Consider the following 230,686-nt stretch of genomic DNA (forward strand, 5'->3'; position numbering starts at 1 on the left):
CTGAGCATGCGGGGGTTGTGCGCCAGGCCGAGCAGGTCGCCGATGCCCGTGAGCAGGGCCATCCGGTCGTCGGCCGTCTGCCGCGAGCCGTACCGGTTGACCAGGTAGGCGCGGATCTGCTCCTCGGTGAACTCCTCGATGTCGAGCACCCGCCGGTTCGGCAGCAGGCCGACCTTCTCCCCGAGGGCCGTCATCACCTGGCTGCGCGACTTGAAGTGCTGGGTGCGCCCGGCCACCACGATCTTGGCCTTGTCCTCGGCGGCGCGCAGCAGCGTGTCGAGGTGGTCGGCCGCCCGCTCGTACGTCACGCGGGTGACCAGCTCGTCGAAGCCGTCGAACAGCAGCACGATCCGGCCCTGGCGCAGCATGTAGTGGAACGCCTTGAGGTCGATCAGCTCCTCGCCGTGGTTGGCGAGGTGCGCCGCGACCAGCCCGGCGACCGAGTGCGCCTTGTCGAGGGCGCGCAGCTCGATCAGGATCGGCGTGAGGTGCGGCAGTTCGGCGGGCATGCGCCTGGCCACCTCGCGCAGCGAGAACGTCTTGCCGCGGCCGAAGTCGCCGAGCACGAGCGCGAACCGACCGTGGTCGGCCGCGAGCAGCCGCAGCAGCTCGCCGGTCAGGTCGTCGCGTATCTCGCCGCCGGTCCTGTCGAGCTCACGGAACCGCTGCGGCACGTACAGCTCGGGCGGGTAGCGGCGGTCGCCGCGCAGCCTGGCCGTCTGCCCCGCCACGTAGGACGACAGGTCGAGCAGGCCCTGGAACTCGGTGAAGCTGCGCAGCCGCAGCCCGCGCCGCAGGGCGTCGTCGCGTAACGCCCGGGGCGGCTGCGGCCCCTGGCAGACCAGCTCGGCGGCGTGCTCGAGCCCCGCCGCGTGGACGTGGCCGAGGAACGCCTCGACGTGCTCCTGCCTCAGCTCCCCGGTGTGCGCGCCGATCAGGACCTGGCGTACGAACCCGTCGTCGGGGTGGGTGACGAGCAGGCGCGGCGGGTCGCCCGCGACCCGGCGGATCTTGGCCCGTTCGAAGCGGGTCTCGCAGACCTCGGCGATCCGGTCCAGCAGCAGGTCGGCGGGGCTCGCGGGCTCCTCGGGCTCGGGCGCGGGCTCGGGCGCCGCCGCCGCGTGGGCCCGCGGCCGCCACCCGCGCCAGCCGTATGGCAGGACCTCGGGGTCGCGCAGGTCCGGGTGGTCCCTGGTCCACCGGCGCAGTCCCTCCGGGGTGACCTGGAGGATCTGGTGACGGCCCGGCGCGAGCGCGGGCACGCACGGCAGCCCGTCCAGCTCCCAGACCTCCTCCGGTCCGCCGCGCTGCGGGCCGCGCCCGTGGACCAGCAGGTCGAGCCGGGAGCCGAGCAGCCGTTCCAGGGTGGCGGCGTCGCGCAGGCCGGGACGCGGGGGATGGGCGACGGCGCCGATCCGCAGCCACCCGTCGAACGGCCGCAGCCGCTCGGCGAACCACGCGGCCTGGGCCTCGCCCACGAAACCGTGGTCGTCCTCCTCGCGGTGGCTCATCGCGATCGTGGAGTTGATCCCGGCGACGACGGCGCGCAGTTCGGGCAGCTCGAACAGCGTCCAGGGCTGGGCGCTGTCGAAGGCGGGGCCGTCGAGGCCCTGGTACAGCTCGCCGAAGAGCGTGGAGAAGTGCCGCCACTTCGGCCAGTACGGCGGCTGCGGGCGCACGTCGTCGGCCTCGCAGGTCGCGAAGTAGGCGCGGCAGGCGGCCTTGGTGACGTCGCGCGGCCCGGGGACGACGACCAGCCGTCCGGGCTCCAGCCCCAGCAGCACCCGCAGCCCGGTGAGGAACGCGAGGGCCTGCTCGCACTCGCGGATGCTGCCCGACTCGGTGAGGTCGCCGGTCACCATCAGGACGTCGGGCTTGGGAACCCCGGCGTCGGCCAGGCGGGTCAGGTCGGCCCACACGCTCGCCTGCAGTTCGCCCGCGTCGAGCGGCTCGTCCGCCTCCGCCAGCCCGCGGCCGAACCGCGGCCCTGCGACGTGCAGCACGGTCACGGAGGAGCCGCCGCCGGCGCGTTCGGCCGTCGGGAAGGACGGTTCCGCGGCGGGGGCGCGCCGGGCCCGCGGCACCCGTACGGCGGGCGGCGCGGGGTCGGCGGCGGGGTGGAGGGGCCGCCTGCCAGGCTCGGCGGGGAACCGGGGCGGCTCCGACGGCTTGGCCCGGCCTGCCAGCGCCTGCCTGATCCGGGTCAGCAGCAGCCGCCGCGCCTCGGCCGCGTCGGTCACGCCGAGGAGGTCCACCCAGGTGATCGTGGACAGCAGGCCGTCGAGCGGGCAGTCCTCCAGCCGGACCGTCACCAGCTTGTTGGACGGGTTGTCCGGATCGGCGCGCAGCGCCGCCTGCCATTCGAGCCTGCCGTACCGGGAACCCAGGTAGTTCCGGGTGAGGACCGCGACGACCAGGTCGGCCTCGCTGACCCCGCGGTCCATGAAGTCGATGAAGTTGGTGCCTGGCACGAAGTCCCACGCCTGCAGCATCGTGCGGTAGCCGGCGGCTTCGAGTTGCCAGGCGATCCACGTCGCCCACCGCTCGTCGGCGGGGGAGTAGCTGACGAAGATCTCGGTCCGCGCGTCCCCCCGCCCGCTGTGCGTCATGGGGCCCAGTATTCCCGCTGTCACCGACGGTTTGGAGGGGTTCGATCAGTCCGCGGCGGCCGATATAGGGTGTGCGCGTGGCGACCGGGCTGCGGCGACTGAGCGTTCTCGACTGGATCAGGTTCGGGCTGCTCGCGGTGGGCCTGGTCTTCGTGGCCACCGGCCTGCTGCCGGCCGCGTCGGCCAGGGAGAGCATCGAGCGCATCGCCCCCCTGCTGCTGTTCCTCGGCGCGGTGATCGTGCTGGCGGAGCTGACCAAGGAGGCACAGGTCTTCGACGTCATCGCGACCCGCATCGCGATCGTCGGCAGGGGCAGCTACGCCGCTCTCTTCCTGCTCTGCACGGCCTTCGCCTCGCTGGTCACGATCTTCCTCAACCTGGACACGACGGCCGTCCTGCTGACGCCGGTCATGCTGGCCCTGGCGCCGCGCGCCAAGATCGCGCCGCTGCCGCTCGTGATGACCACGGTCTGGCTGGCCAACACCGCGAGCCTGCTGCTGCCGGTCTCCAACCTCACCAACCTGCTCGCCATGAACAGGGTGGCGCTCACCACGCAGGAGTTCGCCGCGCGGATGTGGGCCCCGCAGGCCGCGTCGATCGCGGTGACGATGGCGTTCCTGTGGGCGTTCTTCTGGCGGCGCGGGGAGCGGGGCGAGGACCGCTACCAGCCGCCGCCCCCGGTGCCGGTGGCCGACCGGGTGCTGTTCTCCGTGGCGGGGGTGGCCTGCCTGCTGTTCATCGCCGCCATCCTGGCGGGCGTGGAGATCGGCGTCGCGGCCCTCGTCGCGGCGGTCGCGGTGGTCGCCGCCTTCGCCTGGCGCGACCGGGCCAAGCTCGTGTGGGCCCTGATCCCCTGGCGCCTGCTGGTCTTCGTCACCGGGCTGTTCCTCGTGGTCCCGACGCTCAGCCGGCTCGGCCTGGCGGACGTGATGCGCGCGCTCGTCGGCGCGGGCGGCGACGGGGACGGCGCCTACCGCGCCGCCGCCGCGGGAGCCGCGCTGTCCAACGTGGTCAACAACCTCCCCGCGTACGTCGCGGGCGAGCAGGTCATCCCCGCGGCCAACCACACGCAACTGCTGTCGCTGCTCGCAGGCACCAACCTGGGCCCGGTGATCACGCCATGGGGCTCGCTCGCGACGCTGCTGTGGTTCGAGTGGTGCCGGCGGGGGGACGTGCGGGTGCCGCTGGCCAAGTTCGTCGCCACCGGCGCGGGACTCGCCGTGGCCGGCCTCGCCGCGACCGTGACCGTCCTGGTCCTCACCGCCTGAGGCCCGGCCAGGGCCGGGTGACATAGTGGGCGTGGCACGCCCCCGGGCCGCGCGCCCAGCGGGCGGCTATGGTCTCCGCCGAGAACGACGCGGCCAAAAGTTGTGGGTTTCCTCATTCGCCGGATGCGGCGCCTTGGGATGGGATCGGTTCGTGACAGATGAACAGAGCACGCCGAAACGGAGCTTCCCCGCGGCGGACATCGCCAGAGTCAGCGTCTTCGCCGCACTGATCGCGGTGCTCGGTCTGCCGGGCGCGCTGAACGTCTTCGGCGACGCGGTCCCGATCACACTGCAGACGCTCGGCGTCATGCTCGCCGGGACCATCCTGGGCACCTGGCGGTCCGCCCTCGCCGTGATGGTCCTGCTCCTGCTCGTGGCCGCCGGGCTGCCCCTGCTGGCGGGCGGACGCGGCGGGCTCGGCGTCTTCACCGGTCCCACGGCCGGTTTCCTGCTCGGCTGGGTGCCCGGCGCGGCCGTCACCGGGTGGATCGTCGAACGCGGCGGACGCACGCCGTCCACGGCGCGGCTGGTGACCGCCTGCCTGGTCGGCGGCGTCGGCGTCGTCTACCTGTGCGGCATCCCCGTGCAGGCGCTGGTCACCGGGCTGTCCCTGGGCAAGACCGCGGTGCTCAGCGCCGTCTTCCTGCCCGGCGACCTGGCCAAGGCGGCGCTGGCGTCGCTGGTGGCGCGGGGCACCCAGCGGGCCTATCCCGACGCGGTCCCCGCGGTGCGCCGCGAGCGGCTGCGGGCCGGGGAGTGACCCGCGCATGCCGGTAGCCGAGCAGGTCATGCGGCACGCCGCCGTCCAGCCCCGGCGGATCGCGGTGTCCGGCCCCGGAGGCGACCTGACCTACGCCGAACTCGCGGCAAGGGCCGGCCGTGCCGCACGCCGCCTCGCCGGCGACGGGATCGCGCGCGGCGCGCTCGTCGCGACCGGCCAGGCGGACCCGGTGGCCCTGCTCGTCGCCGTGCTCGCCGCCGACCTGGCGGGGGTCACGCCGCTGCTGTGCGACCACGCGTGGAGCGAGGAACGGCGGGCGCAGGTCATGGCCGCGGTGCCGGTCGCCGCCCGCTTCGACGCCCCGCTGCCCGAGGCGGAAGGCCCGCCCGTACGGCACCGCCCCGCGCCCGGCGACCTCACGTGGGCCTGCTTCAGCTCCGGCAGCACCGGCAGGCCGCGAGCCGTGGTGCGAAGCCGGGCCTCCTGGACCGCGTCGTTCGCCCACGTGGACGCGCTGACCGGGATCGGCCCCGACGACGTCGTGCTGATCCCCGGCCCGCTGGTCTCCTCCCTGTACGGCTTCGCCGCCGTGCACACGCTGGCGGCGGGCGCGACGGCCGTGGTGCCCGGACGGTGGTCCCCGGCCGGGCCCGCGGAGTGGTCGCGGCGGGTCACCGCGGTCCACGTGGTGCCCCACCGCCTGCAGGCCGTGCTGGACGCCCTGGAGAAGGCCGACGGCGCGCTGCGCGCCGCCGTGGTCGGCGGGGCCGCCATGGACACCGCCGCCAGGACCCGGGCGATTGCTGCCGGAGTGCGTGTGGTGTCCTATTACGGTGCCACCGAGCTGTCGTTCGTCGCCGCGGACGCCGACGGCGCGGGGCTGCGGCCGTTCCCCGGCGTCGAGATCGACGTCCGCGTGCCGCGCGGGCACGACCTGGGCGAGGTGTGGGTGCGTTCCCCGTGGCTGTGCGAGGGCTACCTGGCCGGCGCGACCGGCCCCCTGCGGCGCGACGACGGCGGCTGGATGACGGTCGGCGACCTGGCGGAGCCGTACCGGCCCGGCGAGGTCCTGCGGCTGCGCGGCCGGGGCGACGGCGCCATCCAGACCGGTGGGGCGACGGTCGTGCCCGAGGACGTCGAGGAAGTGCTGAGGAAGGTGCCGGGAGTGGACGACGTGGTCGTGGTCGGCACGCCGCACGCCTACCTCGGCTTCGTGGTCACCGCGGTCGTCGAGGGCCGGGACGTGTCACGGGCGGCGCTGGAGGCGACGGCGCGCGCCGAACTCGACCCCGCGCAGCGGCCCCGCCGCTGGTACGCCGCCGACCCCCTGCCCAGGACCACGGCGGGGAAGCCGGCCCGCGGCCTCGTCGCGGCCCGTCTCGCCGCCTGTGTCGCCGACGGCGGCGCGCCCGGCCTGCGAAGGCTCGGCTGAGATGGACGAGCGAGCGGTCGTCGTCGCGGCCCGCCGCACCCCCATCGGCACCGCGGGCCACGCGTTCCGGGGCCTGCCGTCCGACCGGCTCGCCGCGCCCGTCGTCGGGGCGGTCGCCCGCGACGTGGCGCATCTCGGCGTCCCGGTGGACGACGTGGTGCTGGGCAACTGCACGGGCCCGGGGGGCAACCTGGCCCGGGTCTGCGCGCTGGCCGCGGGGCTGGGCCACGAGGTGCCCGGCGTCACCGTCGACCGGCAGTGCGGCAGCGGCCTCGCGGCGATCCTGCTGGCCGCCCAGGCCGTCCGCTCCGGCGACGCGGACCTGGTCGTCGCCGGGGGCGTCGAGAGCGCCTCGACCGCGCCGCTGCGGATCCGCCGGGGTGAGGGCGAGCCGGGCGTGCCGTACGAGCGGGCGCCGTTCGCCCCCGAGGGGCACCCGGACCCCGACATGGGCCCGGCGGCCGAGGCGCTCGCCGCGGCGCGCGGCGTGACCAGGGAACGCCAGGACGCGTACGCCCGCCGGAGCCACGCGCGGGCGCTGGCCGCGCGGGAGGCCGGACGCTTCGCGCGCGAGATCGTCCCCGTCTGCGGCCGCGCCGACGACCAGCGACCGCGTGTGCTGCGGCCGGAGTCGCTGGCCAGGCTGCCCGCCGCGTTCGTGCCGGGGGGCACGGTGACGGCCGGCAACTCATCCCCGGTGAGCGACGGCGCCGCGGCCGTCGCGGTCGTGCCGGAGCGGCTGCGCGCGGCGGCCGGCCTGCCCGGCCTGCGCCTGCTGGCGGGCGCGGTCGCCGGATGCGATCCGGCGCTGCCCGGGTGGGGGCCGGTGCCCGCCGTACGGCGGGTGCTGCGGCGGACCGGGACCGACCTGGAGAGCGTCGCGGCGGTGGAGATCGTGGAGGCGTTCGCGGCGCAGGTGCTCGCGGTCACCGACGCGCTCGGCCTCGATCCCCTCGGAGCGGACTCCGAGCGCGTGTGCGCCGACGGCGGCGCACTCGCCCTCGGCCACCCCTGGGGCGCGAGCGGGGCCGTGGTGGTGACCCGGCTGTTCAGCCGGTTGGCAGGGGCGCCGCGAGGGTCGCTTGGCCTGGCGGCGGTCGCGGTCGGCGGCGGTCTCGGGATCGCCGCCCTGTTCGAGGTGGTGTGAGTGATCCGGCTGGAGGACGTCCATGTGCGGCTCGGGCAGCGGGAGGTGCTGCGCGGCGTCACGGCCTCGCTGACCGAGCGCCGCGTGGGCGTGGTCGGGGCCAACGGCTCGGGCAAGAGCACGCTCGCCCGCCTGATCAACGGGTTGGTCCTGCCGTCCTCGGGCACTGTGACGGTGTCCGGGCTCGACACCCGTCGCCAGGCGGCCCGCATCAGGCGGTCCGTGGGGTTCCTGTTCACCGACCCCGACGCGCAGATCGTGATGCCGACGGTGGCCGAGGACGTGGCCTTCTCGCTGCGCCGCAAGGGGCTGGCGCGGGAGGAGGTCGAGCGCCGGGTGCGGGAGGTCCTGGAGAGGTACGGCCTGGCGGAGCACGCCGACCACCCCGCCCACCACCTGTCGGGCGGCCAGAAGCAGTTACTCGCCCTCTGCTCGGTCCTGGTGCTCGAACCGGAGATCCTGGTCATGGACGAGCCGACCACGCTGCTCGACCTGCGCCACTCGCGGCAGGTCGCGGCGCTGCTGCGGGACCTGCCGCAGCAGGTGGTCGTGGTCACCCACGACCTTCCGCTGCTCGAGGACTTCGACCGCGTGCTCGTGGTCGACGAGGGACGGATCGTCGCCGACGCCGATCCCGCCGCCGCGATCGGCCACTACAGGAAGACGATGGCGTGACCGGGCTCACCGGCGCCTACGTGCCGGGCGGATCGTTCCTGCACCGGCTGCCCGCCGGCGCTAAGCTCGCCGGGCTCGCCCTGTCCTGCACCGCGCTCCTGCTGCTGCGCTCGCCCGCCGCGCTGGCGGGCGCCGCGGCCGTCGTGGTGCTGCTGTACGCCGTCTCAGGGGTCGGCGTGGCGGCGGCCTGGGCGCAGGTGCGGCCCGTCCGCTGGTTCGCCGTGGCCCTGTTCTGCGTGCAACTGGTGTTCGCCGACCTGCCCGCGGCGGCGTCGTCCACGCTGCGCGTCGTGCTCGCCGTCGCCCTGGCCGGGCTGGTCACGCTCACGACGCGCACCAGCGCGCTCATGGCCTGCCTTGAGCGCTGCCTCGCCCCCGTCAGGTTCGCCGGGCTTGACCCGTTCCGCCTTTCGCTGCTGCTGTCGCTCACCCTGCGCAGCGTGCCGGTGATGGCGGACCTGGTCACCCGGGTGCGGGAGGCGCAGCGGGCCAGAGGGATCGAGCGCAGCGCCCGCGCCTTCGCCGTACCGCTGGTGGTGGGAGCGCTGCGGCACGCCGACGCGCTGGGCGAGGCGCTCGCCGCGCGCGGCCTCGACGACTGACTCGGATCGGCCACCGACTCGGGCCGGCGGCGGGTCACACCGGCGGCAGGGCGGGGGCCAGGCGGCGGGCCTCGGCGACCAGGCCGAGCAGCTCCCCGACCAGCGCGGGCGGCGCGGCGACGAAGCTGCGCTCCTCCGCAGGGCCTTCGGCGGACGCCTCGAAAGGCCCGCCGTCGAACCGCCGGATCTCCACCCCGGCCTCCAGCGCGATCAGGGCCCCGGCGGGCAGGTCGAGCCCCTCCGCTCGGTAGCCGATCATGCCGTCGATGTCGCCGCGGGCGAGCATCGCCCAGCACAGCAGCGGCGCCCAGAGCTGGAGCACCCGCCGGGCGCGGGCGTCCATCGTCATCTTCAGCGACCGCGCCGCGGGATCCCGCCGGGAGACCCCGTGGCCCTGCGTCCAGGCCAGCACCGGCCCGTGCGGGAGGTCCCGGCGCGGCGGCCCGGTGAGCGGCCCGCCCGGGCCACGGGCCCCGGACCCGGCGACGGCCGACCAGGTGCGGCCCGACAGCGGCTCGTGGACCACCCCGAGCACCGGGCGGCCGCCCGCGCACAGCGCCAGCCCCACGACGTACGCCGGGAGTCCGATCGCCACGTTGTTCGTGCCGTCGAGCGGGTCGACGAGCCAGGTCCATCCGCCGTCCGCCAGGTCGCCGTCGTGGACGCCCGACTCCTCGGCCACGATCCGGTGCGTGGGGAACTCGGCCCGGACGCGGTCGAGGATCAGCTTCTCCGCGGCGAGGTCGAGGTCGGTGACGACGTCGCCCGCCCCGCCCTTGGCGTGGACGGCGACCGATCCGGGCGCGCGCTCGCGCAGCACGGCCCCCGCGGCCAGGGCCGCCTCGACGGCTACCCGCCTGGCGTGTTCGAGGTCCACAGGCTCCTCCTGGCCAGCTCGGCGGCACGTGCGGTCTCGGCGGCGTCCAGGCGTTCCCGCCCGACGCGGTGGAGCGGGGTGCCGACCGGCCCGAGCGACAGATCGGCCAGGCCCGGCCTGCCGCGGCCGAGCGCCACGGTGGCGGCCTCGCCGTCCTCGGGGATGACGCTGCTGTGGAAGGCGCCGGCGGCGAGCGTGTAGGTGTCTCCCGCGCCGAACTGCTCGGCGCGCCCCGGGGCGTACGCGACGGTCCTCGCGGTGGGGCGGATGACGTCGCCCGACGGCGTGCTGACCACCTCGAAGACGCGGTGGGTGGGAGACCGGCCGGTGTCGGTCACGACCGCGTGGACGTTGCGGACCTGGCCGTACAGGACGTGGCTGACCAGGTCCCAGCTGTGGCAGTGGACCTGCGAGGTGGTGCTGCGGGCGCGCCGCGCGGCGGCGGTCCACAGGTGCACGCACACCCCGAGGCCGTCCTCGCGGACCAGCGGCAGGCAGAGGAACCCCAGCGGGTGCCGAACGCCCCGCACGTCCGGGCCGGGCGAGCCACCCTGCGCGATCTCGCCGAGCACGCCGAGCGCCCACTCGCGGGCGTTCCCGCCGGCGAGCGTGTCGAGCACGTCCCGGTATCTCATGACGCGTAGGGGTCCTTGGCGCGCAGCGCCTTGCGGGTGACCTCGACGACGTCGCGGTCGGTGAACGACTTGGGCAGCGGGAGGCCGACGCGGTCGAACAGCCTGCGGACCTCCTCGATGGTCGGCTCCTCGCTCAGCGGGACCGACCGGTAGCGGTCCATCGCCACGCGGCGGGCCTGCTCGAAGCTCGTGCGCAACTCGGTGCCGCAGCTCTCGTAGAAGAACGAGCCGCCGAAGGCGATGATGGCCCGGTTGGGGTCCTCGGACGTCATGATCAGGGCGCGGCCCGACATGTCCCAGCGGAAGGTCGTCATCACCGGCGACAACCCCACCGCGATGTCGAGCAGGCCGTACCGCTGGCGGTACCAGAACGCGGCCAGGACGGTCGCGTACGACTCCTTCCTCGCGCGGTCGGTCGTCCACACCTCACCGGTGCCGTCGGGCCGGTCCGACAGCGACCTGCGGTAGTGCGCGTAACTCTCGCACACCGCCTCGTCCGTCGGGTCGATGATCTCCAGCCGGACCGTGAGGTGCCGCTTCTCGCGCCGTGCGGCGGCCACGCACTCGGGCAGCGTCACGGCGCGCATGTAGGTGCCGGTGCCGCCCTTGAACGCCCAGCGGTCCGTGCCCCGCCGCGCGTCCGCGTGTGCCTGCGCGATCTCGTGCTGGCTGCCCAGGATGCGGATGACCGACATGTCCTCGATGGCCCGCCGGGTGCCCGCGACGAGGTCCTCCAGCTCGTCGAGGCGGTCGAGTCGTTCGGGAAGCCGCGCGAGGACGCCTGACGTGGCGTGCATGGCCTCCTCGACCGGCTCCTGCCTGACCCGGTCGCGCAGCAGCGCGGTCGCGACCAGGGCGAGGACGACCAGGGTGGTGCCGCTGACGAGCTGCGACTTGACCTTGTCGGAGATCACGTCGTCGGGCAGCACGCCCAGCACGCCGACTGCCACCGCCAGCACGAGGGCGATGGCGCCGTCGACGTTCTTGGCCGACCACGCGAGTGACCGGCCGACGGCATTCCGCAACCCCGCCATGGTCAGCCCCGCCATCCCGTCAGTGTCGGCCCCCGACTGGAATCGTAACGACAGCGTCATGGTCCGGCAAAGGGCCGGCCGCCGCCCGGCCGTACGCCTCGCGGGGGCGCGGCGGAGCCGGTATCGGCCCCGGAATTGTCGGTCGCCGCGCGTAGGTTATGGAGGAGAGCCGGAGCGGACGTCGCACGCCTGCGTGTGCCCCGCGCCGGTGGACGGGGCGAGTGAGGAGCTGAGCGGCCGATGACATCCATGATGGACCTGAAGCGGAGGGTCGCGCCCTTCCAGGTCGTCACCGACATGACGCCGTCCGGCGACCAGCCCACGGCGATCGCGGAGCTGGAGCGCCGGGTCACGGCGGGGGAGAAGGACAGCGTCCTGCTCGGCGCCACCGGCACCGGCAAGACGGCGACGGTCGCGTGGCTGATCGAGCGGGTGCAGCGCCCCACGCTGGTCATGCAGCCCAACAAGACGCTCGCCGCCCAGTTCGCCAACGAGCTGCGCGAGATGCTGCCGAACAACGCCGTCGAATACTTCGTGTCTTACTACGACTACTACCAGCCCGAGGCGTACGTCCCGCAGAGCGACACCTACATCGAGAAGGACTCCTCGATCAACGAGGAGGTGGAGCGGCTGCGCCACTCCGCGACCTGGTCGCTGGTGTCGCGCCGCGACGTGGTGGTGGTCGCCTCCGTCTCCTGCATCTACGGCTTGGGCACCCCGCAGGAGTACGTCGACCGGATGGTCGGGCTCAAGGTCGGCCAGCAGATCGAGCGCGACCAGCTGCTGCGGCGGCTGGTCGACATGCAGTACACCCGCAACGACCTGGCCTTCACCCGGGGCACGTTCCGGGTGCGTGGCGACACGGTCGAGGTCATCCCGGTCTACCAGGAGCTGGCCGTCCGCATCGAGATGTTCGGCGACGAGATCGAGAAGCTGGCGACGCTGCACCCGCTGACCGGCGAGGTCGTCGCCGAGGACGACGAGCTGCACATCTTCCCCGCCTCGCACTACGTGGCCGGCCCGGAGCGCATGGAGCGGGCCATCGCCGGCATCGAGGCGGAGCTCGCCGAGCGGCTCGCCGAGCTGGAGCGGCAGGGCAAGCTGCTGGAGGCCCAGCGGCTGCGCATGCGCACCACTTACGACATCGAGATGATGCGCCAGGTCGGCACCTGCGCCGGGATCGAGAACTACTCGCGGCACATCGACGGCCGCGAGGCGGGCACCGCGCCGCACACGCTCCTCGACTTCTTCCCCGACGACTTCCTGCTCGTGCTGGACGAGTCGCACCAGACCGTCCCCCAGATCGGCGCGATGTACGAGGGGGACGCCTCGCGCAAGCGGACGCTGGTCGACCACGGGTTCCGGCTGCCGTCGGCGATGGACAACCGCCCGCTCAAGTGGGAGGAGTTCCTGGAGCGCATCGGCCAGACCGTCTACCTGTCCGCGACGCCGGGGCCGTACGAGCTGGGCCGAAGCAAGGGCGAGGTGGTGGAGCAGGTCATCCGCCCCACCGGCCTGGTGGACCCCGAGGTGATCATCAAGCCCACCAAGGGCCAGATCGACGACCTCATGGAGGAGATCCGCGCCCGGGCCGAGCGGGACGAGCGGGTCCTGGTCACCACCCTGACCAAGAAGATGGCCGAGGACCTCACCGACTACCTGCTCGACAACGGCATCCGGGTCCGCTACCTGCACAGCGAGGTCGACACGCTGCGCCGCATCGAGTTGCTGCGCGAGCTGCGCATGGGTGAGTTCGACGTGCTCGTCGGCATCAACCTGCTACGTGAGGGCCTCGACCTGCCCGAGGTGTCGCTGGTGTCGATCCTCGACGCCGACAAGGAGGGCTTCCTGCGCTCGGAGACCTCGCTGATCCAGACGATCGGCCGCGCGGCCCGCAACGTGTCCGGCCAGGTCCACATGTACGCCGACAAGATCACGCCGAGCATGGAGCGGGCGATCGACGAGACCAACCGGCGCCGGGCCAAGCAGATCGCCTACAACGAGGCGCACGGCATCGACCCGCAGCCGCTGCGCAAGAAGATCGCCGACATCCTGGACAGCCTGGTCCGTGAGGACGCCGACACCGCGCAGCTCCTCGGCGGAGGCGGGCGTCAGCAGTCGCGCGGCAAGGCGCCGGTGCCCGGGCTCGCGTCCCGGGGCGCGGGCCAGCACGCGAAGGCGATCGCGGGGGAGATGCCCCGCGCCCAGCTCGAGTCGTTGATCGAGTCGCTGACCGAGCAGATGCACAGCGCCGCCGCCGATCTGCAGTTCGAGGTGGCGGCCCGGCTGCGCGACGAGATCAAGGAGCTCAAGCGGGAGGTCCGCGACATGCGCGAGGCCGGCGTGAAGTGACGGCGCCCGACCACGGGAACACGCGCCGACTTCGCCGGGCATTCGATTCTTTTACCTCGCCCGAATGAGCGAACGCCGCCGAATTGGCGGCAATCGCGGCTTATTCGCTCTTTGGCGAATGCGCGCCTGCGATTGAGCCCGCCGACCATGGGGAAGGCATTCGTCCGCGTGCGGATTCGCATCCGCGCGCTCGGGAAACGGTCGGCTTCGCGCCGTTCCCGACCGGTGAATCCAACCTGTGGTCTACGGGGAAATCATGCGTTCTACAAACACCGTGTCCATTTCCGCCGGCCGTATCGCGCTCGCCGCCGCCTCGATCGCCGTGCTCGTCTCCGCCTGCGGCGTGAGCCTGGCACGGCCGCTCGCCGCGGTGCCGGGCAGACCGCAGCCCTCGCCGGCGGCGTCTCCCAGCCCTTCGCCGACTCCTGGCGAGTCCGGTCTCGGCGCCTGCCGGGACGGCGACTGCGAGGCGCGGGTGCGCCAGGGCGATTCCATCGCGGTCGACGCGAGTTTCGGCGTGACCGAGATCGGCGTCGTGGGCATCAGGGGAAACGAGGCGCGGCTGTCCTTCACGGGCACCTCGACGGCCGTCGACGGCCGCAACGTCAGCATCAACCGGACGTGCTACAACGACGGCTGCCAGGTCAGGGGAGCGGTGACGATCGGCACCGGCACGCCGGGCCGCATCGGCGGGGTCGCCATACGGCTCGCGCGGGTCGAGGGCGACCAGATCGTGCTGGTGCTCGAGCCCGTCTCCCAGGACGGCTGATCCCGCGTACCCGGCCGTGGGCGGGATGGAGGTCGCGGGCGTTTCCGAGCCGGGCTCGTGGAAGTCATTTCGCGGGATTTCGTCGCGTTTGAAATGTGCGACGTGAAATGGGCGTGCTGCTTTCGTCTCCGGCAGGCCGCGGTCCGGATCATCCCGGAAAGTGGAATCACGCGAAACGGAAGTGGCGGTTCCTGGGCCATCGGCTCGTCAGTGGGGCGTTTTTGTCAGACCCGGCAGGCACGATGGTCACATGACCGAAGCGCCCCCCATCGACGCGATCCCCGACGAGACGGCCTACGCCGAGGCGGTCCAATTGGCGGCCGACGCGGCCGCGGCCTACTACGGTGACGGCACCTCCCCGCTGGACGACGACGCCTACGACCGGCTCGTCCGCGGCATCGCCGCCTACGAGAAGGCCAACCCCGAGCAGGTGCTTGAGGACTCGCCGACGGGCAGGGTCGCCGGAGTCGTGGGCGATGTCCCGCACACCGTGCCCATGCTCAGCCTGGACAACGTGTTCGGCCCCGAGGAGCTGGCCGCCTGGGCCGCCTCGCTGGAGCGCCGCCTCGGCCACCCGGTGACCGCGTGGTCCGTGGAGCCGAAGCTGGACGGGCTGGCGATCGCCGCCCGCTACCGTGACGGCCGCCTCGTCCAGCTGGTCACCCGCGGCGACGGGAGCGCGGGCGAGGACGTCTCCCACGCGATCGGCACGATCGCCGGTCTCCCCGGGCGGCTGGCCTCCCCGGTCACCGTCGAGCTGCGTGGCGAGGTGATGATGACCACCAGCCAGTTCGAGGAGGCGTGCGCGAAACGGCAGGCGCATGACGGGACCACGTTCGCCAACCCGCGCAGCGCCGCCGCGGGCACGCTGCGGGCGCAGGACCGGCCGTACGTGTGCGAGCTGACGTTCTTCGGGTACGGCGCGCTGCCGCTGCCCGACGACACCTCCGACTTCGCGACGTGGCTGCGGGAGTCGCCGCACAGCCAGGTGATGGAGTGGGTCGCCGGGCAGGGGGTGTGGACCACGGCCGGCACCCCGGTCGCCGGGGTCGTCGCGACGACCGTGGAGCAGGTGCGGCAACGGATCGAGGAGATCGCGGCCGCGCGGCCGGATCTGCCGTTCGGGATCGACGGCATCGTGGTCAAGGCGGACGACGCGGCGGATCAGGCGCTGGCCGGGTTCAGCTCGCGGGCGCCGCGGTGGGCGATCGCCTACAAGCTGCCCGCCACGCAGAAGATCACGAAGCTTCTCGCGGTGGAGTGGAACACCGGCAGGACCGGGGTGATCGCCCCGCGGGCGGTGCTGGAACCGGTGGAGCTGGACGGCTCCGTCGTGACGTACGCGACGCTGCACAACCCCGCCGACATCGGGCGTCGCGGGCTGATGGTGGGGGACAGCGTCGTCGTCTACAAGGCCGGCGACGTGATCCCTCGGGTGGAGTCGCCGGTGGTGCACCTGCGCACCGGAGACGAGCAGCCCATCGTGTTCCCCGAGGTGTGCCCGGTCTGCGGCGACGAGATCGACACCTCGCAGGAGCGGTGGAGATGCGTGCGCGGCCGGAACTGCCGCGCGATCGCCTCGATCCGCTACGCGGTCGGCCGCGACCAGCTGGACGTGGAGGGGCTGGCCGACAACCGCGTTCGGCAACTGCTGGACGCCGCCTTGATCGCCGACTTCGGCGACCTGTTCTTCCTCACCCGCGAGCAGCTACTCGGCCTGGAACGGATGGGGGAGGTGTCCACCGACAACCTCCTGTCCGCCATTGGCAGGGCCAGGACCCGGCCGCTGAGCCGGGTGTTCTGCGCGCTCGGGGTCAGGGGGACGGGGAGGTCGATGAGCCGCCGCATCGCCCGGCACTTCGGCACCATGGAGGCCATCCGCGCGGCCGACGCCGAGGCGTTCCAGCGGGTGGACGGCATCGGCCCGGAGAAGGCCCCCGTGATCGTCGCCGAGCTGGCGGAGCTGAGCGGCCTGATCGACAAGCTGGTCCGCGCCGGGGTGAACATGGCCGAGCCCGGTGTGGTGCCGGTGGCCGTTGACGAGGGCGGCACGATCGCCCCGGCGCCGGGCGCAGCTGAGCTGGGTGCAGATGGGCAGGGTGCAGATGGGCAGGGTGCCGATGGTCCGGGTGCTCTGCCGCTGACGGGGATGACGGTCGTGGTCACCGGCGCGATGAGCGGGCGGCTGGCGGCGTTGTCCCGCAACGAGATGAACGAGCTCGTCGAGCGGGCCGGAGGAAGGGCGTCGTCCAGCGTCTCGGCGAAGACCTCGCTGGTCGTCGCGGGAGACAACGCGGGGTCCAAGCGGGCCAAGGCCGAATCCCTCGGTGTGCGGGTCGTCTCCCCGGAGGAGTTCGCCGAGATGGTCGCGCGGCTGCTCTAGGAGACCACCGGGCCGAACATGGCACTCGGTCATGTTCGACGGCGTGCGGGGTGTCGTGAGCCCGCTGCGCGGTAGTGGACGGGGACACGCGGCCTGGGTTGTCCGTTGTGGGGAAGGCGGGACTCTCCCGCCGGCCGGAGGAGGTTGTGCATGTTCGCGGCGCTCACCGGGCTCGGCCTGTCGACCGCGGCCGGGCTCAACGCCTACATCCCGTTGCTGCTCGTCGGCGTGCTCGCGCGGCTCACCGACGCGGTGCGGCTGCCGCACGAGTACGCGTGGCTGTCCGACACCTGGGTCCTGGCGATCATCGCCGTGCTGCTGGTCGCCGAGTTCGTCCTCGACAAGGTGCCGGTGGTCGACCACGTCAACGACATGATCCAGACCGCGGTGCGCCCCGCGGCGGGCGGCGTGGTGTTCAGCGCCACGGCCGCGGCCGAGCGGCTGGACGAGTCGGCGTGGCTGGCGGAGCATCCGGCCGTCGGCTGGCTGCTGGGCATCGCGGTCGCCCTCGCCGTACACGTGATCAAGGCCTCGGCCCGGCCGGTGGTGAACGCCACGACCGCGGGTGTGGGGGCACCGGTCGTCAGCACGGCCGAGGACGTGGGCTCGCTCGGTATGAGCCTGATCGCGATCTTCCTGCCCGTCCTGGTGGTGGTGGCGCTGGCCGTGCTGGCGTTCACGGCCTGGCGGCTCGTCCGCAGGGTGCGCCGCTACCGGGCGGCCCGGCGCGGCGGGGCCGCCGCGCCGCCAGGCTGACCGCGGGACCGAACCGATCGGGAGAGCCCCGGTTCTCCCTGGGCGATCGCCGATCCCGCCGGTGGCCGAGGGCCGGAGCGCGGTCAGGCTGTCCGTGACTCGCGCTCGGCGCGGGCGCGGGGGTCGGCGGGGAGGGGAGAGGGACGGAGGGGGCCCGAGGGAGTGTGCCAGCCGAGGTCGGGGGAGTGCCGCCGGACGATCTTGGCAGGGACGCCGGCGATGACCGCGTGGTCGGGGAACTCGCCGCGGACCACGGCGCCGCCCGCGACCACCGACTGGCGGCCGATCCGGGTCCCCGGCAGGATGATCGCCCCCGTCCCGATCCAGGAGCCCGAGCCGATGGAGACCGGCTTGTTGCGCGGCCACTGCCGCCCGATGGGCGTCTCGGGGTCGTCGTACACGTGGTTCTGGTCGGTGATGTAGACGTAGGGACCGGTGAAGACGTCGTCGCCGATGTCGATGGACTGGTGGCCGACGATGTGGCTGCCTCTGCCGATCGAGCAGCCCCGGCCGATCCGCACGATCGAGGAGGGCCCGAGATCCACGCCAGGACCCATCCCCGCCGAGATCGACACCCGTTCGCCGACGAGCGTGTGGGGGCCGATCTCGATCCACTGCTCTCCGAAGATGGCCCCCTGGGGGAAGGACAGGCACGCCCCCTCACCCATGCTGCGGAACCGGTAACCGCCCGGCGCTCCCGGGCTGATCGCCGCGGCCTCCCGCACGTAGGCCCACCCCAGGTGGACCAGACGGCCGACGGCGCGCTTCACGAACGACATAACGCGAAAAGTTACCGCTAGGTCGGCTTGTCCGCCATGGCGGGTTAGTGCACGTGGCAAGGCCAATGTTGCCCCGAGGTTTGATATTCTGAGAGCCCGTGGGCATCGCGGCGTCCAAATCCGGACGGCCGGATCGACATCGACCACGGGAGCTCTCTTGCGCAGCGCCGCACAAACCAAGCATCTGTTCGTCACCGGCGGCGTAGCCTCCAGTCTCGGCAAGGGACTCACGGCCTCCAGCCTCGGTCGTCTCCTCAAGCTTCGCGGTCTCCGCGTCACGATGCAGAAGCTCGATCCCTACCTGAACGTCGACCCCGGCACGATGAACCCCTTCCAGCACGGCGAGGTGTTCGTCACCGACGACGGCGCTGAGACGGACCTCGACATCGGCCACTACGAGCGCTTCCTCGACACCGAACTGCACGGCTCGGCCAACGTGACGACCGGCCAGGTCTACTCGAACGTGATCGCGAAGGAACGCCGCGGCGAGTACCTGGGCGACACCGTCCAGGTGATCCCGCACATCACCAACGAGATCAAGGACCGCATCCGGGGCATGGCGGGCCCGGACGTCGACGTGGTCATCACCGAGGTCGGCGGCACCGTCGGCGACATCGAGTCGCTGCCGTTCCTGGAGGCCGTGCGGCAGGTCCGCCACGAGGTCGGCCGCGACAACGTCTTCTTCCTGCACGTCTCCCTCCTGCCGTACATCGGCCCGAGCGGGGAGCTGAAGACCAAGCCCACGCAGCACTCGGTGGCGGCCCTGCGCAGCATCGGCATCCAGCCCGACGCGATCGTCTGCCGCTCGGACCGGCCGATCACCACCTCGCTCAAGCGCAAGATCAGCCTGATGTGCGACGTGGACGAGGACGCCGTGGTCTCCGCCGTCGACGCCGCCTCGATCTACGACATCCCCAAGGTCCTGCACACCGAGGGGCTCGACGCGTACGTCGTGCGCAGGCTCGGCCTGCCGTTCCGCGACGTGGAGTGGACCGAGTGGGACCAGCTCCTTCGCCGGGTGCACCGCCCGGCCAAGGAGGTCACGATCGCGCTGGTGGGCAAGTACATCGACCTGCCCGACGCGTACCTGTCGGTCACCGAGGCGCTGCGCGCGGGCGGCTTCGCCAACGACGCGCGCGTCAACATCCGCTGGGTCAAGAGCGACGACTGCGAGACCCCCGAGGGCGCGGCCCGCGAGCTCGACGGCGTCGACGGCGTGCTGGTCCCCGGCGGCTTCGGCGTGCGCGGCATCGAGGGCAAGGTCGGCGCCGTACGGCACGCGCGCGAGCAGCGCATCCCCCTGCTCGGCATCTGCCTCGGCATGCAGTGCATGGTCATCGACGCGGCCCGCAACCTGGCCGGGATCGAGGACGCCGACAGCACCGAGTTCGACGCCGAGACGGTCAACCCGGTCATCTCGACCATGAGCGACCAGAAGGACGTCGTCGCGGGTGAGCGCGACATGGGCGGCACCATGCGGCTCGGCCTCTACCCGGCCAAGCTCGTGGAGGGCTCGCTGGCCCGCCGCCTGTACGGCAAGGCCAAGGTGGAGGAGCGCCACCGTCACCGCTACGAGGTGAACAACGCCTACCGGGAGCGGCTGGAGAAGGTCGGCCTGGTGTTCTCCGGCCTGTCGCCCGACGGCCGCCTCGTCGAGTACGCCGAGCTCGCCACCGACCAGCACCCCTTCTTCATCGGCACGCAGGCCCACCCGGAGTTCCGCTCCCGCCCGACCCGGTCGCACCCCCTGTTCAAGGGGCTGGTCCAGGCCGCCCTGGAGTACGCGGGCCGGCGTGAGAACGTGGCGAAGGCGGGACGGGCGAAGTGAGGGTGGAGGACAGCGAGGACTCCTGGAACGTCGTCGCCTCCGCCGAGCGCTTCGCCGGGCGGGTCATCACCGTGCGCACCGACACGGTGGAGATGCCCGGCGGGGTGACCGCCGACCGCGACTACGTCGTCCATCCCGGCTCGGTCGCGGTGCTCGCCCTCGACGACGAGGACCGGGTGCTGCTGATCCGCCAGTACCGGCATCCCGCCCGGCGGCTGATGTGGGAGCTGCCGGCCGGCATCCGCGACGTGCCGGACGAGCCGCTGGTGGACTGCGCGGCCCGCGAGCTCGCCGAGGAGGCCGCCTACCGGGCGCGCACGTGGCACACCCTGGTGGACCTGCGCACCTCCCCGGGCATGTCGGACGAGCGGATCCGGATCTTCCTTGCCCGCGACCTGGAGCCGATCCCCGACGAGGAGAACACGTACGTCCGCCACCACGAGGAGACCGACATGCCGGCGGTCTGGGTTCCGCTGGGCGCGGCGGTCGGCAAGGCCCTGAGCGGAATGATCCACAATTCTCCTGCGGTCGCCGGTATCCTCGCCGCGTACGCTGCTTCCGCCGACGGATTCAAGGGCCTCCGTCCCGCCGACGCGCCGGAGGCATGAGTCCGTAGGGGGACGTCCTGAGCGAGCCCGAGGCGGTGCTGTCCAGCTACCTCGCCCATCTGGCGGTGGAGCGGGGGCTGTCTGCCAACACGCTCGCGTCCTACCGCCGCGACCTGCGCCGATACGTCGAGCACCTGCGGGCGCGCGGGCTCGACACCTTCGGGCAGGTCGCCGAGGCGGACGTCGTCGCCTTCCTCGCCGCGCTGCGGGAGGGCGACGAGGAGCACCCGGCGCTGGTGGCGAGCTCCGCCGCCCGCGCCGTGTCCGCCGTACGCGGTCTGCACCGCTTCGCCCTGCGCGAGGGCGTGGCGGGCCACGACCCCGCGCACGAGGTGCGCCCGCCGCGCCAGTTGCGGCGGCTGCCCAAGGCGATCACCGTCGCGGAGGTCGAGCGGCTCATCGCCGCCTGCGGCCCGGAGGACTCGCCGCTCGCCCTGCGCAACCGCGCGCTGCTGGAGGTCCTGTACGGCACGGGCGCCCGGATCTCCGAGGCGGTCGGGCTCGCGGTGGACGACGTGCCCACGGACCCGGCGTACGACGCCGGTGGCCGCCACGACGGGGACCAGGACCAGGACCAGGTGCGGCTGCGCGGCAAGGGCGGCCGCACCAGGATCGTGCCCCTCGGCCGCTTCGCCCGCCAGGCCCTCGACGCGTACCTGGTCAGGGCCAGGCCGAGGCTGGCGGCGCACGGGCGGGGGACGCCCGCGCTGTTCCTCAACGCGCGGGGCGGGCGGCTGACGCGGCAGGGCGCCTGGGAGGTGCTGCAGGCGGCGGCGGAACGAGCCGGACTGTGCGGTGTATCGCCCCATATGTTGCGGCATTCGTTCGCAACCCACCTCCTGGACGGAGGCGCCGACGTTAGGGTTGTCCAGGAACTGCTCGGCCACGCCTCGGTGACCACCACCCAGGTGTACACGCTGGTGACGGTCGACAAGCTCCGGGAGGTCTACGCGGCGGCGCATCCCCGCGCCCTGCACTGAACGGGTGTGTCTCGGCGGCCATTGGCGCGCCGCCTTGCCGACCACGTGCCGACCCTTTAGATTCGATCAGGTTCGAGGGCCGTCAGGGAGGACCAACAGGTGACTGCGACCACAGAGGGGACGTGGGTGGGGGCTCCCAGCGCGATCGGGCCCACCGGCCGTCCCCGGCCGGTGTTCCCCGACCCCGTACCGCCGGAGTCCCATGGCCCCGCGCGCATCGTCGCGATGGTGAACCAGAAGGGCGGCGTCGGCAAGACCACGACCACGATCAACCTGGGCGCCGCGCTCGCCGAGGTCGGTCAGCGGGTGCTGCTCGTCGACTTCGACCCGCAGGGCGCGCTGTCGGTCGGTCTCGGCATCGATCCACGGCCGCTGGAGGCGACGGTCTACGAGCTCCTCATGGAGGAGCCCGACGTCACCGTCGAGGACGTCCTGCTCGACACCACCGTCGACGGGATGGCGCTGCTACCGAGCAACATCTTCCTGTCCGGCGCGGAGATCCGGCTCGTCAACGAGGTGGCCAGGGAGTACGCGCTCCAGCGGGTGCTGGAGCCCCTGCTGCCGCACTACGACATCTGCCTGATCGACTGCCAGCCGTCCCTCGGCCTGCTCACGGTCAACGCGCTGACCTGCGCGCACAGTGTGATCATCCCGCTGGAGTGCGAGTTCTTCGCGCTGCGCGGCGTCGCGCTGCTGATGGAGTCCATCGGCAAGGTCCAGGAGCGGCTCAACAAGAGCCTGGAGATCGACGGCCTGCTCGCCACCATGTACGACCCCCGCACGCTGCACGCCCGCGAGGTGCTGCAGACGATCATGCAGGGCTTCGGCGACAAGGTGTTCCACACCGTCATCAACCGAACGGTCCGCTTCCCCGACGCCACCCTCGCGGGGGAGCCCATCACCCAGTTCGACCCCGGCTCGATGGGCGCGACCGCCTACCGCGAGCTGGCGCGGGAGCTGCTGGCCAGGTGGCCCGCCCGCGTCTGACCCCGCGGGGCCGCGGCGGTAAGGGACAATGGCAGGCGTGACGACCGGCGAGGAGAACGACCAGGGGAGCGAGGACGGCGAGCCGGCCGGCTTCCAGGTGCACCTGGACGTCTTCGAAGGGCCGTTCGACCTGCTGCTCGGGCTGATCTCCAAGCACAAGCTGGACATCACCGAGGTGTCCCTGCACAAGGTCACCGACGAGTTCATCGCCTACATCCGGTCGCGCGGCCCGGAGTGGGACCTCGACCAGACCAGCCACTTCCTGCTCGTCGCGGCGACCCTGCTCGACCTCAAGGCGGCCAGGCTGCTGCCCACCGGAGAGGTGGAGGACGAGGAGGACCTCGCCCTGCTGGAGGCCCGCGACCTGCTGTTCGCGCGGCTGCTGCAGTATCGGGCGTACAAGGAGGTCGCGAAGATCTTCTCCGGCCGGATGGCCGAGGAGGCGCTGCGCTTCCCGCGCGAGGTGCCGATGGAGAAGCGCTTCGCCGACCTGCTGCCGGAACTCGTGCTCGGCATCGGCCCCGAGCAGCTCGCCAAGATCGCCGCACGGGCCTTCACGCCGAAGGCCCCGCCGTCGGTTTCGGTCACCCACATCTATCAACCGCTGGCCAGCGTCAGGGAGCAAGCCGCTATCCTTGTCGAGCGGCTGAGGCGGCTGCACACGGCGACCTTCCGCGCGCTGACCGCCGACTGCGCGGGGACGTTCGAGGTCGTCGCCCGCTTCCTGGCCGTCCTGGAACTGTTCCGGGAGTCCGCGGTCTCCTTCGAGCAGGTCGAACCGCTCGGCGATCTGTACGTCACCTGGACGGGCGCGGACGACGGCGACGTCACGGTCGGCGACGACTACGACGAGGGCCGGCCCGAGGAGCGGCCCGCCGAGGCGGCCGCGGCGCGGGACGAGTGAGGCGGGGCCGCCCCGCCCCACCCGCGAGCGGCGCCGGGCCGACGGCGTCGGCAGAGACGGAACCGTCGGCAGAGACGGAACCACCGCACGACGAGCGAGGAGCGATGGAAGCGAGCGACATCTCCCGTTCCGGCGACGACCCCGCCGCCGGTACGCCCGCCGGGCGGCGGGACCGGGAGCCCTCGTCCGTAGACCCCGGTGAGGGCGGGCCTGCGGAGGGGCCCTCGCTCACCGCGTCGCTCGAAGCGATCCTGATGGTGGTGGACGAGCCGGTCGCCGAGGTGACACTCGCCCAGGTGCTCGAACGCCCGACGGCGGAGATCACCGCGGCCCTTCGCGCGCTGTCCGGGGAATACACGGCCTCCGGCCGGGGTTTCGACCTGCGGGAGGTGGCCGGAGGCTGGCGCTTCTACACCCGCGCGGACTACGCCGCGGTGGTGGAGAGGTTCGTCAGGGACGGCCAGCAGGCGCGGCTGACACAGGCCGCGCTGGAGACCCTCGCCGTGGTCGCCTACCGGCAGCCGGTCAGCCGGGCCCGGGTGGCGGCGGTGCGCGGCGTGAGCAGCGACGGCGTCATGCGGACGCTGGTCGCACGCGGCCTCGTGGAAGAGGCCGGAACCGACCCGGAGAGCCAGGCCGTGCTCTACCGGACGACGAGTTACTTCCTGGAGAGACTGGGGCTGCGGAGCCTCGACGAGCTACCCGAACTCGCCCCGTTCCTCCCGGACGACGTGGAAATTCTTGAGGAGCAGAAGTAGTGGACAACAGGCGTGGCACCCCGTCCGGTGAGGGACGCGGTCGGAGCCGGAGCACCGGTCAGCAGGGCGCGAGCGCGCGTGGATCCCGCGGTGGATCCGGCGGCTTCCGTCCCCAGGGCGACCGGCGCGGCGGCTCCCGCGTCCCTGGTTCCCGGCCCGGGTACGGTTCCGACTCCAGGTCCGACAGGTCCGACAGGTTCAGCGCATCCGACAGGGCCGACAGACCCGGCGGGTTCGGCAGGTCCGACAGGCCCGACTCCAGGCGGTTCCGCGACGAGGACGCCCCGCGCGGCGGCCGGTTCGGCGAGCGCCGCGCCGGCGACAGCCGCGACGACCGTCCCCGCGGCCGTCAGGGCGACCCCGGCAGCCGGGGCGACACAGGTAGCAGGGGCTACACAGGCCGGCGCGACGACAGGCCCGGCGGCGAGCGCTATCGCGACGACCGCGCGCCCTTCAGGGCCGAGGGCGGTTCACGCGGCCGTTACGGCAGGCCGGAGGGCGGCCAGTCCGGTGGTCGCGGCTTCGGCCGCGAGGGTGATCGCGGGTTCGAGCGTGGTTTCGGGCGCGGCTCCGACGGCGAGCGTGGTTTCGGCCGCGAGGGCGGCCGTGGGTTCGAGCGTGGTTCCGAGCGCGGTTCCGAGCGCGGTTCCGAGCGTGGTTCCGAGCGCGGCTTCGACCGTGAGCGCGGCTCCGGCCGCGAGCGTGACACGCGGGACGGCTACTCCGCCGACCGGTCGTCGTACCGCACCGACGGGGCCGGTTCCCGCGGCCGTTACGGCAGGCCCGAGGGCGGCCGGGACCGGTCGCGCGACGGCGGCTACGGGGCGTCCCGCGAGGGGCGTCCGGCCGACCGGCCGGCGTTCCGCGACGAGGAGCGCGGCGGCAGGACCGGCGACCGCGACAGGTACGGCAGCGGCCGGAGCTTCGGCGGCGAGCGTGGTGACCGTGGTGACCGGGGCCCCCGCCGTGACGACCGCGCGGCGGGCGGCGACCGCGAGGCGCGCGGTGCGCGGACCGGGCGCGGCGACTTCCGCGCCGGGCGCGCCGCCGGCCGGGGCCGTTCGGGCCGCGACGAGGTGCAGACGATCGGCCGCCTGGGCGGCGACACGCGCGGCAGGTCCGGCGGCGCGGGCCCGCGGAGCGCGGCCCGGCCCACGGCAGGCGCCAAGCGGGCAGGCGCGGGCGCCCCGTCGGCCAACCCGTTCAAGACGGCACGACAGCCGCTGCGCGACCCGGACTTCTACGACGAGAACTACACCGACGAGCGTGACACGACCGAGGTGCCGGGCGGCGATCGGCTGCAGAAGGTGCTCGCCCAGGCCGGGGTGGCCAGCCGCCGCGCCTGCGAGGAGATGATCGGCGACGGCCGGGTCAGCGTGGACGGCCAGACGGTGCGCCGCTTCGGCGCCCGCGTCGACCCCGCCAAGCAGATCATCCGGGTCGACGGCAAGCGCATCCCGACGTCCGCCGAGACCGTCTACTACGCGATCAACAAGCCGATCGGCGTGGTCAGCACGATGGACGACCCCGAGGGCCGGCCCTGCCTGAACGACTACGTGCAGGATCTCGCGCCCCGGCTGTTCCACGTGGGGCGGCTCGACACCGAGACCGAGGGCCTGCTGCTGCTGACCAACGACGGCGAACTCGCCCACCGGCTGACCCACCCGAGCTACGGCGTGAAGAAGAAGTACTGGGCCAAGGTGCCCGGTCCCGTCGCGCGCGACCTGCACCGGGTGCTGCGCAAGGGCGTGGAGCTGGAGGACGGGCTCGCCAAGGTGGACGAGTTCCGCGTGGTGCAGGAGCACGGTCAGCAGGCGCTGGTCGAGATCGTCCTGCACGAGGGCCGCAAGCACATCGTCCGGCGGCTCATGGAGACGGTCGGGCACCGGGTGATCGACCTGGCCCGCATCGAGTTCGGCCCGGTCAAGCTCGGCCGGCTCAAGCCGGGGACCGTGCGCACGCTCACCGTGCAGGAGATCGGCGAGCTGTACGCCGCTGTCGGCCTGTAGCCTCCCCGCGCGGCGGCGAAAGCTGCAAGTCGGGCAGAATTGGCTAGAAGGCATGTAGACGGGCCGGGCTCGCCCCCCGAGGGAGAGGCCGGCCCGTCCCAGCGAGAGGGAACGACATGGTGCGGGCGGTTCGCGGAGCCATCCAGGTCGACGGCAACGATCGTGACGCGATCCTCGCCGGGACGACCGAGCTGGTGACCGAGGTGATGGGGCGCAACGCCCTCACGACCGACGACGTCATCAGCGTGATCTTCACGTGCACGCCCGACCTGACCGCCGAGTTCCCGGCGCTGGCCGCGCGCAAGCTCGGGTTCCACGACGTGCCACTGCTGTGCGCGACCGAGATCGACGTGCCGGGCGCGCTCCCGCGCGTGGTGCGGCTGATGGCCCACGTGCAGACCGACCGCCCCCGGCAGGAGATCCAGCACGTGTACCTGCGCGGCGCGATCGCGCTGCGCGTGGACATCGCCCAGTAGGCGTCCCCCTCAGGAGGACGCGGGAAGACGCAGGGAAGGCGCCGGGACGACGGGCCTCGGCGCCATCACCATCCACCCACGACACATCCGTCGCAGGGCATCGTGTGCGAGCACGGCGACGGCAGGAAGAGACGATGACTCCCATCGAGGACGCCGGGATCGGCAGTGTGGTCGTTGTCGGGACGGGCCTCATCGGCACGTCGATCGCACTGGCCCTGCGGCAGCGGGACGTGCGGGTCTTCCTGGCCGACCGGGACGCGGGAGCCGTACGGCTGGCGCGTGAGCTGGGCGCGGGGGAGGACTGGACCGGCGAGGAGCGGGCGGACCTCGCGGTCGTCGCGGTGCCGCCCCAGTTCGTCGCGCAGCAACTGCTGGACCTGCAGAAGCGCGACAGCGCCCGCTTCTACACCGACGTGGCCAGCGTGAAGGCGCTGCCGCTCGCCCAGGCCGCCCAGCTCGGCTGCGACCTGTCGTCGTACGTCGCCGGGCATCCGCTCGCGGGCCGTGAGAGGTCCGGCCCCGCGGCGGCCCGCGCGGACCTGTTCCTCGGCCGTCCCTGGGCGTACTGCCCGACGGGCGAGGCGTCTCCCCGGGCGGTGGCCACGGTGGAGCGACTGATCGCGTTGTGCGGCGGCAACGCCGTCCGGGTGGACGCCGCCGAGCACGACCGCGCCGTCGCGGTCGTCTCGCACGCCCCGCACGTGACGGCCGCCGCGGTGGCCGCCCGGCTGGCGGAGGCGTCGGAGACGGCGCTCGGGCTGTCCGGGCAGGGCGTGCGCGACGTGACCCGCATCGCCGCGAGCGACCCGTCGCTGTGGACCGGCATCCTCGCGGGCAACGCGCTGCCCGTCGCCGAGGTGCTGGAGGCGGTCGTGTCCGACCTGAGCGCCGCCGCCCGGTCGCTGCGCGCGCTGGCGGGCGACGGCGCGGCCATGGGGGAGGTCACCGACCTCCTGTCGCGGGGCGTGCTAGGGACCGGCAGGATCCCCGGCAAGCACGGCGGTCCCGCGCGGACGTACGCGGTGGTCCAGGTGCTCATCGGCGACCGTCCCGGCGAGCTGGCCCGGCTGGTCCAGGCGGCCGGCGAGACGGGCGTCAACATCGAGGACATCCGCCTTGAGCACGCCACCGGGCTTGAGCTCGGCGCGGCCGAGCTGTACGTCCAGCCGGAGGCGGCCGAGACGCTCACTGAAGGCCTGCGCGAGCGCGGCTGGCAGGTCCCGAGCTGACCCGGGCCCCCGCCGCTCCGGTCACCCTCCGGGTCTGCGGCGGCGGCGGGGCGGGAGCGAGGTGGCGCCGCAGCACGGGGACAGCCCAGACGATCGCCCCGACGGTGAGCACGGTGAGCAGCCCGCCTGCGAAGATCACGACGCACGGGCCGTACAGCGAGCCGGCCACACCGTGAAGCAGGTTCGCGATCTGCGGCCCTCCGACCAGCACGACGGTGAGCGCGCCCTGGACGCGCCCACGTACGGCGTCGGCGGTGTGCGTCTGGGTGATCGTGGTGCGGAAGGTGCTCAGCACGAAGTTCACCGCGCCGCCGAGCGCGAGCGCGGCCAGCGCGATCCACAACTCGGCTGCCAGGCCGACGACCATGACCGCGAGCCCCCACGCGATGGCGGCGCCCGCCACGAGGGCACCGTGGCGGCGGGCGCGGGTGAAGGAGCCCGACAGCAGTCCGGCCGCGAAGACCCCGGCGGGGTAGGCCGCGTAGAGCAGCCCGGTCTCCGGGCCGCCTCCGGCCGTGCCGCCGAACAGATGGCGGGCCAGTTCGGGGAACAGCGCCGACGGCATGCCGAAGACCATGGCCGCGAGGTCCACGGCCAGCACGGAGGCCAGCAGCCGGCTGCCCGCCAGACGGCGGAATCCGGCCAGCGCCCGGACGGAGCCCGAGGACGCAGAGCCACTGGGCTCGTCGTGGGTCCGGTCCGCGGCGGCGGGCGGGGGCAGCGGCGGCAGCGGGGGCAGCATAGCGACGGCCCACACCACCGCGAGCAGCGCGACGGCGTCGAACAGGTACAGCGTGCCGAGCCCGAGAACCGGGATCAGGACCCCGGCGAGCATCGGCCCCAGGATCGACCCTCCGTACCTGACCAGTGAGTTGAGGCTGTTCGCCGCGGGCAGGAGTTCTGGCGGGACGAGGCGCGGAACCGCCGCCCCGGCCGTCGTCAGGACCGTCCCGTACGCCAGCCCTTGAAAGGCCACCGCCGCCAGCAGGGCGGGGAGGGAGCGGCCGCCCAGGACCGCCTGCACCCACAGAGCCGCGTACGTCAGCGCCAGGCCGAGATCGGCGGCGAGCAGTATCGTCCGCCGGTCCATCACGTCGGCGAGCGCGCCGCCGCACACCGCCGCGGTGACGAGGGCGGCGAGCGACACCCCCGCCGCGGCTCCCACGGCCGCCGACGAGCCGGTCGTCGCGAACAGTTGCGTCGGCACCGCGACCACGCTGAACGACCCGCCCAGGGCGCAGATCACCGAGGCGGTCCACATCCGCCGGAACGCCGGGATCGCCAGCGGGCGCGGGTCGATCGTGAACGCGAGCGCGGAGGTCCTCGCGGAAGGACGGGACGGGCGATCCGCCGCGGCGCTCATCGCGCGCTCCCGGCGTCGCCGCCGGCCTCGGGGCCGTCCGCCGTGGTCACGTCGGCGACCGCGCAGGCGACGTTGTCGGGGGCGCTCGCCGCGTACGCCAGATCGATCAGCTCGTCGACCACCTGCCGCGGGCCGCCGGGACCGGCGAGCGTCTCGCGCAGCACGCGGTCCGGCACGACGGCAGGAAGCCCGTCCGAGCAGAGCAGGTACCGATCACCGGGAACGGCCTCGTGCAGCGACAGGTCGGGCGGGCAGGCCCCGGCGCCGGTCAGCGCGCGGACCAGAAGCGGGCGCCGCGGGTGCGTGGCGGCCTCCTCGGGGGTGAGCCGGCCCTCGTCGACCAGAGACTGCACATAGGTGTGGTCGTGGGTGAGCCGGAACAGCCCTCCGTCGCGGAAGAGGTAGGCCCGGCAGTCGCCGATGTGCGCCAGGGCGAACCGCGACCCCGACCACACGAGAGCGGTCAGCGTGGTGACCGTCTGTCCTGATGGGGTCGAGGCGGCGATGTCCCGGATCGCCCGCTCGGCGTCGCCGACGGCGTCGGCGATCGCGCCGAGCAGGTCCTCGGCGGGCGCTGGCAGGGTCTGCAGGCGCTTGAGCGCGTCGACGGCCGCCGCGCTCGCGCGGTCGCCGCCAGGGCCGCGCATCCCGTCGGCCACCGCGAGCAACCGCTCGCCGGCGTACGCGACGTCCTCGTTGCTCGTGCGCACCGCCCCCGGCTCCGACCGGGCGGCGTAACGGATCTCCGGCATGGTCGTGCTGGTCTCCACGGCGCCGTCCCTTCCCGTCAGGTGGCCGACGAGGAGGGCGGCGAGCCGGCCGCGGGCCGCGGTCTCGGCCGTGACCTGCCGCCAGTAGGCGGCCACCTCCTCGGCGGCATCCGGCGCGGGCAGGTCGCACACCTGCCGTACGCGCGCCAGCGGCATGCCGAGCCGCCGCAGTGAGGCGATCAGGCGGGCCCGCTCCAGCTGGTCGGGGCCGTAGTAGCGGTATCCCGACTCGCCGTCCACCGCGGCCGGCCGCAGCAGCCCGAGCTCGTCGTACAGACGCAGCGCCTTGGGCGACAACCGGGCGGCCCGCGCGAAGGCGCCGATGGTCAGCAGCTCACGCACCACTCCTCCTCGTCCCGGCCGTCCCGGCCGGTGCCGTCGATGCTGGGGCTTCACCCAGGGGCAAGGTCAACCCGCGAGGCCTGCGGCGCCTTCGCCCCGGCCGCCGATGCACGCTTTCCCGCGGTATCCCGGTAGCCTCGGGGACGACGATTCCGAAGGAGAAGGAGAGACCGGTGTCGGGTCTGGTCGTCGCGATGGACGGTCCCTCGGGGTCGGGCAAGTCGAGCGCGTCGCGGGGCGTCGCGCGGGCGCTCGGCCTGCGCTACCTCGACACGGGCGCCATGTACCGGGCGGTCACCTGGTGGATGCTCCAGCGGGGCGTCGACCTGGACGATCCGGCGGCGATCGCCGCGAGGTCGGCGGAGCCCGCGCTGACGATGACCACCGACCCGGACGCGCCGGGTGTCGCCGTCGACGGCGTCGACGTCAACGGGCCGATCCGCGGCGCGGAGGTCACCGGCGCGGTGTCGGCCGTGAGCGCGGTGCCCGAGGTGCGCCGCCGGCTCGTGGCCCTGCAGCGGGAGATCATCGCCGACTCCCTGCCCGGCGGGGGGATCGTGGTCGAGGGACGCGACATCGGCACCGTGGTCGCGCCGGACGCGCCGGTCAAGATCTACCTCACCGCCAGCGCGGAGGCCCGCGCGCTGCGCCGTACGGCGGAGCTGGAGGGGACGAGCGTGGAGGCGCAGCGGGCCGCGATGGCCCGCCGCGACACTCTCGACTCGACGCGCAAGGCCGACCCGCTGGCGATGGCCGCGGACGCGGTCGAACTGGACACGACGCCGCTGGACCTCGACGAAGTGATCGCCGAGGTGCTGCGGCTGGTCAAGGAGCGGGTCTGACGCCCGCCCGCATCGCCTGACCGCCTCCCGCGCCGCGTCTGCCGGGCCGGGTGGTCACGCGGTGCGACGTACGAACGAGCCCGGCTCCGCGAGCGGTACGCCGGGAGGCCTCATGGGAGGCCGGGGAGAACGGGAAGAGCAGCCGATGAGGCAGGGTATGGACGTGACGGGGGAGTACGACGAGGACGAGGGCGGCTGGATCGAGGCCGAGCTCGCCGAGCTTTCCGACGAGGAGGCGGAGGGCGAGCAGGACTCGGGCCCGCTGCCGGTCGTCGCCGTGGTGGGGCGCCCCAACGTCGGCAAGTCGACGCTGGTCAACCGCATCATCGGCCGTCGTGAGGCGGTCGTGGAGGATGTGCCGGGAGTGACCCGCGACCGGGTCACGTACGAGGCCACCTGGCGGGGCCGCCGGTTCACGCTGGTCGACACCGGCGGCTGGGACCCGGACGCGACCGGCATGGCCCTGCGCATCGCGGAGCAGGCGCAGATCGCGGCCGAACTGGCCGACGTGATCCTCTTCGTGGTGGACGCGAGCGTCGGGGTCACCGACTCCGACGAGGCCGTCGGCGCGGTCCTGCGCCGGGCGGGCAAGCCGGTTGTGCTGGCCGCCAACAAGGTCGACAACCAGCAGATGGAGCTGGAGGCGAGCGGGCTGTGGTCGCTCGGCCTGGGCGAGCCGCACCCCGTCTCTGCCCTGCACGGCCGGTCCAGCGGCGACCTGCTCGACGTGGTGCTCGACGCGCTGCCCGAGACGCCGCCGCAGACGTTCGGCACCCGGCGGGGCCCGCGCAGGATCGCGCTGCTGGGCAAGCCCAACGTGGGCAAGTCGTCGCTGCTGAACAAGCTCGCCGGCGAGGAGCGGGTGCTGGTCGACCCGATGGCCGGGACCACCCGCGACCCGGTGGACGAGCTGGTCGAGCTGGCCGGCACGACGTACCGGTTCATCGACACCGCGGGCATCCGGCGGCGTGACCGCGAGCTGAAGGGCGCCGACTTCTACGCGGCGATGCGCACCCGCGCCGCGCTGGAGCGGGCGGAGGTCGCGGTCGTGCTGATCGACGCCTCCGATGTGCTCACCGAGCAGGACCTGCGGATCATCGGCCTGGTCATCGAGTCGGGCCGGGCGATGGTGGTGGCGTTCAACAAGTGGGACCTGGTCGACGAGGACCGGCGTTACTACCTGGAGAAGGAGATCGACCGGCAGCTCGTCCGCACGCCCTGGGCGCTGCGGGTGAACATCTCGGCGAAGACCGGTCGCCACGTGGAGAAGCTCGCGCCGGCCATCGAGCGGGCGCTGGAGTCGTGGGGCACCCGGGTGCCGACGGCCCGGCTCAACCAGTTCTTCACCGAGCTGGTGCAGGCCACCCCGCCGCCGGTGCGCGGGGGGCGGCAGCCCAAGATCCTGTTCGCCACCCAGGCGTCCACGGAGCCGCCGAAGTTCGTGCTGTTCACCTCGGCGTTCCTGGAGGAGACCTACCGCCGCTTCCTGGAGCGGCGCATCCGGGAGGAGTTCGGCTTCGCGGGCTCCCCGATCGACGTGACGATGAAGATCCGCGAGAAGCGGAAGAAGAAGTAAACCCGGTCCCGGGGCTCATGGTAGGGAATGCCCTACCCCCGGGACTGCCGTCCGCCGGATCGATCCCCGGCGGGCGGCTCAATAGCGTTGAGGACATGCGCCGACTTCTCTCCCGCCTCGGCGGCGACACGGTATACATCCTCGTCGGGTTCCCTCTCGCGACGGTCACGTTCTGCCTCACGGTGGTCGGCCTCTCGGCCGGCGCCGGGCTGCTGGTCGTCTGGCTCGGTGTCCCCATCCTCGCCCTCACCCTCCTCCTGGCCAGGGGGATGGGGGACGTCGAACGGCTGCGCATGCGGCCGGTGCTGGGCCGGGAGCTGCCCCGGCCGCGTTATCCGCGCACGCCGGAGGGCGCCGGCGTCCTGCGCCGCACGGTCACCCCGCTCGCCGGGGGCCAGCCCTGGCTCGACGTGCTGCACGCCCTGCTGGCCTTCCCGGTCGCGATCGCCGCGTTCTGCGTGACCGTCACCTGGTGGGCCACGGCGGTCTTCGGGCTGACCTATCCGCTGTACGGATGGATCTTCTCGAACATCCCGGGCAACCACGGCCTTCCGGAACTGCTCGGGCTCGGCCGCGGCTACGTGGTGGACAGCGTCTTCTACCTGGCCCTCGGCGTGCTGTTCGCGCTCACGCTCTATCCGGTCGTCCGGTCCTGCGCGCTGATCAAGGCGTCGCTCGGCCGGTCGCTGCTGACCGGCGTCGCCGAGTTGCAGGAGCGCATCGACGACCTGACCGAGGGCCGCCAGGCCGCCGCCCACGCGGAGGCGAACGCGCTGCGCCGCCTGGAGCGCGACATCCACGACGGACCCCAGCAGCGCCTGGTCCACCTCGCGATGGAGCTGTCGCGGGCGCAGCGGGAGCTGAAGCGGGACGCGACCGCCGCCCACGACACGATCGGCAAGGCCATCAGCGCCACCCGCGAGACCCTGGACGAGCTGCGGGCGCTGTCGCGCGGCATCGCCCCGCCGATCCTCGCCGACCGGGGTCTCGCCCCGGCGCTGGCCGCCCTGGCCGGCCGCTGCACCGTCCCAGTGGAGTTGGACGTCCAGACGGCCGAGCGGTATCCCGCGCTCGTCGAGAACACGGTCTACTTCGTGACGGCCGAGGCGCTCACCAACGTGGCCAAGCACAGCAGGGCGACGTCCTGCTCGGTCGGGCTGACCAGGATCGGCGACACGCTCATCCTCACGATCGGGGATGATGGGGTCGGCGGCGCCCATGTCGCCAAGGGACACGGTCTGTCCGGCCTGGCGGACCGGCTGCGGGCGGTCGACGGAGAGCTGTCGGTGCGGTCGCCGGCCGGCGGGCCGACACTGATCACGGCGGAGGTTCCGTGCGCGTAGTGGTGGCCGACGATGCCGTCCTCATCCGGGAGGGGCTGGTCCGCCTGCTGGAGGAGTTCGGCTGCGAGGTCGTCCGGGCCGTGGGCACGGGAGAGGCCCTGGTCGAGGCCGTGGCCGACCTCCGGCCCGACGTGTCGGTGGTCGACGTGCGGATGCCGCCGACGTTCACCGACGAGGGCCTGCGCGCCGCCGTCGAGGCGCGGGAGAAGGTGCCGGGCGCGCCCATCCTGATCCTGTCGCAGTACGTCGAGGTGTCGTACGCCGACGATCTGCTGGCCGACGCTCGCGGCGCGGTCGGCTACCTGCTGAAGGACCGCGTGGTCGACGTCGAGGAGTTCATGGACGGTCTGCGGCGCGTCGCCGCGGGGGGCACCGTCTTCGACCCCCAGGTCGTCGCCCAGTTGATGGTGCGGCGGCGGCGGGACGACCCGCTGGCCTCGCTGACGCCGCGGGAGCGCGAGGTCCTCGGACTGATGGCCGAGGGCAGGTCGAACCCGGCGATCGCCCGCCGCCTCGTCGTCACAGAGGGCGCGGTGGAAAAGCACATCCGCGGCATCTTCGCCAAGCTCGGGCTGTACGCCGAGGACGGCGACCAGCACCGCCGCGTCCTCGCGGTGCTGGCCTACCTGCGCTCCTGATCGCACGCGCCGTGGGCGGGCGGACGGAGGGTCAGGCGATCCACGGCGGCACGCCGTGCACGGTGCCGTCGGGCAGGACGGCCTTGGCCCCGGCGGGCGCCGTGACGACGGCGGTGAAGCCCGCGCCGTCGCCCGCCGTGACGCGGCGCGGGGTCGAGGGCGGCATGACCACGGTGTCGCCGGTGGCGACCGCGAACGTCTCGCCGCCGAGTTCGACCGTGGCGCTCCCGGCGAGGAACGTCCAGATCTGTTCCGCGTCGAAGTCGTGCAGGGGCCCGCTCATTCCGGGGGTCGCGTCGACGCGCCACACGGCGCGTGAGGCGCCGCCGAGGGTGGGCGACGCGAAGGTGGTCATGACCCCGGCGGGGGTCTCGGATCTGCGGCACTGGGCATGACGGATGACAGGCATCGTCGGCGTCTCCTAAGATAGACAACGTCGTTGTCGTTAATAGTGAACCTGGTTGTCTATCTGTGTCAAACGACCCGCCCGGCTTCGAGCTGCCCCTGCGGCTCTTCCTGGGATTCCGCGTCCTGATCGACGAACTGCACGCCGAGCTCGCCCGCCAGGGGCACCCGCACGCCCGGCCCATGCACGGGTTCGTCCTGCAGGCGATCGGCGCCGAGGGCACGACCGCGGTTGACCTGGGCCGCACGCTCGGCGTCAGCAAGCAGGCGGCGGGCAAGACCATCGAGGCGCTCGAACGCCTCGGCTACGTGGAGCGGGCCCGCGACCCCCGGGACACCCGCCGCAAGATCGTACGGCTCACGCCGTCGGGGACGGACGTCCTGGCGCGCTCCGCCCGGATCTTCGACGAGCTGCGCGGGCGCTGGGCCGCCGTCATCGGGGACGAGCGGCTGGCGGAGCTGGAGGCCGACCTGCGGAAGGTCACGCCGCCCGACGTCTTCCGCCTCGACGTGCCCGGCTGGTTCGGCGCCTGACCCAGGCCCCCGGCGGGCGGATCAGGCGCGGCGGCCGGGCAGGGCGAGGGAGGCGGCGGCGCCGAGCGCGCAGAGCACGCAGGTGATCAGGAAGATCTCGGTGTACTCCGTGTGCAGCGCCGCCTGGACCTTCGCCGTGTAGTCCGCGATCCTGCGGGCGTACTCGGCCGCGTCCACCCCGAACGGCAGCGGCGTGTCCAGGTGCGCGGTGAGCGACTGGAACCGGTGGAAACCCCAGGCCGACAGCGCGGCCACGCCAAGCAGCATGCCCATCATCCTGGCCACCACGACCGCCGCCGACGCCACGCCGTGCTGCGCCGCCGGCACCAGGCGCAGCACCGCCGACGAGACGGGGGCGATCACCAGCCCGAGGCCGAGGCCGGCCACGACGAGGTCGACGTCCATCCGCACCCCGGCCGATGCCAAATCCACCGGCCACCGGGAGATCATCCAGTAGCCGGCGGCGGCCACCGCCATCCCCGCCACCGCCACCGCGCGCTCGCCGAACCGGCGCACCAGGATCCCGCCGAGGAAGGCCGCGACCGCCAGCGCGGCGAGGAACCGCGTGAGCACCAGGGCGCCGCCCACCGCGTCCCTGCCGAGCAGCGTCTGCGCGGCGAGTTGCACATCGACCAGCGTGACCAGCAGCGCCGCCCCCGCCAGCAGGCTCACCGCCAGCGTGGCGAGCAGCGGCCGCCTGCGCACGCCCGTCAGGTCGAGCAGCCGGACCGGCGAGCGGATCTCCCACAGTACGAACAGCACCCCAACGACCGCCCCCGCGACCACGCACGGCAGTCCCCACGGCGGCAGCACGGAGGCGCCGGGGGAGGGGTTGTAGAGTCCGGCGACCAGCAGGCCGAGCGCCAGCGCGAGCAGGGCGCCGCCGCCCATGTCCACCTTCGCCGCGCTCGCCTTCCCGGGGCCCACCCCGCCGGAGTCACGGCCGTACGGCTCCCGCCCGCCGGGCACGGCCATCTGCACGGCCACGGCGGCCAGCAGGGCGAGCGGCAGGTTGACCCAGAAGATGCCGCGCCAGCCCACGAGCGCGGCCAGCCCGGCGCCGTACAGCGGGCCGAGCACGCTGCCGAGCTCCTGCGCCGCGCCCACCGCGCCGAGCGCCAGCGGGCGGGCGCGCTCGTCCCACAGGTCGCTGATGAGGGCCATGGTGATCGGCAGCAGCGCGCCGCCCGCGACGCCCTGGAGCGCACGCCCCGCGACCAGCGCGGGGACGCCTCCCGCCAGGGCGGTGAGGAGCGAACCGGCGGCGAAGCCGGCCAGGCACGCGTGGATCAGCGCCCGCCTGCCGTACCGGTCGGACAGGCGGCCGAGCAGCGGCATCGCCGCGACGTAGCCGAGCAGGAACCCGGTCACGACGGGGGTCACCCGCTCCAGGCGGTTCAGCGGCACGCCGACGTCGGCGGCCACGTCCACGAGCACGGTGACGACGACGTACGCGTCGAGCGCGGCGAGCAGCACGGCGGCCCCGCCGACGCCGAGCGCGAGACGGCGGCGCCCCGTGGCTGGCCCGGCCGGCCGGGCCGTGCCGGTGGCGTCGGCGGCGTCGGCGGCGCCGGTCACGACGCGGGCGGGGCGACGGTCACGGGCGCGTCGTAGTCGCCCAGGGTCACGGCCACGGAGCCGCCGGTGAGCGGCAGGTCGAGCTTGAGCAGGCGGCCGGAGGCCTTGTCGATCCAGAGTGTGCCGGTGACGTTCTGCTGGACACCGGGGACCAGCTTGGCCAGCGCCTGCTGCGTCAGCGTGGCCGTCAGCCGGTAGGCGGTGGCGTCGCCGAGCTTCTCCTCAGCCTGCGGCTGGGCGTCCTGGGCGGTGGACAGCAGGCCGGGCACGCCGGTCAGCACGGCGGAGGGGTCGTAGAGCGCCACGAGCTGCTGCCGGGTCATCGTCTGGAAGCCGCCGGTGGGTCCCTTGAAGTAGACCTTGTCGCCGACGAGCACGAACTCGATCTCCTGCAGCCCCACGATCTCGATCTGCAGCGTGCCCTTGGCGTCGCCCGCCCTGGTGAGGCTGCCCTCGGCATGCCGGACCGGCACGGCGGGCTTGTCCTTGGTCTCGATCGTGAAGGCGACCGTTTTGACCGTCCCCATGGCCTCGGCCGAGCGCTTCAGCAACGCGGGACCGTCCGGCAGGGCCGTCTCGCTCTTCGCGCTGCAGGCGGTCACCAGCAGCAGGCAGGCCACGACGAGTCCGAGGATTGTTCGCACAGCCGGATCGTAGCGAGCGGGAGGAGACGGCACGCGCCCGCCGCGGAATCGGTTTGCCCCTGCCCGCCGGGGGAAGGCGGGACCGGTGCTCAGCCCCCGCCGTCCCGCCACCGCCGGCGTCCTCTCACCGGGCCCCGCGGACCGCCTGGAGATGGTCGATGATCGGGCTGTAGGTCCGCTCGAGGGCCGACACCTGCTCCGGGGTCATCAGGCCGATGAAGTGCCGCCGTACGCTCGCGACGTGGTCCGGCGCCACCCGCTGGATCGTCTCCCAGCCGTGGTCGGTCAGCACCGCGAACGTGCCGCGCCTGTCGTCCTCGCAGTCCTCGCGGGTCACGAGGCCGGCGGCCTCCATCCGGGAGATCTGGTGGGACAGCCGGCTGCGCGACTGGATGGTGGCGTCGGCCAGCTCACTCATGCGCATTCGGCGGCCGGGGCTCTCGGAGAGGTTCACGAGGATTTCGTAGTCGTTCAGAGACAGCCCGGTGTCCTGCAACTCCCGGTCGAGCTGGAGGAAGAGCAGGCGGTGGGCCGCCAGATGAGCCCGCCAGGCGCGTTGCTCCTGCGGGGTGAGCCATTGGGGGACGTCCATGACGACCAGCATAAGATCAATTGAACGGGCGGAGCGGTATGCCTGACAGCGAGAACGCGGAGAGCCTCGGCACCGTTGTGGTCGCGGGCGCGGCCAACCTGGCGATCGCGCTGGCCAAGCTGGTGGCCGGCCTGATCAGCTCCTCCTCGGCGATGCTGTCGGAGGCCGCCCACTCGGCGGCGGACACGGCCACCGAGGTCGTCCTTTTCGCCGCGATCAGGCACGGCGAACGGCCTCCGCACCCACGCCATCCCCTCGGTCACGGGCGGGCCGCCTACCTGTGGGCGATCGTCGCGGCCTGCTTCACGCTCGTCGTGGGAGCCGGGTTCTCCCTGACGCACGGCTGGCACACGATCGCGGAGGGGGAGAGCCTGGGCGACGTCCGCGTGTCGTACGCGGTGCTCGCGGTGTCCTTCGCGATCGAGTCGGTCTCCCTGTGGCGGGCCCTGCACCAGTTGCGCGGCGAGGCCCGCCGCTGGCGGGTGAGCCCCGGGCGGCTCTTCCGGCGCACCTCCGACACCGTGCTCAAGGCCGTCGTGCTGGAGGACGCCGCCGCGCTGATCGGCATCGCGACAGCCGCCCTCGGCCTGCTGCTTTCGCAGCTCACCGGCTCGGTCACCTGGGACGGCGTCGCGTCGATCGCCATCGGGCTGCTGCTGCTCGGCGTGGCGCTGACCCTGATCAGGACCAACGCCTCACTGCTGATCGGCGAGGCGGCGCCGCCCGGGCTGCAGGAGAAGATCCGCGGTGAATTGGCCGCGCAGCCCGAGGTCGAGGCCGTCGTCGAACTGGTCACCGTCATGATGGGCCCCGGTCAGGTCATGGTCGCCGCCAAGGTCGACTTCCGGGACGAGATGTCCGCGGAGCGGCTCGAACTCGCCTCCGACCAGGTGGAGCGCCGGCTCACCGAGCGGTTCCCGGAGATCCGCCAGGTCTTCCTCGACCCCACCCCGGGCCGGTCAGCCGCCGATGAGGCGTAGCTTCGCGGGCTCGTCGGTGACCGCGGAGGCGATGACCGTGCCTGCCGTCCACTCCAGGAAGTGGCGGCCCTGCCACTCCAGCGTGACCGACAGCCCGTCGTCGAGCGGCAGCGCCGACAGGTCGGCCTCGCGCAGCCGGTCGAGGGTGAGCTCTCCCCGCTTGACCAGCGCCTCCTTGCGCACCCACTGCCGGATCAGCCCGCGGTTGTCGTCGCCGACCAGCGTGGCCTCCGCGGGGGTCAGCGCGAGCGCCGCCAGCCTCTCGTCGGCGGGGCCTTCCGTGGCGTGCTCGGCGTCCACGCCCACCCGCCCGAGCCCGGCGACCGCGCAGACGTAGCCCGAGGTGTGCGCCAGGCTGATCGACACCTCGGGGGCCTCGGCGAGCCAGGGCCGTCCGTGTGCCTGGCCGCAGCCGTCGCAGCGCTGCACCACGGTCAGCATGCACGCGCGGGTGCCCAGCAGCTCCGCGGCGCAGTGCCGTACGAGCAGGTGGGCGGCGACGAAGTCGAGGCGGTCCTGCTTGCGCGTGAAGCGCTCGGCGCGCTCGCGCTCGGCCGCGCTCAGGCTGCCGCCGACCATCTCCAGCACGTCGTCGGTGTGGCCGGCCACGGCCAGTGGAGGGCGCACGAGACCACTGTAGGGAAGCGATGTGACGATCAAGTGAACTGTCCGTGCCGGTCCGGGCCGCGCGGCCCGGACCGGCACGGGGCGTGGTCAACCGGCCAGCGCGGCCATCCACGACTCGATCTCGTCAGGCCTGCGGGGCAGCGCGGCCGACATCAGCCGGGCGCCGTCGGCCGTGATCACGAGGTCGTCCTCGATGCGGACGCCGATCCCGCGCAGCTCCGGCGGCAGTGTCAGGTCGTCGGGCTGGAGGTAGAGCCCCGGCTCCACCGTCAGCACCTGACCCTCTTCGAGCACGCCGTCCAGGTAGGCATCCGCCCTGGCCCGGGCGCAGTCGTGCACGTCCAGGCCCAGCATGTGACCGCTGCTGCACAGTGTGTAGCGCCGGTGGAGGCCGGCGTCCGCCTGCGCCCGGGACAGCAGGCCCCACTCGCGCAGCCCATCGGAGATCACCCGCATCGCGGTCTCGTGGAACTCCCGGAAGCGCGCCCCCGGCCGCAGCACCGCGATCGCGGCCGTCTGCGCCTCGCAGACCAGCTCGTACACCTGCCGCTGGACCGGGCTGAACCGTCCCGACAGCGGGAGCGTGCGGGTCACGTCGGCCGTGTAGAGGTTGTCGCCCTCGACCCCGGCGTCCAGCAGCAGCATCTCGGCGGGGTCGAGCCGCCCGTCGTTGCGGATCCAGTGCAGCACGCACGCGTGCGCACCGGAGGCCACGATGGACTGGTAGCCCACCGCGTTGCCCTCCAGCCGGGAGCGCAGGCCGAAGACGCCCTCGACGTACCGCTCACCGCGCGGATGCGCGAGGGCCGCGGGCAGCGCGCGCGCGACGTCCTCGAACCCGCGCACGGTCGCGTCCACCGCCTGCTGCAGCTCCGCGATCTCCCACTCGTCCTTGACCAGCCGCAGCTCCGACAGAACCGTGGCCAACTCGGCGTCGCGGTCGTCGCCGGAGGGGGAGACGAGCGCGTCCACCGAGGCGTCCACCCCCCGCAGCACGCGCGCCGGTCCGCTCAGCGCCGCCGGCAGCGTCTCGATGTGCGCGCACTCGATCTGGTACGCCGACTCGGCCTCCGCGAGGTCGAGACGGCGGCCCACCCAGAACTCGCCGTACCGCCGGTCACGGTAGAACTCCTGCGACTCGGCACGGGACGGGCGGGGACGCAGGAACAGCCGCGCCTCACCCGACGGCTCGATCACCAGGACGTCGTCCGGCTGCTGGCCACCCGTCAGGTACGCGAACGCGCTGTGCGTGCGGAACCGGTGGTCGTCGTCGTTGCTGCGGGCCCGCAGCGTGCCCGAGGGGATGACGAGCCGCTCGCTCGGCAGGCGCTCCGCGAGCCGCGCCCGCCGCTTGGCCGCGTACGCCGCGACCGGCAGCGGCGCCACGTTCTCGCGGTCGCCGGCCCAGCCGCCGCGCATGAACTCCGCGAGCGCGTCGGAGATCGGGAGGTCGTGACTCCCGGTGTTGAGCTTCTCGGCCATCCAGTGCCCCCAGGGTGCGGTGATATTTCGACATCGTAGAGGTGAGGCACTTGACGGGGCAGGACGGCCGCTGTTGCCTGGGGAAACAGGATTGGCCGCTCCGGCCGCCGGCGGGAGCGGAAGCGGGGACGTGTCCCCCGGATGCCCCTGAGAGGCGGTGCCCATGCTCATCGGGACGATCTTGCAGAGTAAGGGAACAGGCGTGGCGACCGTTCCTCCGCACGCCACGGTGTCCGAGCTCCTCGCCCGGCTGGCCGAGCTCAACATCGGCGCGGTCGTGGTCTCGGAGGACGGTCTGTCCATCGCGGGCATCGTGTCGGAACGCGACGTCGTGCGGCGGCTGCACGAGGAAGGCGCCGCGCTGCTCGCCATGCCCGTCTCGTCGATCATGACGGCGGATGTGCGCACCTGCGGCCCCGACGCCAACGTCGACGACCTGCGCCGCACCATGACCAACCACCGCATCAGGCACGTGCCGGTGGTCCGTGACGGCCGCCTGGCCGGCATCGTCAGCATCGGCGACGTCGTCAAGACCTCCATCCAGGAACTGGAGAGCGAGAAGGAGGCCCTGGTCGGCTACATCAACGGCTGACGGGAGCGCCGACGCGGGCGCGGCCACCGCCGTGCCCCGCTCTGTGCGGCCTGTGTTCACGGCGGGCGGCGATTTAGACTCGCTGACGTGAAGCTGAAGCTGGACCTCCACGACATCTACAACAAGGGCAGCGAGATCGACAAGGCGCTGCACGGCATCATCCAGGAGGCCGTACGCAAGAAGGCGACGCAGGTGGAGATCATCCCTGGCAAGGGGTCCGGCCAGCTCAAGAAGAAGGTGCTGCGCTTCCTCGAACAGAAGGAGATCAAGGCGCTCTACCACCGGATCGACAAGGACTCCAAGAACCACGGCCGTCTGTTCGTCTACTTCCAGTGGAAGTAAGGGCACCGCGCGTCTACCAGGGTAAACGTCATATTGATCTTCCCGAGGGCACAACCAGGGCACTCGGCTCGGTTTGCTCTTGAGTGAAGAACGCGTCCATGGCCTTACGCGCCCGGTCGGCTGCGTTCGGCATGAGGTGGGTGTACGTCCGGAGCGTGAAACCAGGGTCGGAGTGACCTAGATACTCGGCGCGGTTCAAGTAAGACAGGACCGACGTCCGACACTCCGCCGGGCAGGATCAGTTCGCGCCGGGGAGTGCCGCTCTGCCGCAGTCTTGGCTCAAGCTATCGATCGGTGTTCGGTCTCGGTGCCCGCGTGACAGATCCGGCTCGGGAGGTGGGCGACACTCCGACTAGATGACCTATCGTCCTTCTTTCCCAGATGGAGATGATCGTGACGGAAGATGAGGTGGAGTCGCTCACCACTGCGTGGCGCGCGCGGTGGGGGAGAAACCCGATCGCCTATCAACTCCGCGGCTGGAATGCCGACCGCTGGGTCCGCTTCCACAGTCTTCCGGAGTCCAAGCGGTATGCCGAGACGGAAGACGAGTACCAGATCATCCTTGATCGTCATCACCGGGTGCTCACCGAGCTCGGGGCAGCAGAGGAGGGCCTCTATGTGATCGCCGTCTACTTCGAGGACGAGCAGGGGAGAATCTCATCCGATCCGCGTCATCCGGACGCCGTCCCATGGCTGACGATCGAGCCTGGCGACGACTCGCCATTCGAGGTCGCAGCGAGCCTCTATGTCAGCATGACCTCCTTCGACCGGCAGACCTTGGATCCGCTGCTGCGGGGCGCGGCCGACGAGGAACTGATCGACGTGATCATCGCTTCTTTGCATCTCCGGTGGCTCTACCACCCCTACGACGGCGGAGCCGACGTCATCGCGCCCACCGCCCACGACCGTGACGTCTTGAAGAACCGCCACGCAGACTGGCTGTCTACGCACCCAGCCGGACTGTAGAGGCAGGCAAGCTGCGCTCGCATTCACGATCCCGCAGCACCTCAGCACGCCTGGTGTGATCATCGCAGCCAAGCTGTCGTTCGGCCCTGTGAGAAGTTTCTGTACGTCTTCAAGGCGGCCCGAAGCCGGGCCGCACGCGCCGCCGTCACGGCAACGCCGCCGCCTCCCGCTGGCGCTCCCGGCGGCCGGCTAAGAGCACCGCCGGACGGCTGGCGCGGACGAGTCGAGGCGGGCCGCCGCGCGACAGTACAGGTCTGATCATGAGCGGCGGGCTGAGCTGGAACAGCCGCCAAGTGCCGCGCAGCGCGTGGTGGCGCCTCCGGCGGGGGGCGCTCCGGCTCCGGGATGGCCTCGAACGCACGTGCGGGTTGTGGGGTGGCTGAGGTGGGAGCCATCCCGCCCGCCATCGACCCCAGGCAAGCCCAGCAGCCCGCCTCCTCCGCCGCAAGCCCGGCTGTGACCGTTGGCATCCGACGACCGTGGAAGGTGCCCAGGCGAAGGGACACGTCAAGCCGGGCTTGCACCTCCGTCGCCGGCCCGCTGCCGCTCCGCGGTGGGGTCGACGGCAGACGGGATGGGCAAATGAGTGGTGCCGGACATCCGACGCGGGCCGATCCCCCCTGCCTAGTAGTACGGGTCGAGCTGCCCCCCAGTCACTCAGGCGTCGAGGGCTGCGCGGCCCGAACCTGGACCCTTAGCTAGTGCAAGCCGCTCGGCCAGCACTTTAGCTGGCGCGCCAGCCCCCAATATTTGCATAATCTGCACCAGATCGCTTACGCCCTGCTCGTGGCGAACAGGCACGGCTCTTGAGGCACGTTCAGCTAGTGCCGCCACCTGCTCATCGGCTCCTGCCCAATTCAAATCACGCAACAATTCGGCGACACTACGGGGGCTAATTACGTCGACGTCAGCGGCGATACTTTCAGCCATGGCCATGATCTGCGCCTTAGCTCCTATTTGTCGCAGGATATACACTAGCTTGACCATGACGTGCAGAAAGCTGACAGGGAGGTCGGGAACCTTCTTAATCACCATATCGATCTGTTCCTTCGCTCCCACCTTCTGAAGCGCCTCCAGCACCTCGACCGCTTCAGAGACGTCACGCAAAGGGAGATCAGGGATGCGCTTAACTACCGTCGCGATTTGCTCCTTAGCTCCTACCCGGCGAAGAGCATTCAGCATCCTAACTATCCCGTACCAGTGGTCAAGGGGGAACTCGGGTAGCTGTTTAGTCAGTATCGCGATTTGTTCCTGCGCTCCTACCCTACGAAGAGCGTCGAGCAGCTCAACTGCGCCGCTATGATCTTTCAGGTTGGGATAGAGGTCGGGGATACGCTCAACTAATACAGCAATCTGTTCCTTGGCCTCGGCACGCCTAAGGACATCTAGCAGCTTGGCCATGGTGTATGGGCTGCGAAGAGAGAGATCAGGAACACGCTCGGCCAATACCGTGATTTGCTCCTTAGCTCCTACCCTGCGAAGAGCGTCCAACAGTCCGGCAACGTCGTACGGGTCTCTTAGATCGAGAGGAAGGTCGGGGATGCGTTCAACCAACATCGCGATCTGCCCCTCGGCTCCGGCCCGCCGCAAAGAGTCCAACAGGCCGGCCACAGCTCTTGTGTCCTCGGGATTGATATCAGCGCCGAACTGTTCCTGAGCCGGTTGCTGCGTCTCCAACTGATCAAGGAGTTCTTCGAGTACCTGCACACGCTGTTCTGCTTGGCGAACCCGATCTCGAGCTAGTTCAAGTTGCTGGGTCAGATAGATGATTTCTTGCTCGTGTCGAACGCGGTCCTCATCCCAAGCGGCGCGGAGACGTTCGGCCTCACTTAGCAAATCCTGTAACACGCGAGTGCGTTCTGTCAGCTCTTGTTCGAGGGTCTGAGCGTAGCGCTCGGCCTCCTTCCAGCTAGTGACAGCTATCTCCAGTTGGTCACTGACTTTTCGTACTCGGTACTCATGCGGATGAGCAACCTTGAGAGCAGCCATCTGCAAGTTAACCAGGTGTGCGCGAACCTCATCAGTAACGGGAGTGCCAGCACTTACGCGTAGGGCCATAATTTGATCAAGAAACCACCGGTCGGCGGGCACACGTTTGCCGTTCAAGTACCGCGACACAGTGCCCTTATCGATGGGATGAAGCCGACAGAACAGGCTGATCGACATGCCTAGGGCGACGAACTGAGCCCGTAGCTCTGCCGCCCAGGCCATTACCTCTGGGCTGAGCTCCGGGCTCAATGGTGCCAACTCGACTGGACGACGGACGATCTCACTCACCTGCCCATCATCACCGTCCATGGCAGCTTTCCGCGAGGAACCGCAGCCCTTACGAGCGTTGCCAAATGTCTGCAACCCCCCACCTGTGGTCGTTGCAGTGCGGCGCAACCCCCTCGGGTTCTGGCTTTGTAGTACCGAGCAATCGCGCCTCGCCTCGCGACCGCGTGGCGATACCGGCATGAGAGAGGAATCCTGTGTCCCGCCCGGTTCACTCAACCTCCCCCCTTCTGACCGTTCGAGCTGCCTTGATCCTGGGGTTGTCCCTGATCTTCGGTGCCGTCGCCGGCGCCCTCACTTACTGGGCCACCCGCTCGGCCCCCGGGGCGATCCTGGGCGCTGGCGCTGCTACCGCTGGCGCAATCGGGCTGCTGAACCAGATCATCAGCAGCACGGTTGAGGACAACGCCGACTAATATCTCTAGATCATGCCGGTCCTCCGTGAAGCTCAATCAAGGTCGTCCGAAGCGAACTGGGCGATGGCCGAGGGCACAACGAGGGCACATGACATCAAGATCAGCCGTGAAACGTCGAGAACCACCGAGACAACCCTTGCAGGTCATCGAGGTGGTTCTCAGACTTACTGCAGGCCAGGACGGCGGCCGATCACTTCCAGTGGAAGTAAGGGCACTGCACGTCTACCAGGCCAAACGTCCTGTGAGGTGACGTGCGTTCCGCGTCGGCCGATCGACATCCGCTTCTCTGCGGTGGCGCTCTCCGGCATGGTCAACGCAACGTTGATCTTGACGCCCTGCTTCTCGGTCACGCCATGGGCGGTGTATTCGTACTCCACGACCTCGGTGGCCACGCGCAAGCTCCGCTCCATGCCGAGCGGCGATTCTGGCGGACCATCCACCGCGTTCATAGGATCGACTTTCATGGAACCGATACGGACCGTGGTCGTGTTCGACGCTGCTGACCTGCACGCCGAAAGTGCGTTCTGGGCAGGGATGCTAGGTGGGCATGCCTTTGAGGACGAGACGTTCCACAGCGTCATCGACGCGGCCGGTGAGTGGCGCATCGGCGTCCAGCTCGCGCCGAAGCATGTTCCTCCCGACTGGCCGGACGGCGCGCCTCAGCAGGTACACATGGACCTCCACGTTGAGGACCCCAGGCCGGCGCACGAACAGGCGATGAAGCTCGGTGCCCGATTGCTTCGAGCCGGTGATCTGGAAAGCGACGAGGGGCACCAGGTGTACGCCGACCCAGCCGGCCACCCGTTCTGCATCGGCTGGGGTCAACCGTCCCGAGAGGCGCTGGCAACGTTTGTCCGCGAGAGGTTGGGATAGGCGAACCTCGCCTCAGCGGCGCTCAATCGCTTCCAGTGGAAGTAAGGGCACCGCGCGTCTCCAGGCGCCTCATTCAGGCGGCTCGCAAAGCGTGAGGTCCGGCAGGCCCAGGACCCGAAGGGGTACCGGGGGCACTTCATTCACCAGCAGTGGGTCGGCAGACGGGCTCCTCGCCAGGCTCGGCGCCGTCGCAATAGTCAGCCGGATCGCCGGAGCGAGCATGGGCCCGCAGCGATGAGATAAGCCCGTGCCCGTAGATCATCAGCGAGTCCACCCTGCGCCACCCTTCGCATTGGGGATCACAACTACCCCAGCCGATCGTAATCACACAAACACAATCTGTCACCAGTGCATGTGTTCGCATCGTTCGGTCAGTAGGAGCAGCGGTGATGGTGGGATTGTGCGCGGGAATCCCGGCGCTGGTCGGCCCGGCCGTTCGACCGGCGTGCTGGGGAGGGTCACCGGGCGGGGGTCAGCCGGGACGACCACGCGCGGGCCTCCTCCTCGGAGAGCACGCGGTCGAGGGTGATCGACGGTCGCATCATCGGAAAGGTACGGCCGATGTTCCACGTCCGGCGGCACGACGGCCTGTCGAGGACCACCACACGATGCCCGTCGAGGAGCGGGATCTCGGCGGGGCGCCCGGCGCTGCGGATCAGCTCGCCCGTCGCGTCGCGTACGTCGAACCGATCCACGATCGGCCCCGCCTCGGGCTGGACAGGCCCGTCCGTGGCGGCCTCGGCCCACGAGGGATGGGGGATGGTCACCGGCACGTGCTCGCTGAGGATGTGCGACAGCAGCGTGGAGAGCTGGAAGTTGTCCCCGATGCCACCGATGGTCAGTGCGTACGCGCGCCCGGTCGGCCGGTGCAGGACGATCAGCGGCTCGTCGTCGAGTACCGCCAGGAGCCTCCGCAGGCACCACAGGTCGGGGCGGTCATTCTCCACCGCGGCGACCGCCGCGGTGAGACGCGGACGCCGGGAGAGGTCCGCGCGGATGGCCGCCGACCGCTGGAGCAGGGTGGTCGCGGCGGTGCTCCAGTCGTCGGCGGTCGACCAGCCGGCGGACAGATCGACGGCGCGGGGAAAAGGCAGGCGGCGGCCGAGCCGGAGCCGTCCGAGGAGGCCGAGGGGGCCTAGAGCACGCGGCAGGCCGGCCTGACCACGGGCGCGGTAATCGGTGTGGTGAACCGGCTCCGACGGGCGGGGTGCGCGCGCCGCCGACCCGACCCCGCCGACCCGACCCCGCAGACCGCCGCAGCGTCCGTCTACGAGCAGCCGGGCCTCGCGCCGATCCGCCGGGCCCGCGTGCGGAAACAGGCCTAGCCGGGCGTCCCGTCGCGCTCGCTCATCCCGGCGAGGCGCTGGGCCTGCCCGTTGTGCACATCGCTCACCCACTCCCAGCCGGGCTTGGCCGGCGGGCCGATCCGCGGGTCATCGGGAACACGGCCCTCACGCAAGGCGAGCGTGTACGCCCGATCCCGCTCGATTCGTGCGTGTGTCTGATCGGCTCCGCCGACTGAGCCGTGGCCGGGGACGAGGACGTCGGCGTCGCCCGCCACGCTCTCCAGCAGCCGCAGCGCCGCGAGGTAGTCCTCGACCGGGTCGGCGGCGTCAAGGTCGAGCATGGGAACCAAGACGTCGGAGAGCATGTCGCCGGCGACGAGAACCCCGCGTTCTTCGATCAACAGCGCCGCATGGCCCGGGGCGTGCGCCTGATGTTCGATGATCCGCACCTCGGGGCCGTCCCAGGGGATCCGCGCGGTTCCGGCGGGCAGGCTGGTGATGAGGCCGAGCAGGTCCAACGGCACCTGCCCGGCGATCTCCGTCCCCTCCAGGTGGGCGGCGACGCGGGCCTTGGCGTCCGCGTCCGGCAACTGATCCCGGACGGTGGCCGCGCAGCGCGCCGTGCCGTAGCGGGGCGCCTCGCCCAGCCGGTTGTGCCAGAGCAGGTGATCCCAGTCGGGATGCGTGGAGAAGCCCGCCACGACGGGCCGGCCCAATTCGCGAAGGTCGTCGGCGAGGCAGTCGATCTCGGAGCCGGTCACCCCGGGGTCGATGAGCAACACCCCGGCCCGGCCCCGCACCGCGACGGCGTTGCTCCGCACGAACTCGCTCTCGTGGACCCACACACCTTCTGCGACCTGTTTCAGCATGGCCCACCCCTACCGATCGTGGTTCGCAACCGCCTGCGGGGGACCGTAGTCCTTAGTGGTGGTAGTTTGCAACCACTTGGGCGGAGGCGCCGTCCGCGATCGGGCGGCGCGGGAGAAAGCGGGAGAAAGCGGCTTCCGGAGTCAGAGCTTGCGGACGTGCCACGCCTCCTCGGCCGCCGCCAGGACACCGTCGAGCGAGGCCCCGCCGCCCGCCGCGACGACCGCCGAGATGGCGCCCTCCACGAACGGCACGTCGGCGAGCACGACGGCGCCCGGGGACTCCAGCAGCCGGGCGGTGAGCACGGAACTGCCGAGGTCGGGGATCAGCACGACGCCGTCCCCCCGGTCCACCTCCTCGATGGCGGCGGCCACCCGGTCGGGGCTGGTGCCTACGCCGCCGTCCTCGGTGCCGCCCGCCGCCGCCAGCGGCACGTGCGCGCCGCCGATCTGCCTGGCCAGCGCGGCCACCTCGGCGGCCAGGCCGCTGCTGTGTGAGACAAGTACGATGCCGACCATTCGCCGTCCCTGTGACGTGTTCGCCACCCCCGTCATCGGGAGGCGGCGGCCTTCAACGCGCCGAGGACGAGCGCCGTCGAGGCGGCCCCCGGGTCCTCGTGCCCGATGCTGCGCGGCCCCAGGTAGCTGGCCCGCCCCTTGCGCGCCTGCAACGGGATCGTCGCCTCGGCCCCCTGCCCGGCCGCGGCGGCCGCCGCATCCAGCGCCTCCTCCGCCTTCAGCCCGTCCCGAACGGCCTGGGCCAGCGCCCGCGCGGCCGGGGCGAGGGCGTCGACCATGGTCTTGTCGCCTTCCGCGGCGCCGCCGAGGCGCCGTACGCCGGACAGGGCGGCGTCGAGGGCGGCGCTCAGCTCGGCCGGCGAGACCTCGGCGGCCTCGCCGAACGCCTTGCCCATCTCGCGGAAGGCGGTGCCGTACAGGGGGCCGGAGGCCCCGCCGACCTTGCGGATGAGCGTGGAGCCGACCAGGACGAGGAGCGCGCCGGGGGTCGGCGGGGAGGCGCCGGCCAGCGCCTCGCGCGCGGCGGTGAACCCGCGGTCGAGGTTGGCGCCGTGGTCGGCGTCGCCGATCGCGGCGTCCAGTTCTGTGAGGTGGTCGCGCCGCGCCCGCACGGTGGCGGCAATCTCGTCGATCCACGCGGCGAAGAACTCGGTGTTCACGGGTGGGCTCCAGATGTCAGGACGACGGTCAGCGGCCCCAGCGCAGCGCGGGCGTCTCCACGGGCGCGTCCCACAGGCGGGTGAGCTCCCCGGTCAGCGAGCACGTCGTCACCGAGAAGCCCTGCATGTCGAGGCTGGTCACATAGTTGCCGACGAGGCTGCGTACGGCCGTCGCGCCCTTCTCCCGCAGGTACGCCTCCACCTCGGCGAAGACGATGTAGAGCTCGATGAGCGGGGTCCCGCCCATGCCGTTGACCATGACGAGCGTCTCGCCGGACAGCGGCAGGTCGGCGTGGATCGCGTCCATGGCCGTACGGACGATCTCGCGGGCCTCGCGCATCGGGGCGCGGGTGCGGCCAGGCTCGCCGTGGATGCCGACGCCGAGCTCTATCTCGGCGTCGCTCAGCTCGAAGGTGGGTTTGCCCGCGGCGGGGACCGTGCAGGGGGTCAGCGCCACCCCGAAGGAGCGGCTGCGCTCGTTGACCTCCCGGGCGGCCCGCGCCACCTCGGCGAGGGGCGCGCCGGTCTCGGCCAGCGCTCCGGCGATCTTCTCCACGAACAGCGTGGCCCCGGTGCCGCGGCGGCCGGCCGTGAACAGCGAGTCGCGCACCGCCACGTCGTCGTCGACGAGCACGGTCGCCACCTCGACTCCCTCGTCGCCGGCGAGCTCCGCGGCCATCTCGAAGTTCAGCACGTCGCCGGTGTAGTTCTTCACGATCTGCAGCACGCCGGCGCCGCCGTCGACGCCCTTGGCGGCCTCGATGATCTGGTCGGGGACGGGAGAGGTGAAGACCTCGCCGGGGCAGGCAGCGTCGAGCATGCCGTACCCGACGAACCCGGCGTGCAGCGGTTCGTGGCCCGATCCGCCGCCGGAGACCAGGCCGACCTTGCCCGGGGTGGGGGCGTCCGCGCGGAAGACGACCCTGCCGGCGAGGTCCACACGGAGCGAGGGGTGCGCCGCGGCGATGCCGCGCAGCGCGTCGGTGACGATGGAGTCGGCGTCGTTGATGAGCTTCTTCACGATGCGTCCCTACTGCCGTTGTCGTGCTCTCCAGCTTGCCCGTTCCTCGCGAAGCCGCAAGGGTGCGGCTCACGGCCTCCCGGGGCGGCGTCGTCACGGCGATCCGTACGCGAGCGCATCGGGGCTCCCCGTATGGCGTTCCGGGGGGAGGGTGTAGGAGTATCGCAGGGATGTCCTGACTGTTGGAGGCGCTGTGTCGGTGTTGCGGGATTTGGTGGACGGCATCCGGAGCGGGGGGATCGAGGTGCTGGACCTCACCGCGCCGCTGAGCGACAAGACGCCGATCCTGTCGCTGCCGGAGCAGTTCGGGCAGACGGTGCCGTTCTCGCTGCAGGAGATCAGCCGGTACGACGACCGGGGCCCGGGCTGGTACTGGAACAACTTCACCACGGGCGAGCACACCGGCACGCACTTCGACGCCCCCAACCACTGGGTGACCGGGCGCGACGGCGAGGACGTGTCGCAGGTGCCCCCCGCCAAGCTCATCGCCCCCGCCGTGGTGCTCGACTTCAGCGCGCAGTCGGCCGAGAACCCCGACTTCCTGCTGGAGATCGACCACGTGAAGGCGTGGGAGGCCGAGCACGGGCCGCTGCCCGACGGAGGCTGGCTGCTCTACCGCACCGGCTGGGACGCGCGCGCCCACGACCAGGCGGAGTTCCTCAACGCCGACGAGACCGGTCCGCACACGCCCGGCATGTCGCCCGCCTGCGCCCGCTACCTGGCCGAGGAGACGCCGATCGCGGGCATCGGCGTGGAGACCGTGGGCACCGACGCGGGTGCCGCCCACTCCTTCGACCCCGCGTTCCCGTGCCACTCGTACCTGCTCGGCGCGGGAAAGTACGGCCTGACCCAGTTGCGCAACCTCGACCGGCTGCCGGTGACGGGAGCCGTGGTCGTCGCGGGGCCGCTGCCGATCGTCGGCGGCTCGGGCAGCCCGGTCCGCGTGCTGGCGCTGGTGGAGCGGTGAACGTCGCCGAGGCCGTGGGCGCGGCCCTCGCCGCCCTCGGCGTGCGGGCGGCCTTCGGCGTCGTCGGCAGCGGCAACTTCCACGTGACCAACGCGCTCGCCGAGCACGGCGTGCGGTACGTCGCGGCGCGGCACGAGGGCGGGGCCGCGACGATGGCGGACGCCTACGCCCGGATGAGCGGCACGGTCGCCGTGCTCACCGTCCACCAGGGGCCCGGCCTCACCAACGCGCTGACCGGGGTGACCGAGGCGGCCAAGAGCCGCACCCCGCTGCTCGTGCTCGCGCCGGAGGTGACCTCGCCCACCTCCAACTTCCGGGTCGACCAGGCCGCGCTCGCCGAGGCCGTGGGCGCGCACTGCGCCAGGGTCGGGTCGGCGGAGACGGCCGTGGACGACACGGTGATGGCCTTCCTCGCCGCGCTGCTCGGACGCCGGACCGTGGTGCTCAACCTGCCCCTGGACGTGCAGGCGGAGACGCTGCCCGAGGAGGCCGCCGAGGCCGTGCGCGAACTGCTGGCCGGACGCGGGCACCGTGACGTCGCGAGCCGCGTGCCGCCCGCGTGGGGGCTGACGTTCCCCGCCGATCGCGGCGAGGAGGAGGAGGGGCTCCCGGCGGAGCCGTCCGACGCGCTGACGCGGTTCGCGCGGATGCTGGCGGAGGCGGAGCGCCCGGTCTTCGTGGCGGGCAGGGGAGCCAGGGGCGCGCGGCGGGAGCTGGAGGCGCTCGGCGAGCGGGCGGGGGCGTTGTTCGCCACCTCGGCCGTGGCGAAGGGCCACTTCCACGGCAGCCCATGGGACCTCGACATAAGCGGCGGGTTCGCCACCCCGCTCGCCGCCGAGCTGATCCGCGGCGCCGACCTCGTCGTCGGCTGGGGCTGCTCGTTCACGATGTGGACCACCCGGCACGGCGCGCTGATCGGGCCGGAGACCAAGGTGGTCCAGGTGGACCTCGACTCCGACGCGCTCGGTGTGCACCGCGAGATCGACCTCGGCGTGGTCGGCGACGTACGCGAGACCGCGCGGGCGGTCGCCGCCCTGATAGGGGAGCCGGCGGGCGGCGGCGAGGCGGGCCCGCGCGGGTACCGCACCCCGCGGATCGCCGGGCGCATCGCCCGCGAGGGGCGCTGGCGCGACGTGCCGTACGAGGACCTGAGCGGCGGTGGCCGCATCGACCCCCGCACGCTGACCATCGGGCTCGACGACCTGCTGCCGCGGGAGCGGCAGGTGGCCGTGGACTCGGGGAACTTCATGGGATATCCGTCGATGTTCCTCACGGTCCCCGACGGCGGCGCGTTCTGCTTCACCCAGGCGTTCCAGTCGATCGGGCTCGGCCTGGCCACCGCGATCGGCGCGGCCGTCGCCCGGCCCGACCGGCTGACGGTCGCCGCGCTCGGCGACGGCGGGGCCCTGATGGGCGCCGCCGAACTGGAGACGGTCGTGCGGCTCGGCCTGCCGATGGTGGTCGTGGTCTACGACGACGACGGGTACGGCGCGGAGGTCCACCATTTCGGCCCCGGCGGGTTCCCGCTCGGCACGGTCACCTTCCCGCCCGCCGACATCGCGGCGATCGCCCGTGGCTTCGGCTTCGAGGCGGTGACCGTGCAGGGGGAGGAGGACCTGTCCGGGGTCGCCGCGTGGCTGAAGGGGCCGCGCGACAGGCCGCTGCTCGTCCACGCGAAGGTCACCGCCGACCGCCCGTCGTGGTGGCTCGAGGAGGCTTTCCGCGGCCACTGACGTCTCGGCGCGGGGAGGGAAGAGGACCTTCGGCCCCTGTATGTTACGGATGAGTAGGTTACGGTTTTCAGCATGGCTGAGATCGTGTATCCGCCGGTCCTGAGGACCGCGCTGACCGCCTTCAAACTGCTCGACCTGCGGTTCCACCTGGAGGGCACGGAGCGGATCCCCCGCGAGGGCGGCGCGGTGTTGGTGAGCAACCACGTCAGCTACCTCGACTTCATCTTCGCCGGCTTCGCCGCCCACCCCGCCGGGCGTCTGGTCCGATTCATGGCGAAGAAAGAGGTCTTCGACCACCCGGTGTCGGGCCCGCTGATGCGCGGCATGCACCACATCCCGGTGGACCGGTCGGCGGGCGCGGGGGCCTACGACGCCGCCGTACGCGCACTCAAGGACGGCGAGATCGTCGGCAACTTCGCCGAGGCGACGATCAGCAGGTCGTTCACGATCAAGGAGATCAAGAACGGCCCGATCCGGATGGCGGTCGAGGCGGGGGTGCCCGTGATCCCGGTCGCCCTGTGGGGCGGCCAGCGGCTGTGGACCAAGGGCCGTCCGCGCAGGCTGCTCCAGCGGCACGTCCCGATCACGATCCTGGTCGGCGAGCCCATGCGGCCGACGCCGGGCGACGACATCGCCGCGGTCACCGACGACCTGCGGCGGCGGATGACGGACCTGCTCGACGAGGCCCAGCGGACCTATCCCGACCAGCCGCGGGGCGTGTGGTGGCAGCCCCGCCACCTCGGCGGCACGGCGCCCACTCCTGAGGAGGCCGCCGCCCTCGACGCCGCCGACCGGTCCCGCCGCGCGGAGGAGCGGCCGGCCCGCTGACCGTCCGGGTGCGCACGAGACCACCGCGAGACCCGCCGCGAGACCCGCTGTGCTGCCGCCGCGAGCGGCGCCCGTGACGTCTGTCCGCTTCCGCAACACGGCCGTTACGCCGGAGGGTTGACCGCGGGTCAGGGGGCGGGGATAACTGACCCGGGGGCCCAGCAATTCCTCAGGTTGGAGCCGTGGATGAGCATCGTGCCCTCGCCCCCGCTGGTCGGCCGCGTCACCGAGCTGCGGACCCTCATCGACGCGGTGACCCGGCCGCCCGCGGTCGTGCTGGTGGAAGGCGAGGCGGGCATCGGCAAGACCCGGCTCGTCCGTGCCGCGCTCGACCGGCTGCCGTCCGGCCACCGGGCCGTCCTGCTCGGCTACTGCCACCAGATCCGCGAGCCGTTCCCGTACGGGCCGGTCATCGAGGCGCTGCGGGACATCAGGGGACGGCTCCCCGCGGTGCACCGGCTCAACCCGGTCACCGGTGCGTTGCGCGGCCACCTGCCCGAACTCGCCGACGCGCTGCCGCCGTCGCCCCCGCCGCTGGACGATCCCCGGGCCGAGCGCCACCGGGAGTTCCGCGCCATACGCGCGCTGCTGGCCGCCGTGGGACCGGCCGTGCTGGTCGTGGAGGACCTGCACTGGGCCGACGACGGCACGCTCGACCTGCTGCGTTTCCTCGCCGGTCAGCCGCCCCAGGGGCTGGCGGTGGTCGCGACCTGCCGGCGGGACGGCACGGCGGCTCCGCCGCTCGGCCGGGCCTACCGGCACCAGCCGGACACGGCCAACGTGCTGGTGCGGCTCGCGCCGCTGGACGTGCCGGACGTGGCCAGCCTCGCCGGGGCGCTGCTTGAGCGGGCCGACCTCGCTCCCGGGTTCGTCACGCGGCTGCACGAGCGCACGGCGGGCATCCCCTTCGTCGTGGAGGAGCTGGTACGGTCGCTGCCCCCCGGCCTGCCGGGCACCGACGACCCGGACTCGCTCGACCGTGCCGTCGACCGCGCCGGCGTCCCGCTGCTGCTGCGTGAGGCCACGGCCGAGCGGATGGCGGGGCTGTCCCAGGAGGCGGCGGGCGCGGTCCGGGCCGCGGCGGTGCTGCGGCTCCCCGCGGGCGAGCAGACGATCACCGCGGTCGCCGGGAGCTCCGCAGGGCTGGCCGAGGCGCTGCGCGCCGGGGTCCTGCACGAGCATCCAGGAGGAAGGTACGGCTTCCGCCACGCACTGGCCCAGCAGGCCGTCTACGACGCGGTCCCCGGCCCGGAACGCCGGTCGGCGCACGTCAGGGCGATGGCCGCGCTCGCGGAGACGGACGCGCCGCCGCTGGTGCAGCTGGCCTTCCACGCCCGGCGCGCGGGCGACATCGGCGCCTGGGTGCGCCACGGGACCGCCGCCGCCCGGCAGGCCGTCGCGCTCGGCGACACCGCCCTGGCCGTCGAGGTGATCGAGGGCATGCTCGACGATCCCGATCTCCCCGCGGCCGGCCGCGGCCCGCTCGTGCTGATGCTGAGCCGCCTCGCGGCGACGGGCCTGTCGCACCAGCGGGTGGTGCGGCTGCTGCGCCAGGTGCTGCGGGGCGACTTCCTGTCCAGGGACGTGCGCGGCGAGGTGCGGCTCAACCTGGGCGTCGTGCTGTCCAACCAGGCGGGCGACGCCGCCGCGGGCCGTCCGGAGATCCTGGCCGCCCTGGCCGAGCTGAGCGACCGGCCGACGCTGGCCGCCCGGGGCTGGGCCAGCATGGCGATGCCCGAATGGGGCACGGAGCCGCTGGCCGAGCACGCGGAGTGGATGGCCCGCGCCGAGGCGCTCGTCGCCACCGCGGACAACCCGGAGCTGTCGGCCGCCGTCCTGGCCAACCGGGCCTCCTTCGAGATGACGACGGGTTCTCCCGGCGCGTTCGAGGTCGCCGCCCGGCTTCCGGTCGCCGACCCGCGTCCGGGGGTGCGGCGTGAGGTCGCCAGGGCGTACTGCAACCTGCATGACTCGGCGACCACCGTGGGGCTCTACGCGGAGGCCGAGCGGTTCGCCAGGGAGGGCCGGCGGCTCGCCCTGGAGACCGGCGCGCAGTATCCCGCCTTCCTCCTCGACGCCTCCGTGATCCGCAGGGAGTGGCTGACGGGACGCTGGGACGGGCTCCGCGACCGGGCGGCGTTCCTGGGGGAGTCCGCCACGGAGACGCCGCTGATCGCGGTGGACCTCTGGCTGGTGCTCGGATCGCTCGCCCTGGCGAGGGGCGAGTGGGAGGAGGCGGTGAGGCAGCTCAACCGCGCGGGGCTGGACGCCCCGGACGCCCGCAACGTCCCGGTCGTGACGGCCGCCGCCGGAGGGCTCGTCGACCTGCACCTGGCCCGCGGCGCCGTGGACGAGGCGGCGGCGGAGGCCGCGCGGGCGGTCGCCCGGCTGCGCCGCAAGGGGGTGTGGGTGTGGGGGGCGAGCCTGGTCCCGTCCGCCGTCGCCGCGTTCACCCGGGCCGGCCGCGGCGCCGCGGCGGCCGAGCTCGCGGACGAGTACGCCGCGGGGATCGAGGGCCGGGTGGCCCCGGCGGCGCACGCCGCGCTCGACGCGGCCCGGGGCGTGCTCGCCACCGCCGACCTGCGGCACGCCGACGCCGTCGCCTGCTTCGCCCGGGCCCGCGAGGCGTACGCCGCGCTGCCCCAGCCGTACGCGGCGGCGCGGGCGGCCGAGGGTGAGGCGCGGGCCGGGCTCGCGCTCGGGGACGCGGCCGCGGCGGCGGGCCTGCGGGAGGCCGCCCAGTGGTACGGCAGGCTCGGCGCCACCCATGACGCCGCCCGGTGCCGGCGGGCGCTGCGCGACATCGGGGTGGACGTCCCGCTGACGCACGGCGGGCGGCGGGGCGCCGGCGCGCTGTCGCAGCGGGAGCGGGAGGTGGCCAGGCTCGTGGCGCTCGGCCGGACCAACCGGGAGATCGCCGCAGTGCTCTTCCTTTCCACGCGCACCGTCGAGACCCATGTCGCCACCGTGCTGCGCAAGCTCGGCGTGCGGTCGCGGACGCAGATCGCGCCGCCCTCCTGACCGGCTCCGGGCACGGGAGATCCCCGGGACCGCGTGGCCCCGGGGATCAGCGCCGCCGTCGCTCAGACCGTGATGGTCCACGAGTCGAGGTAGCCGGTGTCGAGGGTGTACTGGTCACGGACCTCCAGGGTCCAGGTGCCCGCCGCCGTCTGGGTGACGGGGACGGAGTAGGTCCTGGTGCCGAAGGCGCCGCAGCTTCCGCCGGCGGACTTGACCGTGTAGTAGGTGCCGTTCGGGCCCCTGAGCCTGATCCGCAGGTCACCGGCGCAGGTGTGCGAGATCGTGATGCTCAGCTGCACAGGGGAGACCGCGGTGCCCGTGGCGGTCGAGGTGATCGGGCTGTTGATCGTGCTCAGGTCGTTGATCGTGTAGTCGGTGCCGTTGGTGAACGTGCGCGTGCCCGAGGTGCCCGACACGGTCAGCGTGTACGCCGCGGTGTGGCCGCCCGACGATCCGCTGCCGGTGACGGTGACGGTGTAGGTGCCCGCGGGTGTCGACCCGCTGGTGGAGATGGTCAGGGTGGAGGAGCCGCCCGAGGTCACCGACGACGGGCTGAAGCTCGCGGTGGCGCCGGAGGGAAGCCCGGAGGCGCTGAGGCTCACCGTCTGCGCGCTACCCGAGGTCGTGGCCGTCGCGACGGTGGTGGTGGCCGAACCGCCCGGTGTCACCGTGCCCGAGGTGGGGCTGAGCGACAGCGAGAAGTCGCTGCTCGAGGAGCCGCAGCTCGCCTCGCCCGACTGCGCGGGCACGCCGACCCCGTTCCACGCCGCCTTGGTGGCCGCGCACTCGGCGCTGCTCGCGCCGTACAGCTCGACGGCCGCCGCCAGCGACGCGGTCCTGATGTTGACGTACTTCCACGACGAGGTCTTGCGCATCAGCGCGCCCATGTAGATCTTGCCGGCCTTCTGGATGCCGATGCCGCTCACGGAGGAGGGACCACCCGAGCAGATCGGGCTGCTCGGCTTGCCGCCGCCCGGCGCCGAGCCCTCGGCGAGCAGGTAGAACCAGTGGTTCAGCGGGCCGGCCGCGGCGTGCACCTCGGTGCTCGGGATCGAGCTGGAGTAGCAATTGGGGTCCCCGGCCAGGGACGGGTTGTACATGTAGCGGATGGGCCCGCCGCCGACCAGGTTGACCTCCTCGCCCACCTGGTAGTCCGGCGGGTCGTTGGGGTTGTTGGCGTACGCCTCGGTGAGCGCGCCGAAGATGTCGCCCGTGGCCTCGTTGATGCCGCCGTTCTCGTTGCCCGAGCCGGCGCCGCCCGGAGTGGTCTGGAAGATGGCGTGGCCGAACTCGTGCGCCACCACGTCCATCGGCGTGGCCTGGCGGGCGTTGTCCTGCGAGTGGCCGAAGTTGGTGTAGCTGCCGTTCCAGTACGCGTTGACGTCGTTGAGGCCCACCCGGGTGGGGAAGCCGCCGCCGCTGCCGTTGATGCCGTTGCGGCCGAGCCAGTCGCGCAGCATGTCCCACTCGCGCTGCACGCCGTACAGGGCGTCGACGCAGGCGGTCTCCAGGTTGGTGCCGCCGCCGTTGCCCCACGAGTCGTCGGTGCCGGTGTAGGCCGAGCCGTTCTGCCCGCCGCACCTGATGCCGCTGCGGGTGGAGTCGGTCATCGAGTAGGAGGTGCCGGAGCCGCTCGTGTTGATGGTGACCGTGCCGTAGTAGTAGCCGTTGCCGGTGCCGGCCTTCACCTGGTCGTAGGAGTCGGCTATCTCACCGGTCGTCGCGTCGACGAACACGTGCTGGATGCTGGGCTTGCCGCCGGCGATGCCGGAGACGACGGCCTCCCACGTCAGGCGCGGCTTCTGCCCCCAGGCCAGGATGACCAGGCGGGGGGCCGCGGTCTCGTCGACCCGGGACAGCACGGTCGACGCCGTCGCGGTGGCGGCCTCGGCGGTGACCGTCGGCGAGGTCGGCAGGCCCAGGGGGAGCGCGCCCGACGCGGCCTCGGTGTCGCGCACGCGCCCGTTCGTGTCGGTGACCACGACCGCGTCGCCGCCCATCATGGGCAGACCCTTGTACGCCCGCTCGTAGGTGACGTAGTACATGCCGCCGGTGCCCGTCACGCCGGTGCGCCGGTAGCTCTCGTTGGGGGACACGCGCAGGTCGTCCAGGCCGCTCGCGACGGCCTGGTCGGCGGAGGCCGCCGCCCGCTGCGCCGGGTCGTCGGCGAGGGACCTCACCGCGGCCTCGCTGCCCGGCGGGGGTTTCGCCGCGGCGGCGGTGGGGGAGACCACCACGCCGGTCACGGCCAGCGCGGCGGACGCCGCGAGCAGTGCTGTGCGCCTCATGGGCGTCTTCCTTTCTCTGCCTCCCACGGGGCGTCCCGCCTTGTGGGCGGGCGCGGCGGCCGGCCACCGGAGCCTGGGACCCCGGGCGGCGGACACGGTGGGAGTTGGGGGGTGATGAGAGAAATGGAGGTGCTTTCCGCTGTGGCGGGCACGAGCGGACGCGTCTCTCCCATGGCGGAGGACGGCTGGGGGAAAGAGGACAGTTCTACGTCACGGGTTCCTCGCTTCGCCGGTCCGGCCGGGGGGAAACCGGCCCGTGGGCGACGTTAGAACCACGATCAGGACGCGAACATCCGTAGCGGTATCCGTACATCTACGGAAAAGCGACTGCCGGGATGCGTAGGGCGTAAGACGGCCGTCCCTTGGGGGAGGGGCGGCTAGGTTCGAGTGCATGGAGAGGATGACCGAGGCGGAGTGGCGGGAGTTCGCGACGAGCGGCACCAAGACCGGCAAACTCGCCATAACCAGGGCGGACGGACGGCCGCACGTGACCCCGATCTGGTTCACCGTGGACGGGGACGACGTGGTCTTCACCACGGACGAGAACAGTGTGAAGGGCCGCGAACTGCGGCGTGACCCGCGCGCGACCCTGTGCGTCGACGACCAGCGGCCGCCGTACTCGTACGTGATGGTCGAGGGGGAGGCGGCCCTGTCGGACGACCCGGCGGAGCTGCGCCGCTGGGCGACGGTGCTCGGTGGCCGCTACATGGGGGAGCACAGGGCCGAGGAGTACGGCAGGCGCAACGGCGTCCCGGGAGAGCTCCTTGTGCGGCTGCGCGTCGGCAGGGTCGTCGCCTTCAAGGACGTCGCAGGCTGAGGATGCCGGAAATCGCCGCCGCGCAGGTCGGCGCGCAGGCCGGCCAGAGCACTAGCGGAGGTCAGCACAGCGCGGGCGCGCAGGTCAGCACAGCGCGGCCGCGCAGGTCAGCACAGCGCGGCCGCCTTGCGCAGCAGCACAGAGCGTTCCCGCTGGTTTGCGCACAGCCGGGCCGCCAGCTCAAGCTCGGCGCGCGCCTCAGGCCGTCGTCCGAGCCGGGCCAGCAGCTCACCGCGTACGGCCGGAACCAGGTGCGAACCGGGGAGCCGGTCCGTGGCGATCAGCTCGTCCACGATGGCCAGGGCCTGCGCAGGGCCCGAGGCCATGGCGACGGCGACGGCCCGGTTGAGCTCGACCACCGGCGAGGGCGCGATCCGGCCGAGCGCCTCGTAGAGCACCACGATCCGGTCCCAGTCGGTCTCCTCGACCGAGGGCGCGCAGGCGTGGGTGGCGGCGATCGCGGCCTGCAGGCCGTAGGGGCCGAGGCCGTGAGCCGATGCCCTGGTCAGCGCGGCCAGCCCGCGGCGGATCGCCGAGAAGTCCCACCGCCGCCGGTCCTGGTCCTCCAGCAGGATCGGCGAACCGTCCGGGCCGGTCCTCGCGGGGAAACGCGCGGCGGTCAGCTCGCACAACGCCAGCAGGCCGTGCGCCTCCGGCTCGTCCGGCTGCAGCGCGGCCAGCGTGCGGGCCAGCCGGATCGCCTCGTACGCGACCTCGGGGCGCAGCAGCCGGTCGCCCGACGTGGCCGTAGACCCCTCGGTGAAGATCACGTAGATGACGCTGAGCACGCCGCCCAGCCGCTCCCGGCGCTCGGCGGCCGAAGGGAGTTCGAACGGCACCCCGGCCGCCGCGATCGTCTTCTTGCCCCGGGTGATGCGGGCCCGCACGGTCGCCACGGGTATGAGGAACGCGCGGGCGATCTCCTCGCTGGACAGGCCGCCGACCACGCGCAGGGTCAGCGCCACCCGGGCCTCGGGGGAGAGCACCGGGTGGCAGCTGATGAACATCAACGCCAGGACATCGTCATCGATCCTGTCGGGATCGACTTCTGCCGAGTCGGTCGCCGAGTCGGTCGCCAGGTCGGCGGCCAGCAGGGCGTGCCGATCCCGGAGGGCGGCCCGGCGGCGGATCGCGTCGATCGCCCGCCGCCGGGCCGTGGCCATCAGCCAGCCGGCCGGATTGGCCGGAGGGGCGAGCGGCCACGACACCAGCGCCTCGGCCACCGCCTCCTGGGCCGCGTCCTCGGCCAGCCCGAAGTCTCCGGTGAACCGGGTCAGCGCGGCGACGATCCGCGCCGACTCGATCCGCCAGACGGCCTCGACGTCGGCCGTGCCCATCAGACCTGGCCGACGCTCTCGCGCCCGGCCCGCTCATCGAGGGACTCCGTCCCGCCCTGCGGCGTCTCGTCGTCTCCGGCCACCCGCCGGACCTCGATCTTGGATCCGGGGGCCGCCGGGACCCGCCTGGCCCACTCGACCGCCTCCTGCTTCGAGGCGACGTCGAGCAGGAAGTAGCCCCCGAACAGTTCCCTGGTCTCGCCGTACGGACCGTCCGTGACCACCGGGGCCTCACCGCTGAAGTCCACCACGACGCCCTGGTCCGGATGGTCCAGACCCTCCGCCGCGAGGAGGACGCCGGCCTTGACCGTCTCCTCGATGAACCGGTGGGTGGCGGCCATCATCTCGTCGATGTCGGCCATCAGGGCAGCATTCGACTCGTCGGTGCCCCGCATGATCAGCATGTACTTCGGCATCGTGTTCTCCTCCGGCCGGGCCGCCTCTCGGCCCTCGCACCCACACGTCGAACGAGCGGGCCGCGGATCGACACGGCCCCGGAAGAATTCTCCGCCGCGCCGTTCTCCGCCGCGGCGGATCCCGCCGACCGGGAGGAGGTGAAACGCCGCTACCCGTCCTTCCCGGACGCCTTGCCGGGTTCGGCCATACGCGTCGAGCGGCATCGGATAGGAGCTCGCCAGGCAGCTCGCGCAGCACGGCTTCGACGTGGTCGTCACGGCGGAGGACGACGAACTCGTCAGCCCGTCACGAGCGCCAGCGGCCGTTCCTTCGTCGTCATCCGTTCTCCTTCACGTCGTGTCGTGTGTGCTTTCCGCGCATGGCGCGGACCGCGAGCGCCAGCGTCGCGCCGTACACCACGTGCGCCGCGGCCATGACGACCGGGCGGCCGCGTGCGGGGTCACGCGAGGCGGGCGGCAGGATGTTCAGGGCGGGGACCCAGCCCTGGTAGGAGCCGAGCCAGATCAGCAGGGCGTAGCCGACGCCGGAGGGGACGCCGGCTCCGCGCCCGCGGGTGAGCAGCGAGAACGCCGCGCCGCTGGCGGCGCCGAAGCCCAGGTGCGCGGCGGCGCCGAGGACCTTCTCCCCGGGCTTCGGCCGGTGCTTGCGGCCCGGCAGGGTCGCTCTGACGATGTGCTTGGGAGGCTGGCCCGGCATCAGCCCGGTCTTCTGCCCGGCGAGCATCACCGCGCTCATCGCGACGGTGGACAGGGCGCCGGCGGCGGCGCCGCGTACGAGTTTTCTGATCAAGGTTCTCCCTTCACAAGGTTCCCTACAGACGCCGGGAGAGCTTCTCGGCGAGCGCCGCGGGGTCGGCGACCGTCACGGTCAGCCCGGAGTGACGCAGCAGCCCGAACGGCTCGCCGCCCCGGATCGGCTCGCGGAAGCGCACGCACAGGCCTCTGCGGGTGTTGGTGGCGAACGTCAGTCCCCGGTCGGCGAGCGACACGTGGACCCCGATCGCCCGCCACGGGGAGTAGGGGCCGGTCGTCTCCACGCCGGAGACGTTCGCCAGCGGGGTCTCCGTCACCCATGGCCCGAACCGGACCCGCAGGGTGCCGGGGCCGACCAGCACACCGGCGGTGTCCGGCCGGATGCCCAGGACCGACAGCAGCGGGGCGAATCGGGGATCGAAGTCGAACGCGTAGCGCTGCGGCTTTCCCGTGATGGTGTCGTCGGTCATCGCCACCCCTCCCGCGCCTCGGTTCGGGCCCGCGGGTCGAGGACGTGCGCCGCGGGCCTCGTCGTCGCGGCGCTGCCCCCGGTTCCCCGGTGGGCGGCGCGCCACAAGCCCGCCATACCCTCACGGCTGTGCTCAAACGGGACGTCCCTGCCGTCCGCGCGGCTCACTGGCTCCGCTCCTCGCCGGGACGGGCACTTCTCCACCGCACGAGCGACTCGCTGACTAGACGGGGCCGACTATTTCACTTTGGCCAGCAACTTTTGTTTGTAGCTAGCGAAAGTAGCTCGTGTCATTGACAAAGTTGCGTGGCGCACTTCACACTTCCGGAAGTCAACGCGTTATCCCCTGGATCATCACCTCACCTGCCGGCGCTCGTGGGGTCGGCGTCCGAGGCGCGATGCGCTTTCCGTCCCGACAAGAGGAGTGACATGCGATCCTCACGCACACGTACCGGGCTGCGGTCGCGATCGGCCCTTGCTTCCGCCGTGCTCGCGGTGCCGGCCTTGGTGCTCGGCTCCACCGGCCCGGCCGCCGCCGAGACGGGGGCCGCGCCCGTCCTCGACGTGGCCACGCTCTCGCCGGTAGCCGAGCCGAGCTACAACGGCGCGACGAACACCGCCTACACCCCGTCGACCACGACCGGGGCGGGGGGCTGGTTCACCAACGGAGACGTGACGTTGAACCTGTCCGCCACGGACGACGAAGCCGTCGCCTCGTTCCAGGTCACGGTGGGATCCGAGCCGGTCGTCGAGGTGCCGGCCGTGCGGAACGGCACCCGGGGCACGGCCACCTACGTCATCACGGGCGACCGCAACAGCACCGTCCGCTACAGCGCGGTCGACGCCGCGGGCAACGTCTCGGCCGCCAGGACGATCAGCGTGCGGATCGACACCAAGCCGCCGGTCGCGGCATGGCCGGGCATCGCGAACGGCAAGGTGCCGCACAGCGCGGCGGCCTCCTCCATCACGCCGACCCGGACCGACCCGTCCCCCGGCTCGGGCGGCGTCGCCGTGCGCGACATGTGGATCGACGGCAAGTGGACCTATCCGGTGCCGCTCGACCCCGCCACCCTGTCCGTCGGCGCGCACACGTGGGCGGTCACGCTCGGCGACGCCGCGGGCAACGGAGCCACCTACACCCTGACCTTCGAGATCACCACCTCGGTCGCGGACGTCCGCGCCCTGGTCCAGCGCTACGTCACCGCGGGCAAGGTCTCGGCCTCCAACGGCGACCGGCTTCTGGCGCTGCTCACCGAGGCCGACGCCGGTGGCGACGCCGCCGTGTCCGCGCTGACGCGCTTCGGCGCGCTGGCCGCCCAGGTCGTGCCCGAGGGCCACATGCGCGACTCCCTCGTGAAGGACGCCGCCCACCTGGTCGAGAAGCTCCAGGGGGTGCAGCACCCCGAGGTGGTCACCGGCGTCACCGTCAGCGCGGCGCGTGGCACCGAGCGCGCCCCGTTCCGGGTCCCCGGCGAGTCCGTGCGCAACAAGAAGCCGAAGTTCAAGGTGCTCGCCTTCGGCAACAAGCCCGGCGCCTTCCGGCACGAGCACATCCCGCTCACGATGGCCGTGATCCAGGACATGGGCCGGGCCAACAACTTCGACGTCGACGTGTACGACTACCTCAGCCCCGACGTCTCGGTCCCGAACCCCTTCGAGAGCATCGAGCGCCTGTCGCAGTACGACGTGATCATCGGCGTCTCCAGCGTCGGTAACGACACGTTCTCCACGGCCCGGCCCACCGAGGCCGACCCCAGCGTCACGGTGGACGAGCAGGCCGTTCTCAAGCAGTACATCAACAACGGCGGCGGCTTCGTCGCCCTGCACGGCGCCACCGACTCCATGCACCGGTGGGACTGGTACAAGGGCCTCGCCGGCGGCGAGTTCGACAACCACGGCTCCAACGGCAGCGGCATCCAGAGCACCTGTGGAGCCTGCAACATCGCCGAACTGGTGACCGAGGACCGCACCAACCCGGCCACGCGCCAGTTCCCCGAGAAGCTGAAGATCGTCGACGAGCTCTACAACTGGACCTTCCTGCCGCGTGACAAGGTCCACGTCCTGCAGACGCTGAACGAGGCCACGTACGTCGGCAGCATCGGCGCCGGCGCGGGCCGCGTCGAGGGCGCCGACCACCCGATCTCGTGGTGCCAGAACTACGACGGCGGGCGCTCGTTCACCCAGGCGCTGCTGCACAACTGGGCGAACTCGCTCGACCCGTTGTTCCAGAAGAACATCCTCGAGGGTGTCAAGTGGGCCGCCGGTCAGACCAAGGCGAACTGCGTCAGCCACGAGGAGCTGCGGACCCTCGTCGCCGCCGGTGTCGCGGACGGGTCGGTCGGCGCCGACCTGGCCGACCGCCTGAACCAGGCGCTCACCGCGTCGTACGACGCCTACCGGGTGAAGAACTACGCCGAGGCGCACGCGCAGGCGAAGGCGTTCCGCCAGGCGGCCGACTCCGGTCATCTGGGCGGACGCGCCCAGAGCACGATCCGGGACCGGGCCCACGAGCTCGTCGACTGGATGAAGGTGCTCGACGACAAGAGCCTCCACCTGCGGTTCACGTCCCAGCCCAAGGCGAAGCCCGCGCGGGCCGGTGAGGACGTGGTCATCTCCGCCACCGCCGAGGGCCGCAACGTCGCCTACCAGTGGCAGGTGAAGTCGCCGGGCTCGCCCGAGTGGACCGACGTGGCCGGCGAGACGTCGTTCGCGATCGTCGTCACGGCGACCCCGGAGCTGTCCGGCTCCGAGTACCGGGTCCGTGTGACCGACCCGAGCGGCGAGATCGTCTCCCGTCCGGCTCCGCTGAAGGTCAACGGGCGCTGACCCCGCCCCGGCCGCCCCGGCGCGCACCGCGCCGGGGCGGCCGGACCCCTCTCGCCGACACCAGGAGTGCACCGATGCGCCAGACCCTCACCCGGGTCGCACTCGCCGTGGCGTCGCTCGCGTTCTGCGCCGGCTGCGGCGGGGACACGTCCGCCGCCTCTGCCGCCCCGTCGTCCGACGCGGCGGCTTCCCCCGCGGCCCCGGGGTCCCCGGTGACCTGCGACCTGCGGCCGCGCACGCCGCCCGGCGAGGCCGCCTCCTGGACGCACCCCGCGCAGTCCTTCTACAGCCCGTCCGACCCGGACATCCCCACCGGGGCGAGCCTCGACCACCTGCTCGTCAAGGACGACGCGGTGGTCGTCGAGTACTCGACGCGGCTGCCCGCCGCGTCGGTGGACGCGCTGCGTGAGTGGACGTACCTGCAGACCGCGGCCGTGGCCGTGCCGGGGAAGGACGCACCCGCGCTGCGTGCCATGATCGCCTCCACCGAGCTGGTCTGCGACGGAGTGGACACGATGCAGCTCTCCGAACTGGCCCGCAGCAGGACGCTCGGCCAGTCGGCCGGGCACGGCGACGCGGGATGAGAGGCGCTCACGACGGGACCGGCCACGGCACGGCCGCGAGATGAGCCCCGAACGCGCGAACCCCGGCCGCGAGGGCCGGGGCTCGGAAACGACACGCCGGTAGGCGTCGGCGGTCAGTCGGTGCTGATCGCGTCCACGAGGTCGCCCACCGGGCGGTCGGGCAGGGCCCGCGCCACGTCGGCCAGCGCGACGATCCCCACCAGCTTCTGGCCGTCGATCACGGGCAGGCGGCGCCTGGCTCACACCCTGTCGGCGGCCGTCCTGCGGGACAGCAGGAAACCGAGGGTGATCATCCCGAGGCCCAGGAACAGGTGCGGCCAGTTGTCGGCGTTGTTGACCGGGACGAAGTTGGCGGCGCTGTTGCGGCCGTCTGGACGGGCGTACGCGCGGTGGTCCTCGTGGGACTGGTGACCATGACGCCTCCAGGGGGAGTAGGGGACTCCCGCCGCCTACCCCCGCGCGCGGCGCCTACACGACCAACCGGACTTCCCACTCCGAATCCCCGGCTGACCGCCCGCGTGGAGTAACACCCCTGCCACAATCGCCGGGAAACGCGGCGTTCACGCCATTTGGCGGGCACCCTGAGGTCAGGCGGTAACGGGAGCCGGAGAACGGGGGCGCGATGGCGTGGGCAGCCCGGGCGGCCGCTGTCGTCGCCGTGGTGTCCGCGATGCTCGTCGCCGCGGCACTGCTGATCCTCGCGGGGCTCCCGGCCCAGTGGCGGGTGCCGGGGATGGTCACGCCGCTGATGTCGGCGGGGGTGACCTTCCCCGTGGTCGGCGCGTTCCTCGTCGCCCACCGGCCCAGGCTCACGCTGGCGTGGCTGATGTGCGCGGGCGGGTTCGCCGCCGCCGTCCACGATGTCTGCCAGATGGCGATGCTGGCGTCGATGGCGCGCGGGAACGTCGCGCTCGCGGAGGTCCTCCGGTTTCCGGCCCAGGTCGGCTGGGCGGTGAGCGGCATCACGCTGGAGACGCTGCTGCCGCTGTACTCCCCGGACGGCAAACTGCCCTCCCGGCGCTGGCGGGTGGTGGTGCTGCTCGGTGTGGCGTCCGTCGGGACCGAGACGGCACGCCAGTTCGTGCGGCCCGACCCGCCCCTCGACGGTTACCCGCTCCCCGCGGTCGTCCCAAATCCGCTGCAGATCCCGGCCCTGGCGCCGTACATGCCGGTGATCGGGACGCTGGCCTGGACGGCGATCGGCGTGTCGCTGGCGTTGGCGGCGCTGTCACTGCTGGTGCGCTTCCGCCGGGCAGACCCGGCGGGCAGGCGGCAGATCGGCTGGCCGCTGTTCGCGTTCGCCGGATACGTGGTGTTCTCGCTCGTGGGCTTGGCCTCGCCCGAGCTGGTCTGGCTGTCGATCGTCTGGGCGGCGCTGGTCCCCGTGGCGATCGTGTTCTCGGTGACGCGCTACCGGCTGTACGGCATCGACACCGTCGTCAGCCGGACCTTCGTCGCCGCCGGGCTGCTCGTCGTGGTCGGCGGGGTCTACTTCGGTGTGGCCGCGCTGTCGAGCCTGGTCGTGTCGGGGTACGACCAGGTGGCCGGGCTCGCCGCCGCCCTGCTCACGGGCGCGTTCTTCCAGCCGTTGCGCCGGACGCTGCAACATGCCGTCGACCGCCTGCTGTACGGCCCGGTGGGCGATCCGCGGGTGCTGGCCGAGCGGCTGGTGCGGGAGGTGCGCCGGGCCGATCCGGCGCAGGCGCTGGAGCCGGTGATCGCCGTGCTGCGGGAGGGCCTGGCGGTGCGTGGCGTCGCGGTGGAGGTGACCGGCGGAGAATCGGGGCAGCGGGCCGAGTTGGCCACCGCGGTCGACGGTCAAGTCGGCGAGTCCCCGCGCGAGGTGCCGCTCGTCTGGCACGGCGAGCGGGTGGGACGGCTGCTGGTCGGCCCGCCCGCCCCTCGCCGTTTCCCCGCCGCGCACGACGAACGGGTGCTGGCCACGCTGGTCCCGTACGCGGCCGACGTGGCGCACGCGGTGCGCCTGGCGGCCGACCTGCAGCGCTCCCGGGAGCGCATCCTGGCCGCCCGGGAGGAGGAGCGGCGGAGGCTGCGCCGCGACCTGCACGACGGCCTAGGCCGGACGCTCGGCGAGATGGCCGCGGCAGTCAGCGTGGCCCGCGCCAGCCTGACCAGCTCCCCGGAGACGGCGGACAGGCTGCTGCGCGAGCTGCGCTCCGGCATGGACACGGTCACCCACGACGTCCGGCAGCTCGTGTACGGCCTGCGCCCGCCCGCCCTCGACGACCTGGGCCTGGCCGGCGCCGTGCGGGCGCTCGCCGGGCCCGGCGAGGCCGGCGGCCCGGCGATCGTGGTGAAAGCCGAGGGAGACCTGGCCGGTCTGCCCGCCGCCGTCGAGGTGGCCGCCTACCGGATCGCGCAGGAGGCGCTGACCAACGCCCGGCGCCACGCGCGCGCCACCCGGGTCCTGGCCGAGCTGCGCCGCGAACCCGCGGCGCTGCGCCTGCTGGTCACCGACGACGGCGTGGGCTTTCCGCCGGAGCGCCGCACCGGCCTCGGCCTGACCTCCATGCGCGAGCGCACGGCCGAGCTGGGCGGGATCTGCCTCATCAGGAGCGAGCAGGGGACGGGCACGACGATCGAGGTCACGATCCCCCTGGCGGCGAACGGAGCGCCGCAGGCCCGGAGCCACCCTGCCGATCCGCCCGCGGAGGCCGCCAGGCTGCCCGGCGGGGCGGCCGGCTTCCAGGTCTCCTGAAGCGGTCCGCCGCCCGGCTCGGACGGTCTAGTCGCGGCCACGACATCACGGGAAGGAGGGCCGGAGATGACGGCACAGGTGGTGCGGGTCAGGGACGCGAGGGCCGCGGCGGCCCGATGGGTCGCCGAGGAGGCGGCCGCCGCCCCGAACTTCGCCGGGGCCTTCCTGACCGGCTCCACCGCCTGGGCGGACCCCGGCGCGGTGCTGCCGCCCACCTCGGACGTGGACGTGGCCGTCGTGGTCTCCGACCCCGTCGCGCCGCCCAAGCTCGGCAAGATCCCATGGGACGGCGTGCTCGTCGAGGTCACGTACGTGTCCTGGGACCGGCTCGCCTCGGCGCGGGACGTGCTGGCCTCCTGTCACCTGGCCGGGGCCTTCCGCACCGACACCGTGATCGCCGACCCCACCGGGCGCCTGTCCCTGCTGCGGGCCGCCGTCGCGGCGGGCTTCGCGGAACGGCACTGGGTCCGCCTGCGCTGCGCGGACGCCGAGAGCCGCATCACCGGCGGTCTCGCGGCGCTCGACGCGCGGGCGCCCTTCCACGACCAGGTCACGGCCTGGCTGTTCCCCGCCGGGATCACGACCCATGTGCTCCTCACGGCGGGCCTGCGCAATCCCACCGTACGGCTGCGCTACCCGGCGGTCCGCGACCTCCTGCGCGCCTACGGCAGGATGGACGTCTACGAGGAGTTGCTCGGCCTGCTGGGCTGCGCGCACCTGTCCCGCGAACGGGTCGACGCCCACCTCGCCACGATGACGAGAGCGTTCGACGCGGCGGCCGCCGCGGCCCGCACCCCGTTCCCGTTCTCCTCCGACATCACCCGGGTGGCCCGGCCGGTGGCCGTCGACGGCGGCCACGACCTCGTCGCGGCGGGACTGCACCGCGAGGCCGTCTTCTGGATCGCCGCGACGTACGCCCGGTGCCTGAAGATCCTCGCCGCGGACGCGCCGGAGGAGACGGGCCACCGCGCCGGGTTCGCGGAACTCGCGGCCGATCTCGGCACCGGGTCGCCGGACGACCCGCCTCGGCGGGCGCGCGAGGTGAGCGCGTACCTGCCCCGCCTGCGCGCGGTCGCCGAGGAGATCATCGCCGCGAACCCCGAGATCCGGGGCGGGTCAGCCGCCGGTGGGTGACGGACTCGGCGAGACCGGCTGCGGCGGGCCGGGCGTCGTCGACGGAGAAGGGCTTGGCGAGACGGCCGGCGGCGGGCTGGGTGACGCGGCCGGCCAGGGGGAGTAGGTGCTCCGCCACTCCCCGGGCGGCAGGACCGGAACCTCGGCCCGGACCTGCCCCGCGTTCTGGAACCGGAACGTCACCGGGATCGTGCCGCCGCTGCCCAGCGGCCGGGTGAGACCGGCGAGCAGCACCTGGGGGAGGGCCGTTCCGCCGACGTACTTGCCGCCGGGGATCTCCAGGCCGCCCGCGGGCAGCCGGGCCTCCCGGAACAGGCCTCCCGTGTCCACCGAGACCAGACGGTCGGTGCGGCCGCTCTCGTTGAGCAGCATCATGTACATCGGCATGTCGCTTCCCGCCGGGGCGGGCTGCTGGGAGCCGATGACGAAGGCGTTGCGCAGCAGCAGGCCCGGCAGGTTCAGGTTCGCCCCCTCGTTCTGGGGCATCGTCTGCGTGTAGTAGTCCTGCTTGATGTCGCCGCAGGCGGCGGTGACGGCCGCGCCCGCGATGCAGAGAACCGCCAGGATCCTGCGCATGTCGACCTCGGTCCGCTCAGAAGGCGTCTTTGGGGCTCGGTACCCCCTCTCGCAGGCATCTACCGCCGGAGCGCCGGTCCCGGGCCTCCCCCTGGCCGTCGCCTTACGGATACAAACGGGGGTAGGGCCGCAGGGCGGTCCCCCACGACATCTCGCCGCGATCACATGAGGAGACGCCCGATGATTTTCATCACCGCGAAGTTCCGGGTGCTGCCGCAGTACGCCGACCAGTGGCCGGAGATCACGCGTGATTTCACCGAGGCGACCCGCGCCGAACCGGGCTGCCTGTGGTTCGACTGGTCGCGGAGCCTGGACGATCCGGCCGAGTACGTCCTCGTCGAGGCGTTCCGCGACGACGAGGCCGGAGCGGCCCACGTCGGCTCCGAGCACTTCCGCACGGCCCGGCGGACCCTGCCGCCCCACCTCGCGGAGACCCCGCGGATCGTCAACGTCACGGTCCCCCAGGACGACTGGTCCCTCCTCGGCGAGATGGCCGTACCCGCCGCCGAGGACTGAGACGCGCTCAGCGGGCGTCCAGAGGCCCCGCCCGTGACGCCGGAGGGACGCGCCGGGGCCGGCCGCGGCCGTCGTGGCGGGGGGTGGTGCCGAGCGTGCCGGCCCAGCCGGCGAGCAGGCGGAGTCTTTCCTCGGAGTCGCTGCCGGGTTCCGTGCCGTACGCGACCAGGGTCAGGTCGTCGGCGGTCAGTTCGAGGGACCCGCAGGTGAGGTGGAGGTCGCCGACGACGGGATGACGGAAGGGCCTGGCGCCGATGTGGTGCTGCCGGACGTCGTGGCGGGCCCACCGGGCGCGGAAGTCGTCGCTTCGGGTGGACAGCTCGCCGATGAGGTCGGCGAGGTCCTTGTCATAGGGGTCGCGGCCGGCCTGGGCGTGCAGGAGGGCGACGATGTCGTTGGCGGCGCGTTCCCAGTCGCCCCAGAACCGGTGGGAGCGGGGGTCGAGGAAGGTGAACCGGGAGTGGTTGGGGATGCCGCCGCGAGCCGCGTCGATCATGGGGGCGTACAGGGCGCGGCCGAGGGCGTTGGTGGCCAGCATGTCGCCGCGGCCGTTCATCACGAACGCGGGGGCCTCGGTAATGGCGTCCAGCAGCCGCTGCACAGTGGGCCGCACCTGCTGCGGGGTGGGGCGGCGACGGCGACGCCGGACGGGTCCCGCGGCCCGCGCGAGATCCTCCAGGTGCGTGCGTTCCGCGTCGTCGAGCCGCAGGGCGCGGGCCAGCGCGTCCAGGACTCTGTCGGACACGCCGGACAGGTCGCCGCGTTCCAGGCGGGAGTAGTACTCCACGCTGATCCCGGCCAGCTGCGCGACCTCGGCGCGGCGCAGGCCGGGCACCCGGCGGGCGCCGTAGGAGGGCAGTCCGGCCTGCTGCGGGCTGATCCTGGCCCGGCGGGAGGTCAGGAACTCACGGACCTCGGTGCGGCTGTCCACGTCTTCAGGCTAGGTAACCGTCCGCATCGCAGAGGTGCCCTGCCGGTACACCTTTCACCAGTACCTTCCTCCTCCTCTGACCAGCGCTTTCGATGGGTTCGCGACATCGCCCCGCCCAGCGGGCAGTTGGCGGGCGGGCCCTCACCGAAGGAGCGATCAGATCATGCGGGTTCATGCCTACGCCGCGCCGGCCGCCGCCGAGCCGCTCACGCCCACGATGATCGAACGGCGTGACGTCGGCCCCGGCGACGTGCTCATCGAGATCGAGTACGCGGGCATCTGTCACTCCGACATCCATACCGTCAAAGGCGAATGGGGACCCCAGCCCTATCCGCTGGTCCCCGGCCACGAGATCGTCGGCAGCGTCACCGAGTCCGGCGCCGCCGTCACCAGGCACCGGGTGGGCGACCGCGTAGGAGTGGGCTGCATGGTCGACTCCTGCGGTGAGTGCGTCAACTGCCGGAACGGCGACGAGCAGTACTGCCTGGACGGGATGGTGTCCACCTACGGCGGCCTGGACCGGGACGGCACCGTCACCCAGGGCGGCTACAGCACGCACGTCGTCGTCGACGCCGGTTTCGTCGTGTCGGTGCCCGAGGGCATCGACCCGGCGGCCGCGGCGCCGCTGCTGTGCGCCGGCATCACCACCTACTCGCCGCTGCGCCACTGGGCGGCCGGTCCCGGCAGGAAGGTCGCCGTCGTCGGACTCGGCGGCCTCGGGCACATGGCCGTGAAGATCGCCCATGCCATGGAGGCCGAGGTCACCGTGCTCTCGCAGTCCCTGAAGAAGCAGGAGGACGGCCTGCGGCTCGGAGCCGACCACTACCACGCCACCAGCGACCCCGACACCTTCGAGCGGCTCGCCGGCCGGTTCGACCTGATCGTGAACACGGTCAGCGCGGCCATCGACGTCGACGCCTACCTCGGCCTGCTGGCCGTCGACGGCACGCTGGTCAACGTCGGCGCTCCCCCCGAGCCGTTGAGCCTCAACGTGTTCTCCCTCATCAACGCCCGGCGCTCCTACGCCGGGTCGGTGATCGGCGGCATCGCAGAGACGCAGGAGATGCTGGACTTCTGCGCCGAGCACCGCATCGGCGCAGACATCGAGCTGATCTCGGCGGAGCAGATCAACGAGGCGTACGAGCGTGTCCTGGCCTCCGACGTCCGCTACCGGTTCGTCATCGACGCCGCCACCTTCCGCTGACGCGCACGCCCTCCGCCTCGCGCTCGGACGGTGTCCCCGGAACGCGCGCGCGTTCCGGGGGGCGCGGGGTTCCGGGGGATCCGTCAGGGTCGCCTGAGGTCGGGGCGGACGGCGTGCGGGAAGCTGCTGAGGACTGAAGCCGCTCAGAACCGGTAGGCATCCCGGCGGTGCTTGACCACCTGGATCGTGACGGCGTGCTTGTCCTCGTCGATGCGATAGGCCACGCGGTAGGTTCCGCGCCGGGCGACGTGCAGCCCTTGGTACGGCTCCTGGAGGGGCTTTCCCACCCGCCACGGCTCTCGGGCTATCGCGCCGGTGATGAGCTCCCAGGCGGCGGCGGCCACTTCCTCCGGCAGACCGCCGCTAAGGGCACGGCGTGCCGGCGGCGCGAGGAGGACGCTGTATCGGTCGCTCACGCACTTGCCTTACCGAGACGAGCGGCCATGATGGCGGCCATGTCGGCCTCTGTCGTCACATCTCCCCTCGCCTCGGCTGCGGCGGCCTCGACGAGATCAGCCCGCATTTCTGGATCGGCGAGTATTTCGAGGGTCTCCTGCAGAGATTCCCACTCCGCCACCGACACGATCATCGCGTGCGGGCGCCCGTTTCGCGTAAGAGTGAAGTGGTCGTGCTCACGGGCGGCCCGATCGGCCAACTCGGTCAGCCGGTCTTTGGCCTCACTGATCGGGATTATCTCCATAGGGCCATAGTAATTGAGTGGCCGGAATTCCGGCCAGAACACCGGCCAGAAGCCCCGGGCACGCTTTTGTCGCTCGCCGGCCCACCGCTCTATAGCGGGCAGGTGAGGGCCGGACGGGCGGTGCCCCCGGAACGCGCGCCGTTCCGGGAGCGCGGGGTTCCGGGGGCACCGGGTTCCAGGGATCCGTCAGTAGCCGAGGTCGCCGAGGTCGGGCTGCTGCCAGCCGCCCTGCGGCACGTCGCCCCGGTAGGGACCGCTCACGACCGGCGGCACGAAGGTCTCCTTGATCGTGCGGGCGTTGACCCAGCGGATCAGGTTGAAGATCGAGCCGGCCTTGTCGTTGGTGCCGGAGGCGCGGGCCCCGCCGAACGGCTGCTGCCCGACGACCGCGCCGGTGGGCTTGTCGTTGACGTAGAAGTTGCCCGCCGCGAAGCGCAGCCGCTCGGTGGCGTCGTCGATGACGTACCGGTCCTGCGCGATCACCGACCCGGTCAGGGCGTACGGCGAGACGCTCTCCATCTGGTCCAGCACGGTGTCGTACGCGGAGTCCTCGTAGACGTGGACGGCGAGGATCGGGCCGAAGTACTCCTTCACGAAGACCTCGTCCGCGGGGTCGCCGCACTCCAGCACGGTCGGCCGCACGAAGTAGCCGGCCGAGTCGTCGTAGGAGCCGGTGAGCACCTCGATCGAGTCCGCGGAACGCGCCCGGTCGATGGCGTCCCTGTGCTTGGCGAAGGCCCGCGCGTCGATGACCGCGCCCATGAACGTCGACAGGTCGCCCGAAACGTCGCCGACGGTGAGCGACTCGGCCGCGGAGACGAGGTCGTCGCGCATGCGGGTCCACAGCGATCGCGGCACGTACGCCCGCGAGGCGGCCGAGCACTTCTGGCCCTGGTATTCGAACGCGCCCCGGAGCAGCGCCGTCGTCAGCACCCCGGCGTCCGCGGACGGGTGGGCCAGGACGAAGTCCTTGCCGCCGGTCTCGCCGACGAGCCGCGGGTAGCCCCGGTAGCCGGAGATGTTCTCCCCGACGGTGCGCCACAGGTGCTGGAACGTGGCCGTGGAACCGGTGAAGTGGATCCCGGCCAGCTCCGGATGCGGCAGGGCGACCTCGGAGAGCGCGCCGCCGTTGCCCGTGACCATGTTGATCACACCGGGCGGCAGCCCGGCCGCCTCCAGCAGCCGCATGGTGAAGTGCGCGGAGAACTGCTGCGTCGGCGACGGCTTCCACACCACGACGTTGCCCATCAGCGCCGCGGACGCCGGCAGGTTGGCCGCGATGGAGGTGAAGTTGAACGGCGTGATCGCCAGGACGAAGCCCTCGAGCGGGCGATACTCCATGCGGTTCCACACGCCGGGCGACGACTGGGGCTGCTCGGCGAGCAGCCGCCGGGCGTAGGCGACGTTGAACCGGAAGAAGTCGATCAGCTCGCACGCGGCGTCGATCTCGGCCTGCTGCGCCGACTTCGACTGGCCGAGGATGGTGGCCGCGTTGAGCGTGGCCCGCCAGGGGCCGCTGAGCAGTTCGGCGGCCCGGAGGAACACGGCGGCGCGCTCCTCGAACGGCATGGCACGCCAGCGCGGCGCGGCCTCCAGCGCCGCGTCGATCGCGGCCCGGACGTCGGCCGTGGTCGCGTCGGCCGTACGGCCGAGCACGGCGGCGTGGTTGTGCGGCTGCACTACGTCGATCGGGGCGCCGCCGGCCATGCGCAGCTCGCCGCCGATCGTCATCGTCAGGTCGAGGGACGACCCGGCGAGTTCCTTGATCCGGGTCTCCAGGGCGGCGCGCTCGGCGCTGCCCGGCCCGTACCCGTGCACCGGCTCGTTCGCCGGCGCCGGCACCTCGGTGATCGAATCCATCATTTACCCCTCAGAGCGCGTAGGAAGAAGGCGACGTTGGCCGGGCGCTCGGCGAGGCGGCGCATGAAGTAGCCGTACCAGTCGTCGCCGTAGGGGACGTAGACCCGCACCCTCGACCCGGCATCGGCCAGCGCCGCCTGCCTGTCGGCCCGGATGCCGTAGAGCATCTGGAACTCGTAGTCCCCGGAGCCGCGCCCGGCGCTCACCGCGAGCGACTCGGCGATCGCGATCAGCCGGTCGTCGTGCGTGGCCACCATCGGATATCCGGTGCCGTTCATGAGCACGCGCAGGCACCGCACGTACGCGCGGTCGACCTCGGCCTTGCGCTGCCAGGCCACCGAGGCGGGCTCGGCGTAGGCGCCCTTGACCAGCCGCACCCGCGAGCCGGCGAGGTCGCGGCAGTCGGCCTCGCTGCGGAACAGGTACGCCTGGATGGCCACGCCCGTCTCGGGGAAGTCCTCCCGCAGCGCGCGCAGCACGCCGAGCGTCGCGTCGACGGTGGTGTGGTCCTCCATGTCCAGGGTGACCGTGGCGCCGGACTCCCGCGCCGCCGCGCAGATCTGCCGCGCGTTCTCCAGGGACAGGCCAGGGTCGAGGGCCTGGCCGACGGCCGACAGCTTGACCGACGCCTCGGCCCGGTCGCCGAGGCCGAGCGGCCGCAACGCCTCCAGCAGCGAGACGTACGCCTTGGCGGTCGCGACGGCGGCCCCGGGGTCCCGGACCTCCTCGCCCAGATGATCGATCGTGACGGACAGCCCGGAGCCGGTGAGGCGGCGCGTCGCGTCGACGGCGTCCGCGGCGGACTCGCCGGCCACGAAGCGGTCGACGACCTTGCGCGTGAGCGGGAGCCCCGACACGGCCCGGCGGGCGAGCGGGCTGCGTGAGCCCGCGAGAAGCAGGGAACCGAGCATGGCCCCAGGCTAAATCCGCACGTCACGGAAGTTCCACGGACATCCGCCACAGCATTCTTCGACATATGTACAAGAATGTCGGCATGCAAGACATCGTCGATGAGATCTCCCGCCTGCTGGACGCCTCCGTGACGCTGGAGGACCGCTCGTTCAACCTGCTCGCGTACGGCGCGCAGAGCGGGGACATCGACCGTGTGCGGCAGGAGTCGATCCTGCGCAGGCACGCGTCCGACGAGGTGCGGGCCCACTTCGAGGCGTACGGCATCGCCACCGCGACGGGCCCCGTGCGCATCCCCGGCCTGCCAGGACTGCTCGGCCGCGTGTGCGTGCCGCTGCGGCACGGCGGGGTGACCTACGGCTACCTGTGGGCGCTGGAGTCCGGCGCGCTCACCGACGAGCGCCTGGCGGCCGTCGCGCCGCTGGTCGGCCGGGCCGCCGCGCTGCTGGCCGGGCAGGCGAGGGGCAGGCACGCCCCGCTGCGCGAGTTCTTCTCCGCCGACCCCGCCGTCCGCGCCGCCGCGGGCGTCGCGATCGAGGGGCCGGTGACGGCCGTGGCCGTCCGTACGCCTGCGGAGGTGGCCGGGCCGCCGCGCACGCTGCCGCGCGGCGTGCTGGCCGACCCCGACGTGACCGAGGCGGCCGTCGACGCGCCGCTACTCGCGGTGCTGGCGCCCGCCGCGCAGGCCGCGCACGTCGCCGGTCTACTGCACGGCCTGTACGGCATGGCCGCCGGAGTGGGCGGCCCGCGCGACGACCCGGGGGAGGCCTGGCAGAGCTGGCGGGAGGCGCTGCTGGCGCTGCGGGTGGCCGAGCACGTCGAGCGGCACGCCCCGGTCGCCGACTGGAGCGCTCTCGGCGTCTACCGGCTGCTGGCCCGGCTGTCCCCGCGCGAACTCGCCGACCTCGCCGCGGAGTCGGCCGCGCTCACGCCCCGGATCGCCGGCAGCGTGGAGACCTACCTCGACCACGCCGGGCAGGTCCAGGAGACGGCGGCGGTGCTGGGCGTGCACCGGCAGACGCTGTACTACCGCCTGGGCAAGGCCGGGCAGCTCACCGGGCTCGACCTCGCCGACGGGGAGGACCGCCTGCTGCTCCACCTGTCGCTGAAGGCGGCGGCCCTCCTGTCCGGCCACGGGTGAATGCCCACGGGTGTGAACGTTGGCGGACAGCGCACTAGCGTCCCTGGACCGGGTAGACCCGCACCCGCTCGACGTGGACCACGCCGCCGGGGGCGCCGTTGCGCAGCACCAGGCCCATGCCCTGCGACCTCGGGACGTACGGGCCGGTGTAGTTCCACACCTGCCTGCCGTCCAGCCAGAAGATCACCCGGCCGGGCAGCCAGTCGACGGCGAACGTGTGCCACTGAGTGAAGTCGGCCGCCGTCTCGGCCCGCTCCAGGTCAGGGCCCCGCCGGACGGAGAACTCCGCGCGCGGCGCGCCGGCGTCGCCGATCCCCCGCACGCCGATCTCCGCGTCCTCAGTCCTCGAGTCCTCGGTCCTCGAGTCCTCGGTCCTCGCCTGCTCAGTTCCCGCGCCGTCCGCCCCGGCGAACTCCGGGACGTCGTACGGCGAGCCGCCGCGCCCGGCGAACCGCGCGTCACGGCGTCCGGGGCCGTCCGGCCCGGCGGAGCGCAGCAGCGCCTCGGGAAGCGCGCCGTCCTCGGCCCGCAGGCGGACCTCCCAGCGGCCGTACCGCTGGACCGAGGCCGCCGACAGGTCGAGTTCCGCGCCGTTCCCGTCGAGGCGCAGCGGCTGCCCGCCGAAGTCCTCCGTCAGGGCCGGTGCGCCCCAGCCCGTGGAGGCGCTCGAAGAGCGGGGGAGTGGCGTACGCGACGGCACGGAGGGTTGCCGCGCGGCCCCGCCCGCGCCTCCGGGGATCACCCGGGCGGGCGTGCGGTCCTCACGGGGCACGTCCTCCGGCTCGATGACGTCCACCACGACCGGCCGGTCGGCGGTGCGCACCGGCCGCGCGAGCCGCATCGGGGGCTCGGCCCCCGTGGTGGGAGCGGAGGTCGCCCGCGGGCTCGGGGCGGGTTTGGGGGAGGGCGGCGGCGACGGCGGGGCGGAGACCTCGCCGATCTTCTCGGCGACCTTGTCGCCGGTCTCGGCAGGGGCGACCGCGCCATTCCGGCCGGCGTCGTCCACGGCGGCGGCGGTGGCGGTCTGCGTCGCGCTCACTCCCGCCGCGTTCGCGTTTCCCGGCAGGGCGCCGGAGGAACCGGGGGCGGACGCGGATTCCTGCGTGGTGGACTCGCCCCCGGCGTTGAACACCTTCGTGGAGTCCCCGCTCGAACATGCGCTGGCGGCGGCGATGAGCATCGCCGCCGCCACCGCTAAACCAGGCCCATGAAGTGACATGAGCCGAGTTAATCACATGAATTCACTCAGATAACGGTCTTAATCCGGTAATACCGCTTGCCTTTACGCGCAGGTCTTCTCGTATACGCGAAGCAGTTCCATGCTGATTCGCTCGACCGAATAGCGGGAGCGGGCGCGGTCGGCCGCCGCGTAGCCGATGGCCGTACGCAGGGTGGCGTCGCCGAGCAGGCGGCGGATCCGGTGGGCGATCTCCAGCGGGCGGTCGGGCCGGGTCAGGAATCCGGTCACGCCGTCCACCACCGAGTCGAGGTGCGCCCCGGCGGCCGAGGCGATGACCGGGATCCCGCACGCCATGGCCTCCAGCGCCGCCGTGCCCGTGGGAACGGCGGACGGCAGCGACAGCACCAGGTCGGCGCTGCGCATGAGCTTGGGCATCGCGGTGTGCGGGACCATGCCGAGCATCTCCACGCGGTCGGCCACGCCGTGCTCCCCGGCGAGGGCGCGCAGCCGCTCGACGCTCTGCTCGTCGCCGCCGGCGATCACGAGTTCGGCCTCCGGGACGGCCCGCAGCGCGTGCACGGCGTAGTCGGCGCCCACGTGCCCCACGTGCAGAAGACGGGGGCGCTCGCCCCTCGGGAAGGCGGGGCCCTGACGGCGGAACCGCTCGATGTCCACGCCGTGCGGGACGACCGAGATGTTGCGGCGGGGCACGCCCATCCGGATCAGCTCGGACTCCTCGTCGGCGCAGGCGGCGATGACCGCCCTGGCGCGGCGTCCGATCGCGCACTCCAGCCGCCGTACGGGCGCCGTGGTCCGGTTGTCGTCGTAGTGGCTGTGGAAGGTCTGGGTCACCGGCACGCCCAGGCCCTCGGAGCCGGCGATGGCCGCGAGGCCGCTGGACCACGAGTAGGCGTGGATGATGTCCGGGCGGTGCTCCCGCCACCTGCGCCGCAGGCCCTCGCTGAAGTCCGGGATGTAGGGGAGGAGGTCGCTCTCCGACAGCTCCACGTCGGGGCCGGCGGGCACGTGCTCGACACCGTCCCCCTTGACCATCGACCGGGTGTAGACGGTCACCCGGTGGCCTCGCCCCAGCTCGCGGGCGATGGCGGGAGTGTCGGAAGTCAGCTCGTGCGCGGAGACGATCGCGATATCCATGGCACACCTCAAGACAGGAAGGCGTCTGAAAGGGTGTGCCTGCGTCCTAGGCACGCTCGATGTAGATGATGTTTACCTTACTCTGATTCGCGCTAAACACCTAATCGGGAAAATCATGCGCTCTCCCGGCAGCCAGGGCGCGGCACGCCCGCGGCCGTCGCCCGCGGCGTCTGCCCAGGTAAGAGCGAGGACGCGCCGCGCCGCCCCTGCGCGGGGGCGGCGCCGCGTCAGCGGGATCGGCGCAGCGTGAGGATGGTGATCTCGTCGACCACGTGGCTGCCGCAGAAAGCCCGGTGGTCCTCCTCGATGGCCTTGACGACCGCGCCCGGGGGCTGCCCGGCGCAGCGCGCGAGAGCCTCGGTGAGCCGCTGCTCGCCGTAGTTGTCCCCGGCGGGGCTCCGCGAGCCCACCAGGCCGTCGCTGTAGAGCACGAGGACCTCCCCGGACGACAGCGTGAGCTCCTCCGTCGCGGGAACCGAGCCTTCCTCGAAGCCCAGGGGGACGCCGCCGCCCTCGGTGAACCGCACGCCGCCGGCCGGCTGGATCAGCGCCGCGGGATGGTGTCCCGCCGAGGCGAGCCGCACCTTGCGGCCGCGGACGAAGCCGGCCGCGGCCATCACGAACAGACCCGTGTTCTGCGCGACGAGGGCGTCGCTGACCTTGCGCAGGGCTTGCCCAGGGTCGTCCTCCCAGACGCTCAGCACGCGCAGGCCGTTGCGGACGATGGCGGTGACGGCCGCAGCCTCCTCACCGCGCCCCGCCGTGCTGCCGATGACGAACCCCCACCCGTTCTTGACGGGGAACACGTCGTAGAACTCGCCGCCGATGGCCCGCATGCCGGAACCGGGGTGGTAGGCGGCCGCGATCTCGAAGCCGGGGATGCCGGCGAGGGTGCGGGGGAGCACGCCGGTCTGCAGGGTGTCGGCGGCCTGCGCCCGGCGCTGGAACCCCTGCTGGGCCCGCATCGCCAGGCCGAGGTGCAGGCCGATCTCCTCCATGAGGCCGAGGTCGGCCAGGCCGAACGGCGGCCGGTCGCGCAGCCGCACCAGCGTGAGCACGCCGCGCGTCTCGTCGTCGGCGCGGATCGGCACGCTGAGCAGCGAGCCCGCCCGCATCGCCTGGAGCACGCCACTGCCGAGCAGGGACTCGTCGGTCAGCATCTCGTGGACGACGCCGCTCTGCGTGGCCATCACCTGCTCAACCACCGGCGCCTGCGCCGGCGGGGCCTCCTCGACCGTCCGCTGCAGCCGCCCGACCGGCTGGTCGCTCGGCCCGATGACGACCGTCCTCGCCAGCCCGCCGTCGCCGGCGACGTCCGCTACCACCCAGTCGGCCGTCTCCCCGGCCAGCAGGCGGGCCGCCCGCAGCAGGGCGACCGGCTCGCGCAGGCTCTCCTCGTCCAGCAGCAGCGCGGTCAGCCGCGACAGCAGTTCGTGCCGCCTGGCCGCCGCCAGGAGAGCCGCCTCGTCGGGCGCGCCCGTCTGCACGCTCTGCACGGCGGGCTCCGGCAGCTGGACCTCGGTGGGCAGCACGACCCCCGCGATCATCTCCTGTGGCTCGCCCGGCATGCGCAGGCGGCTCAGCACCAGCCGTACGGTGTGGGCGCGGCCCTGGTGGGTCAGCCGGGTCTGGAACGAGGCGTTGTCCTCGCCGTGGAGTAGCGCGGCGAAGCGCTGCCGGAACGCGGCGCGGGCGGTCACGTCGACGAGCAGCGGGAAGGCGCGGCCGATGAGGTAACCGGCCGGACTGCCCAGCAGGCGGGTGGTCTCGTTGTTGATTCGGCGCACCGTGCCGCCCGTGTCCATGATGATCACGGGGATCGGCAGCGCGCGGAACACCTGGCGCAGCAGCTTCTGCTCGCGCTGGCTCCCGCCGTCTCTGCGCCTGCGGCCGCGCACCAGTTCGCTCAGGGCCTTGCGGAGCAGTTCCTCGGCGGCGTCCAGCTCCCGTAGCATCGCACCCGGATCGGGATCGTCCCTTAGGGTGGTGATGCGGTCGGCGAGTCCGCTCAACGCGCGCTCAAGCTCGGCGGTGTCGGGCAAGCTGCCTCCCTCTCTCGACGTAGACGCTACGCCAAAGCCCGGGGCTAATCGATCCAGCCCGGATTAACCCGGAAACAATGGGAATGGTCTTTCTACCATGGAGACGACATCCATCCTCGCGCGTGACCTCGCGGCTCTGGGCCGTGTTACAGAGGGCACGTCCGCCGAGAGTGTCCTGCGCGGCATCGCCGAGGCGGTGGCGCGGGGAGTGCCCGGCTGCGCGGGCGGCACCGCCGAGCTGTGGATGGAGGAGCGGGTGCTGCTGGCCGCATCCCACAGCGAGCTCACCGTCCTGATCGACAGGGAGCGCGACCTGCGCGAGGGCCCGTCGAGGGAGGCGCTGTCCACCGGGCGCCCGGTGGCGGTCCCCGACGTGATGCGCGAGTCCCGCTGGACCCGCTACGCCGCCACCGCCGTGCGGCAGGGGGTGCGCTCGGTCCTCGCCGTGCCGATCGCCGTGGACAACGCCGTCGTGATCATCGGCCTGTACGGCGTGCGCCCCGGCGTGTTCGCTCCCGGAGGGCCGCTCCTGGCGCTGCTGCGCGAGCAGGTGACCGTGGCGCTGGCGAACATCTGGGAGTTCGACGACGTGCTGACCGGCGCGGCGCAGATGCAGGAGGCCCTCGCCGGCCGTTCGGTGATCGACCAGGCCAAGGGCATCATCATGTCGAAGAGCGGCTGCTCCGCCGAGGAGGCGTTCGACGAGCTCAGGCGGGTGTCGCAGCACCACCAGGTCAAGGTGGCCGACCTGGCCAGGCTCCTGGTCACCGAGCACCAGCAGAAGCACGGGGGAGCGGCCCCCGACTGAGCCGGCGCGCGGGCGGCCCTGGAGGGCTCAGGGGCGGGCTCGGAGGAGCGTGCGGGGCCGGGACCGGCTGGGCTCAGGCGGCGAACGCGGCCAGCGCCTCGTCGAGGGTGTCGAACAGCGGCAGCCGCTCGGACAGGCCGGTCACCCACATGACCTTGGAGTTCGGGTACTGCACGGAGACCAGCGCGAAGTTGCCGCCGGCCGTGGTGGAGCGCTGCCAGTTGTGCACTATCAGCCCCAGGGCGCGGGAGTCCATGAAGGTAACGCCGCCCAGATCGAGGATCATGTCGGGGCCGTGGTCGTCCACCGTGGCGTCCAGATAGTCGGAGAACTGCTCACGAGTCGTGGCGTCGAGGACGCCGTTCACATGGACCACCACGATGTCCCCCGCCATGCTCGACGTCAGGGACAGCAGTTTGTTAGACACCTCGCGCCTCCTCTGCGGCAACATTACTGGTGCCGAAGGGGTGGTGATACTCCTGATTTTGAGGCAATATACTGAAGCAGAGGTCCAGCAGAGGGCCTCGTCTCGATACTGTAGCGAGGCGCGCCTTCTGCCAGGTAACCCTAGACGCGTAGGCGCCCTCGCGAGAAGAAAATACGAGGGGACTGCGCAGATGGCTGCCGAGGTCCGTGTAGAGACCGCCAGCAATCCGACCGCCGAAGAGCTCCTGGCCGAGCTGGCCGAGGACGGACTGTCCGAGGAGCGGCGGGAACGCCTCCGTGAGATGATCGTCGAAATGCACCGCCCGATGGCGAGGGACATCGCCCGGCGGTATCTCAACCGTGGCGAGCCGATGGAAGACCTCCTCCAGGCCGCGTACGTCGGCCTCATGAAGGCCATCAACGGCTTCGACCCCACCCTGGGGCACAGCTTCCGCGGCTACGCCATGGTCACGATGACGGGCGAGGTCAAGCGGCACTTCCGCGACCGCACCTGGGCCGTCCGGGTGCCCCGCCTCTACCAGGAGCGCCGGGCCGAGCTCAACCGGCACGTCGCCGACATGACCCAGGAGCTGGGCCGGTTCCCCACGGTGGCCGAGCTCGCCAAGAAGATGGGGCTGTCCGAGGAGGACATGCTCCTCACCATGGACGCCTCCGCCGCGTACAGCACCCTGTCCCTCGACGCGCCGATCGGCGCCGACGACGACGCCGCCGCGCTGGGCGACGTCATCCCCGAAGAGGACGACGCCCTCGACACCCTCGTGGACGCCGAGGCGCTGAAGCCTCTCATCGACCTTCTCCCCGAGCGGGAGAAGAACATCCTCCTGCTGCGTTTCTACGGCAACATGACCCAGGCCGAGATCGCGGCGGAGTTCGGCATATCGCAGATGCACGTCTCGCGGATCCTCCGCAAGACCCTCGATCAGCTCCGGGCGGAGCTTGTCGCGGGATGAGAGGATGCGACGATGCCCGGGACACCGCCTGTGCCGAGGCGGTGTCCCGGGGTATCTTCGTGCTGCCCACAGCCTATGGATCTACCCTGAGACAGTCAGACTTCCGGCAGGAGGCGTGTACCGGGTGAAAGATGACGGCGTTCCCGCGCACGTCACCGGAGCGGCAAGGGAGCGTGCCTTCTCCTTAGCCGATCTGCCCGATCTGCGGGAGTTCGCCGCCGCCGAGGCGCTGCGTCGCGGCATGCGGGAAGACGCGATCGGCGACTTCCTCGTCGCGCTCAACGAGGTCGCCACCAACGCGGTCACGCACGGGTCGACCAAGGCGCGGCTGGGCATGTGGCGGGAGGGGCGGGCCCTGGTGGTCGCCGTCCACGACGACGGCCGGGACTGGCGTCTCGAAGGTGAGCCCGGCCACGACCCGCCGCCCGAGAACGCCACCAGCGGCATGGGACTGTGGGTGGCGCGCATGCTGAGCAGCGATCTCGACGTCACCACCGGCCCCCGGGGGAGCAGGGTGACGATGCGTTTCCTCCTCGACTAGGGGTAGGGGACAGCCATGTCTGTCCCACGGATCCTGATCGTCGGCGGCGGGTACGTCGGCATGTACACAGCACTCCGCCTGCAGCGCAGGCTCCGCCGAGGCGAAGCGCTCGTGACCGTCGCGGACCTCGACTCCTACATGACCTACCAGCCTTTCCTGCCGGAGGCGGCCGCCGGGAACATCGAGGCGCGGCACGTCGTCGTCCCGCTCAGGCGGGTGCTCTCGCGGTGCCAGATCCTCAGCGGGCGGGTCAACCAGGTGCGGCTGGCCGACCGCAAAGCGGAGCTCAGTCCACACGAAGGGCCCGACCTCACCATCGACTACGACTATCTGGTCATGTCGCCGGGCTCGATCTCACGGCTGCTGCCGGTGCCGGGCCTGGCCGAGCACGGCATCGGCTTCAAGACCATCGAAGAGGCGATCGCCCTGCGCAACCACGTGCTCGGCCGCCTCGACGTCGCCGCGTCCACCCCCGACCCCGAGGTCCGGCGCAAGGCCCTGACGTTCGTTTTCGTCGGCGGCGGCTACGCCGGCGTGGAGGCGCTGGCCGAGCTGGAGGACATGGCCGCCGGCGCGCTCAAATACTTCGCCGGGCTCAGCCGCGAGGACATGCGCTGGGTGCTCGTGGAGGCCACCGACCGCATCCTGCCTGAGGTCGGGCCCGACATGGGCAGGTGGACGGTCCACCAGTTGCGCGAGCGGGGCATCGAGGTCCGCATGGGCACGATGCTGACGTCCGCGGAGGGCGACCACATCGTGCTGAGCGACGGCGAGGAGTTCGACGCGGACACCCTCGTCTGGACGGCGGGCGTCAAGCCGAACCCGCTGGTCTCCGCGGGTGACCTGCCTCTGGACAAGAAGGGCAGGATCAGGGTCGACCCCTATCTGCGTGTGCTCGGCACCGACTTCGCCTTCGCTGCGGGCGACTCCGCCGCCGTGCCCGACCTCACCCGCCCCGGCGAGTTCTGCCCGCCCAACGCCCAGCACGCCGTACGGCAGGCAAGGACGCTGGCCGACAACCTGCTGGCGGCGCTGCGCGGGCGGGCCCAGCGGCCCTACCGGCACAAGTCCGCGGGGTCGGTGGCGAGCCTGGGGCTCTACAAGGGGGTCGCCCAGATCTACGGGCGGCAGATGCGCGGCTTCCCCGCCTGGTTCATGCACCGCACCTACCACCTGACGCGGATGCCGACCTTCAACAAGAAGACCCGGATCCTCGTGGACTGGACGCTCGGGCTGCTCTTCCCCCGCGAGATCGTCTCGCTAGGGGCCATCGAGGAGCCGCGCAAGGAGTTCACCCTGTCAGCCCGTTCGTGAGCCCTTCTGCCGGGCGCCGCGCGATCCCGAGGTCGCGCGGCGCCCGTCACACCACTTCCGTGGGCGTGTCGTCCCCGGCGGACGCGCCGGCGAACTGGGCCCCCTCGACCTGGGCCCCCTCGACCTGGGCTCCCTCGAATTGAGCCCCCTCGAACTGTGCGGAGTACAGCCGGTGGTAGGCGCCACGGGCGGCGAGCAGTTCCTCATGCGTGCCCTGCTCGACGATGCTCCCCGCCTCCATCACGAGGATGAGATCCGCGTCGCGGATGGTGGACAGCCGGTGGGCGATGACGAAGCTCGTCCTGTCGCTGCGCAGCGCGGCCATCGCGTGCTGCACGAGGACCTCGGTGCGGGTGTCGACCGAGCTGGTCGCCTCGTCCAGGATGAGCAGGGACGGGTCGGCGAGGAAGGCACGGGCGATGGTGATCAGCTGCTTCTCGCCGGCGCTGACGTTGCCGCCCTCCTCGTCGATCACCGTGTCGTACCCGTCCGGCAGGGTGCGCACGAACCGGTCGACGTACGTCGCCCGCGCCGCGGCGAGGATGTCCTCGTCGGTCGCGCGCGGGTCGCCGTAGGCGATGTTGTCGCGGATCGTCCCGCCGAACAGCCAGGTGTCCTGGAGCACCATGCCGATCCGCGAGCGCAGGTCCTCGCGGCGCATCGCCGTGACGTCGACGCCGTCGAGGGTGATGCGGCCCGCGTCCAGCTCGTAGAAACGCATGATCAGGTTGACCAGCGTGGTCTTGCCCGCGCCGGTCGGGCCGACGATCGCGATCGTGTGCCCCGGCTCGGCGACCAGCGACAGGTTCTCGATGAGGGGCTGATCGGGGTCGTACCGGAAGGACACGTGCTCGAACTCGACGCGCCCCCGCCGGGTCGCGGGCAGCGCCGGGCGGGCGGGGTCGGGCTCCTGCTCCTCGGCGTCCAGCAGTTCGAAGACCCGCTCGGCGGAGGCCACCCCCGACTGCAGCAGGTTGGCCATCGAGGCGACCTGGGTCAGCGGCTGGGTGAACTGCCGGGAGTACTGGATGAACGCCTGGACGTCGCCCAGGCTCATCGATCCACTGGCCACCCGTACGGCGCCGACGACCGCGATGGCGACGTAGTTGAGGTTCCCGATGAACATCATCGCCGGCATGATGATCCCGGAGATGAACTGGGCGCCGAAGCTCGCCGCGTACAGGGCGTCGTTCCGCTCCCGGAAGACCTGCTCGACCTCGGGACCCCGGCCGAAGACCTTCACCAGTTCGTGACCGGTGAACGCCTCCTCGATGTGGGCGTTCAGCGTGCCGGTGTGTGCCCACTGCGCGACGAACTGCTTCTGCGAGCGCTTGGCGATCATCCCCGTCACGATCATCGTGACCGGGATCGTCACCAGCGCGATCGCCGCGAGCAGCGGCGAGATCACGAACATCATGACCAGCACGCCGACCACGGTGAGCAGCGAGCTCAGCAACTGGCTCAGCGTCTGCTGCAGGGTCTGGGACACGTTGTCGATGTCGTTGGTGACCCGGCTGAGCAGCTCGCCGCGCGGCTGGCCGTCGAAGAACCTCAGCGGCAGCCGGTTCAGCTTGTCCTCCACGTCCGCGCGCAGCCGGAAGACCGTGCGCTGCGTCACGTCGTTGAGGAGGTAGCCCTGCAGCCACATGAACAGCGACGCGGCGAGGTAGAGCGCGAGGACCCACGTGAGCACGGTGCCCAGTTCGCCGAAGTCGATGCCGCGCCCGGGGACGACGTCCATGCCCGCGACCATGTCGGCGAAGTCGCCGTGGCCAGAGGCGCGCAGCGCCTGCACGGCCTGCTCCTTGGTCGCGCCCGCCGGTAGCCGGCCGCCGACCACCCCGCTGAAGATCACGTCGGTCGCGCGGCCGAGCAGCTTCGGCCCGATGACGGAGAACGCCACGCTGAGCACGGCGAGGGCGACCACGGCCAGGATCCTCGGCCGTTCCGGGCTCAGCCGCCGCAGCAGCCGCCGGGCGGACGGGCCGAAGTCCATCGACTTCTCCGCAGGCATCTGACCGCCGAAGGGCCCGAAGCCGCCGCCGGGCCGCGGTCGTACCGGTGCCGGTGCCGTGGTCCGGTCGCTCATGCCGCACTCCCCGCGGTCAGTTGGGACTCGACGATCTCGACGTACGCGGGGCAGGAGCCGAGCAGTTCCTCATGGGTGCCGATCCCGGCGACGACGCCGTCGTCCAGGACGACGATCTGGTCGGCGTCCGCGATGGTGGACACCCGCTGGGCCACGATCACCACCGCCGCGCCGGCCGTGTGCGGGCGCAGCGCGGCGCGCAGCCGGGCGTCGGTGGTCAGGTCCAGGGCCGAGAACGAGTCGTCGAACAGGTAGATCTCGGGCTCCGCCACCAGCGCGCGGGCGATGGACAGGCGCTGGCGCTGCCCGCCGGAGACGTTCGTGCCGCCCTGGGCGATCGGCGCCTGCAGGCCCTCGGGCATCGCCTCGACGAAGTCGCGGGCCTGGGCGATCTCCAGTGCCCGCCACAGCTGCTCGTCCGTGGCGTCCGGGTTGCCGTACCGCAGGTTGCTCGCGACGGTGCCGGTGAACAGGTACGGCTTCTGCGGCACCAGGCCGATGCGCGTCCAGAGCATGGAAGGATCGAGGTCGCGTACGTCGACCCCGTCGATGAGCACAGCGCCGGACGTGGCGTCGAACAGCCGGGGGACCAGGGAGACCAGGGTCGTCTTCCCCGACCCGGTGCTGCCGATGACTGCGGTGGTCTGTCCCGCGGTCACCCGGAAGGAGACGCCGGACAACACCGGGGCCGCCGCGCCCGGATAGCGGAACCCGACGTCGCGCAACTCCAGGTCGGCCCGGCGGTCCACCTCGCGTACGGGGTGCTCGGGAGGGCGCACCGACGACTCGGTGTCCAGCACCTCGGCGACGCGCTCCGCGCAGACCGCGGCGCGCGGAATCATGATCGAGATGAAGGTGGCCATCATCATCGACATGAGGATCTGCACCAGGTACATGAGGAACGCGGTGAGCGCGCCCACCTGCATCTCGCCGCTGTCCACCCGGGCGGCGCCGAACCACAGCACGGCGACGGAGGAGGCGTTCATGATGAGCATCACGGTGGGGAAGATGAGCGCGGTCAGCCGCCCGACCCGCAGCGCCGTCCCGGTCAGCGCGTCGTTCGCGGCGGCGAACCTGCGGGTCTCCTCGCGCTCGCGGACGAAGGCCCGCACCACGCGGATGCCGGAGAGCTGCTCGCGCAGCACCTGGTTCACCTCGTCGATGCGGGTCTGCATGGCGCGGAACTGCGGAACCATGCGGAAGACGATCAGACCGATGGAGATGAGCAGCGCCGGGACGCAGACCAGCATGAGCCAGGACAGCCCGACGTCCTGACGCAGGGCCATGATGATGCCGCCGACCCCCATGATGGGCGCGGCGACCAGCATCGTGCAGGTCATGACCACGAGCATCTGGATCTGCTGCACGTCGTTGGTGTTGCGGGTGATCAGCGAGGGCGCCCCGAACTGGGAGACCTCCCGCGCGGAGAAGCCGCTCACCCGGTGGAAGACCGCAGACCGGACGTCGCGGCCGAAGCCCGCCGCCACCCGTGCGCCGTAGTAGACCGCCGCGATCGAGCAGGCGATCTGCACGAGGGACACGGTCAGCATCCAGCCGCCGGTGACCAGGATGTAGCCGGTGTCGCCGGTGGCGACCCCCTGGTCGATGATGTCGGCGTTCAGGCTCGGCAGGTACAGAGAAGCGATCGTGCCGACCAGCTGGAACAGCACCACCGCGGTGAGCGCCGGCGAGTAGGGCCGCAAAAATGTGCGGAGAAGCCGGCTCAGCACGGCCGTGGTCCAGGGCGACCGGCGCAACGTCGGAGGGGCCAGATCATGCGGAACACGGTATATGAGCAGCTAGCCGGCGCTCGCCTCGTTTTACGAGGATCGCGGTGCTTGCGCAGCCGTCCCAAGGCGCCCGTCGCGCGGGTCAGGGCAGGTCAGCGGCGCGGGCAGGGGCGGGGCGGGGTTCGGCGCGCGGAGCTGAGGTTTGGTACGGGGGTGGGTTCGGCGCGGAGGTGAGGTTCGGCGCGGGGGCGGGGTTCGGTGCGGGTCAGCGTGCGGCCGGAAGCGACACGGGCCGGATCGCGGGGAACGAGGCCGGTCCCCGGCGGGTCGTGCCGCCCGCAGCGATAGGAGACGGGAGATCGGCCGAGGCGACGACGCCGACCGGGTGCCCGTCCACCACCACGGGAAGCTGCCGCACGCCCAGCTCGCGCATCAACCGCGCGGCCTCGGCCACGTCCTGGTCCGGGCCGACGGTCACCACGTCACAGGTGCACAGCGTCGCCAGCGGAGTGGTGGCGAGGTCCCGGCCCTCCGCGACCGCGCGTACGACGATGTCCCTGTCGGTCACCAGACCGCGGAGCCGGCCGTCGCCGACAACCAGCACGTCGCCGATCCCGCGGTCGCGCATCAGTTTGGCGGCCTTCATCACCGAGGCCTCCTCCGGCAGAGTCACCGGATCGCGTGTCATGACCTCTTCGACCTTGCGCGGCATCAGGACCTCCTCAGGGCCCGGCGTACGGACCGGGTTCGCGGCGGGTCTCGCGGGAGAGGTTACTCCCGCGAGACCTTCGTACCCGTGGCCGGCCGCGACTCGGTAGGGGAGAAAGGCCGACGGCGAGGGGGCTTGGGTCGGGAGCGGCTCAGCGGCGGACACGCCCGCCGCGCCAGCCGCCGCGCCAGGAGTTCACTCCAGCGGTGCCGACGCCCGCCTGGTGCAGGGCGAGCAGGCACAGGCCGAGGGCGATCAGCGCCGTCATGCCGATGCCGATGCTCGCGTTGAGGAGATCGAGGAGGAAGGCGATCCCGAAGACGACCGCCGCTGCGATGGCGAGCATTGTTACCTCACTTCCTGGTCAACTGGGCTAGTAACGCGTGGTATTCGTGCAGGGCCTGGCGCAGCGCCTCGGTGTCGCCCCGCTCGTTGTCCTTCCACTGGTCGAGCAGCGCCTGGCGGCGGGTGGTGAAGGCCGACAGGGCCTCGTCCACGAGCGCGTCGGCCTGCTCGACGGAGTGGCGGGGATCGTCGACGAAGCCCGCCTTGATCTCGCGCCACCGGCCTTCCAGCGCCTCGTCGAGGACGGACGCCGCGCCGGAGGCGGCGGTCGTGGTCGTGGCGGGGTAGGCCACGGGGCCGTCCAGGGAGGGCCGGTCAGCGGTGGCGGGGGTTCCGGCGCCGCTGTAGGTGTCGCGGCGGGTGTCCGCGTCGCGGTTCGTGTCGAGGTCGGTGCCGGGGTTCGTGTCGGGGTTCGTGTCGGGGTCGGTGTCGAAGTCGCTTTCGTCCGCGCGGGAGCCGTACGCGCCGGTCTCCGCGCCGTAGGGCTGACCGCTCTCGGTGTCGTCGGCGGCACGGCCGCCCGCGACCAGGCGGTCGCCGTCGGCGGTGTGCCGGTCGCCGGTCCGGGGCGACGTGAGGACGTGGTCGCCCGTCTCGTCGTACGGCTCCCGGAAGCGGTGGTCGCCGTCCGCGTCCGCGTGGCTGTCGGCGTCCCGCCTCGTTGCGTCCGTGCGACCCGGGGCGTCCGTGTAGCCCGCGCTGGACGCGTCGCCGGCGGTGTCCGTGTCGCCGGTTTCGCCGCCGGGGGAGTAGACCGGGCCGGGGCCCTCGTGCTCGTCCCGTCCGGTGTCCGTGAGAACCCGCTCTCTGCGCGCCTCCTCCTCGAGGGGCTCAGAGGTCTCAGGGGTCGGCTGCCCGGCGACCTCGCCGCGCTCGTACTGCCTGTTCGTGCGCATCGTCATCGTCCTGCCTTCCGCATGTCCACGTGCCGGCCGTTCGCCGAGGCGTCTCCGTAGCCGCCGGTGGTGTACGCGGTGCTGCCGGAGTGGTCGTCGAGAGGAACGTCGGCGGCCCTGCTGTCGCTGTCGCTGTGGCTTTCGCTGTCGCTGTCGCCGAGGAGCTCCTGGAACAGCGCGCGGTAGTGGACCATCGCCTGACGGAGCTCTTCCGTCGTGGCCTCCTGCCGGGCGGCGCGGCTGCTGATGTCGTGGGCGTTGCGGTAGTGGTCGAGCGTGGCGGCGTGGGCGACCGACAGGTCGCTCAGGCGCTGCTCGAAATCGTCCGTCGGGTAGCCGCGCTCCGCCATCACGGCGGTGACCAGCGCGTCCGCCTCGGTCACGGCGAAGCCCGGAGCGTCGACGAACCGCTCCTGCACCTCGGTCCACTTCCTCGCGTACTGCTCCCGGGTCCGCGGGTCGAGCGGGCGGATGTCCAGCTTGGCGTGGCGTTCCTCGCGGGCGCGCAATTCCTGCTCGGCATCCCTACGGCTGTCGCTCTCCCGCACCGCCCGTTCGTACTCGGGCCCGAAACGGTCCCGCAGGTGGCGCCTGCGGTTGCCTGCCGACACGAGGTAGCCGACTGCCAGGATCACCAGCACGGCGACGATCACGACGGCCACCCATGCTACGGCGTTCATATGTGCCTCCAGGGGTGAGTGCGTTGTTCATCCGCACTGCCCGCGAATGCGGCCTTCACGCATTGCGTAATCGTGGATTCTGGGGGTAAAGGGCCGTTGACCAGCAGAGGAGGTAGCCATGGGCTTCGGGGCCAGTCTGGCGTTCATCGCGGTCGGCGCGGTTCTCGCGTTCGCCGTCAAATGGGACGTTCCTGGTATCGACCTTCAGATGATCGGCTGGATTCTCATGGCAGTGGGAGTCATCGGCATGGTGCTGACGACTCGCTACACGCGCCGTCCGCGGGCGACCGAGGAGACGGTGGAGACCATCGAGCCGGACACGATGTACACCGTGGACCCGGCGGCCGAGCCGCACGTCCACGTCCAGGAGCACGAGTCGCACACCACCGTCCACCCGGGCGAACGCCGCGTGCACGTACGTGAGGAGACGACGCCCCTGCCCCGTGACGGTGTGTGAGCGTAGGCGCAGCCGTTGGCGCGTTCACGGTCACGGCCTTTGCTGCGGTGACGCGTCGGGCGGGCCGGGCTGAGGAAGTGCCGGTGGCGTTGAGAACCCACCTACGAGTCGGCGCCCTGCGCCGCCGATCCGTCCGCAGCGTCGCGGGCCTCGGCGAGGACCCGGGCGATATGCGAGTCAGCCGCGGCGGGCACTTCGTGGAATCCCCGCTCGGGGTCGTAGGCGATGTCGAGCCCGTTGTCGACCAGCCGGCTCGCCCACCGCAGGGCGGTGTTGAGCTTGTCCACCGGGACCCGGCGACCCTGCGCCGCGGCGGAGAGGTTCCGGAGGTTGGTGGCGGGGCCGCTCTGGCTGTGCTCGCGCCGGAGCTTCCAGGGCAGGGCGCGGCTGTGGTCCGTCATCGGCTTGGACAGACCGGCCGCGCGCTTCGCCTGCAGGACGCCGGACTCCGTGACGCCGAAGTGCTCGGCCAGGCGGGCGTTGGTCCATCCCTCGCCGGCCAGCCGGACGAGTTCCTCCTGGTCGATGCGCGCCTTCCTGCCCATGATCGCCAGCCTATGGCCCACCGGCGCGGTTGGTGTACGCACGCGGGCGGAAACTGCGCTAAGGTTTGGATGTGCCCCGGGAGACCAGGGGCAACGGGACGTAGCGCAGTTTGGCAGCGCACTTGACTGGGGGTCAAGGGGTCGTGGGTTCAAATCCCGCCGTCCCGACGTAAAAGAAAGCCTGTTGGCCGGGTGTAAGCCCAGCTCAACAGGCTTTTTGGTTGCTCGTTGCTCATGCCGTAGATCGCTAGACCACCCTCAGCCGGGGACCATCTGGGGACCGTCTGACCGCCGGATGGGCGCTCAGTGCCGCTCCAGCCCCCGAGATCGACCGCATGCCGGGGTGGGGATCTCTCTGGGTCGTGGTCAGCGAGCCATGCCCGGCGATCTTCCGGAGGACGTGAACGGGAACGCTGGCGCACACATGCGCGGTTGTTCCGCGAACGCCCTGAAAAGAGCAGTGACGTGACCAGCTGTGAGTGAGACGACGGAGATTGAACAGCCAGGTTTGCACTGCTATGTGGCCCGTGCCCTGGAGTCTGGGCGGTTTTTGCGCGGACTCGCTGGTGCGACGGATTGGCGGTAGGTGCCGACTGGCAGGGAGCCGTAGCAGGCGATAGACGGCAGGCATAATCTTAAACTCGGGGTGTACTTAGTCCGCTGGTCGTTGTGACGACCTGCGACAGGGCAGACGGTCGGCATTGCGGAAGGTGATGAATGAGTCGCGTCTCGCAAGCAGAGGCGAAGGCCAACCGAGAGCGAGTGGTGGCCGCGGCCTCTCGGCTGTTCCGTGAGGAGGGTATGGCCAAGGTTGGCATCGCGGATGTGATGAAGTCGATCGGACTCACTCAGGGCGGCTTCTACAAGCAGTTCGCCTCTAAGGCCGCTCTCGTTGACGAAGCGGCTGCCAAGGCCTTCGCCGACAACTTGCACGACCTCGTGGCTCTGGACCACGAGGCCGGAGGGCATCAGGCGGCGTGGCAGTCGCTGCTCGACTCCTACTTCTCTGTCGAGCATCGCGACAACCCTGGCACGGGTTGTCCCGCAGCCGGTTTCGCGGGCGACGTTGCGCGTGAGCCCGAGCACAGGGAGACCTACGCCAAGGGCGTCCAGGAACTCGCTGGGTGGATCGCGCCCGGGGACGCCGGGTTGGCCGCCTATGCCACGCTCGTCGGCGGCATACTTCTTGCCCGTGCCACCGCAGGCACGCCTTTGTCGGAGCAGATCCTGCAGGCGGCACATGCGGCGGTGGCGAGGGCTGCCGACAGTGGTCAACCGGAAACCGGCTGACGTGTAGGCCACCTCGGTGTCCTGACCCGCTTGGTGCCCCGCAGGGCTGTGTGCGCGGCGCCGGTGTTGCGGGCGGTGGCCTCCGCGTTGGCTGGCTCCGCCGTCACCACAGCCGTTTCCCAAGCGGCGCGCGACGCCGGTGCGGAACACGTACTCCTCTTCACCGACCTCGCCAACCCGACGAGCAACAGCGTCTACCAGCGCATCGGATACCGCCCCGTCTCGGACTACCGGATCGTGGTGCCCGGTCCGGGTCATGATCGTTGTTGCTGCCACTTCGGCGCCTTGCGAGCCTGAACGCTGCTCCGGTGAGATCAGCTCGCTTCCCGCAACGGCTGGAACTGCACACTCAGCCGCATCTCCAAAGCCTCCGCGAGCCGCTCCAGCATCGGGATGATCGGCGTTCCTCCGGCTTCGAGCCGCGCTACCGCCGGCTGCTTGAATCCTGTGCGCTCGGCCAGCTCGGCCCAGGTCATCCCGAGCTGCTCACGCCGCCGCCGTACGGCCTCCGCTGCCCGTCGTGGGAGAGGCGTACCTCACCGCGATGCTGCCATGGGAATCATGGCGCAGTTGTGGGAGACGACTGGTCACGGCGGCGTGCATCAGCTCGATCAGGGCCTCGCGCAGCAGGTCGGGCATCGGCGGGTTCACCATCCGCGCCGCCGCGAGGGCCGTCTCTGCCGCCTACGCCCCGTGCGCCAGCCCAAGGCGTTCGGCGGTTCGCTTTACGCAGACACCCAGCTGGCATGACGGCCAGCCAAGCCAACTCCACAGAACCCGAGGCACATCACGGCCTCCACGAAAGTCGGAGTGGTTCGCGACCGACACCACCGTGCAGTCCCGACGGACTGCTGGATCGCCTTCTCCAGCATGGAGGGCAGTCAGACGGTGCTTTGGGAGCTTTGCCGGCTGCTGCGGGCGATCAGCGGTGTGATGAGGTCGGCGACCGTCGTCAATGCGACATCCAGGGCAGGGTGGGGATCCGTTGCTCCGCCGGAGCGCAGCCACTCGCGGAGCACCTGGTTGTGGGCGGCGACGAAGGACGCGGCCGCGACATGGGCCGCGAGGGCGGCCTCGGAGGTCTTCGGGAGCCTGCTCCGCAGGTAGTCACTGAGCACCCGCTCGTATCTCGCCACGCTGGCGACCTCCCGGTCGCGAAGAACCGCGACCTCGCGCGTCAGCCGATAGCGTGCGAGCGTCTGTTCCGGCGTCGCCACGAAGCTCTCGAAGATCAGCCTGGCGGCCTCGGCCACGGCGAAGACCGGCTCGGTGTTCGCCGAGGCGCCGAGGTACCAGCGCACGCGGTCCAGGACCGAGTCGTGATCGGGGAATATCACGTCTTCCTTGGAAGGGAAGTACCGGAAGAACGTGCGCCGGGAGACCCCCGCAGCCGCCGTGATGTCGTCGACGGTCGTGCCCTCGTATCCCTGGACCGTGAAGAGCTCGAAGGCGGCCCGCACGAGTCGATCCCGGATGGGCTCCCCTGCTGACGTAGTCGTCGACGGGAAGTCCGGGCACATGGTAGGGACAATATCATCGGAATCAGGTGACAGATCACAGGCATGAAGTGCTTGATGTCTGTCACTCAGTGCCACTATGGTTCCGCTTATGTCAGTGCTTCCGCAAAGCCGCCGGCAAACGGATCGAGGTTGTGCTGCCAGGTGGCCTGCCCTCGGCGCCGGAACCGCCAGGAAACGGGCGCCAAGCGCTCCGGCGGTGGCAAGCGGAGCGCGACTGTGTCCGGCGACGCGCTCACCGCGCCCATGCGGGGCACCATCGTCAAGATCGCGGCGGCGGAAGGCCAGACCGGCGAACCGGTCGCGGTGCTGGAGGCCATGACGATGGAGCGATCCATCAACGCCCACAAGCCCGTCACCGGCATCGTCGCCGCCGTCCCCTAGCGCACCGTCATCGTCGAGATCAGGGATCTTCCGAAGTGACGCGCACCACATGTCAGCGGTAAGAGCAGCTACAAGAGGGTCATCAAGGCGATGAAGATAGTGGTCCTTGTCAAGCAGGTGCCGGACTCCGGTGTGGAACGCCATCTCAATGGTGACGACAACACCACCGACCGCGTGTCGGCCGGCAACGTGATCAACGAGATGGACGAGTACGCGATCGAGGAGGCCCTGCAGGTTCAGCAGCGGCACGGCGGCGAGGTCATCGTGCTGACCATGGGCCCGGCGCACGCGACCGAGTCGATCCGCAAGGCGCTGTCCATGGGGCCGGACTCGGCCGTGCACGTCGTCGACGATGCCCTGCGCGGCTCGTGCGCCGTCGCGACCTCCAAGGTGCTGGCGGCCGCGATCGGTCAGATCGGCCCCGATCTGGTGCTCTGCGGCGCGGAGTCGACCGACGGCCGGGTCCAGGTGATGCCCCACATGATCGCCGAGTGGCTCGGCGTCGCCGCGCTCACCGGCGCCCGCAAGCTCACCGTCGAGGGGTCGGCGCTCACCATCGAGCGGCAGACCGACGAGGGCTATGAGGTGGTCACCGCCGCCACCCCGGCCGTGGTCAGCGTGTGGGACACCATCAACGAGCCGCGCTACCCGTCTTTCAAGGGGATCATGTCGGCCAAGAAGAAGCCGCTGGAGACCAGGTCGCTGGCCGACCTCGGGATCGACCCCGCCGAAGTCGGCTTCGACGGCGCGACCAGCGCGGTCGTCGAGCACAGCAAGCGCCCGCCGCGGCAGGCCGGCCACAAGGTCACCGACTCCGGTGACGGCGGCGTGCAGATGGTGGACTTCATGGCAGCCGAGAAGTTCGTCTGAGAAGGGCCGGCAAGATGGCAGAAGTACTCGTCGTTGTCGAGGCCACGCAGGCGTTCGGCGTCAAGAAGGTCACCCTTGAGTTGCTGACCGCCGCCCGTGAGCTGGGCGAGCCGTCGGCGGTCGTGCTCGGCGGCCCCGGCGCGGCCGCCGCCATGACCGACAAGCTCGCCGAGTACGGCGCGCGTAAGATCTACGCGGCCGAGGCCGAGGAGATCAACGGCTATCTGGTGGCGCCGAAGGCCGCCGTGCTGGCCAAGCTGGTGCAGTCGGTGGCGCCTGCGGCGGTGCTGCTCGCCTCCAGCCAGGAGGGCAAGGAGATCGCCGGGCGGCTGGCGGTCAAGCTCGGCAACGGCCTACTGACCGACGTGGTCGACTTGGACGCCTCCGGCGTGGCCACCCAGGTCGTCTTCGCGGACTCGATCATCGTCAAGTCCAAGGTCAGCAAGGGCATCCCGCTGGTCACCGTGCGACCCAACGCGGTCACGCCGGTCCCCGCCCCGGCCACGCCGATCAGGGAGGAGCTGACCGTCGAACTGTCGGAGGCCGACAAGCTCGCCAAGGTCGTCGATCGGGTGGCCGAGCAGAAGGGCGCTCGCCCGGAGCTCACCGAGGCCTCGATCGTCGTGGCCGGCGGTCGCGGCGTCGGCGACGCCGACAGTTTCAAGCTGGTCGAGGAGTTGGCCGACCTGCTCGGCGCCGCCGTCGGCGCGTCCCGCGCCGCGGTCGACTCCGGCTTCTACCCCCACCAGTTCCAGGTGGGCCAGACCGGCAAGACGGTGTCGCCGCAGCTGTACATCGCGCTCGGCATCTCCGGCGCCATTCAGCACCTGGCCGGTATGCAGACGTCGAAGACCATCATCACGGTCAACAAGGACGAAGAAGCGCCGATCTTCGGGCTGACGGACTTCGGCGTCGTCGGCGACCTGTTCAAGGTCGTGCCACAGGCGATCGAGGAGATCCGCCGGCGCAAGGGTTGACATTTCCGGCCGCCAGGGCCGGGGTGGGCGCGAACGTCCCCATCTCGGCCCTCGGCCGACAAGTACGGGCCAAGCTACTGGAACAGACGGCGAATCACGACGAGCGGCGATGAATCACGACGAGCGACTAGTTGACACATTCGTTGTCGGCGTTGCTGGACTCCACGATGCTGAAGGCGATCTGGAGCACCAGCTCAATCCGCGCGTCGCGTGGCATCGACCGCAACAGCGCGGGTTCGCCGGGAATAACGAACAGACCGCGCTGCACCACCGTCATGGCCGCGCTGGCGCGCGCCATCCTCTCGGCGTCGGCGTCGGGGCCCGCGAGAAGTTCGATCAGGCTCGCGACGTGCGCGGCGGTCCGCGGCGCGATCTCGGGGTGGGAACTGACGTTCACGTCCCTGCTGATGATGCCCACCACGCGCATGTCGGAGCGAAGAAGCGCGGCGTATCGGGTCATCAGCTGGCGCCGCGCGAGGTCGTCGTTGACCCCGGCCTCGGCGATCTCGGCCAGCAGTTCGTCGATGCGGTCGAGGAGGGGGGAGACAAGGGCGATCAGCAGATCGTCCTTGCTCGCGAAGTAGTAGTAGAGCGCGGCCTTGGTGATGCCCAGCCGCGACGCGATCTCGCTCATCGGCGCGCGGGTGAAGCCCATCTCGATGAAGAGCGAGATCGCCTCGTCGAGGACTCGGGCTCGCGTCGCGGGGCCACTGTGCACAGAGCTATGCGCCGCCATGTCTAACCCCGTCGTCGAGTTCTTCCGCCACTGATTCTTTCACTGCTGGTTCTCGTACTGCTGGTTCTCGTACTGACCGGTTTCTTTCGCTACCGGCCCTTCTCCTCGCCGCCGGCACGCGAAACGAGTGCTGACATCGTAACGGCAAGCGCGGCCTGCGACGCACCCAAGATGATCGAGGCGAGGGCGAGCCCCAGCAGGGAGGCCAGCCAGCCGAACAGGAGCGCGCCGACCGGAATCATGCCACCCCAGGCCAGCACGTGCAGACTCATGACCCGTCCGCGGGTGTGCTCGGCGACGACCGTCTGCAAGATCACGTTCAGGCCGGTCATGATCGAGAAGTTCAGGGTGGACACCAGGACCGCGAGCACGAGCACGGCCGGGTACCACGGTGTGTTCATCATCGCCGCGAGCAGCGCGCCCATCGCTGCCATCTGCATGGCGATCTTCTTGAGCTTGGGCACCGAGTTCCGCCAGCTCGTGAAGAGCGCGCCCGCCACGGCGCCGATGCCGGTGGTCACGATCAGCGCGGTGAACGTGGCGTCGCTGCCGCCGAGAAGGTCGTAGGCGAGGACCGGCAGCTGCGACGCGTACGCCGAGACGAGCACGGCGGTGCCGGCGACCATGATCAGTGTCTGGCTCGCGATCGGGCGGTCCCGCACGTGGGCGATGCCCTGGATGATGCGGCGCCAGGTGCTCTCCTCGCCGGTCAGCGGCGCCTGCCGGGGGAGCTTGAGGCGTGAGATCAGCCAGCCCGCGAGGCCGCTGACCGCGGCGTAGGCGGCGAAGACCGGGCCGGGGCCGACCATCACAAGCGCCGGGGTGACGATCCCCGGCCCGACCACGCGGGCGACATTCAGGCTCGCCGCCTGCAGGCCGATGGCGCTGGGGACGTCGGCGGGAGGGACGGTGCTCACCACGATGGCCTGGGCGGAGGGCGAGGCCAGCGCCATGAACATGCCGAGCCCGAACGCGAAGGCATAGATGACGAGCAGCCCGTCGCCGCCGCCGAACGCGAAGAGCAGCGCCATCGTGAGACTCGTCAGGCAGATCAGGATCTGACTGAGCGCGACGACCCTGGGGCGGGAGAAGCGGTCGGCGATGACGCCCGCCCAGGGCGACAAGACCATGAGCGGGATCAGGTTGAAGAAGTAGAGCAGGCCGAGCAGAAAAGGGTCGCTGCCGGTGATGCGCGCAGTGAACCACTGCAACGACACGTTGGCCATCCAGAACCCGAGCTGCGTCAGCGCGAACGACGTCCAGTAGACGCGGAACAGGGAGTGGCGCAGGCTGCGAAGCGGGCCTTGGGTCAGCGCCCAGGAGCCGAACCGGCCGGAGCCGAAGCGTCTGCCTGGTTCGGCGCCTTCAGTGGTCATTGCTTCGCTTCGTTCTCTGGCGCGGAAAGCCCGCGGGCCGCTTCGTTGAGCCTGGCCAGCAGGGTGGCGAGCAGGGCGATGTCGGCCGCTCGCCATTCGCGGGTGATGTCGTCCAGCGCCTCGATGCGCACCGACTGGAGGGTCGCCAGCGCGGTCCAGCCCGACGCGGAAAGGTTGACGGTGGAGCGCCGGCGGTCCCCGGCGTCCTCGGCGCGGTAGATGTATCCACGGCTTTCCATCCGGTCGACCAGGCGGCTGGCCGTCGATGAGTCGACGTGCAGGACGCGGGCCAGTTCACCGACCGCAAGGCCCCCGCCGGCGCGGTCCAGCGCGTTGAGAGCACGGAAGTGGTCGAACTCGATCGTGTTGTCGAGTCGCGCCCCAAGGAATCTGCGCACCTCTGGGAGCTTCCAGAGCTTGCGGGCGAGTAGGAGGGCATGGTCGAGGTCGGCCAAGCTGGCACGTCGAGACTGCGACATTGATGCATCGTACATCATTTTTACGTGCTATCTACACCGAATGTTGAGTTGGATCAGGTGCTCCTACGAGGATTCGGCTCACTTCCTTGACGGTCGGTAAGTGAGTGAATATATTGTGGCGATCATCACTGCAGCACCACAAGCGGAGAGATGAAGCCCATGAGCCAAGCCACTCTTGACGAACAGATCCAGGCGCGGATCGCGCCCCTCCTCGGCCAGACCGGCCCCACGCGATGGTCGGCGCGGCCGATCGAGCTGGCCCCCATCTGGAACTTCTGCGAAGCGGTCGAGGACGCCAACCCCGTCTACTGGGACGAGGAGGCGGGAGCCAACAGCCGGTTCGGCCGCCTGATCGCCCCTCCGCAGGCGCTGATGACCCTCACCATGGGGCCGTGGTGGCTCCCCCCGTTCCTGCGTGACCGGGCCGCCGAGCAGGAGGCCGCACTCGGCCCCTCGCCCTCGTCCCTCGCCTACGGCGTCGCGCGTGAGTTCGGGTTCACCACCGCCACGAACGTGACCCGCGACGAGGAGTACCTCCAGCCGTTCGGGCCAGGCGACGGTCGTATCGGTCAGAGCGACCGCCTCGTGCACGTCAGCCCTGTCAAGAAGACGCGGGTCGGGCCCGGACTCTTCCTGACGACCGAAGTCGACTTCGTGAGCGAGGCCAAGGGCGAGCTGATCGCCCGCGCGAAGAACGTCCTGCTGCTCTACAACGGCACCCAGCAAGGCTAGGACTAGGAGACACCACAGATGACGACCACCAGCGCTGTCTCAAAGGAGAACGTCGAAGTCGGCCTTGAGCTGCCGCCGCTCCACTTCGACGTCTCGCTCACCACGCTCGCCAAGGACGTCGCCGGCACCCGGGACATCTACGAGATTCACCACAATTCGGAGTTCGCCAAGGCCAACGGCGCCCGCGACATGTTCCTGAACACCATGTGGTACCAGGGCTTGCTCGGCCGCTACCTCACCGACTGGGCGGGCTCCAACTCCTTCGTCCGCAAAATCGGCTTCGACATGCGCGGCACGAACTGCCCCGGCGACCACCTCGTCGTGCGCGGCAAGGTGACGGGCGTGCGCAGCGAGGACGCGCGCACGCTCGTCGACCTCGACGTATCGATCGACAACCAGCTCCAGAAGGACACGGTGGTCGCTCGTGTCACCGTGGAACTGGGCTGAGACGCAAGGTCGACAGGTAGGAGACCACCCCCTATGTATCTCGCCCTAACCGACAAGCAACTCGCGCTCCGTGAGGAGATTCGCGACTACTTCAAGGACCTCATCACTCCTGAAGCCGAAGCGGAGATGTCGCAGGAAGGCGGCCACGGCGGCCCTGTGACGAACAAAATCCGCCGCCAGATGGGCGCGGACGGCTGGCTCGGCGTCGGCTGGCCGAAGGAGTACGGCGGCCGCGACATGACCGCCCTGGAGCAGTTCATCTTCTTCGACGAGGCCAACCGCGCGAAGGCCCCGCTGCCGTTCATCGCGCTCAACACGGTCGGCCCGACCCTGATGGTCTACGGCACCGACGAGCAGAAGGCGCGCTATCTCCCGAAGATCCTTTCGGGCGAGGAGGACTGGGCGATCGGCTACACCGAGCCCGGATCCGGCACCGACCTGGCGTCGCTGACCACGCGCGCGGTCCGTGACGGCGACTCGTACGTGATCAACGGGAACAAGGTGTTCACCAGTGGCGCGGACAAGGTCGACTACATCTGGCTCGCCGCGCGCACCGGGCGGCAGGAGGATCGGCACCGCGGCATTTCGGTGTTCATCGTCCCGACCGACACGCCCGGCTTCCGCGCCGTGCCGCTCTACACCGTGGGCGGTGGACACACGGCGTTCTCGTTCTACGAGGACGTCCGAGTGCCGGCCGAGAACCTCATCCTGGGCGAGAACCAGGGCTGGAAGCTGATCACCAGCCAGCTCAACCACGAGCGCGTGTCCCTCGCCGCCAACTCTGGACGCTGGTTCCGGGCCTTCGACGACACCCTGGCCTGGGCCCGCGAGACGAAGACCGCGGACGGTGCGACGGTGGCCGACCTCCCGTGGGTGCAGCTCCTGCTGGGGCGCGCCTACGCGATCACCGAGGCGGTCCGGCTGCTGAACTGGAAGATGGCCTCCGCGCTGAACGCGGGAACCCTCACCGGCGCGGACTCCTCGGGTGCCAAGGTCCTCGGCACCGAGGCGCACCAGGAGGTCGCACGCCTCCTGCTTGAGGTGGTCGGCCAGGCGGGCTACCTCTGCGAAGGGTCGCCCGGGGCCGTCCTGAAGGGTCGGCTTGAGCAGGAGTACCGCGGTGCGATCGTCGGCACCTTCGGTGGCGGAAACAACCAGATCCAGCGAGAAATCATGGCCTGGACCGGCCTGAAGATGCCGAGGGGGAGCCGGTGACGACAACAGCCAAGCCTCCGGTCGAGGAGCGTAAGCGCCCCTGGCCGGCGGTGAACGAGGACAACAGGTTCTTCTGGGATGGAATCGCCGTCGGCGAGCTGCGCATCCAGAAGTGCAACGAATGCGAGACGCTGATCCACCCGCCCCGGCCGCACTGCGCGGGCTGCGGCTCCTTCGACCCCGGTTACGTGGTCTCCAGCGGGATCGGCACGGTCTACAGCTACGTGGTCTTCCACGCTCCGCTCGCACCCCCGTTCGTCGAGCCCTACTCGATCGCGGTCGTCGAGCTCGCGGAAGGCACTCGCATCGTCTCGCAGATCATCGGCATCCCGCCGAGCGAGGTGCGGGTCGGCATGCCCGTGGCTCTCGAGTTCGTCGAGGTCGAGCCCGGTCTCACCCTGCCGCTTTTCAGGCCGACGGAAAGTTGACGGAACAAAGATGGACTTCACCCTGACGGAGGAGCAAGTCGCCGCGGCGTCCGTCGCGAGCGACATCTTCGGTCGCGTGTCCGCGAGCCGGGTCGACGCGCCGGCACCTCCGACCGGTAACGACTGGTTCGACAAGGACACCTGGAAGGCGCTCGCCGACAACAATCTGATCGGCCTCGCGATCGCCGAGGACGTCGGCGGCAACGATCTCGGCATCCTTGAGATCACAAGCACCCTGATCGAGCAGGGCAAGCACCTGGGCCGCGTCCCGCTCGCGGTCACCGCCGCCGTCGGCGGACCCGCGATCGACGCCTTCGCCGGCGCCGAGCGGCGCAAGGCGATCCTGCCCGGCGTCGTCGAGGGGCGCACCATCGTGTCGGTGGCGCTCGTCGAGCCCAACAGCTACGACCCCGCCACCGTCACGACCACGGCCGCCCAGACCGACGGCGGCTGGCGGCTCGACGGGGAGAAGGTGTGCGTCCCCTTCGGGCAGTTCGCCGACCTGATCCTGGTGCCCGCGAGCACCGGGCAGTCGTCGACCGAGGTCTTCATCGTGGACCCGAAGGCCGCCGGAGTGACGATCACCGAGCTCGCCACGACCAACGGCCAGCCCGAGGCGTCGGTCAAGCTCGACGGCGTCGTCGTCGGCGCGGACGACCAGCTGCACGGCGACGACGTGCTCGGCTGGCTCGTCGACCGGGCGACGCTGGCCAGCTGCGCCGTTCAGCTCGGCGTCGCGGAGCAGGCGCTGCAGATGACGGCGGCCTACACCTCCACGCGCGAGCAGTTCGGCAAGCCGATCGCGATGTTCCAGTCGGTGCAGATGGCCGCGGCGGACGCCCTGCTGTCCGTCGAGTGCATCCGCTCGACCCTCTGGCAGGCCGCCTGGCTGATCTCGGTGGACCGGCCGGTCGGCAACGCGGTCAGCGTCGCCAAGTTCTACGCCTCCGACGGCGGACAGAAGGTCACCGCGACAGCGCAGCAGCTGCACGGCGGCATGGGCGTCGACCTCGACTACCCGCTGCACCGCTACACCCTGTGGTCCAAGTACAACGAGCTATCGCTCGGCTCGGGACACGCACATCTCGCCCGCATCGGCGCAGCCCTCGCGGCACGGTAAAGGAGACCACAGCATGCACAGTGAACTCTCCGGCAAGGCCGCGATCGTCGGCATCGGGCAGACCGAGTTCTCCAAGAAGTCGGGCAGGAGCGAGCTGCGGCTCGCGGTCGAGGCGGTGAAGGCGGCGATCGCCGACGCCGGCCTCGAGCCTTCCGACATCGAAGGCCTGACGACGTTCTCGCTGGACACGAACCCGGAAATCGACGTCGCACGGGCTATGGGCATACCCGAGCTCAAGTTCATGTCCCGTATCCACTACGGCGGTGGCGCGGCCTGCGCCGTGGTCCACCAGGCGGCGATGGCCGTGCTGACGGGCACCGCCAAGTACGTCGTGGTCTACCGGGCCTTCAACGAGCGATCGGGGCGCCGGTTCGGCGCGGGGCAGCGCAACCAGCCGACCGCGGCGGACGCCGAGCAGGTCGCGATGAGCTGGCTGCTCCCGTTCGGCCTGGTGACGCCGGCCAGCTGGGTGGCGATGTTCGCACGCCGCTACATGCACCAGTTCGGCGCCACCAGCGAGGACTTCGGGCGTGTCAGCGTCGTCGCGCGCAAGCACGCCGCGAACAACCCGAACGCTTGGTTCTACGGCAAGCCGATCACGCTTGAGGACCACCAGAACTCGCCGTGGATCGTGGACCCGCTGCACCTGCTCGACTGCTGCCAGGAGAGTGACGGCGGCGTCGCCCTGGTGGTGACGACGGCCGAGCGGGCCAGGGACCTGCCGCAGCGGCCGGCGTACATCAGCGCGGCGGCGCAGGGCGCGGCCGAGGACCAGCACATGATGACCAGCTACTACCGGCCCGACGAGAAGGTGACGGCGCTGCCGGAGATGGGGCTGGTCGCGAAGCAGCTGTACGAGACCAGCGGGCTCACGCCCGATGACATCAACGCAGCGGTCATTTACGACCACTTCACGCCGTTCGTTCTTCCGCAGCTCGAGGCATTCGGGTTCTGCGGCAGGGGTGAGGCCAAGGACTTCATCCGGGACGGCAACCTCGAGATCGGCGGACGGTTGCCCCTCAACACCCATGGTGGGCAGCTCGGTGAGGCGTACATCCACGGAGTCAACGGCGTGCTCGAAGGGGTGCGCCAGGTCCGTGGGACGTCGTCGAACCAGGTCGATGGGCTCAGCAATATCCTGGTCACCGCCGGCACCGGAGTGCCGACGAGCGGATTGATCCTGAGCCGGCAGTGACAACTACGGCACCCGGCGTGGGACTGCGCACCCGCACCAACGCGATCCGCTGCCTCATCGCCTGCGCTCTTGGATCGGCTCTCGGGCAGACGATGGTCGTCCCCGCCCTCCCGTCGATCCAGGAGCGCACGGGTGCCAGCGAGGCCGGCGTCGCGGCCATCATGACCTGGTTTCTCCTGGTCGGAGCGGTCTCGACGCCGGTCGCGGCGCGGCTTGGCAGGAAGTACGGCGACCGCCGAATCGTGCTCGCCCTGATGGTGCTCTACGGTCTTGGTTCCCTCGTCGCGACGTTGGGGACCATGACCGGCAGCCTGCTGACCATAGTGATCGGGCGGGTGCTTCAGGGCGTCTCGGCCGGCGTGATACCGCTGTCCTTCTCGATCATCAGGAGGACCGCGGAGCCGAACCGGGTCGGCGCGAGCATCGTCATGATCGCCTCGATGCTCGCGCTCGGCGGCGCCATCAGCCTGCCGATCGGGGGCGTCATCATCGACCACCTCGGCGTCGAGTGGATCTTCTCGATCAGCGTGCTGACGGGGTTCGGCTCCGCGCTGGGCGTGGCCTTGATGGTGCCCCCATCGCCCTGCGAGCCCGACGTCCGCCTGGACATACCGGGCGCGTTGCTGCTGGGAATCGGGCTCGCCGCGCTGTTGCTCGGCCTCGCCGAGACGGCGGTCGTGGGCTGGATCGCGCCGACCGGCGGCGGTCTCATGCTCGTCTCGGTGGCGTTCCTGGCGGCCTGGGTTCTTTACGAACTCCGCGCCGCGTCGCCGCTGGTCAACCTCAGGACCTTCACGCAGAGCGTGGTACTGCGCACGAACGTCGTCACCTTCTTCGTCGGGTTCGCGGTTTTCGGCATGTTCTTCCTGCTGCCGTTGCTGCTGCAGATCCCGGCGGAGGGCGGCGGCGCCGGCCTGAGCGCCACCGAAGCCGCGCTCGTCGCGGTGCCCGTCGCTGTGGTCAACTTCGCGGTCTCCCCTATGCTCGGCCGCCTGGGCGTCCGACGCAATTTCCGGCTGCCCGTGGTCCTGGGCTGTGCCATCGGCACCTTGACGCTCGGCCTGATCGCCGTCGCGCCCAAGAACGTGCCGGTCGTGGCGGCGGCGGCGCTGATCTGGGGAGTGTCGTTCTCGGCCGGCATGGCCGCGATCAGCAATCTCCTCGTCCACGCGGTGGACGAACAGCAGACGGCCGAGGTGGCCGGAATGAACATCATCATCCGCAACGTGGGGTCCGCGGTGGGCACGCAAGTGGCCGCGACTGTGATGGGCTTTGTGATCGCGGGCGGCGGTCTTCCCGTCGATGGAGCGGCCGCGGCCTTCGGCATGGCGGGAATCGTCTGCCTGGTGGCGACCGCGGCCGCGTTGTTCATTCCGAAGGCGACGTTGATTCCGAAGGCGACTGCTCAGGACGCCTGACCAGGATGCAGATGGCGCTCGCGCCGGCGACCATGCGGTCCTGACCTGGCTCACGTTTCGAGATCGCCGCTGAGCGCGAGGCGCTGACCTCGTGGTTCCCGGTTCGGAACGGCGAAAAGTGCGCACTGAATCGATCATGTCTCTACCCTGGTGGCCGTGTCTCCGTACGTGCGTACGGTGAAGACGGCCTCAGGCGCCTGGGCAGTGCCCATCTTCTACTCCTCCCGCCAGGGGTCACGGGAGATCGAGCACATCGGGTCGGCGCACGACGACGCCGAGCTGGAGACGCTCAAGGCGGTGGCGCGTCAGTGTCTGGCCGCCGGTCAGCAAGAGCTGGACCTGGGCTGGACGACGGGCCGGCAGCGCGGCAGCGGGCGGGCCGCTGGAGATCGTCAGCTCGCGGATGGAACACTTGTGGGACGCGCTGTCACGCGCCTACCAGGCACTGGGATTTGCCGCCGAGGCTGGCGGAGATGAGGTGTTCCGGCGGCTGGTGCTCGCGCGGGTGATCGAACCGACGAGCAAACACGACAGCCTGCGCGTGCTCGCCGAGGCCGGGATCGATCCGGTGTCGTATGCCACGGTGAAACGCCGCCTGCCGGACTACGCCACACCGCAGTGGCGCCAGGCCCTGGCCGGTGCGTGCGCGGCCCACACCCGCCTCGGGCCGGCCAGCCTGGTCCTGTACGACGTGTCGACCTTGTACTTCGAGACCGACGCCGGTGACGGGTTCCGCGAGCCGGGCTTTTCCAAGGAACGCCGCCTGGACCCGCAGATCACGATCGGGCTGCTCACCGACTCCTCCGGGTTCCCGCTCATGGTGACCGCCTTCGAGGCCAACAAGGCCGAGACCCACACCATGCTCCCGGTGATCGAAGGGTTCATGGCCGCCCACCACCTGCCGGACGTCACGATCGTGGCCGACGCCGGGATGATCTCCGAAGCCAACAAGCAGGTCATCGAAAATGCGGGACTGTCGTTCATCCTCGGCATGAAGATCCCCGAGGTGCCGTATGCGGTCACGCAGTGGCGGCGCGAGCACCCCGGCACCCCGATCCCCGACGGGCACATCTTCATCCAGCCCTGGCCGTCGGGATCGAGCCGGCCCCGCCGCGACCAGATGATCTACTACCAGTACCGGGCGGAGCGGGCCCGGCGCACCCTGCGCGGCATCGACGAGCAGGTCGCCAAGGCCCAGCGCGCCGTCGACGGGCAGGCGCCGGTCAAGTGGCAACCGGCTCATCCGGCTGTCCGGCGCCACCGAAAGCGTCAACACCGAACTGGTGGACAAGGCCAAGGCCCTGGCCGGGCTCAACCGGCAACCACGCCCTGACCGCCGCCGACCCTCTGCCCATCGACCTACGCGACGCCCTCAGGCAGATCCGCAGCCCCGAAGGTGCGCATCAAATGCTCTTCATTCCGAAGGCGACGTTGATTCCGAAGGCGACTGCTCAGGACGCCTGACCAGGATGCAGATGGCGCTCGCGTCGGCGACCACGCGGTCGCCGACGCGAGCGCGTGCCCATACCTTCACCTTGCGGCCCTCGATCCCCAGCGTGCCGGCCTCGAAGTCGACCCGCTCGCCGGTCGGCACCGGTCCGAGCAGCTTGACCGTGATCGTGCCGGTCATGCCGATATGACCGGACGGGACCTGGCCGAAGGCGAGCACCTCGTCGAAGGCCGCCAGCAGCACTCCGCCGTGCACGTTGCCCGCCGGCCCTTCATATGTCGAGCGGAAGACGGCGTGGCAGCGCACGACCTCCCCGTCGACCCAGAAGCCCTCCAGCGGTGGGGCCAGCGCGTTGCTCCGGCCGCTGATCGGCCCGCGTTCGATCAAAGGACGGTCCGCCGTGGCCCCGTTCTGGGGGCCGCCGAGTTCGGACAGGCTCGGGAGGCCGGCCAGCGCCCGCTCGGCCGTCTCACACGCCGCGCGCACGCCGGCGAGCTGTTCCGCGGAGACGCGGCTGACGTCGATCAGGGCGACCTGGTCGACGATGCGCCGGACGGCGTCCGCGAGCGCGCGCTTGGACGCGCGCTCGGGAGCCACTTCCTCCGGCGACAGCCACGGATGCTCGATCGGTTGAGGATCGGCGACCGTGTTTGTCATCTCAGATTCCCTTCGGCACGGTTCCGATGATGCTCGCGTCGGCCAGCTCGGCGAGCTGCTCGGCGGTGAGGCCGAGCTCGCCTGCCAGGATCTCCTCGTTGTGCTCGCCGAGGAGCGGGGCGGCGAAGCGGTGCGGCGCCGGCGGGGACGGGTCGAACGAGTAGGTCATCGGGTAGCGCGGGAACAGCCGCGGGCCGGAAAGCGGATGCTCCAGTTCCTGGTAGAAGTCGCGGGCCACGAGCTGCGGATCCTCGTTGAACCGGTCCGGGGTCAGCGCCCTGGCCGCCGGCACGCCGACCGCCTGGAGCTGGGCGACCAGCTCGTCGCACGCCTGCCCGGCGAACCAGCCGCGCAGCAGATCGTCCAACTCGTCGAGCCGGTGCCGGCGCTCGTCGTGCGACCGCAAGGCGTCTTCCGCGAGCCCGGCCGGACGGCCGTCGAGGGAGACCAGGGCCTCCCAGTCACGGTCGTCCCTGACGCTGAGCGCGACCCAGCCGCCGTCCTCGCACGGGTAGACGCCTTGCGGCGCGAACACCGGATGCCGGTTGCCCTGGCGTCCTGGCACCCGGCCGTGGGTCGACCAGGCGATGACCGACTCCGCGGCCATCGACGCGCCGACCTCGATCTGCGGGACCTCGACGAGTTGGCCCTCGCCGGTGCGGTCGCGGTGCTCGAGCGCCGCGAGCAGGGCGACGGCCGCGTGCATGCCCACGGTCGGGTCGATGTAGCCGCCGGGGGTGAGGGGCCTGCCGTCGGCATAGCCGGTCACCCACGCCAGGCCCGCGAGCTGCTCGAAGGCGTTGCCCCAGCCGACGAAGTCGCGCCAGGGACCGGTGAGGCCGAATCCCGGCAGGCGCAGGACGATCATGCGTGGGTTCAGCTCAAGGAGGGTGTCCTGGTCGAAGCCGAACTGCTCGACGACCCGCGCCGCGTAGTTCTCCACGAACACGTCGCCGGTCTCGCACAGCCGGCGAAGGAGCTTCTTGCCCTCCTCCCTGCCGAGGTCTAGCGTGACGTTCCGTTTGTTGAGATTGGTCGCCTGCCACAGGAGGCTGCGGTCGAACCAGCGGTCGCCGAGTGCCGGGAGCGTCGAGGTGAATCGGAACCCGTCGGGCCGTTGCGTCGACTCGATCTTGACCACGTCGGCGCCGTACGCGCCGAGGTAGGCCGTCAAATACGGCGCGGCCCAGAAGCTGCCCAGGTCGACGACCCGGAGTCCGTTCAGAGGTAGCTCGCTCATCGCGCGTTCTCCACTTCAGTGAGCTCCGGCTCGTCCAGCACCGCGTGAGTCGCCTCGCCCGCGGGGTCGGCGTCGCGCCGCGGCACCGTCGGCGTCGCGTTCAGCCGCCACGGCGGGCCGGGGACGGTGAATGTCTCGCCGTTGTCGTTCAGTTCGCCGAAGAACGGGCGCTCGACCCACTGGGGCGAGGACGTGACCGTCCCGCCCGTCGCGACGGGGACCACGGGGATGCGCAGGGACTGCCCGAGATCGACGACCTCGTTGACGGTGCGGTCGCTGAGCCAGTCCAGCAGCAGGCGTTCGAAGGTCGCCGGGTCGCCCTCGCCCCTGATCAGCTCCTGCTGCTGGTCGATGAAGTCGGTGAGGCCGGTGAGCAGGCACGCGTCGACCCACTGCTGTCCGGTCAGGATGTTGATGCCCACCCAGCCGTCCTTGCACGGCCGGATCCCGAACGGCGTCCACGCGGAGCCCGTTGCCGTGAAACCGAGTTCGCGGTTGGTGTCGATCATGAGGCGGGCGTACGGGATGGTCGAGTGGATGCACTCGAACAGCGAGAAGTCGACCGTCGCGCCCGTGCCGTTCTTCTTGGTCCACGCCCGCGCGGTCATGATCGCCGCCGCGATGTACGACCCGGCGATCCACTCGTGCATCTGCCCGCCGACCTGCACGAGCGGAAGCCCCGGCTCCTGCCTGGTGGTCACCCAGCCGGCCGCCGCCTGAACGACTATCGGCGTGGCCGGCAGGTCGCGGTAGGGCCCGGTGTGGCCCCACGGCGACACGTGCGTCAGGACCGGAGTGTGTGCCAGGCCACGGATCTCGTCGTCCTCGACGCCGAGGGATCGAAGGACGCCGGGGCCCAGGCCCTCGATGACGACGTCGCAGGATTCGATCAGCCGGCGCAGGATCCCGGTGCCCTCGGGGGTGGCGAGGTCCACCACGACGCTGCGTTTGCCGGCGGCGAGGAAGGAGAACGTGCGACGCGCGACCAGCGGGTCGTCCTCGAAGCTGCCGCCCGACGAGCGCAGCGGATGGCCGCCGGGGGGCTCGACGAGGATGACCTCGGCCCCGAGGTCGGCCAGCAGGCGGCCGGCGTACGGCACGGAATAGCCGTCGCCACCGATTTCGAGGACACGCACGCCCCGCAGGGCGGTCTGGCTGCCGGTGCTCATACGCCCACCGGTTCGGCCGAGGTGCGCACCATGGGAGTCTCCTGGAGCGGGAAGTGACAGGCGACGTAGTGCCCGTCGGTGATCTTGTGGAACTGCGGCTCCTCGGCCGCGCACACTGCTTCCGCACGCGGGCAGCGGGTGCGGAATCTGCAGCCGCTCGGCGGGTTGAGCGGCGAGGGCACCTCGGCCGGCGCCTTCTGCTCGCTGCGCCGGCGGATCGAAGGGTCGGGCACCGGCACGGCGTTGATCAGTTCGCGGGTGTAGGGATGTGCCGGGCGTTTCGCGATCGTCTCGGCGTCCGCGATCTCACAGAGCTTGCCGAGATACATCACGGCGACGCGGTCGCTGATGTTCTTCACCACCGCCAGGTCGTGCGCGATGAACATCATGCTCAGGCCGTACTGCTCCTTCAGGTCCTCCAGGAGGTTGAGGATCTGGGCCTGCACCGAGACGTCGAGCGCCGACACGGGCTCGTCGCAGATCAGCAGAGCGGGCTCCATGATCAGCGCGCGCGCGATGGCGATCCGCTGGCACTGGCCGCCCGACAGTTCGCTCGGAAAGCGGTCGCCCACGACGGCGGCGTCGAGGCCGACCTGCTCGAGGACCTGATCGACCTTCTGGCGGCCGTCGCCCCGGTCCCGGCCCCAGATGGTGAGGGGCTCGCGAATGGAGTCTCGGATGCGCCGCCTCGGGTTCAGCGAGGACATCGGATCCTGGAAGATCATCTGGAGCCTGGTGCGCTCGCGCCGCATGTCGCGGGACGAGAGTTTCGTCAGGTCCTTGCCTTGGACCAGGACGGATCCCGCGGTCGGGCTCGGAAGCTGGAGGACCGCCCGCCCTGTCGTCGACTTCCCGCAGCCGGACTCGCCCACGAAGCCGAGCGTCTCGCCCTTCCTGATGTCGAAGGAGATCCCCGCGACCGCCTGGACCTTGAGCCCGGCTTTCGCCGGGTATTCGACCTGCAGGTGCTCGACCCGCAGGATCACGTCGTCGTCCGCGCGCAGATGCGCGGTTCCACTGCCTGCCATCACGCCCCCAGTACCGTCATCAACGACATGCTGGTCCCGGCCGCCGTCTGGCCGGCCGACAGATTCCGCTCGAGTGCCTCCTGGCCCGGCTTCGTGCCCACCGGGAACCAGCAGGCGAAGGAGTGGTCGGGCCGCTCCGGGGCCACGAGGGGTGGCTGCTCGGTGAGGCACTTCTCCTGCGCGTACGAGCAACGCGGCGCGAATCTGCAGCCTTTCGGCTCGCCGGTCAGCTGGGCGGGCCGCCCCGGGATCGTGAAGAGCCGGGTGTGGTTCGGCGCGTCCATGGTGGGGATGCTGCGCATCAGCGCCTCTGCGTAGGGGTGGCGCGTCTCCGTGAACAGCGTCTTCGTCGGCGCGATCTCGACGATCTTGCCGGCGTACATCACCGCGACCGTGTCCGTGCGGCCGGCGACCACGCCGAGGTCGTGCGTGACCAGGATCATCGTCATGTCGCGGGCGGACTGCTGCTCGTCGAGCAGGTCGAGGATCTGCGCCTGCACCGTCACGTCCAGGGCCGTCGTCGGCTCGTCGGCGAGCAGCAGCCGCGGGTTGCACGACAGCGCGATCGCGATCGTCACGCGCTGGCGCATGCCTCCCGACAACTGGTGCGGGAACTCGTCCGCGCGTTTCTTCGGCTCGGGAATGCCGACGCTCTCCAGGAGTTCGACCGCGCGGGCGCGCGCCAGGGCCTTCGACATGCCCAGGTGCAGGGTGAGCACCTCGGTCAGCTGCCGGCCGATCGTCAGCACGGGGTTGAGCGAGGTCATGGGGTTCTGGAACACCATGGCCATGTCCTTGCCCCAGTAGCGACGACGCTCCTTGGGGCTGAGCTTGTTGATCACGACGCCGTCGTAGGTGATCGTGCCGCCGGGCTCGACTTTGCGCCGGGAACGTACGAGGCCGAGAATCGATCGCGACAGAATCGTCTTGCCCGACCCGGACTCGCCCACCAGGCCGATGGTCGAGCCCGCGTCCACCCTGAGCGAGACGCCGTCGACGGCCCGCAGCAGACCGCCCGCCGTCTTGAAGTAGGTCTTCCAGTCGTCCACGACCAGAAGCGGCTCGCGGTCATTCGTGGTGTCGGGCGCGGCCGGCTGGGTCGTGGCTGTCATGCGTTACCACCCTTGTTGTCGTTCTCTTCACGAAGCCGGTCGCCGGCCAGGTTGAAGGACAGGACGGTCAGGAACATGAAGATGCCGGGGATGAAGGTGATCCAGGGCGTGGTGCGCAGGGAGTCCCGGCCCTCGGAGATCATGAGCCCCCAGCTGGAGGCGGGTGGCGGCACACCCACTCCGAGGAAGCTGAGCGATCCCTCGGCGACGATCAGCAGCGCGATCACGATGAACGCGTACGCGCCGACCGCCGGAATGAGATTGGGCACGATTTCGCGGACAAGAACTCTCCGGTTCAGGGCGCCGATCGATTTCGCCGCCGTCACGAATTCCCGTTGCGCGTAAACAAGGGTGCTCGCACGAGTGAGCCGGACGAACGCCGGAATTCCAAGGATTCCCAATCCGATAACCAGATTGCGGACGCTCGACCCCAGGGTCGCCATGAGGGCAAGCAGGAGGACAAGCGCCGGGAACGCCATCAGGGCATCGGTCGCCGCCATGATGACCTTCTCCAGCCAGCCCCGGTAGTAGCCGGCGAGCATGCCGAGCAGACCGCCGACGAGGATGCCGATCGCCACCGCGCTGAGAGTGACGATCATGGAGATCCTCGCGCCGAAGATCGCGCGGGAGAGAAGGTCGCGCCCCAGGCTGTCCGTGCCGAGGAGGTGACCGGGGGTCCCCGGCGGCACCGCCACCGCGTCATAGTTCTGTGCGGCGGGGTCCACCAGGGGAAGGAACGGTGCGAGGATCGCGGAGAGCCCCACCACAGCCAGCCAGCCGGCCGCCAGCCAGAAGAGCACGCCAAGGTTTTTCAGCTTGCTCCGGGACTTCCTCTTCGCGGGTACCGCGCCGCCATTGGGGCCGGCGCCGGCGGAGGATGGATCGGCCACGGACGCCGGGCCCTGCGGCTTTTCGCCCGCAAGCCTGCTCTGAGCCATCGAACGCACTCCTCTCTTACGCCGACCGGTGGCGGACGCGGGGGTCGATGAGGCCATAGGAGAGATCCACAAGTGCGTTGACGACGATGTAGGCAGTGGCGACGAAGATGACCGTGCCCTGGAGCATCACGAAGTCGCGCAGGAAGATCGACTGGATCATGAGCTGGCCGATGCCGGGGACGACGAAGAGCACTTCGACGATCACCGAGCCGCCGAGCAACCGCCCGGTGTTCACGCCGGCCAGCGTGATCAATGAGAAGGACGAAGGACGCAGCGCGTGCCGGAAGAGGATGTGCCCCGTGCTCAGCCCCTTGGACTGGGCCATGGTGACGAAGTCCTCCTGCAGCGTCGCCAGCATGTCGGTGCGAAGCAGTCGCTGGTAGACGGCGGCCACCGGAATCGCCATCGTCAGTGCGGGCAGGAACGCGTGGTGCAGGTTCTCCAGGGGAGACTCGCCGAACGCGACCCACCCCGTCGTCGGGAACCAGCCAAGGCCGAGCGTCAGGTAGTAGATCAGCACCAGACCGAGCACGAACTCGGGCACCGAGATCATCGCGAAGGCGCTGCCGGTGGTGAACCGGTCGAACACCGTCTTGGCCCGGTACGCCGCGAGCGTGCCCAGCGGGATCGCGACCGCGAGGGCCATCAGCTGAGCCAGCACCATCAGTTCGAATGTGACGGGCAGCCGGTCCAGAATCGTCTCCATCACCGGCGCCCCGCTCCGGTAGGAGGTGCCCAGGTCGAGCAGGAGGGCGTCGCCGAGCCAGGCGCCGTAACGGACCAGGAACGAGTCGTCCAGCCGCAGGTCGGCACGGACCGCCGCGATCGTCTCGGGGGTCGCCTGCTCGCCCAGAATCGCGACCGCGGGGTCGCCCGGCAGCAGCTCCTGGAGCGAGTAGACGGCGAGGGAGACGACGAACAGCGTCCCCAACGCCGTAGCCAGCTTGAGGGCGAACGCTCTTACCCTCGCAATCCAGCGCGCCCTGTGGGGCGGACGCGCCGCGGGGCGCGTCCCCTCCACAGTCTTGGTCGTTGACTTCACTTCTCAATCCACAGGTAGGCAGGGCTCCAGTCGGCGGGGCTGGTGGCGGTGTAGCCCTTGACGTTCGGCTGGGTGATGATCGAGAAGTTGTCTGCCCAGTGGAAGACCATCGGCAGGTCCTTGGAGAGGACCTCCTCGAAGTCGGCGTAGGCGGCCTTGCGCTCCTCGGGGTCGAGCGACTGGCGTCCGCGGGTCAGCGCCTCGTCGGCCGCCGGGTTGCAGTAGCCGAAGGAGTTCGACGTCGTCGGGCCCTTGCAGGTGAAGGTGGGGAACAGGATCAGGTCGGGGTCCGTGCTGTTCCTCGGCCAGCAGCCGATCTGGTAGTCCTTGGCGAAGACCGCTGCGACGTACTGGGCGACGTCGGGCGTGTCGAGCTTCACGTCCATGCCGACCTGAGACAGCATGTTCTGGATGAGCTCGATGTAGCGTCGGCGGTCGGGGGCGTTGTGGCAGCCGAGCGTGAAGGACAGCGGTCCCTTCTCAGCCTCGACCTCGGCCACGAGCTTCTTCGCCTCTTCCTGGTCGTAGCCCGGCCACTGCGCCTTGCCGGTGTACCAGAACGAGCCTTCACGGAACGGCCCCTTGATGTGGGGCATGCCGCCCTGGAAGAGCGCCTGGTCGAGCGCGTCGGTGTTCACGGCGAGCGCGGCCGCCCGCCGGACCCGGACGTCGTCGAACGGAGGCTTCTCCAGATTGAAGATCAGGCCGGTTCCGCCCACGCCGCCCTTCGGTTCGTGCAGCGTCGCCAGCGTCGGATTTTCCCGGGCCCACTTGATCTGGTTGGGCTCCTGGAACCACGCCGATTCGATGTTCTTGCCCTGGAAGGCGGCGAACCGCGACTGGGTGTCGCTCATCGGGATCTCGTGGAACTCGTCGAGATACGGGAGGCCCTGCTGCCAGTAGTCGGGGTTCTTCTTCATGACGGTGACCTGGTTGGGAACCCACTTGTCGAACTTGAACGCACCGGCGCCGACGGCGGACGTCCGGCCGTAGTCCTCACCGGCGGCCTTGATCGCCGTCGGCGAGGCGATCGCGCCTGCCGCGGTAGTAAGATTCGCGGGGAATGAGGCGATCGGGGAGGCGAGCGTGAAGACCACGGTCAGCGGGTCTTTCGCCTCGACTTTTTCGATGTCCGTCACGAATGAGCGGGCCGACGACGCGTTGTCCGGGTCCAGGTGGCGCTCGATGTTGAAGACCACGGCCTCGGCGTCGAACGCGGTGCCGTCATGGAACTTGACGTTCGGGCGCAGCTTGAGGGTCCACGTCTTGGCGTCGGTGCTCTCCAGCGACTCGGCGAGGTACGGTTCGACGGTGCCCTGGTCGTTGAAGCGCGTCAGGCTGTCGTAAATCGCGACCATCGAAGAGTCGAGGGCGCCGCGCTTCAGCGGGTCGTAGTTCGACTGGACGCCGACTGACGCGTGCCGGAAGATTCCTCCGCTTACGGGCTTGCCCTCACTGGAGGCATCGGCAGGGCGCGCGGCGTCCGGTTCCGAGGCGCTAGAAACGCATCCACTGATTAAGGTTGCACTGAGAAGCGCGGACACCGTAAGTGCGAACCGACGGCTCTGGCCTCGAAATTTGCGGACCTGCATACCAACGTCTCCTCGTCCATCACGTTGACCGACTCGGTCGGTGGCTGTGATTATGGACACGTACTAACCGGCCGGTCAATAACTAACCGCTACCTTTCGCAACCGTGACCAGGGCCCATGATCAGCAGTTCGTACAGGGCTCCGCCGGACGATGGCGGCAGCGTCACGGCGGCTCGGCCGGCGTGCCGGGCTCCCGGTCCGACGGGCGTCTGCCTGCTACTTCGAGCCCTTGCTGGCGTCAGCGATTGGCAATAGCGTGTGGGATGGTTCGCCGAGGAGCGTTCGATGGACAAGTGGCTTGCTGTGCGTGACCTGGCCGACGGGGCCGCGGGCGTCACCGGAGAGGAGTCCTCGCCGCCGGTTTTGGTCGTTGACCTGGGCGCCACCGATTGGTCCGATACCTCGATCATGAGCGCGGCCGTGCGGGCGCTCACCGAGCCGAGCGTGGTCGTGATCGGAGTGTCCGACACCGCGCTTCCAGCGGCGGCGGCCGACCTTCTCGAGCACCTCACGCTGACGTTCGCGCCGGGAGGACCGGGACGGTCGTGGGTCGCGGTGCCCGAGGTGGAGACGGCCGTGGCGGCGGTCGCAGCCACCGTCGTCGCGGTGCCGAGGGCGAGTGTGACCCTGGCCATGCTGCTGAGGTCCACCGCGCGGATTCCCGTGCGCGACGGTCTGCAGATGGAGTCGCTCGCCTTCTCGACGCTGCAGTCGGGACCGGAGTTCGCGGCGTGGCTGGGCTCGCGCCCCCGGCGCGAGGTCAAGCCTTCGGGTGACGTCGTCGGACTCGCCCGCGACGCCGGCGTCCTGACGATCACGCTCAACCGTCCGGAGCGCAGAAACGCCTTCGGACGCGAGATGCGGGACCGTCTCATCGACGCCCTTGAGCTCGCGGCGCTCGACCCTTCGGTCGAGCAGGTCGTGCTCCGCGGCGCGGGCCCCGCGTTCTGCTCCGGTGGCGATCTCGACGAGTTCGGCACCTTCGCGGATCCGGCGACCGCGCACATCCTGCGGACGGCACGGAACGCGGGCCGGGCCGTGCACGTCATCCGGGACCGCGTACGCGCCGTCCTGCACGGTCCGTGCATCGGCGCGGGCATCGAGGTCCCCGCCTTCGCCGGCCGGGTCGAGGCCGCGGACGACGCCTCGTTCCGGCTCCCCGAGCTGTCGATGGGGCTGATCCCCGGGGCGGGCGGGACGGTGAGCATCACCCGCAGGATCGGGCCGTGGCGCATGGCGTACCTCGCGCTGACGGGCACGCCGATCGACGTCGCCACCGCGATCGACTGGGGATTGGTGGATGCCGGAAAGTGACCTCGAGGCGCTGCGGGACTGGGCGGACTCCGGGGCGATGGCACTCACCGGACGACCCGGCGGACATCCCCTCGCTCCTCCCGGCCGTGCCGCCACGATCGTACGGCGCGGGCTTGAGCGGCTGCGCCTCGATCTGCCCCCTCTCCTCGCCGAGCGTGCGGCCCTCACCGGTTTCCGCCGCAACGGTCCCTGGTCGCCGGGCGGCAAGTTCCGCCTGTTGCGGGCCGCCGACGGCTGGATCGGTCTGAGTCTGGCCAGGAGCAGCGACATCGAGCTCATCCCTGCCCTGGTCGAGGCGCCGGTAGAGACGCCGTCGCCCGGAGACGACCTGTGGGCCACCTTGCGCGCGTGGGCGCTGGGAACGACGGCTCGGGCCGCCGACGACCGGATGACGCTTCTCGGGCTCCCGGGTGGCGCGGTGCCCTCGCCCGTCCCTCGGCGTCCAGGGGTGCGGCTGACGACGCTCGGGCGGCGCTCGCCGCGGGCGAACCCACTGATCGTCGACCTCACCAGCCTCTGGGCCGGGCCGCTGTGCGCACGGCTGCTGGGACTGCGCGGAGCACACGTGGTGCACGTCGAGAGCCATGCTCGCCCCGACGCCGGCCGGCGCGTGACGCCCGCGTTCTACGACCGGCTGCGCGCCGGGCACGAGCGGGTGACGCTGGACTTCCGCGCGGAGCTCGGAACACTCCGCGAACTGATCGCACGGGCGGATCTCGTGCTGGAGGCGTCGCGGCCGCGGGCGCTGCGGCACCTCGGCGTGCTGGCCGAGGAGGCGGTCGCGGCGGGGACGTCGTGGCTGTCCATCACCGCACGCGGGCGGCAGTCGAACGCGGTGGGCTTCGGTGACGACGTCGCGGCGAGCGCGGGTGTGGTCGTCGAGGACGCGGACGGGCTCCTGCCCGCGGCGGACGCCCTCGCAGACCCGCTCACCGGCGTTACCGCGGCACTGGCGGCCACCGACGTACTCGCCGGCGAGCACGCGTGCCTCATCGACGTCTCGATGCTCGACGTCGCCCGTGAGTCGCTCGACGGCTGGTCCGCTCACCCGCCGCACCGTGTGGTGCGGCGCGGCGAGGGGTGGTGGGTCGAGACCGCGACCGACGCCTTCCCGGTGCGCGAGCCTGGCGAGGGCGTACGGTCGTGAGGACGCTTATCCGCGATGCCGAGGTCGCGGGCCGCCGGGTGGACGTCCTCCTCGACGGAGAGCGGATCGCGACGCTGGGCGAGCCCTCGACGATCAGGCCGGCGGCGCGGGACGAGGTGATCGACGGGGCCGGCGGGGTGCTGATGCCTGGGCTGCACGACCACCATCTGCACGTGCTCGCGATCGCGGCGCGAAGCCGGAGCGTCGACCTCGGTGGTGACAAGGGCCTGGCCGCACTCCGCGACGCGGACGGCACCGGCTGGATCCGCGGCACCGGCTACGACGAGGATGCGCTCGGCAGTCTCGACCGGTACGTCCTGGACGCCTGGGTGCCCGACCGGCCGGTCAGGGTGCAGCACCGCAGCGGAGCGCTCTGGGTGCTCAACTCCGCCGCCCTGCGGATCGTCGGTCTCGACGGAACGGGCGGTGAGTCCGGTGACGTCGAGCGCGTGGGCGGCGAGCCCACGGGAAGGCTGTGGCGGTACGACGCGCGCCTGCGTCAGGCACTACCGGACGACAACCGCGTCACCCCGGAGGAGATCGCCGCAGTCGGCCGGAGACTGGCGTCCTACGGCATCACGGGCGTCACCGACGCGACTCCGGAACTGGACGCGGCGGCAGCCGCACTCATCGACCGGCTGCCCCAGCGTGTCACGCTGATGGGCCGCACTCCGGGGGCTCCCGTCAAGCTGCATCTCCGCGACCACGACCTGCCTTCGCTGGACGACCTCAAGCAACTGATCTCGGCCGCTCGCGAACGCGATCGCCCGGTCGCGGTCCACTGCGTGACCGCCGAGTCGTTGCTGCTCACGCTCAACGCGCTCCAGGAGGTCGGCGCCCGGCCCGGCGACCGGATCGAGCACGCCTCGGTGGTGCCGCCGGGAGTGGGGGAGTGGATGGCGCGGCTCGGCGTACGCGTGATCACGCAGCCCGACTTCCTCCGGACCCGCGGGGACGGCTACCTGCGGAACGTGGATCCCGTTGACCGGGGGCACCTCTACCCCTACGCAGGCCTCCAGGCCGCGGGCGTGCCCGTCTGCGCGTCGAGCGACGCGCCGTACGGCGAGCTCGACCCGTGGCGGGTGATCAAGAGCGCTTCGACGCGCGAGACGATCGAGGGGGACGTCGTCACCGCCGCCGAGCGCGTGACCGTCGGCCGTGCGCTGGACGGCTACCTGTCCCCGGTGGACCGGCCGGGTGGCGCGGCCCGCACCGTCCGCGGGGGAGCGCCCGCCGACCTGGTCCTCCTGCACGTGCCACTGGCGGAGGTCCTGGTCGACCCGCGATGCGACCTCGTCCGCGCCACCTGGATCGAGGGCAGGCTGGTCGGCGGGATGGCCGGCCGGAGCTAACTCGTCGCGGGCGGGAGCCGCCGCCAGACACCCCGCGCGCCGGGGACTTCCTCGACGAGTCCATGGAGAGCGAGACTCTTCAGGTGGGCGAGGGTCTCGTCGAGCGCGATGCGGACCCGCACCGCACCCATCTCCTGCCACGGCATCGACCACGGCATCGACTCCGCGATCTGCCAGAGGGAGGCCGAGCGCCCGTCCAAAGCCGCGAGCACCTCGGCGAAGCGGCCGTTGTGGTGCGCGACCAGGTCGAGGGCCCGCTCGCGTACGCCGACGAATCGGTACTCGTGCGCCGGATACGCGACGGACGGGTTGAGGTCCGCGACCTTGTTCAGCGACTCGATGAAGCGGGTGACCGAGTCGCCTTCGAAGCCCTGCACTCCGATGTGCGGGGTGATCCGCGGGAGTATGTGGTCGCCGGTGAGCAGCGCGTCCAGCGCGGGCAGCCGGTAGCACAGGTGGCCGGGCGTGTGACCGGGCGTCCAGACGGCGCGGATGTCCCACCCCGGCACGGGGATGAGGTCGCCGTCCTCGACGAGCCGGTCCGCCGTGGCGTACGAGCTCGCCGGGGTGGCTGGATAACGTGGCGGCAGGCCCAGTCGGGAGTCGCCGTCGGGCGCCCCGGCCACGCGCAGCGCGGTCGAGACGTCCTCGCGCGGTTCCCGCCGCATGGCCGTCACCATCGCGGCTTCGGCGGGATGCATCCCGATCCAGCAGCCGGAGGCCTCGCGGATGCGGGCGGCGAGACCGAAGTGGTCCGGGTGCGAGTGGGTGACCATGATGCCCCGCACTTCGCTCACCGAGCTTCCGATCGCGGCGAGCCCGGCCTCCAGGGCGGCGTGGCACTCGTCGTTGTCCCAGCCGGCGTCGACCAGGTACGGGCCTTGGCCGGATTCGAAGGCGTAGATGTAGACGTAGCGCAGGTCGGGGATGGGCAGTGGGAGTGGGATCACCCAGAGTCCGGGAGCGAGGAGCTCGACGGGCGGCATCGACCTGACGGGGTTGGGCTGCTTACTGGCCGACATCCCGCATCCCTTCACTAGAGGAAGTGGCAACTCCGCGCAGCAGCATTGACCGGGCGGTTAGTAAGTTATACCGTGACGTACGGCATAAGCCCATAGCAAGCGCTGTCCCCCCAGGTGACAGCCGTTTACTACTCCGCAGGGAGCCTCAATGAGCGATTCCCCCCGAATCGGCGCCAAGTTGAGTTGTGGGAGTTGCGGCGCAGAGATTGTCGTCGTGAAGTCCCCCCAGCAGGCGTTCACTTGCTGCGACCAGCCGATGACCTCCGTGACTGCCTCTGCCACCAGGAGCCGGACATGATGCAACTCGGTAAGCGTTACACCTGCGCGTCCTGCGGATCCGTCGCCTTGTGCTGCACGGCCGGTTCCGGTGAGGTGCACTGCTGCGAGCAGGCGATGGTGCCGATGGAGGCCAAGAGCCTTCCCTCGTCGGACTGAATGGGAAGCACATGGACTCGGCCAATATCATCACCATTCTCACGATGGCGGCGCAGGGGTTCGGTGACCGCGTCGCACTCGGCCCGGCCGGCTCCGGCACCACGTACGCCGACCTGCTCACCCTCTCCGGGCAGGTCGGCGACTGGCTCGCCGGGGCCGACGCCGACCAGTTCGTCCTTGTCGACGTGAACTCCGACCTGATGCCCGCGCTCCTGTTCGGAGCGGCGCTGGCCGGCAAGCCGTTCGTGCCGGTGAACTACCGCCTCGCGGACGACCGGCTGCGCCGGATCGTCGAGCGGACCAGTCCCAGCCTCGTCGTCGCAGAACCCTCCGCGGTGAAGCGGGTCGAGGGCATCGCCGGTGTGACGGTGGTGCCGCGCGACGCGGTGCCCGGTTTGATCGCTCAGACGACGCCGCGGCTCGAGCCGGTGGAGGGTTCGGACATCGCCGTGCTGCTCTTCACCAGTGGCACGACCGGCGAGCCGAAGGCGGCCGTGCTCCGGCACGACAACCTCTTCTCCTACATCGTCAGCACCGTGGACTTCCTGTCGGCCGACGCGGACGAGTGCGCTCTGATCAGCGTGCCTCCGTACCACATCGCGGGTGTCGCGGCGGTGCTCAGCTCGACGTTCGCCGGGCGCCGGATCTACTACCTCGAACAGTTCAACGCCGAGGAATGGGTGAAGGCCGCCGCGGAGCAGTCGGCCACCCACGCGATGGTCGTGCCCACCATGCTCGGGCGCATCATCGAGGTCCTCGAGCGAACCGGCGAGCGGCTCCCCGCGCTGCGTCATCTCTCCTACGGCGGTGGTCACATGCCGACGGCCACCATCGCCCACGCCCTCGAACTGCTCCCGCACGTCGATTTCACCAACGCCTACGGCCTCACCGAGACGAGTTCCACGATCGCCGTGCTCACGCCCGACGATCACCGGGTGGCGAACGCGAGCGCCGACCCCGCCGTCCGGATGCGGCTCGGGTCCGTCGGCCGTCCGATCCCGTCGATCGAGCTGTTCATCGCGGGGCCTGACGGCAAGCCCGTCGCCCAGGGTGAGTCCGGCGAGATCTGGGTGCGCGGCACCCAGGTGTCGGGGGAGTACCTCGGCGTCGGCAGCACACTCAAGGACGGCTGGTTCCGCACGCGCGACGCCGGCCGTCTGGACGCGGACGGCTACCTCTACGTCGAGGGCCGCCTCGACGACGTGATCGTCCGCGGCGGCGAGAACATGTCACCCGGCGAGATCGAGGACGTGCTCCGGCAGCACCCCGCCGTGCGCGAGGCGGCGGTCGTCGGCATCCCCGACTCGGAGTGGGGCGAGGCGATCGCCGCCATGGTCGTCTGCCACGAGGGTGAGTCCGTCAGCCAGGAGACCCTTCAGAAGTGGGTGCGGGCGAGTCTTCGCTCGTCCAGGGTTCCAGAGCTGGTCGTGTTCCGCGACGCCCTGCCGTACTCGGAGACCGGCAAGCTCCTGCGGCGCGAGATCCGCAGCGAGATCTCGCCCAGCGCCTAGTCACCACAGCCGGATTTCGTGATGTCGGAGCCAGTGATCTCCCGCCACAGCTGCGGCCGGGAGAAGGTGCCTTCCTCTGACCGCAATGTTGCTCAGATCCGTACGGAGGGAAGTTCCACGAAAGTCGGAGTGGTCCACAAAAGGGACTGTTGATCCGGTTCATGTCGTGAGTAATATGCGGGCCGGCAGTCCGAATATCGACGGCGGGAGACGGATTGGGCGAGCGCCGTGAGAGGGCCGATGCCGGCCGCAACCGCCGGGCGATCCTGTGGGCTGCCGAGGAACTCATCGCCGAGCACGGCTTGGACCACGTCTCGCTGGACAGGGTCGCCGCCGCGGCCGGGGTGGGAAAGGGGACGGTCTTCCGGCGGTTCGGCAGCCGCACCGGCCTCGTGACCGCGCTGCCGGAGGAACGCGCGGTGTCGATCGGCGAGGCGATCGGCACCGGGCCGCCTCCCGTGCGCGGGCTCACCGAGGTGGTCCTACACGCGCCCGCTCCCGAGAGGGCGTCCACGGAGGCCGCCCTTGTCTAGCGGACGGCTCTTCGCCATCAGCGACCTCCACATCGGCTACTCGGAGAACAGGGCGATCCTGGAAGGCCTGCGGCCGTCCTCGCCGGATGACTGGCTGCTGGTGGCCGGCGACGTGTGCGAGACCCTGGCCCACTTCGAGTGGGCGATGCGCCTGCTGTCCGAACGCTGGGCGAGGGTCGTGTGGGCGCCCGGTAACCACGAGTTGTGGACCCATCCCAGCGACCCGGTCACCTTGCGCGGGGACGCGCGCTACCGCCGCCTGGTAGAGGTGTGCCGCTCGCTTGGCGTGACGACCCCCGAGGACCCGTACCCCGTCTGGGAGGGCGCCGGCGGCCCCGTCGTCATCGCCCCGCTGTTCGTCCTGTATGACTACACCTTCCGCACCCCCGGTGCGCGGACCGCGGAGGAGGCGCTCGCCCTCGCGTACGAGACCGGGGTGGTGTGCAGCGACGAGATGTTCCTGCACCCCGACCCGTACCCGTCCCGGCAGGCGTGGTGCGCCGCGCGACTGGAGGAGACCGAGCGGCGACTGCGGGACCTGCCGGACGGCCTGCCGACGATCCTGGTCAACCACTACCCCCTGGTCCGCGAGCCGACCCGGATCCTGCGGTACCCGCAGTTCGCCATCTGGTGCGGCACCGAGGCCACCGCCGACTGGCACCTGCGCTTCCGCGCGGCCACGGTCGTGTACGGCCACCTGCACATCCCGAGGAGCACCCGGCACGACGGCGTCCGCTTCGAGGAGGTCTCCGTGGGATACCCGCGCGAGTGGAGGCTCCGGGAGACCGCTCCGGGCCGCCCGCGTCAGATCCTGCCGGTCCCGTGAGCGGGCGGATCCTGCCCGAAGGAGCGGCCGCGCGGAGGTGTTCGACGACCCGCCGGGGATGACGCTCCACCCGGAGGAGGCGGCGTACGGCGCCAAGGCGGTGGACAAGCGCCGCGGCGAGTTCGCCGCCGAGCGGCACCGCGCGGGATACCGCGCGGCCGTCTCGGCGCGGGCTCTGAGCGTGGGCATCGATGCCGAGCCGCACCTGCCGCTGCCCGACGGGTCCTCGACGCCGTCTCCCTGGAGGAGGAACGGCGAGACCGTCGCACGGCCCTCTTCCTGACGCGCCGCCTTCTCCCGCTTCCGGGTCGTGCTCATGTGCCCGAAATCTGGGGCTTAGGGCTGCTTTAGTGACCGCTCCTAGCGTTTGAGCGGTGATCAGCAGATCCGGGTCACCATCCCGGCCCGGCCCGCGCAGCGCGTGGGCGGCGCGGACGCGGCTCGTTGGAGGAGCGCATGGGGGACATACCGGTACGACTTCTGTCGGTGGGGACGGCGCTGCCCGGCCCGCCCGTCGATACCGCGGCCCTGGCCACGGCGTTCGGCATGAACCAGGTGTGGCGGCAGTGGGTCGACACGTTCATCGGGACCCGGACGCGTCATCTGGCGGTCGACCTGTCCACCGGCGAGCGGCGGGAGAGCCTGGCCGATCTCGGTGAGCGGGCCGCCGCCCAGGCGCTCGCCCGGGCCGGCGTGTCCGCCGAGGACGTCGACGTGGTGGTGTTCGGCACCGCCACTCCCGACACGCTGATGCCGGCCACCGTGAACGTCGTCGCCGACCGGCTCCGCATCGACGGCGTGCCGACGTTCCAGCTCCAGTCCGGCTGCTCCGGGGCGGTGCAGACCTTCGACGTCGCGGCCTCGCTGCTGTCCATCGGCCGTTATCGCACGGCGCTGGTGATCGGCGGAGACGTGATCGCCAAGCACTACGACGTCAAGGCGGACCTGACGGCGCTGCCGCCGGACGAACTGGTCAACTATGTGCTGTTCGGCGACGGCGCGGGCGCCGCCGTACTCGCCGTGGGCGACCATCCGGAGGCGCCGGTGCTCCGGTCGGTGCTCACCCGGCTGTCCGGCCTCGGCCGCGCGCCCGGCCAGACCCTGCGCTGGTACGGCCTGGCCGACCGCGACGGGGGCGAGGCGCCGGCCAGCGAGGACTACAAGGCCATCGAGGAGCACGTGCCGGTGCTCGCCGAGGAGACGGCCGACGAACTGCTGGACGACCTCGGCTGGGATCGCTCGGAGGTCGGCTACCTCCTGCCGCCGCAATTGTCCGTCGCGATGACCGCCAAGATCACCGAAAGGCTCGCCTTCCCGGCGGCCGAGGAGGTCTCCTGCGTCGCCGACACCGGCAACAACGGCAACGCCCTGCTGTTCTTCCAGCTCGACCGGCTGCTGCCCGCGATGGCGCGGCCCTCGCGGGCGATCGCGGTCGCGATCGAGTCGAGCAAGTGGATCAGGTCGGGTCTCGCCCTGGAGCGTGTGTGATGACGGCCGCGATCAGCCGGGACGAGTTCGTGGACCTGCTGCGGGACGAGATCGGCCTCGCCGTGGGCGCCGAGGACCTGGGCCGGACGTTCGACGAGGTGCCGGGCTGGGACTCGCTGCACCTGCTGACCATGCTCGTGCTGCTGGAGAAACAGGTCGGCAGGCCGCTGTCGCTGCCCGATTTCCTCGACGCCGCCAGCCTGGAGACGATCTACGAGCTGGTGAACCGATGACCGGGCAGCCGTTCCCTCCCCAGCGCAGGCACACCCTGTTCTTCCTCGACCAGATCCGCGACTTCTCGCCGGTCTTCCTCGACACGGAGGTGGACGCCACCGCGATCGTCGCGGCGCGCGAGCGGGCCCGCAGCGCGGGAGAACGCCGCTCGGTCGTCTCCTACGTCGTGCACGCGGCCGCCGGCGTCCTCGCCAAGCACCCGGAGGCCAACGCCGCCATCCACGGCGGGCTCGACCCGGTCGTCGCCTCCTACGACACCGTGGCGGCCAAGGTCACCCTCGACAAGACGTGGGAGAGCCGCCGGGTCGTGCTCGCGACCGTGATCCCCGGGCTGGAGTCGGCGTCGCTCGCCGACGTTCAGGCCCACCTGGACCGGGCGGCGGCGGCCGACCCAGGCACCGCCGAGGAGTTCGCCGGCATCCGCGCGTTGCGGCGGCTGCCCTGGCGGGAGGCGCTCGACCGGTTCCGCGAGGCGGCCGGGCTGCTCGACCGCCGACCCGCGATCACCGGCACGTTCAGCGTCACCTCGCTCGGCCACCGGGCGGTCGACGGCTTCCACTCGGTCGGCGGGACCACGATCACCCTCGGGGTGGGCCGGATCGCCGACCGCCCGGTGGCCAGAGGAGGGGCCGTGGTGATCGCGCCGGTCATGCGCCTGTCGCTGGCCTTCGACCATCGCGTCATCGACGGTGCGGAGGCCGCCGACGTGCTCACCGAGATCAAAGACGCGCTGGAGGCGTACGAGGAATGAACGACCTGACCGAACTCAAGCGGTTCGTCGTGGCGCACGCGATCTCGCAGGGCCTGCCCGCCGACCACTACGCGGCCCTGCTGGACCGCGTCACCACGGACGCGGGCGACGAGCCGGGCTCCTGGCCGTACGAGTGGATCCGCGCGGGCGACGAGTGGGACGCGGCGGGACAGACGGCCCTCGCCGCCCAGTACTACACGATGGGCAGGTTCCCGTACGTCGACGGTCCGGGCCGCAAGCGGGCGCTCGCCCGCGGCCTGGACGCGTTCGACCGGTGGCGGCGAAGCGTGCCGGGCCTGGAACCGGTCGTCGTGGAGGCCGGCGGTGTGCCGGTGCGGGTGTGGGCCGCGGGGCTGTCGGCCGAGCGGCCCCGGCCGCTGCTCGTGCTGACCGGCGGCATCGTGAGCCCCAAGGAGCAGTGGGCCGCGGCGCTGCCGCAGATCGCGTCCTTCGGCATGGCCGGCGTCGTGGCCGACCTGCCCGGCGTCGGCGAGAGCCCGCTCCGGTACGGCCCCGACGCCTGGACCCTGTTCCCGGCGATCCTCGACGCGCTGGAGGGCCGGGCCCGGGTGAGCGAGACGTACCTGCTCGCGCTGAGCTTCAGCGGCCACGCGGCGATCACCGCCGCGCTGCGCGACCCGCGGGTGCGCGGCGTGGTCGGCAACGGCCCGCCGATCCACGACTTCTTCACCGACGCCGGCTGGCAGGCCCGGGTGCCGAAGATCACCCGTGACACGCTCGCACACCTCACCGGAGTGCCGCCGGAGGCGGTGTTCACCCACGTGCGCGACTGGGCGCTCCGCGACGCCGACCTGGCCGCGCTCACCGTGCCGCTCGCCGCGGTGACCGCCAGGCGCGACGAGATCATCCCGCCCGGCGACGTCGGACGCCTGAAGCGGCACGTACGGGACCTGCGACTGGTCGAGCACGACGACGTGCACGGCGCCCCCTCCCACCTCGCCGAGACCCGGGTCTGGAGCCTGCTCGCCGTGCAGCGGATGCGGCCCGACGCCGATCCTGAGGTGGTCGCGGCGCTGACCGCGACACTGGAGGCCGCCCGCGCGGGAGCGGGCCGGTGACCGCCGCCGCCGGGCGGATCCGGGGCGACTGGCTGCGCGAGTACGCCCCCGCCGCGCCGGGCGCCCCATGCCTGGTGGCGTTCCCGCACGCCGGAGGCTCGGCGGGCTTCTTCGTCCCGCTCGCGCGGGCCCTGGCCCCGGCGGTGCGCGTGCTCGCCGTGCAGTACCCAGGACGCCTGGACCGGCGGCACGAGCCCGCCGTGGAGGACGTGCGCGCACTGGCCCGCCGGGTGGCCGAGGTGATCGCCGGGGAGCCGGACGGCCCCCGCACCGCCTTCTTCGGGCACAGCATGGGCTCCCTGGTGGCCTTCGAGACGGCGCTGCTGGCCGAGCGGGGTCTCGGCACGCCCCCGGAGCGGCTGTTCGTCTCCGGAGGGCGGGCCCCCGCCCTCACCCGGGTGGACCCGGCGATCCTGCGGGACGACCGGTCCCTGCTGGAGGAGGTGCTGTTCCTCGGCGGCACCTCCCGGCAGGTGCTGGAGAGCGACGACCTGCGCGAACTCGTGCTGCCCGCGCTGCGCGGAGACTACCGGGCGCTGCGCGCCTACCTGCCAGAGCCCGGCGCCCGGGTCCGCTGCCCGATCACGGCGCTGGTCGGTGACCGCGACCCGCGGGTGACGGTGGCCCAGGCCGACCGATGGCGGGAGCACACCACCGGCCCCTTCCGGCTCACCGTCCTGCCCGGAGACCACTTCTACCTGACCTGGCGGCTGGAGGACGTCGCGGAGACGGTTCGGCGAGGGCTCGCCGTACCCGTCTGATCCTCCCTCGCCGGCCGCCCGCACCACGACTGAGAGTGAGGCACGACGTGATCAGCCCCGACCAGCAGGTGTCCCGGCCCGTCGCGGTCGTCGGAGTGGCGTGCCGCCTGCCCGGCTCGTCCGGGCCCGGCGCGCTGTGGCGGCTGCTGGACGAGGGCCGCGCCGCCGTCCGCGAGGTGCCCGAGGGGCGGGCGCGGTCCTCGCTGCTGGACGACCTCGCCCGCGAGCACCCCGGCGTGCGGTACGGCGGCTACCTCGACGACATCGCCGGATTCGACGCGGAGTTCTTCGGGATCTCCCCGCGCGAGGCCGCGGCCATGGATCCCCAGCAGCGGCTCGTCCTGGAACTGGCCTGGGAGGCGCTGGAGGACGCGGGGGTGGTGCCCGCCACGCTGCGCGACACGCCGGCCGGCGTGTTCGTCGGCTCCATCGCCGACGAGTACGCGACGCTGTCGCGGGCCGCCGCGATCGGCCGCCACACCCTCACCGGCACCACCCGGGCCATCATCGCCAACCGAGTGTCGTACACGCTCGGACTGCGCGGGCCGAGCGTCGCGGTCGACACCGCGCAGTCGTCGTCGCTGGTCGCCGTCCACCTCGCGGCGGAGAGCGTGCGGGGAGGCGAGTCGCGCCTCGCGCTCGCGGGCGGCGTCAACCTGATCGTCGACCCGGCCGGTACGGCGGCGGTGGCCCGGTTCGGCGGGTTGTCGCCGGACGGCCGGTGCCACACCTTCGACCGCCGGGCCAACGGCTACGTCCGGGGCGAGGGCGCCGGACTGGTGCTGCTCAAGGCGCTGGACGCCGCCGTCGAGGACGGCGACCGGATCTACGCCGTGCTGCTCGGCGGCGCGGTCAACAACGACGGCGGCACCGACGGCCTCACCACGCCAAGCGCCCGCGCCCAGGCCGAGGTGCTCAGGCGGGCGTGGGCGGCCGCCGGCGTCGCGCCCTCTGCGCTGCAGTACGTCGAACTGCACGGCACCGGCACCCGGGTCGGCGACCCGGTGGAGGCGCGCGGCCTCGGCCTGACCCGCCTCGGTGAGGGGCCGGTCCTGCAGGTGGGGTCCATCAAGACGAACATCGGCCACCTGGAGGGCGCGGCGGGCGTCGCCGGGCTGATCAAGACCGTGCTGAGCGTCGACCGGCGGCGGCTGCCCGCGAGCCTGAACTTCGCCGAGCCGAATCCGGAGATCGACTTCGACGGCTGGGGCCTGTCCGTCCGCGGCGAGGGGGGAGCGTGGCCCCGGGAGAGTGAGCGGCTCGTCGCGGGCGTCAGTTCGTTCGGCATGGGCGGCACCAACTGCCACGTCGTGGTCGCAGAACCGCCCCGCCAGGACGAGGCGGTGCGCGCCGCGCGGCAGGCCGGACCATCGGACCGCGACTCCCGCGTGCGCACCCCCCTCGTCCTCAGCGCGCGCACCGGCGCGGCGCTGCGGGAGCAGGCGGCCCGGCTGCGCGACCTCCTGTCCGAGCACGACCTCCTCGGCGGGCCCGAGGCGCCCGGTGAGCACGTGCCGTCCGGCGGAGGGCTCGCCGCTGGCCTGGCACGGAGCCTCGCGACCACCCGGACCGCCTTCGACCACCGGGCGGCGATCACGGGCGACGTGCCGGCCGGGCTGGCGGCGCTGGCCGGTGGACGCCCGGCGGCCGGTCTCGTCACGGGCAGGGCCAGGACCGCGCCCGTCGCGGTGCTGTTCCCCGGGCAGGGCAGCCAGCGGCCCGGCATGGGCCGGCGGGCCCACCGCGACCACCCCGCCTTCCGGGCCGCGTTCGACGAGGTCGCGGCGGCGCTCGCCGAGCGGCTGCCCAGGCCGCTCCAGGAGGTCGCCTGGTCGGAGCCGGGCGGCGAGGAGGCCAGGCTCCTCGACCGCACGGCCTTCACCCAGCCCGCGATCTTCGCGGTAGAGGTGGCGACGTTCCGCCTGCTGGAGGCGTTCGGCGTCGAGCCGTCCTTCGTCGCCGGTCACTCCATCGGGGAGGTGGCCGCGGCGCACGTCGCGGGCGTGCTCGACCTGTCGTCCGCCGCCGAGCTGATCGCGGCCAGGGGGCGGCTGATGGACGAGTTGCCCTCCGGCGGCGGGATGCTCGCCGTCGGCGTCCCGGAGGACGAGGCGGCCGGGCTGCTCGCGGAGGCGGACGGCCTCGCGGTCGTCGCCGCCGTGAACGGACCGCGGTCGGTCGTCGTCGCGGGGGAGGACGCGGCACTGGACGCCGTCGCAGCCCTCGCCGTCGCACGCGGGCACCGCATCCGGCGGCTCCCGGTGAGCCACGCCTTCCACTCGCCGCTGATGGACCCCGCGCTCGGCGAGTTCCGCGCGGTGCTCGACGGGCTCACGTACGGCAGGGCCCGCATCCCGTTCGTGTCGACGGTGACCGGCGAACCGCTCGACCTGGCCGGCGCGGACGACTGGGCGGGCTACTGGGTGGAGCACGCCCGCCGTGCGGTCCGCTTCGCCGACGGCCTGACCCGGCTGCGCGCGCTGGGGGCCGGGATTTTCGTGGAGGCGGGACCCGGGACGGCGCTGAGCGCGGCCGGACGGGAGACCCTGGGGGCGGAGGCCGCGTTCGTGCCGGTCCTCGGCAAGGACGACGACGCCGAAGCCGCCGTCGGCAGGCTGTTCACCGCCGGGGTGAGCCTCGACTGGGACGCCGTCTTCCCGCCCGTAGGCCCCCGCGTCCCGCTGCCGACCTATCCCTTCCAGCGCGAGCGTCACTGGCTGCCCCCGGGTGAGGGCGTGCCGGCGGCGCCCGCCCCCGCTCCCGTCTCGGCCCCCGCCCCGGAGCCGGTTTCCGCGTCCGTTCCACCCGCCGGTACGGCGGCCGGGGAGCGCCGCGTCATCGAGGAAGTGGCGGCGGTGCTCGGCTTCGCCGACCCCGCGCGGGTCGACCCCGAGGCGACGTTCCGGGACCTCGGCCTCGACTCGCTGGGCCTGGTCGAGTTGCGCGACCGGCTGAACGACGCCTTCGGCGCCGACCTCCCGGCCGCCGCGCTGTTCGGCCACCCCACCCCCGCCGCCCTGGCCCGCCACCTGGCCGGCGGCCCCCGCGCGGACGCGCCCGTGGCGGCCGTCCGGGCGGCGGACGACGATCCGGTGGTGATCGTGGGGATGGGGTGCCGGTTCCCGGGCGGGGTCGCCTCGCCGGAGGACCTGTGGGAGCTGGTCGCCGACGGCGTGGACGCCATCGGCGAGTTTCCCGCCGACCGCGGCTGGGACCTCGCCGCCCTCTTCGACCCGGACGCCGGGCGGCCCGGCACCTCGTACACGCGGCACGGCGGGTTCCTGCGGGACGCCGCGGAGTTCGACGCGGGGTTCTTCGGGATGAGTCCGCGGGAGGCGCTGGCGACCGATCCGCAGCAGCGGTTGCTGTTGCAGGTGTCGTGGGAGGCGCTGGAGCGGGCGGGGATCGACCCGCTGTCGCTGAAGGAGAGCGACACCGGGGTCTTCGTCGGCGTGATGGCCTCCGACTACACGCCACGGCTCCACGAGGGAGGCGGGGGCGTGGACGGCTACCTCCTCACCGGGGGCAGCGTCAGCGTGGCGTCGGGGCGGATCGCGTATGTGCTGGGGTTGCGTGGTCCGGCGTTGACGGTGGACACGGCGTGTTCGTCGTCGTTGGTGGCGTTGGATCTGGCGGTTCGGGCGGTGCGGTCGGGGGAGTGTTCGCTGGCGTTGGCCGGTGGGGTGGCGGTGATGGCGTCGCCGGGGATGTTCGTGGAGTTCTCGCGGCAGCGGGGGTTGTCGGCCGATGGGCGGTGCCGGGCGTTTTCGGCGTCGGCGGATGGCACGGGGTGGGCCGAGGGCGCCGGGGTGGTGGTGGTGGAGCGGTTGTCGGCGGCGGTGCGTAACGGGCATCGGGTGCTGGCCGTGGTGGCGGGGTCGGCGGTGAATCAGGACGGGGCGAGCAACGGGCTGACGGCGCCGAATGGTCGGGCTCAGGAGCAGGTGATCGGGCGGGCGCTGGCGGAGGCGGGGCTGGGCCCTGGTGATGTGGATGTGGTGGAGGCGCATGGGACGGGGACCCGGTTGGGGGATCCGATCGAGGCGCAGGCGTTGATCGCGGCGTATGGGCGGGATCGGGGGGCGCCGTTGTGGGTGGGGTCGTTGAAGTCGAACATCGGGCATGCCCAGGCGGCGGCGGGGGTGGGCGGGGTCATCAAGATGGTGATGGCTTTGCGGCATGAGCGGTTGCCGGCGACGTTGCATGTGGATGAGCCGTCTCCGCATGTGGACTGGGACGGGTCGGGGGTGGCGTTGCTGACCCGTCCGGTTGAGTGGGACTGGCCGGGACGGCCGCGCCGGGCCGGGGTGTCGTCCTTCGGCATCAGCGGCACCAACGCCCATGTCATCCTCCAGCAACCCCCCACCGACGTCACTGACTCCTCACGCGACGGCGCCCACGGCCGGGACAGCGCGCACCACGACGCGGCGAGGCCCGAGGACGAGGCCGGGCCGCCGGAAGCGCCGCTGTTGCTGTCGGGGACCGACGCCGCCGCTCTGCGCAGGCAGGCCGCGGCGCTCGCCGATCACCTGACTGACCATCCGGAACTCGACCTGCGCGACGTGGCCGCCACGCTCGCGGCTCGCGCGCGGCTCGCGCACGGCGCCGCCGTACTGGACGACCATCAGGCCGCCCTGCGGGCGCTGGCCGGGGGAGAGATCCACGAAGCGGCGGTGACCGGCGAGCGGATCACCGGTCGTACGGTCTTCGTCTTCCCCGGGCAGGGGTCGCAGTGGCCCGAGATGGCCCGCGCGCTGCTGGCCGCCGACCCGGTCTTCCGCGCCGAGATCGACGCCTGTGCCGAGGCGTTCGCCCCCCACGTGGACTGGTCGTTGCACGCCGTGCTGCGCGGCGACCCCGGCGCCCCGTCGCTGGAGCGGGTCGACGTCGTGCAGCCGGTGCTGTTCGCGGTGATGGTGTCGCTGGCCGCGATGTGGCGCGCCGCCGGCGTCCGGCCGGACGCGGTGGCCGGGCACTCCCAGGGCGAGATCGCCGCCGCGTACGTCGCGGGCGCGCTGTCCCTGGCCGACGCGGCGCGGCTGGTCACACTGCGCAGCCGGGCCATCGCCCGCATCGCCGGAGACGGCGGCATGGTGTCGGTGGCGCTCGGCCCCGGGGAGGCGGCCGAGCTCGCGGCCCGCTGGGACGGGGCCGTCGAAGTCGCCGTGCACAACGGGCCGCGCTCCACCGTGGTCGCCGGGGACGTCGCCGCGCTCACCGAGTTGCTCGCCTGGTGCGAGGGTAACGGCGTGCGCGCCCGCCGGGTTCCGGTGGACTACGCCTCCCACACGCGGTACGTCGAGCCGCTGCGCGAGGAACTGCTGGAGACGTTCGCCGGGCTGACCCCGCGGCCGGCCGAGGTGGCGTTCCACTCGGCGGTGACCGGCGAGCCGGTCGACACGGCCACGCTCGACGCCGGCTACTGGTACCGCAACCTCCGTGACACCGTCCGCTTCGACGCCGTCGTCGCGGGGCTGGCCGGCACCGGCCACCGCAGGTTCATCGAGATCAGCCCGCACCCGGTGCTCACCGTCGCCGTGGAGGAGATCCTGGCCGCGCGAGGCGTGGGCGGTCTCGCCACGGGCACCCTCAGGCGGGGCGAGGGCGGCACGGACGCGTTCCGCCGGGCCCTCGCCGTGGCCCACCTCGCCGGGGCCTCCGTCACGTGGCCCGCCGGCCGTGCCGGTCACAGGGCGACGGTGGATCTGCCGACCTACCGGTTCGAGCGCGAACGCTACTGGCTGACGCCCTCGGCCGGGCCGGCCCAGGCGGCCAGGCTCGGCCTCGCCGCGGCCCGGCACCCGATCCTCGGCGCGATGGTCACCCTCGCGGACGGCGGCGCCGTCCTGACCGGGGAGATCGACCCGGCCGCGCAGGGCTGGCTCGCCGACCATCGGGTCCTGGGCACCGTGCTGCTGCCCGGGACGGCGTTCGCCGAACTGGCCGCGCACGCGGGCCGTCTCACCGGCGGCCTGGACGTCCGGGAGCTGACCGTCGAGGCCCCCCTCGTCCTGGACGCCGGCCGTACCGCGCGGGTGCAGGTGCTCGTCGGGGCGCCCGGCGCGGACGGGCGGCGCGGCATCGACGTGCACGCCAGGACCGGCGACGACGAGCCGTGGACCCGCCACGCCTCCGGCGTGCTCGCGGGGGCCGGCGAGACATCCGCGGCCCCGGCCTCCGCAGGGGAAGTCCCGGTCACGCGGGCCGGAGAGGACCTCCTGCCCTGGCCGCCCCCCGGGGCCGAGGCGGTGGACGTGTCGGACGTCTACGCCCACCTGTACCGGCTGGGGTACGACTACGGCCCGGCGTTCCAGGGCCTGACCGCCGCCTGGCGGGACGGCCGCACGGTGTACGCGGAACTGAACGTTCCCGGCGACGCGGACTCCCCGGCGAGGACGGACGACTTCGCGCCGCATCCGGCGCTGTTCGACGCGGCACTCCACCCCGTGGTGGCGGGTCTCGCCGGGCTCGCCGTCCCCGACGCGGGAGCGCCGCTGCTGCCGTTCGCGTTCGAGGGCCTGCGTTTCACCGGCGAGGCGGGGCGTACGCTGCGGGCCCGGATCGAGCCGCTCGGCGGCCACCGGTTCCGGTGCCTTCTCGCCGACGGGGCCGGACGGGTGGCAGGGGGAGTGGAGTCGCTGGCCTTCCGGCCCGCGACGCGCGCCGACCTCACCGGCGGCCGGGCCGTCGCGGAGGCGTACGCCGTCGCCTGGGAGCCCCTCGCCGACCCCGGCGAGGCGCCGGGCCGTGTCGCCGTGCTTGAGGGGTTCGGGCCGGTCACGGACCTGCTGGATCTTGGCGACGGCAGGGGCGTGGACGTCCTCGCCGATGTAGGAGCCGTCACCGAGGCCGTGGCCGGGGCCGGAACCGTGCTGGTTCCGGTCGGCGCCTCCACGTCCGCCTCGGGGGGGTCCGCTGGGCTGGTGGAGGAGGCGCACGCCAGGACCGCCGCCGTCCTGTCCCTGTTGCGGCGGTGGCTCGCCGATCCCGCGGCCGGCGATGCCCTGCTGACGGTCGTCGTCGCCGGAGGGGACCCGGCGTCCGGGGCGATCAGGGGCCTGGTCCGCACCGCCGCCGCGGAACACCCCGGCCGGTTCTCGCTCGCGGTCGTGGACGGCGCCGCGCCGGTGGCGCTGCTCGCCGCCGGCCACATGGAGCGCGAGGTGGCCGTACGCGACGGGGTCGTCCTGGTCCCGAGGCTCGTCGCGCAGGACCTCGGCCCGGCAGGTCCGGCGGCGGCCGGCAAGGCGGGGGAGCAGGGCGGGGACGGCGCGGCCCTGGTGGGCGAGACCGACGCATCCGATGAGGTGGACGCGGACCCGGGGACGGTGCTCATCACGGGTGGCACGGGGACGCTGGGGGCGCTCGTCGCCCGCAGGCTGGCCGGTTCGGCCCGGCCCCCGCACCTGCTGCTGGTGAGCCGCTCCGGACCGGACGCCCCGGGTGCGGACACGCTCGCCCGTGACCTGCGCGCCGCAGGGGCGGAGGTCACGGTGGCGGCCTGCGACGTCGCCGACCGGGACGCGCTGGCGGATCTGCTGGCCGCCGTTCCCTCCGGCCGTCCGCTCCGTGGCGTGGTGCACACGGCGGGCGTGCTCGCCGACGCCACCCTCACCGAGTTGACCCCGGACGCGCTGGCCGCCGTGCTGCGGCCGAAGGTCGACGCGGCCTGGCATCTGCACGAGCTGACCGCGAACCTGCCGCTGGACCGCTTCGTGCTGTTCTCCTCCGCAGTGGCCGCCTTCGGCGTGCCGGGACAGGCGAACTACGCCGCGGCCAACGCGTTCCTCGACGCGCTGGCCGAGCACCGCAGGGGTGCCGGCCTGCCCGCCACCTCCATCGCCTGGGGCGTCTGGGACGAGGCCAGCGCCATGACCGGCGGCTTGGACGACGCCGGCCTGGCCCGGCTCGCCCGGTACGGCGTCGGCACGCTCGCCACCGCCACGGCCCTGGAGGCCTTCGACCGGGCGCGCGAGCCGTACGTGGTGGTCTCGCCCCTCGACGACGCCGTGCTGCGGGAGGAGGCGGCCGCCGGCCGGCTGCCGGCCCTGTTCTCCCGCCTCGTGGCGTTCCCGCGCGGCGCCCGGCGCACGGCCGGGGGAGCCTGGGCGAGCCGGGTGCGGGCCGAGCGGCCGCACGAGCGCGTCCACCTCGTCACCCGGCTGGTCCGCGAGCAGGCCGCGGCCGTCCTCGGCCACGCGGATGCGGCGGAGGTGCCCGGCGACCGTCCGCTGAAGGAACTCGGCTTCGACTCGCTGACCGCGGTCGAGCTGCGCAACCGGCTCAACACGTTGACCGGGCTGACCCTGCCCGCCACCGTCGTCTTCGAGTTCCCCACGGTCACCGCGCTCGCCGGGCACCTGCTCGGGCTCCTCACCGCGGAGGACACGGCGACGTCGTCCGTGGCGGCCGTCCGGGCGGCGGACGACGATCCGGTGGTGATCGTGGGGATGGGGTGCCGGTTCCCGGGCGGGGTCGCCTCGCCGGAGGACCTGTGGGAGCTGGTCGCCGGCGGCGTGGACGCGACCGGGGACTTCCCGGACGACCGGGGCTGGGACCTGGAGCGCCTCTACCATCCCGACCCCGACCACCGGGGCACCGCCTACACCCGCAGGGGCGGCTTTCTCTACGACGCGGGCGAGTTCGACGCGGCGTTCTTCGGGATGAGCCCGCGGGAGGCGCTGGCGACCGATCCGCAGCAGCGGTTGCTGTTGCAGGTGTCGTGGGAGGCGCTGGAGCGGGCGGGGATCGATCCGCTGTCGCTGAAGGAGAGCGACACCGGGGTGTTCATCGGGGCCATGTACGACGACTACGCCGCTCGCCTGCGCACCGTGCCCGGGGAGCTGGAGGGCCTGCTCCTGGCCGGCAACGAGTCCAGCGTGGCGTCGGGGCGGATCGCGTATGTGCTGGGGTTGCGTGGTCCGGCGTTGACGGTGGACACGGCGTGTTCGTCGTCGTTGGTGGCGTTGGATCTGGCGGTTCGGGCGGTGCGGTCGGGGGAGTGTTCGCTGGCGTTGGCCGGTGGGGTGGCGGTGATGGCGTCGCCGGGGATGTTCGTGGAGTTCTCGCGGCAGCGGGGGTTGTCGGCCGATGGGCGGTGCCGGGCGTTTTCGGCGTCGGCGGATGGCACGGGGTGGGCCGAGGGCGCCGGGGTGGTGGTGGTGGAGCGGTTGTCGGCGGCGGTGCGTAACGGGCATCGGGTGCTGGCCGTGGTGGCGGGGTCGGCGGTGAATCAGGACGGGGCGAGCAACGGGCTGACGGCGCCGAATGGTCGGGCTCAGGAGCAGGTGATCGGGCGGGCGCTGGCGGAGGCGGGGCTGGGCCCTGGTGATGTGGATGTGGTGGAGGCGCATGGGACGGGGACCCGGTTGGGGGATCCGATCGAGGCGCAGGCGTTGATCGCGGCGTATGGGCGGGATCGGGGGGCGCCGTTGTGGGTGGGGTCGTTGAAGTCGAACATCGGGCATGCCCAGGCGGCGGCGGGGGTGGGCGGGGTCATCAAGATGGTGATGGCTTTGCGGCATGAGCGGTTGCCGGCGACGTTGCATGTGGATGAGCCGTCTCCGCATGTGGACTGGGACGGGTCGGGGGTGGCGTTGCTGACCCGTCCGGTTGAGTGGGACTGGCCGGGACGGCCGCGCCGGGCCGGGGTGTCGTCCTTCGGCATCAGCGGCACCAACGCCCATGTCATCCTCCAGCAACCCCCCACCGACGTCACTGACTCCTCACGCGACGGCGCCCACGGCCGGGACAGCGCGCACCACGACGCGGCGACGGCCGAGGACCCCGGCGGGAGCGTGCCGTTCGTGCTGTCGGCGAAGACGGAGACCGCGCTGCGCGCCCAGGCGGGCCTCGTGCACGACGTCCTAGCCGCGGGGTCCGCCGCGCCGCGCGACGTCGCGTACACACTCAGCCGCAGGCCGCGGCTGGAGCATCGGGCCGTCGTGGACGTCGGCGCGGCGGCGTACCCGGCTGAGGCGCTGGCGGCCCTCCGCGACGGCGGAAGCCACCCGGGGGTGACCATCGGGCGCGCGGCGCCGGACCAGCGGCTCGCCTTCCTCTTCTCCGGGCAGGGGGCGCAGCGGGCCGGCATGGGCGCCGGGCTGCTGGAGACGTCCGCGGTGTACGCCGCCGCGTTCGACGAGATCTCCGCGCTGCTCGAGCCGCACATCGGAGTCGCCCTGCGAGATCTGCTGGCCGACTCCGAGCGGCTCGGGCAGACGCGGTACGCCCAGCCGGCGCTGTTCGCGGTGGAGGTCGCGCTCCACCGCCTCGCCGAGTCGTACGGGCTGCGGCCCGACTTCCTGATCGGGCACTCGGTCGGCGAACTCGCCGCCGCGCACGTCGCGGGGGTGCTCGATCTCGCCTCCGCGTGCGCGCTGGTGGCCGCCCGCGGCCGGCTGATGCAGTCGGCCAGGCAGGGCGGCGCGATGGCCGCGTTCGCCGCCACCCCCCAGGAGGCGGCCGAACTGGCCGAGTCGGCGGACGGCGCCGTCGAGATCGCCGCGATCAACGGACCGGCGTCGGTGGTGCTGTCGGGCGACGCGGACGAGGTCGACCGGCTCGCCGGGCGATGGAAGGCCGCCGGCCGCAAGGCCACTCGGCTCAAGGTGAGTCACGCCTTCCACTCGGCCCACATGGACGACGTGCTGGAGGAGTTCCGCCAGGTGGTGGCGGGGCTGACGTTCGCCCCCGCCCAGGTGCCCGTCGTCTCCACGGCGACCGGGGAGCTCGCGGGCGAGCGGGAGATGGCGTCGCCGGACTACTGGGTGGCCCAGATGCGCGGGGCCGTGCGGTTCGCCGACGCGGTCCGCGCGGCGCGGGAGGCGGGCGTGACCCGGTTCGCCGAACTGGGCCCCGACGGGTCGCTCGCCGCGCTCGCCCAGGAGACCGATGACGCGGAGACCGACGACGTGGAGACCGCCGGCGGGGCGGTAGCGGTGCCGCTGCTCAGGCCCGGTCGTCCGGACGCGGAGGCGTTCCGGGCGGCGCTCGCCCGTTTGCACGTGGCGGGCGTGCCGGTCGAGTTCGGGCCGCTCCTGGCGGGCGGCCGGCTCACGGACCTGCCCACGTACCCGTTCGAGACCAGGCGTTACTGGCTGCTGCCGCCCGTGGACGACGACCGGCCGGCGGCGTACGGGCTGGACACGTCGCCGCATCCGCTGCTCGCCGGCGCGGTCGAGTTGCCGGACGGCGATCGGCTGTTCACCGGGGTGCTGTCCACCCGCCGCCGGCCGTGGCTGGCCGACCACCGGGTCGGCGGGCGGGTGCTTGTCCCCGCCACGGCCCTGGTCGAGCTGGCCCTCGCCGCAGGCGCGACGGCCGGCCGGCCGACCCTCGGCGAGTTCGTGATGCACGCCCCGATCGAGCTGGAGGGCGCGGCGGAGGTCCGTCTCCAGGTGACCGTATCCGCGAGCGGGAACCTCACGGTCCGCAGCAGCCGCGCCACGGGACCGGCCGAATGGGCCGTCAACGCCACGGCCACGCTCACCGAGGACGAGGTCCTCCCCGGCCGGCCGGTCGCGTCGGGTCCGGGCGCCCGCCTCGATCCGGGCACGCCGGAGGACACCTATCGGTTGCTCGCCGACCACGGCTACGAGTACGGCCCGGCGTTCCAGGGGCTCGTCTCCGCGTGGCGCGACGAGGGCGACCTGTTCGCGGAGGTGGCGCTGCCGCCGTCGCTCCGCGCCGAGGCCGCCGGATACGCCGCGCACCCGGCTCTGCTGGACGCCGCCCTGCACGCGCTCTCGCTGGACGGGCTCGGCGGCCCCCGGCGGGTTCCGTACGCGCTGAGCGGCGTCCGCGCGCATCCGGCGCCGGGGGCGGCCCGTACGCGACCTCCGGGAGCGAGTCCCACCCGTGTCCGTGCCAGGCTCACCCCGCTGGACACCGACGCCTACCGCGTGGACCTCATCGGCGACGACGGGCGGGAGGTGCTGACAGTGGAGCGGCTGCGGCTGCGCCCGCTCCCGGCCGTCGCCGCGCTGTACGGCCTGGCCTGGGAGGCGGCGCCGCCGCCCGAGCCGGCCGGGGACTTCGCCCTCGCCGACGCCCTACCCGTAGACCCGCCGCCGCTCGTGCTGCTCGACGGGCTCGACCGCGACGACGACCCGTACGCCGTGCTGGACGCGGCCCGCGAGGCGCTTCAGCGGTGGATCGCCGATCCCGCGGCCGCCGACGCCCGCCTGGTGGTGCTGACGCGTGGCCTCGCCGCGGACGGCGCCGAGGACGCCAGGCCGTCCACCAGCGCCCTTTGGGGCCTGGTCAGGTCGGCCAGGGCCGAGCATCCCGGCAGGTTCGCCCTGCTCGACATCGGCGCGGCAGACGCCGCGCAGGGAGACCTCGATCCGGGGCTGCTCGCGGCTGTCGGCGCGGAGTTCCCCGAGGCCGCGATCCGCGGGGGAGCGCCGCTGGTGCCGCGACTCGTCGCCGAGCCCGCCGCGCCGTCCTCCGGAACGCCGTCGCTGTGGCCGCGCAGCGCCGCGGGCGGCACGGTGCTCGTGACCGGCGGCCTCGGCGCGCTCGGCCGGCGGATCGCCGTCCACCTGGTCACCCGCCACGGCGTGCGGAACCTGCTCCTGGTCAGCCGCCGGGGCGAGCGCCACCCGGACGCCGCCGCGATCCGGGCGGAACTGACCGCGCTCGGCGCCGCCGTGGCCGTACGAGCCTGCGACCCGGCCGACCCGCGGGCCCTGGCCGCGCTGCTGGGCGGCCTCGACGGCCCGCTGACCGGCGTCGTCCACGCGGCGGGCGTCGCGGAGGACGGCGTCGTCGAAGGGCTGACCGCGCAGGCCCTGCGCCGGGTGCTCGACGCCAAGCTCGCGGCCGCCCGCAACCTCGACGAGGCCACCCGCGACGCGGACCTCGACGCGTTCGTGCTATTCGGCTCGGTGGCCGGTGTCCTCGGCACCGCCGGTCAGGGCGCGTACGCCGCCGCGAACGCCGCGCTGGAGGCGGTGACGCGGGGCAGACGGCGGTCCGGCCGCCCCGGGCTGACCGTGCACTGGGGCCTGTGGGACCTGGACGACGGAATGAGCGGAGGCCTGGTGGGGCGGGACGTCGCCCGGCTCGGGCGAGCCGGCATCCGGCCCATGGCCCCGGCCGACGGGCTCGGCCTGTTCGACCGCGCCCTGGGACTGGACGCCCCCGTCGTGGTGGCGGGCAGCCTCGACCTCCCCGCGACGCCGGGGCGGATCCACCCCGCCGCCGCACGACCCGACGCGGGAGTCTCCACGCGGCCCGACGCCCGGGACGGGGGTCCGGACACCGCGCGGCCGGTGCTCGACGCGGTGCTCGACGCGGTGCTCGACGCGGTGCTCGACGCGGTTGCCACCGTGCTGGGGCACGCCGACGGCTCGGAGATAGATCCGGACCGGGCGTTCACCGATCTCGGGTTCGACTCGCTGACCGCGGTCGAGTTGCGCAACCGGCTCGGCGGCGACCTCGGCGTCCGCCTGCCCGCCACGGTGGTGTTCGACCACCCGACCCCGGCCGCCCTGACCGCCCACCTGGACGGCCTTCTCGCCGACGGCCCCGGCACGCGCGGCGACGAGGACGAGGGGCCGCGGGAGCCCTATGGGCCGGACGACGACGCGGTCGCGATCGTCGGCATGGCCTGCCGGTTCCCCGGCGGCGTACGGACACCGGCTGAGCTGTGGGAACTGCTCGCCTCGGGCACCGACGCCATCACCGAGTTCCCCGCCGACCGAGGCTGGGACCCCGACCTGTTCGACCCCGACCCAGAGCATCCGGGCACGTCGATCACCCGGTATGGCGGGTTCCTGCACGACGCGGCCGAGTTCGACCCCGAGTTCTTCGGGGTCAGCCACCGTGAGGCCCTGGCCGTCGACCCGCAGCAGCGCCTGCTGCTGCAGACGGCCTGGGAGGCGGTCGAGGACGCGGGGATCGACCCGGCGACGCTGCGCGGCTCGCAGAGCGGGGTGTTCGTCGGCGTCATGTACTCCGACTACGGGGCGCGCGTTCACCAGCGCCGGGGCGCGGCCCGCGACCTGGAGGGCTACCTGGTCAGCGGCAGCGCGGGAAGCGTCGCGTCCGGCCGCATCTCCTACACCCTGGGCCTGGAGGGCCCGGCGGTGACCGTGGACACGGCCTGCTCCTCCTCGCTGGTCGCCGTCCACCAGGCCGCGCAGGCCCTCCGTCTCGGCGAGTGCGCCCTGGCCCTCGCCGGCGGTGCGACCGTGATGGCGAGCCCCGCCACGTTCGTCGAGTTCAGCCGCCAGCGCGGGCTGGCGCCCGACGGCCGCTGCAAGCCGTTCTCCGCCGACGCCGACGGCACGGCGTGGGGCGAGGGTGTGGGGCTGCTCGTGCTGGAGCGCCTCTCCGACGCGCGGCGCAACGGCCACCGCGTGCTCGCCCTGGTCCGCGGCTCCGCGGTCAACCAGGACGGCGCGAGCAACGGACTCACCGCGCCCAACGGCCCGGCGCAGGAGCGGGTCATCCGGGCCGCCCTGCGCGGCGCCGGCCTGCGGCCGTCGGACGTCGACGTGCTGGAGGCCCACGGCACCGGCACCCGGCTCGGGGACCCGATCGAGGCGGGCGCGGTCCTCGGCACGTACGGCCGGGACCGGGACGGCCGCGCGCCGCTGCTCATGGGCTCGGTCAAGTCGAACATCGGCCACACCCAGGCGGCGGCCGGGGTGGCCGGGATCATCAAGATGGTGCTGGCCATGCGGCACGGGCAGGTGCCCGCCACCCTGCACCTGGCCCGGCCCAGCGAGCACGTCGACTGGTCCGGCGGCGCGGTCACCGTGCCCGCCCGGCCGGTTCCCTGGCCCGACACCCCCGGGCCGCGCCGGGCCGCGGTCTCCTCGTTCGGCATCAGCGGCACCAACGCCCACGTCGTCCTCGAAATGGGTGACGAGCCCCCGGCGCCCGCCGCCGCGCCCGGCGAGGAGACGCCCGGGACGCGGGTCGTGCCATGGGTGCTCAGCGCCCGCACCGCCGAAGCGCTGCGCGAGCAGGCGGCCCGGCTCAGGCGGCACGTGCTCGCCGATCCCGGGACGCGGATCGCCGACGTCGCCCTGTCGCTCGCCACCACCCGGACCGCGTTCGACCATCGGGCCGTCGTGCTCGGCCGGGACCGCGCCGAACTGGTCGCCGGGCTCGGCCACCTCGTCTCGGGAACACGGCCGCCGGCCGACGGCTTCCCCGTCGTCGTCACCGGTACGGCGGTGCGCGGCCGGACCGCCGTGCTGTTCGCCGGCCAGGGAGGCCAGCGGACCGGCATGGGCGCCGAGCTGTACCGGACGTTCCCGGCGTACGCGCGGGCCTTCGACGAGGTGTGCGAGGAACTGCGCCGCATCGACGGCCTCGACGTGGCGGCCGTGATCGCCGGGGAGGGCGAGCCCGGGCTCATCGACCGGACCCGCTACACGCAGGCGTCGCTGTTCGCGCTGGAGGTCGCCATCTTCCGCCTACTGGAGTCGTGGGGCCTGCCGGCCGACGCCCTCGCGGGGCACTCGGTGGGCGAGATCGCCGCCGCGCACGTCGCCGGTGCGCTGACCCTGCCGGACGCGGCGGCGCTCGTGGCCGCGCGCGGGCGGCTCATGCAGGAACTGCCGGAAGGCGGGCTGATGGTGGCCGTGCAGGCCGACCCGGCGACGGTGGAACGGCTTGCGCGGGAGGCGGAGACGCCGGTGGACGTGGCCGCCGTCAACGCCCCCGGCTCGGTGGTGATCTCCGGAGACGCCGGGCCCGTGGAGAGGCTGGCCGGGATCCTGGCCGAGCGCGGCCACCGGACCAGACGGCTCACCGTGAGCCACGCATTCCACTCGGCCCTGATGGAGCCGATGCTGGCGCCCTTCCGCGCGGAGATCGCGGGCCTGGCCGCGTCGGCCCCGCACCGCACGCTCGTGTCGACGCTCACCGCCGAGGAGGCCGGCGCCGGCACTCTGGGGTCGCCGGACCACTGGGCCGACCAGGTGCGGGGGACGGTGCGCTTCGCCGACGCGGTCGCACGGCTGCGCGGCCTCGGCGCGGCCCGCTTCCTGGAGATCGGCCCGGACTCGGCGCTCACCGCGATGGTCCGCCAGTGCGACCTGGGCGAGGACGCCGTCGCGGCGGCCGCGCTCGGCCGCGGGACCGGGGAGGTGACCGCGCTGTGGACGTTCGTGGCCCGGGCCTTCGCGGCCGGGGTCGCCTGGGACTGGCGGGCGCTGCTGGGCGGCGGCGCCGTGGTCCCGCTGCCCACCTACCCCTTCCGCCGCGAGCGGCTGTGGCTGGCCGCCCCCGCGGCGGACGCGACCGCGGCCGGCGTCGGCGCGGACGAACCCGGCCATCCGCTGCTCATGGCCGCCGTAACCGTGCCCGGCGGCGGGCAGACCGTCTACACCGGGGTGCTGTCGGCCGGGCGGCAGCCCTGGCTGGCCGACCACGCGCTGGCGGGGGTCCCGGTGCTCCCGGCCGCCGCCCTCCTCGACGTGACGGCCTGGCTCGCGGCCCGGCACGGCGCCGCCGCGGTGCGGGAACTGGAACTGCGCTCCCCGGTGCCGATCCCCGCGGACGGGGAGGTCCACCTGCGGATCGCGGTCGACGGCGACCGGGTCCGCGTCCACGGCCGTCCCTCCGGCGGCGAGGAGTGGACCCTGCACGCCGAGGCGGCGCTCGGCGACGACGAGCCCGGGCCCGCCTGGTCCGGCGGCCGCCCGCCCGAGGCCGTGCCCGTGGACGTGACCGGCGCGTACGCCGATTTCGCCGCGCGCGGCTACGAGTACGGCCCCGCCTTCCAGGGCCTGCGCGCCCTGTGGCGGACCGAGGACGAGCTGTACGCCGAGGTCGAGAGCGAGATCGTCCCCGGGCTGCTCGACGCCGCCCTCCACCCGTGGATCGCCGGCGCGGGAGAGCCGCCTGAGGGACGCATTCCCGTTCCCTACGCCTTCCGCGGCGTGCGTCTCCACGCCGAGCCCGGGGGAATGTCGCTGGTGCGGATCCGGCTCACCGGTGAGGAGTCGTTCGCGCTCGACGTGGCCGACGCCGGGGGAGCCCCGGTGCTGTCGGTGGCGGAGGTCCGCGTACGCCCGGTCGAGGAACGCGCCCTGCTGAGCGCGGGCGGAGCCGGCCCGCGGCCGTACGAGGTCGTCTGGGACCCGGCCTCGCTCGACGGCCCGCCCGCGTCCGGGGGCCCCGCGGTCGTCCTGGCCCCCGAAGGGCTCCTCGCCGACGCGCCCTGCCCCGTCGTCACCTATCCGACCGGCTCGCACAGCGGCCACGGCGACGCCGCGTCCCCGGACGGCCCCGGCCCGGCGGTCCGGGCGGCCCTGGAGGCGGCACGCGCGGCCATCCTCGGGCTGCCCGGCGACGGCCACCTCGTGGTGGTGACTCGGGGAGCCACGGCAGCCGAGGGACCACTGGCCTCCGGCCCGGCGGTCTCCGGCGGTCCTGGCGACCTCGGCGGGCTGATCGGGGCGGCGTTGTGGGGGCTCGTCCGTGGGGCGGTCCAGGAGTTCCCCGGCAGGGTCGGCGTGATCGACGTCGACGGAAGTCCGGAGTCGCTGGCCGAACTGCCGCGCGCCCTGGCGGCCCGGCCCGGCCAGCTCGCCCTCCGCCTGGGCCGGGCCGTACGCCCCCGCCTGCGCGTCCTGACCGGCGCCCCGGGCGACGCTCCGGATCTGGGCTCGGGCACGGTCCTGGTCACCGGAGCCGGCGGCGCGCTCGGCGGCGAGGTCGTGCGGCACCTGGCCGCCCGCCACGGCGCCCGCAGGCTGCTGCTCGTCAGCCGGCGCGGCGACGCCGATCCCGCGCTGCGCGCCCTCGCCAGGGAACTGGCCGCGCTGGACGGTGCCGAGGTCCGTACGGCCGCCTGCGACGTGGCCGACCCGGCCGCGGCGGAGGCGCTGGTCGCCGGGGCGGCCGACCTCGTCGCGGTGGTCCACGCGGCGGGCGCGCTCGACGACGCCGTGCTGGAGAACACGACGCCCGAGCGGCTCGACCGGGTCCTGCGCCCGAAGGTGGACGCGGCCTGGAACCTCCACCGGCTCACCGCCCACCTGCCGCTGAGGGCGTTCGTGCTGTTCTCGTCCGTCGCCGGGGTGCTGGGCAACGCGGGGCAGACGGGTTACGCGGCGGCCAACGCGTTCCTGGACGCGCTCGCCCGGCACCGGCGGGCCGGCGGGCTGCCCGGTCTGTCGCTCGCCTGGGGCCTGTGGGACGCCGGCGGGGGCATGGCCGCCGAGCTGAGCGCGGCCGCACGGGCCCGGCTCGACCGGATGGGCGTCCGCCCGCTGGTGAGCGGGGAGGCGCTCGCCCTGCTCGACCACGCGCTGGCGGCGGGCCCCGCCGTGCTGGTTCCGGCGCGGTTCGACCGGGCCGCGCTCGCCCGGCGGCATGGCGAACTGCCCGAGGTGCTCGCCGATCTGGTGCCCCCCGCTCCCTTTTCCGCTCCCGCCGTACGGGCCGTGCCGCTGGCGCGGCGCCTCGACGGGCTGGACGAGGAGGCGGCCCGGACCCTGGTGCGCGGCGTCGTCGCGGGCCGGGTCGCGGAGGTGCTCGGCCTGCCCGGCGGGACGAGCCCGCCGGAGGATCGCGGGCTGTTCGACCTCGGCCTCGACTCGCTCACGGCGATCGAGCTGCGCAACCGGCTCGGAGAGGAGGCGGGCGAGCGGCTCCCGGCGACCGTGCTGTTCGACCACCCGACCGTACGGGAGCTGACCGCGTACCTGCTCGACCGGGTGCACGGGCCGCACGGTCACCACGGGGAGCGTCCGGTGTTCGACCCGGCGGCGCTGGACGTCTGGGTGTCGGCCGCCTCCGGTCTCACCGGCGGCGACCGGCAGCGGGCCGAGCTCGTACGGGCGCTGCGCGGCGCGCTGAGCGTCCTGGACCCCTCCGGGGGACGGCAGGCCGCGAACGGCGGCGACTCCCTGGCCGGAGTCGAGGCGGCCTCCGACGACGAGCTGTTCGGCCTGCTCGACCGCGAGCTGAGCGAGTGACCCCGCCGCACGCCCTTTCCCGCGTAACGACGGATCTTCAGGACGGAGAGCGGTTCATCCATGGCGAATGAGGACAAGCTTCGCGACTACCTCCGGCGGACCACGGCCGACCTGCTGCGCGCCCGCGCGGAGCTGGAGCGGCTCGAACAGGCCGAGCACGAGCCGCTGGCGATCGTCGCGATGGCCTGCCGCTACCCCGGCGGCGTGCGGACGCCCGAGGACCTGTGGCGGCTGGTCGAGTCGGGCACCGACGCGATCACCCCCTTCCCCCGGGACAGAGGGTGGCCCCTCGACGAGCTGTTCGACCCCGACCCGGACCGGGAGGGCACGAGCTACGCCACCGAGGGCGGGTTCCTGCACGACGCGGCGGACTTCGACGCGGAGCTGTTCGGCATCAGCCCGCGCGAGGCCCTGGCCGTCGACCCCCAGCAACGCCTGCTCCTCCAGGCCGCCTGGGAGGTGTTCGAACGGGCCGGGCTCGACCCGCGCGGGCTGTCGGGCGAGCGGATCGGGGTGTTCGTCGGGGTCATGTACTCCGACTACGGCTCCCGGCACGTGCGCGCCCCGGAGGGATTCGAGGGGTTCATCGGCACCGGCAGCGCGGGGAGCATCGCCTCCGGCCGTATCGCCTACGCCTTCGGCCTGCAGGGGCCGGCCGTCACCCTGGACACGGCGTGCTCGTCGTCGCTGGTCGCCCTCCACTACGCCGCGCAGGCCGTCCGCCGGGGGGACTGCGACCTGGCCGTGGCCGGAGGCGCGACCGTCATGGCGACCCCCGGCACCTTCGTCGAGTTCAGCCGCCAGCGCGGGCTCGCCCCCGACGGCCGGTGCAAGGCGTACGCCGCGGCGGCCGACGGCACCGGCTGGGCCGAGGGCGTCGGCCTGCTGCTCGTGGAGCGGCTGTCGGAGGCCCGGCGCAGGGGCCATCCGATCGTCGCGGTCCTGCGCGGCAGCGCGGTCAACTCCGACGGTGCGAGCAGCCGCCTGTCCGCGCCCAACGGCGCGGCGCAGCAGCGGGTAATCAGGGCCGCGCTCGCCGACGCCGGTCTCGGCCCGGAGGAGGTGGACGCGGTCGAGGGCCACGGCACCGGCACCGGGCTCGGCGACCCCATCGAGGCGAACGCGCTCATGGAGGTGTACGGCAGGGCCCACCCGGAGGGCGATCCGGTCTGGCTGGGCTCGCTCAAGTCGAACATCGGGCACACCCAGGCGGCCGCGGGCGTCGGCGGCGTCATCAAGATGGCGCTGGCCATGCGGCACGGCGTGCTCCCCGCGAGCCTGCACATCGACGAGCCCACCCCGCACGTCGACTGGGCCGCCGGCGGTCTCGCCCCGCTCACCGCCGCCCGTCCCTGGCCCGATCGGGACCGCGCCCGCCGGGCCGCGGTGTCCTCCTTCGGCATCAGCGGCACCAACGCCCACGTGATCGTCGAGCAGCCACCGGCCGAGACCGGGACGCCCTCCCCTCCGGGGGAGCCGGGCGAGGGGGAAGCCGGCGCGATGGACGCCCTCCCGGCGGCGGCCCTGTCCTCCGAGGAGGTCGCGTCCGGCCTGGAGGCGTCCGGCGGCGGGCTGCCGGTGGTGTGGACGGTCTCGGGGCACACCGAGGCGGCCCTGCGCGCCCAGCTCGGCCGGTTGCGGCAGTGGGCGGAGGACCACCCGGGAGCCGACCCCGCCGACGTCGCCCACACGCTGCGTACGGCGCGGGCCGATCTCGCGCACCGCGCGGCCGTGGTGGGGACGGACCTGCGAGGACTCACGGGAGGGCTGGCCGCGCTTGAGGAAGGTTTACCGTCCCCGCATGCCGTGGGAGGGGAGGCGAAGGCCCCGGCGCGGCCGGTGTTCGTCTTTCCCGGCCAGGGGTCCCAGTGGGCCGGGATGGCCCGTGAGCTGTTCGCCGCCTCGGAGCCGTTCCGGGAGGAGATGCTGCGCTGCGCCGCCGCCCTCGCCCCGCACGTCGACTGGGACCTCGTCGAGGTGGCGACCTCCCCCGAGGGCGCCGCCGCCGACCTGCTGAACAGGGTCGACGTGGTGCAGCCCGCACTGTTCGCGGTGATGGCGTCGCTGACCGCCGCGTGGCGCTCCCTCGGCGTGGAACCGGCCGCGGTGGTGGGCCACTCCCAGGGGGAGATCGCGGCGGCGTACGCGGCCGGGGTCCTGGACCTGGCCGACGCCGCGGCCCTGGTCGCTCGGCGCAGCCGCGCCATCGCGGACATCGCGGGCGGCGGGGCGATGGCGTCGGTCGAGCTTTCGGCCGGTGAGCTCCGCCGCCGCTTCGGCGACCTCGACGGCGTCGTGGTCGCGGCTCTGAACGGGCCCGTCTCCACCGTCGTGTCGGGCGAGGCGGGCGCGGTGCGCGAGCTTGTCGATCGGTGCGAGGCCGCGGGCGTACGGGCCCGGCTCGTGCCCGTGGACTACGCGTCCCATTCGCCCGCCGTGGAGCCGTTGCGCGACACCCTGCTCGCCCGCCTCTCGGGGATCCGCCCCCGGTCCGGCGGGACGCCCTTCTACTCGACGGTGGTGGCCGGTGAGCTGGACGGCGCCGCGCTCGACGCCGCGTACTGGTACGACAACCTGCGCGAGCCCGTGCGGCTCAGCGAGACCGTGGCCGCCCTGATCGCCGCGGGCCACCGGTGCTTCCTGGAGATCAGCCCGCATCCGGTGCTGGCGGCGCCGCTGCGGGACACGGCCGAGGAGACCGGCGTCGAGGCGGACGTCGTGGCCACGCTGCGCCGCGACGACGGAGGGCTCGACCGGCTGCTCACCTCGGCCGGATCGCTGTTCGCGGCCGGCGTCCCGGTGGAGTGGGGGCCCTTCACGGCCGGGCGGGTGCTCGACCTTCCCACGTACGCCTTCCAGGAGCGGCGGTACTGGCTGGACGCCGTGACCGCCGGGCCGTCCGGCCTCCCCCCGACGGGCCACCCCGTGCTCGGCGTCGCCGTCGAGGACGCCGCGGGGCGGCGGGTGCTGTTCTCGGGCGCGCTGCCGGCCGGGGGATGGGCGCGGCAACACCGGCTGGGGGAGCGCCCGCTGCTCCCCGGAAGCGCGCTGGTCGAACTGGCGCTGGCGGTGGGCGAGCGGGTCGGCCTGCCCGTCGTGGCGGACGTCACGCTCGTCGCCCCGGTGGAGACGGCGGGCCCGGTCCAGGTGCAGGTCCAGGTGCAGGCCGACGTGCAGGCAGAGGTGGAGGACGCGGTCGGCGGCGCGACCTTCACGGTCCACGCCAGGACGGGGGAGGGCGACGCCGCCGGCGCCTGGCGGCCGCACGCCTCCGGCTCTCTCAGCGCCGGGAGTCACCCCGAGGTCGCACGGCCGGACGGTTCTCCCGGCGAGTGGCCGCCCGAGGGCACGGAGCCGATCGACGTGGCGGCCGGGTACGACCGGCTGGCCCAGGCGGGGGCGCACTACGGCCCCGCCCTGCGCGCCGTGCGCGCCGCCTGGCGACGGGACGGCGAGGTGTTCGCCGAGCTGGCCGCCTCCGCTCCGCCGGCCTCGGCCCCCGCGTCCGGCAGCGCCGCCGCCTCCGCTCCGGCACGCCCGGCCGCCTCTGAAGGGGGCGCCCCGGCGCAGGCGGCGCGCGAGGAGGGTTTCGCGGTGCATCCCGCCGTGCTGGACGGCGCCGTGCAGGCCGCCTTCCTGGACCGCGTGACGCGGGACGACGGCCCGTCCGAGGTCGTCGTGCCCTTCGCCTGGAGCGGGGTGCGGGCGTACGCCCCGGCCGGCGGTCCCCTGCGGGCGCGGCTGGGCAGGACCGGTCCGGACACCTTCACCGTGCTTCTCACCGATCGCGACGGCAGGGTCGTGCTGACGGCCGACGAGGTGCGCGTACGAGCCGCACCGGCGCAGGCCCACAGCGAGGCGTCCCCGGCCGTCTCTCCGGTCCTGTCCCCGGCGCTGCGGCTGAAGCCCCTGGAGAGACGGACGGCCGCGGACGACGATTCTCCCGCGACGCCCGCCGGGGCGTACGCCGCCCTGGACGGCCTGAGCGCGCGGGAACGGGAGGATCGCCTGCTCGAACTGGTGTCCCGGGCGGTCGCCGGGATCCTCGGCTACGACTCGGCGGGGGAGGTGCGTCCCGACCGGCCCTTCCGCGACCTCGGGCTCGACTCCCTGACCGGCGTGCGACTCCGCGACCACCTGGGCCGCACCCTCGGCCTGCGCCTGCCGAGCACGCTCGTGTTCGACCATCCCACTCCGCGTGCCCTGGCCCGCCATCTGGGCGAGTCGCTGACCGAGGCCACCATCGCCGGGGCCCCGGCGGTCCCGGAGCGGCGCGGCGGCGAGGCGGCGGAGGAGCCCGTCGCGATCGTGTCCATGGCCTGCCGCTATCCCGGCGGCGTCACCACCCCCGAAGAGCTCTGGGCGCTGCTGGAGGCGGGCGGTGACGCGATCGGGCCGTTCCCCGCCGACCGCGGCTGGGACCTGGCGGGGCTGTTCGACGACGACCCCGACACCCCGGGCACGTCCTACGCCCGCCACGGCGGCTTCATCCACGACGCCGCCGACTTCGACGCCGGCTTCTTCGAGATGAACCCCCGGGAGGCGCGGGCCGCCGACCCGCAGCAGCGGCTGCTGCTGGAGACGTCGTGGGAGGCGTTCCAGCGCGCCGGCATCGACCCGGCCCGCCTGCGGGGCTCGCGCACCGGCGTCTACGTCGGCCTCATCTACACCGAGTACGGCGCACGGGCCCAGGACGACCCCCGCGAGCACGGCGGGTACCTCGGCACCGGCAGCGCCGGGAGCGTGGCGTCCGGCCGGATCGCCTACACCTACGGCCTGGAGGGTCCGGCGATCACGGTCGACACCGCGTGCTCGTCCTCCCTCGTCGCCCTCCACCTCGCCGTACGGGCGCTGCGGGACGGGGAGTGCGACCTCGCCCTGGTCGGCGGCGCGACGCTCATGGCCACGCCGGCGACGTTCGTCGAGTTCAGCCGCCAGCGCGGGTTGTCGCCCGACGGCCGGTGCCGGGCGTTCGCGGACGCGGCCGACGGGACGGGCTTCAGCGAGGGTGTCGGCCTGCTGCTCGTGGAGCGGCTGTCGGACGCGCGGCGCAACGGCCACCCGGTGCTCGCCGTCGTGAAGGGGACGGCCGTCAACCAGGACGGCGCGAGCAACGGCCTCACCGCCCCCAACGGCCCCGCCCAGGAGCGGGTGATCGAGGAGGCGCTGCGCGCGGCCGGGCTGTCCCCGGCCGACGTGGACGCGGTCGAGGCCCACGGCACCGGCACCACGCTCGGCGACCCGGTCGAGGCGCGGGCCCTGCTGCGCGCGTACGGCGCGGCCAGGGGCGACCGCCCGCCGCTGCGGCTGGGGTCGCTCAAGTCGAACATCGGCCACACCCAGGCCGCGGCCGGGGTCGGCGGCGTCATCAAGATGGTCCTCGCGCTGGAGCACCGGACGCTGCCGCGCACGTTGCACGTCGACGGCCCGTCGCGCCACGTGGACTGGGACGCGGGCGGGCTCGAACTGCTCACCGAGGCCGCGCCCTGGCCCGCCGGGGACCGCCCGCGGCGCTTCGGCGTCTCGGCCTTCGGCATGAGCGGCACCAACGCCCACGTGATCGTCGAGGAGCCGCCCGCCGCGGATGCCGTACCCGAGGCCCGGCCGGAGCCGGCGCCCGCGGCCGCGGTCCCGCTGGTCCTGTCGGCCAAGTCGCCGGGAGCGCTGCGCGGCGAGGCGCGCAAACTGGCCGAATACCTGGAACGCCACCCCGGCGTCCCGCTGGCCGACGTCGCGGCGGAACTGGTGCGCACGAGGGCCGAGTTCGGGCACCGCGCGGTCGTCGTGGCCTCGGACATCGGGGAGGCGGTCGAGGGGCTCGCCGCCGTCGCCGGGGGGACGCCCGCCGCGACCGCCGTCACCGGCCACGCCAGGCGGTCTCGGCGGCCCGTCTTCCTCTACCCCGGGCAGGGCGCGCAGTGGGACGGCATGGCCCGGGCGCTGACCGAGGAGTCGCCCGCCTTCGCCGCCCGCATCGCCGAATGCGCCGCCGCCCTCGACCCGGTCACCGGGTGGTCCCTGCGGGAGGCCCTGCTCGACGGCGCCGACCTGGGAAGGGTGGACGTCGTCCAGCCCGTCCTGTGGGCCACGATGACCGCCCTGACCGCGGTCTGGGAGTCCTTCGGCGTACGGCCCGCCGCGGTCGTGGGGCACTCCCAGGGTGAGATCGCCGCCGCGCTCACGGCCGGGGCCCTGTCGCTGGAGGAGTCGGCGGCGGTGGTGGCGCTGCGCAGCCGCGCGCTGCGGGCGCTGTCCGGCGGGGGAGCGATGCTGTCGGTGGCCGCTCCGGCGGACGTGGTCGACGAGGCGATCGAGGCGACCGACGGCGAGGTGGCCGGGATCGCGGTGGCCGCCATCAACGGGCCCGCCGCGACCGTCGTCGCGGGGGCCGCGGGAGCCGTGGACCGCCTGCGGCGCGAACTGCGGGAGCGGGGCGTGCGTGTCCGGCTCGTCGACGTGGACTACGCCTCGCACTCTCCCCAGGTGGAGCCGCTGGAGACGGAGCTGCTCGAGGTGCTGCCGGAGCCCGCGCCGCCGGCGTACACGGCCGACGTCTTCTCGACGGTGACCGGGGAGAGGGTCGATCCCGCCGGGGAGCCCGGCTTCGGACGGCCCGCGTACTGGTACCGCAACCTGCGCAGCCCGGTGCTGCTCCAACCGGCCGTGGAGGCGGCCCTCGCGGCAGGGCACGAAGTCTTCATCGAGGTCAGCCCGCACCCGGTGGTCGGCATGGGGGTCCAGGAGATCCTCGACGCGCACCCGGAGGCCCGCTCGCCCGCCGTCGTCGGCACCCTGCGGCGGGAGGACGGCGGGCTGCGCCGCGTGCTGGTCTCGGTGGCCGAGGCCTGGGTGAACGGCGTGCCGGTCGACTGGGGAGCCCACCTGTGCGCCGGGCCTTCGGGCCGCGCGCCGCGGCCGATCCCCACCCTGCCCACCTATGCCTTCGACCGGCGTCGTCACTGGCTGGACGCGCCGGTCCGGGCCGCGGCCGCGGCCGTGCCGGGGGCCCGCCGGGCCGCCCACCCGCTGCTGGACGCCGTGCTGCGGCCGGCCGGGGAGGACCGGGTGCTGCTGCTCGGCCGTCTCGGGCTCGGCGACCACCCCTGGCTGGCCGACCACGCCGTGGAGGGCACGGTGCTGGTGCCCGGCGCGGTGCTCGCGGAACTGGCCGCCTTCGCGGGAGAGACGGTGGGCGCGCCGCGCGTGGACGAGCTGACCCTGGTCCGGCCGCTCGTGCTGGAGCCGTCCGGCGCGGCGGAGATCCAGGTGACGGTGGGACCGGCCGATCCGGACGGGCGGCGCGAGGTCGGCCTGCACGCCCGGCCCGCCTCCGGCCCCGACGCCGCGGACGACCCTCTCGGCGCGCCGTGGACCATCCACGCCGCCGGCGTCCTCACCCCCGCCGCGCCCACGTCCGTGCCCGCGGGCCCGGACGTGGGCTCCCTCGCGGAGACGTGGCCACCCGCGGGGGCCGTCCCCCTGCCCGTCGACGGGCTGTACGAGGACCTGGAGGCGAAGGGCTACCGTTACGGCCCGGCCTTCCGGGGTCTGCGGGCGGCGTGGCGGACCGGGGAGGACGTCGTCGCGGAGGTGTCCCTGGACGCCCCGGCGGGGTTCCGCCTCGCCCCCACGGTGCTGGACGCCGCCCTGCACGCCCTCGCCCCCGCCCGCCTGTTCCCCGACGACGGCGCCGTACGGCTGCCCTTCACGTGGCGGGGCTTCACCCCGCACGGCCGGGCTCCGGAGACCGTCCGCGTGCGGCTGCGCCCGGCGGGCGACGACGCGGTGGTCGTCGAACTGGCCGCCGCGGACGGCACGCCGGTGGCGTCGGTGGACGCGGTGACGTTCCGCGCGGCCGACCCGGCCGACCTCGCCACGGCCTCCGGCGGAGACTCGCTGTACGAGCTCGTCTGGGAACCGGTGATCCCCGGCTCCGGCGTCCCGCGCGAGCATGCCTGGGTGCTCGGCGCCACGGACGCGGACTTCTCCGGCCTGGACGCGGCGCTCGCGGCCCTGGACGCCGGAACGCCCGCCCCCGGGGTGCTGGTGATCACCGCACCCTCCGCTCCACCTGACGGCTCCGTGCCGGAGGCGGTCAGGACCGCCCTGCTGGAGGTGCTCGGCACGCTGCGGCGCGGCCTCGCCGACGCCCGGCTCGCCGGGACGTTGTTCGCCGTACGCACCAGGGACGCGGTCGCCGCCGCTCCCGGCGACCCCGTGGACGCGCTCGGCGGCGCCGCCGTCTGGGGCCTCGTACGAAGCGCCCAGAGCGAGGAGCCGGGCCGGATCGTCCTCGTGGACGACGGCGGCGCTCCGCTCGCCGCGGTGCTCGACGCCGCCGCTGCCGGGGAGCCGCAGACCGCGCTCAGGGACGGCCGTCCGCTGGCGCCCCGGCTGGCCCCGCGCCGCCCCGGCCTCGTACGGCCGAGCGGCGGCTGGCGACTGGAGGCGGGGGAGGGCGGCGTCGCCGAGGACCTCGTGTGCCGGCCCGTGGAGGACCGGCCGCTCGGGCCCGGCGAGGTGCGGGTGGCCGTGCGGGCCGCGGGCCTCAACTTCCGCGACGCGATGCTGGTCCTCGGCATGTACCCCGGCGCCGCCGACCTCGGCACCGAGGGCGCGGGCGTCGTCCTGGAGGTCGGCGACGGCGTCACCGGCCTCGCGCCGGGAGACCGCGTGATGGGGCTCGTCGCCGGCGGCATCGGGCCGCGGGCCGTCACCGACCACCGTCTGCTCGCGCCGATCCCCACGGGGCTCACGTTCGCCCAGGCGGCGACCGTGCCCGCGGTGTTCCTCACCGCCTACTACGCATTGCGCGACCTCGCCGCCGCGCGGCCCGGTGAGCGGCTGCTCGTGCACTCGGCGGCGGGCGGCGTGGGCGGCGCGGCCGTCCAGCTCGCCCGTCACTGGGGGCTCACCGTGTTCGGCACCGCCAGCCCCGCCAAATGGCCGCACCTGGAACGGGCGGGGCTGCCGCCGGAGCGCGTCGCGAACTCGCGCGACCTGTCCTTTGCCGCGGCCGTCCGCGCCGCGACCGGTGGCCGGGGCGTGGACATCGTGCTCAACTCGCTGGCGCGCGAGTTCGTGGACGCCTCGCTGGGGCTGCTCGCGCCCGGCGGCCGCTTCGTCGAGATGGGCAAGACCGACGTGCGCGACCCCGGCGAGATCCGCGACCGGCACGGCGTCCTCTACCGGGCCTTCGACCTGGCCGAGGCCGGGCCGGACCGGATCGCCGCCATGCTCGCCGACATCGCGGGGCTCTTCGCCGAGGGCGTCCTCGCTCCGCTCCCGGTGACGGCCTGGGAGACCGGCCGGGCCCCCGAGGCCGTACGGCACCTCGGCCTCGGCCGCCACGTCGGCAAGGTGGCGCTGCGGATCCCCCGTCCACTCGACCCCGGGGGGACCGTCCTCGTCACGGGCGGCACGGGCGGCCTGGGACGCCTGGTCGCCGCGCACCTGGCCCGGCGGCACGGCGTAAGGAACCTGCTGCTGGTGAGCAGGCGGGGGGAGCGGGCGCCGGGAACCGAGGACCTGCGCGCGGAGCTGGACGGGCTCGGGGCGCGGCTGACGGTCGCCGCCGCCGACGTCGCTGACCGCGCCGCGCTGGCCCGCGTGCTCGGCGAGGTCCCCGCGGAGCGGCCGCTGACGGCCGTGGTGCACGCGGCCGGCGTCCTCGACGACGCCACGCTGGCCGGCCTCGACGCCGAGCGGCTCGACGCCGTGCTCCGGCCGAAGGCCGACGGCGCCTGGCACCTGCACGAGCTGACGCGCGACCTCGACCTCGCCGCGTTCGTGCTGTTCTCCAGCGCGGCCGGGATCGTCGGCAGCGCGGGGCAGGCGGCCTACGCGGCGGCCAACGTCTTCCTCGACGCACTGGCCGCCCTGCGGGCCCGCGAAGGGCTCCCGGCGACCTCCGTCGCGTGGGGCCTGTGGCGGTCCGACAGCGCCATGACGGGCGGGCTCTCGGCGGCCGGCCGGGCCAGGATGGCCCGCTCCGGCCTGCTGCCGATGGCGCCGGAGCACGCACTGGCGCTGCTCGACGCGGCGCTGGACGCGGCCACCCCGGCCCTGGCCGCCGTGCGGCTCGACCCGGCGCGGCTTGCGGCCGTGCCGGACCTCGCCGCGCCGCTGCGCGGGCTCGCCCGCGCGGTCGCACCTCGGGCCGGCGCTCCGGCGGGGACGGCCCCCGACCTGCCGGGCCTGCTCGCCGCGGCGGACCCCGCGCGGCGGCGCGCGCTGGTGTACGAGACGGTGCTGCGGTGCGTCGAGGCCGTGCTCGGCCGGGCGCCGGGGGACGACGCCGGCGAGCAGCGCAGCTTCCGGGAGCTCGGGCTCGACTCGCTGACCGCCGTCGAGCTGCGCAACCGGCTCGGCAAGGCGACGGGCCTGCGGCTGCCGGCCACCGTGGTCTTCGACCACCCGACCCCCGACGCACTGGCGGAGAACCTGCTCGGCCGCCTGGCCCCGGACGGCCCCGGCGGCCCGGACGACCAGGAGCCGCCGGTCCCGGCGCTCATGGCTCCCCCCGCCCCCGCGACCGGCGGGGAGATCCCGGCGACCGCGGCGGAGCTGTTCCGGTTCATCGACTCCGAGCTCCGATCCGAGGGACGGCGGCATGTCTGACGAGAAGCGACTGGTCGAGTACCTCCAGTGGACGACCACCGAGCTCACGCGGGTGAAGCGGGAACTGGCGGCCCTGACCGAGCCAGAGCCGGTGGCCGTGGTGGCGATGGCCTGCCGGTTCCCCGGCGGAGTCCGCTCGCCGGAGGACCTGTGGCGGGTGGTCGCCGAGGGTGCCGACGCGGTGGGAGAGCCGCCGGACGACCGCGGCTGGGACCCGGCGCTGCGCGAGCACACGAGAGCAGGGGGGTTCCTCGACGACGCGGCGGGCTTCGACGCCGCCTTCTTCGGGGTCGCGCCGCGCGAGGCCGCCGCGATGGACCCCCAGCACCGCCAGCTCCTGGAGGTGTCGTGGGAGGCCATGGAGCGGGCCGGCATCCTGCCCGCCTCGCTGCGCGGCAGCCGGACCGGCGTGTTCACCGGGGTCATCTACCAGGACTACGCCCCGCCCCTGGACGGCGTGCCGCCCGAGGCCGAGGGCTACCTGATGACCGGGAACGCCACCAGCATGGCCTCGGGCCGTCTGGCCTACACCTTCGGGTTCGAGGGGCCCGCCCTCACGGTGGACACGGCGTGCTCGTCCTCGCTCGTCGCGATCCACCTGGCCGTACGGTCGCTGCGGGCGTCCGAGTGCGACCTGGCGCTCGCCGGTGGGGCGACGGTCATGGCCACACCCCGGGTGTTCGTGGAGTTCGCCCTGCAGGGCGGGCTCGCCGCCGACGGCCGGTGCAAGGCGTTCTCCCGGTCGGCCGACGGCACCGGCTTCGGCGAGGGCGCGGGGATGCTGGTGCTGGAACGCCTCTCCGACGCCGTGCGCGCGGGCCACCCGGTCCTCGCCGTCATCCGCGGGTCGGCGATCAACTCCGACGGGGCGAGCAACGGCATCACCGCGCCGAGCGGCCCCGCCCAGCGCAAGGTGATCGAGGCGGCCCTGCGGGCGGCGGGACTGTCCCCGGCGGACGTGGACGCCGTCGAGGCGCACGGCACCGGGACGGCGCTCGGCGATCCCATCGAGGCGGGCGCCCTCATCTTGGCGTACGGCACGGCCCGGGGACGGCGGGAGCCCCTGTGGGTCGGCTCGGTGAAGTCGAACCTGGGACACACGCAGGCCGCCGCCGGGGTGGCCGGGGTCATCAAGATGATCCAGGCGCTGCGGCACGAGACGCTTCCGGCGACCCTGCACGCGGACGAGCCGTCCGCGCTGGTCGACTGGGACGAGGGCAGGGTGGCCCCGCTGACCCGGCCCCGGCCCTGGCCGAGGACCGACCGGCCCCGCAGGGCGGGTGTCTCCTCCTTCGGCATCAGCGGGACCAACGCCCACGTCGTCGTCGAGGAGCCCCCGGCCCCGAAGCGGGACGGAGAGGCCGCCGCGGGGCCGCCTTCCGGACCCGGCGAGCGGCCGCGGGCGGAACCGGGCGCGGAGCCGGTGGCGATCCCCTGGGTGCTGTCGGGCCGGTCTCCCGAGGCGGTCCGCGCCCAGGCCGCACGCCTGCGCGACCTGCTGCGCGCCGGAGGCGCGCTCGGGGAGCCCACGGCCGATCTCGCGGCGGTGGCGCGGACGCTGATCGGCGCCCGCTCGTCGTTCCGCCACCGGGCGGTGGCGACCGGCGCCGACGCCGCCGAGCTGTCCCGGGATCTGGCCGCGCTGGCCGCGCCCGTCGCGCCGGTCGGCACCGCCCGGCCGGCCCCCGCGGTGGCCTTCGTCTTCTCGGGTCAGGGCACCCAGCGCCCCGGCATGGGACGGGAGCTGCACCGGCGGTTCCCCGCGTACGCCGAGACGTTCGACGCCGCCTGTGCCGCGCTGGACCGCGCGCGCGGGCGGCGCGGCGCGGACGGTCCGGGCGTGGCCGAGGTGGTGTTCGCCCCGGAGGGCTCGCCGGCGGCCGCGCTGCTGCGGCGCACCGAGTTCGCCCAGCCGGCGCTGTTCGCCACCCAGCTCGCCATGTTCCGGCTGGCCGAAGACCTGGGCGTGACCGGCGGCGCGCTGCTCGGCCACTCGATCGGGGAGCTCACGGCGGCGCACGCCGCGGGGGCCCTGTCGCTCGACGACGCGGCGTCCCTGGTCGTCGCCCGCGCCCTGGCCATGCAGGCGGCCCCGGAAGGCGGGGCGATGGTGTCGCTGCGCGCGCCGGAGCCGGAGGTCACCGCCTCGCTGAAGGAGGTGGACGGCCTGGTCGCGGTGGCCGCGGTCAACGGCCCCCGCTCGACGGTGATCTCCGGGGACGCCGCCGCCGTCCGCAAGCTGGCGGCCGGGTGGCGGGCGCGAGGGGTGCGCGCCAAGCCCCTCGCGGTGAGCCAGGCGTTCCACTCGCCGCACATGGACCCCGCGCTGCCCGGCCTGGTGGAGGCCGCCCGTGCCCTGACCGTACGGGAGCCCGCCGCCGTGCTGGTCTCCACCCGCACCGGGAGGGCCGCGACGAGAGAGGAACTGACCGCGCCGGACCACTGGGCCGCCCAGGTGCGTGAGCCGGTCCGCTTCCACGACGGGGTGCGGGCGCTGCGCGCCCTCGGCGTGGACACCTTCGTGGAGATCGGCCCCGACGCCACGACGGCCGGCATGGTCGCCGACTGCCTCGCGGAGGAGGGCGCCGAGATCGCCGCGATCCCATTCGTGCGCGACCCGTCGGACGAGGCCCGCTCGGTGCTGCGCGCGCTCGCCCAGGCGTACGCGCGGGGCGTCGCGGTCGCGTGGCCGAAGGTGATCGGCGAGGGCCCGGCCGCCGACCCGGCCGCCGTCCCGACCTACCCCTTCCGGCACGAGCGCCACTGGATCACCCCCTCGTACGGCGTCCGGGGCGGCTCGCCGCGGGAGCGGGAGCTGTGGCGCGCCGTGGACGACCTCGACGCCGAGCGGTTCGCCGCCCTCGTCGGGGGCGTCGCCGCGCCTCCCGGCGTCCTGGGGGAGGTGGTGGCGGCGCTGCGGCGCTGGCGGTACGGCGTGCGCGGGCAGGAGCCCGCCGAGGTTCCGGCCCCGGCGTCGTCCCCGCTCGACGGGGTGCCCGCCGCGGAGCGGCACGGCGTGCTGCTGACCATGGTGCTCGCGGCCGTGGACGGCGCCCTCGGACACGCCGTGGGAGCGGCCGGCCCACACGACGACCTCACCCAGGCGGGCATCACCTCCTTCGGCGCGCTGGAGATCGCCGGGCGGATCTCCCGCGAGACCGGCGTGAACGTCCCGCCCGGCCTGGTGCTCGACCACCGCACGGCCCACGATCTGGCGGCCCGCCTGAACGAGCTGCTCGCCTCCCCGCCCGCCGAGAGCGCTTCGGCTTCCGATACCCCCTCGCCTGCCGGGATCGTCTCGCCTCATGAGGCCGCCGGACGATCCGAGCACGACGCCATGGAGCCCCGATGACCACTGACACCGCCGCCGCCCTCGCGCGGCTGCGCGGGCTGCACCGGGACGGGGCGCTCGCCGAGCGCTTCGACGAGGTGGGCCCGCTCCTCGCCGCGATGTCCGCCGAGGATGCCGCCCGCGCGGCGCGGCTGCTCGCCCGCGCCGACCTGGACGCCGCCCGTGAGCTCCACCCGCGGCTCCCGGCCGTGCGGGTGACCGTCACCGGGCATGGCACGCTGGAGGCGCTGCGCGTCGGGCTCGTCGGCGAGCTGGCCCGGCATGGATACGTGCCGTCCGTCCGGCTCACCGGCTTCGGCTCGTACGTCTTCGAGCTGGGCGACCCCGGCAGCGAGCTGTACGCCGAGCGGTCCGACCTCGTGGTCTGCGTGCTCGACCACGCGACCGTGTTCGACGAGGTGGGCGTGCCGTTCACGGCCGAGGACGTGGAACGCGTGCTCGCCGGGAAGCTGGCCCTGTGGCGGGGGCTGGCCGCGCGGTGGGGCGAGAGCGGCTCGGGGGCGCTCGTGCTCAACACGGTGCCGCTGCCCCGCCTGTGGCAGGCGCGGCTGCTCGACCACAGGTCGCGGGCCCGGCTGGGCGCGGCCTGGCGCCGGGCCAACGCCGAGCTGCTGGAGCTCGGCGCGTCCGCCGGCCGGGTGGTCGTCGTGGACGTCGACCCGCTGCTGTCGTCCGCGACGGAGCTGAGCGACCCCCGCTTCGAGACCTACGCCGGGGCGCACCTGTCCGACGGGCTGCTCGGCGCGTACGCGCGGGAGCTTGGCCACCTTGTCAGGGCGAGGACCGGGCGGGCCAGGAAGGTGCTCGCCCTCGACCTGGACGGAACGCTGTGGGGCGGGATCCTCGGCGACGACGGCGTGGAGGGCATCGAGGTCGGGAACGGCCCGCGCGGCGAGGCCTTCCGTCGTTTCCAGGGGGTGGCGAAGCAGCTCGCCTCCCAGGGCGTGCTGCTCGCCGCGGTCAGCAAGAACGACCGGGACACGGTGCTCGCCGCCCTGCGCGACCACCCCGGCATGCTGCTGCGCGAGGACGACTTCGTCCGGGTCCTGGCCGACTGGGGTCCTAAGCCGGTGAGCCTGCGCGCGTTGACGGAGGGCCTCAACCTGGGCGGCGACAGCGTCGTGTTCGCCGACGACAGCGTCCACGAGTGCGCCGCGGTCGCGGCCGAGCTCCCGGAGACCGTCGTGGTCCACCTGGGGGACGACCCGGCGCTGCACGCGACGACGCTGCTCGCCGACGGGTGGTTCACCACGACCGAGGTCACCGCGGAGGATCGGGCGCGGACCCGCCGCTACCAGGAGGAGACGGCGCGGTCGGAGTTCCTCGCCGCCGCAGGCTCGGCCGAGGAGTTCCTGGCCGGCCTGGACGTGTCCGTACGGCTGGCCCCCGCGGAGCCGGGGGAGGCCGCCCGGCTCTCCCAGATCACGCTGCGGACCAACCAGTTCAACCTCACCACCGAGCGCCTGCCGCCGGAGGAGGTGCGGGAGCGGGCGGAACGGCCGGGCTCCCGGGTGCTGGCGATCTCGGCGGCGGACCGCTTCGGGAGCAACGGCGTGGTCGGCGCGCTCTTCCTGCGCGCCCGGCCGGACGGCCTGGTGATCGACAACTTCCTGCTGAGCTGCCGGGTCTTCGCCCGCGGCATCGAGCAGGCGGTGCTGTCGGCGGTGCTCCACGCGGCCCGGGAGGCCGGCTTCGCCGCGGTCCACGGCCGCTACGTGCCGACCGCCAAGAACGGCAAGGTCCGCGATCTCTACCCGCACTACGGCTTCACCCGGCTGGAGGAGGGGTCGCGTTTCGTCCACGACCTCGTCGAGATCGTCGGCGTGCCCGCCCATCTCACGCTGCGCGCCGAGGGGCGCGTCGTCCCGGAGGCGTCCCCCGAGGCGTTGACAATCTGAGGCAACCTCAGGTTGACTGTGCCGCGACGTAACGTGAGGAAACCTCCGGATACGCCCCAGTTGCCCCCCTGCATCACCCCTTGCGAAGGAGAGGACGTTGGCCGAGGGAATCGCCGTCTCCGTGCACGACACCGCCCCCGTCTGGCGCGGCGGCACCGCGGGCGACGCGCTGCGCCGCTCCGTCGACCTGGCCCGGGCCGTCGAGGCCCTGGGATACCGCCGCTACTGGGTGGCCGAGCACCACAACACGCCCGCGCTCGCGACCTCCAGCCCCGCCGTGCTGGCGGGCTCCATCCTCGCGGCGACGACCACGATCCGGGCCGGCTCCGGCGCCGTGCTGCTGCCCAACCACTCGCCGTACGTGGTGGCCGAGCAGTTCGGCGTGCTGGCCGGGCTCTACCCGGGGCGGGTCGACCTCGGCCTCGGCCGCGCGCCCGGCGGCTCGGGGGAGGCCGCGGCCCGCCTCGGCGACCCGCGCCGGCTCGACTTCGGCGACGCGCTGCGCGAGTTGCACGAGTACTTCGCCGGCGGCAGCGGCGGCGTCCGCGCGATCCCCGAGCCGGGCACCCCGCCCGAGATCTGGCTGGTCGGGTCGAGCGCCTCCAGCGCCGCGAACGCCGGCCGGCTCGGCCTGCCGTACGTGTACGCGCACGCGATCGTGGGCGGCGGGGCGCCGGAGGCGCTGGACGCGTACCGGCAGGCGTTCCGGCCGTCGGCGGCCCTGGCCCGGCCGCACGCCTGCGTGGCCGTGATCGCGGTCGCGAACGACAGCGACGAGCGCGCGCACCGGCTCGCCGCCTCCTTCGTGTACGGCCAGATCCTGATGCGCACGGTCGACCCGGCCACCGTCCTGCCCACGGAGGAGGAGACGGCCGCCCACCGGTTCGGCCCCGCCGAGGAGCGGTTCCTGCGCGAGAAGATCGACCCCCAGTTCGTCGGCAGCCCCGAGCGCATCGCCCCCCGCCTCGGGGACCTCCTGCGCCGCACCCGCGCCGACGAGCTGTTCGTGCTCACGCAGGTGCCCGACCACCAGGCCCGGATCCGCTCCTACGAGCTGATCGCCAAGATCGTCTCGTCTCTGTAGCCGCCTGACGGCCGCGCCGCCGCCGGTTCAGCCCCGCTTTAGAACCGGCCACCACTGTGTGTACGGGCCGGAGATCCCTTCCGGCCGTGAGCGACGTGGCGAGGAATGAGACGAGCATGGGTGCTGCCAGGAGGCCCGTAACCACCAGGAGGAGCGGAGCCACCGGGAGGGCTGGAACCACCACCGCCCCCGCCGTGGCGGTGGGGGCCGCCATGCTGGTGCTGGCCCTCGCCGCCGGCTGTTCCTCCGGTGCGGACGGGCCGGCCCCCGCCGCCGGAGGCGCGGCGGGTGGCGGCGAGGCGGGCGCCGCGTCCCCCCGCGCCGGAGGGACCCTGCGGCTGGCGGTGGAGAAGGAACCCGAGTGCCTGGACCCCCACCAGAGCCCGACGGAGTCGGCCCGGCTGCTGACCCGGCCGCTCGTGGACTCGCTGGTCTACCAGGACCCGCGCGGCGGCCTGCACCCCTGGCTCGCCCGTGAGTGGACGGTCTCCGGCGACCGGCTCACCTACACTTTCCGGCTCCGCGAGGGCGTCACCTTCACCGACGGCCGGAAGTTCGACGCGGCGGCGGTGGTGGCCAACCTCGACCACGTGGTCGATCCGAAGACCAAGTCGCTGCTCGCCGCCAGCCTGATCGCGGCGTACGAGTCGGCCAAGGCCGTCGATCCGCTGACGGTCGAGGTGAAGCTGAAACGGCCCGACTCCGGCTTCCTGTCCGCGCTGGCCCAGCCCAACCTCGGGATCGAGTCCCCGGCCACCCTGAAGGGACCGGCCTCGAAGCTCTGCGCCGTCGTCGTCGGCACCGGGCCGTTCAGGAGCGACGGCGGATTCACCCCGCAGAAGGGCATCGACTACGTCAGGAACCCCGCGTACGCGTGGGCGCCCGAGGGAGCGGCCCGCGGCGGTCCCGGGTTGCTGGACCGCATCGAGGTCACGGTCGTGCCGGACAACTCGGCCCGCCTGGGGGCGCTCACCAGCGGCCAGGTCGACGCGGTCACCGGCCTCGCGCCGGCCGGCATAGGCACGCTGAAGAGCACGCCCGGATTCGCCCTGCACACGACACGGTTCCCCGGCGCCAACTACAGCTACTGGCCCAACACGGCGAAGGGCCCGCTGAGCGACGTCAACGTGCGCAAGGCCCTGCGGGCCGGCATCGACTGGCGGCGGATCGTGAAGAACGTCTACTTCGGCGTGTACGACGGCGCCGACGGGCCGCTGTCGGCCAGCACCCCGGGCTACGACCCCTCGGTCGCCGCGGCGTACGGCCACGACCCGGCAGAGGCGAACCGGCTGCTCGACCAGGCCGGATGGACGCAGCGGGACGCGCAGGGCTACCGGACGAAGGACGGCAGGAGGCTGACGCTGCGCCACATGTGGTCGGACCCGTCGGTCGGCAACCTCGCGGTGCAGATCCAGGCCGCGGCCAGGCAGATCGGCGTCGAACTCGTCGAGGAGAACCTCGACGGCGGCACCTTCGTCGACCGCCTGCTGGCCGGCGACTACGAGCTGATCGACACCAGCTTCTCCTCGCCGGGGCCCGACGTGCTGCGGGTGCTGTTCGGCGCCGACAACATCCCCACGCCCGAGCGCGGGATCAGCAACAACATGGCCAGGTACGACAACCCCGAGGTGGAGTCCGCGTTCAGGCGGGCGCTCGGCGCCAGGGACCAGGCCGAGCAGTTCGGCGTCTACGCCGAGGTGCAGCGGCGGATCACCGAGGACGCGGCGGTCCTGCCGATCTACTCGCCGCTGTCCACGCTGGCGGCCCGCGAGGGTGTCCGCGACGTGCGGTTCAACGTCGACGGCACCCCCGACCTGTCCGGCATATGGCTGGCGTCCTGAAGACGTCCCCGGCCGGGGTGGCGGAGGCGCGGAACCGCCGCCGCTCCGGCCAGGGCCGCCGGACGCTGGTGCGCCTCGTGCTGGTGCGCCTGGCCGCCTCGGCCGGCGTGCTCTGGGGCGCCGTGACGGTGACGTTCGTGCTGCTGCAGGTCATGCCGGGCAGCACCGCCGACGTCCTGCTCGCGCGCTCCTCGGTGAGCCCGGAGGTGCGGGCCGGGATCGTCGCACAGTACGGGCTCGACGACCCGCTCCCGGTGCAGTACCTCACCTATCTCGGCCGGATCGCCCGCGGCGAGTTCGGCGAGTCGTACGTCCTGCGCAGGCCGGTGTGGGACGAGATCGCCGCCCAGCTTCCCGGCACGCTGCTGCTGGTGGCGACCACCCTGCTGGCCACGGTCGTCGCCTCGGTCGTGCTCGGGGTGGTGAGCGCCAACCGCCGGGCGTGGGTGCGCTCGCTGTTCGCGTCGGCCGAGTCGCTGGTCGTGGCCCTGCCCCCCTTCTGGCTCGGGCTGCTGCTGCTGACCGTCTTCTCCTGCACGCTGCACTGGTTCCCGGCCATCGGGTCCTCCTCGCCGTCCGGGCTGGTCCTGCCGACGGCCGCTCTCGCAGCCGGGCCGGCGGCCGTGGTGGCCGGCGTGCTGCGGGAGGGCCTGCTGCGCGCGATGGACGAGCCGTTCGTGGTGACCGCGCGTGCCCGGGGCATCGGCGAGGCGGCCCTGCGCCTGCGCCACGTGCTCCGCCACGCCCTGCTCCCCGTCACCACGCTGCTCGGGTGGATCGCCGGCTCGTTGATCGGCGGCGCGGTGATCATCGAGATCGTCTTCTCCCGGCAGGGCATCGGGCGGCTGGCGCTGTCGGCCGTGGCGAACAAGGACATGCCCATGGTCATCGCGGTCGTCCTCGTGACGGCGGCCGCGTTCGTGCTGGTGACGATCGCGGTCGACATCCTCACCTGGGTGATCGACCCCCGGACGCGCGACGCGGGGAGGTAGCCGATGCCAAGGAGCCTGTGGCCGTGGGCGGCCGTGCTGCTGGTGCTGGCCGTCATGGCGGCGGCGCCGTCGCTGTTCACCGGGATCGACCCGGACGCGGCCGACCTGGACGCCCCGCTGCGCCCGCCGAGCGCCGAGCACTGGCTCGGCACCGACCAGAACGGCCGCGATCTGTACGCCCGGATCGTGTACGGCGCCCGGCCGTCCCTGCTCATCGGGACCGGCGCGGTCCTGCTGGCGCTCGCGGCGGGGGTTCTGATCGGGGTCGCCGCCGCCCAGCTCGGCCGTGTCGCCGACCAGGTGCTCAGCCGGTCGCTCGACGTGGTCATGTCGGTCCCCGGTCTTCTGCTGGTGTTCCTCGTCGTGGCCGTCCTCGGGCCGGGAGGCGGCACCGCCGCGATAGGGCTCGCCGTGGTCTCCATGCCGGGCTTCGCCCGGGTGGCGCGCGGCGAGGTGATCCGCCTGCGCTCGGCCCAGTACGTCGAGGCCGCCCACGGGTTCGGCTGGTCGCGCGCCCAGGTGGTGGCCAGGCACGTGCTGCCCAACGCGGCGGGCCCGGTCCTGGCGCTCGCCACCGTGAGCCTCGGCGCGATGATCGTCGCGAGTTCCTCGCTGAGCTTCGTGGGCCTCGGCCCGCGGCCGCCGACGGCCGAGTGGGGGGCCATGCTCTCCGAAAGCCGCGAGTTTCTCGCACTCGCCTGGTGGCCCGCCGTGTTCCCCGGGGTCGCCATCACGGTCGCGGTGCTGGCCGTCACGTTCGTCGGGCAGCACCTCAACCGCCGCGTCGAGGGGAGGCACTCGTGACGCCGGCCGGCCCTCTTGTCGCCGTACGGGACCTCACGGTGCGCTTCCCCGTCCGCCACGGAATGGTGGAGGCGGTGCGGGGCGTGTCGTTCCGCGTCGACCGCGGGCAGGTCGTCGCGATCGTCGGCGAGTCGGGGTCGGGCAAGAGCGTCACGGCCCGCAGCCTCGCCGGCCTCGCGGGGGACGGCGCACGGGTCGGCGCAGCCGAGTTGACGTTCGACGGAGTCGACCTCCGCGAGGTGCGGGGCCGGGCCTGGCGCGCGCTGCGCGGGCGCCGGGTGGGGTTCGTCCTGCAGGACGCGCTCGGCTCGCTCGACCCGCTGCGCCGCGTGGGCGCGGAGGTCGCCGAGCCGCTGCGGGCTCACCGGATCGTCCCGGGACGGCAGGTGGACGCCGAGGTCGTGCGGCTGCTCGGCGAGGCGGGGATCCCGGCTCCCGAGAGCCGGGCGCGGCAGTACCCCCACCAGCTCTCCGGAGGGCTGCGCCAGCGCGCGCTCATCGCCTCGGCGCTCGCCGCGCGGCCCGACCTGCTCATCGCCGACGAGCCGACGACGGCCCTGGACGCGACCGTGCAGCGTCAGGTGCTCGCGCTGCTGCGCGAGCGCGTCGGCGACGGCACCGCGGTGCTTCTCATCAGCCACGATCTCGGCGTGGTCGCCGAGATCGCCGACCACGTGTACGTGATGAAGGACGGGCTGTTCGTGGAGGACGGCCCGGCCGCCGCGGTGCTGGAGTCGCCGTCGCACCCGTACACGAGGACGCTCGTGGGCGCGGTCGCCGGGCATGGGCGCGGGGCGCGCCCGGCGGGCTCCGCCGAGCCCCGGAGCGCGGGGACGGCCCGCGAGGTGCTGCGGGCCGAGGGCCTGGTCAAGCGCTACACCCTGCCGGGGCGTGGCGAGTTCACGGCCGTGGAGGACGTGTCGGTCACGGTCGGAGCCGGGGAGACCCTGGGCGTCGTCGGCGAGTCCGGCTCGGGCAAGACCACCCTCGGCCGGCTGCTCATGGGCCTGCTGGAACCGGACGCCGGGCGCGTGCTGCTCGACGGGCGGCCATGGGACGGCCTGCGCGGCGCCGAACGGCGCGCGGCACGGCGCGGGGTACAGATGATCTACCAGCATCCGCTGTCGTCCTTCGATCCCCGCTACACGGCCCGGCAGATCCTGGAGGAGCCGCTGCGGGCGGACGGCACGCCGCGCGAGGAGCGCGACCGGCGGGTGGCGTCGCTGCTGGAGCACGTCGGCCTCGCCCCGGACGTGCTCGACCGGCGGGCCAGGGAGCTGTCCGGGGGGCAGCGGCAGCGCCTGGCCATCGCCCGCGCGCTCGCTCCCGCACCGCAGGTCATCGTCTGCGACGAGCCGGTCTCCGCGCTCGACGCGCCCATCCAGGCCCAGGTGCTCGACGTGCTCACCGACGTCCAGGAGCGGCTCGGCGTCGCGTACGTGTTCGTCTCCCACGACCTCGGCGTCATCCGGCGGCTGAGCCACCGGGTGGTGGTGATGAAAGACGGCCGGGTGGTGGAGAGCGGCGAATTGGAAAAGGTATTCGACCATCCCGAGCATCCGTACACGAAAGCGCTCATCGACGCGGTTCCCCGTTTCGCGTGGCGTTCCAGCGGAGTTTCCAGCGGAGGTTCGAAAAGGGGGGCGAGCGTGACCGGCGCATAAGCCATTCTGAAGCCCGGCTTAACCCGCCTTGTTCCTGAATTATCCGCCTGCTTAACATCGCGGCGTCGCTAAGGAACGAAACGACGTCCGGCCTCTCTCTCGCCGAAGGAAAAAGGGAAATGACGGAAGCTCCGCCGTACCCCCAGAAGCGCACCTGCCCCTACGAGCCGCCCGCCGGCTACCGCGAGATCGCGGAGCGGGGACCGGTGCTCAAGGTGACCCTCTTCGACGGTCGCGAGGCATGGATGGTGACGGGCTACCGGGAGTCCCGGGAGATCCTCACCCACCCGAACCTGTCCTCGCAGCGCACCCATCCCGGGTTCCCCATCGTGGCGCCCCGGTTCCGCTCGCAGATCGCCCGCACGCTGGCGCTCATCGCGATGGATCCGCCCGTCCACGACGTGTACCGCCGGTATCTCAACCCCCACTTCAGCCTCAAGTCGGTCCGCCGGATGCGGCCGGAGGTCGAGCGGATCGTCGCGGGCTTCGTCGACCGGATCGTCGAGCACGGCCCGCCGGCCGACCTGGTGCCGCTGCTCGCGGTGCCGCTGCCGTCCCTGGTCATCTGCCGCCACCTCGGTGTGCCGTACGAGGACCACGACTTCTTCCAGGACGCCAGCGGCAAGGTGATGCTCGGCACCGAGGAGGAGTCGGCGACGGCGGCGCAGGACCTGTTCGACTACATCGACCGGCTGGTGGCCGAGCAGATCAAGGACCCGTCCGACGGGCTGCTCGGCACGCTGGTCCGCGAGCGCGTCGTCACCGGCGACATCGGCCACGACGAGCTGGTGTCGATCGCGCTGGTGCTGCTCATCGCCGCGCACGAGACCACCTCCTCCTCGCTGGCCCTGGGCGTCATCACGCTGCTGGAGCACCCCGAGCAGCTCGCGCTGCTGCGCGAGGACCCCGAGCGGCTCCCCGGCGCGGTCGAGGAACTCCTGCGCTACATCGCCACCACCGACCTCGTCGCCACCCGGGTCGCGAAGGGCGACATCGAGATCGCCGGCCACCTCATCCGCGAGGGGGAGGGCGTGCTCGTCTCCGGGACGCTGGCCAACCGCGACGCGGCCGTGCATGAGCGCGCCGACGAGCTCGACGTCCTGCGCGAGGACAGCCACCACCTCACCTTCGGCTTCGGCATCCACCAGTGCCTCGGCCAGAACCTCGCCCGGATGGAGCTGGAGGTCGCTTTCCAGGAGCTGTTCACCCGGATCCCCGGGATCCGGCTGGCCGCCCCGGTCCCCGAACTGCCCATCCTCGGCGCGGGGACGGTGCAGCGGGTGCTCCGGCTCCCGGTCGCGTGGTGACGGCCGTGTGGGTGTCGGCCGACCAGGAGCGCTGCATCAGCGGCGGCCGCTGCATGGCCGCCACATCCGAGGTCTTCGACCAGGACGAGGAAGGCCTCGTCGTGGTCCTCACCCCGCAGGTCGCGCCGGAGCTGGAGGACCGGGTCCGGAAGGCGGCCTACCTCTGCCCGTCACGGGCGATCAGGATCGGCGACGGCCCCACCCAGGGCTGATGCCCATCCGCCGGGCCACACCGGAGCCATGGCTCACGCACAACAGGAACAGGCGGACGGAAATGACAGAAACGGCACGGGAAGCCTCTCCTCTTCCCTCGCTGACCGGAATGAGATTCGTCGCGGCGTTCCTCGTGTTCGTCTGCCACGCCTGCGTGCTGGGGTACTTCCACCAGGACGTCGCGGCCTCGCTCCAGACCTACGCCTTCACGTCCGGCTGGCTCGGCGTGGAGTTCTTCTTCGTGCTGAGCGGGTTCGTGCTGACCTGGTCGGTCCGGGAGGGCGAGGCGCGCACCCGCCTGTGGCGGCGGCGGCTCGTCAAGGTCTACCCCAACCACGTCGTCACCTGGCTCGCCGCCCTGGGGCTCGCCCTCTGGGCGGGCCAGTCCGTCGACCTGCTCACAGCCCTGCCGAGCCTGCTGCTCGTGCACACCTGGCTGCCCCGGGCCGAATTCATCCTCTCGATCAACGTGGTCACCTGGTCGCTCGCCTGCGACGTGCTGTTCTACCTGGCGTTCCCGTTCCTGTACCGGCTGGTCCGGCGCATCCCGGCCGCCCGGCTGTGGCCGGCGGCCTGCGCGGTCGTCGTGGTGATCGCCGTGCTGCCCGCGATCGCCCTCGCCGCCCTGCCGGGGACGCCGAAGCTGCCCGGCCAGGAGATGTCGCTCACCCAGAACTGGTTCCTCGTGTCGTTCCCGCCGACCAGGGCGCTGGACTTCGTCCTCGGCATCCTGATGGCCAGGATCGTGGTCGACGGCCGGTGGATCCGGCTGGGCTGGGCGCCGGCGCTGGCGATCCTCGCCGCCGCCTTCGGCCTGCAGATGTTCCTGTGGCCGACCGTCTACGGGCTCACCGCGCCCGTCGCGCTGCCGATCGCCCTGCTGATCGCCGCGGTCGCCGTCGCCGACCACCGGGGCCGCTTCAGCCCGTTCCGCTCCCGCCCCCTCGTCTGGCTCGGCGGCATCTCGTACGCCTCCTACCTCGTCCACTTCCTGGTCCTGACGTACTCCCACGTCGCACTCGGGGCCGACCGGACATGGGACGCGCCGTCCGCCCTGTTCCTCGTCACCGCCCTGTTCGGGGTGACGACGCTGCTGGCCTGGGGGCTGACGCGGTTCGTCGAGGAGCCGGCGATGCGGGCCTGGGCCGGCGTGCGGCCCGCCACCGGGAACGGAGCCGCGCCGCTGCCGGGGGCCCGCTCGCCCGAGCCCACCGCCTGACCGGACGCACCCTCACCCCCTTCGAGACCGGCTTCGAGACGGAAGGAACCGAGGTACCTCACGTGAACGCTCCGACGACTACCGCGAACGAGGATCTGTTCGCCTATCCGCAGGACCGGGCCTGCCCCTGGCAGCCGTCCCCGGGCTACCAGGACCTGGGGCGGCAGGGGCCGCTGCACCGGGTCCGGCTCTGGGACGGCAGGTGGATCTGGATGGTCACCGGCCACAGCCAGGCCCGCCGGCTGCTCGCCGACCCGCGTATGTCGGCCGACCGGTCCCGGGACGACTTCCCCGCCGTCCTTCCCCGGCTGGACGCGCCCATCTTCAAGCCCATCGCGATCATCGGGTTCGACCCGCCCGTCCACGACGTGCACCGCCGGCTGCTCGCCCCGGACTTCAGCCTCAAGCAGGTGCGCGCCATGCGCCCGCGCGTGGAGGACCTCGCCCGGCGGCTGGTGGCGGACATGCTCCAGGCGGGGCCGCCGGTGGACCTCGTCGAGGCGTACGCGCTGCCCATCCCCTCGATGGTGATCTCCGAACTGCTCGGCGTGCCGTACGACGACCACGAGTTCTTCGAGGCGAAGACGGTGGGGCTGCTGCAGGCCAAGTCGGCCGAGGACGCGGAGAGGGCGGGCCGGGAGCTGTGGGACTACCTCGACGGGCTGATCACTCGCAAGGAGCGCGAGCCCGGCGGCGCCGGCGTGCTGAGCCGCCTCGCGGGCGAGGTCGACGAGGACGGCGACCTCACCCGCGAGGACCTGCTGCGCATCGCGCTCGCGCTGCTCATCGGCGGGCACGACACGACCTCCCAGATGATCGCGCTGGGCGTCGTCACGCTGCTGGAGCATCCCGGCCAGCTCGCCGCGCTCCGCGCGGACCCGGACGTCCTGCCCGCCGCCGTCGACGAACTGCTGCGTCTGGTCTCCATCACCGACGTCTCCGGCGTCCGGGTGGCGACCGAGGACATCGAGATCGACGGGGAGGTGATCAGGGCCGGGGAGGGCGTCCTGGTCTCGTCCTCGATGACCAACCGCGACCCCGGCGTCTTCCCACGGCCGTACGAGTTCGACGTCCACCGCACCCGGGGCGGGAACGCGGCGTCGGGCCGCCAGCACCTCACGTTCGGGTTCGGCATCCACCAGTGCCTGGGGCAGAACCTCGCCCGCATGGAGCTGGAGGTCGCCTTCTCCGTCCTGTTCGAGGGGATACCGGGCCTGCGGCTCGGCGTTCCGCTGGAGGCACTGCCCTCGCGCAGCGGCGGCACGATGCAGGGCGTCCACACCCTGCCGGTCGAGTGGTGAGCCCCGCAGGGGAGAGGGAGGAGAAGCGATGAAGGTGACCGCCGACCGGAGCCGCTGCATGGCCGCCGGGCACTGCGCGATCAGCGCGCCGGACGTCTTCGACCACGGCGAGGACGGGCTGGTGGTGGTGCTGGACACGGAGCCGGGGGAGGAGCGGCGCCGGGAGGTGGAGCTGGCGGAGGACCTGTGCCCGTCCCGTGCCATCGCCATCCTCCGCACCGCCGCGGTGGCGGGCCCGCCCGACGCGGGCACCCCGGACACCCCGGACACCGCGTCCGCGGGCTGACGGGCGAAGCGGCCTCCGCCCCCGGCTGAGCGATCCCGCCTCCCGGCCCCGGCGGCACGGCGTCGCCGGGGCCGGGAGCGGTGTGGATCAGAGGTCGACGAAACGCATGCTCTGCTCGTTCCAGCGGGTTCCGTGGACCTCGTCCGCCGGCACGGCGGCCTCGGCCGCCGCCAGGTCGGCCCGGGTCAGGCTCAGGAACACCGCGTCGAGGTTCTCCTCCAGATGGGCCCTTCGCTTCGCGCCGGGGATCGGGACGACGTCCGCTCCCTGGTGGTGCAGCCAGGCCAGCGCGAGCTGGGCCGAAGTGATCCGCAACTCCTCGGCGAGCTCGCCCAGGCGGTCGGCGAGGGGCAGGTTGCGGGCGAGGTTCTCCGCCGAGAAGCGGGGCAGGCCGAAGCTCCGGAAGTCGCCGTCGTCCAACTGCGCGCGGGAGCGGACCGCGCCGGCGAGGAAGCCCCGGCCGAGCGGCGCGTACGGCACCACTGCGATCCCCAGTTCCCGGCACACGGGGAGGACGCGCCGCTCGATGTCCCTCGACCACAGCGACCACTCCGTCTGCAAGGCGGCGATCGGGGCCACGGCGTGGGCGCGCCTGATGGTCTCCGGCGCCGCCTCGCACAGCCCGATCTCGCGCACCTTCCCGGCGGCCACGAGCTCCGCCATCGCGCCGACCGTCTCCTCGACGCCGACCTCGGTGTCGACCCGGGTCAGGTAGAGCAGGTCGACGTGGTCGAGACCGAGCCGCCGCAGGGAGTCGTCGCACGCCCGCCGCACGTACGGCGCGTCTCCCCGAACCCCGGAGCCGACGCCGGGGCCGGGGCGCACGACGCCGAACTTGGTCGCCACCACCGCCGACTCGCGGCGCCCGGCCACGGCGCGGCCGACCAGTTCCTCGTTGGCGCCGTGGCCGTACACGTCGGCGGTGTCGAGCAGGGTCGCGCCGAGGTCGAGAGCGCGCCGGATGGTCGCGACCGCCTCGGCCTCCGAGACGGGACCGTAGAACTCGGACATGCCGAGACAGCCGAGTCCCTGCGCCCCGACCGTCAGGGAGCCGATCCTGCGGGCGGGCAGCCGGGTGAGAGTCATGGCGTCCCTCCGCTACCGGTAGACCACGATCGCGGACTCGTACGCGTCGTGGGCCTCCTTGACCAGCGGGCGGAACCAGCGGGCGCCCACCGCCCCGCGCAGCGGCCCGGCGACGACGACGGCCGGGAAGTACGCGGCCTCGCCTGCGGTGAGCCGCGCGTCGTCCACCAGGCCGCCGGAGCGGATGACGTTGCCGTCCCGCAGCCGGATCTCCTCGCCGAAGTACGCGATGAAGTGGCCGTCGTGCTCCTGCTTGTAGAGCATGCGGCCGGCGCCGGTCGTCTCGCCTAGCGGCTCTCCGCCGGGGCCGAAGATCTCCAGCCTGACGGTGGCGAAGTCGTTCTCGGTCGGGGTCGTGCCGGTGGGGTCGGCGTTGTTGGAGCGGTACTCCACGACCTTCTCGGTGAGGTCGCGCAGGATGAGCGACCGGCCGGGCCGGGCGAGGGCCCCCACCCGGTCCGAGGTGGTCTCCGGCGGCGCGGCCAGGAACGGCACCAGGAAGGAGGTCACCGCTTCGTGCACCGGCGCGATCCGGTCGGACAGCGCGCGCAGATCCATATTCGCCTCCCGGGGCGGAAACAACGTGTTCCGACACTAAAAGGAGGCGCTCAAGCGGCCCTAAAAGCGCGTCGCGTATTCCTGTCCTGCCGTCTTCCGCTGAATCGCCAGCGCGAGTTCCATGCGCGAGCTGACCCCGGTCTTGCGGTAGATGCGAGTCAGATGGACGTCGACCGTCCGCATGCTTATCGTGAGGCGGTCGGCGATGTCCCGCCGTTTCATCCCCGAGCAGATGAGCAACGCGATCTCGCGTTCCCGATGGGTCAGCCGGCCGAACACCTCCAGCCGGCCGAACATCTCCTGCCGCGCCCCGGGAGGCGGCGTGGGGGCCGCGGGTGGCCCGCCGGTCCGCCGGCCCAGCCAGTCGAGCAGGGTCACCGCCTCCGACCGCCGCGCGATCTCGGCGGCGAGCCGGATCGTGTGGGCCGCCTGCTCGGCGCGGCCCTGCTCGCCGAGCGCCCGCGCCGCCTGCCCGAGGGCGTAGCTCTGCTCCACCGGCATGCCGACCGAGGCGAACAGGTCGGCCGCCTCGCGGTAACACCGCTCCGCCTCGCCCGGAGATCCCTGCACGCGCAGCAGATGGCCGCGGGTCATGGCGGCGTACGCCAGGTTGGGCGGCACGGGCACCGCCCGGGCGTGCTCCTGGGCCCGGCGCGCCCAGTCGTCCAGGGGCATGCCGGCGTCCATCCCGGCGGCGCAGAGCGTCTCCCAGATCGTCAGGCGGCTGCCCGAAGGGATCACCCGCATGTCGGCGCCCCGGCCCTCGTTGAGCAGGAGCGTGACGCAGTGGGTCGGGTCGCCGTCCAGCCAGGCGCACTTGGCGAGCGTCAGCGCGGCGATCGACGCGCTGCCGTTGACGTGTGCGCCGGTCAGCGCCTGCTGCGCCAGCGCCTGCTGGGCGAGCGACTTGGCCCGCCCGCTGCCCGGGGGCTGCATCCACACCTCGGCGGCGGATTTCAGCGCCACCGCCTGAGCGTGGCGCAGCGGGTTGCCCGCATCCGACTCGACGATGGCCTCGTCGGCCGCGTCCCTGGCCTGCCTGAGCCGGCCGAGATGGCGCTCGGCCTCGCTGAGCAGAACCAGGAGCGTCGGCAGCAGGAACGGCCGCTGACGCCGCCGGGCGATCTCCACGCCGCGCCGGACCTGCCGCTGGGCGTCGGCGCCCCGGCCGAGGTAGATGTAGGCGAGCCCGGCCAGCAGCAGGCACTCGACGTGCCGCGCCATCAGGTGTTCGGGGGTGCGGTCCAGCGACTCGGCGGCGGCGTCGGCCTCGGCCAGGGCCCGGTCCACGTCCCCGGAGGCCACCGACGCGAGCGCGCGGAGCCCGAGGAGCCCCGCGGCGACCGGGTCGTCGCCCGCGGCCCGCGCCGCTCGCAGCGCCGGCTCCGTCTCGGCCCGGCCGGCCGTACGGCCCTGCATCGACACGCGGAAGCCGCGCGCGAGGACCAGGCGCGGCCAGACAGGGGAGTCGCGCAGGTCGGGCCGCCTGATGAGGTCGCCGAGCAGGTCGAGCGTCTGCACGTCCTGGCTGAGCACGCCCTCGACCACCGAGACGAACGCGACCCGCTCCGCCAGCGCCGCCGGGTCCATGGCCCCGCCCGACTCGTGCACCACGAACAGCAGGTCGCGGCTCTCGGCCAGCCGTCCCAGGCGGCCGAATGCCGTGCTGAGCGCCAGCCGGGCGCGCACTCCGATCTCGGTCGAGGGAGGCGCCTCGCCGAGCACCGGCGTGAGCCAGGAGACGCACTCGCTGACGTCGGTCTCCATGATCTCCTGGGACGCGTCCACGATCTGCGCCAGTTCGCTCGCCCGGGCCCTCGACAGTGAGCTGACCAGGTGGAAGCCGATCTGGGTGCCGGCCTGCCCGCGGGCCGACAGCCGGTGCAGCGCCCGCTGGTGGGCCAGCGCGGCCCAGCAGGGGTCGATCATCTGGCGCAGCAGCGTGCCGAAGACCTCGTCCCTGATCGAGAAGAGCGTCCCGATGGGCTCCACCCGCACCAGGTCCCGGCGGACGAGGCGGCGCAGCGCGGCGGACGCCACGAGCGGGTCGAGTTCGGCGACCTCGGCGAGCAGGTCCGCGTCGAACCGCGAGCGCAGGATCGCCGCCGCGTTCAGCGCGTACCGCTCGGTGAGCGCCAGGTCGCGCACCTCGCTCATGACGGCGAACTCGTACGGCGCCGGCGCGCCGTCGCCGCCCGAGCGGGCGCTGTGTTCCAGGGCCTGCAGCGCCCGGAGGTTGAAGGGGTTCCCGCCGCTGCGGTGGCGGAGCTCGTACGGCGCGGGGACGGGCGACATGGCGAGCATCTGCTCGTCGTCGAGTGGTCCCAGTTCGATTCGCACCGTGCGTCCGAAGGCCGCGGTCACGGACACCGCCTCGGCCAGCCGGCCGGGGGTCTGGCGCGGGCGCAGCGAGACGACCACGTCGACCAGGGGCACGGGGTCGCCCCCGGCGATGCCCACCAGTTCGCCGATCGTCTGGTCGTCGGCGAGGTGGGCGTCCTCGATGACCACGAGCTCGCGGTCGGGCCGGTGGCGCCGGCGGCCGAGGCCGACCACGGGGCGGTCGCCCGCCTCGTGGTCGCCGGCCCGGCGCGCCCGCCACAGCAGCTTCCTGACGGCGTTCATCGCCCGCTCCCGGTCGCCCGAGGAACATCGGTAGACGGTGGCGGGCAGGGCGGTCCACTGACGCTCCCGGACGAGCGCCGACAACAGGTGCGTCTTCCCGGACCCCGGCTCGCCGAGGACGGCGATGAGACGCCCCTCGGAGCCGGGCTCCTGGGTCAGGGACCGGAGCAGGTCGAACTCGGCCGTGCGCACAACCCTGGTCGATGCGGCGTCGGTCAGTCTGTCTTCGTACACGCTCATTGTCTGTGACGACCCCAGGCATTTGGTGACCGAAAAGAGCTTTCCGGCCCGAATCGCGCTCCTTACTCGCATCTGGGCCGAAACTTCCAGTGGGAGGGCGGAGGTTCGGGCGCCGGTCTCCATCGATCCGGCTGTGCGGAAGGGGATGCTTCTTACTCTACATTACCTAGCTGCTTTGTTGGTTTTTTCGCTGTGGCACGAAGGGCTGGGGTCGATTTTGTGAAAAGTCAGTCCCGCGTGGTGATGCCCTCCAGGGCCAGTTCCAGGAAGCGGGCGCTGCCGTCACGGTCTGGGGTGGCCTGTTCGCGCACCCAGGCGGCGCCGCTGAGGAGGTCGAACAGCTCGTCGGGGGTCAGGTCGGGCCGCACCCTGCCGGCGGCCTGGGCGGCGCGCAGCAGGTCCGCGCCGCTGCGGTGCATCGCGCTGCACATGGTGTGGGAGGGCGTGCCCTCGTCGTACATACTCTGCGCGAGGATGCCGACCAGGCCGCGGAAGGTGCTGAAGTGGACCACCGCCTCGCGCATCCAGGCGATCAGCGCGTCGAGCGGGTCGGGCCCGGCGGTCAGCCGCTCCGCGTGGGCGACGAGGTTCTCCAGGCCGTCCCGGGTCGCGGCCTCGACGAGCGAGGCCCGGGTGGGGAAGTGCCGGTACAGCGTGCCGATCGCCACGCCGGCCTGGCTCGCGATGTCCTCCAGGGAGGCGTCGGCCCCGGCGCTCTCGAACGCCTTACGGGCCGCGGCCAGGATCGCGTCGTAGTTGCGCCTGCCGTCGGCCCGCTTGGGGCGCTGGGCGATGTAGGGCTTGCCGTCCACCAGGTACCTCCCGCTTGACATCCTGAGGTTGCCTCAGGTTGAATTCTCCCACTTAACCTGAGACGACCTCAGTATAAATGCGCCCGATAACCTGAGGCATCCTCATGCTGTTGCCCCCTGTCAGCGGACCCGTGGAGGTTCCATGACCACCGAAAGCGTCCCAGGCGACGTCTCGTCCGACGCGCCCCGGGCCGACCGCGCCTGGGCCCTCGTGCTCGCGGCGATCGTCGGTGCGGAGTTCATGCTCCAGTTCGACGGCACGATCGTGAACGTCGCGCTCCCGACCCTCCAGTCCGACCTCCATCTGTCGGTGGCGGGAGGATCGTGGGTGCCGAACGGCTTCTTCCTCGCCTTCGGCGGCCTCCTGCTGTTCGCGGGCCGCCTCGGCGACGTGCTCGGGCACCGCAGGGTCTTCCTCTCGGGGATAGGACTGGTCGTGGCGGCCTCTCTGATCGCCGGGCTCGCGCCGAACCTGGAGGTGCTGCTCGCCGGCCGCGTCCTGCAGGGTGTCGGCGCGGCGATCGCCGGTCCGACCGGGCTGGCGCTGCTGGCGATCGTCTTCGAGGGGGAGCGGCAGCAGCGGGCCTTCGGCCTCTACTCCACGGTGACCGGTCTCGGCGCCTCAGCCGGCATGGTGCTCGGCGGCCTGCTCACGTGGGCGGGGGACTGGCGCTGGAGCCTGCTGGTGAACGTGCCCGTCGGGCTGGTCATCATCGCGATCGCCGCCCGCGCCCTCGGCCTGCGGGACGAGGCGACCCGGTCCCGCCCGCTCGGCCTGCCGAGCGCGCTGCTCAGCACCGCCACCCTCGCCGCCGCCGTGTACGGCCTCGTCCATGCCGCGGAGAAGAGCTGGGGCGACCGCTGGACGCTGACCGCCCTCGGCGCCGCGGTCGTGCTGGGCGCGGTACTTCTGCTGGTGGACAGGCGGGCCGCCGAGCCGCTGCTGCCCCTGGCCGTCTTCGCAGGCCGTGAGCGGGCCGGCGCCTTCCTCGCCCTGCTGCTGCTCGCGGCCGTGCTCACGAGTTTCCTGATCTACCTGGTCCAGTATCTCCAGGGCGTGCTGGGCCTCAACGCGCTGCAGAGCGGCCTGGCCATCCTGCCCTTCGGCCTGGCGCTGCTCGTCAGCACCCAGATCATCACCAAGTACATCGCCACGATCGGCCTGAAGACACGTGCCGTGGCCGGCCTGCTCGTGGTGCTGGCCGGGGTGGCCTGGCTGACCCGCCTCGACGGCGGCAGCACCTACGCCGGCGGCGTGCTCCCGGCCCTCATCGTCATGGGGCTCGGCGTCGGCGTGGCGATCATCCCGTTCAACATGATCGTCCTGACCACCGCGCCGCAGGAGTACGCCGGGGTCACCGCGGGCGTGCTGCAGACGGCGCTCACGATCGGCGGCTCGCTCGGCCTGGCCGCGATGCTGATCCCGCTCACGCGGGGCGCGGGTGGTCTCGCCGAGACCATCTCGTCGGTGTTCGTCTGGGCCTGCGGCGCCCTGGTGATCGCCCTGCTCGTCGCGCTGGTCTTCTGGTACCGCCCCGGCGCGCGGGGGGCCACACCCGCCGCCGGGGGCTGAGGGGGCCGACCCCCCGCGCCCCTTAGCGAGGGGCGAGCCGTCCGCAGCCGGCTCGCCCCTCGTGTCTCTTCCGGGCTCATCCCGCGATGGCGAGGTCGGCGTCGGCGGAGAGGATCGCGAACTGAAGCCGGCGCATGGTCAGGCGGGGGTCGAGCCCGAGTTCCTCCCGCAGCACCTGCCGGGCCGACTGGAAGACCTCCAGCGCCTCGGCCCGCCGCCCGGAGCGGTAGAGCGCCAGCATGAGCTGCTCGCGCAGGTTCTCGTTCAGCGGGTACTGCTCGACCCACCGCGACAGGTCGCCGATCACCTCGCGGTGCCGCCCGAGCCGCAGCGAGCACATCGCGATCGCCTCCAGGCACTCCAGCCGGACCTCCTCGGCCCAGCGGGCGAACGTGCCGACGATGAGCCCGTTGTCGATCCCGGCGAGCACCGGCCCGCGGAACAGGGCCGCGGCGGCGGCGAACGAATCCAGCGCCCGCTCCGGGTCGCGGTCCGCCTCGTCACGGCCCGCGGCGTGCAGCCTCTGCAGGCGGAACACGTCCACCGACTCGCGGTCCGTCTCCAGCAGGTAGCCCTGGGCATGCGTCCGGATGGCCGCCCCGTCCACCGCGGGCTGTACGTGGTTCTTGCGCAGATGCGAGATGTAGACGTGCAGGGCGGCGCGAGCGCGCTTCGGGGGCTCGTTCCCCCACAGCTCGCCGAGCAACTCGTCGGTCGACACCGGCTGGTTCGCCCGGATCAGCAGCGCGGCCAGCAGCGTCTCGACCTTGGGCGCGCTGATCGTGTGTGTCTCCTCGTTCACCAGGCGTAGTGGCCCGAGCAATTCGTATCTCATTCGTCTCCCCGCGCAGGGCTGCCTGAGTGCTCCTGAATCGGCGCATATCACCGCGATCACGACGATTCTTGCGAGCGCTCGCGTCCCTGGCATCAGCGGAAGTGCGTACGGCAGGCATATCGGTATGCGTACGCTCAAGGCGCTGCGCGTCATGAGACGGCTCCGCAAGCCGCTGCCGCTCGCCCACCACCCCCGACGATGGGTGGATTCGACCAGATGACCGCCCGCCTCGGCGGCCTGTGGGACTCCCTGCTCGGGGAGGGACGCCGCTGGTGGATCACCTCCGCCTCTGGCCGTGAGGAGCGTCGGTTAGAGGTCGCCCGTGGTGAGCATGATCTTGATCGACTCCCGGGAGGCCATCGCGGCATAGCCCTGCGCCACGTTCTCCAGCGGGAGGACGGTGTCGAACACCGGGCCGGGATCCAGCGTCCCAGCAGTGATGCGCGAGATCAGGTCGGGGAGATATCGGCGTACGGGGGCGATCCCGAGGTTCAGGCTCAGATTGTGGACGAGCGGCTGGAACAGCGGCAGCGTCGGCGCCGTGTGCGGCACGCCCACCGCGCCGATGGCACCGCCGTCCCGGGCCATGCCGACCGCCATGGCCCAGGACTCCGGCGTGCCGACCGCCTCGATCACGTGCCGCACCCCGAGGCCGCCGGTCCGCTCGCGTACCGCCGCGATGCCTTCCTCGCCCCGCTCGGCGATGACGTCGGTCGCTCCGAAGGACTTGCCGACAGCGGCGCGGTCCGCGTGGCGGCTCATGAGGAAGATCCGCTCGGCTCCGAGGACGGCCCTCGCCCCCAGCACCGCGCACAGCCCGACGGCTCCGTCGCCGATGACGGCCACCGTGGACCCCTCGCTGACACCCGCCATGACGGCTCCGTGCAGGCCGGTGCCCATCACGTCCGAGGCGGACAGCAGCGCGGGGTACACGGCCTCGTCGACACCGGCCGGACCGCCGGGCACCTTCACCAGCGTTCCGTCGGCCCATGGCACCCGCACCGCCTGGCCCTGTCCGCCTTCGGCGCCCGGCGCGCCGAAGGTGCCGCCCCTCTCGCACGAGGACTGGATTCCGTCCAGGCAGGCGGGGCAGGTGTTGTCGGACCACGTGAAGGGCGCGACGACCAGGTCGCCGGGGCGGACGGAGCCGACCTCGCCGCCGACCTCCTCCACGATGCCGATGAACTCGTGGCCCAGCCGGGACCGCTCCGCACGGGTGATGACGCCCCGGTAGGACCACAGGTCCGAGCCGCAGACGGCGGCGCGCAGAACACGCACGACGGCATCGGTCGGCTCGGACAACGCGGGGTCGGGCACGTCCTCGACGACGACGTGGCCGGCGGACATGTACAGGGCGGCGCGCAAGGGGATTCCCTTCGTGGGGGTCGGTTCGATCAGTTGAAGGCGGGCCTGCGGAGGTCCACGGCGAGCGTCGACTCGACGTGGGCGGCCACGGCCAGCAGTTCCATGTCGGTGCCAAGCGGGGACGACAGTTGGAGTCCGATCGGGAGGCCGTCGGAGCTCCAGCCGCAGGGCAGCACCAGCGCCGGGGCTCCGGTGAGGTTGTGGATGCCGGTGAACAGACCCTCCGCGGCCCCCTCCGGCGTGTCCACGGGAGGCGTCGTGACGGGCGCGACGAAGGGCGCGGCGGGGGTCAGCAGGACGTCGATCCCCGCGTAGACCTCGGTCGCGGCGGGCAGCAGCCGCTCCCGTACGGCGAGGGCCTTCCGGTAGTCGGCCTCGCTCACGCCGGAGCCGGAGCTCAGCAGCCGCAGGGTCTCCGGGCCGTAGTGGCCGGGATCCGCGCTCACCCGCTCCCCGTGCACCTGCCACGCCTCGTACAGCAGGATGTGGGGGAAGGCCGCGTCGAGTTCGTCGAAGACGGAGCCGTCCACCTCGACGACGGAGTCGCCGGCGTCGCGGAGGATGTCCAGCGCCGCCCTGACCGCGGCGGCCACGTCCGGCTGGACCTCGGCGCGCTCAAGCAGGCCGGGGAGCACTCCCACCCGGATGCCGGCACGGGCTCGCGTCACGGGACGGCCGCCGGTGAGAGCCGAGAAGACCGTGGTCGTGGTCGCGACGTCGCGGGCGAGCAGCCCCACGTGGTCGAGTGTGGGGGCGAGCGCCTCGACGCCGTCGACCGGCAGCGCGCCGTAGCTGGGCTTGAACCCGACCGTTGCGCAGTAGTGGGCCGGGATCCTGATGGAGCCGCCCGTGTCGGTGCCCAGCGCCGCCGGGCATACCCCGGCGCCGACCAGGGCGGCCGATCCGCCGCTGGAGCCGCCGGCCGTTCGCGCGGGGTTGTAGGGGTTCATCGCCTCCCGCACCTCGGGGTGGACCGCGCCGGCCGCGTACTCCAGCAGCGAGGCCGCCGCGAAGACGTCCGCGCCGGCCGCGCGCAGCGCCTGGACGACCGGGGCGTCGGCGGCGGCAGGCTCGGCGCGCATCGAGGAGGGATTGCCGTTGCCACGCGGGTGTCCGGCGATGTCGATCATGTCCTTGACGGCGACGGGAACGCCGTGCAGGGGTCCCTCCGGGGCGCGCAGCGGCGCGGGGAACAGCGTGACCACGGCGTCGAGCGGCCGGCCGAGCCGTTCTGCTCGTTCGTACGCCGCGAGCAGCCGCAGGTTCGCGACCTCGCAGGTGCGCTCGCCCCGCTCGATCGCCTTGATCAGCTGGCCGGTGTGGGTGGTCAGCGGCCCTGAGAGGTCGTGCAGCAGGTCGTCGACCTCGGTCTTGCGCCTGCGGACCATCAGGTCGCGGTAGATGCCGCTGTGGGACTTGGCGCTGTTGCGGTTGAACGTGACGAGCCGGTCGAGCGAGCCTTCGAGGTCGCCGGGGTCGAAGCCGTCGAACCCCTCGGGCTTCACCGGCGCCTGCGCGAGCACCTCCCTGGCGATGCCGAGCATGAGCGGCCGCCACTCGGGCGCCTCCAGGGAGTCGGCGATGGACAGGTCGGAGACCGCGCCCGCGTAGAGCATCGCACCGTAGGCCTCCTTGCCCCAGAGGAAGCCCATGATGTTGCCGGTGGCCTCGGCGTAGGGCAGGGCCTCGACGAGCTCGCGGACCCGCGGTGTGATCTCGCCGCCGGCCGGCTCGCCGACCCGGAAGGTGCCGATGTTGCCCTGCATGATCCGGCCAGGGCCCAGTACGTCCGCCCCGAAGTTCACGAAGCTCACGAGGAGCCGGTGGGCGCCGACGACGGCGGAGAGCCGGTCGGCGGTCAGGCCGTTCTGGAAGCTGACCAGGTATCCGTCGGGAGCGAGCCTGTCGCGCACGAGTTCCGCGGCCTGGTCGGTGTGATGGCTTTTGACCGCGATCGCGACACGGCTCAGGCGCTCCGGCAGGCCGTCGGGGGTGACCGCCCGCGCCCTCACCGTGAAGTTCTCGACCGGCCCCTCGATGGACAGGCCGTCGCGATTGATGGCCTCGACGTGCGCGGGGTCGGCGTCGCACAGGAGCACGTCGTGGCCCGCGCGGATCATGTGCGCACCGATCGTGCCGCCGATCGCGCCCGCGCCGATGATCGTCAGTTGCATGAGAAGCCGCCTGGTTTGGGAGTGATTGGGGGGCTTTGCCGTTGGACACTACCTGAACCGATATGAATGCTCTAGTCTGCATCTGCTGGTGAAGTCGGGACGGCGACCTTACGTATGACAGCTGATCGACGCGTAACCTTTACGAAACGTCGTGATGCTCCAATACTTCGTTGCGGGCCGGTCTGATCCTCCGTCGGACCCCTGGAGGCCGTTGCCGAGGCCCCTTTTTCGTCCATAGAGACCCCTGCGCACCACCGCGAAATCTCGTGAAGGATAGGCATGTCTGACCACAGCACTGACGCATCGACCCCATCGGCCTCACAGGTCTCCGCCGGCCTCAGGGTCCCCGACATCAGCCGGCGCCGGATGCTCCAACTCGGCGCGCTCGGCATCGGGGCGTTCGCGTCCGCGCCGCTGCTGGCAGCCTGCGGATCGTCATCCGACACCTCCACCGGCACCTCGTCCGGCGCGTCGTCCGGCGCCGCCAAGAAGGGGGGAGATCTGGTCCTCGTCCGTGACCACGACGCGGTGAACATGGACAAGACGATGGTGTTCAGCAACGCCTCGATCTGGACCTACGCGCAGATCTACGAGCCGCTGGTGGCCATGACGGAGGACGGCTTGGGGGTGAGGCCCTGGCTCGCGGAGAGCTACGAGATGTCGCCCGACAACCAGTCGTGCACGCTGAAGCTCAGGAAGGGCGTGAAGTTCCACAACGGCCAGCCGATGACCTCGGCCGACGTGAAGTTCTCCATCGACGAGTCGAGCAAGACCAAGGGCGGCTGGGAGTTCATCAACTCCGCCATCAAGGAGGTGACCACGCCGGACGACTACACCGTCGTCGTGACCACCAAGTATCCGTGGGCGCCGTTGCTGGCCGACCTGAGCTGCCCGAACAACGGGATCATCCCCAAGGACTACGCGGGCAAGACCAAGGACGAGTTCTACGCCGCCCCGATCGGGACCGGCCCGTTCGTGTGGGGCACCTGGCAGAAGGGCAGCGCCCTCACGCTGAAGAAGAACCCGTCGTACTGGCAGTCGGGCAAGCCGTACCTGGACTCGGTCACCTGGAAGGTGGTCGCGGACAGCAACGCCCGCGCGATCCAGTTGCAGGGCGGGCAGGCGCACATCAACGAGAGCCCGCCGTTCTCCAGCCTGGCGCAGCTCAAGAACACGCCGAACGTGAAGGTCGACCTGTTCCCGTCCACCAGGACGGACTACATCATGATGAACCAGCACAAGAAGCCGTACGACGACGTGCACGTGCGCCGCGCCATCTCCTATGCCATCGACCGGGAGGCGCTGGTCAAGACCATCCTGTTCGGCAACGGCACCCCGGCGAACTCGTTCCTGATGCCGTCCACGCCGTTCTACGACAAGAACTGCCCCGGCATCCAGTACGACATGAACAAGGCCCGGGAGGAGCTGCGGCAGTCGAGCGTGCCGAACGGCTTCACCACCACGTGGCTCGCCATGTCGGGCGACGCGGTGGACGCGGCGATCGCGCAGGTCCTGCAGGCGTCGCTGAAGGAGCTCGGCATCACGCTGAACATCCAGAACGTGGACCCGAGCGCGCAGCACGACATGACCGGCAAGCTGGACTACGAGATCGCGCACTCGTACTGGACGATGGACCTGGCCGACCCCGACGAGCTGGCGCAGTTCGCGCTCGATCCCACTTCCGGCGGGCACTCCTTCGACACCGGCTTCGACGACCCGTCGATCATCGATCTGGTCCACCAGGCGCAGAAGGAGTTCGACAAGACCAAGCGCCAGGCCCTGTACAGCGAGATCCAGGCCAAGGCCGCCGAGTCCGCGTTCCTCGCGTTCCTGTTCTACACGCCCTTCCCGTACGCGACGGCGAGCACCGTGAAGGGCTTCAAGGTCCTGCCGACCGGGTCCTACCACATGGAAGACGTCTCGCTCTGAGCAGGGCCGATGCGGACTGAGAACTTGGAGCGAGAGCAACGATGCGATATCTCGTCTACGTCCTGAAACGGGTGGTGTCGCTGATCCCGGTGCTGCTCGGGATCTCGTTCATCGTCTTCTTCCTGATCCGGCTGATCCCGGGAGACCCGGCGGCGACCCTGCTCGGCGTGCACGCCACCCCGGAGGCGATCAAGGAACTGCGCGACCAGATGGGGCTCGAGAAGCCGCTGCTGAGCCAGTATCTGACGTTCCTCGGCCACCTGCTGCAGGGCAACCTCGGATACTCCTACGTGTACAGCAGTTCGGTCCTGGAACTGATCACGACCAGCCTGCCGGTGACGATCTGGCTGCTGGTCTCGGGCACCTTCTTCACGCTGCTGATCGCCGTACCGCTGGCCGTCCTGGCCGCGGCGCGGCGCAACGGGGTCGCCGACAACATCATCCGGGCGGTGCCGGTCGTGGGCCTGGGCTTGCCGGCGTTCCTGCTGGGCATCGTGCTCATCCTGGTCTTCGGGCTGAAACTGGGCTGGTTCCCGGTCGGGGGGTACGGCCTCAGCCTGGCCGAGCACCTGCGCGGCATCGTGCTGCCGGGCGTCACGGTCGCGCTGACACTCGCGCCGATCGTGATCCGCAGCCTACGCGCCAGCATGATCGAGGTGCTGAGCAGCGACTACATCGTGACGGCGCACAGCAAGGGGATCAGCACCGCGCGGGTGGTGCTCGGACACGCCCTGCGCAACGCCGCCGTGTCGTCCGTCACCGTCCTGGGCGTCAACATCGCCTATCTCACGGGATCGACGCTGGTGGTCGAACGGGTCTTCTCGCTCCCCGGCATCGGACAGCAGATGATCAATTCGATTTTCGGAAGGGACTTCCCCACCGTGCAGGGAATCACTCTGGTCTTCGCGATCATGGTCGTCGTCGTGAACCTGTTGACCGACGTGGCGCACTCCGCCCTCGATCCCCGGGTCCAGCTCACATGAGCGCGATTGCCACCGCGGCCCCCGCCGTGCCGGCGGGTTCCGGCCGCCGCCGCCGGCGCGGACGGTGGAACGCGCCGCTCGTCGCCGGGCTGATCCTGTTCGGCCTGATCGTCGCCCTCGCGCTCTGCGCGCCCCTGCTGACGAGCCAGGACCCGATCAAGCAGAACCTCCAGGACGCCTTCCTCGACCCCGGCGCGAAGGGCCACCTGCTCGGCACCGACGCGCTCGGGCGCGACGTGCTGGCCCGGCTGCTCTACGGAGCCCGGGTCGACCTGCGGGTCGGCGTGGTGGCGGTCATCTCGCCGCTGATCATCGGCAGCCTGGTCGGGCTGGTCGCGGGCTGGTTCGGCGGATGGGTGGACGCCGTCATCGGCCGGATCGTGGACATGGTGATCGCGTTCCCGTTCCTGGTCCTGGTCATCGCGCTGGTCTTCGCGATGGGGCCGGGGACGACCAGCATCTACGTCGCGGTCACCCTGGTCGGGTGGGTGGCGTACTGCCGCATCGTCCGCGGTCAGGTCCTGGTCGCCAAGGAGCAGGAGTACGCCATGGCGGCGCGGGCCAGCGGCCTGCCGACGTGGCGGATCCTGCTCCGGCACCTGCTGCCGAACGTCGTCCTGCAGGCGGTCATCTTCTCGATGAGCGACATCGTGCTCACCCTGCTGGCGATCGTGACCCTCGGCTTCCTCGGCCTCGGCGTGCCGCCGCCGACCCCCGACTGGGGAACCATGATCCAGGAAGGCCAGCAGTTCATCTTGACCAAGTGGTACATGGCCACGATCCCCGGCCTGGCCGTCGTCATAACGGGACTCGCGCTGGCGCTGATCGCGGACGGCATCGTGGAGAAGGCGAACCAATGACCCCTCCGCTGCTCGAGGTGCACGACCTGCACGTCGACATCCCCATGCCGCACGCGCGGCTGCACGCGGTCCGCGGCGTGTCCCTCACGGTGGGCGCGGCCGAGTCGGTGGGGCTGGTCGGCGAGTCGGGCTCGGGCAAGAGCCTCACCCTGCGCGCCCTGCTCGGACTGCTGCCCCGCCCGGCGCGGATCGTCTCGGGCACCATCCTCATCGACGGCGAGGACGTCACCGGGCTGCCGGCCAAGCGGCTGCGGCGCCGGCTGGCCGACACGATGAGCATGATCTTCCAGGACTCGCTGACGGCGCTGAACCCGGTCATGCGGGTGGGCGACCAGATCGCCGAGGCGCCGCTGCGCAGGCTCGGCAAGTCGCGCGGCGAGGCCAGGGCGATCGCCGTCGACCTCATGAGAGAGGTCGGGATAGCCGATCCCGAGCGCCGGTACGAGCTGTATCCGCACCAGTTGTCCGGCGGGATGCGCCAGCGTGTCTGCATCGCGATCGCGCTGTCCACCAAGCCCAGGCTCATCCTCGCCGACGAGCCGACCACGGCCCTGGACGTGACGATCCAGGCCCAGGTCCTCGGTGTCCTGCGGCAGCTCAAGCAGGAGGAGCACGTCGGCCTGCTGCTGGTCAGCCACGACCTGGCCGTGGTCAGCCAGACCTGCTCGCGGCTGTACGTCATGTACGCAGGCAAGGTCGTCGAGTCCGGCGACCTGGTCGACCTGGTGAGCGAGCCCCGGCATCCGTACACCTTCTCGCTGCTCCGGTCGGTGCCCGACCCGGACCGGCGCGTGGCCCGGCTGCTGACCATCCACGGCCGGCCGCCCGACCTCACCCAGCCGCTGACCGGCTGCTCCTTCGCCCCCCGATGCCCGTTCGCCGAGGAGGCCTGCCGAGAGGGGGAGCCGGAACTGGTGCCGGCCGGAACGGGGAGACGGAGCGCCTGCCGGCGCGTGGACACGGCGGAGCGGTGGAGTGCGATGGCCGAGGAAGAAGCGGGGAGCGCGCGGTGACGGCGGCTGACGAGATTCTCTCGATCGAGGGCCTGGCCAGGCACTTCAGCCCTCCCGTGTCGGTGACCGACCGGCTCTTCGGGAAGAGGCCGGTGGTGAACCGCGCCGTCGACGGCGTGGACCTCGTGCTGCGCAAGGGGGAGACGCTGGGCCTCGTCGGCGAGTCGGGCTGCGGCAAGTCGACCCTCGCGCGCACCATCGTCGGCCTCTACCGCCCCACGGCGGGCACGATCACCTACGAGGGCGAGGTCCTGCCGGAGAGACGCACCCGGGCACAGCAGCGCGCGATCCAGATGGTCTTCCAGGACCCCTACAGCTCGCTGAACCCGCGGATGACGGTCGGGCAGATGCTCTCGGAGCTGCTCCGGTTCCACAAGCTGGTCCCGCGCAACAAGGTGGACGCGCGCAACCGCGAGCTGATGCACCTGGTCGGCCTGCCGGAAAGCGCCCTGGGCCAGCGGCCGCGGCAGTTCTCGGGCGGCCAGCGGCAGCGCGTCGGCATCGCGCGGGCGCTGGCGCTGGAGCCGGCCGTGCTGGTGGCGGACGAACCGGTGTCCGCTCTCGACGTGTCGGTCCAGGCCACCATCATCAACCTGCTGGCCGACCTCAAGGAGACGCTCCACCTGTCGGTCATCTTCGTCTCGCACAACATGGCGGTCGTGCGGCAGATCTGCGAACGCACCGCCGTGATGTACCGGGGCCGCATCGTCGAGACCGGGGCCACTCCCACACTGTTCGACGACCCGGCGCATCCGTACACCAGGCTGCTCATCGGCTCGGTCCCCCGCCTGGTCGGCGCGCGGGGCCCGGTGGAGGCGGAGGCGGAGCGGACCGGCGACCTCGGTCCCGTGCGGGAGGAGGTCGCGCGGTCCGCGGCGCGCGACGGGACCCACCCCTGCCGTTTCGCGGACCGGTGCCCGTCCGTCGTCGCCGCGTGCGCCGCCGAGCCGCCGCTGCTCGCCGATCCCCGCGACGCACACAGGCACGCCGCCTGCGTGCACATTTCCCACCACCCTGAAGGAGTGATCGCGTGAGCGGTCCGATCGTCATCGGCAGCGAGCGGAGCGAGGCCGGCCTGCCCGCCGCCATGGAGACGCTCGCCCGCGGCGGCTCCGCCCTGGACGCGGTCGAGGCCGGTCTGCGCAGGTGCGAGGACAACCTGGACGACCACTACGTGGGTACGGGCGGGCTGCCGAACGCCCAGGGTGTGGTGGAGCTCGACGCGTCGTTGATGGTCGGCTCGACGAGGGCCTTCGGCGCGGTCGGCGCGGTGAAGGGATTCCCCAACCCCGTCTCCATCGCCCGGGCCGTCCTGGAGCGGCTGCCCCAGCACAGCCTCCTCGTCGGCGAGGGCGCCGAGCTGTTCGCCGAGGAGAACGGGTTCGCCCGCGCGGATCTGCTGACCGAGGAGTCCAAGAAGCTGTTCCTGTCGGCACTCCAGCCCTCGGACGAGTCCGTCGAAGGCGAGCGGACCGCGGCGCAGGCCGGCGACGAGCTGTACCGCAGGACCGCGCTCGAACTCGTCGGCCGCTTCGCCCCGCACGACGGGCCCTGGGGGACCATCAACATCATCGCCCTCGACGCCTCCGGTGAGCTGGTCGTGGGCGTGTCCACCAGCGGCTACCCCTGGAAGTATCCGGGGCGCATCGGGGACTCCGCCGTTCCCGGCGCGGGAAACTACGCCGACGCGCGGTACGGAGGCGCCGCCTGCACGGGCCGGGGAGAGCTGAGCATGCGGGTCCTCGGCGCCCGGGGCATCGTCGCGGACATCGCGCGCGGGCTCGATCCCTCGGCGGCGTGCCTGGCGATGCTCGCCGACGCGGCCACCCTGCCCGACGAGTTCCGCGCCGAGCTGCGCTGTCTCGCCCTCACGCCGGACGGCCGGCACGGCGCGGCGGCGGGACAGGCCGGCTCGTACTACGCGGTGATGACCGAGAGCTCGACCGGACCGGAGTCCCACCCGAGGAGCGTGCTGTCGTGAAGATCTTCATCTCCTCCGACATGGAGGGGACCGCCGGCGTGGTGGACTGGGACCAGTGCGTCATCGGCGGGTCGCAGTACCCGTACTACACCGAGCTGCTGACGGGGGAGATCAACGCCGCCATCGAGGGCGCGATGCGGGCGGGCGCCACGGAGTTCCTGGTGAACGACGCGCACTCGAAGATGGCGACCCTGAAACCGGACGCCCTCGCCGGACGTGCCGGCTATCTGTCCGGCCGGTACAAGCCGATGTACATGATGCAGGGGCTCGACCCGAGCTTCGACGCGATCTTCCTGGTCTCCTATCACGGATCGATGGGCAGCAGGGGCTCGGTCCTGTCGCACACCTACTTCCCTTCGGCGTTCGCCGAGGTGCAGATCAACGGCGTCGTCGCCGGTGAGGCGGGCATCAACGCGCTCGTGGCGGCGGCGTACCAGGTGCCGATCGTGCTGGTCACCGGCGACGCGACGACCGCCGAGGAGACCGAGCGGTTCTGCCCGGGGATCAAGGCCGCGGTCGTGAAGCGGTCGGTGTCGCGGTTCTCCGCCGAGGCGCTGCACCCGGAGGCCGCGAGGGACCTGATCCGCGAGCGGGCACGCGAGGCCGTCGAGCACCTGCCGGGCGCGGCGCCGCCGTCCATCGGCCTCCCGGTCACGCTCGGCATGTCCTTCCGCAGCAGCGACTACTGCGAGCTGGCCGCCAGGATCGCCGGAGTCGAGCGGACCGGGGACCTGTCGGCGGTCATCGTCGGAGACGACCCGCTGTGGATCTATCAGACGTTCATCACGGTCGTGCTGCTGTGCCGGGGGCTGGTCGAATGAGGATAGTCAGCGTGCTCACGCAGCCGGTGCGCACCGGCTTCTTCGCCGACGACCAGGCGGCGATCAGGGCCGGTGCGGAGCACGACGGCTTCGCGTACGCGGGCGTTCCGATCACGCCCGGGTTCTCCGCCATCCGGCAGGCGGGCGAGGCGCTGTCGGTCATGCTGCTCCTCGAAGACGGCTCCGTGGCTCACGGCGACTGCGCGGCGGTGCAGTACAGCGGCGCCGGTGGACGCGACCCGCTCTTCAGCGCCGCGGCGGCCCGCCGGGACGTCGAGGAGCACCTCGTCCCGATGCTGACCGGCGCGGAGCTCGGCTCGTTCCGCGAGCTGGCCGGGCGGGTGGACGCATGCCGCACACCCTCCGGTCCGCTGCACACGGCCATCAGGTACGGCGTGACGCAGGCGGTGCTCGACGCCGTCGCGCGGAGCAGGCGGCTCACCATGGCCGAGGTCGTGCGCGACGAGTACGCGACCGGCGTCGATCTGGCACCGGTGCCGATGTTCGCGCAGACCGGCGACGACCGGTACGCCAACGCGGAGAAGATGATCCTGAAACAGGTGGACGTCCTCCCGCACGCCCTGATCAACAACGTCGACACCAAGCTGGGCCGGCGTGGCGAACTCCTCGAGGACTACCTGCGGTGGCTGGTGAAGAGGATCGGGGAGCTGCGCCCGGACAACGCGTACACGCCCAGGTTGCACGTCGACACCTACGGCACCGTGGGCCTCGCCTTCGACGGCGACGTCGACGCGGTCGCCGTCTACCTCGCCCGTCTCGGGGAGATCGCGGCCCCGTACGAGCTGGTGGTCGAGCACCCCGTCGACGCCGGGAGCCGGGAGGCCCAGATCGAGACGTACGTCCGGCTGCGGTCCGCCCTGCGGCGGATGGACGCCCGGGTGAAGATCGCCGTCGACGAGTGGTGCAACACCCTTGAGGACATCGAGATGTTCGTCGACCGGGGCGCGGCCGACGTGATCCACGTCAAGACACCGGACCTCGGCGGCATCGGCAACACGATCGAGGCGCTGCTGCTGGTGCGCGACCGCGGACTCGTCGCGTACTGCGGTGGCACGTGCAACGAGACGGACCGCTCGGCGCAGGTCACCGCCAACGTCGCCATGGCCTGCGGCGCGGGACAGGTGCTGGCCAAGCCAGGAATGGGAGTGGACGAGGGACTGATGATCGTGGGAAACGAGATGGCACGGGTGGCGGCGATCGCCGCGGCACGCCGGGAGCTGGTCCTGCCGTGATGCCGCTGGAGGATGTCAGGATCATCGCCATCGAGCAGTACGGCGCGGGGCCGTTCGGGAGCGTGCATCTGGCGGACCTGGGAGCCGAGGTCATCAAGATCGAGGACCCGTCGACCGGCGGTGACATCGGGAGGTACGTCGTTCCCGAGCAGCACGGCGAGGACAGCCTGTTCTTCGAGACGTTCAACCGCAACAAGCGCAGCCTCAGCCTCGACATCTCCACGCCCGAGGGCCGCGCCGTGTTCGAGGACCTGGTCAAGGTCAGCGACGTGGTGCACTCGAACCTGCGGGGGGACGTCCCGGCCAAGCTGAGGATCCGCTACGACGACCTCAAGCACCTCAACCCGGCGATCGTGTGCAGTTCGCTCAGCGGGTTCGGCATGACCGGGCCGCGCAGCGCCGAACCAGGGTACGACTACGTGCTGCAGGGCATGGCCGGCTGGATGGACCTCACCGGCGAGCCCGGCGGACCGCCCACCAAGTCCGGGCTGTCGCTCGTGGACTACTCGGGCGGGCTGGTGGCGGCGGCGTCGATCCTGGCCGCGCTGCACGCCGCGCGGCGCGACGGCGTCGGCGCCGACTGCGACGTCAGCCTGTTCGACACCGCGATCTCGATGCTGACCTACCCGGCCGCCTGGCAGCTCAACGGCGACTTCGAGCCCAGGCGCACCCACCACTCCGCCCATCCGTCGCTGGTGCCCTTCCAGGCGTTCCCGACGGGAGACGGCTGGCTGGTGGTCGCCTGCCCGAAGGAGAAGTTCTTCCGCAGGCTCGCCGGGGTCCTCGGACATCCGGAGTGGCCGGACGACCCCCGATACAGGGACTTCGCCGCCCGGCGGGAGAACGCCGAGGCTCTGCTGGCCGAGATCGAGGCGGTGTTCGCCACCGGCACGAGCGAGCACTGGCTGGGCCTGCTGCGGTCGGCCGGGGTGCCGTGCGGGCCGGTGAACACCGTGGCCCAGGCTCTGCGGGATCCGCACACCGTCGCCAGGGACATGGTCGTCGAGACAGAACATCCCTATTTCGGGACCGTGCGGCAGGTCGCGAGCCCGCTGAGGGTGGGGTCGGAGAAACGCCCCCACACGCGTGCTCCCCGGCGCGACGAGGACGCCGGCTACGTCCTCGGCGAGGTGCTCGGGTACGACGCGGAACGAATCGATCGGCTGCGCGCCGCCGCCGACAGCCGGTCGCGGCGCCAGGGTCTGCCAGGATGACCACGCCGCCACGAGGTCCGTGACCCGCCCCCGAAACGCTTCAGGCGCACGGACCTCGCACGATCCCCGGTGAGCTGGCCGGACCGCTCAGACCGGCTCACCGGACGGGGCCGAGAGCAACTCGGCCACCAGATTCTTCGGCTCTATCTCCACCAGGCTCAGCGCGGTCTCGGTGCGCTGCACGCCCTCGATCTGCCAGATGCAGTCCATGAGCAACTGCCGCAGGTGCTGGTGATCACGCACCCGGAGGCGGGCGAGCATGTCCATGGCGCCGGTGACGATGTCGAGCGCCTCCAGTTCCGGGATCAGGGCGAGCTTCTCGACGAGGTCCCGCTGCTGGTAGCCCTGGACGGCCGTGATGATCAGGTACACCGTCATCGGATAGCCCGCGGCGCTCCAGTCCAGGCGCACGCCGTACCCCTGGATCACGCCGAGACGTTCCAGACGCGCGATGCGTTCTCCGACCGCGGGGGCGGACATCCCGAGCTCACGGGCGAGCGCCCGCTGCGAGCGCCTCGAGTCCTGGCTGAGCAGGACGAGTATCTGCCGGTCGATGTCGTCCAGCGGCGCCGGTGGCGCCTGGACGGGCACGTCGGCGAGAGCACGCAGGGGGGCGGTCGAGGTATGCGAAGCAGAGGAACGGCGGCGAGGGGGCATGGCGGGAAGGCTACCCCGCCGGGGGCAGGGAAAGGGCCCTGCCGCCGAAGTCGCCCGTATGACAGGTGCCACATCTCGCTGCGCGGCCGACACTGCGGCGACAGGTGATCCCGATGCGTTTGCAGTCACCCACTGGTGTTTACGGGTCAAATGGTTAGTATGAGACGCGACTTCCCTTACAGTTGACCACTCTCAAGGTCGACATTGATTTCACTTCGCATCATCGAACGGAGTGTGAGGACCGGTGCGGGTCTTCGACAGCAACTGGATGCAGATCGCCGACTACCTCCGGCGCGACGATCGCATCGTGCTCCCGGTCGGGTCGACCGAGCAGCACGGGTATCTCTCGCTCGGGACTGACGCCTTACTGGCCGAGCGTGTGTCGGTGGAGGCGGCGGAGCCGCTCGGCGTGCCGGTCCTGCCGGTCCTGCCGTTCGGCATGGCGCCGTACTTCGTGGACTACCCGGGCAGCATGAGCCTGCGCATGAGCACCTACATCGAGGTGATCCGCGACCTGCTGGACTGCCTGGCCTCCCAGGGGTTCCGGCGGATCGCGGTGATCAACGGCCATGGCGGCAACGCTCCCGTCGCCGGCCTCATCCGCGAATGGGTGTGCCTGCCGCGCGACGAACGGGTGGAGGTGCTGTTCCACAGCTGGTACAACGCGCCGAAGACGGCGGAGGCCGCGTCCAGGTTCGACGACGACCAGTTCCACGGCTCCTGGCTGGAGAACTTCGCGTGGACCAGGGTCGACGGCGTCGAAATCCCCGGCGGCAGCGCGCCGGTCCTGCCGAGGTCGCTGGTGGAGAACGCGACCGCGCGCGAGATGAGGGAGCTGTCCCCGGACGGCAGCCTGGGCGGGGCCTACCAGCGCAGCGACGAGGACATGCGAATCGTGTGGGACGCCGGCGTGGCCGAGGTCCGCGAACTGCTCGAGAAGGGATGGCTCGACCAGTGACGGCCTCCAGGGACAGAGTCGCCGTCGTCACCGGCACGGCACACGGAATCGGGGCGGCCATCGCCGCCGCGCTCGAGGCGGACGGGGCCCGGGTGCACGGCGTCGACAAGGACACGGTGGACGTGACCGACTCGTCCGCGGTCGACGCCTTCTTCGCCGAGATCGGCGACGTCGACATCCTGGTCAACAACGCCGGCGGGGTGGTCGGCCAGGTCCACCAGCCGCTGGAGGAGATCAGCGACGAGGACTGGTCGGCCGTCGTCGCGGCCAACCTGACCAGCACCTTCCTGTGCACCAGGGCGGTGGTGCCGGCCATGAAGCGGCGCGGCTTCGGCCGCATCGTGAACATCTCGTCGGGCGCGGGCCGCAGCGTCAGCCTGACCGGCATCCAGGCCTACGCCAGCGCGAAGGCCGGGCAGATCGGCTTCACCCGTCAGATGGCTCATGAGCTGGGACGGTTCGGCATCACGGTCAACTGCATCGCGCCGGGGTTCGTCCTGTCCAATCCCACGACCGTCAAGCAGTGGGAGAGCTACGGCGAGGAGGGGCAGGCCGCGCTCGTCGAAGGCATCGCCGTACGCCGGCTCGGCCGGCCAGAGGACATCGCGCACGGCGTCCGTTTCTTCGTCTCGGAATCCTCATCCTGGATCACCGGTCAGACCCTCTCGATTGATGGTGGACATGCTCTCTTTTGATTCGACCGACGCCGCCTACCTCGACGAGCTCGCCGACTACGTCGCGGTGCCGAGCGTGAGCCGGGACGCCACCCCGGAGACCATGCGGACCGCGGCCCGATGGCTCGCGGCCCAGTTGTCCTTCGCCGGCGGACGGGTCGTCGAAACGGCGGGTCACCCCGTCGTCCGGGGCGAGTGGCTCGGGGCGCCCGGCGCTCCCACCATCCTGGTCTACGGCCACTACGACGTGCAGCCCACCGGCGATCTCGCCGAGTGGCGTACCCCGCCGTTCGAGCTGAGAGTCGACGGCGACGTGATCCGCGGGCGCGGGGTCACCGACGACAAGGGCCCGGTCTTCATCGTGCTCAAGGTGGCGCAGGCGTTCATCGAGCAGGAAGGCGCGCTGCCGCTGAACGTCAAGTTCCTCTTCGAGGGGGAGGAGGAGATCGGCAGCCCCCACCTTCCCGCATACCTGCGCGAGCACGCGGACGAACTCGCGGCCGACCTGGTCATCTCGGCCGACGGGGCGATGTGGCGGCCGAGCGAGCCCTCGCTGTCCGTCGCGTCCAAGGGCCTGGTGACGCTCGACATCGAGGTCTCCGGCGCCGCCACCGACCTGCACTCCGGGCGTTACGGTGGCACCGTCGCCAACCCCGTGCACGCCCTGAGCGAGATCCTGGCCGGCCTGCACGCGCCCGACGGCCGGGTCGCGGTCGACGGCTTCTACGACGGGATCCCCGAGCTGAGCGACGAGCGCCGCGCCGCCATCGCGGCGGTGCCGTTCGACGAGGACCGCTACCGCGACGACCTGGGTCTCGACGGCCTCTTCGGCGAGGCGGGCTACAGCACGCTGGAGCGGCTGTGGGAGCGTCCCACCCTCGAGATCAACGGCGTACTGGCCGGAGGCAAGTACACGGTGATCCCGCACGTCGCGACCGCCCACATCTCCTGCCGTCTCGTGCCTGGCCAGCGCCCGGAACGGGTGCTCCAGGCGATCACCGACCATGTGCTCGCCCAGAAGATCCCCGGGGTGCGCGTCGTCGTCCGCCCCGACGAGGGCGGGGTGCCCGCGTACACGATCCCCGCCGACCACCCGGCGATCCGCGCCGCCACCGAGGCGCTCGCGCACGTCTACCCGGGCCAGGACGTCCTGCTGGCCGTCATCGCGGGGACGCTGCCCGCGACGGCCCTGTTCGAGGAGGTCCTCGGCGCGAAGACCCTGTTCTTCTCCTTCTCCACCGCCGACGAGAACCTGCACGCGCCGAACGAGTTCATGCGGATCTCCCGGCTGCGCGAGGGGATGCGCGCCTGGGAGCGGCTGTGGCGGCTGCTCGCCGACGGGCCGCACCGGCTGGCGCCGGTTCGCGGGGACGGCACGCGGTGACCGCGGGCGCCTACGAGTCGTACGGCTACCTCACGCCCGGCGTCGACTTCCCGGCCATCGACCTGGCCCCCGAGTTCGGCCGCGTGCCGCCGTACGCCGGGGACCTGAGCGAGCGGGAGCGGGAACGGGCAGAGCGGCTGCTGCGGGACAACGTCGTGGTCAGCCTGCACGACCATCCCGTCCGGTTCCCCGCGGACATGCGGCGGACGCCGGAGTACAACAGGACAGGACGCCAGCACACCGCGTTCGCCGGGCTCCTCGCGTCGGGCATGACCGTGGTGTTCGACAACATGATGGACGGCACCGCCTGCGTCACCGGCAACGCCCCGTGGCGCTGGCTCGACATCATCACCGACCTAGGCATGCGCCAGGCCGACATCGCCCACCAGTCCGACGTGATCGTGATCAGGACGATGGACGACATCGAGCACGCGCACCGGTCGGGCAAGGTGGGGCTGCTCTTCGGCCTGGAGGCGGCGACGCCGATCGAGAACGAGATCGACCGGCTCGACGTCCTGTACGGCCTCGGCCTCCGGCAGATCGGCATCGCCTACTCCGATTCCAACGCCCTCGGCAGCGGCCTGAACGAGACCACCGACGGCGGGCTGACCGACTTCGGCAGGCGCGCGGTCGCCAGGATGAACAGGCTCGGCCTGGCCATCGACATCTCGCACTCCTCCGACCGGACCGGCCTGGACGTCTGCGCCGTGAGCGAGCGCCCGGTGTTCATGACCCACGCGGGAGCGCGTGCGGTCTGGGACACGCCGCGGATGAAGCCGGACGACGTCCTGCGCGCGGTCGCCGAGACCGGCGGAGTCATCGGGATGTCGGCGGCGCCCCACACGACGTTGTCGAAGGCCCATCCCCGGCACACCATCCTGTCGGTGATGGACCACTTCCGGTACTGCCTGGACTTGGTCGGCATCGAGCACGTCGCGTTCGGGCCCGACACCCTCTACGGCGACCACGTCGGCCTGCACACCGTCTTCGGGCACCTGCTCAAGGTGGGCGCCGCGGCGCCCGGCGGCCCCTCCTTCGAGAAGGTGGAGTACGTCGACGGGCTGGAGAACCCGACAGAGAACTTCCACAACATCTGCGGCCTGCTCGTGCGGGAGGGGTTCTCCGACAGCGAGATCACGGCCGTGCTCGGCGGCAACATCCTCCGGGCGCTCGAGCGGATCTGGGCCTAGCGCCACTCCCGCACCCCCCGCCAACAGGAAAGAGGACCAGTGGTTCCTGACGACCAGCCCCCGGCGAACGATCGGCTCGCCCGGCTCAGCGACGAGTTCTTCCAGGTGAAGCACACGGCCGACCCCTTCAGCGCCACGCTGCTCGGCGTCTCGGGCTTCGACGGACTGGTGCCCGACCCCAGCCGCTCCGGCTCCGCCGCCGACGCCGCGAAGATCGCGGACATCGAGCGGCGGCTGGCGGAGATCGACCCCGGTGGCCTGAACCCGGCCGACCGGATCAACCACGCGGTGCTCGGCCGCCTCGCCTGGGGCGTGCGGTCCGATCTGGAGCACGGGCTGTGGGAGACGGGGGCGTCCGCCGACGGCTACTCCTCGCCGCAGGCGATGATGTTCATGTCGGTCCCGGCCGCGCCCCTTTCCGACGCGGCGGCCGTCGACCAGTACCTCCGGCGGCTGACCGCCCTGCCCGCGTTCGTCGACGCGATCCTCGATCGCTACCGGGCGGCCAAGCGGGACGGGCGGATACCCACCCGGGTCGGCGTCGGCCAGGCCATCGACCAGCTCACCGGGCACCTGTCGCTGAGCCTGGCCGACGACACCCTGCTCGGCCTCCGGCTGCCGGCCGGCGTCGACGAGGGGAGCGTCAGGGCGCGCGCGTCCCGCATCGTCGAGGAGTCGGTCCGTCCCGCGCTCCGGCGCCTGCTCGCCGGCCTCCGGGACGAGTTGCTGCCCGTGGCCCGGTCCGACGAGTGGGTGGGCGTCCGCTTCGTCCCCGGTGGCGAGGAGGGCTACCGGGCCGCGGTGCGGCGCCACACCACAACGGACCTGTCTCCGGAGGAGATCCATCAGATAGGCCTCGACTGCCTCGCGGAGCTGAGACATGAATGGGCCGAGCTGGGCGGCCGGGTGCTCGGCACGAGCGACGTGGACGAGATCCTGGCTCGGCTGCGGGACGATCCCTCGTTGCGGTTCGGCTCGGCCGCCGAGATCGTCGACGTGGTGACCGACGCGCTGCGCCGCGCCGAGGAGGCCCGCGACGACTGGTTCCCCGCGTACGACATCGCCGACTGCGTCATCGAGGAGATCAACCCGATCGAGGCGGGCAACGCCGCGCTCGCCCACTACCGGCCGCCGGCGGGCGACGGGTCCAGGCCCGGCGCCCACTGCGTCCTCACGACCGATCCGAAGGAACGGTTCGTGTACGAGTACGAGGCGCTGGCCTTCCACGAGAGCACGCCCGGCCACCACCTGCAGATCGCCTCCGCGCAGACGTTGACGGACCTTCCTGCGTACCGGCGTTTCCTGGACGCCGAGGTGTGCGGCTACGTCGAGGGCTGGGGCCTGTACAGCGAACGGCTGGCCGACGAGATGGGGCTTTACACCTCGGACATCGCCCGGCTGGGGATGCTCTCGTTCGACGCGCTGCGCGCCTGCCGTCTGGTGGTGGACACGGGCATGCACCACTTCGGCTGGTCGCGGCGGCAGGCCATGGAATTCATGTGGGAGAACACCGCGACGACGCGGGCCAACGTCCGCAACGAGATCGACCGCTACATCGCATGGCCAGGGCAGGCGCTGGCGTACATGATCGGCCGTCGCGAGATCCGCCGCCTGCGGGCCGTGGCCGAGGCCCGGCTCGGATCCCGGTTCGACATCCGCGCCTTCCACGGGACGGTGCTCGGCAACGGCGCCGTCCCCTTGGGTGTGCTCGACCAGATCGTGGCCGCCTGGATCGACTCCGCGGCGTCCTGAGCCAGGGCGCCCGCGTTTCCTCAGCAAGGAGTGCACATGTTCGTAGAGATCAATGGTGCGCGGCTCAACGTCGAGGTCCTCGGCGAGGAGGGCGCCCCCGTGCTGATCGCCCATCACGGCGGCGGGGGCATCGGCTCGCTGGCGGAGCCGAAGGCGACCTTCGGCCCGCTGTCCGACCTGTTCCGCGTCGTGGTGTTCGACGCGCGCGGCTGCGGCCTGAGCGAGGGCGTCCCGCCCTACTCGCACGCCCAGTGGGCCGCCGACGTCGACGCGCTGCGCGAGTGGGCCGGCGCCGAGACGATCGTGGTCGCGGGCGGCTCCTACGGCGGGTTCATCGCCATGGAGTACGCGATCGCCTACCCGGACCGGGTGCGGGCGATGATCCTGCGGGACACCTCACCGGACCGGACCAACCTGGAACTCGCCCACGAGAACGCGCGCAAGCAGACCCGCGTGGAGCTCGACTGGGAGAACTACGAGCGCTACTGGAGCGGCAACATCCGCGACGACGCCGACCTGAAGGCCCGCTGGGCCGAACTGATCCCGCTGTACGACCACGAGTACGACCCCGCGAAGGCGGCCGCGCGGGTCGAGGCCGGCATCTACCGCCACGAGGCGCACAACTGGTGCTTCCAGCAGAACGCGCCGATCTACGACGTGAAGCCGCAGCTTCCGTCCGTGACCTGCCCCACCCTCGTCACCGTGGGCCGCCACGACTGGGTTACCCCCGTGTCGTCGTCGGAGACGATCGCCTCCCTCATCCCGGACTCCACGCTGGTCGTCTTCGAGAAGTCCGGGCACTCCCCGCAGATCGAGGAGGCGGATCTGTTCCAGCGGACGATGCGCGACTTCCTCGCCGAGGCGCTGCCGGACCTCGGGACGGCGGCGCGATGATCGAGCGGCGCACCCTCCGCGTCCCCGGCCTCGGCCCGGACGGGCTCGACATCCCGTACTTCGACATCCGGGGTCGCGGCGACGGGCCGCGGCTCACCGTGCTGTCCGGCGTGCACGGCGCCGAGTACGCCTCGATCGCGGCCGTCCGCGAGTTCGTGCGGAACATCGACGACGCCGCCGTCTCCGGGCGGATCGTCGTCGTCCCCGTGGTGAACGTGCCGGGATTCTGGGCCAGGACGCCGTTCGTCGTCCCGGTGGACGGCGAGAACCTGAACCGCAGCTTTCCCGGCGACCCTCACGGCTCGTTCACGGAGGTGCTCGCGCACCACGTCTTCACCGAGTTCATCCTCGGCTCCGACTACCTCGTCGACATGCACGCCGGCGACCTGCCCGAGTCGCTCGAACCGTTCACGATCTTCGAGGAGTCCCCGGTCGAGGCGGCCTCGCTGGATCTCGCCCTGGCGTACGGCGCCGGGCACGTCGTCAGGCAGGCCGCGCAGGCGCGAACCGTGGCGGGCAGCACGTGCGCGGCCGCGGCGGACGCCGGCATCCCGGCAGTCGTCGCGGAGTCAGGCCAGAACGGCCTGCTCGACCGGGCGGCGATCGACCGGCACCTGGCCGGGCTGACCAACATCGCCAGAACCGTCGGGGTGCTGGACGGTGAGCCGTGGCCGGTGCGCGAGGTCCGCGTGCACGAGGGGTGGCACTGGCTGCGCACGGACCGGGCGGGCTGGTGGGAGCCCGCCGTGACGGTGGGGGAGCCCGTGCCGGCCGACGGGCTGCTGGGCACGGTGAGCGACGTGTGGGGCGAGGTGTTCGCCGAGGTGCGGGCGCCCGAGGCGGGCACACCGTTGTTCCTGACGAGCAGCCCGGCGGTCTCGGCAGGCGGTCTGCTGCTGGGCCTGGCCCGCCACTGATCCCGCCAGGGGCGGCACCTACGTACAGACACCATCGACAAGGAGACCCCACGTGGACGAGAACGCAACCGCCTCCCCGGCGCCCCGAACCCCTTCGGTGAGCTGGGAGGGCCGTTACCTGGAGGACTTCGTCGCTGGCGACGTCTACCGGCACCCGCTGGGCCGCACGGTGACAGACGTGGACAACTCGTGGCTCACCCTGCTGACCCAGAACACGGCGGCCATCCACTTCGACCGGCACTACGCGGAGCGGACGCAGTGGGGCAGGCCGCTGGTCGACTCGACCTTCACCCTGGCCCTGGTCACCGGGCAGAGCGTGCACGACGTGTCCATGAACGTCATGGCGAACCTGGGCTGGGACCGGGTGCGCCTGCCCAATCCCGTCTTCGAGGGCGACACCATCTACTCCCAGTCGGAAGTGCTCTCGGTGCGCGAGTCGAAGTCCCGTTCCGACGTGGGCGTGGTGGAGGTGCGCACCATCGGGTTCAACCAGGACGGCGTGATCGTGATCAGCTTCGAGCGCACCCTTCTGGTCTACCGGCGGGGCCATGGTCCCGCCCGCGCCGCCGTCGAACCCCGGTGGGACGAGAGGTCTCTGAGGGCCGCCGGTCTCGACCCGCGTCCCGGCACACCGTGACCGAGCCGTACGGGACGACGGCGCGGACCCTGCTCTTCGTGCCGGGGACCCGTCCCGACCGCTTCGCGAAGGCCGCCGCCACCGGCGCGGACGCGATCATCATCGATCTCGAGGACGCCGTCGCCCCGCGGGACAAGGCCTACGCGCGGGCGGCCGCGGCCGGCCACGTCTCCGTCCACCCGGCACTGGTCAGGGTCAACGGGATCGGCACGCCGTGGCACGATGACGACCTGGCGGCGCTCGCCGGGGCCGAAGGGCTGGCCGGGGTCGTCCTCGCCAAGACCGAGGCGGCGGAGCACGTCGCGGCGGTGGCCGCCGTGCTCGGCCCGCGGGTGCCGGTCTTCGCGTTGCTCGAATCCGCCCGGGGCGTACGGGACGCGGATCTCATCGCACAGGCGCCGGGCGTGGCGCGGCTGCTGTTCGGAAACCTCGACTTCTGCCTCGACATGGGCATTCCCTCGCGGGGCGGCGACGAGCAGGGGTTGTTGTTCGCGCGCAGCAAGGTCGTCCTCGCGGCGAGGGCCGCCGGGTTGCCAGGGCCCGTCGACGGGGTCGAGCCCGAGATCGACGACGACGCGGCGACCCTGGGGGCCGCCCGCCGGGCGGTGGCCCTGGGGTTCACCGGCAAGCTGTGTCTGCACCCGCGTCAGGTCGCCCTCGTCCGCAGCGCGTTCGCGCCCTCTGACGCGGAGCTGGATTGGGCCCGGCGAGTGCTCGACGCGACGGCCGCAACCGCGGGCGCCGCCGTACGGGTCGACGGAGAGATGATCGACAGACCTCGTCTGGAGCTCGCCCGGCGCATCGTCGGCTCCGTGGAGGAGAAGCCGGTGTGAAGCGGCCGGCCCGTGTCTCGTGGGGCATCGCGGGGGTGACTCGGATCGCTTATGTGTCGTTGCCGGGTTTCGATCATCCGCTCACTTGGCGATGGGGAACGCGGTATTCGGCGACCGGTCTCCCCTCGCCCGGGTAGACCATCACCAGGAGATGCTGGGGAGTCCACGCCTTCCAGTCGGGGCTCCGGTAGTGCACCCGGATTCGGTAGTGACCCTTTCCTCGGAACGCGAGGTTCGGCACGTCGGTCAACCCGGATATGGGGTCCATCAGTTCGATGTGGCCGGTGGAGCTGTCGTAGCCGACCTCCACGACGTGGTCCCACCCTTTCAACTCCAGAGGGGGCCGGCGACGGTAGGTCTCCAGGGTCAGGCAGATGTCGTAGTCCGAGTGGCTGAGGATGATCACGTGTCCTGGGCCGGCGGCCACCAGCCCGTTCTTCTGGGCCTTGTCCAGCAGACCGTCTTCCCACGGACCCTCCGCGGTGTCCCCGGCGTACTCGAAGGACTCCAGCACGCCGTAGTCGGTGAAGGTGCGGTCGAGGGTCACCCGTACCGGTGTGATCCGCGGACGGTGCCGGGAGGAGTCGCACACCTTCTGGTTCCTGGTCTCCTCGGCCTGGAACTCGGCCTCATCGGCGTCGATGCTCGCCTGCACGCGGGTGGCGGCGGGAGGACAGATGGGCGCGATGGCGTAGGCGTCTTCGAGGCGCCCGGTGTAGGCGCGGCACGCGGCCTGTCCGTACGCCAGGAGGTCCCGGTCGGAGACGCCGGCGAAGGCTCCGCCCTGCCGCGACTGGCAGAGGAAGGCGCGTTCGCCGGTGAGGACCCGGGTGCCGTCGCCGGTGGGGCAGTGGTCGAGCGGGCCGATGGGGCCGTTCCTGAGGTCGGCGGCGGGCAGCAGCGCGAGCAGACCCAGCGCCGCCAGGATCACCGTGCCACGGCGGAACGGGCGGGAGGTGATCAGTCTGCGGACGCGGTGCCGGGGAGTTCGTACGGCCGCCAGCATGCACAGTGCGGCCAGCATGGGCGCGATGCCGCCCTGCACGAACAACACGACTCCCTCGGGTCCGCCCCACACGCCGAGGCAACTCCGGTCGACGCCGATGTCGACGGCGAGCGCGAGTGGGGCCGTGCTGAAGGCGATCAGCAGCAGTGCCGCCAGGACTCGCGAGACGACGCGGCCGATCCGCGGACGCCGGAGCCGGGTGGAGATCACACGGGCGAGGAACGCGACGACCACCGCGGGCAGGCCGCCGTACCAGACCAGCGGTGTCCAGGTGTGCAGCACCGACAGCGGTAGGGACGCCTCCATGTAGGCGTCCCACCCCGGGCACATGGCGGGGTAGTGGAACCCGCCGAAAAAGACGGAGAAGTTCCTCATCGAGAGGAGGTAGCCGGCCTCGGCCGCCGATGCCACCAGGGCGGCGGCCCACCACCAACGTGATCTCCACGACACGAGCCGACACCGTACCGGTGCCTACCGACAGAAAACCACCAGCAGGCCGGGGCTTGTCTCTGGAGCTTTTGACCCGCCCCGGCGGCCGGCGACTTATCGGCTACCCGTCCTGCGGGATCAGGCGCACGGGTTCTCGTTCATCCCTGATGCTCAGCGCCGGTAGCGAAGGACGGGAACGATGTCGTCGAAGGCCGTAGCGTCACCCGCGCGCCAGGCCTTGGCCCCGTTTGCCAACCGTGCCTTGTCGGTGGTCCGGATGCCCCGCAGGAGACGCCGGTAGCTCGCCTGGGCGCGGCAAATGCCGCAGCAACAGCAGCGGATCCCGGTCCAGCGGAACTCCCAGGTGCAGCGCGTGCGGGCGGCGGCGAGATCCTCCTTGAGGTTGGCGGGCAGGTCGCAAGCGGACTCGGCGCGGTGGTCGTGGCAGGCCTCACGGGTCAGGTCGCCATGCCAGAGCTGGATGATGAGCGGATCGGTCTTGTCGGTGTGGGACATGTGGTGCAACGCCTCCGGATGCCGGTCGGCGCGCCGTACCCGAAAACGGAGCACGGCTGACGCCGTTGGACGGTGGCATCACGTGGTCTCCGCACGCACATTCCCCTTACCAATCCAGGCTCGCGGTGTTCAGCATGCATCAGCGCACCGACATTGTCGCGGGTCCCCAGACTCCGGCGACGGCCTTGCGTCGCGCGGCGGATGACCTCGCGCGTAGTGCTGGAAGGACTGTCGTCCACGATGCATCGCCCGCCGTTCTGCTTGCGGAGTGAGGAACTCCGGGAACAGGGTCAGTGAGGTGTCGCCGGGGCCGAGCCGGCCCGGGGTGTTGGTCGTTCCTGTCACGGCTGTGGGGGCGCGTACTGGTAGGAACTGATGAGTGCGTCGTCCCTGACGATGGTGAAGCCGAGGTCCTTGAGGGCCTCCTCGATCTCGTCACGCCGCTCCGCCGGGTAGACGAACTCGGGTCCCTCCCACTCCTGTGAGGGCATCGCGTAGTAGCCGTCCTCGACTTCGCCGAACCGGTCCGCCACTTCGCTCGGCATCCAATCATCGGTGTCCAGATCGAGGTCCGCCTCGGGAGGATCGGCATAGTCGGAGGCGCTGGTGTCGAACGCCGGGTGGCCGTCCAGGGTGAACGGTTCGTCGTCATCGGGCAGGACGCGGTCCCACAGTTCGTCCGAGGTCAGATCGTCGAGATCCTCGTCCGGGTGTCGGCTCTCATGAAGCCCGCAGTAGTAGTCGAGGAGGTGGTCTCGGCTCGTGTCGTCGACCTGCGGGCCCCAGCCCGCCGACCGCACCTCACCATAGGTTCTGGCCGCCGCGAGGGCGGCCCGCTCCTTGGCTCCCTGCAGGGCCGTACGCAACGGGATGACAGCGAGCTTGCCTTGAACAGCGACGGAGGTGACGAGGGTGGGGTCATCACCGAGACGGGCGAGCAGCCGGGCCGCCGTCCAGCGGTTCAGGTCCATCTGCCTGAGCTCCTCAGCCTCCGCTACCGCCGGCGGGGGCGGCTGTGGTTCCACCCGCTCTGCCACTACGGCGGGTACGGCGCGGGCGCGGCGGGTGACGTTCCGCCTGGGCTTGAGTAGAACGGCGTCGTCGTCTCCCGCCCACCGGGGGCACAGCAGCAGGGGGCGGACCATTTCCGCAGACGCAACGTCCAGACATCGGGCGGCGACCGCGGTGACCGTCGCCTCCAACCAGGACGGGGTGGCGGCGGCGAGGGAGAGCAGATGCGCCGGCAGCACCAACCGGTACTCGCTCCCGCCATCCCCCGCGATCCAGTGTCCGGGTGCGGGCAGGCCCCGCTGCCTGTTGGTGCGGTTCAGATCGGCGAGGTGAATTCCCTGCTGGTGCGGCGACTCCCGGGCGGTGAGGCTCGGCTTAGCGGTCAGGCTCAGCCCCCAGCCGGTGCTTCTGCCGTAGTCGGCCGCGGCGAGGAGGCTCTCGCCGTTGGGGCCGGTCACCGTCGTCGCGCGCTTCCTGTGCCGGACGGTCCAACCGGGCGGGGATGTCGCCGCGATCGCGTCGCGCAGCAGGTTCAGCGCCGTGACGGCGTCGTCGCGGGAGCCGTGGATGCGGGGGGATCGTCGTACCAGCGGGTGGAGAGCGGACCGGCGCTCGCCGCCGACGAGCGTTACCGCCGTGAATCCGGGCAGGTCCTGCTGAGCGGCGATCGTCTCCCCGTCGTGGACCAGTTCCACGACGCACCCGCTCAGCAGGCGGGTCCCGGCGGTGCCGTAAGCGACGGGCAGGTCGGCGACGAGCGACAGGACCATGGTGTGCGGGTCGTGGACGAGGCGGCCGAGTGAGCGGGGGAGCACGAGTCGCTTGCCGTACAAGCTCCAGATGCCGTCACCGCTGTGGACGCCACGGGCCAGCCGTACCTCGACCCGAAGGTACGAACGATCCGGGCCGCCGGTCAGAGCCAGCCACGTGCCGAGCTCGCCGGCGACGAACCCGGCACCGCTGTCGTCTTCGACGGTCCATTCCGGCTCGATCGCCAGTTCGTCGAGGATCTTTCTCGGAATCATGCCTTCCTCGTTCTGATCAGTTTCGGGCGGCGGTAGGCGGGCTTCCGGCGGAGTCAGGGGTGCCACCGGTTGAGGAAGGCGCCGTCGTCCCCGAGGTGGCCTCGTATCACGGTGAACCCGAGATCGCGCAGCGCCTGCTCGAGCTCGTCCTGTCTGTCGACGGGATAGACGTACTCGGCGGGCCAGTAGTCGATTCCCCAGCCGCCGTCCGGGACGCCGAAGCGTTCGGTGATCTCGACCGGCATCCACTCGTCGGTGGCCAGGTGCAACGGGATACGGCGCTCGTCGCGCTGGTAGGCGTACCACTCCTCCTCGCCGAAGTCCTCCTCCAGGTCATCGGGGGCCGGGGGCGGAGGTTCGGTGAGCAGGCTGTCCTCCCACTCCTTCAACACCATGAACAGGTGCCCGCCGTAGTAACTGTTGTCGACGGTTACGGTGGCGGACGGCCAGATGGTAAGGACTTCAGCTGCGGTACGGCGGGGTGCGCCGGTCAGTTCAGGCATGTGCTCGCGTTCTTGCTACGGCTAGGATCAGTGGTTGAGCAGGGCCCGGATGCGTGCCGTCGTTTCGGACTCTTCGGGGTACGCCTGGAGCAGGGCGTCGAGAAAGCGGAGTCCTTCCTCGCTACGCGGTTCGAACCCGATGTCGGGGGCGTCGAAGTCGTAGTCCCGCTCTTCGTCGGAGCCATCGTCCTCGTCGCGGCCGGTCTCTGAGGAGTCCCCCTGGACACCGAGGAGTGAGTCGAGGATGCGACGGCCGAACTCGAGCCGCTCCAGGTGCTCAGCGGCGAAGGCAGCCAGGTCGCCGCAGGCCAGGGTCAGGGTCCGGTCCCACATCTCCTCCTTGAAGTCGCCCCAGGAGACGTTGAGACCGGGGCGGATCTCCCCGATGGTCTCGTGACCGGACCCACTGGAGTAGCCGCCGCCGTCGTAGCCGTAGCCGATCGACAGGAAGGTGCGGGTCAGCACCGGGGTGGGGAAGCTGTCAGCACGCACCGGGACGAGCGCCCATTCGCCGCCGACTTCCGCGGTGAAGTGGAGGAGGCCGTTGACGCGCAGCCGGAGGGGCACAAGGTTGTCGAAGTAGCTGACAAGCTCTTCTTCCTCACCGTCGAACAAGCCGAGATCGTCCTCGTACGCCAGGTGAATCATCTCGTCACGGTCCGGGGCGGTGCCGAGCCGCACGGCATCGGCCAGCGTGTGAGGGGAATCCGTGGTGATGTCCACCGCCGTGTGCGGGTCCAATGTGAGTAGGCTGGGTACGGCGTCCAGGGCGAGGGTCAGCGGATCGTCACCCGGACCGAGCCGGCCCAGGGAGGTGACGGTCTTGGTGCCGTCTTCCCCGATCCTGACCAGTTCCACGGTCTCGTTCCGGGTGCGCAGGCCGTACTCGCCGCTGCCGGAGACATGGACGGTGAGGAACGACTGCAGTGGCAGAGCGGACACCTGCTGCTTCCCGCTCTCGCCGAACAGCGCCGCGCCCCGATACGTCGCGACGAGCTTCCACTCCTTACCCCACGACGCTTCCATGATGTCCGGGGGCTCGGCGGGCAGCAGACGTGGTGCCGGGCCGCCGTAGTGCCGGCACACGAGCTCCCTCCGGCGGTCTTCTGTCCGGGCGTAGAACGCGAGGCCGTGGCCACGGTTCAGGAGCAGGTCGTAGAACGCGGGCTCGGTGTATCCGTTCGCGGAGGTCTTGAACGTGGTCAGCAGGAACTGTCGTGCGCGCCAGGTGTTGAGGGTCTGTACGGCGGGCCATGGGGTGACCGGAGGACGAGTGCGTGTCATCGCCGTCCTTGCGTGCGAGGGGATCCGGGGTGGTGGTCAGGAGCGGCGGTGATAGGCGCCGCCGACGATGTAGTCGCTGGTGATGCGGGGGAAGTCCAGGATGCCGGGGGTGGCGCGGTCCTCGTCGGTCAGCCGGGACTGCCACAGGGCCGGCGGGTCGGCGTTGCTGCCGCAAACCCGGCCGAGGGCGTCCTCGAAGTGACAGACGGCGTGCGGGTCCCGAGGCCGGGCTCCGTCGTTGTGCGGCTCCGCCGGGCGATCGCGTCGGCTTCGTCATCCCCGGGCCATTCCGGGGCGACCAGCACCCGTACGTTCTCGGCACGGTAGCGGAACCCGGCGTGGAACTGCTCGGCGGCCTGCCAGGCGAGCTGTTCCACAAACAGAGCAGCGACCTGCGGCGGAGCCGCGGCGAGCAGCGCGGCGGGGACGAACAACCGGTGCACGGCGTTGTCCCGGCCGCCGACGGTCCAGCACCCGGGAGCCACGCCACCACGGGTTGCGGCGTCCCGGTTGAGCGTAACCAGGGTGTGCGAATCGATGGCGAAAGCGGGGATGTCCGGCACCAGGCCATCGGCGATCATGCCCTTCCGCTTTGCCTCGGGCAGGAACGACGCACCGATCATGATTCCCCACCCCAGCTTGGGGTTCTCCACTGAGTTGACCGTCAACACCGTGCCGTAGCCGTGCCACAGCTCGATCCAGTCCACGGGAGCGGCAAACCATCGGGGCGCGGGATCTTCGGCAAGCCGTTCGGTCAGGCGCTCCCGCACCAGCTTGGCCACCGCCCGCACCGGCGCGGGATCGGCGCCCGCACGGCGAGCCTCGTTGAGGCCGTCCAGCAACGGGTGGGCCACGGTACGGCGCCGCCCGCGCAAGAGCGTCAGCGCCTTCCCGGCGCGCAGGTCCTTCTGTGGAATGGAGCGGTGCGCGGCGATCTCGGCGCGGCAGGCCAGCAGGGCGACGAACTCCGCGTACAGCCCGACCAACTCGGGTTCGCCCGGGACGGGAAGGTCGGCGACGAGGGCGACCACGCCGGAGGCCGGGTCGTGGACCCAGCGCCCGCCGAGGGAACCGAACAACGGCAGGTTGTTGAGGCGGTCGCAGAACTTCCAGGTGTGCGAGTCATCAGGGACATGCCTGGCCAGGCGCGCCTCCACACGCAGCACGGACGCCCAATCGTCGCCCTCTCCGACGGCCAGCAGGACGCCCATCTCACCGGTGACGAAACCGAGCAGGCAATCGTCCTGGACAGTCCACTCGGGCTCGATGCCGAGGATGCCTGCGATGCGCTGGGGCAGGTCGGTGATGATGCCGCTCTCGGGCATGACGGTGTTCCTCCGGAGTGATGGACCCCGGTAGTGCTGAACCCCGGTGATCCGCCGTTCTTCACGCACCCCGCGTGAAGCAGGTCGTCACCCGGGGCACCCGCGGCGAGCGGGATGCCGTCCAGTGAGCCGGGGCTTGTCACTGGAACTCATGACCCACTCCGAAGGCTAATAGTGAATCGACGTATATGTCAATAGCTCTGTGTGTCGAGTACACAAAGTTGCTCGAAGGTAGGACCGCCGCCTGATCGGATTGCGCCTGGGGATGAAGACCGCCACGCGCTGTTCCCGGATGGTTCAGGTCATCGTGAGATGTGCCGGCTCCGAAAGCACGGCAGCCGCTGCGGGGAGGTCTGCCAGACGGGTCGCGAGCGTCTCGACGGCGAGTTCGCGGGGCAGCAGGGCGCTGAACTTCAGGCCGTTCAGCGCCCTGTCGTCGATGTCGGGTCGGCTGAGCTCACGGGCGAGGTCCTGCCACCACCCGGTGCCCGTCAGGTCGTTCCTCAGCCTGACGTGCAGGTCGTCCACGCGCTGGGTCGGATCGGCGAGCGGGCCGAGCGTGGCTTTGATCGTGGCGTTGGCGCGGTATCCGGCCCAGGTCCACCACTGCATGTCGCCGTCGTTTCGCACGATGACGGTGCCGCCGGAGTGGACGAGGTCACGGCTGTCTTCCCGTATCCGCGCGAGTCCGTTCGCTGCGCGGCGAGTGAGCTTCACCGGAGGGTCGGCGCCCAGAACGACGTCCCGCATGGCTCGCGACAGGGCGAAGGATGCGCCGCCGGACATGGAGGTCGCCCAGCGTGCCTTGCCGCCGCCGCCTTCGACGGGCTGGACGAAGCACCGCCGCCGTTTCCAGTCGATCCAGTCCACGACCCAGGTACGGCCGGCCAGCAGCAGGAGGCGCGGCCCCGAGACGGCGGACGTCAGGAGACCGGGATCCGTCCGGCCGATCTCGGCGTTGCCGCGCAGGACGGTGAACTCCGGCGGGGCCGTGAACACCGCGGTGAGATCCATGAAGTTCCGGCGGCCGAAGCGCTGCTCGGCCTGAGGGCCGACGAGCAGAGCGCCGCCGTCTCGCTCGAGAAAGCCCTGCTCGATGAGATGGTCGAGCACCGGGCGCGCGTGCTGCTCACGGAAAGGGCCGAGTCCGTGCCACCAGTCCGGCCACAGGGCGTCGCCTATGCGGCCCTCCTGCAGGGTGAGCGCGAGGAGCTGCTGCGCGACGATGTGCCGAGGCGCGGGCGGCGGCTGCAGGGGTTCGACGAAACCCGTGCTCCACAGCAGCAGGAGCCCCGCTGAGGCGAGGAGATCCTCCGGCGTCAGGGCCAGGACGAGGCAGTTGCGCCTGACTCCCGAGCGCCTGCCCGTGCGTCCCAGGCGCTGGAGGAACGACGCGACCGACCACGGAGCGTTGATCTGGATGACCCTATCCAGGTCCCCGACGTCGATGCCCAGTTCCAGCGTGGAGGTCGAGACGATGACGCAGTCGCGAGACTGGGCGAAGGCCTCTTCCGCGCGCCGGCGCTCCTCAGCCGAGAGGGAGGAGTGGGAGAGGAACGTCGTGACGCCGTGGTCCCGCAGCAACTGACCGAGCTCTTCTACCATCCTGCGGGAGTCGCAGAAGACGAGCCGCTTCTCGCCCTGATGCAGTGCCGCGATGACGCGGGCGGCGTTGACGACGGACCCGACGTGGTCCAGTTCCACATCGGCGGCTCCGGGATCCGCTCCCGTCTCAGGGGCGATCACTTTCGCGGGCCGGGTCCCGGCGCCCGAACCCTGTAGCCAGGAGAGCAGTTCATGGGGATTGCCCACCGTCGCCGACAGGCCGATGCGCTGGAGTGGTCGTCCGGCCAGCCGGGTGAGGCGCTCCAGGACGGCGAGCAGGTGCCAGCCCCGATCGTCGCGGGCGAAGGCGTGCACCTCGTCGACCACGATCGCCCGCAGATCCGCCAGCAGGCGGCGGTGGTCCACCCCAAAGCTGATGAGCATGGCCTCCAGGGATTCCGGGGTGGTCAACAGGATGTCGGGCGGATCGCGCAGGATCGCCTGACGGCGGGAGCCGGACACGTCCCCGTGCCAGAGCTCGACCCGTCTGCCGAGCCAGCCCGCGTACGCCTGCAGGCGCGGCGCCAGGTTGTTGAGCAGGGCCTTCAGCGGGCAGACGTACAGCACCGACAGGCCGGTCCAGGTCTGTTCCTCCATCATGGACAGCAACGGGAACGTCGCCGCCTCGGTCTTGCCTCCGGCCGTAGGCGCGATCAACAGCGCGTCCTGCCCCTCGCCGATGGGGCCCAGCGCCTCCTGCTGCAGCGGCCGCAGCCGGGCCCAGCCGAGCGTGTTGGTGAGGTGGTACGCGATCGTCGGATGCAGTGCGAGTGTCGGCGAGGTCACGGCAGGTCGAGCTCCACATCGTCCGCGGAGACCGCCGGGCGGCCACGGCGGAACGCGTTGAGCTCGTCGTCGTTCAGCTCTCCCTCCGTGACCGTGACCTGCCGGTAGTCCCGCCGGGGGTCGAAATCCTCGTGATCGGAAACCCGGTACAGCACGTCGGCGACGAGCTTGCGGAGGAAGATCCGGGGCGCCACGCCGGCTCCCAGATGTCCGGCGACCGCGGTGGCCAGATCCTTGACGTACGCGTCGTCGACAAGGTCCCTGATCCGCTGCTCGGCCGGATCCCCCTGGGCGTACAGGTCGCGTACGGCGCAGCCCAGCTCGACCAGCTTGTCCCGGTCGAACCCGGTGAGCCGGATCTGCACCGCGCGGGCGGTGTCGAACCGCGCGTCGGTTTTGAAGTCGGAGTGCAGCCGCTGGGCCAGGGCCGGGGATCGTTGCACTCCCTGTTGACCGTCGTAGAAGGCGGGAGTGCCGGTGATGACGAGATAGAGGCCGGGGAAGCGGCCCTTGTCGATTTCGTCGATCAGCTGCCGAAGCGCATTGAGGCTCCGCTCGCGGTTGTCGCTGCGCATCCGCTGCAGGGTCTCGACCTCGTCGAGCACGACCAGCAGTCCCGGGTAACCGCAGTCGCGCAGCACCACGAGCAGGCCCTGCAGGAAATGCAGGGCCGAGGTCGAATCGACGTCCCCCTTGAGCCCGGCATAGCGGCGGATGCTCGACGCGACGTTCAGGTCACCGCCCACCCAGGCGAGCAGGCCGTCCGCGGTCGCGTTGTCGCCCGACAGCCGGGCGCGGCGGTAGAAACGGAGGGCGGTCGCGAACGCGGGGGCGTTCTTGGCGGTCTCGGCCAGCCGTGACTCGATGAGGTCCTCGACCGCCGTGCTCATCGCCCTGCGGTCGTCCTTCGCGACTCCGGCGTCGTCCTCCAGAGCGAGAAGCCATGTGTCGACGATGTCCCGCAACGCGCTCGGCGGCGAACTCGCGGTGCTCAGCCCACCGATCAACGACCGGTAGACGGTCTCCAGCCGGTGCAGGGGCGTGGTCCGGTCCGAGATCTGGATCTCGCTGGTCGCCATCTTCTTCCGCTTGGCCCTTTCGGCCAGCCAGCGGGCGAAGAACGTCTTGCCCGAGCCGTACTCGCCGCGGACCGCCTTGAATCCCGCGCTTCCGGCAGCGACCGCTGTCAGATCGTCGTCGAGCGCCTTCTCGAACCGCTCCATGCCGACCGCGAACAGGTCCAGGCCGTTGCGCGGGACAGTCCCACGGCCCAGAGCGTCGATGATCTGCCGCCGCCTTGCCCGGCTCACCTTCGCCGTCACGGCTCATCCTCCTCGAGGAACTGCTCTTCCAGCAGTCGCACGTTCAGTTCGACCGTACGGTCGCCGTCCTTGAGCATGATCACCTGGCTCTGCTCCACGTTGAGCAGGTTCTTCAGGGCCCGCATCAGCAGGACCGTCCTGTCTGCGGTGTCTGCGAGCAGCAGCGCGATGTTCGCCACCGACTCGCGTCCGGTGCCCGCGGCGAGGTGGTCGATGAGACGGGCCACCTCGACGTCATCGACGACGCCACCCCGGGGAGCCAGCCGCCGCTGCTCGGCATAGGTATCCGAGGCGACCACTCGTTGCCCCAACGACTGCTGGACTGGAGACGGGAGCTGCGCGGCCGGCGGCGGTGAGGGCCGTGGTGCCGGGGTGGGTGGTGCCGTAGCTGTTCCCGGCTGTGACTTCGGCGGCGGCGGCGCACACCTGGACTGCGACCCTGGCTGCAGAGGTGCCGGTGGTCGAGGCGCAGCCGGCTCGGCTGGCGGGCGTGGCGCTAAGACCACGGGAGGCTTGGAAACAGAGACGGGCATCCGCTGCCGCTCGGGAGACGTTGAAGCCGGCGGCTGCGACAGGGACGGCCGGCTTCCCGGTGCCGGCCGGCTCACGGGCACACTGACACGGCCCGAGCCCGGCAGGTGAATCGGGGCGGCAGGCCCGGTGTGCATGGACGCCTGTGGCCGAGGAGGGCGGGTCACCGCGATGCGCTTGCGGCCGGCGAGAGCCTGGACCCACTCGGCCGCGATCGGACGGGTGCCACGCGGGCCCTGCGCGCGGGTGAAGAGCTCCCTGACCGCGGTGACCACATGGTCCGGCAGGCCGGGAAGCAGCGCCGGCTCGTCACCGGGCCGCACGGACGGGGTCCGCGAGAGCACCCGGCCGATCAGCAGCGCGAGCTTGTAGCGGTCGGTGTCCAGTTCCGGCCCGCTGGAGGGCTGGTGGGGATCATTCCAGTCCGGCGTGTGCGCCTGCCGTAGCACCGGTTCCGCTCCGTGCCGGCGCAGGCCGTCGCAGTCGAGCATGAAGACCTTGTACGGCCGGCCTGGGCGCCACAGGAGGTTCCGGAAGGAAAGGTCCCCGACGATCCACCCATGAGTGTGCAGCAGGTCGATCAGCTTGGCGGCCAGCGTCGCGATCTCGAGGCGGCCGTCGATGTCCGGCTGGTGCAGGTCCTGCCACGCCCAGTTCGGTTCGTACAGCAGATACTGCAGCTCGACCAGCTTGGGCTTGCCGCCGATCGTGCTGTAGAAGTCCTTGGGCACGTGCGGCATGAGGAAGCCGGTCACCTGGCCTCCGTTCACCACCCTCGCGACGGGCCAGGCGCACTGGTCCAGCAGGGCGCGCACTTCCACGGCCGTCTGCCGATGCCCGAACTCGACGAGTTCCGCGAGAGCCGCGCCGTTCACCTGGCCGGCCTGCGGCATGTACTCCTTGTAGACGAGGTTCTCCGGTCCGAGCACACGGGTGACCACCCCCTGGCCGCCCTTGTCGAGGGGGACGGGTTCAAGGGGCAGCGTGGCACGGTGCCGGTCGAGCGGATGGGGCGTGAAGGCCATTCAGACCCTCCAGATGCACACGGCGGTCCGGTCGTCGTCGTGCGTTTTCGCCCGGAAGCTCATCTGCCAGAAGAACTCGGGCAGGGACGGCGGCCGGCTCCACCAGCTCGCCAACCGGGAGCTCACCTGCGGCCCCCGCATCGGCTTGCCCAGTCCGTCGGTGCACAGCAGCAGCATGTCGCCTGGGTACAAGTCGGCATAACTGACTTCCACATGCTCGATATCGCGGGGCAGCGCGTGGGTCGCCGAGGTCGAGACCCCCGTGTCGGCATCATCCTCGCCGAAGCACGATGTCCATACGCCCCGATGCAGGTGCCACGCCATGCAGTCGCCGACCCGGACCAGCACGGCGCGATGCACGGGCGCCTCGGGCGCCTCCTGGAGACTGGCGGCGAGGAACGTCGTGGACAGCTCGTCCGGTGGCATCCCGAGTTCATCCGCCCGGTTGCGGATCTCGCCGGCGATGCCGTCCACGAACTCCCGGACGTCCGTCACGTGGTCAGGGGCGATCAGCAGCGTGGAAAGATAAGCCTGCGCGACCTCGCAGGCCGTGGCCGCTCCGACATGCGAGCCCTCCTTGCTGCCGAGTCCGTCCGCCACGCAGGCCAGCAGTGTGCGGTCGCCGTCGTGCCAGAGCCCCATCGCGTCTTGACGTACGGTGCCGTAGTAACGGTGCGCGTCCCCTCGGATGGATGCGGCGCGCACCTCCAGCCCGGGCAGCGCGGCACCGTCGATTTCGGTATCCGGCCGCCGTACGGCCGGCAGCGGACCCGGCTGTGAGATCACTCGCGGCTCACGGCCGATGACGAGCGGCTGTGGAAACCCGGGCACCGTCTCCGCCGCCGCCGTCTCGTACTCCTGGACCTGTTCCATGTGCGGTTCCTCTTCCGGCTGCGGTTCGCGATCAGAGCGGGTCGGGGGCGAGGACCGTGTAGCCCGGCACCTGGTCGGGGATGATGAGCTGGGCCGTGCCCGAGGGATTGGAGGACGACGCGACGGCCGACTGGACGACGGAGTTGAGCAGCTGCCGGGCGAACTCGCGGAGAGCCTGTGTCGGCGACATGTCGCCGTTGGCGATGAACGCCCGGAACGTGGCCACCTGTTGCAGAGTCGCCGGATCCACGTCGCCGAAGCCGAACGCCAGGATGGTCGGATGAGCCCGAAAATCGCGGCTGACCAGGTCCTTGTGCTCCAAGTGCCAGTCGTCCGTCGGGAGCCCGTCGGTGAGGAAGAACACCGTGGGCCGGTACGGCGCGTGCCCGGCCAGCTTCAGGCCCGCGATGTCCTGCTCGATGGTGCGCTTGAGCAGGGAGAACGCGGCGCCGTAGCTGGTCGCGCCGCGCGGGGACAGCTGGGGGATGGAGTGCACGTCGTTGAGGTCGGCCAGCGGGAGCAGCACCTCGGCGGTGCTGCTGAACCCGATGATGCCGAGCCTGGCCCGGTCCGCCACGACCGGGTTGCTGGCGATCTCCTGGTAGATCAGGGGAAGTTCCTGGTTGATGGCATCGAGTGGCGGTCCCTGCATGGAGTACGACTCGTCGCAGACCAGGTAGAAGGGGAGTACCTGTTCGCTCATCAGGTGGTCCTCAGCTCTCAGTGGTGGGGGAGCAGCCGCCGGAGACGAAATAGATCTCCATGGAGATCGACCCGCTCGGGGCGGCGAGGTCATGGAAGTTACGGGTGGCCGCGGTCTGGAAGATGCCGGGGAACGCCTTGCCTGCGGCCGCGTTGACTCGCGTAGCCAGGTGCACGCCTTCCCCCGCGCCTCCATTGGCGCCGAAAGTCAGCACCATCCCGGCATGCCGTCCGGCCAGGCGCTTCCTGTGTTTGAGCAGCTCTCGCCTCACCGTGCCGAGCAGTTCGGCATCCGAGGCGCCGGAATTCACCCGGAAGGAGATCTTGGTGGGCTTGGCGGCCACTCCGGCGGCACGGGTGACGCAGGGCGATGGGGACGGGCTCGGCGAAGGCGACGCGGTTCCCTTACCCGCAAGGGGCTTGGCCGGGATGGGTGGCGGCGCCTGTGCGCCCAGCATGATGATCGTGAGCCCCAGCAGAAGGTCGGCGAACAGCCAGCCTGCGAGGAGCAACGATGGAGCCGAACCGCGATGGTTGATCACGGGCGCCATCCCTCGATCCCCTCGCCGCTTTTCTCAGCGAAGCCCGAGGTGTCGCCCGCATTGAGGGAGATCGGGCCATGCGGATCATTCGTGGGTCCGGCAGGGACCGAGGTGGGGGCAGGGACGGCCGGGGTGTCGGCGCCGGAGGATTCCCCGGCACCGGCGGCGAGGCCCGCGGTGACGGCCGCGGCGGCCTGTCGTACCGCCTCGTCCAGCCGGGCGATGGCGCCCTGCAGCGCGGCGATCTCGGGGCCGGTGACCTCACGGACGGCTGCCGGAACCTCCTGAAGAGACCGAGCCAGATCCGCGGGCAGCCGGTCCAGGGCGTCGCGCGTCTCCTCCAGCAGGCGTACGGTGCGACCGGCGGTGTCCGAGACCATCTCGATCCTGACGGCATGCGCGCTCGCGGTCCCGGCCCAGTCGTCGAGCGCCTCTCTGATGTCGGCTCCGGCGCCGCCGAGTACGGCGGCGAGGGTGCCGCTGCCGCTGGTGAGGGCATGGCTGATCCGGTCACCGCTCTCGGTGGCGGCGGTCTCCATCCGGCCCAGGGCGGAACCGATACCGGCCGTCGCGCTCACCAGTTCGCCGACCCGCGCGTCAAGGCTCACCGCCGTGTCGCGTACGGCCTGCTCGGTCGAGCTCGCGAGGTCGCGGACGACCTGGCCGGTCGAGTCCGCCAGGTCCCGCACGGCCTGGCCGGTCGAATCTCCCAGATCTCGCACTACCAGGCCTGTCGAGGCCGCGAGATCCTTCACGACCTGCCCCGCGGATGTCGTCAGATCCCGGACGACCTGTCCTGTGGACGACGTCATTTCGCGTACGGCCTGCTCGGTCAGCGTCGCCAGCTCGTCGACGGACTTCCGTACGCCGCTGGTCGAATCGAGGATGACGGTGCTGAGCCGGTCGCCGACGCGGTTCACCGCCACGTCTGTCTTCTCGCCGACCGAGTCGATCGCGTAGGCGGTGCGCTCGACCGAGTGCAGCAATGTCTCCGCGGCGGAGGAGACCGCGGCCATGTGCTTGTCGAGGGTCGCGATCGAGTCCCGCACCTCGGTGACGCCCGCCGTCAGCGCTTCCGTGGCCTGGCCGGTGGCCTCCAGCGCCTTCTCGAGTTCCTCCACCACCTGGGTGTGAACCTTGCTCATGGTCCTGCCGACCTTGTTCAGCTCGCTCGCGCTCTTGGTCAGCTCGGCCTGGAACCGGGCCGGCGAGGCCAGCTTCACCTGGCCGAGCAGCAGGGTCGCCCGGGTCAGCGCGGCCAGCAGGCGTGAGCGAAGGGCGAGAGCCTCTTCCTCGGCCTCCTGCTCGATCGAGCGGCGCAGGAGTCGCTCGCCGAGAGTGACGACGATGAGCACGCCGATCACCCCCAGGGTCATGAAGGCGACGCTGTCGAAGCGCAGCCAGTTCGAAAGCCTCCCATCGAAGCCCTGCTGCCACATCTCCAGGAACGGCCGGCGCGCCGTCTCGATGCCTCCAGCCGCCAGGGTCTCGCCGTACGCTGTCGTGGCCATCTTGAGCCCGAACCAGGTGGTGACGATGGGGAGGAAGACGAGTACAGGCTGCACTACGTCCATGAGCTTGAGCGCCCTGTGCCGCATACCCGCGCCAGATGCGAGTGACCGGACCGACTCTCCGGGAGGGAACGCGGCGAACAGGTTCACCTCGCACCATCGGTCGGCCTGAGCAGGCGTGACGACGGCCTCTGCCAGCTCACGAAGCTGCTCGGCGCGGGGCCTCAGGCTCGGGTGCTCGGAGAGCGCGCGAAGTTCGGCGGCAAGCTCGTGGTCCGTCACGGATGACCGACGTCCTCTCGTCAAATTGGGTTGAGCGTCAATGGAATTCCGGATGGACCGGTCCAGGCACAAGGAAATCGGCGCGATCTTCCCGATTTTGTGGTGCAAGTGTCAACTATTGGTCGTGCAAATGGTTAGAAATGCCTATGCGACCAATGGGGCTAAGGCTAATCCGGGTCGTCAGTTCCGGGTGAGAGTCCATGCGCCGTCGGCGTGGACGGTGACGAGCCGGGTGCCGACGGGCAGGAGGGCCTTGCCCTTGTACCTGCCGATCTTGTTGAAGAGCAGGTCGCCGTAGGAGCCGACGCGGGTGTGGGCGTGGACGATGAAGTTGGACTCACCGCTGTGCGCGGCGCGGACCGTGCGCAGGCCGCGGGTGGGGGAGAGCTTGAGGACCTGGTCGCCGGCGCCGCGGATCGTCGCCGAGCACCAGCAGCGTGCCTTGCTCAGGGGCAGGAACGTCGCGGTCCAGGAGCCGTCGGCCTTGATCTCCAGTCCGCTCGTGCCCTTAGCGCCGTAGTCGTTGTAGAGCACTGTCCCCTTGTAGGGCCCGATCTCGTTGACCAGGTACTCCGCGGTCCTTCCGCGGGGGTCGACCGTGTGGACGATGAAGTTGGACGCGCCGTTGTGGGTGAAGCGGATGAGGCCGGGCTTCTTGGTGGCGTGGATGCGGACGACGTCGTCACCTTCCCCGCGGTAGGTGGTGTCGGCGTGGGCGGAGGCCGGCGTGGTGAGGGCGGCGGCGGTCAGGGCCATTACGGCGAGCATGCGGCGGAACACGGGCGTTCTCCTCAGAGGGGGTAGCGGTCGGTCCAGTAGCTGTGTGAGGTGGGTTCTGCCAGAAGGTCGTAGGTGATCTTCACGATGGTCTGGCGGCCTTCCACCGTGTCGAGCCATTCGGCGGGCAGGAATCTGAACCCGTGCTGGGCGCCGAGGATGTTGCCGCAGATGGCGCCGGTGGAGTCGGAGTCGCCGGAGTGGTTGACCGCCAGGAGGAGGGCCTTTCTCGGGTCGGGTTCGGCCAGCGCGCAGTAGACGGCGATCGCGAGAGCCTCCTCCGCGACCCATCCGGCTCCGAGGGATTCGACCGCTTCGGCGGTCGGCTCCGTCCCGGCGGCCAGGTGGGCGGCGGCGCGCAGCGCGCTGACGGTCTCCTCATGTGCGGGGTAGCCGGTGAGGCGGTGGAGTGCCTGTCGTACGGCCTGCTCCAGGGAGTCGCCGCTGACCAGGTCGTGGATGATCGCGGCGAACGCGCCGGCGGACAGCGAGGCCGTGGGGTGCCCGTGGGTGAGGTAGGAGCAGCGGGCCGCCGTCTCGAACGGGTCGAACACCGACAGTCCGAAAGGCGCGGAACGCATCACGGACCCGCAGCCCTTGGAGAGCGGGTTGATCTCACCGATGGCGCCAGGGGCGGGGACGTTCACGTGCCGCTCGGCGGCGTACAGGCCTGACAGGCAGGCCATGCCGGGGGCCCGTCTCGCGTACAGCCAGCCCTCTCGCCTGAGCCACCCGTTGCGCGTGATGTCGTCCGCCGGCGGCGGTTCGGGGAACTGCTGGGTGTCGAGCCAGCGGAGATAGGCGTTCCGGACGGCCTCGACGGGGTCCATGCGGTGAAGGCGCGCGCGGATCAGCCCATCCGCGGTGAACAGGGTCATCTGCGTGTCGTCGGTGACCTCGGTCGAGACCATGTCGCACAGCCCCTCAGGACCGTGAGCGGTGCGGATCCGCTCCAGGGACATGAACTCGACGGGATTGCCCAACGCGTCTCCGATGGCGCCGCCGAGCATGCAGCCCATGACGCTGGAGTAGTAGCCCATGCCTCACCGGACCAGGGAGACGGCCACGCCGTCGGAGAAGATCGAGTCGTGTAGTTCGACCGCCTTGAGCTTGACGTCTTCGGGAACGTCGAACAGCAGGATGCCGTTGACCGCGTTCCCGGGGTTGATGGTGTTGAGGAACGCGTTGGAGTTCTTGAGCCCGAGCGCGGCGGCGCCGGAATCTGCGTCGAACGTGCGGTCCCTGGCGTCGATGAGCTTCTGGGCCGAGTCGCTGAACATCTGCGCCTCGTCGCCGATGTTCTTCACGGTCAGATGGATCAGGACGTACTGGCCCTGGGCCTTGGAGACCGTGAAGCCCTCGCCGACCTGGGACAGTCCCTTCTCGATCTTGGTGACCTTGAACGCGAACTTGCCGTCCTTGACCACGTCTCCCAGACCGGGAGCCTGAGGCTTCCTGGGCTTGGCGGTCTGGGTGGTGTGCTCGGGTTTCTCGGTCAGGCTCACGCGGGTGTCCTGTCCGCCGCCCTTGAGAACCGTGCCGAGGATGATCAGGCCCATGAGCACGGCGGCGCCGACCAGCAGGGCTTTCAGGCAGCCGCCGCCCTTCTTCTGGACAACGACGGTCTGGGGGTAGGGCGGCGGGTAGCCGTGCGGCGGCTGCTGGGGGGTCGAGTGCATGGGAGGCCTTCTTCGTCGTCGCCGGCCGGAAATTCGCGGCGGGGGTGTGAACGAGGACTGCCGCAAGTAGAGCACACTGTGAACCCAGCACACAAGTTGATACAGGGTTGCATCTGAATTCGCGCATGTGGCATGTTCCTCGGGGCGCACAGAGCGGTGATTCCGCTCGAACTGGCCGCGCCTCGTGACATCAGCACGGAGGGGTGCGTGCAGGCGCTGTTGACGGGCGATCCACACCGGATCGGCCCATACCTGGTGGTAGGCCGTCTCGGCGCGGGAGGCATGGGGGTCGTCTACGCGGCCGTGGACGGCTCTGGCCGGCGCGTCGCGGTCAAGCTCGTGCATGAGGCGCTGTCGGTCGACCTCGAGTTCCGCCGCCGGTTCAGCAGAGAGACCTCCGTACTGGCCGGAGTCGAGGGAGTCTGCCTCGCCCGCGTGATCGACTCCGATCCGGGGACCGAGCGCCCGTGGCTGGCCACGGAGTTCATCCCCGGGCCAACGCTGGAACAGCACGTGCAGGCCGAGGGGCCGCTGACGGGCGACGGCCTGTACGGCCTGGCCGCCGGGGTGGCGGAGGCGCTCGTCTCCATGCACGCCGCCGGGGTCGTGCACCGCGACCTCAAGCCGCCGAACGTGATCCTGTCGCCGCAGGGGCCCCGGCTCATCGACTTCGGCATCGCCAAGGTCCTCGACTCCACCTCGATGACGCACACCGGCACACTGATCGGCTCGCCCGGGTGGATCAGCCCCGAGGAGTACGGCGACGGCCAGGCGGGCACCCCGGCCGACGTCTACGGCTGGGGCCTGGTGGTGCTGTACGCGACCACGGGTGAGCCGCCGTACGGCACAGGCCGTCCCGAGGTGCTGGCTTACCGGGTGCGTGAGCAGACCCCGGACCTCCGGGCGGTGCCGGAGGGACTGCGCGGCATCGTGGGCCGGGCACTGGCCAAGGACCCCGCGGAGCGGCCCGCCGCTGCCGACGTCCTCGCGGCGGTGACCGGGATCTGGCAGAGCGCGGAGCCCGAGACGGAGCCTGAGACGGAGCCTGAGACGGAGCCTGAGACGGAGCCTGAGACGGAGCCTGGAGACGTCACCTCGTTCATCCAGCGGACCTGGGTGCTCTCGCCGCACGAGACGCCCGGCTGGCCCGAGGTTCGCGCCGTTCCCGATACGCCGGCCGGACTCCTGCGGTCAGAGGAGTCGGTGACGGACCCGGCGACGGTCGAGTCCGCTGCCGCATCGGGCGGTCCTGCGCCTGTTCACGGAGCCGACGGCACACCGGTGACGGTCGTCGGCCGGCGATCCGGAGCGTCCTGGATCCACGCCTATGTCGCGACGGCGGCCGCGGTCACCCTGATCGCTGTGACCGCCATCATCGCCACGTCCGCCTCGGAGCGTCCCGCCCCTGTCGTTGCGCGGACAGCGCCTGCTTCCCAGGCGCCGGTCCCCGTCACACCGGGCCCCGTCACGTTGGCCAGGGTCACCCCGACGCCGACGGAGAGCCCGAAGAAGAGGCCCGAATCCGCGCGCAGGAGAGTGTCCTTCAAGGGCGTCTCGATGACGCTTCCCAAGGGCTGGCGGATCACCACCGACGGCGACGACCGGGCCTGCGTGGAGTCTCCCCGGTCAGGGGGAGCCGACGGTCCCTGGGACTTCTTCTGCCGCCCCGATTCCATGGCGATCGAGCTCACGTCGACGAAGGACGACTGGCCGGGCTACGGCATCGAGGACGACGAATTCGGCTTCATGTGGGGGCAGCACGTGCCCTGCCTGACGGGAGGAGGCGTGCTCCGCGATCCGTATGGATCGATCTCGGAGGACGAGGGAGAGGCGGGGCTGTACTACGGCATCGATCCCTACGCCTCACGGCTCGTCCGCTCCGGGCTGGCGAAGATGCGTGACGGCAGGAAGGCGTACTACCGGCAGTGGCAGGTCGCCTGCGAGGTCAACCTCGGGTACACGATGATGATCTGGTATTTGCCGCAGTCGAAGGTCGCCTTCTACGTGCTGAGCGCACATCCGGAAGACGAGAAGGGCTACAAGGAGATCATCGCTTCGGCGGACCTCCGGGGTTACGAGCATGCGGCTAAACTGTGAACGGCGTACACGTTAACCCGGGCGAGCCCAGCAAGCCGGGGACGATAGAGGAGGCCGATGATGGCGGGGAACGAAGCGACCGTCACCGCGGCCGATATCGCCAGAATGGTCGGCGTCGGCCGCGCGGCTGTGAGCAACTGGCGGAGGCGATACGAGGACTTCCCTACGCCGGTCGGCGGCACCGCGACCAGCCCCACCTTCTCGCTGAAGGCGGTGGAGGAGTGGCTTCTCCACCAGGGCAAGGTCGAGGAGGTGCCGCTCAGGGAACGCGCCTGGCAGCAGATCAGGAACGCCGCCGACGACCTGCACCTGGGAGCGGTGGTCGCCGAGGCCACGGAACTCCTGCTGGGCCAGGGGAAACGCCGTCTCGTCGCCGCTCCCGCCTGGCGGCTGCTGCAGGAACTCGCCGAGGAACAGGGGAGTGCCGAAGCGGCCCGGTTCCTTCTCGACCGCTACGCCGACGTTCATTCCCGCCGCCTGTTCGAGACGCCGCCGGAGATCGCGGAGTTCATGGCGAGACTGGCCGGCCCAGAGGTCCGATCCGTCCTCGACCCGGCGTGCGGTCTAGGGACGCTGCTCACCACGCTCCGCCATCTGGACCACGCGTACGGTCAGGAGACGGACGACACCGTCGCACGCCTCGCCCGGACGCGGCTGGCCCTGGTGGGCATCGATGGATCGGTCGAGACCGGCGACTCCCTGCGCCGTGACTCCTGGCCCGATCTCACCGTGGACGCCGTGCTGTGCCACCCGCCGTTCAACGAGCGCAACTGGGGATACGACGATCTGGTCAGTGACCCCCGATGGGTGTACGGGCTGCCGCCCAAGACCGAATCGGAGCTCGCCTGGGTGCAACATGCCCTGGCACACCTGAGACCTGGCGGCATCGCCGTCATGCTGATGCCCGCCGTGGCGGCCAACCGCCGGTCCGGCCGGCGGATCAGGAGCAATCTCCTCCGGCAGGGGACAGTGCAGGCGGTCATCGGCCTGCCGTCGAGGATGGGCGTGGGAACGGGCCTTCCCCTGCACCTGTGGGTTCTCCGCAAGCCGGCCGACGGCGACCCGGTGCCATCCCACGTTCTCATGGCCGAGGCCGAGCCGGAGACCTTCGGCGAGATCGCCGACCGCTGGCAGGAGTTCCGTTCCGCCCCCGGGCAACGGGCGGAACACGCGGGGCCGGTGTGTGCCGTCCCCATCATCGAGTTGATGGACGAGAACGTCGACCTCACCCCCGGCCGGCACGTGATCATGGAAGATCAGGCGTCGGCGCAGCAGTTCC

General features: G+C 72.0%; 186 protein-coding genes, 1 tRNA gene, 2 pseudogenes and 1 riboswitch (2 of these 190 running past the window's edge). Of the genes and pseudogenes, 107 read left to right on the plus strand and 82 right to left on the minus strand.

What is annotated here, in order from left to right; all coding sequences use genetic code 11:
• Positions 1–2,609, minus strand: partial view of a TIR domain-containing protein gene (locus HHX31_RS03810; RefSeq protein WP_169945005.1) — the 5' end (the start) only. Its footprint begins 3,112 nt before the window's first position; 2,609 of the gene's 5,721 nt are visible here — the first part of the coding sequence; its start codon is at positions 2,607–2,609; the stop codon falls past the left edge of the window.
• Positions 2,610–2,686: 77 nt separating this feature from the next.
• Between HHX31_RS03810 and HHX31_RS03815 the strand changes: the two genes are divergently transcribed.
• The 6 genes from HHX31_RS03815 (at position 2,687) to HHX31_RS03840 (ending at position 8,454) form a co-directional block, all read left to right on the plus strand.
• Entirely contained in the window at positions 2,687–3,877 is a 1,191-nt protein-coding gene (locus HHX31_RS03815) for an SLC13 family permease (RefSeq protein ID WP_169945007.1), read from the plus strand.
• A gap of 151 nt (positions 3,878–4,028) precedes the next feature.
• The gene (locus HHX31_RS03820; protein ID WP_169945009.1) at positions 4,029–4,637 is read left to right on the plus strand and encodes a biotin transporter BioY; all 609 of its coding nucleotides are present in this window, start codon (positions 4,029–4,031) and stop codon (positions 4,635–4,637) included.
• Positions 4,638–4,644: 7 nt separating this feature from the next.
• Positions 4,645–6,030 carry an AMP-binding protein gene (locus HHX31_RS03825; RefSeq protein ID WP_169945011.1) on the plus strand — a complete coding sequence of 462 codons (1,386 nt, stop codon included), beginning with the start codon at positions 4,645–4,647 and terminating at the stop codon, positions 6,028–6,030.
• 1 nt (position 6,031) lies between these two features.
• Positions 6,032–7,177 (plus strand): thiolase family protein, encoded by a 1,146-nt coding sequence (locus HHX31_RS03830; RefSeq protein WP_169945013.1) that lies wholly within the window; start codon positions 6,032–6,034, stop codon positions 7,175–7,177.
• Positions 7,178–7,852, plus strand: a complete 675-nt coding sequence (locus tag HHX31_RS03835; protein WP_169945015.1) for an energy-coupling factor ABC transporter ATP-binding protein — start codon at positions 7,178–7,180, stop codon at positions 7,850–7,852.
• Entirely contained in the window at positions 7,849–8,454 is a 606-nt protein-coding gene (locus HHX31_RS03840; RefSeq protein ID WP_169945017.1) for an energy-coupling factor transporter transmembrane protein EcfT, read from the plus strand. The genes HHX31_RS03835 and HHX31_RS03840 overlap by 4 nt, the downstream gene beginning before the upstream one ends.
• Before the next feature lie 34 nt (positions 8,455–8,488).
• Here HHX31_RS03840 and HHX31_RS34055 read toward each other — a convergent pair whose 3' ends face one another.
• The 3 genes from HHX31_RS34055 to HHX31_RS03855 are packed head-to-tail and all read right to left on the minus strand — an operon-like array spanning position 8,489 to position 11,015.
• Positions 8,489–9,331: an inositol monophosphatase gene (locus HHX31_RS34055; RefSeq protein WP_169945019.1), complete on the minus strand. Its 843-nt coding sequence runs from the start codon at positions 9,329–9,331 to the stop codon at positions 8,489–8,491.
• Positions 9,304–9,966 (minus strand): hypothetical protein, encoded by a 663-nt coding sequence (locus HHX31_RS34060; RefSeq protein ID WP_169945021.1) that lies wholly within the window; start codon positions 9,964–9,966, stop codon positions 9,304–9,306. The genes HHX31_RS34055 and HHX31_RS34060 overlap by 28 nt, the downstream gene beginning before the upstream one ends.
• The gene (locus HHX31_RS03855) at positions 9,963–11,015 is read right to left on the minus strand and encodes a hypothetical protein (protein WP_249345365.1); all 1,053 of its coding nucleotides are present in this window, start codon (positions 11,013–11,015) and stop codon (positions 9,963–9,965) included. The genes HHX31_RS34060 and HHX31_RS03855 overlap by 4 nt, the downstream gene beginning before the upstream one ends.
• Positions 11,016–11,240: 225 nt before the next feature.
• Here HHX31_RS03855 and uvrB point away from each other — a divergent pair, with 225 nt between their 5' ends.
• The 4 genes from uvrB (at position 11,241) to HHX31_RS03875 (ending at position 17,260) form a co-directional block, all read left to right on the plus strand.
• On the plus strand, positions 11,241–13,352 hold the full coding sequence (uvrB, locus tag HHX31_RS03860; RefSeq protein ID WP_169945023.1) for an excinuclease ABC subunit UvrB: 2,112 nt from the start codon (positions 11,241–11,243) through the stop codon (positions 13,350–13,352).
• 256 nt (positions 13,353–13,608) lie between these two features.
• A complete protein-coding gene (locus tag HHX31_RS03865; protein WP_169945024.1) occupies positions 13,609–14,121 on the plus strand; it encodes a hypothetical protein in 513 nt (170 codons plus the stop codon).
• Positions 14,122–14,371: 250 nt separating this feature from the next.
• Positions 14,372–16,504: an NAD-dependent DNA ligase LigA gene (gene ligA / locus HHX31_RS03870; protein ID WP_169945026.1), complete on the plus strand. Its 2,133-nt coding sequence runs from the start codon at positions 14,372–14,374 to the stop codon at positions 16,502–16,504.
• A gap of 150 nt (positions 16,505–16,654) precedes the next feature.
• Positions 16,655–17,260, plus strand: a complete 606-nt coding sequence (locus tag HHX31_RS03875) for a DUF4126 domain-containing protein (RefSeq protein ID WP_169945028.1) — start codon at positions 16,655–16,657, stop codon at positions 17,258–17,260.
• 83 nt (positions 17,261–17,343) lie between these two features.
• Here the strand turns inward: HHX31_RS03875 and HHX31_RS03880 are convergent, their stop codons facing one another.
• Positions 17,344–18,039, minus strand: coding sequence for an acyltransferase (locus tag HHX31_RS03880; protein ID WP_169945030.1), 696 nt, complete (start codon positions 18,037–18,039; stop codon positions 17,344–17,346).
• Positions 18,040–18,196: 157 nt separating this feature from the next.
• Here HHX31_RS03880 and HHX31_RS03885 point away from each other — a divergent pair, with 157 nt between their 5' ends.
• The 9 genes from HHX31_RS03885 (at position 18,197) to HHX31_RS03925 (ending at position 27,818) form a co-directional block, all read left to right on the plus strand.
• On the plus strand, positions 18,197–19,867 hold the full coding sequence (locus tag HHX31_RS03885; protein WP_169945032.1) for a CTP synthase: 1,671 nt from the start codon (positions 18,197–18,199) through the stop codon (positions 19,865–19,867).
• Complete coding sequence (locus HHX31_RS03890) at positions 19,864–20,475, plus strand: NUDIX hydrolase (RefSeq protein ID WP_311931387.1); 612 nt, start codon at positions 19,864–19,866, stop codon at positions 20,473–20,475. The genes HHX31_RS03885 and HHX31_RS03890 overlap by 4 nt, the downstream gene beginning before the upstream one ends.
• 17 nt (positions 20,476–20,492) lie before the next feature.
• Entirely contained in the window at positions 20,493–21,455 is a 963-nt protein-coding gene (locus tag HHX31_RS03895; protein ID WP_169945609.1) for a site-specific tyrosine recombinase XerD, read from the plus strand.
• A gap of 144 nt (positions 21,456–21,599) precedes the next feature.
• Positions 21,600–22,442, plus strand: coding sequence for a ParA family protein (locus tag HHX31_RS03900; RefSeq protein WP_396710017.1), 843 nt, complete (start codon positions 21,600–21,602; stop codon positions 22,440–22,442).
• 28 nt (positions 22,443–22,470) lie between these two features.
• On the plus strand, positions 22,471–23,346 hold the full coding sequence (locus tag HHX31_RS03905; RefSeq protein ID WP_169945036.1) for a ScpA family protein: 876 nt from the start codon (positions 22,471–22,473) through the stop codon (positions 23,344–23,346).
• 104 nt (positions 23,347–23,450) lie between these two features.
• Positions 23,451–24,104 (plus strand): SMC-Scp complex subunit ScpB, encoded by a 654-nt coding sequence (scpB, locus tag HHX31_RS03910; protein ID WP_169945038.1) that lies wholly within the window; start codon positions 23,451–23,453, stop codon positions 24,102–24,104.
• Positions 24,104–26,113, plus strand: a complete 2,010-nt coding sequence (locus tag HHX31_RS35505) for a pseudouridine synthase (protein ID WP_311931395.1) — start codon at positions 24,104–24,106, stop codon at positions 26,111–26,113. The genes scpB and HHX31_RS35505 overlap by 1 nt, the downstream gene beginning before the upstream one ends.
• A gap of 116 nt (positions 26,114–26,229) precedes the next feature.
• On the plus strand, positions 26,230–26,589 hold the full coding sequence (aroH, locus tag HHX31_RS03920) for a chorismate mutase (protein ID WP_169945040.1): 360 nt from the start codon (positions 26,230–26,232) through the stop codon (positions 26,587–26,589).
• A gap of 134 nt (positions 26,590–26,723) precedes the next feature.
• Positions 26,724–27,818 carry a prephenate dehydrogenase gene (locus HHX31_RS03925; RefSeq protein WP_169945041.1) on the plus strand — a complete coding sequence of 365 codons (1,095 nt, stop codon included), beginning with the start codon at positions 26,724–26,726 and terminating at the stop codon, positions 27,816–27,818.
• On the opposite strand, the gene HHX31_RS03930 is transcribed toward HHX31_RS03925, so the two are convergent.
• The gene (locus HHX31_RS03930) at positions 27,775–29,181 is read right to left on the minus strand and encodes an MFS transporter (protein ID WP_169945042.1); all 1,407 of its coding nucleotides are present in this window, start codon (positions 29,179–29,181) and stop codon (positions 27,775–27,777) included. The two genes, HHX31_RS03925 and HHX31_RS03930, sit on opposite strands and share 44 nt — an antisense overlap.
• Complete coding sequence (locus HHX31_RS03935) at positions 29,178–30,293, minus strand: MerR family transcriptional regulator (RefSeq protein ID WP_211589183.1); 1,116 nt, start codon at positions 30,291–30,293, stop codon at positions 29,178–29,180. Before HHX31_RS03935 ends, HHX31_RS03930 begins: the two co-directional genes overlap by 4 nt.
• Before the next feature lie 173 nt (positions 30,294–30,466).
• On the opposite strand from HHX31_RS03935, the gene cmk reads away from it, so the two are divergent.
• The 4 genes from cmk (at position 30,467) to HHX31_RS03955 (ending at position 34,692) form a co-directional block, all read left to right on the plus strand.
• Complete coding sequence (gene cmk, locus HHX31_RS03940; RefSeq protein WP_396709850.1) at positions 30,467–31,135, plus strand: (d)CMP kinase; 669 nt, start codon at positions 30,467–30,469, stop codon at positions 31,133–31,135.
• A 145-nt stretch (positions 31,136–31,280) separates the two neighbouring features.
• The gene (der, locus tag HHX31_RS03945) at positions 31,281–32,711 is read left to right on the plus strand and encodes a ribosome biogenesis GTPase Der (protein ID WP_169945045.1); all 1,431 of its coding nucleotides are present in this window, start codon (positions 31,281–31,283) and stop codon (positions 32,709–32,711) included.
• Between the two features lie 95 nt (positions 32,712–32,806).
• Positions 32,807–34,054: a sensor histidine kinase gene (locus tag HHX31_RS03950; protein ID WP_169945046.1), complete on the plus strand. Its 1,248-nt coding sequence runs from the start codon at positions 32,807–32,809 to the stop codon at positions 34,052–34,054.
• Entirely contained in the window at positions 34,045–34,692 is a 648-nt protein-coding gene (locus HHX31_RS03955) for a response regulator transcription factor (protein ID WP_169945048.1), read from the plus strand. Before HHX31_RS03950 ends, HHX31_RS03955 begins: the two co-directional genes overlap by 10 nt.
• A 31-nt stretch (positions 34,693–34,723) precedes the next feature.
• Here the strand turns inward: HHX31_RS03955 and HHX31_RS03960 are convergent, their stop codons facing one another.
• Positions 34,724–35,101 (minus strand): cupin domain-containing protein, encoded by a 378-nt coding sequence (locus tag HHX31_RS03960; protein ID WP_169945049.1) that lies wholly within the window; start codon positions 35,099–35,101, stop codon positions 34,724–34,726.
• 62 nt (positions 35,102–35,163) lie between these two features.
• On the opposite strand from HHX31_RS03960, the gene HHX31_RS03965 reads away from it, so the two are divergent.
• Positions 35,164–35,631 carry a MarR family winged helix-turn-helix transcriptional regulator gene (locus HHX31_RS03965; RefSeq protein ID WP_169945050.1) on the plus strand — a complete coding sequence of 156 codons (468 nt, stop codon included), beginning with the start codon at positions 35,164–35,166 and terminating at the stop codon, positions 35,629–35,631.
• 21 nt (positions 35,632–35,652) lie between these two features.
• Here the strand turns inward: HHX31_RS03965 and HHX31_RS03970 are convergent, their stop codons facing one another.
• The 3 genes from HHX31_RS03970 to HHX31_RS03980 all read right to left on the minus strand — a co-directional run bounded on the left by HHX31_RS03970 (position 35,653) and on the right by HHX31_RS03980 (position 38,445).
• Entirely contained in the window at positions 35,653–37,209 is a 1,557-nt protein-coding gene (locus HHX31_RS03970) for an MFS transporter (RefSeq protein ID WP_169945052.1), read from the minus strand.
• A complete protein-coding gene (locus HHX31_RS03975) occupies positions 37,206–37,853 on the minus strand; it encodes an LppX_LprAFG lipoprotein (protein WP_169945053.1) in 648 nt (215 codons plus the stop codon). The genes HHX31_RS03970 and HHX31_RS03975 overlap by 4 nt, the downstream gene beginning before the upstream one ends.
• Positions 37,854–37,977: 124 nt before the next feature.
• A complete protein-coding gene (locus HHX31_RS03980) occupies positions 37,978–38,445 on the minus strand; it encodes a MarR family winged helix-turn-helix transcriptional regulator (protein ID WP_169945054.1) in 468 nt (155 codons plus the stop codon).
• Positions 38,446–38,483: 38 nt separating this feature from the next.
• Here HHX31_RS03980 and HHX31_RS03985 point away from each other — a divergent pair, with 38 nt between their 5' ends.
• Positions 38,484–39,425, plus strand: coding sequence for a cation diffusion facilitator family transporter (locus HHX31_RS03985; protein WP_169945056.1), 942 nt, complete (start codon positions 38,484–38,486; stop codon positions 39,423–39,425).
• Here the strand turns inward: HHX31_RS03985 and HHX31_RS03990 are convergent.
• Positions 39,405–40,052, minus strand: coding sequence for a 4'-phosphopantetheinyl transferase superfamily protein (locus tag HHX31_RS03990; protein WP_169945057.1), 648 nt, complete (start codon positions 40,050–40,052; stop codon positions 39,405–39,407). The genes HHX31_RS03985 and HHX31_RS03990 overlap by 21 nt on opposite strands.
• 87 nt (positions 40,053–40,139) lie before the next feature.
• Entirely contained in the window at positions 40,140–41,534 is a 1,395-nt protein-coding gene (locus HHX31_RS03995) for an aminopeptidase P family protein (RefSeq protein ID WP_169945059.1), read from the minus strand.
• 163 nt (positions 41,535–41,697) lie between these two features.
• Here HHX31_RS03995 and HHX31_RS04000 point away from each other — a divergent pair, with 163 nt between their 5' ends.
• From HHX31_RS04000 to HHX31_RS04010, 3 genes are all read left to right on the plus strand, one after another.
• A complete protein-coding gene (locus HHX31_RS04000; protein ID WP_169945060.1) occupies positions 41,698–42,126 on the plus strand; it encodes a CBS domain-containing protein in 429 nt (142 codons plus the stop codon).
• Between the two features lie 87 nt (positions 42,127–42,213).
• A complete protein-coding gene (locus HHX31_RS04005; protein WP_030509549.1) occupies positions 42,214–42,468 on the plus strand; it encodes a Smr/MutS family protein in 255 nt (84 codons plus the stop codon).
• Between the two features lie 381 nt (positions 42,469–42,849).
• Positions 42,850–43,434, plus strand: a complete 585-nt coding sequence (locus HHX31_RS04010; RefSeq protein WP_169945061.1) for a hypothetical protein — start codon at positions 42,850–42,852, stop codon at positions 43,432–43,434.
• 657 nt (positions 43,435–44,091) lie between these two features.
• On the opposite strand, the gene HHX31_RS04015 is transcribed toward HHX31_RS04010, so the two are convergent.
• Positions 44,092–45,711, minus strand: coding sequence for a hypothetical protein (locus HHX31_RS04015; RefSeq protein WP_169945063.1), 1,620 nt, complete (start codon positions 45,709–45,711; stop codon positions 44,092–44,094).
• Between the two features lie 577 nt (positions 45,712–46,288).
• Positions 46,289–46,573, minus strand: coding sequence for a hypothetical protein (locus HHX31_RS04020; RefSeq protein WP_169945064.1), 285 nt, complete (start codon positions 46,571–46,573; stop codon positions 46,289–46,291).
• A gap of 13 nt (positions 46,574–46,586) precedes the next feature.
• On the opposite strand from HHX31_RS04020, the gene HHX31_RS04025 reads away from it, so the two are divergent.
• Positions 46,587–46,997 carry a VOC family protein gene (locus HHX31_RS04025; protein ID WP_169945066.1) on the plus strand — a complete coding sequence of 137 codons (411 nt, stop codon included), beginning with the start codon at positions 46,587–46,589 and terminating at the stop codon, positions 46,995–46,997.
• 458 nt (positions 46,998–47,455) lie between these two features.
• On the opposite strand, the gene HHX31_RS04030 is transcribed toward HHX31_RS04025, so the two are convergent.
• From HHX31_RS04030 to dhaK, 5 genes are all read right to left on the minus strand, one after another.
• Positions 47,456–47,944: a hypothetical protein gene (locus HHX31_RS04030; protein ID WP_169945068.1), complete on the minus strand. Its 489-nt coding sequence runs from the start codon at positions 47,942–47,944 to the stop codon at positions 47,456–47,458.
• A gap of 374 nt (positions 47,945–48,318) precedes the next feature.
• Entirely contained in the window at positions 48,319–49,152 is an 834-nt protein-coding gene (locus tag HHX31_RS04035) for an MBL fold metallo-hydrolase (RefSeq protein WP_169945069.1), read from the minus strand.
• A gap of 141 nt (positions 49,153–49,293) precedes the next feature.
• The gene (gene dhaM / locus HHX31_RS04040) at positions 49,294–49,668 is read right to left on the minus strand and encodes a dihydroxyacetone kinase phosphoryl donor subunit DhaM (RefSeq protein WP_169945070.1); all 375 of its coding nucleotides are present in this window, start codon (positions 49,666–49,668) and stop codon (positions 49,294–49,296) included.
• Between the two features lie 32 nt (positions 49,669–49,700).
• Entirely contained in the window at positions 49,701–50,327 is a 627-nt protein-coding gene (gene dhaL / locus HHX31_RS04045) for a dihydroxyacetone kinase subunit DhaL (RefSeq protein ID WP_169945072.1), read from the minus strand.
• Positions 50,328–50,355: 28 nt separating this feature from the next.
• Positions 50,356–51,348 (minus strand): dihydroxyacetone kinase subunit DhaK, encoded by a 993-nt coding sequence (dhaK, locus tag HHX31_RS04050; protein ID WP_169945073.1) that lies wholly within the window; start codon positions 51,346–51,348, stop codon positions 50,356–50,358.
• Between the two features lie 193 nt (positions 51,349–51,541).
• On the opposite strand from dhaK, the gene HHX31_RS04055 reads away from it, so the two are divergent.
• The 4 genes from HHX31_RS04055 to HHX31_RS04070 all read left to right on the plus strand — a co-directional run bounded on the left by HHX31_RS04055 (position 51,542) and on the right by HHX31_RS04070 (position 57,897).
• Complete coding sequence (locus tag HHX31_RS04055; RefSeq protein WP_169945075.1) at positions 51,542–52,315, plus strand: cyclase family protein; 774 nt, start codon at positions 51,542–51,544, stop codon at positions 52,313–52,315.
• Entirely contained in the window at positions 52,312–54,048 is a 1,737-nt protein-coding gene (locus HHX31_RS35510; RefSeq protein ID WP_169945077.1) for a thiamine pyrophosphate-binding protein, read from the plus strand. Before HHX31_RS04055 ends, HHX31_RS35510 begins: the two co-directional genes overlap by 4 nt.
• Before the next feature lie 72 nt (positions 54,049–54,120).
• On the plus strand, positions 54,121–54,876 hold the full coding sequence (locus tag HHX31_RS04065; protein WP_169945079.1) for a 1-acyl-sn-glycerol-3-phosphate acyltransferase: 756 nt from the start codon (positions 54,121–54,123) through the stop codon (positions 54,874–54,876).
• A gap of 186 nt (positions 54,877–55,062) precedes the next feature.
• Complete coding sequence (locus HHX31_RS04070; RefSeq protein ID WP_169945081.1) at positions 55,063–57,897, plus strand: AAA family ATPase; 2,835 nt, start codon at positions 55,063–55,065, stop codon at positions 57,895–57,897.
• 62 nt (positions 57,898–57,959) lie between these two features.
• Here the strand turns inward: HHX31_RS04070 and HHX31_RS04075 are convergent, their stop codons facing one another.
• On the minus strand, positions 57,960–60,185 hold the full coding sequence (locus HHX31_RS04075; protein WP_169945083.1) for a M4 family metallopeptidase: 2,226 nt from the start codon (positions 60,183–60,185) through the stop codon (positions 57,960–57,962).
• A gap of 391 nt (positions 60,186–60,576) precedes the next feature.
• Here HHX31_RS04075 and HHX31_RS04080 point away from each other — a divergent pair, with 391 nt between their 5' ends.
• Entirely contained in the window at positions 60,577–61,002 is a 426-nt protein-coding gene (locus HHX31_RS04080; protein ID WP_169945085.1) for a PPOX class F420-dependent oxidoreductase, read from the plus strand.
• Positions 61,003–61,109: 107 nt separating this feature from the next.
• On the opposite strand, the gene HHX31_RS04085 is transcribed toward HHX31_RS04080, so the two are convergent.
• From HHX31_RS04085 to HHX31_RS04100, 4 genes are all read right to left on the minus strand, one after another.
• Positions 61,110–62,339: an RNA polymerase sigma factor gene (locus HHX31_RS04085; RefSeq protein ID WP_169945087.1), complete on the minus strand. Its 1,230-nt coding sequence runs from the start codon at positions 62,337–62,339 to the stop codon at positions 61,110–61,112.
• Entirely contained in the window at positions 62,339–62,755 is a 417-nt protein-coding gene (locus HHX31_RS04090; RefSeq protein WP_169945089.1) for a YciI family protein, read from the minus strand. Before HHX31_RS04090 ends, HHX31_RS04085 begins: the two co-directional genes overlap by 1 nt.
• A 316-nt stretch (positions 62,756–63,071) precedes the next feature.
• A complete protein-coding gene (locus tag HHX31_RS04095) occupies positions 63,072–63,545 on the minus strand; it encodes a DUF6789 family protein (RefSeq protein ID WP_169945091.1) in 474 nt (157 codons plus the stop codon).
• Positions 63,546–63,567: 22 nt separating this feature from the next.
• Positions 63,568–63,978 carry a hypothetical protein gene (locus HHX31_RS04100; protein WP_169945093.1) on the minus strand — a complete coding sequence of 137 codons (411 nt, stop codon included), beginning with the start codon at positions 63,976–63,978 and terminating at the stop codon, positions 63,568–63,570.
• Positions 63,979–64,463: 485 nt separating this feature from the next.
• On the opposite strand from HHX31_RS04100, the gene HHX31_RS35515 reads away from it, so the two are divergent.
• Entirely contained in the window at positions 64,464–66,803 is a 2,340-nt protein-coding gene (locus HHX31_RS35515) for a ThuA domain-containing protein (RefSeq protein ID WP_169945094.1), read from the plus strand.
• Positions 66,804–66,877: 74 nt separating this feature from the next.
• A complete protein-coding gene (locus HHX31_RS04110; protein WP_169945096.1) occupies positions 66,878–67,387 on the plus strand; it encodes a hypothetical protein in 510 nt (169 codons plus the stop codon).
• A 239-nt stretch (positions 67,388–67,626) separates the two neighbouring features.
• Here the strand turns inward: HHX31_RS04110 and HHX31_RS35900 are convergent.
• Positions 67,627–67,740, minus strand: a pseudogene (locus HHX31_RS35900) (DUF4383 domain-containing protein); the annotation flags it as partial.
• A 269-nt stretch (positions 67,741–68,009) separates the two neighbouring features.
• On the opposite strand from HHX31_RS35900, the gene HHX31_RS04120 reads away from it, so the two are divergent.
• Together HHX31_RS04120 and HHX31_RS04125 are read left to right on the plus strand one after the other, a co-directional pair.
• Positions 68,010–70,106, plus strand: coding sequence for a sensor histidine kinase (locus HHX31_RS04120; RefSeq protein WP_169945098.1), 2,097 nt, complete (start codon positions 68,010–68,012; stop codon positions 70,104–70,106).
• 66 nt (positions 70,107–70,172) lie between these two features.
• Positions 70,173–71,240 carry a hypothetical protein gene (locus HHX31_RS04125; RefSeq protein ID WP_211589184.1) on the plus strand — a complete coding sequence of 356 codons (1,068 nt, stop codon included), beginning with the start codon at positions 70,173–70,175 and terminating at the stop codon, positions 71,238–71,240.
• On the opposite strand, the gene HHX31_RS04130 is transcribed toward HHX31_RS04125, so the two are convergent.
• Positions 71,223–71,816 (minus strand): hypothetical protein, encoded by a 594-nt coding sequence (locus HHX31_RS04130; RefSeq protein ID WP_169945100.1) that lies wholly within the window; start codon positions 71,814–71,816, stop codon positions 71,223–71,225. The genes HHX31_RS04125 and HHX31_RS04130 overlap by 18 nt on opposite strands.
• Before the next feature lie 180 nt (positions 71,817–71,996).
• Here HHX31_RS04130 and HHX31_RS04135 point away from each other — a divergent pair, with 180 nt between their 5' ends.
• Complete coding sequence (locus HHX31_RS04135; protein ID WP_169945101.1) at positions 71,997–72,332, plus strand: putative quinol monooxygenase; 336 nt, start codon at positions 71,997–71,999, stop codon at positions 72,330–72,332.
• A gap of 7 nt (positions 72,333–72,339) precedes the next feature.
• On the opposite strand, the gene HHX31_RS04140 is transcribed toward HHX31_RS04135, so the two are convergent.
• On the minus strand, positions 72,340–73,263 hold the full coding sequence (locus HHX31_RS04140) for a helix-turn-helix domain-containing protein (RefSeq protein WP_169945103.1): 924 nt from the start codon (positions 73,261–73,263) through the stop codon (positions 72,340–72,342).
• Positions 73,264–73,423: 160 nt separating this feature from the next.
• Between HHX31_RS04140 and HHX31_RS04145 the strand changes: the two genes are divergently transcribed.
• Positions 73,424–74,467 carry an NAD(P)-dependent alcohol dehydrogenase gene (locus HHX31_RS04145; RefSeq protein WP_311931585.1) on the plus strand — a complete coding sequence of 348 codons (1,044 nt, stop codon included), beginning with the start codon at positions 73,424–73,426 and terminating at the stop codon, positions 74,465–74,467.
• A 143-nt stretch (positions 74,468–74,610) separates the two neighbouring features.
• On the opposite strand, the gene HHX31_RS04150 is transcribed toward HHX31_RS04145, so the two are convergent.
• From HHX31_RS04150 to HHX31_RS04165, 4 genes are all read right to left on the minus strand, one after another.
• Complete coding sequence (locus tag HHX31_RS04150) at positions 74,611–74,883, minus strand: type II toxin-antitoxin system RelE/ParE family toxin (RefSeq protein ID WP_169945107.1); 273 nt, start codon at positions 74,881–74,883, stop codon at positions 74,611–74,613.
• Positions 74,880–75,167: a type II toxin-antitoxin system Phd/YefM family antitoxin gene (locus HHX31_RS04155; RefSeq protein ID WP_169945109.1), complete on the minus strand. Its 288-nt coding sequence runs from the start codon at positions 75,165–75,167 to the stop codon at positions 74,880–74,882. Before HHX31_RS04155 ends, HHX31_RS04150 begins: the two co-directional genes overlap by 4 nt.
• Before the next feature lie 186 nt (positions 75,168–75,353).
• Positions 75,354–77,027 (minus strand): L-glutamate gamma-semialdehyde dehydrogenase, encoded by a 1,674-nt coding sequence (pruA, locus tag HHX31_RS04160; RefSeq protein WP_169945111.1) that lies wholly within the window; start codon positions 77,025–77,027, stop codon positions 75,354–75,356.
• On the minus strand, positions 77,027–77,938 hold the full coding sequence (locus tag HHX31_RS04165; RefSeq protein ID WP_169945113.1) for a proline dehydrogenase family protein: 912 nt from the start codon (positions 77,936–77,938) through the stop codon (positions 77,027–77,029). Before HHX31_RS04165 ends, pruA begins: the two co-directional genes overlap by 1 nt.
• Before the next feature lie 83 nt (positions 77,939–78,021).
• On the opposite strand from HHX31_RS04165, the gene HHX31_RS04170 reads away from it, so the two are divergent.
• Positions 78,022–79,077, plus strand: a complete 1,056-nt coding sequence (locus HHX31_RS04170) for a CdaR family transcriptional regulator (RefSeq protein ID WP_249345367.1) — start codon at positions 78,022–78,024, stop codon at positions 79,075–79,077.
• 34 nt (positions 79,078–79,111) lie between these two features.
• On the opposite strand, the gene HHX31_RS04175 is transcribed toward HHX31_RS04170, so the two are convergent.
• The 3 genes from HHX31_RS04175 to HHX31_RS04185 all read right to left on the minus strand — a co-directional run bounded on the left by HHX31_RS04175 (position 79,112) and on the right by HHX31_RS04185 (position 83,454).
• Positions 79,112–80,269: a hypothetical protein gene (locus tag HHX31_RS04175; protein ID WP_169945117.1), complete on the minus strand. Its 1,158-nt coding sequence runs from the start codon at positions 80,267–80,269 to the stop codon at positions 79,112–79,114.
• 90 nt (positions 80,270–80,359) lie between these two features.
• Positions 80,360–81,412, minus strand: coding sequence for a glycosyltransferase (locus HHX31_RS04180; RefSeq protein WP_169945119.1), 1,053 nt, complete (start codon positions 81,410–81,412; stop codon positions 80,360–80,362).
• A gap of 227 nt (positions 81,413–81,639) precedes the next feature.
• Positions 81,640–83,454, minus strand: coding sequence for a SpoIIE family protein phosphatase (locus HHX31_RS04185; protein ID WP_249345369.1), 1,815 nt, complete (start codon positions 83,452–83,454; stop codon positions 81,640–81,642).
• A 97-nt stretch (positions 83,455–83,551) separates the two neighbouring features.
• Between HHX31_RS04185 and HHX31_RS04190 the strand changes: the two genes are divergently transcribed.
• The gene (locus HHX31_RS04190) at positions 83,552–84,262 is read left to right on the plus strand and encodes a GAF and ANTAR domain-containing protein (protein ID WP_169945121.1); all 711 of its coding nucleotides are present in this window, start codon (positions 83,552–83,554) and stop codon (positions 84,260–84,262) included.
• 73 nt (positions 84,263–84,335) lie between these two features.
• On the opposite strand, the gene HHX31_RS04195 is transcribed toward HHX31_RS04190, so the two are convergent.
• Positions 84,336–84,689 carry an STAS domain-containing protein gene (locus HHX31_RS04195; protein ID WP_311931423.1) on the minus strand — a complete coding sequence of 118 codons (354 nt, stop codon included), beginning with the start codon at positions 84,687–84,689 and terminating at the stop codon, positions 84,336–84,338.
• 190 nt (positions 84,690–84,879) lie between these two features.
• Here HHX31_RS04195 and HHX31_RS04200 point away from each other — a divergent pair, with 190 nt between their 5' ends.
• The 3 genes from HHX31_RS04200 (at position 84,880) to HHX31_RS04210 (ending at position 87,514) form a co-directional block, all read left to right on the plus strand.
• Positions 84,880–85,659 carry a SigB/SigF/SigG family RNA polymerase sigma factor gene (locus tag HHX31_RS04200; RefSeq protein ID WP_169945124.1) on the plus strand — a complete coding sequence of 260 codons (780 nt, stop codon included), beginning with the start codon at positions 84,880–84,882 and terminating at the stop codon, positions 85,657–85,659.
• 124 nt (positions 85,660–85,783) lie between these two features.
• Entirely contained in the window at positions 85,784–86,200 is a 417-nt protein-coding gene (locus HHX31_RS34940; RefSeq protein ID WP_311931425.1) for an ATP-binding protein, read from the plus strand.
• Positions 86,201–86,215: 15 nt separating this feature from the next.
• Positions 86,216–87,514 (plus strand): NAD(P)/FAD-dependent oxidoreductase, encoded by a 1,299-nt coding sequence (locus HHX31_RS04210; protein WP_169945127.1) that lies wholly within the window; start codon positions 86,216–86,218, stop codon positions 87,512–87,514.
• A 46-nt stretch (positions 87,515–87,560) separates the two neighbouring features.
• Here HHX31_RS04210 and HHX31_RS04215 read toward each other — a convergent pair whose 3' ends face one another.
• From HHX31_RS04215 to HHX31_RS04240, 6 genes are all read right to left on the minus strand, one after another.
• Positions 87,561–89,603: an ABC transporter ATP-binding protein gene (locus HHX31_RS04215; RefSeq protein WP_169945129.1), complete on the minus strand. Its 2,043-nt coding sequence runs from the start codon at positions 89,601–89,603 to the stop codon at positions 87,561–87,563.
• Complete coding sequence (locus tag HHX31_RS04220) at positions 89,600–91,276, minus strand: ABC transporter ATP-binding protein (RefSeq protein WP_311931427.1); 1,677 nt, start codon at positions 91,274–91,276, stop codon at positions 89,600–89,602. The genes HHX31_RS04215 and HHX31_RS04220 overlap by 4 nt, the downstream gene beginning before the upstream one ends.
• 322 nt (positions 91,277–91,598) lie before the next feature.
• Positions 91,599–92,045, minus strand: coding sequence for a CBS domain-containing protein (locus HHX31_RS04225; protein WP_169945133.1), 447 nt, complete (start codon positions 92,043–92,045; stop codon positions 91,599–91,601).
• A gap of 148 nt (positions 92,046–92,193) precedes the next feature.
• On the minus strand, positions 92,194–92,388 hold the full coding sequence (locus tag HHX31_RS04230) for a hypothetical protein (RefSeq protein ID WP_111700666.1): 195 nt from the start codon (positions 92,386–92,388) through the stop codon (positions 92,194–92,196).
• Between the two features lie 7 nt (positions 92,389–92,395).
• Positions 92,396–93,283 (minus strand): hypothetical protein, encoded by an 888-nt coding sequence (locus tag HHX31_RS04235; RefSeq protein ID WP_169945135.1) that lies wholly within the window; start codon positions 93,281–93,283, stop codon positions 92,396–92,398.
• A 2-nt stretch (positions 93,284–93,285) separates the two neighbouring features.
• Positions 93,286–93,963, minus strand: a complete 678-nt coding sequence (locus HHX31_RS04240; protein ID WP_249345371.1) for a hypothetical protein — start codon at positions 93,961–93,963, stop codon at positions 93,286–93,288.
• Positions 93,964–94,081: 118 nt separating this feature from the next.
• On the opposite strand from HHX31_RS04240, the gene HHX31_RS04245 reads away from it, so the two are divergent.
• Positions 94,082–94,420: a DUF6458 family protein gene (locus HHX31_RS04245; RefSeq protein ID WP_169945137.1), complete on the plus strand. Its 339-nt coding sequence runs from the start codon at positions 94,082–94,084 to the stop codon at positions 94,418–94,420.
• A gap of 101 nt (positions 94,421–94,521) precedes the next feature.
• Here HHX31_RS04245 and HHX31_RS04250 read toward each other — a convergent pair whose 3' ends face one another.
• Positions 94,522–94,965 (minus strand): hypothetical protein, encoded by a 444-nt coding sequence (locus HHX31_RS04250; RefSeq protein ID WP_169945139.1) that lies wholly within the window; start codon positions 94,963–94,965, stop codon positions 94,522–94,524.
• 94 nt (positions 94,966–95,059) lie between these two features.
• Between HHX31_RS04250 and HHX31_RS04255 the strand changes: the two genes are divergently transcribed.
• A tRNA-Pro gene (locus HHX31_RS04255) sits at positions 95,060–95,133 on the plus strand.
• A 549-nt stretch (positions 95,134–95,682) separates the two neighbouring features.
• The gene (locus HHX31_RS04260; protein ID WP_169945142.1) at positions 95,683–96,255 is read left to right on the plus strand and encodes a TetR/AcrR family transcriptional regulator; all 573 of its coding nucleotides are present in this window, start codon (positions 95,683–95,685) and stop codon (positions 96,253–96,255) included.
• A gap of 314 nt (positions 96,256–96,569) precedes the next feature.
• Here HHX31_RS04260 and HHX31_RS04265 read toward each other — a convergent pair whose 3' ends face one another.
• The 3 genes from HHX31_RS04265 to HHX31_RS04275 all read right to left on the minus strand — a co-directional run bounded on the left by HHX31_RS04265 (position 96,570) and on the right by HHX31_RS04275 (position 97,715).
• A complete protein-coding gene (locus HHX31_RS04265; protein WP_169945144.1) occupies positions 96,570–96,731 on the minus strand; it encodes a helix-turn-helix domain-containing protein in 162 nt (53 codons plus the stop codon).
• 10 nt (positions 96,732–96,741) lie between these two features.
• The gene (locus HHX31_RS04270; protein ID WP_169945146.1) at positions 96,742–96,909 is read right to left on the minus strand and encodes a hypothetical protein; all 168 of its coding nucleotides are present in this window, start codon (positions 96,907–96,909) and stop codon (positions 96,742–96,744) included.
• 227 nt (positions 96,910–97,136) lie between these two features.
• Positions 97,137–97,715 (minus strand): TetR family transcriptional regulator, encoded by a 579-nt coding sequence (locus HHX31_RS04275; RefSeq protein WP_211589186.1) that lies wholly within the window; start codon positions 97,713–97,715, stop codon positions 97,137–97,139.
• A gap of 276 nt (positions 97,716–97,991) precedes the next feature.
• On the opposite strand from HHX31_RS04275, the gene HHX31_RS04280 reads away from it, so the two are divergent.
• From HHX31_RS04280 to HHX31_RS04290, 3 genes are all read left to right on the plus strand, one after another.
• Positions 97,992–98,156 (plus strand): hypothetical protein, encoded by a 165-nt coding sequence (locus HHX31_RS04280; protein ID WP_169945149.1) that lies wholly within the window; start codon positions 97,992–97,994, stop codon positions 98,154–98,156.
• 90 nt (positions 98,157–98,246) lie between these two features.
• Entirely contained in the window at positions 98,247–99,026 is a 780-nt protein-coding gene (locus HHX31_RS04285; RefSeq protein WP_169945151.1) for an electron transfer flavoprotein subunit beta/FixA family protein, read from the plus strand.
• A 14-nt stretch (positions 99,027–99,040) separates the two neighbouring features.
• Positions 99,041–100,003: an electron transfer flavoprotein subunit alpha/FixB family protein gene (locus tag HHX31_RS04290; protein ID WP_169945153.1), complete on the plus strand. Its 963-nt coding sequence runs from the start codon at positions 99,041–99,043 to the stop codon at positions 100,001–100,003.
• A gap of 127 nt (positions 100,004–100,130) precedes the next feature.
• Here the strand turns inward: HHX31_RS04290 and HHX31_RS04295 are convergent, their stop codons facing one another.
• From HHX31_RS04295 to HHX31_RS04305, 3 genes are all read right to left on the minus strand, one after another.
• Positions 100,131–100,739, minus strand: a complete 609-nt coding sequence (locus tag HHX31_RS04295) for a TetR/AcrR family transcriptional regulator (RefSeq protein ID WP_169945155.1) — start codon at positions 100,737–100,739, stop codon at positions 100,131–100,133.
• An 89-nt stretch (positions 100,740–100,828) separates the two neighbouring features.
• Entirely contained in the window at positions 100,829–102,115 is a 1,287-nt protein-coding gene (locus tag HHX31_RS04300; RefSeq protein WP_169945156.1) for an MFS transporter, read from the minus strand.
• On the minus strand, positions 102,112–102,570 hold the full coding sequence (locus tag HHX31_RS04305; RefSeq protein WP_169945158.1) for a MarR family winged helix-turn-helix transcriptional regulator: 459 nt from the start codon (positions 102,568–102,570) through the stop codon (positions 102,112–102,114). The genes HHX31_RS04300 and HHX31_RS04305 overlap by 4 nt, the downstream gene beginning before the upstream one ends.
• A 183-nt stretch (positions 102,571–102,753) precedes the next feature.
• Here HHX31_RS04305 and HHX31_RS04310 point away from each other — a divergent pair, with 183 nt between their 5' ends.
• The 8 genes and pseudogenes from HHX31_RS04310 to HHX31_RS04345 form a co-directional block, all read left to right on the plus strand.
• Positions 102,754–103,326, plus strand: a complete 573-nt coding sequence (locus HHX31_RS04310; protein WP_169945160.1) for a MaoC family dehydratase N-terminal domain-containing protein — start codon at positions 102,754–102,756, stop codon at positions 103,324–103,326.
• A gap of 18 nt (positions 103,327–103,344) precedes the next feature.
• Positions 103,345–103,773: a hypothetical protein gene (locus tag HHX31_RS04315; protein ID WP_169945162.1), complete on the plus strand. Its 429-nt coding sequence runs from the start codon at positions 103,345–103,347 to the stop codon at positions 103,771–103,773.
• Positions 103,774–103,806: 33 nt separating this feature from the next.
• Positions 103,807–104,988: an acyl-CoA dehydrogenase family protein gene (locus tag HHX31_RS04320; RefSeq protein ID WP_169945164.1), complete on the plus strand. Its 1,182-nt coding sequence runs from the start codon at positions 103,807–103,809 to the stop codon at positions 104,986–104,988.
• Positions 104,985–105,416: an OB-fold domain-containing protein gene (locus tag HHX31_RS04325; protein WP_169945166.1), complete on the plus strand. Its 432-nt coding sequence runs from the start codon at positions 104,985–104,987 to the stop codon at positions 105,414–105,416. Before HHX31_RS04320 ends, HHX31_RS04325 begins: the two co-directional genes overlap by 4 nt.
• 10 nt (positions 105,417–105,426) lie before the next feature.
• On the plus strand, positions 105,427–106,536 hold the full coding sequence (locus HHX31_RS04330; RefSeq protein ID WP_169945168.1) for an acyl-CoA dehydrogenase family protein: 1,110 nt from the start codon (positions 105,427–105,429) through the stop codon (positions 106,534–106,536).
• A gap of 13 nt (positions 106,537–106,549) precedes the next feature.
• On the plus strand, positions 106,550–107,731 hold the full coding sequence (locus HHX31_RS04335; RefSeq protein WP_169945169.1) for a lipid-transfer protein: 1,182 nt from the start codon (positions 106,550–106,552) through the stop codon (positions 107,729–107,731).
• A 17-nt stretch (positions 107,732–107,748) separates the two neighbouring features.
• Positions 107,749–109,149 carry an MFS transporter gene (locus HHX31_RS04340; protein ID WP_311931586.1) on the plus strand — a complete coding sequence of 467 codons (1,401 nt, stop codon included), beginning with the start codon at positions 107,749–107,751 and terminating at the stop codon, positions 109,147–109,149.
• 204 nt (positions 109,150–109,353) lie between these two features.
• A pseudogene (locus tag HHX31_RS04345) lies at positions 109,354–110,459 on the plus strand (IS1634 family transposase); the annotation flags it as partial.
• A 104-nt stretch (positions 110,460–110,563) separates the two neighbouring features.
• Here the strand turns inward: HHX31_RS04345 and HHX31_RS04350 are convergent.
• The 8 genes from HHX31_RS04350 to HHX31_RS04385 form a co-directional block, all read right to left on the minus strand.
• Entirely contained in the window at positions 110,564–111,256 is a 693-nt protein-coding gene (locus HHX31_RS04350) for a PaaI family thioesterase (RefSeq protein ID WP_169945173.1), read from the minus strand.
• Between the two features lies 1 nt (position 111,257).
• The gene (locus HHX31_RS04355; RefSeq protein ID WP_169945174.1) at positions 111,258–112,496 is read right to left on the minus strand and encodes a CaiB/BaiF CoA-transferase family protein; all 1,239 of its coding nucleotides are present in this window, start codon (positions 112,494–112,496) and stop codon (positions 111,258–111,260) included.
• A complete protein-coding gene (locus HHX31_RS04360; protein ID WP_169945176.1) occupies positions 112,493–113,665 on the minus strand; it encodes a CaiB/BaiF CoA-transferase family protein in 1,173 nt (390 codons plus the stop codon). The genes HHX31_RS04355 and HHX31_RS04360 overlap by 4 nt, the downstream gene beginning before the upstream one ends.
• Positions 113,662–114,693, minus strand: coding sequence for an ABC transporter ATP-binding protein (locus HHX31_RS04365; RefSeq protein WP_169945178.1), 1,032 nt, complete (start codon positions 114,691–114,693; stop codon positions 113,662–113,664). The genes HHX31_RS04360 and HHX31_RS04365 overlap by 4 nt, the downstream gene beginning before the upstream one ends.
• A complete protein-coding gene (locus HHX31_RS04370) occupies positions 114,693–115,805 on the minus strand; it encodes an ABC transporter ATP-binding protein (RefSeq protein ID WP_169945179.1) in 1,113 nt (370 codons plus the stop codon). Before HHX31_RS04370 ends, HHX31_RS04365 begins: the two co-directional genes overlap by 1 nt.
• Complete coding sequence (locus HHX31_RS04375; protein ID WP_169945181.1) at positions 115,802–116,743, minus strand: ABC transporter permease; 942 nt, start codon at positions 116,741–116,743, stop codon at positions 115,802–115,804. The genes HHX31_RS04370 and HHX31_RS04375 overlap by 4 nt, the downstream gene beginning before the upstream one ends.
• Positions 116,744–116,759: 16 nt before the next feature.
• Entirely contained in the window at positions 116,760–117,674 is a 915-nt protein-coding gene (locus HHX31_RS04380) for an ABC transporter permease (RefSeq protein WP_211589188.1), read from the minus strand.
• Between the two features lie 107 nt (positions 117,675–117,781).
• Positions 117,782–119,377: an ABC transporter substrate-binding protein gene (locus HHX31_RS04385; RefSeq protein WP_169945183.1), complete on the minus strand. Its 1,596-nt coding sequence runs from the start codon at positions 119,375–119,377 to the stop codon at positions 117,782–117,784.
• A 285-nt stretch (positions 119,378–119,662) separates the two neighbouring features.
• On the opposite strand from HHX31_RS04385, the gene HHX31_RS04390 reads away from it, so the two are divergent.
• Genes HHX31_RS04390 through HHX31_RS04400 form a run of 3 tightly spaced genes read left to right on the plus strand, consistent with a single transcriptional unit; the run spans position 119,663 to position 123,190 of the window.
• Positions 119,663–120,691, plus strand: a complete 1,029-nt coding sequence (locus tag HHX31_RS04390) for an enoyl-CoA hydratase/isomerase family protein (RefSeq protein WP_169945184.1) — start codon at positions 119,663–119,665, stop codon at positions 120,689–120,691.
• On the plus strand, positions 120,678–121,838 hold the full coding sequence (locus tag HHX31_RS04395; protein ID WP_169945186.1) for a CoA transferase: 1,161 nt from the start codon (positions 120,678–120,680) through the stop codon (positions 121,836–121,838). Before HHX31_RS04390 ends, HHX31_RS04395 begins: the two co-directional genes overlap by 14 nt.
• On the plus strand, positions 121,835–123,190 hold the full coding sequence (locus HHX31_RS04400; RefSeq protein ID WP_169945188.1) for an amidohydrolase family protein: 1,356 nt from the start codon (positions 121,835–121,837) through the stop codon (positions 123,188–123,190). The genes HHX31_RS04395 and HHX31_RS04400 overlap by 4 nt, the downstream gene beginning before the upstream one ends.
• Here HHX31_RS04400 and HHX31_RS04405 read toward each other — a convergent pair.
• Positions 123,187–124,212, minus strand: coding sequence for an MBL fold metallo-hydrolase (locus tag HHX31_RS04405; protein WP_169945190.1), 1,026 nt, complete (start codon positions 124,210–124,212; stop codon positions 123,187–123,189). The genes HHX31_RS04400 and HHX31_RS04405 overlap by 4 nt on opposite strands.
• A gap of 294 nt (positions 124,213–124,506) precedes the next feature.
• On the opposite strand from HHX31_RS04405, the gene HHX31_RS04410 reads away from it, so the two are divergent.
• The 24 genes from HHX31_RS04410 (at position 124,507) to HHX31_RS04525 (ending at position 177,358) form a co-directional block, all read left to right on the plus strand.
• Complete coding sequence (locus tag HHX31_RS04410; protein WP_169945192.1) at positions 124,507–124,647, plus strand: hypothetical protein; 141 nt, start codon at positions 124,507–124,509, stop codon at positions 124,645–124,647.
• An 11-nt stretch (positions 124,648–124,658) separates the two neighbouring features.
• Positions 124,659–126,158: a class I adenylate-forming enzyme family protein gene (locus HHX31_RS04415; RefSeq protein WP_169945194.1), complete on the plus strand. Its 1,500-nt coding sequence runs from the start codon at positions 124,659–124,661 to the stop codon at positions 126,156–126,158.
• Between the two features lie 215 nt (positions 126,159–126,373).
• On the plus strand, positions 126,374–126,691 hold the full coding sequence (locus HHX31_RS04420) for a TetR/AcrR family transcriptional regulator (RefSeq protein ID WP_169945197.1): 318 nt from the start codon (positions 126,374–126,376) through the stop codon (positions 126,689–126,691).
• Positions 126,684–127,517: a metallophosphoesterase gene (locus HHX31_RS04425; RefSeq protein WP_169945199.1), complete on the plus strand. Its 834-nt coding sequence runs from the start codon at positions 126,684–126,686 to the stop codon at positions 127,515–127,517. Before HHX31_RS04420 ends, HHX31_RS04425 begins: the two co-directional genes overlap by 8 nt.
• Before the next feature lie 37 nt (positions 127,518–127,554).
• Positions 127,555–127,800 (plus strand): hypothetical protein, encoded by a 246-nt coding sequence (locus tag HHX31_RS04430; protein WP_211589189.1) that lies wholly within the window; start codon positions 127,555–127,557, stop codon positions 127,798–127,800.
• A gap of 173 nt (positions 127,801–127,973) precedes the next feature.
• Positions 127,974–129,005 carry a 3-oxoacyl-ACP synthase III family protein gene (locus HHX31_RS04435; RefSeq protein ID WP_169945201.1) on the plus strand — a complete coding sequence of 344 codons (1,032 nt, stop codon included), beginning with the start codon at positions 127,974–127,976 and terminating at the stop codon, positions 129,003–129,005.
• Positions 129,005–129,238 (plus strand): phosphopantetheine-binding protein, encoded by a 234-nt coding sequence (locus tag HHX31_RS04440; protein WP_169945203.1) that lies wholly within the window; start codon positions 129,005–129,007, stop codon positions 129,236–129,238. Before HHX31_RS04435 ends, HHX31_RS04440 begins: the two co-directional genes overlap by 1 nt.
• Positions 129,235–129,990, plus strand: a complete 756-nt coding sequence (locus HHX31_RS04445) for a 2-oxo acid dehydrogenase subunit E2 (protein WP_169945205.1) — start codon at positions 129,235–129,237, stop codon at positions 129,988–129,990. Before HHX31_RS04440 ends, HHX31_RS04445 begins: the two co-directional genes overlap by 4 nt.
• Positions 129,987–131,069, plus strand: coding sequence for an alpha/beta hydrolase (locus HHX31_RS04450; protein WP_169945207.1), 1,083 nt, complete (start codon positions 129,987–129,989; stop codon positions 131,067–131,069). The genes HHX31_RS04445 and HHX31_RS04450 overlap by 4 nt, the downstream gene beginning before the upstream one ends.
• Positions 131,066–131,830, plus strand: coding sequence for a thioesterase II family protein (locus HHX31_RS04455; RefSeq protein ID WP_169945208.1), 765 nt, complete (start codon positions 131,066–131,068; stop codon positions 131,828–131,830). The genes HHX31_RS04450 and HHX31_RS04455 overlap by 4 nt, the downstream gene beginning before the upstream one ends.
• A gap of 47 nt (positions 131,831–131,877) precedes the next feature.
• Entirely contained in the window at positions 131,878–150,777 is an 18,900-nt protein-coding gene (locus HHX31_RS04460; RefSeq protein WP_169943846.1) for a type I polyketide synthase, read from the plus strand.
• A 60-nt stretch (positions 150,778–150,837) separates the two neighbouring features.
• Positions 150,838–161,397, plus strand: coding sequence for a type I polyketide synthase (locus HHX31_RS34100; RefSeq protein ID WP_169945210.1), 10,560 nt, complete (start codon positions 150,838–150,840; stop codon positions 161,395–161,397).
• On the plus strand, positions 161,390–164,749 hold the full coding sequence (locus HHX31_RS04470; protein ID WP_169945212.1) for a type I polyketide synthase: 3,360 nt from the start codon (positions 161,390–161,392) through the stop codon (positions 164,747–164,749). The genes HHX31_RS34100 and HHX31_RS04470 overlap by 8 nt, the downstream gene beginning before the upstream one ends.
• Positions 164,746–166,647, plus strand: coding sequence for an HAD family hydrolase (locus HHX31_RS04475; protein ID WP_169945214.1), 1,902 nt, complete (start codon positions 164,746–164,748; stop codon positions 166,645–166,647). Before HHX31_RS04470 ends, HHX31_RS04475 begins: the two co-directional genes overlap by 4 nt.
• Before the next feature lie 97 nt (positions 166,648–166,744).
• Positions 166,745–167,731 (plus strand): LLM class flavin-dependent oxidoreductase, encoded by a 987-nt coding sequence (locus HHX31_RS04480; RefSeq protein WP_211589190.1) that lies wholly within the window; start codon positions 166,745–166,747, stop codon positions 167,729–167,731.
• A 116-nt stretch (positions 167,732–167,847) separates the two neighbouring features.
• On the plus strand, positions 167,848–169,572 hold the full coding sequence (locus tag HHX31_RS04485; protein ID WP_211589191.1) for an ABC transporter substrate-binding protein: 1,725 nt from the start codon (positions 167,848–167,850) through the stop codon (positions 169,570–169,572).
• Positions 169,557–170,564, plus strand: coding sequence for an ABC transporter permease (locus HHX31_RS04490; protein ID WP_169945216.1), 1,008 nt, complete (start codon positions 169,557–169,559; stop codon positions 170,562–170,564). The genes HHX31_RS04485 and HHX31_RS04490 overlap by 16 nt, the downstream gene beginning before the upstream one ends.
• 3 nt (positions 170,565–170,567) lie before the next feature.
• Positions 170,568–171,368 carry an ABC transporter permease gene (locus HHX31_RS04495; protein ID WP_169945218.1) on the plus strand — a complete coding sequence of 267 codons (801 nt, stop codon included), beginning with the start codon at positions 170,568–170,570 and terminating at the stop codon, positions 171,366–171,368.
• On the plus strand, positions 171,365–173,032 hold the full coding sequence (locus HHX31_RS04500) for an ABC transporter ATP-binding protein (protein ID WP_311931465.1): 1,668 nt from the start codon (positions 171,365–171,367) through the stop codon (positions 173,030–173,032). Before HHX31_RS04495 ends, HHX31_RS04500 begins: the two co-directional genes overlap by 4 nt.
• Before the next feature lie 119 nt (positions 173,033–173,151).
• Positions 173,152–174,339, plus strand: a complete 1,188-nt coding sequence (locus HHX31_RS04505) for a cytochrome P450 (protein ID WP_169945220.1) — start codon at positions 173,152–173,154, stop codon at positions 174,337–174,339.
• Complete coding sequence (locus HHX31_RS04510; RefSeq protein WP_311931468.1) at positions 174,336–174,551, plus strand: ferredoxin; 216 nt, start codon at positions 174,336–174,338, stop codon at positions 174,549–174,551. Before HHX31_RS04505 ends, HHX31_RS04510 begins: the two co-directional genes overlap by 4 nt.
• 110 nt (positions 174,552–174,661) lie before the next feature.
• Positions 174,662–175,771 (plus strand): acyltransferase, encoded by a 1,110-nt coding sequence (locus HHX31_RS34105; RefSeq protein WP_249345374.1) that lies wholly within the window; start codon positions 174,662–174,664, stop codon positions 175,769–175,771.
• A gap of 62 nt (positions 175,772–175,833) precedes the next feature.
• Positions 175,834–177,072, plus strand: coding sequence for a cytochrome P450 (locus HHX31_RS04520; RefSeq protein WP_311931472.1), 1,239 nt, complete (start codon positions 175,834–175,836; stop codon positions 177,070–177,072).
• Positions 177,073–177,100: 28 nt separating this feature from the next.
• Positions 177,101–177,358: a ferredoxin gene (locus HHX31_RS04525; protein WP_169945224.1), complete on the plus strand. Its 258-nt coding sequence runs from the start codon at positions 177,101–177,103 to the stop codon at positions 177,356–177,358.
• Between the two features lie 87 nt (positions 177,359–177,445).
• Here the strand turns inward: HHX31_RS04525 and HHX31_RS04530 are convergent, their stop codons facing one another.
• The 4 genes from HHX31_RS04530 to HHX31_RS04545 form a co-directional block, all read right to left on the minus strand.
• On the minus strand, positions 177,446–178,444 hold the full coding sequence (locus tag HHX31_RS04530; RefSeq protein WP_169945226.1) for an aldo/keto reductase: 999 nt from the start codon (positions 178,442–178,444) through the stop codon (positions 177,446–177,448).
• Between the two features lie 12 nt (positions 178,445–178,456).
• Positions 178,457–179,002 (minus strand): allene oxide cyclase barrel-like domain-containing protein, encoded by a 546-nt coding sequence (locus tag HHX31_RS04535; RefSeq protein WP_169945227.1) that lies wholly within the window; start codon positions 179,000–179,002, stop codon positions 178,457–178,459.
• Positions 179,003–179,062: 60 nt separating this feature from the next.
• Positions 179,063–181,861 (minus strand): LuxR C-terminal-related transcriptional regulator, encoded by a 2,799-nt coding sequence (locus HHX31_RS35520; RefSeq protein ID WP_169945229.1) that lies wholly within the window; start codon positions 181,859–181,861, stop codon positions 179,063–179,065.
• A 233-nt stretch (positions 181,862–182,094) separates the two neighbouring features.
• Positions 182,095–182,679: a TetR/AcrR family transcriptional regulator gene (locus HHX31_RS04545; RefSeq protein ID WP_193207338.1), complete on the minus strand. Its 585-nt coding sequence runs from the start codon at positions 182,677–182,679 to the stop codon at positions 182,095–182,097.
• Positions 182,680–182,821: 142 nt separating this feature from the next.
• Between HHX31_RS04545 and HHX31_RS04550 the strand changes: the two genes are divergently transcribed.
• Positions 182,822–184,252, plus strand: a complete 1,431-nt coding sequence (locus HHX31_RS04550) for an MFS transporter (protein ID WP_169945231.1) — start codon at positions 182,822–182,824, stop codon at positions 184,250–184,252.
• A 76-nt stretch (positions 184,253–184,328) separates the two neighbouring features.
• Here HHX31_RS04550 and HHX31_RS04555 read toward each other — a convergent pair whose 3' ends face one another.
• The 3 genes from HHX31_RS04555 to HHX31_RS04565 all read right to left on the minus strand — a co-directional run bounded on the left by HHX31_RS04555 (position 184,329) and on the right by HHX31_RS04565 (position 188,626).
• Positions 184,329–185,087, minus strand: coding sequence for an AfsR/SARP family transcriptional regulator (locus HHX31_RS04555; protein WP_169945233.1), 759 nt, complete (start codon positions 185,085–185,087; stop codon positions 184,329–184,331).
• A gap of 309 nt (positions 185,088–185,396) precedes the next feature.
• Positions 185,397–186,452, minus strand: coding sequence for a zinc-binding dehydrogenase (locus tag HHX31_RS04560; protein WP_211589193.1), 1,056 nt, complete (start codon positions 186,450–186,452; stop codon positions 185,397–185,399).
• A gap of 29 nt (positions 186,453–186,481) precedes the next feature.
• On the minus strand, positions 186,482–188,626 hold the full coding sequence (locus HHX31_RS04565) for an amidase family protein (RefSeq protein ID WP_169945234.1): 2,145 nt from the start codon (positions 188,624–188,626) through the stop codon (positions 186,482–186,484).
• Between the two features lie 279 nt (positions 188,627–188,905).
• Between HHX31_RS04565 and HHX31_RS04570 the strand changes: the two genes are divergently transcribed.
• The 9 genes from HHX31_RS04570 to HHX31_RS04610 are packed head-to-tail and all read left to right on the plus strand — an operon-like array spanning position 188,906 to position 198,680.
• Positions 188,906–190,555, plus strand: a complete 1,650-nt coding sequence (locus tag HHX31_RS04570) for an ABC transporter substrate-binding protein (RefSeq protein ID WP_169945236.1) — start codon at positions 188,906–188,908, stop codon at positions 190,553–190,555.
• Between the two features lie 41 nt (positions 190,556–190,596).
• Entirely contained in the window at positions 190,597–191,538 is a 942-nt protein-coding gene (locus HHX31_RS04575; RefSeq protein ID WP_169945237.1) for an ABC transporter permease, read from the plus strand.
• Positions 191,535–192,398, plus strand: a complete 864-nt coding sequence (locus tag HHX31_RS04580) for an ABC transporter permease (RefSeq protein WP_169945238.1) — start codon at positions 191,535–191,537, stop codon at positions 192,396–192,398. The genes HHX31_RS04575 and HHX31_RS04580 overlap by 4 nt, the downstream gene beginning before the upstream one ends.
• Positions 192,395–193,411 (plus strand): ABC transporter ATP-binding protein, encoded by a 1,017-nt coding sequence (locus HHX31_RS04585; RefSeq protein WP_211589194.1) that lies wholly within the window; start codon positions 192,395–192,397, stop codon positions 193,409–193,411. The genes HHX31_RS04580 and HHX31_RS04585 overlap by 4 nt, the downstream gene beginning before the upstream one ends.
• Positions 193,408–194,445, plus strand: coding sequence for an oligopeptide/dipeptide ABC transporter ATP-binding protein (locus HHX31_RS04590; protein WP_169943848.1), 1,038 nt, complete (start codon positions 193,408–193,410; stop codon positions 194,443–194,445). Before HHX31_RS04585 ends, HHX31_RS04590 begins: the two co-directional genes overlap by 4 nt.
• The gene (locus tag HHX31_RS04595) at positions 194,442–195,392 is read left to right on the plus strand and encodes a N(4)-(beta-N-acetylglucosaminyl)-L-asparaginase (RefSeq protein ID WP_169945239.1); all 951 of its coding nucleotides are present in this window, start codon (positions 194,442–194,444) and stop codon (positions 195,390–195,392) included. Before HHX31_RS04590 ends, HHX31_RS04595 begins: the two co-directional genes overlap by 4 nt.
• On the plus strand, positions 195,389–196,213 hold the full coding sequence (locus tag HHX31_RS04600; RefSeq protein WP_169945240.1) for a M55 family metallopeptidase: 825 nt from the start codon (positions 195,389–195,391) through the stop codon (positions 196,211–196,213). The genes HHX31_RS04595 and HHX31_RS04600 overlap by 4 nt, the downstream gene beginning before the upstream one ends.
• Before the next feature lie 11 nt (positions 196,214–196,224).
• Positions 196,225–197,466, plus strand: a complete 1,242-nt coding sequence (locus tag HHX31_RS04605; protein WP_211589195.1) for a methylaspartate ammonia-lyase — start codon at positions 196,225–196,227, stop codon at positions 197,464–197,466.
• Positions 197,466–198,680, plus strand: coding sequence for a CaiB/BaiF CoA-transferase family protein (locus tag HHX31_RS04610; protein WP_211589196.1), 1,215 nt, complete (start codon positions 197,466–197,468; stop codon positions 198,678–198,680). Before HHX31_RS04605 ends, HHX31_RS04610 begins: the two co-directional genes overlap by 1 nt.
• An 87-nt stretch (positions 198,681–198,767) precedes the next feature.
• Here the strand turns inward: HHX31_RS04610 and HHX31_RS04615 are convergent, their stop codons facing one another.
• Positions 198,768–199,337 carry an Lrp/AsnC family transcriptional regulator gene (locus HHX31_RS04615; RefSeq protein WP_169945243.1) on the minus strand — a complete coding sequence of 190 codons (570 nt, stop codon included), beginning with the start codon at positions 199,335–199,337 and terminating at the stop codon, positions 198,768–198,770.
• A gap of 244 nt (positions 199,338–199,581) precedes the next feature.
• On the opposite strand from HHX31_RS04615, the gene HHX31_RS04620 reads away from it, so the two are divergent.
• Genes HHX31_RS04620 through HHX31_RS04660 form a run of 9 tightly spaced genes read left to right on the plus strand, consistent with a single transcriptional unit; the run spans position 199,582 to position 208,576 of the window.
• Positions 199,582–200,295 (plus strand): creatininase family protein, encoded by a 714-nt coding sequence (locus HHX31_RS04620; RefSeq protein WP_169945244.1) that lies wholly within the window; start codon positions 199,582–199,584, stop codon positions 200,293–200,295.
• Positions 200,292–200,990 (plus strand): SDR family NAD(P)-dependent oxidoreductase, encoded by a 699-nt coding sequence (locus HHX31_RS04625; RefSeq protein WP_211589197.1) that lies wholly within the window; start codon positions 200,292–200,294, stop codon positions 200,988–200,990. Before HHX31_RS04620 ends, HHX31_RS04625 begins: the two co-directional genes overlap by 4 nt.
• A complete protein-coding gene (locus HHX31_RS04630; protein ID WP_211589198.1) occupies positions 200,977–202,353 on the plus strand; it encodes a dipeptidase in 1,377 nt (458 codons plus the stop codon). The genes HHX31_RS04625 and HHX31_RS04630 overlap by 14 nt, the downstream gene beginning before the upstream one ends.
• A complete protein-coding gene (locus HHX31_RS04635) occupies positions 202,350–203,543 on the plus strand; it encodes a dipeptidase (RefSeq protein ID WP_169945247.1) in 1,194 nt (397 codons plus the stop codon). The genes HHX31_RS04630 and HHX31_RS04635 overlap by 4 nt, the downstream gene beginning before the upstream one ends.
• A gap of 39 nt (positions 203,544–203,582) precedes the next feature.
• Positions 203,583–205,295, plus strand: a complete 1,713-nt coding sequence (locus HHX31_RS04640) for a DUF885 family protein (RefSeq protein ID WP_169945249.1) — start codon at positions 203,583–203,585, stop codon at positions 205,293–205,295.
• Positions 205,296–205,331: 36 nt separating this feature from the next.
• Entirely contained in the window at positions 205,332–206,189 is an 858-nt protein-coding gene (locus HHX31_RS04645) for an alpha/beta fold hydrolase (protein WP_169945250.1), read from the plus strand.
• Positions 206,186–207,106 (plus strand): succinylglutamate desuccinylase/aspartoacylase family protein, encoded by a 921-nt coding sequence (locus tag HHX31_RS04650; RefSeq protein ID WP_169945252.1) that lies wholly within the window; start codon positions 206,186–206,188, stop codon positions 207,104–207,106. The genes HHX31_RS04645 and HHX31_RS04650 overlap by 4 nt, the downstream gene beginning before the upstream one ends.
• 52 nt (positions 207,107–207,158) lie before the next feature.
• Positions 207,159–207,743, plus strand: a complete 585-nt coding sequence (locus tag HHX31_RS04655; protein WP_311931496.1) for a MaoC family dehydratase — start codon at positions 207,159–207,161, stop codon at positions 207,741–207,743.
• Positions 207,740–208,576 carry a CoA ester lyase gene (locus HHX31_RS04660; RefSeq protein WP_169945254.1) on the plus strand — a complete coding sequence of 279 codons (837 nt, stop codon included), beginning with the start codon at positions 207,740–207,742 and terminating at the stop codon, positions 208,574–208,576. Before HHX31_RS04655 ends, HHX31_RS04660 begins: the two co-directional genes overlap by 4 nt.
• A 73-nt stretch (positions 208,577–208,649) precedes the next feature.
• Here HHX31_RS04660 and HHX31_RS04665 read toward each other — a convergent pair whose 3' ends face one another.
• From HHX31_RS04665 to HHX31_RS04740, 16 genes are all read right to left on the minus strand, one after another.
• Positions 208,650–210,032 carry a hypothetical protein gene (locus HHX31_RS04665; protein ID WP_169945256.1) on the minus strand — a complete coding sequence of 461 codons (1,383 nt, stop codon included), beginning with the start codon at positions 210,030–210,032 and terminating at the stop codon, positions 208,650–208,652.
• A gap of 150 nt (positions 210,033–210,182) precedes the next feature.
• Complete coding sequence (locus HHX31_RS04670; RefSeq protein ID WP_169945258.1) at positions 210,183–210,527, minus strand: hypothetical protein; 345 nt, start codon at positions 210,525–210,527, stop codon at positions 210,183–210,185.
• Positions 210,528–210,868: 341 nt separating this feature from the next.
• Positions 210,869–212,563, minus strand: a complete 1,695-nt coding sequence (locus HHX31_RS04675) for a hypothetical protein (RefSeq protein WP_169945260.1) — start codon at positions 212,561–212,563, stop codon at positions 210,869–210,871.
• Between the two features lie 53 nt (positions 212,564–212,616).
• Positions 212,617–213,066, minus strand: a complete 450-nt coding sequence (locus HHX31_RS04680; RefSeq protein WP_169945262.1) for a hypothetical protein — start codon at positions 213,064–213,066, stop codon at positions 212,617–212,619.
• Between the two features lie 27 nt (positions 213,067–213,093).
• Entirely contained in the window at positions 213,094–214,350 is a 1,257-nt protein-coding gene (locus tag HHX31_RS04685) for a hypothetical protein (RefSeq protein WP_169945264.1), read from the minus strand.
• Positions 214,351–214,478: 128 nt separating this feature from the next.
• The gene (locus HHX31_RS04690) at positions 214,479–215,675 is read right to left on the minus strand and encodes a hypothetical protein (RefSeq protein ID WP_169945265.1); all 1,197 of its coding nucleotides are present in this window, start codon (positions 215,673–215,675) and stop codon (positions 214,479–214,481) included.
• Between the two features lie 48 nt (positions 215,676–215,723).
• Positions 215,724–215,832, minus strand: a riboswitch (SAM riboswitch).
• A gap of 140 nt (positions 215,833–215,972) precedes the next feature.
• Positions 215,973–218,066: a DEAD/DEAH box helicase gene (locus HHX31_RS04695; RefSeq protein WP_169945267.1), complete on the minus strand. Its 2,094-nt coding sequence runs from the start codon at positions 218,064–218,066 to the stop codon at positions 215,973–215,975.
• Positions 218,063–219,388 (minus strand): BREX system ATP-binding protein BrxD, encoded by a 1,326-nt coding sequence (gene brxD / locus HHX31_RS04700; protein WP_169945269.1) that lies wholly within the window; start codon positions 219,386–219,388, stop codon positions 218,063–218,065. The genes HHX31_RS04695 and brxD overlap by 4 nt, the downstream gene beginning before the upstream one ends.
• Positions 219,385–220,944: a hypothetical protein gene (locus HHX31_RS04705; protein ID WP_169945271.1), complete on the minus strand. Its 1,560-nt coding sequence runs from the start codon at positions 220,942–220,944 to the stop codon at positions 219,385–219,387. Before HHX31_RS04705 ends, brxD begins: the two co-directional genes overlap by 4 nt.
• Positions 220,945–221,817 (minus strand): protein phosphatase 2C domain-containing protein, encoded by an 873-nt coding sequence (locus HHX31_RS04710; RefSeq protein ID WP_169945273.1) that lies wholly within the window; start codon positions 221,815–221,817, stop codon positions 220,945–220,947. It abuts the gene before it with no gap.
• A 31-nt stretch (positions 221,818–221,848) separates the two neighbouring features.
• A complete protein-coding gene (locus HHX31_RS04715; protein ID WP_169945275.1) occupies positions 221,849–222,520 on the minus strand; it encodes a VWA domain-containing protein in 672 nt (223 codons plus the stop codon).
• A gap of 10 nt (positions 222,521–222,530) precedes the next feature.
• Positions 222,531–223,070 carry a hypothetical protein gene (locus HHX31_RS04720; protein ID WP_169945277.1) on the minus strand — a complete coding sequence of 180 codons (540 nt, stop codon included), beginning with the start codon at positions 223,068–223,070 and terminating at the stop codon, positions 222,531–222,533.
• On the minus strand, positions 223,058–224,854 hold the full coding sequence (locus HHX31_RS04725) for a hypothetical protein (RefSeq protein WP_169945279.1): 1,797 nt from the start codon (positions 224,852–224,854) through the stop codon (positions 223,058–223,060). Before HHX31_RS04725 ends, HHX31_RS04720 begins: the two co-directional genes overlap by 13 nt.
• Positions 224,855–225,034: 180 nt before the next feature.
• Complete coding sequence (locus tag HHX31_RS04730; RefSeq protein WP_169945281.1) at positions 225,035–225,634, minus strand: hypothetical protein; 600 nt, start codon at positions 225,632–225,634, stop codon at positions 225,035–225,037.
• Between the two features lie 11 nt (positions 225,635–225,645).
• Positions 225,646–226,671 carry an ADP-ribosylglycohydrolase family protein gene (locus HHX31_RS04735; protein WP_169945283.1) on the minus strand — a complete coding sequence of 342 codons (1,026 nt, stop codon included), beginning with the start codon at positions 226,669–226,671 and terminating at the stop codon, positions 225,646–225,648.
• A gap of 3 nt (positions 226,672–226,674) precedes the next feature.
• Positions 226,675–227,310 (minus strand): DUF4352 domain-containing protein, encoded by a 636-nt coding sequence (locus HHX31_RS04740; RefSeq protein ID WP_169945285.1) that lies wholly within the window; start codon positions 227,308–227,310, stop codon positions 226,675–226,677.
• A gap of 207 nt (positions 227,311–227,517) precedes the next feature.
• On the opposite strand from HHX31_RS04740, the gene HHX31_RS04745 reads away from it, so the two are divergent.
• On the plus strand, positions 227,518–229,407 hold the full coding sequence (locus HHX31_RS04745; RefSeq protein ID WP_169945287.1) for a serine/threonine-protein kinase: 1,890 nt from the start codon (positions 227,518–227,520) through the stop codon (positions 229,405–229,407).
• A gap of 60 nt (positions 229,408–229,467) precedes the next feature.
• Positions 229,468–230,686: the 5' portion of an N-6 DNA methylase gene (locus HHX31_RS04750; RefSeq protein WP_169945289.1), read on the plus strand. 635 nt of this gene lie beyond the right edge of the window; only the first 1,219 of its 1,854 coding nucleotides appear in the window; its start codon is at positions 229,468–229,470; its stop codon lies off the right edge, out of view.

The organism is Microbispora sp. H11081 (genome assembly GCF_012999535.1).
GTDB lineage: Bacteria > Actinomycetota > Actinomycetes > Streptosporangiales > Streptosporangiaceae > Microbispora.

Excerpts from the sequence above, each read along its gene's own strand:
- HHX31_RS04245 (WP_169945137.1), top strand. The coding sequence starts at position 94,082 with ATGGGCTTCGGGGCCAGTCTGGCGTTCATCGCGGTCGGCGCGGTTCTC.
- HHX31_RS04090 (WP_169945089.1), bottom strand. The coding sequence starts at position 62,755 with ATGCCGAAGTACATGCTGATCATGCGGGGCACCGACGAGTCGAATGCT.
- HHX31_RS03930 (WP_169945042.1), bottom strand. The coding sequence starts at position 29,181 with ATGAGCGCCGCGGCGGATCGCCCGTCCCGTCCTTCCGCGAGGACCTCC.
- HHX31_RS04385 (WP_169945183.1), bottom strand. The coding sequence starts at position 119,377 with ATGCAGGTCCGCAAATTTCGAGGCCAGAGCCGTCGGTTCGCACTTACG.
- uvrB (WP_169945023.1), top strand. The coding sequence starts at position 11,241 with ATGACATCCATGATGGACCTGAAGCGGAGGGTCGCGCCCTTCCAGGTC.
- HHX31_RS04200 (WP_169945124.1), top strand. The coding sequence starts at position 84,880 with ATGGCTGCCGAGGTCCGTGTAGAGACCGCCAGCAATCCGACCGCCGAA.
- ligA (WP_169945026.1), top strand. The coding sequence starts at position 14,372 with ATGACCGAAGCGCCCCCCATCGACGCGATCCCCGACGAGACGGCCTAC.
- HHX31_RS04285 (WP_169945151.1), top strand. The coding sequence starts at position 98,247 with ATGAAGATAGTGGTCCTTGTCAAGCAGGTGCCGGACTCCGGTGTGGAA.
- HHX31_RS04405 (WP_169945190.1), bottom strand. The coding sequence starts at position 124,212 with ATGTCGGCCAGTAAGCAGCCCAACCCCGTCAGGTCGATGCCGCCCGTC.
- HHX31_RS04720 (WP_169945277.1), bottom strand. The coding sequence starts at position 223,070 with ATGGCGCCCGTGATCAACCATCGCGGTTCGGCTCCATCGTTGCTCCTC.
- HHX31_RS04240 (WP_249345371.1), bottom strand. The coding sequence starts at position 93,963 with ATGAACGCCGTAGCATGGGTGGCCGTCGTGATCGTCGCCGTGCTGGTG.
- HHX31_RS04230 (WP_111700666.1), bottom strand. The coding sequence starts at position 92,388 with ATGCTCGCCATCGCAGCGGCGGTCGTCTTCGGGATCGCCTTCCTCCTC.
- HHX31_RS04485 (WP_211589191.1), top strand. The coding sequence starts at position 167,848 with ATGGGTGCTGCCAGGAGGCCCGTAACCACCAGGAGGAGCGGAGCCACC.
- HHX31_RS04525 (WP_169945224.1), top strand. The coding sequence starts at position 177,101 with ATGAAGGTGACCGCCGACCGGAGCCGCTGCATGGCCGCCGGGCACTGC.
- pruA (WP_169945111.1), bottom strand. The coding sequence starts at position 77,027 with ATGGATTCGATCACCGAGGTGCCGGCGCCGGCGAACGAGCCGGTGCAC.
- HHX31_RS04365 (WP_169945178.1), bottom strand. The coding sequence starts at position 114,693 with ATGGCAGGCAGTGGAACCGCGCATCTGCGCGCGGACGACGACGTGATC.
- HHX31_RS04615 (WP_169945243.1), bottom strand. The coding sequence starts at position 199,337 with ATGCCCCCTCGCCGCCGTTCCTCTGCTTCGCATACCTCGACCGCCCCC.
- HHX31_RS04035 (WP_169945069.1), bottom strand. The coding sequence starts at position 49,152 with ATGCTGAAACAGGTCGCAGAAGGTGTGTGGGTCCACGAGAGCGAGTTC.
- HHX31_RS04680 (WP_169945262.1), bottom strand. The coding sequence starts at position 213,066 with ATGCCTGAACTGACCGGCGCACCCCGCCGTACCGCAGCTGAAGTCCTT.
- HHX31_RS04000 (WP_169945060.1), top strand. The coding sequence starts at position 41,698 with ATGCTCATCGGGACGATCTTGCAGAGTAAGGGAACAGGCGTGGCGACC.
- HHX31_RS04490 (WP_169945216.1), top strand. The coding sequence starts at position 169,557 with ATGGCTGGCGTCCTGAAGACGTCCCCGGCCGGGGTGGCGGAGGCGCGG.
- HHX31_RS04740 (WP_169945285.1), bottom strand. The coding sequence starts at position 227,310 with ATGCACTCGACCCCCCAGCAGCCGCCGCACGGCTACCCGCCGCCCTAC.
- HHX31_RS04410 (WP_169945192.1), top strand. The coding sequence starts at position 124,507 with ATGATGCAACTCGGTAAGCGTTACACCTGCGCGTCCTGCGGATCCGTC.
- HHX31_RS04645 (WP_169945250.1), top strand. The coding sequence starts at position 205,332 with ATGTTCGTAGAGATCAATGGTGCGCGGCTCAACGTCGAGGTCCTCGGC.
- der (WP_169945045.1), top strand. The coding sequence starts at position 31,281 with ATGAGGCAGGGTATGGACGTGACGGGGGAGTACGACGAGGACGAGGGC.
- HHX31_RS04320 (WP_169945164.1), top strand. The coding sequence starts at position 103,807 with ATGTATCTCGCCCTAACCGACAAGCAACTCGCGCTCCGTGAGGAGATT.
- HHX31_RS04395 (WP_169945186.1), top strand. The coding sequence starts at position 120,678 with ATGCCGGAAAGTGACCTCGAGGCGCTGCGGGACTGGGCGGACTCCGGG.
- HHX31_RS04335 (WP_169945169.1), top strand. The coding sequence starts at position 106,550 with ATGCACAGTGAACTCTCCGGCAAGGCCGCGATCGTCGGCATCGGGCAG.
- HHX31_RS04350 (WP_169945173.1), bottom strand. The coding sequence starts at position 111,256 with ATGACAAACACGGTCGCCGATCCTCAACCGATCGAGCATCCGTGGCTG.
- HHX31_RS04445 (WP_169945205.1), top strand. The coding sequence starts at position 129,235 with ATGACCGGGCAGCCGTTCCCTCCCCAGCGCAGGCACACCCTGTTCTTC.
- HHX31_RS04450 (WP_169945207.1), top strand. The coding sequence starts at position 129,987 with ATGAACGACCTGACCGAACTCAAGCGGTTCGTCGTGGCGCACGCGATC.
- HHX31_RS03825 (WP_169945011.1), top strand. The coding sequence starts at position 4,645 with ATGCCGGTAGCCGAGCAGGTCATGCGGCACGCCGCCGTCCAGCCCCGG.
- dhaM (WP_169945070.1), bottom strand. The coding sequence starts at position 49,668 with ATGGTCGGCATCGTACTTGTCTCACACAGCAGCGGCCTGGCCGCCGAG.
- HHX31_RS04270 (WP_169945146.1), bottom strand. The coding sequence starts at position 96,909 with ATGGTGAACCCGCCGATGCCCGACCTGCTGCGCGAGGCCCTGATCGAG.
- HHX31_RS04390 (WP_169945184.1), top strand. The coding sequence starts at position 119,663 with ATGGACAAGTGGCTTGCTGTGCGTGACCTGGCCGACGGGGCCGCGGGC.
- HHX31_RS04475 (WP_169945214.1), top strand. The coding sequence starts at position 164,746 with ATGACCACTGACACCGCCGCCGCCCTCGCGCGGCTGCGCGGGCTGCAC.
- HHX31_RS04295 (WP_169945155.1), bottom strand. The coding sequence starts at position 100,739 with ATGGCGGCGCATAGCTCTGTGCACAGTGGCCCCGCGACGCGAGCCCGA.
- HHX31_RS04110 (WP_169945096.1), top strand. The coding sequence starts at position 66,878 with ATGCGCCAGACCCTCACCCGGGTCGCACTCGCCGTGGCGTCGCTCGCG.
- HHX31_RS04565 (WP_169945234.1), bottom strand. The coding sequence starts at position 188,626 with ATGCAACTGACGATCATCGGCGCGGGCGCGATCGGCGGCACGATCGGT.
- HHX31_RS04130 (WP_169945100.1), bottom strand. The coding sequence starts at position 71,816 with ATGCGCAGGATCCTGGCGGTTCTCTGCATCGCGGGCGCGGCCGTCACC.
- HHX31_RS04630 (WP_211589198.1), top strand. The coding sequence starts at position 200,977 with ATGCTCTCTTTTGATTCGACCGACGCCGCCTACCTCGACGAGCTCGCC.
- HHX31_RS04470 (WP_169945212.1), top strand. The coding sequence starts at position 161,390 with ATGTCTGACGAGAAGCGACTGGTCGAGTACCTCCAGTGGACGACCACC.
- HHX31_RS04070 (WP_169945081.1), top strand. The coding sequence starts at position 55,063 with ATGAGCATCGTGCCCTCGCCCCCGCTGGTCGGCCGCGTCACCGAGCTG.
- HHX31_RS34060 (WP_169945021.1), bottom strand. The coding sequence starts at position 9,966 with ATGAGATACCGGGACGTGCTCGACACGCTCGCCGGCGGGAACGCCCGC.
- HHX31_RS04530 (WP_169945226.1), bottom strand. The coding sequence starts at position 178,444 with ATGACTCTCACCCGGCTGCCCGCCCGCAGGATCGGCTCCCTGACGGTC.
- HHX31_RS04120 (WP_169945098.1), top strand. The coding sequence starts at position 68,010 with ATGGCGTGGGCAGCCCGGGCGGCCGCTGTCGTCGCCGTGGTGTCCGCG.
- HHX31_RS04210 (WP_169945127.1), top strand. The coding sequence starts at position 86,216 with ATGTCTGTCCCACGGATCCTGATCGTCGGCGGCGGGTACGTCGGCATG.
- HHX31_RS04675 (WP_169945260.1), bottom strand. The coding sequence starts at position 212,563 with ATGATTCCGAGAAAGATCCTCGACGAACTGGCGATCGAGCCGGAATGG.
- HHX31_RS04580 (WP_169945238.1), top strand. The coding sequence starts at position 191,535 with ATGAGCGCGATTGCCACCGCGGCCCCCGCCGTGCCGGCGGGTTCCGGC.
- HHX31_RS04555 (WP_169945233.1), bottom strand. The coding sequence starts at position 185,087 with ATGAGATACGAATTGCTCGGGCCACTACGCCTGGTGAACGAGGAGACA.
- HHX31_RS04235 (WP_169945135.1), bottom strand. The coding sequence starts at position 93,283 with ATGCGCACGAACAGGCAGTACGAGCGCGGCGAGGTCGCCGGGCAGCCG.
- HHX31_RS34100 (WP_169945210.1), top strand. The coding sequence starts at position 150,838 with ATGGCGAATGAGGACAAGCTTCGCGACTACCTCCGGCGGACCACGGCC.
- HHX31_RS04575 (WP_169945237.1), top strand. The coding sequence starts at position 190,597 with ATGCGATATCTCGTCTACGTCCTGAAACGGGTGGTGTCGCTGATCCCG.
- HHX31_RS04550 (WP_169945231.1), top strand. The coding sequence starts at position 182,822 with ATGACCACCGAAAGCGTCCCAGGCGACGTCTCGTCCGACGCGCCCCGG.
- HHX31_RS04170 (WP_249345367.1), top strand. The coding sequence starts at position 78,022 with ATGCAAGACATCGTCGATGAGATCTCCCGCCTGCTGGACGCCTCCGTG.
- HHX31_RS03855 (WP_249345365.1), bottom strand. The coding sequence starts at position 11,015 with ATGGCGGGGCTGACCATGGCGGGGTTGCGGAATGCCGTCGGCCGGTCA.
- HHX31_RS04435 (WP_169945201.1), top strand. The coding sequence starts at position 127,974 with ATGGGGGACATACCGGTACGACTTCTGTCGGTGGGGACGGCGCTGCCC.
- HHX31_RS04415 (WP_169945194.1), top strand. The coding sequence starts at position 124,659 with ATGGACTCGGCCAATATCATCACCATTCTCACGATGGCGGCGCAGGGG.
- HHX31_RS04085 (WP_169945087.1), bottom strand. The coding sequence starts at position 62,339 with ATGGGCACGGCCGACGTCGAGGCCGTCTGGCGGATCGAGTCGGCGCGG.
- HHX31_RS04440 (WP_169945203.1), top strand. The coding sequence starts at position 129,005 with ATGACGGCCGCGATCAGCCGGGACGAGTTCGTGGACCTGCTGCGGGAC.
- HHX31_RS04020 (WP_169945064.1), bottom strand. The coding sequence starts at position 46,573 with ATGAACGCGGTGGATGGTCCGCCAGAATCGCCGCTCGGCATGGAGCGG.
- HHX31_RS04570 (WP_169945236.1), top strand. The coding sequence starts at position 188,906 with ATGTCTGACCACAGCACTGACGCATCGACCCCATCGGCCTCACAGGTC.
- HHX31_RS04610 (WP_211589196.1), top strand. The coding sequence starts at position 197,466 with ATGCCGCTGGAGGATGTCAGGATCATCGCCATCGAGCAGTACGGCGCG.
- HHX31_RS04315 (WP_169945162.1), top strand. The coding sequence starts at position 103,345 with ATGACGACCACCAGCGCTGTCTCAAAGGAGAACGTCGAAGTCGGCCTT.
- HHX31_RS03880 (WP_169945030.1), bottom strand. The coding sequence starts at position 18,039 with ATGTCGTTCGTGAAGCGCGCCGTCGGCCGTCTGGTCCACCTGGGGTGG.
- HHX31_RS04065 (WP_169945079.1), top strand. The coding sequence starts at position 54,121 with ATGGCTGAGATCGTGTATCCGCCGGTCCTGAGGACCGCGCTGACCGCC.
- HHX31_RS04260 (WP_169945142.1), top strand. The coding sequence starts at position 95,683 with ATGAGTCGCGTCTCGCAAGCAGAGGCGAAGGCCAACCGAGAGCGAGTG.
- HHX31_RS04355 (WP_169945174.1), bottom strand. The coding sequence starts at position 112,496 with ATGAGCGAGCTACCTCTGAACGGACTCCGGGTCGTCGACCTGGGCAGC.
- HHX31_RS04310 (WP_169945160.1), top strand. The coding sequence starts at position 102,754 with ATGAGCCAAGCCACTCTTGACGAACAGATCCAGGCGCGGATCGCGCCC.
- HHX31_RS04685 (WP_169945264.1), bottom strand. The coding sequence starts at position 214,350 with ATGACACGCACTCGTCCTCCGGTCACCCCATGGCCCGCCGTACAGACC.
- HHX31_RS04585 (WP_211589194.1), top strand. The coding sequence starts at position 192,395 with ATGACCCCTCCGCTGCTCGAGGTGCACGACCTGCACGTCGACATCCCC.
- HHX31_RS04250 (WP_169945139.1), bottom strand. The coding sequence starts at position 94,965 with ATGGGCAGGAAGGCGCGCATCGACCAGGAGGAACTCGTCCGGCTGGCC.
- HHX31_RS04265 (WP_169945144.1), bottom strand. The coding sequence starts at position 96,731 with ATGACCTGGGCCGAGCTGGCCGAGCGCACAGGATTCAAGCAGCCGGCG.
- HHX31_RS03865 (WP_169945024.1), top strand. The coding sequence starts at position 13,609 with ATGCGTTCTACAAACACCGTGTCCATTTCCGCCGGCCGTATCGCGCTC.
- HHX31_RS04650 (WP_169945252.1), top strand. The coding sequence starts at position 206,186 with ATGATCGAGCGGCGCACCCTCCGCGTCCCCGGCCTCGGCCCGGACGGG.
- HHX31_RS04125 (WP_211589184.1), top strand. The coding sequence starts at position 70,173 with ATGACGGCACAGGTGGTGCGGGTCAGGGACGCGAGGGCCGCGGCGGCC.
- HHX31_RS03925 (WP_169945041.1), top strand. The coding sequence starts at position 26,724 with ATGACTCCCATCGAGGACGCCGGGATCGGCAGTGTGGTCGTTGTCGGG.
- HHX31_RS04360 (WP_169945176.1), bottom strand. The coding sequence starts at position 113,665 with ATGAGCACCGGCAGCCAGACCGCCCTGCGGGGCGTGCGTGTCCTCGAA.
- HHX31_RS03830 (WP_169945013.1), top strand. The coding sequence starts at position 6,032 with ATGGACGAGCGAGCGGTCGTCGTCGCGGCCCGCCGCACCCCCATCGGC.
- HHX31_RS04135 (WP_169945101.1), top strand. The coding sequence starts at position 71,997 with ATGATTTTCATCACCGCGAAGTTCCGGGTGCTGCCGCAGTACGCCGAC.
- HHX31_RS04025 (WP_169945066.1), top strand. The coding sequence starts at position 46,587 with ATGGAACCGATACGGACCGTGGTCGTGTTCGACGCTGCTGACCTGCAC.
- HHX31_RS04155 (WP_169945109.1), bottom strand. The coding sequence starts at position 75,167 with ATGGAGATAATCCCGATCAGTGAGGCCAAAGACCGGCTGACCGAGTTG.
- HHX31_RS03950 (WP_169945046.1), top strand. The coding sequence starts at position 32,807 with ATGCGCCGACTTCTCTCCCGCCTCGGCGGCGACACGGTATACATCCTC.
- aroH (WP_169945040.1), top strand. The coding sequence starts at position 26,230 with ATGGTGCGGGCGGTTCGCGGAGCCATCCAGGTCGACGGCAACGATCGT.
- HHX31_RS04715 (WP_169945275.1), bottom strand. The coding sequence starts at position 222,520 with ATGAGCGAACAGGTACTCCCCTTCTACCTGGTCTGCGACGAGTCGTAC.
- HHX31_RS04080 (WP_169945085.1), top strand. The coding sequence starts at position 60,577 with ATGGAGAGGATGACCGAGGCGGAGTGGCGGGAGTTCGCGACGAGCGGC.
- HHX31_RS04300 (WP_169945156.1), bottom strand. The coding sequence starts at position 102,115 with ATGACCACTGAAGGCGCCGAACCAGGCAGACGCTTCGGCTCCGGCCGG.
- HHX31_RS04735 (WP_169945283.1), bottom strand. The coding sequence starts at position 226,671 with ATGGGCTACTACTCCAGCGTCATGGGCTGCATGCTCGGCGGCGCCATC.
- HHX31_RS04495 (WP_169945218.1), top strand. The coding sequence starts at position 170,568 with ATGCCAAGGAGCCTGTGGCCGTGGGCGGCCGTGCTGCTGGTGCTGGCC.
- scpB (WP_169945038.1), top strand. The coding sequence starts at position 23,451 with ATGGAAGCGAGCGACATCTCCCGTTCCGGCGACGACCCCGCCGCCGGT.
- HHX31_RS03875 (WP_169945028.1), top strand. The coding sequence starts at position 16,655 with ATGTTCGCGGCGCTCACCGGGCTCGGCCTGTCGACCGCGGCCGGGCTC.
- HHX31_RS04505 (WP_169945220.1), top strand. The coding sequence starts at position 173,152 with ATGACGGAAGCTCCGCCGTACCCCCAGAAGCGCACCTGCCCCTACGAG.
- HHX31_RS04690 (WP_169945265.1), bottom strand. The coding sequence starts at position 215,675 with ATGCCCGAGAGCGGCATCATCACCGACCTGCCCCAGCGCATCGCAGGC.
- HHX31_RS03980 (WP_169945054.1), bottom strand. The coding sequence starts at position 38,445 with ATGGACGTCCCCCAATGGCTCACCCCGCAGGAGCAACGCGCCTGGCGG.
- HHX31_RS04370 (WP_169945179.1), bottom strand. The coding sequence starts at position 115,805 with ATGACAGCCACGACCCAGCCGGCCGCGCCCGACACCACGAATGACCGC.
- HHX31_RS03960 (WP_169945049.1), bottom strand. The coding sequence starts at position 35,101 with ATGCCTGTCATCCGTCATGCCCAGTGCCGCAGATCCGAGACCCCCGCC.
- HHX31_RS04010 (WP_169945061.1), top strand. The coding sequence starts at position 42,850 with ATGGAGATGATCGTGACGGAAGATGAGGTGGAGTCGCTCACCACTGCG.
- HHX31_RS04215 (WP_169945129.1), bottom strand. The coding sequence starts at position 89,603 with ATGAGCGACCGGACCACGGCACCGGCACCGGTACGACCGCGGCCCGGC.
- HHX31_RS03905 (WP_169945036.1), top strand. The coding sequence starts at position 22,471 with ATGGCAGGCGTGACGACCGGCGAGGAGAACGACCAGGGGAGCGAGGAC.
- HHX31_RS04705 (WP_169945271.1), bottom strand. The coding sequence starts at position 220,944 with ATGGCCTTCACGCCCCATCCGCTCGACCGGCACCGTGCCACGCTGCCC.
- HHX31_RS04330 (WP_169945168.1), top strand. The coding sequence starts at position 105,427 with ATGGACTTCACCCTGACGGAGGAGCAAGTCGCCGCGGCGTCCGTCGCG.
- HHX31_RS04670 (WP_169945258.1), bottom strand. The coding sequence starts at position 210,527 with ATGTCCCACACCGACAAGACCGATCCGCTCATCATCCAGCTCTGGCAT.
- HHX31_RS04710 (WP_169945273.1), bottom strand. The coding sequence starts at position 221,817 with ATGGAACAGGTCCAGGAGTACGAGACGGCGGCGGCGGAGACGGTGCCC.
- HHX31_RS04100 (WP_169945093.1), bottom strand. The coding sequence starts at position 63,978 with ATGACCGACGACACCATCACGGGAAAGCCGCAGCGCTACGCGTTCGAC.
- HHX31_RS04165 (WP_169945113.1), bottom strand. The coding sequence starts at position 77,938 with ATGCTCGGTTCCCTGCTTCTCGCGGGCTCACGCAGCCCGCTCGCCCGC.
- HHX31_RS04190 (WP_169945121.1), top strand. The coding sequence starts at position 83,552 with ATGGAGACGACATCCATCCTCGCGCGTGACCTCGCGGCTCTGGGCCGT.
- HHX31_RS34105 (WP_249345374.1), top strand. The coding sequence starts at position 174,662 with ATGAGATTCGTCGCGGCGTTCCTCGTGTTCGTCTGCCACGCCTGCGTG.
- HHX31_RS04535 (WP_169945227.1), bottom strand. The coding sequence starts at position 179,002 with ATGGATCTGCGCGCGCTGTCCGACCGGATCGCGCCGGTGCACGAAGCG.
- HHX31_RS04290 (WP_169945153.1), top strand. The coding sequence starts at position 99,041 with ATGGCAGAAGTACTCGTCGTTGTCGAGGCCACGCAGGCGTTCGGCGTC.
- HHX31_RS04225 (WP_169945133.1), bottom strand. The coding sequence starts at position 92,045 with ATGCCGCGCAAGGTCGAAGAGGTCATGACACGCGATCCGGTGACTCTG.
- HHX31_RS04075 (WP_169945083.1), bottom strand. The coding sequence starts at position 60,185 with ATGAGGCGCACAGCACTGCTCGCGGCGTCCGCCGCGCTGGCCGTGACC.
- HHX31_RS03995 (WP_169945059.1), bottom strand. The coding sequence starts at position 41,534 with ATGGCCGAGAAGCTCAACACCGGGAGTCACGACCTCCCGATCTCCGAC.
- HHX31_RS04180 (WP_169945119.1), bottom strand. The coding sequence starts at position 81,412 with ATGGATATCGCGATCGTCTCCGCGCACGAGCTGACTTCCGACACTCCC.
- HHX31_RS04375 (WP_169945181.1), bottom strand. The coding sequence starts at position 116,743 with ATGGCTCAGAGCAGGCTTGCGGGCGAAAAGCCGCAGGGCCCGGCGTCC.
- HHX31_RS03985 (WP_169945056.1), top strand. The coding sequence starts at position 38,484 with ATGCCTGACAGCGAGAACGCGGAGAGCCTCGGCACCGTTGTGGTCGCG.